The sequence below is a fragment of the Mucilaginibacter gotjawali genome (genome assembly GCF_002355435.1).
Taxonomy (GTDB): domain Bacteria; phylum Bacteroidota; class Bacteroidia; order Sphingobacteriales; family Sphingobacteriaceae; genus Mucilaginibacter; species Mucilaginibacter gotjawali.
Map to the genome: position 1 here is coordinate 5,703,440 of NZ_AP017313.1, position 230,686 is coordinate 5,934,125.

At 44.4% G+C, this 230,686-nt stretch carries 193 protein-coding genes, 1 tRNA gene and 3 pseudogenes (2 of these 197 cut by a window edge); 91 read left to right on the plus strand and 106 right to left on the minus strand.

What is annotated here, in order from left to right; translation table 11 throughout:
• The 5 genes from MgSA37_RS25115 to MgSA37_RS25135 all read left to right on the plus strand — a co-directional run.
• A protein-coding gene (locus MgSA37_RS25115; RefSeq protein WP_096356165.1) for an outer membrane beta-barrel family protein crosses the window boundary here: on the plus strand, positions 1-543 show its 3' portion. The gene continues 1,914 nt to the left of window position 1, outside the view; the window shows 543 of its 2,457 coding nt (coding positions 1,915-2,457); the start codon falls outside the window, past its left edge; its stop codon occupies positions 541-543.
• A 449-nt stretch (positions 544-992) separates the two neighbouring features.
• Positions 993-3,422, plus strand: a complete 2,430-nt coding sequence (locus MgSA37_RS25120) for a glycoside hydrolase family 3 C-terminal domain-containing protein (protein ID WP_232010729.1) — start codon at positions 993-995, stop codon at positions 3,420-3,422.
• A 218-nt stretch (positions 3,423-3,640) separates the two neighbouring features.
• The gene (locus tag MgSA37_RS25125; protein WP_096356169.1) at positions 3,641-4,255 is read left to right on the plus strand and encodes an RNA polymerase sigma factor; all 615 of its coding nucleotides are present in this window, start codon (positions 3,641-3,643) and stop codon (positions 4,253-4,255) included.
• Positions 4,245-5,012, plus strand: coding sequence for a hypothetical protein (locus tag MgSA37_RS25130; protein WP_096356171.1), 768 nt, complete (start codon positions 4,245-4,247; stop codon positions 5,010-5,012). The genes MgSA37_RS25125 and MgSA37_RS25130 overlap by 11 nt, the downstream gene beginning before the upstream one ends.
• A gap of 109 nt (positions 5,013-5,121) precedes the next feature.
• Complete coding sequence (locus MgSA37_RS25135; protein ID WP_096356173.1) at positions 5,122-5,928, plus strand: hypothetical protein; 807 nt, start codon at positions 5,122-5,124, stop codon at positions 5,926-5,928.
• Positions 5,929-6,053: 125 nt separating this feature from the next.
• Here the strand turns inward: MgSA37_RS25135 and MgSA37_RS25140 are convergent, their stop codons facing one another.
• Together MgSA37_RS25140 and MgSA37_RS25145 are read right to left on the minus strand one after the other, a co-directional pair.
• Entirely contained in the window at positions 6,054-8,747 is a 2,694-nt protein-coding gene (locus tag MgSA37_RS25140; protein WP_096356175.1) for a CHAT domain-containing protein, read from the minus strand.
• A gap of 45 nt (positions 8,748-8,792) precedes the next feature.
• Positions 8,793-9,632 (minus strand): hypothetical protein, encoded by an 840-nt coding sequence (locus MgSA37_RS25145; RefSeq protein ID WP_096356177.1) that lies wholly within the window; start codon positions 9,630-9,632, stop codon positions 8,793-8,795.
• A gap of 231 nt (positions 9,633-9,863) precedes the next feature.
• Between MgSA37_RS25145 and MgSA37_RS25150 the strand changes: the two genes are divergently transcribed.
• Positions 9,864-10,415, plus strand: a complete 552-nt coding sequence (locus MgSA37_RS25150) for a hypothetical protein (protein WP_096356179.1) — start codon at positions 9,864-9,866, stop codon at positions 10,413-10,415.
• Positions 10,416-10,462: 47 nt separating this feature from the next.
• Here the strand turns inward: MgSA37_RS25150 and MgSA37_RS25155 are convergent, their stop codons facing one another.
• The 4 genes from MgSA37_RS25155 to MgSA37_RS25170 all read right to left on the minus strand — a co-directional run bounded on the left by MgSA37_RS25155 (position 10,463) and on the right by MgSA37_RS25170 (position 13,570).
• Positions 10,463-11,137 (minus strand): alpha/beta hydrolase, encoded by a 675-nt coding sequence (locus tag MgSA37_RS25155; protein WP_096356181.1) that lies wholly within the window; start codon positions 11,135-11,137, stop codon positions 10,463-10,465.
• Positions 11,138-11,162: 25 nt separating this feature from the next.
• Positions 11,163-12,014 (minus strand): 4,5-DOPA-extradiol-dioxygenase, encoded by an 852-nt coding sequence (gene ygiD / locus MgSA37_RS25160; protein WP_096357734.1) that lies wholly within the window; start codon positions 12,012-12,014, stop codon positions 11,163-11,165.
• A 169-nt stretch (positions 12,015-12,183) separates the two neighbouring features.
• A complete protein-coding gene (locus MgSA37_RS25165; protein ID WP_096356183.1) occupies positions 12,184-12,765 on the minus strand; it encodes a Crp/Fnr family transcriptional regulator in 582 nt (193 codons plus the stop codon).
• A 151-nt stretch (positions 12,766-12,916) separates the two neighbouring features.
• Positions 12,917-13,570 carry a DUF6377 domain-containing protein gene (locus MgSA37_RS25170; protein ID WP_096356185.1) on the minus strand — a complete coding sequence of 218 codons (654 nt, stop codon included), beginning with the start codon at positions 13,568-13,570 and terminating at the stop codon, positions 12,917-12,919.
• A 174-nt stretch (positions 13,571-13,744) separates the two neighbouring features.
• On the opposite strand from MgSA37_RS25170, the gene MgSA37_RS25175 reads away from it, so the two are divergent.
• Complete coding sequence (locus MgSA37_RS25175; RefSeq protein ID WP_096356187.1) at positions 13,745-14,896, plus strand: LacI family DNA-binding transcriptional regulator; 1,152 nt, start codon at positions 13,745-13,747, stop codon at positions 14,894-14,896.
• On the opposite strand, the gene MgSA37_RS25180 is transcribed toward MgSA37_RS25175, so the two are convergent.
• The gene (locus MgSA37_RS25180) at positions 14,855-16,474 is read right to left on the minus strand and encodes a glycosyltransferase family 39 protein (RefSeq protein ID WP_096356189.1); all 1,620 of its coding nucleotides are present in this window, start codon (positions 16,472-16,474) and stop codon (positions 14,855-14,857) included. The genes MgSA37_RS25175 and MgSA37_RS25180 overlap by 42 nt on opposite strands.
• A 98-nt stretch (positions 16,475-16,572) precedes the next feature.
• Positions 16,573-19,188 (minus strand): M14 family metallopeptidase, encoded by a 2,616-nt coding sequence (locus MgSA37_RS25185; RefSeq protein ID WP_096356191.1) that lies wholly within the window; start codon positions 19,186-19,188, stop codon positions 16,573-16,575.
• A 261-nt stretch (positions 19,189-19,449) separates the two neighbouring features.
• Here MgSA37_RS25185 and recQ point away from each other — a divergent pair, with 261 nt between their 5' ends.
• On the plus strand, positions 19,450-21,615 hold the full coding sequence (gene recQ / locus MgSA37_RS25190) for a DNA helicase RecQ (RefSeq protein ID WP_096356193.1): 2,166 nt from the start codon (positions 19,450-19,452) through the stop codon (positions 21,613-21,615).
• Positions 21,616-21,757: 142 nt separating this feature from the next.
• The gene (locus tag MgSA37_RS25195) at positions 21,758-23,131 is read left to right on the plus strand and encodes a UDP-N-acetylmuramoyl-tripeptide--D-alanyl-D-alanine ligase (protein ID WP_096356195.1); all 1,374 of its coding nucleotides are present in this window, start codon (positions 21,758-21,760) and stop codon (positions 23,129-23,131) included.
• 440 nt (positions 23,132-23,571) lie between these two features.
• On the opposite strand, the gene MgSA37_RS25200 is transcribed toward MgSA37_RS25195, so the two are convergent.
• From MgSA37_RS25200 to MgSA37_RS25220, 5 genes are all read right to left on the minus strand, one after another.
• Entirely contained in the window at positions 23,572-24,987 is a 1,416-nt protein-coding gene (locus MgSA37_RS25200; RefSeq protein WP_096356197.1) for a nicotinate phosphoribosyltransferase, read from the minus strand.
• A 4-nt stretch (positions 24,988-24,991) separates the two neighbouring features.
• Positions 24,992-25,888: an NUDIX domain-containing protein gene (locus MgSA37_RS25205; protein ID WP_096356198.1), complete on the minus strand. Its 897-nt coding sequence runs from the start codon at positions 25,886-25,888 to the stop codon at positions 24,992-24,994.
• Positions 25,889-25,958: 70 nt separating this feature from the next.
• Positions 25,959-26,645 (minus strand): NUDIX hydrolase, encoded by a 687-nt coding sequence (locus MgSA37_RS25210; protein ID WP_096356200.1) that lies wholly within the window; start codon positions 26,643-26,645, stop codon positions 25,959-25,961.
• Positions 26,646-26,850: 205 nt separating this feature from the next.
• On the minus strand, positions 26,851-27,126 hold the full coding sequence (locus MgSA37_RS25215; protein ID WP_096356202.1) for a hypothetical protein: 276 nt from the start codon (positions 27,124-27,126) through the stop codon (positions 26,851-26,853).
• A gap of 30 nt (positions 27,127-27,156) precedes the next feature.
• On the minus strand, positions 27,157-28,296 hold the full coding sequence (locus MgSA37_RS25220; protein WP_096357736.1) for an NAD(P)/FAD-dependent oxidoreductase: 1,140 nt from the start codon (positions 28,294-28,296) through the stop codon (positions 27,157-27,159).
• Between the two features lie 164 nt (positions 28,297-28,460).
• On the opposite strand from MgSA37_RS25220, the gene MgSA37_RS25225 reads away from it, so the two are divergent.
• From MgSA37_RS25225 to MgSA37_RS25245, 5 genes are all read left to right on the plus strand, one after another.
• Positions 28,461-29,153 carry a zinc metallopeptidase gene (locus MgSA37_RS25225; RefSeq protein WP_096356204.1) on the plus strand — a complete coding sequence of 231 codons (693 nt, stop codon included), beginning with the start codon at positions 28,461-28,463 and terminating at the stop codon, positions 29,151-29,153.
• A 192-nt stretch (positions 29,154-29,345) separates the two neighbouring features.
• Positions 29,346-29,606 carry a hypothetical protein gene (locus MgSA37_RS25230; protein WP_096356206.1) on the plus strand — a complete coding sequence of 87 codons (261 nt, stop codon included), beginning with the start codon at positions 29,346-29,348 and terminating at the stop codon, positions 29,604-29,606.
• A gap of 103 nt (positions 29,607-29,709) precedes the next feature.
• Complete coding sequence (locus MgSA37_RS28900; RefSeq protein WP_197706042.1) at positions 29,710-30,888, plus strand: YXWGXW repeat-containing protein; 1,179 nt, start codon at positions 29,710-29,712, stop codon at positions 30,886-30,888.
• A 231-nt stretch (positions 30,889-31,119) separates the two neighbouring features.
• Positions 31,120-32,217, plus strand: a complete 1,098-nt coding sequence (locus MgSA37_RS28435) for a YXWGXW repeat-containing protein (RefSeq protein ID WP_157750734.1) — start codon at positions 31,120-31,122, stop codon at positions 32,215-32,217.
• 216 nt (positions 32,218-32,433) lie between these two features.
• Positions 32,434-33,435 (plus strand): YXWGXW repeat-containing protein, encoded by a 1,002-nt coding sequence (locus MgSA37_RS25245; RefSeq protein WP_096356208.1) that lies wholly within the window; start codon positions 32,434-32,436, stop codon positions 33,433-33,435.
• An 83-nt stretch (positions 33,436-33,518) separates the two neighbouring features.
• On the opposite strand, the gene apaG is transcribed toward MgSA37_RS25245, so the two are convergent.
• Together apaG and dusB are read right to left on the minus strand one after the other, a co-directional pair.
• Positions 33,519-33,905, minus strand: a complete 387-nt coding sequence (gene apaG / locus MgSA37_RS25250; RefSeq protein WP_096356210.1) for a Co2+/Mg2+ efflux protein ApaG — start codon at positions 33,903-33,905, stop codon at positions 33,519-33,521.
• A 127-nt stretch (positions 33,906-34,032) separates the two neighbouring features.
• Complete coding sequence (dusB, locus tag MgSA37_RS25255; RefSeq protein WP_096356212.1) at positions 34,033-35,040, minus strand: tRNA dihydrouridine synthase DusB; 1,008 nt, start codon at positions 35,038-35,040, stop codon at positions 34,033-34,035.
• A gap of 38 nt (positions 35,041-35,078) precedes the next feature.
• Between dusB and MgSA37_RS25260 the strand changes: the two genes are divergently transcribed.
• The 5 genes from MgSA37_RS25260 to MgSA37_RS25280 all read left to right on the plus strand — a co-directional run bounded on the left by MgSA37_RS25260 (position 35,079) and on the right by MgSA37_RS25280 (position 38,074).
• Complete coding sequence (locus tag MgSA37_RS25260) at positions 35,079-35,648, plus strand: hypothetical protein (protein WP_096356214.1); 570 nt, start codon at positions 35,079-35,081, stop codon at positions 35,646-35,648.
• A gap of 14 nt (positions 35,649-35,662) precedes the next feature.
• Positions 35,663-36,031, plus strand: a complete 369-nt coding sequence (locus tag MgSA37_RS25265) for a CPBP family intramembrane glutamic endopeptidase (protein ID WP_157750735.1) — start codon at positions 35,663-35,665, stop codon at positions 36,029-36,031.
• Positions 36,012-36,224 carry a putative signal transducing protein gene (locus tag MgSA37_RS25270; protein WP_096356218.1) on the plus strand — a complete coding sequence of 71 codons (213 nt, stop codon included), beginning with the start codon at positions 36,012-36,014 and terminating at the stop codon, positions 36,222-36,224. The genes MgSA37_RS25265 and MgSA37_RS25270 overlap by 20 nt, the downstream gene beginning before the upstream one ends.
• On the plus strand, positions 36,221-37,051 hold the full coding sequence (locus MgSA37_RS25275; protein ID WP_096356220.1) for a phosphatidate cytidylyltransferase: 831 nt from the start codon (positions 36,221-36,223) through the stop codon (positions 37,049-37,051). Before MgSA37_RS25270 ends, MgSA37_RS25275 begins: the two co-directional genes overlap by 4 nt.
• 270 nt (positions 37,052-37,321) lie before the next feature.
• Complete coding sequence (locus MgSA37_RS25280) at positions 37,322-38,074, plus strand: phosphatidylserine decarboxylase family protein (protein WP_096356222.1); 753 nt, start codon at positions 37,322-37,324, stop codon at positions 38,072-38,074.
• 114 nt (positions 38,075-38,188) lie between these two features.
• Here the strand turns inward: MgSA37_RS25280 and MgSA37_RS25285 are convergent, their stop codons facing one another.
• A complete protein-coding gene (locus tag MgSA37_RS25285) occupies positions 38,189-38,569 on the minus strand; it encodes a hypothetical protein (protein ID WP_157750736.1) in 381 nt (126 codons plus the stop codon).
• A gap of 566 nt (positions 38,570-39,135) precedes the next feature.
• Here MgSA37_RS25285 and MgSA37_RS25295 point away from each other — a divergent pair.
• Positions 39,136-39,549 carry a ribosomal maturation YjgA family protein gene (locus MgSA37_RS25295; protein WP_096356228.1) on the plus strand — a complete coding sequence of 138 codons (414 nt, stop codon included), beginning with the start codon at positions 39,136-39,138 and terminating at the stop codon, positions 39,547-39,549.
• A 173-nt stretch (positions 39,550-39,722) separates the two neighbouring features.
• Here the strand turns inward: MgSA37_RS25295 and MgSA37_RS25300 are convergent, their stop codons facing one another.
• The 6 genes from MgSA37_RS25300 to MgSA37_RS25325 form a co-directional block, all read right to left on the minus strand.
• On the minus strand, positions 39,723-41,057 hold the full coding sequence (locus MgSA37_RS25300; protein WP_096353864.1) for an IS4 family transposase: 1,335 nt from the start codon (positions 41,055-41,057) through the stop codon (positions 39,723-39,725).
• A 196-nt stretch (positions 41,058-41,253) separates the two neighbouring features.
• Positions 41,254-42,330 carry a PA0069 family radical SAM protein gene (locus tag MgSA37_RS25305; RefSeq protein ID WP_096356229.1) on the minus strand — a complete coding sequence of 359 codons (1,077 nt, stop codon included), beginning with the start codon at positions 42,328-42,330 and terminating at the stop codon, positions 41,254-41,256.
• 29 nt (positions 42,331-42,359) lie between these two features.
• Positions 42,360-42,995: a response regulator gene (locus MgSA37_RS25310; protein WP_096356230.1), complete on the minus strand. Its 636-nt coding sequence runs from the start codon at positions 42,993-42,995 to the stop codon at positions 42,360-42,362.
• Positions 42,967-43,791 (minus strand): sensor histidine kinase, encoded by an 825-nt coding sequence (locus MgSA37_RS25315; protein ID WP_096356232.1) that lies wholly within the window; start codon positions 43,789-43,791, stop codon positions 42,967-42,969. The genes MgSA37_RS25310 and MgSA37_RS25315 overlap by 29 nt, the downstream gene beginning before the upstream one ends.
• A gap of 69 nt (positions 43,792-43,860) precedes the next feature.
• Positions 43,861-44,433, minus strand: coding sequence for a hypothetical protein (locus MgSA37_RS25320; protein WP_157750737.1), 573 nt, complete (start codon positions 44,431-44,433; stop codon positions 43,861-43,863).
• Positions 44,434-44,791: 358 nt separating this feature from the next.
• Positions 44,792-45,148 (minus strand): hypothetical protein, encoded by a 357-nt coding sequence (locus MgSA37_RS25325; protein WP_096356236.1) that lies wholly within the window; start codon positions 45,146-45,148, stop codon positions 44,792-44,794.
• Positions 45,149-45,278: 130 nt separating this feature from the next.
• On the opposite strand from MgSA37_RS25325, the gene MgSA37_RS25330 reads away from it, so the two are divergent.
• Entirely contained in the window at positions 45,279-46,373 is a 1,095-nt protein-coding gene (locus tag MgSA37_RS25330) for a metallophosphoesterase (protein ID WP_096356238.1), read from the plus strand.
• Positions 46,374-46,423: 50 nt separating this feature from the next.
• On the opposite strand, the gene MgSA37_RS25335 is transcribed toward MgSA37_RS25330, so the two are convergent.
• The 3 genes from MgSA37_RS25335 to rsfS form a co-directional block, all read right to left on the minus strand.
• Positions 46,424-47,062 (minus strand): LutC/YkgG family protein, encoded by a 639-nt coding sequence (locus MgSA37_RS25335; RefSeq protein WP_096356240.1) that lies wholly within the window; start codon positions 47,060-47,062, stop codon positions 46,424-46,426.
• A 138-nt stretch (positions 47,063-47,200) separates the two neighbouring features.
• Positions 47,201-49,297 (minus strand): ATP-dependent zinc metalloprotease FtsH, encoded by a 2,097-nt coding sequence (ftsH, locus tag MgSA37_RS25340; RefSeq protein ID WP_096356242.1) that lies wholly within the window; start codon positions 49,295-49,297, stop codon positions 47,201-47,203.
• A 162-nt stretch (positions 49,298-49,459) separates the two neighbouring features.
• On the minus strand, positions 49,460-49,834 hold the full coding sequence (rsfS, locus tag MgSA37_RS25345) for a ribosome silencing factor (protein ID WP_096356244.1): 375 nt from the start codon (positions 49,832-49,834) through the stop codon (positions 49,460-49,462).
• Positions 49,835-49,881: 47 nt separating this feature from the next.
• On the opposite strand from rsfS, the gene MgSA37_RS25350 reads away from it, so the two are divergent.
• The 4 genes from MgSA37_RS25350 (at position 49,882) to pfkA (ending at position 54,444) form a co-directional block, all read left to right on the plus strand.
• Complete coding sequence (locus tag MgSA37_RS25350; RefSeq protein WP_096356246.1) at positions 49,882-50,652, plus strand: biotin--[acetyl-CoA-carboxylase] ligase; 771 nt, start codon at positions 49,882-49,884, stop codon at positions 50,650-50,652.
• A gap of 159 nt (positions 50,653-50,811) precedes the next feature.
• The gene (locus MgSA37_RS25355) at positions 50,812-51,279 is read left to right on the plus strand and encodes a protein-disulfide reductase DsbD domain-containing protein (RefSeq protein WP_446425736.1); all 468 of its coding nucleotides are present in this window, start codon (positions 50,812-50,814) and stop codon (positions 51,277-51,279) included.
• Between the two features lie 13 nt (positions 51,280-51,292).
• Positions 51,293-52,999: a protein-disulfide reductase DsbD family protein gene (locus tag MgSA37_RS25360; protein ID WP_096356248.1), complete on the plus strand. Its 1,707-nt coding sequence runs from the start codon at positions 51,293-51,295 to the stop codon at positions 52,997-52,999.
• A 467-nt stretch (positions 53,000-53,466) separates the two neighbouring features.
• Positions 53,467-54,444 (plus strand): 6-phosphofructokinase, encoded by a 978-nt coding sequence (gene pfkA, locus MgSA37_RS25365; protein ID WP_096356250.1) that lies wholly within the window; start codon positions 53,467-53,469, stop codon positions 54,442-54,444.
• Positions 54,445-54,587: 143 nt separating this feature from the next.
• On the opposite strand, the gene MgSA37_RS25370 is transcribed toward pfkA, so the two are convergent.
• Both MgSA37_RS25370 and MgSA37_RS25375 read right to left on the minus strand, forming a co-directional pair.
• Complete coding sequence (locus tag MgSA37_RS25370) at positions 54,588-55,142, minus strand: NUDIX hydrolase (RefSeq protein WP_096356252.1); 555 nt, start codon at positions 55,140-55,142, stop codon at positions 54,588-54,590.
• Between the two features lie 129 nt (positions 55,143-55,271).
• The gene (locus tag MgSA37_RS25375; RefSeq protein ID WP_096356254.1) at positions 55,272-56,171 is read right to left on the minus strand and encodes a heme-binding protein; all 900 of its coding nucleotides are present in this window, start codon (positions 56,169-56,171) and stop codon (positions 55,272-55,274) included.
• Positions 56,172-56,816: 645 nt separating this feature from the next.
• Between MgSA37_RS25375 and MgSA37_RS25380 the strand changes: the two genes are divergently transcribed.
• The 3 genes from MgSA37_RS25380 (at position 56,817) to MgSA37_RS25390 (ending at position 62,725) form a co-directional block, all read left to right on the plus strand.
• Positions 56,817-58,121, plus strand: a complete 1,305-nt coding sequence (locus tag MgSA37_RS25380; protein WP_096356256.1) for a hypothetical protein — start codon at positions 56,817-56,819, stop codon at positions 58,119-58,121.
• 174 nt (positions 58,122-58,295) lie between these two features.
• On the plus strand, positions 58,296-61,292 hold the full coding sequence (locus MgSA37_RS25385; RefSeq protein WP_096356258.1) for an amidohydrolase family protein: 2,997 nt from the start codon (positions 58,296-58,298) through the stop codon (positions 61,290-61,292).
• Positions 61,293-61,408: 116 nt separating this feature from the next.
• Complete coding sequence (locus MgSA37_RS25390) at positions 61,409-62,725, plus strand: amidohydrolase family protein (RefSeq protein ID WP_096356260.1); 1,317 nt, start codon at positions 61,409-61,411, stop codon at positions 62,723-62,725.
• A 69-nt stretch (positions 62,726-62,794) separates the two neighbouring features.
• On the opposite strand, the gene MgSA37_RS25395 is transcribed toward MgSA37_RS25390, so the two are convergent.
• Positions 62,795-63,061 carry a Txe/YoeB family addiction module toxin gene (locus MgSA37_RS25395; RefSeq protein ID WP_096356262.1) on the minus strand — a complete coding sequence of 89 codons (267 nt, stop codon included), beginning with the start codon at positions 63,059-63,061 and terminating at the stop codon, positions 62,795-62,797.
• On the minus strand, positions 63,052-63,249 hold the full coding sequence (locus MgSA37_RS25400; RefSeq protein ID WP_096356264.1) for a DUF2683 family protein: 198 nt from the start codon (positions 63,247-63,249) through the stop codon (positions 63,052-63,054). Before MgSA37_RS25400 ends, MgSA37_RS25395 begins: the two co-directional genes overlap by 10 nt.
• A gap of 155 nt (positions 63,250-63,404) precedes the next feature.
• Between MgSA37_RS25400 and MgSA37_RS25405 the strand changes: the two genes are divergently transcribed.
• Together MgSA37_RS25405 and MgSA37_RS25410 are read left to right on the plus strand one after the other, a co-directional pair.
• Positions 63,405-64,502 (plus strand): Nif3-like dinuclear metal center hexameric protein, encoded by a 1,098-nt coding sequence (locus MgSA37_RS25405; RefSeq protein WP_096356266.1) that lies wholly within the window; start codon positions 63,405-63,407, stop codon positions 64,500-64,502.
• A complete protein-coding gene (locus tag MgSA37_RS25410) occupies positions 64,502-65,245 on the plus strand; it encodes a zinc ribbon domain-containing protein (protein ID WP_096356268.1) in 744 nt (247 codons plus the stop codon). Before MgSA37_RS25405 ends, MgSA37_RS25410 begins: the two co-directional genes overlap by 1 nt.
• Positions 65,246-65,581: 336 nt before the next feature.
• Here the strand turns inward: MgSA37_RS25410 and rplS are convergent, their stop codons facing one another.
• The 15 genes from rplS to MgSA37_RS25480 form a co-directional block, all read right to left on the minus strand.
• On the minus strand, positions 65,582-65,929 hold the full coding sequence (rplS, locus tag MgSA37_RS25415; protein WP_096356270.1) for a 50S ribosomal protein L19: 348 nt from the start codon (positions 65,927-65,929) through the stop codon (positions 65,582-65,584).
• Positions 65,930-66,137: 208 nt separating this feature from the next.
• Positions 66,138-66,368 (minus strand): hypothetical protein, encoded by a 231-nt coding sequence (locus MgSA37_RS25420; protein WP_096356272.1) that lies wholly within the window; start codon positions 66,366-66,368, stop codon positions 66,138-66,140.
• An 87-nt stretch (positions 66,369-66,455) separates the two neighbouring features.
• Positions 66,456-66,908, minus strand: a complete 453-nt coding sequence (locus tag MgSA37_RS25425) for a hypothetical protein (RefSeq protein WP_157750738.1) — start codon at positions 66,906-66,908, stop codon at positions 66,456-66,458.
• A 73-nt stretch (positions 66,909-66,981) separates the two neighbouring features.
• Positions 66,982-67,545, minus strand: coding sequence for an RNA polymerase sigma factor (locus MgSA37_RS25430; RefSeq protein ID WP_096356276.1), 564 nt, complete (start codon positions 67,543-67,545; stop codon positions 66,982-66,984).
• A gap of 134 nt (positions 67,546-67,679) precedes the next feature.
• The gene (trmD, locus tag MgSA37_RS25435; RefSeq protein WP_096356278.1) at positions 67,680-68,354 is read right to left on the minus strand and encodes a tRNA (guanosine(37)-N1)-methyltransferase TrmD; all 675 of its coding nucleotides are present in this window, start codon (positions 68,352-68,354) and stop codon (positions 67,680-67,682) included.
• Positions 68,355-68,422: 68 nt separating this feature from the next.
• A complete protein-coding gene (locus MgSA37_RS25440; RefSeq protein WP_096356280.1) occupies positions 68,423-69,274 on the minus strand; it encodes a hypothetical protein in 852 nt (283 codons plus the stop codon).
• Between the two features lie 93 nt (positions 69,275-69,367).
• The gene (locus MgSA37_RS25445) at positions 69,368-69,760 is read right to left on the minus strand and encodes a VOC family protein (RefSeq protein ID WP_096356282.1); all 393 of its coding nucleotides are present in this window, start codon (positions 69,758-69,760) and stop codon (positions 69,368-69,370) included.
• A 1-nt stretch (position 69,761) separates the two neighbouring features.
• Positions 69,762-70,178 carry a VOC family protein gene (locus MgSA37_RS25450; protein WP_096356284.1) on the minus strand — a complete coding sequence of 139 codons (417 nt, stop codon included), beginning with the start codon at positions 70,176-70,178 and terminating at the stop codon, positions 69,762-69,764.
• 72 nt (positions 70,179-70,250) lie between these two features.
• A complete protein-coding gene (locus tag MgSA37_RS25455; RefSeq protein ID WP_096356286.1) occupies positions 70,251-70,616 on the minus strand; it encodes a VOC family protein in 366 nt (121 codons plus the stop codon).
• Positions 70,617-70,665: 49 nt separating this feature from the next.
• A complete protein-coding gene (locus tag MgSA37_RS25460) occupies positions 70,666-70,866 on the minus strand; it encodes a helix-turn-helix transcriptional regulator (protein WP_096356288.1) in 201 nt (66 codons plus the stop codon).
• 2 nt (positions 70,867-70,868) lie between these two features.
• Positions 70,869-71,291, minus strand: coding sequence for a hypothetical protein (locus MgSA37_RS25465; RefSeq protein WP_157750739.1), 423 nt, complete (start codon positions 71,289-71,291; stop codon positions 70,869-70,871).
• A gap of 497 nt (positions 71,292-71,788) precedes the next feature.
• A complete protein-coding gene (locus MgSA37_RS25470) occupies positions 71,789-73,549 on the minus strand; it encodes an ATP-binding protein (RefSeq protein ID WP_197706043.1) in 1,761 nt (586 codons plus the stop codon).
• A 231-nt stretch (positions 73,550-73,780) separates the two neighbouring features.
• Positions 73,781-73,954: a hypothetical protein gene (locus tag MgSA37_RS28445; RefSeq protein ID WP_157750740.1), complete on the minus strand. Its 174-nt coding sequence runs from the start codon at positions 73,952-73,954 to the stop codon at positions 73,781-73,783.
• A 61-nt stretch (positions 73,955-74,015) separates the two neighbouring features.
• On the minus strand, positions 74,016-74,540 hold the full coding sequence (rimM, locus tag MgSA37_RS25475) for a ribosome maturation factor RimM (protein ID WP_096356294.1): 525 nt from the start codon (positions 74,538-74,540) through the stop codon (positions 74,016-74,018).
• A gap of 348 nt (positions 74,541-74,888) precedes the next feature.
• Positions 74,889-75,416 (minus strand): 30S ribosomal protein S16, encoded by a 528-nt coding sequence (locus tag MgSA37_RS25480; protein WP_096356296.1) that lies wholly within the window; start codon positions 75,414-75,416, stop codon positions 74,889-74,891.
• Between the two features lie 255 nt (positions 75,417-75,671).
• Here MgSA37_RS25480 and MgSA37_RS28455 point away from each other — a divergent pair, with 255 nt between their 5' ends.
• From MgSA37_RS28455 to MgSA37_RS25495, 4 genes are all read left to right on the plus strand, one after another.
• Positions 75,672-75,848, plus strand: coding sequence for a hypothetical protein (locus tag MgSA37_RS28455; protein ID WP_157750742.1), 177 nt, complete (start codon positions 75,672-75,674; stop codon positions 75,846-75,848).
• Positions 75,849-75,856: 8 nt separating this feature from the next.
• Positions 75,857-76,876 (plus strand): PAS domain S-box protein, encoded by a 1,020-nt coding sequence (locus MgSA37_RS25485; protein WP_096356298.1) that lies wholly within the window; start codon positions 75,857-75,859, stop codon positions 76,874-76,876.
• Positions 76,877-77,062: 186 nt separating this feature from the next.
• Positions 77,063-78,355, plus strand: a complete 1,293-nt coding sequence (locus tag MgSA37_RS25490; RefSeq protein ID WP_096356300.1) for a sensor histidine kinase — start codon at positions 77,063-77,065, stop codon at positions 78,353-78,355.
• Between the two features lie 62 nt (positions 78,356-78,417).
• Positions 78,418-79,152, plus strand: a complete 735-nt coding sequence (locus tag MgSA37_RS25495; RefSeq protein WP_096356302.1) for a carboxypeptidase-like regulatory domain-containing protein — start codon at positions 78,418-78,420, stop codon at positions 79,150-79,152.
• Positions 79,153-79,159: 7 nt separating this feature from the next.
• Here MgSA37_RS25495 and MgSA37_RS25500 read toward each other — a convergent pair whose 3' ends face one another.
• Together MgSA37_RS25500 and carB are read right to left on the minus strand one after the other, a co-directional pair.
• Positions 79,160-80,581, minus strand: a complete 1,422-nt coding sequence (locus MgSA37_RS25500; protein ID WP_096357740.1) for an NHL repeat-containing protein — start codon at positions 80,579-80,581, stop codon at positions 79,160-79,162.
• 203 nt (positions 80,582-80,784) lie between these two features.
• On the minus strand, positions 80,785-83,601 hold the full coding sequence (gene carB / locus MgSA37_RS25505) for a carbamoyl-phosphate synthase large subunit (protein ID WP_096356304.1): 2,817 nt from the start codon (positions 83,599-83,601) through the stop codon (positions 80,785-80,787).
• A 369-nt stretch (positions 83,602-83,970) separates the two neighbouring features.
• On the opposite strand from carB, the gene MgSA37_RS25510 reads away from it, so the two are divergent.
• Complete coding sequence (locus tag MgSA37_RS25510) at positions 83,971-84,501, plus strand: hypothetical protein (RefSeq protein ID WP_096356306.1); 531 nt, start codon at positions 83,971-83,973, stop codon at positions 84,499-84,501.
• A gap of 2 nt (positions 84,502-84,503) precedes the next feature.
• Here the strand turns inward: MgSA37_RS25510 and MgSA37_RS25515 are convergent, their stop codons facing one another.
• Positions 84,504-85,475, minus strand: coding sequence for an energy transducer TonB (locus MgSA37_RS25515; protein ID WP_096356308.1), 972 nt, complete (start codon positions 85,473-85,475; stop codon positions 84,504-84,506).
• 31 nt (positions 85,476-85,506) lie between these two features.
• Entirely contained in the window at positions 85,507-85,857 is a 351-nt protein-coding gene (gene panD, locus MgSA37_RS25520; protein ID WP_096356310.1) for an aspartate 1-decarboxylase, read from the minus strand.
• A 311-nt stretch (positions 85,858-86,168) separates the two neighbouring features.
• Here panD and greA point away from each other — a divergent pair, with 311 nt between their 5' ends.
• Together greA and MgSA37_RS25530 are read left to right on the plus strand one after the other, a co-directional pair.
• The gene (greA, locus tag MgSA37_RS25525; protein WP_096356311.1) at positions 86,169-86,642 is read left to right on the plus strand and encodes a transcription elongation factor GreA; all 474 of its coding nucleotides are present in this window, start codon (positions 86,169-86,171) and stop codon (positions 86,640-86,642) included.
• 119 nt (positions 86,643-86,761) lie between these two features.
• On the plus strand, positions 86,762-87,163 hold the full coding sequence (locus MgSA37_RS25530; RefSeq protein WP_096356313.1) for an HIT family protein: 402 nt from the start codon (positions 86,762-86,764) through the stop codon (positions 87,161-87,163).
• Positions 87,164-87,296: 133 nt separating this feature from the next.
• On the opposite strand, the gene ruvC is transcribed toward MgSA37_RS25530, so the two are convergent.
• The 9 genes from ruvC to ffh all read right to left on the minus strand — a co-directional run bounded on the left by ruvC (position 87,297) and on the right by ffh (position 100,751).
• Complete coding sequence (gene ruvC / locus MgSA37_RS25535) at positions 87,297-87,875, minus strand: crossover junction endodeoxyribonuclease RuvC (RefSeq protein WP_096356315.1); 579 nt, start codon at positions 87,873-87,875, stop codon at positions 87,297-87,299.
• Between the two features lie 114 nt (positions 87,876-87,989).
• A complete protein-coding gene (gene aat, locus MgSA37_RS25540) occupies positions 87,990-88,622 on the minus strand; it encodes a leucyl/phenylalanyl-tRNA--protein transferase (protein ID WP_096356317.1) in 633 nt (210 codons plus the stop codon).
• Between the two features lie 9 nt (positions 88,623-88,631).
• Positions 88,632-90,569 (minus strand): DUF3857 domain-containing protein, encoded by a 1,938-nt coding sequence (locus MgSA37_RS25545; RefSeq protein WP_096356319.1) that lies wholly within the window; start codon positions 90,567-90,569, stop codon positions 88,632-88,634.
• A 4-nt stretch (positions 90,570-90,573) separates the two neighbouring features.
• On the minus strand, positions 90,574-92,556 hold the full coding sequence (locus tag MgSA37_RS25550) for a DUF3857 domain-containing protein (protein ID WP_096356321.1): 1,983 nt from the start codon (positions 92,554-92,556) through the stop codon (positions 90,574-90,576).
• 266 nt (positions 92,557-92,822) lie between these two features.
• Positions 92,823-94,850: a DUF3857 domain-containing protein gene (locus MgSA37_RS25555; protein ID WP_096356323.1), complete on the minus strand. Its 2,028-nt coding sequence runs from the start codon at positions 94,848-94,850 to the stop codon at positions 92,823-92,825.
• A gap of 85 nt (positions 94,851-94,935) precedes the next feature.
• Entirely contained in the window at positions 94,936-96,906 is a 1,971-nt protein-coding gene (locus tag MgSA37_RS25560) for a DUF3857 domain-containing protein (RefSeq protein WP_096356325.1), read from the minus strand.
• An 83-nt stretch (positions 96,907-96,989) separates the two neighbouring features.
• Complete coding sequence (locus MgSA37_RS25565) at positions 96,990-97,934, minus strand: hypothetical protein (RefSeq protein WP_096356327.1); 945 nt, start codon at positions 97,932-97,934, stop codon at positions 96,990-96,992.
• Entirely contained in the window at positions 97,895-99,049 is a 1,155-nt protein-coding gene (locus tag MgSA37_RS25570; protein WP_096356329.1) for a DUF3857 domain-containing protein, read from the minus strand. The genes MgSA37_RS25565 and MgSA37_RS25570 overlap by 40 nt, the downstream gene beginning before the upstream one ends.
• A 376-nt stretch (positions 99,050-99,425) precedes the next feature.
• Positions 99,426-100,751, minus strand: coding sequence for a signal recognition particle protein (gene ffh / locus MgSA37_RS25580; protein ID WP_096356333.1), 1,326 nt, complete (start codon positions 100,749-100,751; stop codon positions 99,426-99,428).
• A 177-nt stretch (positions 100,752-100,928) separates the two neighbouring features.
• Between ffh and MgSA37_RS25585 the strand changes: the two genes are divergently transcribed.
• The 5 genes from MgSA37_RS25585 (at position 100,929) to MgSA37_RS25605 (ending at position 107,057) form a co-directional block, all read left to right on the plus strand.
• Positions 100,929-101,372, plus strand: a complete 444-nt coding sequence (locus tag MgSA37_RS25585) for a cytochrome B (RefSeq protein WP_096356335.1) — start codon at positions 100,929-100,931, stop codon at positions 101,370-101,372.
• Positions 101,373-101,584: 212 nt separating this feature from the next.
• Positions 101,585-102,994, plus strand: a complete 1,410-nt coding sequence (locus MgSA37_RS25590; RefSeq protein ID WP_096356337.1) for an anthranilate synthase component I family protein — start codon at positions 101,585-101,587, stop codon at positions 102,992-102,994.
• A gap of 147 nt (positions 102,995-103,141) precedes the next feature.
• Entirely contained in the window at positions 103,142-103,726 is a 585-nt protein-coding gene (locus tag MgSA37_RS25595) for an anthranilate synthase component II (RefSeq protein ID WP_096357742.1), read from the plus strand.
• 82 nt (positions 103,727-103,808) lie between these two features.
• The gene (gene trpC, locus MgSA37_RS25600) at positions 103,809-104,594 is read left to right on the plus strand and encodes an indole-3-glycerol phosphate synthase TrpC (protein ID WP_096356339.1); all 786 of its coding nucleotides are present in this window, start codon (positions 103,809-103,811) and stop codon (positions 104,592-104,594) included.
• Positions 104,595-104,846: 252 nt separating this feature from the next.
• Positions 104,847-107,057 carry a transferrin receptor-like dimerization domain-containing protein gene (locus MgSA37_RS25605; protein WP_096356341.1) on the plus strand — a complete coding sequence of 737 codons (2,211 nt, stop codon included), beginning with the start codon at positions 104,847-104,849 and terminating at the stop codon, positions 107,055-107,057.
• A gap of 1,076 nt (positions 107,058-108,133) precedes the next feature.
• On the opposite strand, the gene MgSA37_RS25610 is transcribed toward MgSA37_RS25605, so the two are convergent.
• The 4 genes and pseudogenes from MgSA37_RS25610 to MgSA37_RS25625 form a co-directional block, all read right to left on the minus strand.
• Complete coding sequence (locus tag MgSA37_RS25610) at positions 108,134-108,586, minus strand: hypothetical protein (protein ID WP_096356343.1); 453 nt, start codon at positions 108,584-108,586, stop codon at positions 108,134-108,136.
• Between the two features lie 106 nt (positions 108,587-108,692).
• Positions 108,693-109,478: pseudogene (locus tag MgSA37_RS25615) on the minus strand (reverse transcriptase family protein); the annotation flags it as partial.
• A gap of 407 nt (positions 109,479-109,885) precedes the next feature.
• On the minus strand, positions 109,886-110,197 hold the full coding sequence (locus tag MgSA37_RS25620; RefSeq protein ID WP_096356345.1) for a hypothetical protein: 312 nt from the start codon (positions 110,195-110,197) through the stop codon (positions 109,886-109,888).
• Complete coding sequence (locus tag MgSA37_RS25625; protein ID WP_096356347.1) at positions 110,194-111,036, minus strand: phosphoribosyltransferase-like protein; 843 nt, start codon at positions 111,034-111,036, stop codon at positions 110,194-110,196. The genes MgSA37_RS25620 and MgSA37_RS25625 overlap by 4 nt, the downstream gene beginning before the upstream one ends.
• Positions 111,037-111,382: 346 nt before the next feature.
• Between MgSA37_RS25625 and MgSA37_RS25630 the strand changes: the two genes are divergently transcribed.
• Entirely contained in the window at positions 111,383-112,372 is a 990-nt protein-coding gene (locus MgSA37_RS25630) for a hypothetical protein (RefSeq protein ID WP_096356349.1), read from the plus strand.
• A gap of 274 nt (positions 112,373-112,646) precedes the next feature.
• Positions 112,647-113,108 carry a hypothetical protein gene (locus MgSA37_RS25635; protein WP_096356351.1) on the plus strand — a complete coding sequence of 154 codons (462 nt, stop codon included), beginning with the start codon at positions 112,647-112,649 and terminating at the stop codon, positions 113,106-113,108.
• 407 nt (positions 113,109-113,515) lie between these two features.
• On the opposite strand, the gene MgSA37_RS25640 is transcribed toward MgSA37_RS25635, so the two are convergent.
• Both MgSA37_RS25640 and aspS read right to left on the minus strand, forming a co-directional pair.
• Positions 113,516-113,878 carry a hypothetical protein gene (locus tag MgSA37_RS25640; protein ID WP_096356353.1) on the minus strand — a complete coding sequence of 121 codons (363 nt, stop codon included), beginning with the start codon at positions 113,876-113,878 and terminating at the stop codon, positions 113,516-113,518.
• Positions 113,879-114,049: 171 nt separating this feature from the next.
• On the minus strand, positions 114,050-115,795 hold the full coding sequence (gene aspS / locus MgSA37_RS25645) for an aspartate--tRNA ligase (RefSeq protein WP_096356355.1): 1,746 nt from the start codon (positions 115,793-115,795) through the stop codon (positions 114,050-114,052).
• Between the two features lie 427 nt (positions 115,796-116,222).
• On the opposite strand from aspS, the gene MgSA37_RS25650 reads away from it, so the two are divergent.
• The 8 genes from MgSA37_RS25650 to MgSA37_RS25685 all read left to right on the plus strand — a co-directional run bounded on the left by MgSA37_RS25650 (position 116,223) and on the right by MgSA37_RS25685 (position 126,303).
• Positions 116,223-118,616, plus strand: coding sequence for a TonB-dependent receptor (locus tag MgSA37_RS25650; RefSeq protein WP_311732854.1), 2,394 nt, complete (start codon positions 116,223-116,225; stop codon positions 118,614-118,616).
• A 7-nt stretch (positions 118,617-118,623) separates the two neighbouring features.
• Positions 118,624-119,241, plus strand: coding sequence for a nicotinamide riboside transporter PnuC (gene pnuC / locus MgSA37_RS25655; RefSeq protein ID WP_096356357.1), 618 nt, complete (start codon positions 118,624-118,626; stop codon positions 119,239-119,241).
• Positions 119,196-120,353 carry an acyl-CoA dehydrogenase family protein gene (locus tag MgSA37_RS25660; RefSeq protein ID WP_096356359.1) on the plus strand — a complete coding sequence of 386 codons (1,158 nt, stop codon included), beginning with the start codon at positions 119,196-119,198 and terminating at the stop codon, positions 120,351-120,353. The genes pnuC and MgSA37_RS25660 overlap by 46 nt, the downstream gene beginning before the upstream one ends.
• A gap of 131 nt (positions 120,354-120,484) precedes the next feature.
• Entirely contained in the window at positions 120,485-122,218 is a 1,734-nt protein-coding gene (pafA, locus tag MgSA37_RS25665; protein WP_096356361.1) for an alkaline phosphatase PafA, read from the plus strand.
• A gap of 75 nt (positions 122,219-122,293) precedes the next feature.
• Positions 122,294-122,920, plus strand: coding sequence for a thiamine phosphate synthase (locus tag MgSA37_RS25670; protein WP_096356363.1), 627 nt, complete (start codon positions 122,294-122,296; stop codon positions 122,918-122,920).
• Positions 122,921-123,119: 199 nt separating this feature from the next.
• Positions 123,120-123,689: a thiamine diphosphokinase gene (locus MgSA37_RS25675; protein ID WP_096356365.1), complete on the plus strand. Its 570-nt coding sequence runs from the start codon at positions 123,120-123,122 to the stop codon at positions 123,687-123,689.
• A gap of 278 nt (positions 123,690-123,967) precedes the next feature.
• The gene (locus tag MgSA37_RS25680; RefSeq protein ID WP_096356367.1) at positions 123,968-125,080 is read left to right on the plus strand and encodes a DUF6515 family protein; all 1,113 of its coding nucleotides are present in this window, start codon (positions 123,968-123,970) and stop codon (positions 125,078-125,080) included.
• 149 nt (positions 125,081-125,229) lie between these two features.
• Positions 125,230-126,303 (plus strand): SGNH/GDSL hydrolase family protein, encoded by a 1,074-nt coding sequence (locus MgSA37_RS25685; RefSeq protein ID WP_096356369.1) that lies wholly within the window; start codon positions 125,230-125,232, stop codon positions 126,301-126,303.
• A 19-nt stretch (positions 126,304-126,322) separates the two neighbouring features.
• On the opposite strand, the gene MgSA37_RS25690 is transcribed toward MgSA37_RS25685, so the two are convergent.
• Positions 126,323-126,751, minus strand: coding sequence for a PepSY-like domain-containing protein (locus MgSA37_RS25690; protein WP_096356371.1), 429 nt, complete (start codon positions 126,749-126,751; stop codon positions 126,323-126,325).
• Positions 126,752-126,933: 182 nt separating this feature from the next.
• Between MgSA37_RS25690 and MgSA37_RS25695 the strand changes: the two genes are divergently transcribed.
• The 3 genes from MgSA37_RS25695 to MgSA37_RS25705 all read left to right on the plus strand — a co-directional run bounded on the left by MgSA37_RS25695 (position 126,934) and on the right by MgSA37_RS25705 (position 129,626).
• Positions 126,934-127,215 (plus strand): hypothetical protein, encoded by a 282-nt coding sequence (locus MgSA37_RS25695; protein WP_096356373.1) that lies wholly within the window; start codon positions 126,934-126,936, stop codon positions 127,213-127,215.
• Positions 127,216-127,465: 250 nt separating this feature from the next.
• Entirely contained in the window at positions 127,466-128,458 is a 993-nt protein-coding gene (locus MgSA37_RS25700; RefSeq protein WP_221199393.1) for a DUF2157 domain-containing protein, read from the plus strand.
• Positions 128,445-129,626 (plus strand): hypothetical protein, encoded by a 1,182-nt coding sequence (locus MgSA37_RS25705; protein ID WP_096356375.1) that lies wholly within the window; start codon positions 128,445-128,447, stop codon positions 129,624-129,626. Before MgSA37_RS25700 ends, MgSA37_RS25705 begins: the two co-directional genes overlap by 14 nt.
• Before the next feature lie 96 nt (positions 129,627-129,722).
• Here MgSA37_RS25705 and MgSA37_RS25710 read toward each other — a convergent pair whose 3' ends face one another.
• The 4 genes from MgSA37_RS25710 to MgSA37_RS25725 all read right to left on the minus strand — a co-directional run bounded on the left by MgSA37_RS25710 (position 129,723) and on the right by MgSA37_RS25725 (position 135,895).
• The gene (locus tag MgSA37_RS25710) at positions 129,723-131,858 is read right to left on the minus strand and encodes a xanthine dehydrogenase family protein molybdopterin-binding subunit (RefSeq protein ID WP_096356377.1); all 2,136 of its coding nucleotides are present in this window, start codon (positions 131,856-131,858) and stop codon (positions 129,723-129,725) included.
• Between the two features lie 133 nt (positions 131,859-131,991).
• On the minus strand, positions 131,992-134,160 hold the full coding sequence (locus MgSA37_RS25715) for a xanthine dehydrogenase family protein molybdopterin-binding subunit (RefSeq protein ID WP_096356379.1): 2,169 nt from the start codon (positions 134,158-134,160) through the stop codon (positions 131,992-131,994).
• A gap of 113 nt (positions 134,161-134,273) precedes the next feature.
• On the minus strand, positions 134,274-135,254 hold the full coding sequence (locus MgSA37_RS25720) for an FAD binding domain-containing protein (protein WP_096356381.1): 981 nt from the start codon (positions 135,252-135,254) through the stop codon (positions 134,274-134,276).
• The gene (locus MgSA37_RS25725) at positions 135,251-135,895 is read right to left on the minus strand and encodes a (2Fe-2S)-binding protein (RefSeq protein WP_096357748.1); all 645 of its coding nucleotides are present in this window, start codon (positions 135,893-135,895) and stop codon (positions 135,251-135,253) included. The genes MgSA37_RS25720 and MgSA37_RS25725 overlap by 4 nt, the downstream gene beginning before the upstream one ends.
• A gap of 263 nt (positions 135,896-136,158) precedes the next feature.
• On the opposite strand from MgSA37_RS25725, the gene MgSA37_RS25730 reads away from it, so the two are divergent.
• The 4 genes from MgSA37_RS25730 (at position 136,159) to MgSA37_RS25750 (ending at position 138,439) form a co-directional block, all read left to right on the plus strand.
• Entirely contained in the window at positions 136,159-136,491 is a 333-nt protein-coding gene (locus tag MgSA37_RS25730) for a type II toxin-antitoxin system HigB family toxin (RefSeq protein ID WP_096356383.1), read from the plus strand.
• A 2-nt stretch (positions 136,492-136,493) separates the two neighbouring features.
• Positions 136,494-136,952, plus strand: a complete 459-nt coding sequence (locus MgSA37_RS25735; protein WP_096356385.1) for a helix-turn-helix domain-containing protein — start codon at positions 136,494-136,496, stop codon at positions 136,950-136,952.
• An 856-nt stretch (positions 136,953-137,808) separates the two neighbouring features.
• Entirely contained in the window at positions 137,809-138,039 is a 231-nt protein-coding gene (locus MgSA37_RS25745; RefSeq protein ID WP_096356388.1) for a hypothetical protein, read from the plus strand.
• Positions 138,026-138,439: a putative toxin-antitoxin system toxin component, PIN family gene (locus tag MgSA37_RS25750; protein ID WP_096356390.1), complete on the plus strand. Its 414-nt coding sequence runs from the start codon at positions 138,026-138,028 to the stop codon at positions 138,437-138,439. Before MgSA37_RS25745 ends, MgSA37_RS25750 begins: the two co-directional genes overlap by 14 nt.
• 7 nt (positions 138,440-138,446) lie before the next feature.
• Here the strand turns inward: MgSA37_RS25750 and MgSA37_RS25755 are convergent, their stop codons facing one another.
• A complete protein-coding gene (locus MgSA37_RS25755; RefSeq protein WP_096356392.1) occupies positions 138,447-138,890 on the minus strand; it encodes an HAD family hydrolase in 444 nt (147 codons plus the stop codon).
• A 207-nt stretch (positions 138,891-139,097) separates the two neighbouring features.
• On the opposite strand from MgSA37_RS25755, the gene MgSA37_RS25760 reads away from it, so the two are divergent.
• From MgSA37_RS25760 to MgSA37_RS25780, 5 genes are all read left to right on the plus strand, one after another.
• Positions 139,098-139,916: an SDR family NAD(P)-dependent oxidoreductase gene (locus tag MgSA37_RS25760; protein ID WP_096356394.1), complete on the plus strand. Its 819-nt coding sequence runs from the start codon at positions 139,098-139,100 to the stop codon at positions 139,914-139,916.
• Positions 139,917-140,002: 86 nt separating this feature from the next.
• Positions 140,003-140,893, plus strand: coding sequence for a helix-turn-helix domain-containing protein (locus MgSA37_RS25765; protein ID WP_096356396.1), 891 nt, complete (start codon positions 140,003-140,005; stop codon positions 140,891-140,893).
• 530 nt (positions 140,894-141,423) lie between these two features.
• Positions 141,424-143,820, plus strand: coding sequence for a TonB-dependent receptor (locus MgSA37_RS25770; RefSeq protein WP_172885373.1), 2,397 nt, complete (start codon positions 141,424-141,426; stop codon positions 143,818-143,820).
• A gap of 77 nt (positions 143,821-143,897) precedes the next feature.
• Complete coding sequence (locus tag MgSA37_RS25775) at positions 143,898-146,012, plus strand: prolyl oligopeptidase family serine peptidase (protein WP_096356399.1); 2,115 nt, start codon at positions 143,898-143,900, stop codon at positions 146,010-146,012.
• 298 nt (positions 146,013-146,310) lie between these two features.
• Positions 146,311-147,102, plus strand: coding sequence for an SGNH/GDSL hydrolase family protein (locus MgSA37_RS25780; protein ID WP_096357750.1), 792 nt, complete (start codon positions 146,311-146,313; stop codon positions 147,100-147,102).
• A 64-nt stretch (positions 147,103-147,166) separates the two neighbouring features.
• Here the strand turns inward: MgSA37_RS25780 and MgSA37_RS25785 are convergent, their stop codons facing one another.
• The 3 genes from MgSA37_RS25785 to MgSA37_RS29260 all read right to left on the minus strand — a co-directional run bounded on the left by MgSA37_RS25785 (position 147,167) and on the right by MgSA37_RS29260 (position 150,520).
• Positions 147,167-147,694, minus strand: a complete 528-nt coding sequence (locus tag MgSA37_RS25785; protein ID WP_096356401.1) for a hypothetical protein — start codon at positions 147,692-147,694, stop codon at positions 147,167-147,169.
• A gap of 166 nt (positions 147,695-147,860) precedes the next feature.
• On the minus strand, positions 147,861-150,167 hold the full coding sequence (locus MgSA37_RS25790) for a cadherin-like beta sandwich domain-containing protein (protein ID WP_157750744.1): 2,307 nt from the start codon (positions 150,165-150,167) through the stop codon (positions 147,861-147,863).
• 53 nt (positions 150,168-150,220) lie between these two features.
• Complete coding sequence (locus MgSA37_RS29260) at positions 150,221-150,520, minus strand: NHL repeat-containing protein (protein ID WP_232010731.1); 300 nt, start codon at positions 150,518-150,520, stop codon at positions 150,221-150,223.
• On the opposite strand from MgSA37_RS29260, the gene MgSA37_RS29265 reads away from it, so the two are divergent.
• On the plus strand, positions 150,519-150,686 hold the full coding sequence (locus MgSA37_RS29265; RefSeq protein WP_232010732.1) for a hypothetical protein: 168 nt from the start codon (positions 150,519-150,521) through the stop codon (positions 150,684-150,686). The two genes, MgSA37_RS29260 and MgSA37_RS29265, sit on opposite strands and share 2 nt — an antisense overlap.
• A gap of 83 nt (positions 150,687-150,769) precedes the next feature.
• On the opposite strand, the pseudogene MgSA37_RS29820 reads toward MgSA37_RS29265, so the two are convergent.
• The 4 genes and pseudogenes from MgSA37_RS29820 to MgSA37_RS25810 form a co-directional block, all read right to left on the minus strand.
• A pseudogene (locus tag MgSA37_RS29820) lies at positions 150,770-150,883 on the minus strand (putative Ig domain-containing protein); the annotation flags it as partial.
• Positions 150,835-151,782 carry an NHL repeat-containing protein gene (locus MgSA37_RS25800; protein ID WP_157750745.1) on the minus strand — a complete coding sequence of 316 codons (948 nt, stop codon included), beginning with the start codon at positions 151,780-151,782 and terminating at the stop codon, positions 150,835-150,837. The pseudogene MgSA37_RS29820 and the gene MgSA37_RS25800, both read right to left, overlap by 49 nt.
• Before the next feature lie 457 nt (positions 151,783-152,239).
• Complete coding sequence (locus MgSA37_RS25805) at positions 152,240-153,985, minus strand: S41 family peptidase (RefSeq protein ID WP_096356408.1); 1,746 nt, start codon at positions 153,983-153,985, stop codon at positions 152,240-152,242.
• A 62-nt stretch (positions 153,986-154,047) separates the two neighbouring features.
• Positions 154,048-154,263: a CsbD family protein gene (locus MgSA37_RS25810; RefSeq protein ID WP_096357752.1), complete on the minus strand. Its 216-nt coding sequence runs from the start codon at positions 154,261-154,263 to the stop codon at positions 154,048-154,050.
• 187 nt (positions 154,264-154,450) lie between these two features.
• Here MgSA37_RS25810 and MgSA37_RS25815 point away from each other — a divergent pair, with 187 nt between their 5' ends.
• A complete protein-coding gene (locus MgSA37_RS25815) occupies positions 154,451-155,026 on the plus strand; it encodes a porin family protein (protein ID WP_096356410.1) in 576 nt (191 codons plus the stop codon).
• A 338-nt stretch (positions 155,027-155,364) separates the two neighbouring features.
• Positions 155,365-155,871: a porin family protein gene (locus MgSA37_RS25820; protein WP_096356412.1), complete on the plus strand. Its 507-nt coding sequence runs from the start codon at positions 155,365-155,367 to the stop codon at positions 155,869-155,871.
• Between the two features lie 450 nt (positions 155,872-156,321).
• Here MgSA37_RS25820 and MgSA37_RS28465 read toward each other — a convergent pair.
• Positions 156,322-156,433: transfer RNA gene (locus MgSA37_RS28465), tRNA-Asp, on the minus strand.
• 151 nt (positions 156,434-156,584) lie between these two features.
• Here MgSA37_RS28465 and MgSA37_RS25825 point away from each other — a divergent pair.
• Positions 156,585-157,061: an Lrp/AsnC ligand binding domain-containing protein gene (locus MgSA37_RS25825; RefSeq protein WP_096356414.1), complete on the plus strand. Its 477-nt coding sequence runs from the start codon at positions 156,585-156,587 to the stop codon at positions 157,059-157,061.
• A gap of 57 nt (positions 157,062-157,118) precedes the next feature.
• On the opposite strand, the gene MgSA37_RS25830 is transcribed toward MgSA37_RS25825, so the two are convergent.
• The 4 genes from MgSA37_RS25830 to MgSA37_RS25845 all read right to left on the minus strand — a co-directional run bounded on the left by MgSA37_RS25830 (position 157,119) and on the right by MgSA37_RS25845 (position 161,645).
• Positions 157,119-159,389 carry a Tex family protein gene (locus MgSA37_RS25830; RefSeq protein ID WP_096356416.1) on the minus strand — a complete coding sequence of 757 codons (2,271 nt, stop codon included), beginning with the start codon at positions 159,387-159,389 and terminating at the stop codon, positions 157,119-157,121.
• A 74-nt stretch (positions 159,390-159,463) separates the two neighbouring features.
• Positions 159,464-160,042, minus strand: a complete 579-nt coding sequence (locus tag MgSA37_RS25835; protein WP_096356417.1) for a hypothetical protein — start codon at positions 160,040-160,042, stop codon at positions 159,464-159,466.
• Positions 160,042-161,124: a hypothetical protein gene (locus tag MgSA37_RS25840; RefSeq protein WP_096356419.1), complete on the minus strand. Its 1,083-nt coding sequence runs from the start codon at positions 161,122-161,124 to the stop codon at positions 160,042-160,044. Before MgSA37_RS25840 ends, MgSA37_RS25835 begins: the two co-directional genes overlap by 1 nt.
• 89 nt (positions 161,125-161,213) lie before the next feature.
• On the minus strand, positions 161,214-161,645 hold the full coding sequence (locus tag MgSA37_RS25845; protein ID WP_157750746.1) for a hypothetical protein: 432 nt from the start codon (positions 161,643-161,645) through the stop codon (positions 161,214-161,216).
• Between the two features lie 196 nt (positions 161,646-161,841).
• Here MgSA37_RS25845 and rbsK point away from each other — a divergent pair, with 196 nt between their 5' ends.
• Entirely contained in the window at positions 161,842-162,738 is an 897-nt protein-coding gene (gene rbsK, locus MgSA37_RS25850; RefSeq protein WP_197706045.1) for a ribokinase, read from the plus strand.
• A 299-nt stretch (positions 162,739-163,037) separates the two neighbouring features.
• Positions 163,038-166,379: a vitamin B12-dependent ribonucleotide reductase gene (locus tag MgSA37_RS25855; protein WP_096356425.1), complete on the plus strand. Its 3,342-nt coding sequence runs from the start codon at positions 163,038-163,040 to the stop codon at positions 166,377-166,379.
• 543 nt (positions 166,380-166,922) lie between these two features.
• Here MgSA37_RS25855 and MgSA37_RS25860 read toward each other — a convergent pair.
• From MgSA37_RS25860 to MgSA37_RS25880, 4 genes and pseudogenes are all read right to left on the minus strand, one after another.
• Positions 166,923-167,930, minus strand: coding sequence for a TolB-like translocation protein (locus MgSA37_RS25860; protein WP_096356427.1), 1,008 nt, complete (start codon positions 167,928-167,930; stop codon positions 166,923-166,925).
• Position 167,931: 1 nt separating this feature from the next.
• Entirely contained in the window at positions 167,932-169,443 is a 1,512-nt protein-coding gene (locus MgSA37_RS25865; protein WP_096356428.1) for a RagB/SusD family nutrient uptake outer membrane protein, read from the minus strand.
• A 23-nt stretch (positions 169,444-169,466) separates the two neighbouring features.
• Positions 169,467-172,738: pseudogene (locus tag MgSA37_RS29825) on the minus strand (TonB-dependent receptor).
• A 148-nt stretch (positions 172,739-172,886) separates the two neighbouring features.
• A complete protein-coding gene (locus tag MgSA37_RS25880) occupies positions 172,887-174,047 on the minus strand; it encodes a FecR family protein (protein WP_096356434.1) in 1,161 nt (386 codons plus the stop codon).
• A 196-nt stretch (positions 174,048-174,243) separates the two neighbouring features.
• Between MgSA37_RS25880 and MgSA37_RS25885 the strand changes: the two genes are divergently transcribed.
• Positions 174,244-174,834, plus strand: coding sequence for an RNA polymerase sigma-70 factor (locus MgSA37_RS25885; RefSeq protein ID WP_096356436.1), 591 nt, complete (start codon positions 174,244-174,246; stop codon positions 174,832-174,834).
• Between the two features lie 243 nt (positions 174,835-175,077).
• Here the strand turns inward: MgSA37_RS25885 and MgSA37_RS25890 are convergent, their stop codons facing one another.
• Positions 175,078-176,277 carry a glycoside hydrolase family 172 protein gene (locus tag MgSA37_RS25890; protein WP_096356438.1) on the minus strand — a complete coding sequence of 400 codons (1,200 nt, stop codon included), beginning with the start codon at positions 176,275-176,277 and terminating at the stop codon, positions 175,078-175,080.
• 112 nt (positions 176,278-176,389) lie between these two features.
• Here MgSA37_RS25890 and MgSA37_RS25895 point away from each other — a divergent pair, with 112 nt between their 5' ends.
• Positions 176,390-177,166: a hypothetical protein gene (locus tag MgSA37_RS25895; protein ID WP_096356440.1), complete on the plus strand. Its 777-nt coding sequence runs from the start codon at positions 176,390-176,392 to the stop codon at positions 177,164-177,166.
• A 6-nt stretch (positions 177,167-177,172) separates the two neighbouring features.
• On the opposite strand, the gene MgSA37_RS28470 is transcribed toward MgSA37_RS25895, so the two are convergent.
• Positions 177,173-177,379 (minus strand): hypothetical protein, encoded by a 207-nt coding sequence (locus MgSA37_RS28470; RefSeq protein WP_157750747.1) that lies wholly within the window; start codon positions 177,377-177,379, stop codon positions 177,173-177,175.
• 292 nt (positions 177,380-177,671) lie between these two features.
• Between MgSA37_RS28470 and MgSA37_RS25905 the strand changes: the two genes are divergently transcribed.
• The 10 genes from MgSA37_RS25905 to MgSA37_RS25950 all read left to right on the plus strand — a co-directional run bounded on the left by MgSA37_RS25905 (position 177,672) and on the right by MgSA37_RS25950 (position 191,726).
• Positions 177,672-178,217 carry a peroxiredoxin gene (locus MgSA37_RS25905; RefSeq protein WP_096356444.1) on the plus strand — a complete coding sequence of 182 codons (546 nt, stop codon included), beginning with the start codon at positions 177,672-177,674 and terminating at the stop codon, positions 178,215-178,217.
• Between the two features lie 67 nt (positions 178,218-178,284).
• Positions 178,285-178,869, plus strand: a complete 585-nt coding sequence (locus MgSA37_RS25910) for a carboxymuconolactone decarboxylase family protein (RefSeq protein WP_096356446.1) — start codon at positions 178,285-178,287, stop codon at positions 178,867-178,869.
• A gap of 100 nt (positions 178,870-178,969) precedes the next feature.
• Entirely contained in the window at positions 178,970-180,631 is a 1,662-nt protein-coding gene (locus MgSA37_RS25915) for a hypothetical protein (protein WP_096356448.1), read from the plus strand.
• Positions 180,632-180,672: 41 nt separating this feature from the next.
• Positions 180,673-180,879 carry a hypothetical protein gene (locus MgSA37_RS25920; protein WP_157750748.1) on the plus strand — a complete coding sequence of 69 codons (207 nt, stop codon included), beginning with the start codon at positions 180,673-180,675 and terminating at the stop codon, positions 180,877-180,879.
• Positions 180,880-181,020: 141 nt separating this feature from the next.
• Positions 181,021-182,424, plus strand: a complete 1,404-nt coding sequence (gene lpdA, locus MgSA37_RS25925; RefSeq protein ID WP_096356452.1) for a dihydrolipoyl dehydrogenase — start codon at positions 181,021-181,023, stop codon at positions 182,422-182,424.
• Positions 182,425-183,064: 640 nt separating this feature from the next.
• Positions 183,065-183,688 (plus strand): hypothetical protein, encoded by a 624-nt coding sequence (locus MgSA37_RS25930; protein WP_096356454.1) that lies wholly within the window; start codon positions 183,065-183,067, stop codon positions 183,686-183,688.
• Between the two features lie 98 nt (positions 183,689-183,786).
• Positions 183,787-186,486, plus strand: a complete 2,700-nt coding sequence (locus MgSA37_RS25935; protein WP_096356456.1) for a beta strand repeat-containing protein — start codon at positions 183,787-183,789, stop codon at positions 186,484-186,486.
• A 305-nt stretch (positions 186,487-186,791) separates the two neighbouring features.
• A complete protein-coding gene (locus tag MgSA37_RS25940; RefSeq protein ID WP_157750749.1) occupies positions 186,792-189,998 on the plus strand; it encodes a beta strand repeat-containing protein in 3,207 nt (1,068 codons plus the stop codon).
• Positions 189,999-190,012: 14 nt separating this feature from the next.
• Complete coding sequence (locus MgSA37_RS25945; protein ID WP_096356460.1) at positions 190,013-190,216, plus strand: T9SS type A sorting domain-containing protein; 204 nt, start codon at positions 190,013-190,015, stop codon at positions 190,214-190,216.
• Between the two features lie 340 nt (positions 190,217-190,556).
• Complete coding sequence (locus MgSA37_RS25950) at positions 190,557-191,726, plus strand: T9SS type A sorting domain-containing protein (protein ID WP_096356462.1); 1,170 nt, start codon at positions 190,557-190,559, stop codon at positions 191,724-191,726.
• A gap of 8 nt (positions 191,727-191,734) precedes the next feature.
• On the opposite strand, the gene MgSA37_RS25955 is transcribed toward MgSA37_RS25950, so the two are convergent.
• The 6 genes from MgSA37_RS25955 to MgSA37_RS25980 form a co-directional block, all read right to left on the minus strand.
• Positions 191,735-194,482, minus strand: a complete 2,748-nt coding sequence (locus tag MgSA37_RS25955) for a glycoside hydrolase family 78 protein (protein WP_096356464.1) — start codon at positions 194,480-194,482, stop codon at positions 191,735-191,737.
• Between the two features lie 156 nt (positions 194,483-194,638).
• Positions 194,639-196,138, minus strand: coding sequence for a sialate O-acetylesterase (locus MgSA37_RS25960; protein WP_096356466.1), 1,500 nt, complete (start codon positions 196,136-196,138; stop codon positions 194,639-194,641).
• A 343-nt stretch (positions 196,139-196,481) separates the two neighbouring features.
• Positions 196,482-197,738 carry a T9SS type A sorting domain-containing protein gene (locus MgSA37_RS25965; protein ID WP_096356468.1) on the minus strand — a complete coding sequence of 419 codons (1,257 nt, stop codon included), beginning with the start codon at positions 197,736-197,738 and terminating at the stop codon, positions 196,482-196,484.
• Between the two features lie 240 nt (positions 197,739-197,978).
• Complete coding sequence (locus tag MgSA37_RS25970; protein WP_096356470.1) at positions 197,979-201,419, minus strand: PAS domain S-box protein; 3,441 nt, start codon at positions 201,417-201,419, stop codon at positions 197,979-197,981.
• Between the two features lie 28 nt (positions 201,420-201,447).
• Positions 201,448-201,888: a response regulator gene (locus tag MgSA37_RS25975; RefSeq protein ID WP_096356472.1), complete on the minus strand. Its 441-nt coding sequence runs from the start codon at positions 201,886-201,888 to the stop codon at positions 201,448-201,450.
• An 18-nt stretch (positions 201,889-201,906) separates the two neighbouring features.
• On the minus strand, positions 201,907-203,847 hold the full coding sequence (locus tag MgSA37_RS25980; protein WP_096356474.1) for a PAS domain-containing sensor histidine kinase: 1,941 nt from the start codon (positions 203,845-203,847) through the stop codon (positions 201,907-201,909).
• A 233-nt stretch (positions 203,848-204,080) separates the two neighbouring features.
• On the opposite strand from MgSA37_RS25980, the gene MgSA37_RS25985 reads away from it, so the two are divergent.
• The 3 genes from MgSA37_RS25985 to MgSA37_RS26000 all read left to right on the plus strand — a co-directional run bounded on the left by MgSA37_RS25985 (position 204,081) and on the right by MgSA37_RS26000 (position 207,165).
• Positions 204,081-204,302 (plus strand): helix-turn-helix domain-containing protein, encoded by a 222-nt coding sequence (locus MgSA37_RS25985; protein ID WP_157750750.1) that lies wholly within the window; start codon positions 204,081-204,083, stop codon positions 204,300-204,302.
• Positions 204,303-204,961: 659 nt separating this feature from the next.
• The gene (locus MgSA37_RS25995) at positions 204,962-206,059 is read left to right on the plus strand and encodes a fatty acid desaturase family protein (protein WP_096356480.1); all 1,098 of its coding nucleotides are present in this window, start codon (positions 204,962-204,964) and stop codon (positions 206,057-206,059) included.
• 5 nt (positions 206,060-206,064) lie between these two features.
• On the plus strand, positions 206,065-207,165 hold the full coding sequence (locus tag MgSA37_RS26000) for a 3-oxoacyl-ACP synthase III family protein (protein WP_096356482.1): 1,101 nt from the start codon (positions 206,065-206,067) through the stop codon (positions 207,163-207,165).
• A gap of 95 nt (positions 207,166-207,260) precedes the next feature.
• On the opposite strand, the gene MgSA37_RS26005 is transcribed toward MgSA37_RS26000, so the two are convergent.
• From MgSA37_RS26005 to MgSA37_RS26020, 3 genes are all read right to left on the minus strand, one after another.
• Positions 207,261-207,689, minus strand: coding sequence for a hypothetical protein (locus MgSA37_RS26005; RefSeq protein WP_096356484.1), 429 nt, complete (start codon positions 207,687-207,689; stop codon positions 207,261-207,263).
• Positions 207,690-207,972: 283 nt separating this feature from the next.
• A complete protein-coding gene (locus tag MgSA37_RS26010; RefSeq protein ID WP_096356486.1) occupies positions 207,973-208,422 on the minus strand; it encodes a KTSC domain-containing protein in 450 nt (149 codons plus the stop codon).
• Positions 208,423-209,140: 718 nt separating this feature from the next.
• Positions 209,141-211,795: a ligase-associated DNA damage response DEXH box helicase gene (locus MgSA37_RS26020; RefSeq protein WP_096357753.1), complete on the minus strand. Its 2,655-nt coding sequence runs from the start codon at positions 211,793-211,795 to the stop codon at positions 209,141-209,143.
• 91 nt (positions 211,796-211,886) lie between these two features.
• Between MgSA37_RS26020 and MgSA37_RS26025 the strand changes: the two genes are divergently transcribed.
• Both MgSA37_RS26025 and MgSA37_RS29830 read left to right on the plus strand, forming a co-directional pair.
• Complete coding sequence (locus tag MgSA37_RS26025; protein WP_157750751.1) at positions 211,887-212,102, plus strand: hypothetical protein; 216 nt, start codon at positions 211,887-211,889, stop codon at positions 212,100-212,102.
• Between the two features lie 83 nt (positions 212,103-212,185).
• Entirely contained in the window at positions 212,186-212,353 is a 168-nt protein-coding gene (locus MgSA37_RS29830; protein ID WP_394365405.1) for a type II toxin-antitoxin system RelE family toxin, read from the plus strand.
• Here MgSA37_RS29830 and MgSA37_RS26035 read toward each other — a convergent pair.
• From MgSA37_RS26035 to nagB, 3 genes are all read right to left on the minus strand, one after another.
• Positions 212,344-212,532 (minus strand): hypothetical protein, encoded by a 189-nt coding sequence (locus MgSA37_RS26035; protein WP_096356492.1) that lies wholly within the window; start codon positions 212,530-212,532, stop codon positions 212,344-212,346. The genes MgSA37_RS29830 and MgSA37_RS26035 overlap by 10 nt on opposite strands.
• A gap of 152 nt (positions 212,533-212,684) precedes the next feature.
• Positions 212,685-215,558, minus strand: coding sequence for a M16 family metallopeptidase (locus MgSA37_RS26040; RefSeq protein ID WP_096356494.1), 2,874 nt, complete (start codon positions 215,556-215,558; stop codon positions 212,685-212,687).
• Positions 215,559-215,739: 181 nt separating this feature from the next.
• Positions 215,740-217,659: a glucosamine-6-phosphate deaminase gene (gene nagB, locus MgSA37_RS26045; protein ID WP_096356496.1), complete on the minus strand. Its 1,920-nt coding sequence runs from the start codon at positions 217,657-217,659 to the stop codon at positions 215,740-215,742.
• A 178-nt stretch (positions 217,660-217,837) separates the two neighbouring features.
• On the opposite strand from nagB, the gene MgSA37_RS26050 reads away from it, so the two are divergent.
• Positions 217,838-219,031 carry an anhydro-N-acetylmuramic acid kinase gene (locus MgSA37_RS26050; protein WP_096357755.1) on the plus strand — a complete coding sequence of 398 codons (1,194 nt, stop codon included), beginning with the start codon at positions 217,838-217,840 and terminating at the stop codon, positions 219,029-219,031.
• A gap of 14 nt (positions 219,032-219,045) precedes the next feature.
• On the opposite strand, the gene MgSA37_RS26055 is transcribed toward MgSA37_RS26050, so the two are convergent.
• Positions 219,046-219,411, minus strand: coding sequence for an NINE protein (locus tag MgSA37_RS26055; RefSeq protein ID WP_096356498.1), 366 nt, complete (start codon positions 219,409-219,411; stop codon positions 219,046-219,048).
• Between the two features lie 414 nt (positions 219,412-219,825).
• Here MgSA37_RS26055 and MgSA37_RS26060 point away from each other — a divergent pair, with 414 nt between their 5' ends.
• Positions 219,826-220,869 carry a hypothetical protein gene (locus MgSA37_RS26060; protein WP_096356500.1) on the plus strand — a complete coding sequence of 348 codons (1,044 nt, stop codon included), beginning with the start codon at positions 219,826-219,828 and terminating at the stop codon, positions 220,867-220,869.
• 315 nt (positions 220,870-221,184) lie between these two features.
• Here the strand turns inward: MgSA37_RS26060 and MgSA37_RS26065 are convergent, their stop codons facing one another.
• Genes MgSA37_RS26065 through ileS form a run of 3 tightly spaced genes read right to left on the minus strand, consistent with a single transcriptional unit; the run spans position 221,185 to position 225,588 of the window.
• Positions 221,185-221,790: a lipoprotein signal peptidase gene (locus MgSA37_RS26065; RefSeq protein ID WP_096356502.1), complete on the minus strand. Its 606-nt coding sequence runs from the start codon at positions 221,788-221,790 to the stop codon at positions 221,185-221,187.
• Positions 221,791-222,174, minus strand: a complete 384-nt coding sequence (locus tag MgSA37_RS26070; protein ID WP_096356504.1) for a TraR/DksA family transcriptional regulator — start codon at positions 222,172-222,174, stop codon at positions 221,791-221,793.
• On the minus strand, positions 222,175-225,588 hold the full coding sequence (gene ileS, locus MgSA37_RS26075) for an isoleucine--tRNA ligase (protein WP_096356506.1): 3,414 nt from the start codon (positions 225,586-225,588) through the stop codon (positions 222,175-222,177).
• 288 nt (positions 225,589-225,876) lie between these two features.
• Between ileS and MgSA37_RS26080 the strand changes: the two genes are divergently transcribed.
• Entirely contained in the window at positions 225,877-226,641 is a 765-nt protein-coding gene (locus MgSA37_RS26080) for an energy transducer TonB (protein ID WP_096356508.1), read from the plus strand.
• Positions 226,642-226,744: 103 nt separating this feature from the next.
• Here MgSA37_RS26080 and MgSA37_RS26085 read toward each other — a convergent pair whose 3' ends face one another.
• From MgSA37_RS26085 to MgSA37_RS28475, 3 genes are all read right to left on the minus strand, one after another.
• Positions 226,745-228,577 carry a serine hydrolase domain-containing protein gene (locus tag MgSA37_RS26085; RefSeq protein WP_232010734.1) on the minus strand — a complete coding sequence of 611 codons (1,833 nt, stop codon included), beginning with the start codon at positions 228,575-228,577 and terminating at the stop codon, positions 226,745-226,747.
• Positions 228,549-230,180, minus strand: a complete 1,632-nt coding sequence (locus MgSA37_RS26090) for an amidohydrolase (protein ID WP_096356512.1) — start codon at positions 230,178-230,180, stop codon at positions 228,549-228,551. The genes MgSA37_RS26085 and MgSA37_RS26090 overlap by 29 nt, the downstream gene beginning before the upstream one ends.
• 76 nt (positions 230,181-230,256) lie before the next feature.
• On the minus strand, positions 230,257-230,433 hold the full coding sequence (locus tag MgSA37_RS28475) for a hypothetical protein (protein ID WP_157750752.1): 177 nt from the start codon (positions 230,431-230,433) through the stop codon (positions 230,257-230,259).
• 198 nt (positions 230,434-230,631) lie between these two features.
• On the opposite strand from MgSA37_RS28475, the gene mutL reads away from it, so the two are divergent.
• Positions 230,632-230,686, plus strand: partial view of a DNA mismatch repair endonuclease MutL gene (mutL, locus tag MgSA37_RS26095; protein WP_096356514.1) — the 5' end (the start) only. The gene runs 1,802 nt beyond the window's last position; only the first 55 of its 1,857 coding nucleotides appear in the window; the start codon lies at positions 230,632-230,634; its stop codon lies off the right edge, out of view.

The following is a 230,686-nucleotide window of genomic DNA, read 5'->3' on the forward strand; positions in this document are numbered from 1 at the left end:
TCCTTTATTACCCAGGAAAATTTGCAGGTACAAAACGCATGGAATGCTAACCTGTATGCACCCTATACCATTGCCAAATGGTGGGAAGGCAATGTAAACGCGACCGCTTTTTACCTGGGCTTTAAATCAAACAACCTGGAAGGGGGCAATTTGGACCGGGGCCAGTTTGCCTACAATATAAGAACAACACAAACATTTATACCAATAGCAACTTATAAAGCCGAATTAACCGCCAATTACCAGTCGGACCTTACCTATGGCCTGTATGACGTAAAGCCACGCTATTCGGTTGATGCCGGGGTGAGCCACTCTTTTGCCAATAAAAAGCTGAACGTAAAATTGAGCATGAGCGATATATTCAATACGCTGAGGAATGACGTAAACAGCCAGTACCAGAATACTGACCTGTACATTACGCAAAAGCGAGAGAGCCGCGTTACCCGTTTAACCCTTACCTGGAACTTCGGCAATAACAAAATAAAAGCCCGCCAACACCAAACCGGCGCCGACGATGAGAAAAACCGCGTGAAAGGCAATAATTAAAAACTATCATATTAATGGTGTTCCTTCTGAAAAACAAGAACAGCGGGAGCACCATTGATATATTAATAATAATACGCCTGACTTTTTTCGGGGAATTTTTATTTGTCTTTTCAAAAAAATCAACCAGTTACAGACGCATTCAGCGCCAATTTTTACCAATTGCTGGTTTTGTGTTGTTATAAGGCTAAATTTATCATTTATTAGCCCCCATAAGCAAGCCCTTCCGCACGGAATTAGTTGGTTGAATTAATACTCCGGCTCAACCCTCACAACATTTTTACAAAAATCCCCGCCGAATACAGACGATGTCATCGCTTTAAATCACAATTCTATCTATGTTTGTTTACTGTATATCTATTGTATTTCAGCATATTAATTAATACCACTTAATTAGTATGGCGGAAACCCGCGAGGGGCGCCGCATTGCCAATTAAACCAATTTAACCCTTATGATGATGAAAAACCTCACCCGTTACTTCAAAAGTATTCGCCTGCTTGCTATTTTGTTGCTACTGCAAACCGTTTGCCGGGCGCAATCGCCAGCTCAAAATGCACCGCAACTCGGCAAGGCTACTGTTAAACAAGTCATCGCTGCCATGACGCTGGAAGAAAAAGCCAAACTGCTGGTAGGCGCAGGCCGAGGCTTCGGTCCGCCGCCACCGCCGCCAGTTCCCGGCAAAAAGGATAGCGCCGCAAAACCTGCAGCACCTGCCGGGCCAATGATAGGCCAAACGGATCAGAAAGTTCCGGGGGCAGCAGGTGTTACTTACGCTATCCCGCGTTTAGGCATTCCCGCTATCGTGGTATCTGACGGACCGGCCGGGGTGAGGATCAGCCCCATTCGCAAGGGCGATAGCAGTAAAACTTACTATGCCACCGCTTTCCCGGTAGGCACCTTGCTGGCCTCCAGCTGGGATGTTGACCTGGTAAAACAGGTGGGCGTTACTTTTGGCAACGAAGTGCGCGAATACGGTATTGATATATTATTAGGCCCCGGTATGAACATCCACCGCAACCCGCTCGGCGGCCGTAACTTTGAGTATTATTCGGAAGACCCTTTAGTTACCGGCAAAATGGCAGCAGCCATTGTGCAGGGCATTCAATCCAATGGCGTTGGCACCTCCATTAAACATTATACCGCCAATAACCAGGAAACCCACCGCAATACTGTAAACACCATTGTAAGCGAACGCGCCATGCGCGAAATTTACCTGCGGGGATTTGAAATTGCCGTTAAAGACGCGCAACCATGGACAGTGATGACCAGCTATAATAAACTGAACGGCACTTACACCTCTGAACGTGCCGACCTGGTGACCAACATCCTGCGCAACGAATGGGGTTTTAAAGGTTTTGTGATGACAGACTGGGGTGGTGGCCGCGATCCCATCGCCCAGATGAAAGCAGGCAATGACCTGATTATGCCCGGTAACCCCAACCAGGCCAAAGCAATTATCGATGCGGTGAATAGTAAACAACTGGATGAATCAGTTTTAAACGCGAACGTGGAGCACATGTTGAATATTATTTTAAAGTCGCCTGCTGTTGCCAACTATAAATATTCTGATGCGCCCGACCTTAAAAAAGACGCACAGGTTAGCCGCATGGCGGCAGCCCAGGGCATGGTACTGCTAAAAAACAGCGGTAGCGCTTTGCCATTTAGCGGCATTAAAAAAGTTGCTCTTTTTGGCAATACCGGTTATGATATTATTGCCGGCGGCACAGGCAGCGGCAACGTAAACAAGGCTTATACTACTTCCCTGGCACAGGGCCTGCAAAACGCGGGATTGCAGGTGGATGATGCCTTGCTGAAGGCTTACCCGGCCTACATTGCAGCCGAGCGTGCCAAACAGCCAAAACCACAAAGAGGCATGGCTATGTTTATGGGCCCGCCCCCTGTTCCGCAAATGGCCATAGCCGATGCTGACTTGCAACAGGATGCAGCAAATAACGATATCGCAGTGATCACCATCGGGCGCAACGCCGGCGAAGGCGCCGACCGCAAGCTGCCGGATGATTATTACCTGTCGGATGCGGAAAAGGCGCTGATCAAAAATGTGTCGGAGGCTTTCCATGCCAAAGGCAAAAAAGTGGTGGTGGTATTAAATATAGGCGGTGTAATTGAAGTAGCCAGCTGGCGCGATGGGGTCGACGCCATCCTTTTGGCCTGGCAACCCGGCCTGGAAGCAGGCAATGCCATAACCGATGTATTGAGCGGCGCGGTAAACCCATCCGGCAAATTAGCCACTACTTTCACCATGGATTATAAAGATGTACCTTCTGCTAAAAACTTCCCCGGCAAGGAATACCCCGACCAGGCCACCGGCGAAGGTTTCCGCAGGCAAATGCCCGCAGAAGTAACTTACGAAGACGGTATTTATGTAGGCTACCGCTATTACAGCACGTTTAAAGTAGACCCAGCTTACGAGTTTGGCTACGGCTTATCATACACCACCTTTAATTACAGCAATTTTAAATTAAGCGCCCCTGTATTTAAAGGCAAGCTAACTGCCTCTGTTACCATTACCAATAGCGGTAAAGTTGCCGGCAAAGAAGTGGGCCAACTGTACTTAAGCGCCCCTGCGGCCAAACTGGATAAACCTGTTATTGAATTAAAAGGCTTTGCCAAAACCCGCTTGCTGCAACCGGGCGAGTCGCAAACCTTAAGCTTTACTATTGATGCCCGAGCCCTTGCCTCCTACGATACCGCACAGGAGGCCTGGGTAGCCGAAGCCGGTAATTATACCGCAAGCATCGGCGCATCGTCAAAGGATATCAAGCAAACAGCTGCATTTAAGCTGGCCAAAGAAATGGTGGTAGAGAAAGATGAGCAAGCTTTAGCGCCGCAGGTGGCGATTAGTGAGTTGAAGAGTAAATAGGAATTGACAGGTTTATTTAAGGGGCCATGCGGATAATACTGTGTGGCCTTTTTTATGTAGAAGCAAGCGCCGCAGGGTAATATACCCCACATCCTCTCAAACTCACGCCAAAAAACATTTCCGGCATTTACTTCTTTTTTACAGCTTTGTAAAAAACATGATACAAACCGGCGCCCGGTTACATTACCAATTACAGCATTTACTAATAAACGATAAATATGATAAAAGCCTCGGTAAATTACTCCGATAAGGAGTTGATCGAAACGCTTAAGCAACAGCAGGTAAGCACGCAGGTGATCAAATATTTATACCGTACTTATTTTTATTTTTTGAGTGGCTATATCAAACAAAACCAGGGTAACGACCAGGATGCGGAAGATATTTTCCAGGAAGTGATCGTTGCTTTTATTGAGGTGGTGAAAGCCGAGAAATTCAGAGGCGAATCCAGTATCAAAACGTTTTTATACACGCTGAATAAGTTTACCTGGTTAAATGAACTCAAGAAACGAAACCGGGCCATGCTAAGAGATACCACCTATTACGAAAGCACAGGTGAAGAAGATAAGGACGTTAGTTATTTACTGGTTGAACGCGAAGCAAAAGGCATGGTAATGGCGATGATGGACAAGCTTGGCGAGGTTTGCAAAGAGATCCTGGTGGCTTACTATTATAATAACTCAACGATGAAAGAGATCTTGCAGCTGGTAGATTACCAGAACGAACAGGTTTTAAGAAATAAAAAATATAAATGTTTAAAAAGCCTTGAGCAAATGCTTACGGCAGACCCGCAATTAGCACAGCGTTTTAAAAATGCATTAACCCATGAGCACTAACAGCCAGCATACCGAAACAATTATCCAATACCTGGACGGCGAACTGTCCGGAGCGGAATTAAAGCAGTTTGAAGAATTGCTGGCCGCCGATAACGCGGTACAGCAGGAACTGGAAAACCTAAAACTTGCACAGCAGGCGGTAAGGAGCTATGGCATAAAGGCGCAGGTAGCCTCCCTGCATCATGAAATGATGGAGGAGTTAAAAACTGAACCGAAAGCCTCCGCCAATAAGCTATATCCTTTTATCCGCGCAAGCTTAAAAATTGCCGCCAGTTTATTTTTGGCGATGTCAGCCGTGGGTATCTATCAGTATGCAACCGTTTCACCTGCACAGTTGTATAACCAAAATTACCGTCCTTATACCACCAGCATTTCCCGTGGGGCTACAGAGGGTTCGGCATTGGAAAAAGCTTATGCCGCAGGCCAGCCGGCAAAGGTGATCAGCCTTTTTGAAAAAGAGACTACTACCGCTGATAATAAAACTAATTTCCTGGCAGCACAATCCTACCTGGCAACACAAAATGTTGGTAAGGCCATATCGTTGTTCAATAAAATATTAAATAATGCCGATGGCGCCTATAAGGACGATGCTGAATATTACCTTGCGCTTAGCTATATCGAAAACAAACAGCCAGGCCAGGCCCTGGTGATCATGAATAAAATACACCAGGATAAAGATCACCCCTATAACGACCGGGTTAGCTTTTGGACCATATTTAAACTAAAATTGCTTATTTTAAAAAACGGGGGTAAATAATTCCCCTGTAAAATGACTTGTTTTTTGCAGCCGCAAAAAAATTAAAAAAAAATAAAAAAAGTGGTTACGTTCTTTCCGGCAGCACTTACTAATTATAAAAAACAAGATCATGAAAAACTTAAAAACAGCAATCAAAATCAGTTCTGCATTAGTGTTATTTATTATAGTAATCAGCAGCAGCAGTTGTAAAAAAAGCGGCGTAAGCCCATCTACCCCAAACAATCCGGCACCGAACGCCACCCAGGTTTCGTTCAGTGTATTAAGTGACAGTGCACCCGCGGTACTTGCTTCAGGGCCTTTTGCAAGCCTGGCAGCTACAGCATCAGCCTCGGCTGCACCGGTTATTAAATTCACTTCGGGTGTTGCCAACATCACCAAATTTGAATTTGAAGCAAAAAAGAATGGCGCAAAAGTAAGTTTCGAGACACAAAATTTAGCGAATGTTGACCTGTTTGCACTAAATCCAATATTTATTAAAACCCTGATAGATACCGGTTTGTACAGCGAAATTGAGGTTAGGATGATCCTTTCACAATCAACCACAAGCGCAATCCCGCTTACACTGATGGGTACCGCCACTACTGCTACCGGATCTGTACCGTTTGAGTTTGATTTTAACCAGAACCTGGAGATCAAATCCGAATCGCAAAATGTGGTGGTTAGCCATACCAAAACATTAAAGTCGCTTTTCCTGCTTCACCTCAATATGATACTAAGCACCATCACTGCTGACGACCTGGCGGCGGCCACTTTAACCAACGGCACCATTGTGGTAAACAGCACCTCCAATGCAACGATATTTAACAAAATAGTGGCTAATTTAGGCAGTGTAGGCGATACCAAATTTGAGGAAGTAAATGATGGCGGCGACGATGTTGGCAAAAAAGATGGTGAACACGGCAGCGGGCACAATTGAAATTAATATACCTGTGGAATAGTTTGAGAGTACTATTTCTTCCGGAGCGGGATCCATGAAAGGATAACGCTCCGGTTTTTTTTGATCAAAAACACAACGAATAAAACTACCGCCAGGTAAACAAGCTAGGCATAGCTGTTGTGTTCCGCTTCAAAACCGCCTATCAATCTAAAATGCGCCCAATAACCCGGCACCTTTTGGGTGGCGGCAACATCATCATCATTTAAATAATCAAGCCTGGCCTGCCGCAGCGACCAGGCAATGCTGTTACCCTTTTGCAGGTAAAAATGCAGCCGCTCCGAAATGTATGCGGTAGAAGCATCATCTGCTTTCCACATCGATGTAATAATATTATCGCAGCCGGCGTAGGAAAATGCCCTTGATAAACTGATCAACCCTTCGCCTTTAACCAATTCGCCAACACCGCTTTCACAGGCGCTTAAAACTACCAGCCGGGTTTTATCCAGTTTTAAATTGTATATCTCGGGCAAAAACAACTTATAAGACATTGCCGAGTCCGGCTTTGCAGGATAAAAAGCAATAAACGAGCGGTTAGGATCATGGTCATCTGCAACGGCGTGGGTAGCTAAATGAATAATGTTAAAATTGTGCGCATTGGCAACAAACTGCTGTTTACTGGCCTTTTCTCCCAATAACCGGCTCCCGTTAAGCGCTTCCATTTCGGCCCTTGAAGCAGGTAAGCGCCTTAATATGTTCCCTGGTGGCAGGCTGCTTGCAAATGGCGCCATCCCAATGGTGTTCAGCAATTTTATGCTGCCTGATGTTGTGTTTTGCAGTACAGCGCATGAATAATTATAAGTGACTGTAAAATGTTCCAGCAGGTTGTCTCCGCGTTCATCGGCCAGAATTTCAAAAGGAATATAGTTCAACCCGCCATCAGGGATGATCATCAGGTCGTTTTTTCCGGTGGTATACTGTTCAGCCGGCTTTAATAATAAATGGTAAAAATATTGGGTAAGTTGTTTTAGTTGGATGCGATTATTGCCCCCGCGCAACCGGGCTTGTCCGTACAACTGTTTGAGTGATGCTTCAAAATCAGCAGGCATTTTTGTTTGAAAAAACTCAAACGCATTATTTGTGATCACAAAACAAATCACACTATTATCCAGCATATGATACGAAAGTATGGCGCTTCCGGACGGGACGATATCCTGGACGGCCTTTACCGACAAGCTATTCTCCTTGAATTTTAAACGGCCGAATTTTGTTTGTTCATCTATTTTCTTTTGAACTTTCAGCAGGTTGATGGCATATTCATTCAATTGGCTGTTCAGTTTCGCCAATTTTAAGCTGTCCTTTTCATCTGCGGCACCCAGGGTTATTTTGGTAATGGTGCGCTTCAGCAAGGTTTCCTGCTGCAACCATTGCGGCGGGATCCCGCTCCCTGCCTTCAGTTTTGCTTCCCGCAGGTACAAGGAAAGTACATTGGCCTTGTTTTCTTCGTCGAGCCGAAATGCCTGCTCTATGTAAGCCCGGTTTCTGGTGAGCCCGAACAATTGCAGGCAAATTTCAATGGGTTGCTGATGCGAGGCGTACTTTTTATCGGTAATCAGCAGTCTCGATTCATCATTATCATAAACCCGCTCCACATAATTGGCCAGTTTGTAAAACGCCAGGTAGGTTTGCAGTGATGCCTCCAAATCCTTCACCTTGCCGCTTTCGCTGTACAATTTTTTAAATGCGATGGCTTTGGCATTTAGTGTTTCCAGCAATTCCATTGTATTAAACACACTGGTAAAGGTTGCGGGGTTGTCGTAAATATCCCTTCCGCGATAACCGAATACAAGGCTATTGATTGATTTTTGGTAATACGATAAAGCGGTAAGTATTTGGCCCTTTTCAAACCACAGGTCGCCAAAATATTTTAAGGTGATGCCATAGTCAATAATTTTGTGGCCCTGTTTGTTTTTTACAGTTAAGTCAGCAGCCTTTTGCAGATAAAAAGCGGCAAGTGCGTAATCCTTTTCTCCAAAATATGCCCGGCCCAAATCATTAAATTTTTTTTGATCATTGTATTTTACCTTGTTCAGGCATTCAATGGCTCCGGCAAATTTTCCCATAGCCAGGTATGCGGACCCAATATTGTGTAATAAGGCATCCGTTTCAATACGATAAGGGAGCAAGCCCCGGTAGATTTTGAGGGCCTCGTCATATCGCTTTAGTTTTTTTAAGGCCGATGCCAGGTTATTTTGGTAAACAACCAAAAAGGTTTTAACATAAACCTGATGATCGGTTAATGTCGATATGGCCTTTTGGTAATAGGTTACACTCTGATTGTAATTACCGGATGAGTAGGCAATTACGCCAAGTGTATTATATAACCGTTCAAGCTCGCTAACCTTTGGGTATTTGTCTGCAATATGCTCAGCCTGGCTGTAGTAAATGGCAGCGCTGTCAGGCTGGTCGAGCTGGTAATAGGCGTTGCCGCAATAAACCAATGGTTTAAAAAAAGTGGAGTCGCTGATGTCGGGTAGTTTTTTTTTCAGGCTGATGGCTTCCTTCAAATAAATAACCGATTCCTTTTGCCTGTTCAAAACCTGCAAAAACGTAGCCGTTGAAATATAGGCCCTGAAAAGAAAATGATCGTCAATATGGTTAGCGGAAAGAAACCCGACCACCTTAAGATAGTTGGAAAGGGCTTCCTTATCCGTATTAGCCGATGGTGTAGCAGCATTGGAAAGCTTTTCGGCCCGGTAATACAATTGTTTATAATCTGCCTGGGGGCTTTCAGATACCCGGGTCGTTTGAAATAAAAAAAGGGCAGATAAAATACAGATGTATAATTTTACCAAATACATGGAATAAATATACCCAAATATACGGATCTGTTTTATTAAAATACTTTAGCGGCTTACTACGATGATACAGGGCGGCCTTGGCCTGCCGGGCTTATTTTGCGCAGAAGTAAATGCCATCGGTGCGGCAGCAAGGGAGGCAAACCGGTTGATCGGCGCGGCCAATATGGTCGTTTTCCGTTCGGTAAGAATATCCTGCAGGTATTGCGGAATTTCACCGGCGTTGCGGTAAAAATAGATCTTCACGTTCAGGCCGTTTAATGCTTCCCGGCTTTGGTCGTTTATTTTGTACTGCAGCTTCACTTCCTGCGTCGAACCTGTATCAATTAACTGGTCGCGTACAGATTTTGCAAGATTGATGGTTCCGTCCACCGGGTTTACTTCGATGCCCGCGTTTTTGCAGCCGCTGTTGGTATCAAAGGTGCTGCCATTATTAATTTGTGGAATCGGCGCCCCTGCATCAGCATTATAAATGGGGGTGGCAATACTATCGCCAGCCGCAAGGTTAAAAATTTTGTCCCTATAGTTGATACCCGAAATGGTAACGTAGGCAGTTTTGGCATTGCCCGAAGACTGATCAGTAAAAGTGACCTTAAATTTCAACCCGGTTTCGCTGTTATTTACATCAATTGCACCTGTGCTCTGATCTATTTTAAGACCATCCGGAAAGGAGGTGTACGAGCCCTGTGCAGGGCCGACCGGGTAAACTATATTCTGATTTGCATTTTTTATATAAAGTATGGAGTCAGCATATAATGGTATGACCTGCACAGGAATATTTACGGCAGGCGCTTTGTCCTTCTTACACGAGGATTGTATAAAAAAAGCAAAGAGCAGCACTAAAAAGATAAGCCATTTATACATTTTAACTTCCGGGTATTTCAACATAACCTGTTATGACAAAAGATAGAACAAAGTAGTGCACAAAATATTATGATAAATTCCTGTCGCCTGCTTTAACTGATCTTATTTATTAGTTAGTACGCACCAAAATAAGAAAGGTAACCATTGTTATTGATTTTTTTTTCTGAATACTTATAAATATACCTTTCATTAAAGGGCGAAACGAAAAGTATTTTATTTTATGCTTTCTGTTTCGCCACTGCTCATTTATATTTAATGCACCATTATATCACCATGAAGACTTTAACGCTCATCCGCGCACTGGCAATCGGGTTGTTTTGTACCAGCTTTATCCCATACCCCGATGACGCACGCATTTTGTGTACAGGTAACAATGATTGCAAAATCACCCACCTCCCCAACGGGCTCATTTATACCGCTAAATATGCTTTTTTTCACAGGGTCCATCGCATGTATACCTGTGCGGTGATTGGCGAGTTGTATAATCCTACGAAAAGCGAGCTTAGCCTCGACCGTACTCGTTTTTTTATGCGGCGCCAGGATAGTACCCGCTTTATAATGAATCCATTTGGAATTACCGACCCGCACGATATGTTTGAAAAAGTAAGGATTCAACCAGATCCATTCCCGGTAAAGGCAGGGCAAAAGCTCGATTATGTTTTCAGTTGGCGAACAGACACCAAATTGGCGCTGAAAGCATACAACGAAAGTATAGCCCGGGATACCCTTACTTTCTTATGGCAAAGCGAAAAACCAATTGCGTTGTTTAAAATAGTGTTGGCCCCACGAAAACATCACGGTGGATAACGGAGTTTTTGAAAAGAGTAAACTGTTTTTGGGTAACTTTCGTTCCCTTACCCCATCCAGGCCACCACATCCGCCATCTCTTCGGCTGTAATTTGATGCGCTATTGGGTATTCATTATAACTAAGTTTCACATTTAACGATTCCAGGTAAGCCTTTGCCTCCCGACCGTAAGCAATGGGCAATACGGAGTCGTGCAAACCGTGGGCAACAAAAATATTTAAACTGGCCAGTACCGGGGTTGGTTGCACCGACGGGCGTATTTGCTGAAGGATCCTCCCGCTCATGGCAATAATGCCTTTTACTGTTTCGGGCGCAGTAAGGCCCACACTGCAACTCATGATAGCGCCCTGGCTAAAGCCGCCCAGGTACACATCTTCCACTGCATATTTTTGTTTTACCTGCCGGATAAATTGATGAATAAGGCCCCGGCTTTCCGCTTCCTGCTGCTCATTGATTACGGGTTTACCTGTCGAAAAATCAACTTCAAACCAGGCATACCTGCCACCGCCAAGGGCATTTGGCCCGCGTGCAGAGATGAGCAGCAAATCGCCCGGAAAATACCCGTTAAGGCTATACATATTCTCCTCGTTGCCGCCTACGCCGTGCATTAAAATCAAGGCCTTTTTTTTGCTGCTAGCAGGCTGTGGTTCCTTGACCAGGTATTGTAAAACCAAATCCTGCTGCAATGCAACAGGATTTGGTTGATTTGTCGATATCACCATCGCTTCTTTATAAATAAAATCTATATCAATTTATCGGGTCAAATTTAACTGATGTCATGGTCAATGAACCGCCCACGGCCTGGTCATTAAAAAACGAAACCGCGTCATTTTTCCCTTTCAAACCAAGTGTATAAATCAGTGGTAAATAATGTTCGGGGGTAGGTATGGCCATCATGGCTTCCTGTCCCAGGCGTTCGTAATGGATCAAACTATCGTGGTCTCCGCTAGCAATCAGATCTTTAAATGTGCCGTTGATCTGCTTCGCCCAATCGTAGCCATAGTTGGGTTCATATAGCCTGTCCCAGGCCACCATGCGCAAATTATGAACAATGTTGCCGCTGCCGATGATCAGTACCCCTTTATCGCGCAGCTGCTCAATTTCTTTAGCCAGCTCGTAATGGTAAGCCGCATCTTTGGTATAGTCGATGCTTAATTGCAAAACCGGGATGTTCTCCAAAGGATACATATGCCTAACAATGGTCCAGGTGCCGTGGTCCAGGCCCCAGTCGTGCGACAACTCTACTTCGGTGGAATGGATCATCCCGGCCGTCTCCCGCGCTAAAGCAGGATCGCCGGGCGCAGGGTATTGCACTTCAAACAATTCCTTCGGGAAGCCCCCGAAATCGTGAATGGTCCGCGGGAAATCCATCGCAGTAACTTTGGTGCCTTTGGTAAACCAATGCGCCGAAACTACCAGCACTGCTTTGGGTACCGGGATCTCTTTGGCCATTGCTGTCCACCGTCTGCTAAACTCATTATCCTCTATGCCGTTCATCGGCGAACCGTGCCCCACAAACAGCACCGGCATACGGTAGGTTTTTTTTTCGAGTGTGTTTGTAAAATTCTTTAATTCCCTCAGGCTATTTATATCAGTCATTTTTATGTTCCTCTTTTTAAGATGCTTTAACAAACCCGAAAACTTGTTCGTATTGTTTGCAAGGCAATATTTTAACATACAAAAATACAGTAAACATGGCCCGGTTCCATTGAGCGCAGGCAAGAAAAACCATTGATTCAAATCAATGGTTTGGGCTGATTAAACAAACTTAATGGGCTGTTGCAAGCCTTTTGCGGATGCGGCTTAATGTTTCAGGGCTAAGGCCAAGGTAGGAGGCGATCATGTGCTGCGGTACCCGCCGCGCAATATTGGGATACAGGTTGATAAAATTCTGGTACCGATGTTCGGGGCTTAAACTGATCATCGCATTTACCCTTTTTTGCATTGCCAGGTAGGCGCCGGTTATTTGCATAGTGGTATAGGTTTCAAATTTGGGCACCTGTTTCAAGATTTCGTCCTGAGCCGATTTGGTCAACAGCACCAGTTCGCAATCTTCCAGCGCATCAATATTGTAGGTAGCCGGTTCGGCGGTCATAAAGCTATACAGATCAGAAATAAGCCAACCTTCCAAAGCAAACTGGAGGATATGTTCATTCCCGTTTTCATCCACCGAATACTCCCGCAGGGCGCCATTTTCAACAAAGGCAATAGCTTTGCATACGTCTCCCGCCTGTAGTAAATACTGTTTCTTTCGAAGTTTTTTGTGTTGCAGGTAACGGGTGATGATCTCCTGTTCAGCGCCGGTAAGGGCAACACTTTCGTTCAGCTTTTGGAAGAACCGTTCGTACATATCATGGTATTAATTTCACCGCTCAAGTTAATCTAAGTAGCCCAATTATCCAACCGTAAAGTAAATGGGGACAGGCATGGCTAAAAACGAAAAAGGCCGGTGATGTTTTATACACCGCCGGACCTGTTTCAAGGTTTACATATGTGGCTCTTTATGCTGACCGGCTATAAACGGGCCGTTCAAAACAGGCGGTATTAATGGCCAGGATATTATGGTCAAACTGGTTAGCGGGCACTTTCGATTTGGCTTTGATCCTCATTTTATACACGTAAATGGTGCGTTCACTGTATTCCAGGATCCCGGCAATCGTTTCGCAATCAGCAATGCCAAGGCGTACCAGCGCAAAAATCCTGAGGTCGGTGGGCAGCGGCTGGTTTTCCTTTGGCCAGATCTGGTCCTCAGGATGTAGCATTGCATTAAATTCTGACAGGAATGTAGGGAAGATCTTTAAAAAAGCAGCATCAAACTTGCTAAAAAAAGTTTCACGCTCCTTGCGGATGTTGATATCGTTGAAGGACAAACCTATTTCATTATATTTTTTTACCATCACCTTGCGCTCCACGCTGCGTTTGATCTTTTCCATTTTAAGCAGGTATGCTGATATTACACATACCAGGCTGGCGATATATGCTTCAGCCATGCGCGCATTTTCAGCCAGGCCGGTGTTTTGCTGTTCAAGCATGTCATTTTTTTGAAGTACATCAGCAGCTAAAACTCTTGATTTACTTAATTGAAAAAATAAAACCGCTGTAAATGCCATAAATAAAGCAGCCGCAAAAAAAGTAACACTGTCATACTGTTGCAATTATCACTATTAACAATCCTTCCAAAAGCACATTAATTTTTTTATACCGGTGTAGCCGGCCTGGTTCAATTGGTATCCTGATATAAAATTATGTTTTAAAACCGACAGTTTTATCGCACCTGAAGCAGTAATCCGCCAAAACGGCACCGCAAACGTTTGCGGTAATGTTTGCGGTTGAAAAATAACCGGGTGCCCCCGTTTATTTTAAGCCTGGTACCCGATCAAAAAGCGGTAGAAACAGCTTTGAAATTTAAGATCAGCGTTACCCAAAACAACCGGGCGAAGGGCTTAATTGAAAAAATAGCTACTTTTATTCACCAATTATTTTATACGATGTCCGAAGTTACGTTGAAAAAGCTTGCCGATCTGCTCAACCTGAGCATCTCTACGGTTTCACGGGCACTGAAGGACCATGAAGACATATCTGCCGAAACCAAAAACCGCGTTAAAGAACTGGCCCTAATACTTGATTATGAGCCAAATACCTATGCAGTTAACCTGCGCAATAATTTCAGCAGGGAATTTGCGGTGATTATCCCCTCTATTGCCAATGATTTTTACCAGTCTTTTATCAGTTCGCTGGAAAAAGAGGCAAGGTTGAACAGTTATTCGCTCATTATCCTGCAATCGGGCGACGACCCGCAAACCGAACTGGAATGTGTAAAACGATGCAAACAAAACCGGGTAGCCGGCATATTTGTATCCATCACTCAAAAAACAACAGACATCAGTCATTTTTTAAAACTGGCGGAGAGCCATATCCCGGTTGTTTTTTTCGACAAGGTGCCAGCTTCCGGCTTCTGCAACAAAGTTTGCGTGGATGATATATCAGCGGCACGCTTATCGGCAGAAACCCTGATCCTCAAAAAGAAAAAAGGCATCCTGGCTATTTTTGGTAACGAACAACTCTCCATAACCCAAAAAAGGCTTGATGCTTTTAAGGATACATTCAGCCTGCACAATTATGATGCCCGCCCGGATATTTATCACACCAACTCATCAGCCGGTGCGTACCATTACACCATGGAACAGTTAGCGCTGCCGCAGCAACCTGATGTTATATTTTGCATGAGCGATGAAATACTGATCGGGGTAATGCGGGCTGTTCAAACCGTTGGCTTACGCCCCCCCGCCGACATCGGTATTTTAGCGATCAGTGAAGGGCAGATTCCAACCTTCTACTTCCCGCAGATCACTTACGTGGAGACCAGCGGTTTTAAATTGGCAAAACTGGCCTTCTCTCGTATGCTGGGCTGTCTTGCCGGAAGCACACAGGTACAGGAACTAAAAACCGAATCGATTATTGTTGAAGGCGGCTCGCTTTAAACCCGGCAAAAACGCTGCCTTGTTACCGGTAAGGGGCGGTTTGTTGCCTTTGTACCCATTTAACCTTATAATGTAGTATTCTTTGCAGATCATTCCGGCACGGTATTCCGGAAAAATGAGCGCGAAGTTATAGTCTTTAAAATTACCCGTTACTTCATTGAAATTTTTGTAGGAAAATAAATTGGAAGGAATGATGAAATAAGCATTTTCGCCTTTGAGCAATGGCCTTTTATGATCATTCATCCAAAAGTACTGGTGCAAGCTGTAAGCATCGCCCAAACCCCAGGTTGCTATACCTGCCGGTTCGCATATATAGTAATCAATATGCGCTGCGGTGATCCAATCGGCGATAACTATGGGCGCCTGCGCTGTCATCATTTTTGTTTCGATATCCACCCGGCGAAGCGAATCAAATTTCATTCCGGCCTGCCTCCATCCGTACATATCCAATGTGGCGTCGTCAGCACCCATTTTCATGCCCTGTTTTTCTGCCGATAGCGTACCCGGGAAATAGTTAATGCTTAAAGTTCCAAGCAATGCAATGAGCATAAAATAAGCAACGCTCAACTTTAAAACCCAGGGGGTCTTCCTTTTGCCATGTTCCGGCTTAAGGGCCAACTGAACAGCCGGCAAAAGCAACAGGGTGCTCAGTGCAGGCCCCGGCCAGTGGGGCAATACCTCATTGAACAAACTGATCAGCAGGACGATAATGATCAATGGCAGGCTGCACAGCAACAGTATCCTTAATTCATTTTTCCCTACCAACAGTTTGCCCCTGGCGACCGCATAAATACCGGTGCAAAGGAGTACAAAAGGGATAGGGCCTGTTGAAAAAACTATTGCACTGAATTGCTTAAGAAAACGAACCATGTCAACGGGCGCCCCTGCCATAGTTACCCGGCTGCTATGAAACCGGTAGCTTATAAAATCGTGCTGAATATTCCAGATGATAATGGGCGATATGATGATGAGTGTAATTCCCATCGCCATAAAAACATATTTATTTTTAAATGCGATGCGGTTGTAAAACAATAAATACATCACCGCCCCAAGCCATAAGAGCACACCATGTACTTTACACATGATGGATAAACCAGCAAACAAGCCAAATAGCAGCCATTGCCGGCCATACTGTGATTCACCGGGGGCCAGGCGGACAATTTTAATGAGCATATAAATTGAAGCCAGCCAGAATACCATTTGAGGGCTGTCGGGCAAAATAAAGGCAGCTACGCTCATCCCCGAATAAATTGACGCAGCATACAGCAATGCGGCAAACCAGCCCGCCCTGGCGCTGTAAAGGGCAGCGCCGATCTTAAACATCAGCCATATACAAATGGAGGAAGAAAGAATTGCCCCAAGCCGCACAAAAACCTCGCCATGAAGCAATAAATTAACGGTTGTTAAGCGGATCAGCCAGGCAACTATCGGCGGGTGGTCAAAATAGTTCCATTGCAACTGCGTTGCCAGCGCACGGTAATAGGCTTCCACGTTACTCAACTCCTGCGTGCAGGCACTGAATATTTTTATTACTATTGAAACTGTTATAAGGTAAAAAAGTTGTTTGCGGTAAGTCAAAGCCGGGTTTTGTGCATCAAGTTTAAAAAAAGATTCTGTTTACATCCTGAACTTAAACAGTTAACCATTACGCTTAAACCAGCTAACTGCCCGCCGGTTTACTGTCCTACCATAAAGACGGCATTGCTGAACAGCAATTTCCCGTTCTCCCAAAAGCTGCGGAAGATCGGATCGTCAACCATGTAGATCACATTGCCGCGGCCCATGGGCTGCACGCCAATCAGCATCCCATCCTTAATTTTATCCTTACTTTTTTGGCCGACAAATCCGGAAATGTACCCGTCTTTTTTAACAGTGCCCACATTCCAGTCGTTTTCGCCCAGGTAATCATAAATATCATCGCTCAGTTTTAGCGAATAATAGTACGATTGCAAGCCGAAGCCAAGGGGGTGAGTATTATCGAGGTTGATCTTGTAAATCGCCCCCGGTACCGTTGCGCGAATGGCGTCCAGGTCGCGGTTGGCATATAAGCCTAAATTTGGTATTTTGGCTTTATCCTCAGTTTTATCATCTTTATTCCCGTCTTTTTTATCCTCCTTCTTTTTCAGGTCGAAACCTTTTTTGTCTGCAAGTTCAGCCACTGCATTTTGCATCACAATCAGTTTGCCGCCATCGCGAATCCAGCCCTGCAACCTTTCCGACGGGAAATCTTCATACTCGCCGTCAGCAAAAATGGCTACATCAAAATCCTGTAACCGGGCGCGTTTCAGGTCCTCATACTTAACAAGTGTGATCGGGTATCCTATTTGCTGCTCAAATAAATGCCACACTTCGCCCATAGCCTCGGCGGATACGCCTTCACCTGCGATCAGCATCACGTGCGGTGGCCGGATATAATGCACCACATCCGAACCGAAATCATGACCCTTATCCACAAAACCAGACGTTAAAGGCACCAGTTCGTGGTTAAGGCTGCCAGCTATTTGCATAACATCACCATCAAAATCGGCCCGGTCATTACCTGCTCTTGTAATCAGCAGTGAACCCGCTGCAAACTTTTTACCCCCTGCTTCAAATGGTTTTTCTGAATAGCGTACCTTAATTCCTTTTTTTAACAGCGCAGCCAGGAATTTGACATCCTCCACCGACTGCCAGGCCGATACATATGCATAGGCCCTGGGGTTAGCCACCGCTTCAGCTTTAGGCGAATACATGGTTAAAGAGGACGGCTTTAAGGATTCTTTTACGCCATAGGCTGTTAAACCGTAAGCAAACGGCAGCGACCACGCGGTGATATCATAGGTATTTGAGTCTGTAACAAAAGTCCGGGGTTCAAACAACACATTCAGCAAAACAGATTTTGATTGATACGCATTGATCACCAGGTCATTCGGGCCGGGGCTATAGCTTTCCGTTTTACCGGTCACATAGTCGTACCCGGTCACCGTCCCTTTCAGGCCAAAACCATATTCAATTTTATTACGGGTAAGTAAGGTGGTCAGCGCGTTGACCTTGCCGCTGTTGTCATTTTGAATCACATATGTTTTGTATTCGCCCGGCGGGTTACTTCGGCTTTTATCATAAAACTTTTTAAATTCTTCCACTAGTTTTTGAGCGTTTGCCGAAGCGGTTTCGATTGTGCTGATACTGGTAGAATGGTGGTGGGCAATCCTGTCGGCAAGGGTTAAGGTATCGCCTGAACGGGTAACAATAGCAAGCCCGGCGCCAATCCCGCCCTGCTCATAAGTCATCCCTATCGAGCCGCTATAAATGGGATAGGTATCACCATATGATGGATACAACAGGTCGAACTCCTGCCGCGTAAAATATAGCCATCCATTCTGGTCGAAATATTTCGCATTATTTTTACCGATAACGATTTGAAAATCGCGCTGCCATTGGGTGATCACCTTATGAAAAGGCTCGGCAGCCGGCGCGAAATAATAAGGCGCATTATAGCCCTGTTCGTGGTAATCCACGTGGATCTGCGGGAGCCATTGGTTAAACAGCGCCACCCTGGCCTGCGATTCCTTTTGGGTTTGCCACGCCCAGTCGCGGTTCAGGTCGAAGTAATAGTGGTTTATTCTTCCCTGCGGCCAGGGTTCCGAATGCTCGCGGGCCGAAGGGCTGGCATTGGGCAATACATCCCGTACTGAATTATAAAAATGAACATACCTGTCGCGGCCGTCGGGGTTTAAGCAGGGGTCGATAACAACCACTGTATTTTTTAACCAGGCTTTTGTTTGCGAATTGGCCGGATCAACCAAATCAAACAATACCTGCATAGATGTTTCGCTCGAAGCAGGTTCGTTGCCATGTACATTATAACTTAACCAGCAGATAACAGGAGTTTTAACGGTGGCAGCAGCAATTTCATCTGCACTTGCGCTGGCACTAACCGTTTTTTCAATAACGGTACTGGTATTTAAATTTCCAATTTTTCCAAAGCTACCGCTCGTTGCCTCAACTTCTGTTAAACCAGCCAAATGAAGGTTGTTCTTCCGGATTTCCTCCAGCCTGCCTATGTTTTCATCCGAGGCAACAAACATCGCCATCAGCGGCCTGCCCTCATTGGTACTGCCATATTGTACCAGCTTTACGTTTTTTGATACCTGCGCTATGTATTTGAAATATTCAATAATGCGGTAATGCGGCGTATATTGCTCGCCCAATTTATATCCTAAAAACCGTTCCGGCGAACGGATCTCCTGGGAAAAGGCTGTTGAAACAGCAATAAAAAAGGTAAAAAAAAGGCAGGTCAGCTTTCTGTTCATGGGGTCAGTATATGAAGGCTAATTTAAAAAAATAATTTGTCTGAACCGGGATGAAACAGATTTTTTGGATGATTTGGATGAAAAGACAATATAATATTACCCACCTGTTCCATACTCATACCTAATGGCTGCAATGTTAGGATAAGCATCCATCAGAGTAAACAGGCACATAGCTTTGAAACTTTCATCTATCCTAAAATCCTAAAAATATTAGTTCGGACAAAATTTTTCCGCACCTTTGCATATCTTCACATCTAAACTATGGAACCTGTACAGGCGCTTCAAAAATATTTCGGCTACAGCGCCTTCAGGCATGAACAAGGCGCCATTATTAACCATGTTTTAAACAAAAAAGATGTGCTGGCGCTGATGCCTACGGGTGGCGGTAAGTCATTGTGCTACCAGTTGCCGGCGGTTATGCTGGAGGGGCTGACAATAGTAATATCCCCCCTGATTGCCCTGATGAAGGACCAGGTGGACAGCCTGAATGTGAACGGAATACCCGCAGCATTCTTCAATTCAAGCCAAAACCCCGAAGAACAGGTACAGCTCACCACCAAGCTCCGTAACAACCAAATCAAACTGCTTTACCTCGCTCCCGAACGTTTGTTTGGCAACGAGAGCAAAATGATGGGGTTTTTAAAAACTTTGCCTGTTTCGCTCATCGCCATTGATGAGGCACATTGCATTTCGCACTGGGGGCACGATTTCAGGCCTGAATACCTGGCGCTGGCTGGTTTAAAGCTGGAATTTCCGAACATCCCGGTCATTGCGCTAACAGCAACCGCCGATAAACTCACCAAAAAGGATATCCTTGAAAAGTTAAACCTGAAGGACCCTGCCGTATTTATATCCTCCTTTAACCGCGAAAATATTACCTATAGGGTGGTGCCCAAACGAAAAAGCTTTAACCAGCTGCTTGCTTTTTTGGATGAACGAAAAGAAGAGTCGGGCATCATTTATTGCTTGTCGCGTAAATCGACAGAATCATTGGCCGCTGATTTAACGGCCGAAGGTTTTGCAGCCGCGGCTTACCATGCCGGACTGGACAATGCGCTGAAAGCAAAAACCCAGGAAGCGTTTTTACGGGACGATGTGAAGATCATTGTGGCCACCATCGCCTTTGGTATGGGTATCAATAAATCAAACGTACGTTACGTGGTACATATGGATATGCCCAAAAACATTGAGGGCTATTACCAGGAAACCGGCCGTGCAGGGCGCGACGGGTTGCCGTCGGAAGCGATGCTGCTGTATTCTCCCGGCGACGCCATAAAGCTGAAACAGTTTGCCATGATTGCCGATAACCCCGAACAAAGCCAGGTAATGCTGAACAAGCTGAATGATATGGTGCGTTATTGCCAGCTGCAGGCTTGCCGCAGGCAATTTCTGTTAAAGTATTTTGAAGAAGATTCTCCGCCAAACTGCGGCTCCTGTGATTATTGTTTAACCGAGTTTAAAAAATTCGACGGCACGCTCATCGCCCAAAAAGCCTTGTCGGCTGTGGCCAGGTTAAAGGAGCGGTTTGGCTATACCTATGTGATCGACTTTTTGCGCGGCTCAAAAAATGAAAAAATAAGGGAAGAACATAAAGCCCTGAAAACCTACGGCATCGGCGCCGATATCAGCAAAACCGACTGGCTGCGCTATATCCGCGAGCTTACCGGGATGGGCTATTTGTATGTTTCGGATGATGCCTACCCGGTATTAAAACTTACGCCCAAAAGTGATGCGGTGCTAAAAGGGCTGGAAAAGGTGATGCTGATTGAATCGCAAACTGTTGAGGAGCATCAGCATGCGGAAGCCACATTACCGTTTGAGGCGGAACTGTTAACCGAATTAAAAAATATCCGCCGGGACATTGCCCTGCATGAAAACGTGCCCGCGTATATTATCCTGTCGGATGCTACTTTGGTGGAGATTGCCACTTATCTGCCCCAAAGCCTGGATGAGCTGCGACTGATTTCGGGCTTTGGAGATGTAAAACTGGCCAGGTACGGCCGCGAATTTTTACTGCCCGTAAAAGACTTTTGCGCACGGAAAGGTTTAACCTCTAAAATAAAACAAAAAACAACCAAACGGGAGCGGAAAACAAAAACCGAACGGTCCGAAAGAAGCAGTAAACCGGCTGATACCGCTTTCCATACTTTTACTTTGCATAAAGCAGGCAAAACCATCCCCGAGATTGCCGCCGAACGGGGATTGGCAACTACCACAATTGAAGGCCACTTAAGTTATTATATTTACACCGGCGCTTTGGAATTATCAACCCTGGTAAACGAAGAAAAGCAGAAAAAAATACAGGATGTTGTTGAAAGTTACGGCGCCGAAAAACTATCTCCGCTAAAAGAGGTTTTAGGGGAAGAATACAGTTATGGCGAAATAAGGGCCGTAATAGCCTGGATGAGGAAGGTGGGGATGATGTAGGCCCCTCCCAACCCTCCCCGGTAGGGAGGGCTTTAAAATTTAATATAATAGAAAATCAAAGTCTCCCCTACCGGGGGAGATTATTCGTATTATTATTGTTTGGCTTAGGCACTCATAAGTGCTACGCAATATAGAGAGGGCTATGACAAATACAGAACAACTTTATACGCTTTTTCTTCAGCACCCGCTGATCATTACCGATACCCGGAAAATATTGCCAGGCAGCTTGTTCTTTGCTTTAAAAGGCGAAAAATTTGATGCCAATACTTTTGCTGAAAAGGCGATTGAAGCCGGGGCGGCCTATGCCATAATTGATAATCCGGTTTATCAGCTTAATGAAAAATACCTGCTGGTGGATGATGTTTTAACGGCATTACAGGATCTGGCAAGGCACCACCGCCGACAGCTAACGATCCCCGTGATCGGGCTTACGGGCACCAACGGTAAAACCACCACCAAGGAACTGATCAACTCGGTTTTATCGCAGCACTTTAAAACACAGGCCACGCAAGGCAACCTGAATAACCATATCGGCGTGCCGCTTAGCATCCTGACGATTGATGCTTCGCACGAAATGGCGGTGATTGAAATGGGCGCCAACCACCAAAAGGAAATTGAATTCCTTTGTGGTATCGCGCAGCCCAGCCACGGCCTCATTACCAATGTAGGCAAGGCACACCTGGAAGGCTTTGGCGGCTTTGAAGGGGTAAAAAAAGGCAAGGGTGAGTTGTATGATTTCTTGAAGAAGTCCGAAAATCCGCAAGTCCGGAAGTCCGAAGAACAAGACGGTAGTGGGATCGCTTTTATTAATAGGGATAATCCGGACTTAATAGAAATGGAGCAGTTGCGCGGATTGCAAAACGTAGTTTATTATGGAAAAAGCAGCGCAAACAATTTGGTTAATGGAGAAATAATCGAAAACTCCCCTTTATTAACTTTAAAATGGGCGAATAATCATACCGGTAAAAGTAACCTGGTTAAAACACAGCTCACGGGCGCTTATAACCTCGATAACATTTTGGCTGCTATCTGCATTGGCGTATATTTTAAATTGTCAGATGAGGAGATCAATAAAGGCGTTGAGGATTATCAGCCCAAAAACAACCGCTCGCAAATTATGCAAACGGCCACTAATACCCTGATTTGCGATTATTATAACGCCAACCCCAGCAGCATGCAGGTGGCTATTGAAAATATCGGCAAAATTAAGGCCGACCGGAAAGTGTTGATACTGGGTGATATGTTTGAACTTGGTGATGAAGCCGCAGCTGAACACACCGCCATCATTCAAAAAGCGATGGAAACACCGGTTGATCAACGTATTTTTATCGGTAAAGAATTTGCCCTTGCGGGAGCGACCATGGACCATGGACCATGGACCATGGACAAAAATGTGTTTTTCGATACCGCTGAAGATGCTGTTGCAGCTTTGAAAGCAAATCCTATAAAAAACTCCACCATCCTGGTAAAAGGATCAAGGGGCATGGCTTTGGAACGGCTGGTTGAGTTGTTTTAAACGGTGCGGGAAGCGATGAAATAATATGAGGAGGCGCTTTATGGACCCGCTAATTTATATCCCGTCAGGGATAACCCATTTGTAGCTAATATTAAAATCCATAAAATTGCCTCGTGGAGGTTACCCGTCGCCCCGCGATAATTCACAAAAAAACACGTCGGGAAACAAACTAAGGAAGATTTGATAATTTGAACCCGTTTTGTAATGCTTTAATTACCTGGCTACCAAATAAGGGTAGCCGCTACGCGGCAATTAACCTTTATCCTTTTTTTCTACAAAGGGGCAGACCCTATGGGTCATAGCATTCGGTGACAGAAATGAAGGAAAATGAGTGCTTTTTTTAGCCCGCGAGCGGCCGGACTTCTCACTATCTTCAGGATTACTTCAAATTGCAGGGCAATTCTTTATATGGAGCAGTACTTTTTTCATGCGGGATAATATTAAAGGCTGATATTGGCTTTCACCTGTTCAAAAGTCATTTCATTCAGCAATTTGCCGTTCTCAAATACGGTCTGCAGTTCATCGGTATAGCCGGGGTATTCGTCCTGGTTTACGGTTTTAAATGTACCGTTTAGCTTTATTAATTTCAGCCGGCCGCCCTTGCTCTTTTTAAAGCTTTGGGTGATGTTGCCCTGCCCGTCCATTTCGGTCGGGCTTTTTTCTACCTTTACTTCCTTCCCGTTGATAACCGCACTGCTGCATTTGAGGGCAAACTTTTGGGTGTCCCGGTCCACCTTTTGCAACAATGCGCCGCCCATGCCCAGCACCAGGTTTTCGGCACTGATGCGGTTTGCCTTTAAGGCAGCATAGATCTTTTTGATCTCCTCGTAATTAACCCCATCGCCCTGTATTACCCGCACCTGTTTGGGCAACACCTTGTAGCCCTTTTTATTGAGGGTAAAACCAAACTTGCTGAACAAGATTTCAAATATTTTAATCAGCGTCATGATCGGGTCGCCGCTGTCCGGGCGGATCACCAGGGTACCATCACGTTTTAATATTTCGTCCTTCAGGTCTTCGCCCCAATATTCCTCGCACGCCCTGAAAATATCGTAGCTGTCGGATACGCAGGCAATAACGCCTGTCGGGAAGGTTTTAAGTACGTGCTTAAACACTTCCAGTTCGCCCTCTTCACCCAACAGGGTACAAATACTATGTTCGGTTGCCGGGATACTGAGGCCATATACCTTTTGGGCGTTATAATACTTAATAGCCATGCCTGATCCTGCCAGGTTATCGCTCCCGCTAAAGTTGAGCAGGTGTGCGGCCCCGCCAATTTTAGCACTTTCCACACTGCTTACCCCTCGAAAACCAAAATCATTCAGCACAAAGTCAATCCCTGCTTCGGCGCCTTCGGTGGCTGTCTCTTTATAATATTCAGTAACTACTTTCCTGATCTGGTTGCTCAGCGTGGCCACGGTGCAGGGGTACCAAACCTGCATCAGCAGGGTTTCCAAAAAGTTGGTGAGCCAAAAGCATTCGGGGTCGGTGTTCTCAATGGTCATTAATACATTGCTTACCGGCACGGCGGTACCCTCGGCAACAGCTCTTATTTTTACCGGCAAGTACCCGTCGTATTTATCAAGGATGTACTGGAATTTGGATTTATCGAACACGTCATCGCGGCCAAATACCTGCAGTAAAAAACCTTCGGCTTCGTCCAGGTCCTGTTGGGTAAAGGCGGGGCCCTGCAGGTACTCTTTTAAAAAATATTGCAGGCCAAAAAATACCGTTTCATCAAACATCCCGCCGCGGCTCTCCAGGTAACTAAAGATCTGTGTGGTGCCGGGATAGTATAATTTATGGTGTGCGTATTTGTAGGCATCAGCCAAAAGGATCAAATTTTCGCGTTTCATAATGTTAAAGGTTTAAATATTTTTTAATGATATGGTTAAATAGCCCTGCGTGCTCGTCGCTGGTTTGGCCGTCAGCCATCAGTTGCGGAACATCAGCTAATTTTATCCAGCTCAATTCGGCAATGTCATCCTGTGCCAGTGGTGCGCCGTCAATATACTCGCAGCTAAACAGCAGGGTTATAATTTTATCGGCCTCGCTGCGGTAACGCCAGTCGTTTATCTTTGCCGACGTTTCGTAGCCCATACCGGTGGTTTCCATTTCGCCGCATTCTTCGCTTAATTCGCGTTTAGCAGCGGTTTCATAACTCTCATCTTCCGGGTCGGCAAAGCCGCCTATGAAGCGCCATTTGTTATTGATGGCCTTTTTGCCCAGCAGTAATTCTGTTTTGTTGTTGCGGAACAGGGCGATGTCAACCGTTGGATAAACTTTGGTGTACTGGTTGTAATAGGCATATAGAATCCCCGCCCTGAAATCGTTTGAATCAAAAACCTTATCGGCATATTGTTTGCGCAGCTCGGTAGCGTTATAGTCGCCGTGTTCGGGTAATTCAATGGTCTCAAAGCGGCCCGAGTAGGAGGGTATAAAGCTATCGCGACTGCCATATAAACAAAATTGCTCGCCCGGGAATACGCTTTTTAACAAACTGTCGATGCTGTCCGACCATACCTTATCGCTCGGGTTATCGCTTACCGGTAAAACGATCACTTCCGGATAATCCTTTTTGATCATTTTCTCGCGGGTGTAATAATCATAAGGATTTTTGCGGCTGCCCAATAGCGGACTAACGCCCAGTAATATAACCAGCTTGGTGTGGTTTTCTTCTACCTGGCTGATGAGCTGTTTATGCCCGTCGTGCAGGTATGGTGTCTGGAACCTGGCAATGATGACGCCTGTTTTCATGATCAATTTGTGTTAATTATACACAAATATAGATGTGCGTTTATAATACGCAAATTATTTTTTACTTTTTTTAGATCTCGAAGTTGATACCTGCCTTTTTCAGGCGGAAATATTTTTTAACATTAAAGCGGTATAGGTTACCCGGCCGGCCGGCACCACCAAGAGTTTGCTTCTCATCGGTTTCATCCAAAAAGCCAAACTGGGTTATTTTCTTTTTAAAATTCCGGCGGTCTATAGGTCTGTCAAGTACCGCTACATAGAGTTTTTCAAGTTCGGAGAATGGAAACTTTTCATCCAGCAGCTCAAAGCCTATTGGCTCGTACAGGATCTTGCTTTGCAGCCGCTTCCATGCGGTTTCAATGATCTCGGGGTGATCAAACGCAAGTAGCGGCAAATTTTTGATATTGAACCAGGCGGCATCACCGGCATCGGTATCGGCACAAACTTCAAAGGCATCGGGTTTTACCAGGCCGTAATAGGTAATGGAGATGACCCGGTTACGGGGGTCGCGCCCGGGTTTGCCAAAGCTGTATAACTGTTCAAGATATGTTATGCTGATGCCGGTCTCTTCCTTCAATTCGCGGTGTACGGCGTCTTCCAATGACTCCTCATCACCCACCAGCCCGCCGGGGAGCGCCCACATATCTTTAAAGGGTTCGATATCCCGTTTGATCAAAAGTACCGACAGGCCCTCTTTCGAAGTATAGCCAAATACTACGGCGTCAACAGCTACTTTAATATTTTGGGAAACAGGCATATGTACAAAGTTATCAAATCGCACAAATAGAAGAGCGTAAGCTGGAATATTGATGATAAAATGATTTTTACCTGTTCCGGTGAATATTCAACTTTAGTCGTTCAAAGGACTTTTACCCCCGGAACGCTAAAATATAAATCCGAACCCGATAGCTATCGGGTCGAAATTCCCTGCCTGCGGCTGGCAGGCGATATCCGAAATTCTATTAACTATAGCTCTCTTTGATTTCCTTCATAACAGCCTCATGAGAACTTACGCGGCCATTTTTGATGTCGTCCAGGCCTTCGCTGATCGCCTCTTTCAGGTCCAGGTCGTTCTGAAGGTGGAACAAGGCGCTTTGAAGCCTCGCCCGCTCGTTATTGTCTAAACTTTGCAGTGACGCTATAATATCATCGATATTTAATTTTTCTTTTTCATTCAACATACCCGAAACTACGATTTTATATTGGTTATTAAAATTCTCCCCTGTTAAATCCGACATCGAAATTCCGAATTCCGAAATAAATGGGCCCTAAGCCAGCGCCAGTTCCGCTACTTCCTCCCCCACCAAACTACCCATCGCCACGCCCATTCCGTTACATCTAACCGCGCAAAAAATATTAGGTTCAACCTGTTTCACTATCGGACTGATGTCTTCGCCAAAACCCATAATACCACTCCACCAGTAATCTACTTCAAAATCCTGCCCGGGCAATATCACTTCTTCCAGGTAATTTACCAGTTTGTTTTTCACCGTTTCGGTATGGCCGAAATCCCAGGTTTCTTCGGCCTTATAATCAAGGTTGCGCCCGCCGCCAAACAATACCCGGCCATCAATATTTCTAAAATAATAATAGCCTTCATCAAAATGATAGGTGCCTTTTAGCTTTAAGCCTTCAATCGGCCGGGTGATCAAAACCTGCCCCCTGCCGGGAATAACTTTCAATTCGGGAAACAGCTGGTTGGCAAACGCATTGGTTGCCAGTATCACTTTCCCGGCTTTAAAATCTCCCTGCGACGTTTTCAGGCTGACGGAATTGCCCTCATTGTTAATTTCCCTGATTTCGCAATTATTTAAAACGATCACGCCAAGGTCATATACTTTTTTTAATAAGGTCCGCATCATTTTACCGGTATGCAGTTGTCCTTCGTAAGGGTTATAAATCATCCGGCAAATCCCTTTAAAACCAAAAGCTGTTATTTTGTCATTCGCAGCTGCATAAATGTCGCTATGCCCGATGGCGTCTTTAAATAAATTATTCAGCCTGTCCATCTGGTCGAGGCAATGCTCCGCCTTTTCCTTGTCGTCATCCATAAATATTTCATACCCGCCATGCTGCTGGTAATCAATGGCCTCATCGCCCAGGTTTTCCCGCAAGCGCTGCAGCCCGCGCCATTTATAACCCACCAGGCGGGCAACTTCGTCTTCGGTAGATTTTTCGAGCAGTACAAGTTGCTCAGATACAGAGCCAAAGCAAGCAAAACCGGCGTTTTTGGTGCTTGCGCCGGTGGGTAAAAAGCCACGCTCCAGTACCAGCACCTTTAGTGCGGGTTGCTGTTTTTTTAAATGTAGTGCCGCACTTAGCCCCACAATCCCACTACCGATGACGATGATGTCGGCATTATCAATAAATGCAGTGCGTTCCCAATACGAAAATGTGTTTGTTTCCAATGGATGTGGTGTTTTACGGAATACTTTTTGATTTATGGTGTAATATAACTGAAAGTCAGGTGTCAAAAGTATTGAAATATTATTTCAGCTGATGTTTCCGGGCTTTAGAAATTGAAATAAAAATAATAAAAACAGTTTAATTAAATTATTAAAGACAGATAGATATGGGATCAGCATGGTTATTAATGATCGTCATCGCGATAGTGAGTTTTATAGTGCAATGGCGGTTTAAAAGTAAATTTAATCAATACGCGCAAATGCCTTTGTCGTCCGGGCTTTCGGGCCGGGAGGTGGCGGAGCGCATGCTGCGCGATCACGGTATTTATGATGTAAAGGTAATTTCGGTTGAAGGGCAGCTGACAGATCACTATAACCCCGGAGATAAAACAGTAAACCTTAGCCCTGACGTATTTTACAGCAGGAGCGTGGCGTCGGCAGCCGTTGCTGCCCACGAATGCGGGCATGCGGTGCAGCATGCAAAGGCTTACACCTGGTTAAGCCTGCGCACCGCAATGGTACCTGTTATTAATGTGGCCTCAACCTTAACGCAATGGACATTATTTATTGGGGTGATGCTGTTATTTTTTATGCATAATCCTTTTGTGCTGGCTATCGGGGTTGCCGCGCTTGCATTGGTTACCACATTCAGCTTTATTACCCTGCCGGTAGAGTTTGATGCAAGCAACCGGGCTATTGCCTGGCTAAACAACAATTATAGTGTAATGCAAACCAGCCAGGAACATACACAGGCCAAAGATGCCCTTTGGTGGGCCGCCATGACTTACGTAGTTGCCGCCCTTAGTGCTTTGGCTACGTTATTATATTACGCATCATTTCTCTTCAACAGGAGAAACTGATGATAATAAAAATATTATTACAAACTGAGAAACATTTATCTCCCCTGTTTGCTTATGCAGGCAGGGGATTTTTGTTTAAGAATAATTTTATGAATGTGCCTGATATCATTTCAGGCGCCTTACCCTATTCGTATTTTTATATTGTACTTACGATAACGGCCTATTTCCGGTTGTTTTACAAACCAATCCAGCATGAAAAAAACAACTTTTATCATCGCGTTGCTTTCAGTTATGTATGTAAGCGTATTGGCAATTCCGCAGGTTCATCCGGTAAAACCAAAACGGGATACCGTTCACAACATCAAAAATCAGCCTAAACCTAAAATTGTTAAAGGCCGGAAAGCCCGGATGCGGTTACAGGAGAAACAAATAAAAAATCACGAAAAACAATTTAAAAAGATCGATTCGGCTCAAAAAAAGCTTAACGGAGAGCTGAAAAGGAAAGATACTTAATATCCAAAGTGATTAAATATGCGCACCTGGCAGCAACCCTCAAAAATATATTTTAAACTTTACTGATAATTATTTGTCTCTTACATACATAATATATAAAAACATGAAAAATATTCAAAAAATAATTATGCTCATATGTGGTATGGCGTTCTTTATGCCAGCCACACATGCACAGGTAAGCATAGGTATCGGTATTTCAGCAAATATCGCTCCGCCTGAAATACCGGTTTATGAACAACCTGAATGCCCGTCGGATGGGTACTTATGGCAACCCGGTTATTGGGCCTATGATCCGGATGGTGGTTATTACTGGGTACCGGGTGTTTGGGTTGCCCCACCAACCCGTGGTTATTTATGGACCCCGCCGTATTGGGCGTTTGAGGGTGGTTCTTATGGCTTTCATTTAGGCTACTGGGGGCCGCATGTAGGTTTTTACGGTGGCATTAACTATGGCTTCGGTTATGGCGGCGAAGGCTTTTACGGCGGCCGCTGGGAAGGCAGAAGATTTATGTACAATTCTGCAGCGTGGCGTATTAACCGTACGGTAATTCGCAATACGTATATCAACAATACTTTTGTCCGCAACAACAACCGTTACAGCTTTAATGGCCCGGGTGGTATAAACAGGCGCCCAAACCGTTTTGAAGAAACAGCAATGAGGGAACGCCATATCCAGGCTACTGCAAGGCAAAGGCAGTTCCAACAAGCTGCAAGGCAAAACCGCGCCCAGTTTAATAATATAAACCATGGCCATCCCGGAGCCGTAGCAATGGACCGGGTGAACGGCCGTGCTTTTAATGAAAGAGGCCAGGCGGCGGCAATCCAACGCCAGAATGCCAATCAACAGCGCCAGGCAACGCAGCAGCGTATGCAGCAGCAAAAAGTGCAACAACGCCAGAATGCTAATCAGCAGCAGCAGCGCATGCAGCAGCAAAAAGTGCAGCAACGCCAAAATGCTAATCAGCAGCAACAACGTATGCAGCAGCAAAAGGTGCAACAACGCCAGAATGCTAATCAGCAGCAACAGCGTATGCAGCAGCAAAAGGTGCAACAACGCCAGAATGCTAATCAGCAGCAACAGCGTGTGCAGCAGCAAAAGGTGCAGCAACGCCAAAATGCTAACCAACAGCAACGTCCTGCTCAGCAACAAAGACCTGCGCAACAGCAACGTCCTGCGCAGCAACAAAGACCTGCGCAACAGCAACGTCCTGCGCAGCAGCAAAGACCTGCGCAACAGCAACGTCCTGCGCAGCCGGAAAAACATCCTAACGGAGGCAGATAATAACTGGCTCTGAATTCATAGTATTAATCCCCGCTTAAATCAGGCGGGGATTTTTTTGTGCTCATTTTGTAAATATTCGAATTTAAGTCACTGGGCACAGCCCGTTAACACTGTTTTACAGGCATATCTAAAATAAGGTACAGAGCAAATATTTTTCTTTTTTAGAAATTTTATATTAAACATTTTTTTAAAAAAATTGTCATATAAATTATTAACCAAAATAAAATTACCATGAAAAAGATAGCAAAATTATTGATACTGGTTAGTGCAATAGCCTTTGCTGTGCCAAAGACATATGCACAGGTAAGTGTTGGTATTGGCATATCCGCAGGTATAGCGCCGCCAGCCTTACCGGTTTACGAACAACCGGCCTGCCCGGTTGAGGGCTATATATGGCAACCCGGTTATTGGGCCTACGATCCCGGCGACGGTTATTATTGGGTACCTGGCGTGTGGGTAGCTCCGCCAAACCCCGGCTACCTGTGGACCCCTCCTTACTGGGGATTTGCAGCGGGCGTTTATGGTTTCCATCCCGGTTATTGGGGCCTGCATGTAGGTTTTTACGGCGGCATTAATTATGGTTTTGGGTATGGTGGTTTCGGTTTTTACGGAGGCCGGTGGGAAGGTAACCGGTTTATGTATAATACTGCCGTTTGGCGTGTAAACCGTACGTTTATTCATAATACCTATATCGATCGTACGGTAATCCGTAACAACACCTACAATCATTATAGCTTTAATGGCCCCGGTGGTGCAAACGCAAGGCCAACCAGGTTTGAAGAAGCAGCCATGCGCGAACGCCATATACAGGCAACAGCCAACCAAATAGCACACCAGCAGGCTGCGAGACAAAACAGGGCGCAATTTGCGAACGTAAATCATGGCCACCCCACAGCCGTTGCCATGAACAGGGTACACGGAAATGCCTATAATCAACGTGGCCGCATAGCGGCCGCCGCAACCATACAGCGACAGCGGGCAAATGAGAATATGCGGGCGCAGCGTCAGCGTGCTACCGAAAACAGGGTTGCAGAACGTCAGCATGCCAACCAGGCATTGCGGGCACACGCTACTGAACAACGACTGGCACAACGTCAAAATATGCAGCTGCAGCGCCAGAGGGTTACCGAACAACGCCAGGCACAGCAACAAAGGGTACAGCAACGTGCTCAATTGCAGCAGCAACGCATGCAGCAACGGCAGAATATGCAGGCGCAGCGGATGCAGCAGCGCCAGAATATGCAGCAGCAACGTATGCAGCAACGCGCTCAATTGCAGCAAAGGCCGGCACAACAACGCCCTAACCGGCAAAGACCGGGCGTAAGGTAATAAATTAGCTTTTTTATAAAATTAAATATAGTGGCCCTGTGCCTGGCAGCATAAGGGCCATTGTATTTTCATCCTGTCTAACGTGCGTATTCTGGTGCAAACCAAGCTGTTATGTGCAAGGTTTATCATAACGTTTTTACAAAATATTTAAACTTTATTGGATGATTATTGTCTTACCATAGACAGCATATTTAATACCCTGAAAAAGCTAAAAAAATGAAAAAGATTGAAAAACTAATCCTTTTAATTTGCGTGGTGCTCTTTACAGCATCAGCGGCAAATGCCCAGGTGAGCATTGGTATATCCGTTAGGATTGCGCCACCTGAATTGCCTGTATATGTACAGCCTGCCTGCCCTGTGGAAGGTTATTTATGGCAGCCTGGTTATTGGGCTTACGATGATGCAGACGGTTATTATTGGGTGCCCGGCGTGTGGGTAGCCCCACCAACACCCGGTTATTTATGGACACCAGCCTACTGGGGTTACGAAGGCGGCTTTTACGGTTTCCATGCCGGCTACTGGGGTCCGCACGTAGGTTTTTATGGAGGCATTAACTATGGTTTCGGCTATGGAGGCGTTGGTTTTTATGGCGGCAACTGGGAAGGCGGACGTTTCCGCTACAATACAGCCGTTGTTAATGTAAACACTACAGTGATACATAACACTTATGTTGACCGCACGGTTATTAACAATATTACCGTAAATAACCATACCAGTTTTAATGGCCCCGGTGGGATCCAGGCAAGGCCGAGGCCCGAAGAAGTTGCGGCAATGCACGAGCAGCACGTTCAGCCAACAGCAGAACAATTGGCTCACCAGCAGCACGCCAGTCAGGATAAAAGCCAGTTTGCAAAAGTAAACGGCGGGCATCCAACAGCGGCTGTTATGGATAAAGTTGGCGGCAAACCGATGAACGAGCGCGGACAGGTTGCCACCAATTCAAAATTGGGCAACCCGAATGCAAATCCTAACCAAAATAACCCCGACCGGCCAAACGCCGGCAATCCGAACAGGCCTGCAAATCAACCAAACAGGACTAACATTAATAACCCGAACCGGCCTGCCAACCAGCCAAATGCCGTTAAACCGCAAAATAACGGTACGCCAGGGCAACCTCAACCCCGCGTACAGCAGCCACGTGTACAACCACAAAGGGTGCAGCCGCAGCGCGCAAGGCCGCAACCAAAACAGCAGCCACAAAAACAGAAAGAACGTTAATATAACGTGCATTTTTTTTAAATAGAAAACCCCGGCTTTCAGCAAACCGGGGTTTTTATTTTATCTGCAAATTTTCTTTGTCGTTAGTTCATCCGGTAAGGTGCAACCAGGTAAAATTCCGGTATCTGTACGTTGAAAAGTGAGCTATCAACCAGGCGCGACATCTGGTACTCGCCTTTCATGCTGCCCATATCTGTTTTTAAATTACAGCCCGAAACATATTCATGCGAGTGGCCGGGTTCAATTACCGGTTGCTGGCCAACAACACCTTCGCCTTCTACTTCTCTTTTTGCTCCGTTCGAGTCAAAAATATACCAGTGCCTTGAAATTAACCTTACCGCGTAAGTGCCCATGTTTTCAATGGTTACTTTATAAGCAAACATAAAATGGTCGTTTGCCGGGTTAGAATATTCTGGCTGATAGATTGTTTCTACGGAAACTTTGACACCGTCTGTAATTGTAGTAACCATTGTTAGCATTTCAATTTTTCAAATATATACTATCAAGTCAAAAATCAAGCCATTTGAATATAAATTTTTAAAGTTTTTATATTTTGCCAATTCAATAAGCCATTTTTCAAGAACTTAAGACCTGAGCCTAAATACTTTCCGCTGCTAAAGGAGCATACCTGGGGTCGTGGGATATCCCTTCCAGGATCTCCGAAACCTGCTCCAGCGTACCGGCGGTAACCAGTTGCATGCGGTATTCTTTAAAATGCTCAATCCCTTTAAAATAGTTGGAATAGTGCCTTCTCATCTCAAAAATGCCTGTTTTTGGGCCTTTCCATTCTATTGATTTCTGCAGGTGGGTACTACAGGCAGCTATGCGCTCGGCAATGGTGGGTTTATCCAGGTGTTCGCCGGTTTTAAAATAGTGTTTAATCTCCCTGAAGATCCACGGATAGCCTATGGCCGCCCTGCCGATCATCATCCCGTCAACACCAAATTCCATGCGCCAGGCAGCTGCCTTTTCGGGCGAATCGATATCCCCGTTTCCAAAAATTGGAATTTTTATCCGCGGATTTTTTTTAATGTCCCTAATCATTGTCCAATCAGCAACGCCTTTATACATTTGCGCCCTGGTGCGGCCATGAATAGTGAGGGCTTTTATCCCCACATCCTGCAATCGCTCGGCAACTTCATCAACATTTTTGGTATTGTCGTCCCAACCGAGCCTTGTTTTTACGGTCACCGGCAAATGGGTTGCTTCCACCACGGCTTTGGTCATGGCTACCATTTTGTCAATATCCTGTAATAAACTGGCACCGGCGCCGCGGCATGCCACCTGTTTAACAGGGCAGCCATAGTTAATATCCATCAGGTCGGGCCCGGCCAGTGTAGCTATTTCGGTAGCCTCGCGCATATGGTCGATATCGCTGCCAAAAATCTGGATGCCGATAGGGCGCTCATACTCAAATATATCCAATTTTTGCCGGCTTTTGGCGGCATCACGAATTAACCCTTCGGATGAGATAAACTCCGTGTACATCATATCCGCCCCGTTTTGCTTGCAAACAAAACGGAAAGGCGGATCGCTCACGTCCTCCATCGGCGCCAAAAGCAGCGGGAACTCTCCTAAATCAATATTTCCAATTTGTACCGACATACATTATCTTCGTTGCAAATTTACGTATTTTAAGCCGGATGATAAATACACCCTATAAACAACTGAACAATGGTGCAAACCGATTGCACCCTGCCCTTCAGCTACTTATTTTTGGAGCAATATTTATTGGCACGCTGCTGATCTGCAACGTTGCGCTTATTGGTGTTTTCGGCATTAAAGGGATTATGGACATCGCCAGTTTAAATCCTTCAACACCTCATTTAAACAATTCGTTATGGGTGTTACAGTTGGTTGGAACAACACTACCCATCTTTGTAGCGCCGGTATTTTTTGCAAAGGTTATTGTAAATGATGAACATGATTACATCAAACCCGGTATAAACTTTCATTGGGCGCTTTTGGTATTGGTTTTTCTGTTGATGTTTCTATCGAACCCAACAATTGAACTGCTGTCAAATATCAACCTGAAGATGAAATTACCTCATTATTTGAAGGGGCTGGAGGATTGGATGAAGGATAGCGAGAACAGTGCCCAAAAAATAACCGGTATAATGCTGCGGATGAATACCATCTGGGATATGTTGCTGGATTTGTTGCTGATAGGTTTGTTAACAGCTATTGTTGAGGAGTTCATGTTCAGGGGGTGATACAAACCATATTTGTGCGCTGGACCCATAACGTACATGCCGCAGTTTGGATAACGGCTATCCTCTTCAGCGCTTTCCATATGGAGTTTTATGGCTTTCTGCCCCGCGTATTGCTTGGCGTCCTATTCGGTTATTTTGTTGCGTGGAGCGGCAGTATCTGGCCGGCGGTATGGGCGCATTTTATAAATAACGGAACCGATGTGGTGGTGACCTATCTTTACCAGCATAAAACAATTAGCCAAAACCCTGATGACCAGCACCTTTTTAATTACATTGGTTATACTTTCAGCGCTGCGCTTTTGATACTGCTGATGCTGATTTACCGTAAAATTGCTTTAGAAAAAAAACCTTTCCCGGAAGCCGATGGAGAAGAACTGGATTAAAATTTTTACTTCAGTAAATTATTACCAGGCAGAAATGGTAAAACAAGCGCTTGCCGGCTATCATATAGAAAGCGTTATCATTAATAAACAAGATTCATCTCACCGTACATTTGGTGAAATAGAAGTATATATACACCAGGAAGATTTCAGCGACGCTATTGAGGTCATCATCCTTAACCAGGTTAATTTATGAAAACACGCGCCATTACCGGCTTTTTCTTTGTTATTGTTATGCTGGCCTCCGTGCTGCTGGGGCAGTTTGTATTTGTGACCTTTTACCTGATGCTCAGCGCTTTTTGTTTGTACGAGTTTTATAGCCTGGTTACCCAAAACACTGCAAAACCCGATATCGTTTTGGGCATCATCAATGGCATGATGCTTTTTGCAGGTATTGCTGTGCTCATATTTTCGGATAACATTACCCTGTTGCTGAGCTACAAGGCTGCCCACTCATTGCTGTTCCTGATGCCGCTCACTTCGGCGCTGGTGTTTATCAGGCAGTTATATAACAAATCAGCATCTCCGTTTAACAATATTGCCTATACTTACCTGGGTATTGTGCTGGTTATTGTGCCTTTTACTTTTTTCCATGCACTGGCATTCGTGAAAGGGGCCTATGATTTTCATTTCCCGCTGGCATTTTTGATATTGCTATGGGCCAATGATACCGGCGCCTACCTGGTAGGGATGAAATTTGGCCGCACAAAATTATTTGAGCGGCATTCACCCAAAAAAACATGGGAAGGCTTTATAGGCGGCATCATCATCAGCGCTGGGGTGGCGCTTATCCTTGCGCATTTTTATACTGAACTGCCATGGAACCAATGGGTATCCATCGCCATCATCATTTCCTGCATCGGCACCCTCGGCGACCTGGTAGAATCGATGTTTAAGCGGAGTATTAATGTGAAGGACAGTGGTGGCATCCTCCCCGGTCATGGCGGCCTGCTCGACCGTTTCGACGGCCTCTTCCTTGCGGCGCCCATCGTTTATATGTACTTGTATTTTATTGCTTCTTAGTTTTTAGTCCATAGTCGACGGACCATTGCAAAAAAGGTTGATCGGCCCGCGGTCGGCGCCAAAATTCTGGAACCCGTGAACCACCCGGAACAGATGAATAAACCTGGTACACCTGGTACACAAATAAATTCTGTAATTTACTTGGATTTATAAAGAAATTTTGCTATACAAATAAACCATGCATTCCATGAGCTGCCCCTTGTATTTCATTGCACCACTTCGTCTCTGTTAACCCAATAAAATTATTAATTTTGCAGAAAGAATAAAGCAATGACCATCCATAAAGAAGGATATACCTCCATAGCGCTGTGCGTACTGTTCATTTTTGTACTGAACGCCGTGATCCAGTTTTATTTTCCCGAAGCCCATGTGGTCAAATGGATCGTTTATATACTTTCTTTTGCGCTTTTTGTGATCATCCTGCAATTTTTCCGCAGCCCCGTTTTTCCGGTAGAAACTGATGACAAAATTGTGCTTTGTCCTGCCGATGGCAAGGTGGTAGTAATTGAAGAAACTACTGAAACTGAATATTTAAAAGATAAAAGGATTCAGCTATCGGTATTTATGTCGCCGGTAAATGTGCATGTAAACCGTAACCCGATAGCAGGCGTGGTAAAATATTTTAAATACAACCCGGGTAAATATTTGGTGGCCTGGCACCCCAAATCCTCCACCGAAAACGAACGCACCACCATCGTTATTGAAAACGCTGCAGGTGTGCCCGTTTTGTTCCGCCAGATAGCAGGCGCGCTGGCCCGCCGTATTGTTTGGTATGTAAAAGAAGGCGACAAAGTGGAGCAGGGCCAGCAGTTTGGCTTTATCAAATTCGGCTCGAGGGTGGATGTTTTTTTACCCCTTGGCTCAACCATTAAGGTTGACCTGGGCCAGGTGGTAAAAGGCGGCCGCACCATTTTAGCCGAACTGCCTGCAAAATCCGCACAGCCAAAACCAAAAAAAGAAGCTGACAATGCATTTGAAACCGTTGCTGCGGCAAGGCCGGTAAAAAATACGATCAAAAAGTAAGGGTTCTATTTAATTTACTGAGTTGCTTTTTTGAAGTAGCAGGGAAAATCTCGCTGCCTTTTTGGTATTCAGATTTGATACATAAGCGATTCGACGTTCAGGTACGCCAGCTTTTTATTCCTCAACAATAACTATCCTTCGTGTCGTCTCATTAAAGATCACTTCGGCGGTGCCTTTCTTTTTCTCAATGGTTTTAATCAGCACATGGTCGTTTCTATCTATTATTTTATCATTGTCAATCTCTATATCATAAAAATCTCCGTTTTTTACTTCAGCGAACCCGTTTGCTTTATCTTCAAAATAAGTAACGACTTTTTTTTGAGAATCCCTGTCGTATTCCAGTACATAAGCATCTCTCGCCGCATTCCCCGACCAGCTGACGCCGCTTACCCCAATGTTTAAGCCAGGGCAATAAGCCTTCAGCTTATTTTTGCCTTCGGTAAAAAATTTACATCCTGACAATAGGAATAACAGTGGCAAAAGTGGTATTATCATTTTAAGATTTGAGCCGATTTTCATCCTGGATGGTTTATTGTAGCTTGAAGGTAAGGAAACTTTTAAAAACCCTTAGATTTACGGAGTTTTTAAAACTTCGTAAATCTAATTCCTATTTCTAGTTTTACAATGGTTAGATTGATGCGAATTAAACCTAAAATGAATTCCCAATTAAAGTGTATTTTTATTCTCATGTTGGCATCTGCCTGCGTCAATAATAATCACACAGGTGATAATTCTGTTTCTATTCACAAATCCTGGCGATTTAGAAAGAATTACTCTATACAAAAATTTGCTAACTCAGATTCAGGCAAGATTATCATGATTGACGATGTATTAGATTTTACAAACAAAGACACCTTAAATTTTATCGATAATACTCATAATTTCAGTTCTTTTTACCCTTACAAAATGCAGGGAGATATGATTTTTCTTAAAATAAAGGGCAGAGTCATCGTATACAAAATATTGAAGTTGTCCAACACAGAATTGAACATCTGTAAGTATGAAGAATATAAGACAGTTAAAAAAAACCAACATGTTTTATTTTATGAAGCAATCCAAAAATGACTAAAACACGCCTCACCTGGTTTATCCTGATTATTGTTACTATCATCCTCGGCCTTTTGTCGCGCCACATTGCGGGCATCCCCTTATTCATCGGCGATATTTTATGGGCGACGATGATTTATTTTGGCTTTAGGTTCCTGTTTATTACAAGATCGGTCAAATTTATTGTGATAGCCAGCCTGCTGTTTTGCTATGCCATTGAGTTCAGCCAGCTGTACCAGGCGCCGTGGATCAACAATATCAGGCATACCGTTATAGGTGGCCTTGTGTTAGGCGAAGTGTTTTTGTGGGGTGATCTGCTGAGTTATACCATTGGCGTTGCGATTGGGGTTTTGGTGCAGAAATACATGATAAAATATCCGGATAATTCATGCAGCCGGGGTTACGCACCTACGGCGCGGATCAATTAACAAATTGTTTTTTCTACCGATATTTAGTCCCTAACGGGACTGGTAATTCAAAACTCACTCCCTCACCCCAAAGACTGCTCTGTAGGAGCAAAATATCGGTAGAGTAAAATATCGGTAGAAAAATTAAAATAAGAGGATTGTGTGCCGTAGGTCAATGTCATTAAGTTAAGGATTTAGTAAGATGGTTTAAAGTTTGAAAACGTCCTATGTTTGCTTTTAGATTGTTTGTTTTTCCTGACTCGTTCATAGGATCTGTTGGGTCTCACCGGTAATATATCTCTTATAAAATGAGCGTGTAATATATTCAGGATACGACCAACGTCATTATCTGTAAAAAGAGAGATAAGGTTGATCTTAAGCTTACCGATTGACTTATTTCTATTAACTTTCATAGGATATTTTCTACTTTTTGAGTTTTCGTCTATTGATTGTTGAGCATCTTTTATCAAAACTGAATGTAGATTTGCAGTAAAAACGGTAGCATAGAAGTCCTGTTCAACGGATTCAACCGTTAATCCGCTGAAAGCTTCTAGTTGAAGGATATTCTTTTGAATGGATATATTCGTCTCTACCCCCCATCTCAAGAAGTAAAGCTTTTTGAAGTCGCTATTGGGAAAACCGTCTTCTGCCCATAAGTTTGTCACTAGTACTTCTATTGTTTTTTCAAGCTCAACCCGTACTAGCCTCACTTTTAGCAATGTCTGCCTGGTGATGATGAATCCGCTTTCTTTTAATCCTTCTATGGCCGCTTTCCCTGGTGATAGATGAATAACTTCTGTTTGTTTACCTCTCGCTACAAATTCCTGTACCATACTATGATTATCCTTTCCCCTGATGACGAATTTAATTTCCTTCTCGGCCCAAAGATGTAAGGCGAACATTTTGTAACTGCAAAAATTTCTGTCGTAAATAGCCAGCATATCTTCCTCCAATTCTTCTGTTGCATCGTAGGCCATTGGCACTTCTCCATAACGATAAGGCGCTATTTTAGAATAAAGAACAAGCTGATTGAGCACGTCGTAGTGGTAAAATGTTTTAGCCTGTACAAAATTGCAATTCTGATTACTTGCACCACCAAAATGGCCGTTGAGCACCGGAGTGTTTATTAAGCTTACATTAGAACCATCTGCTGCAATAACTCGTAAGGCTTTCCATTGCCTTATATCCGACCCCGCATAACAGTAAAAACTGCTGCAAAGAACCCTGTTCCAGAGACAAAAGAAGGATGGTTTTAGCTTTATGCGTTGTTGGGTAAAAGCACTTACCGAGCAGGTATTGGGGGCACCTAACTCCTCAAAAAACTTTTCCAACTCTATGCTAAGCGTCTTTTTGCAAAGCTTAACTATCAATAAAACAAGCCGTTCAAAAGGTAATTTTCTATTTCGAGTGAAGTCTTCAGGAGATCTTCGGAAATTATTCAGTAGAGCTTCATTATGTACTATCAATGAAACAAAGCTTTTTAGTTCGGAAATAATTTTTATTCCTATTTTTATCTCGGTCTTGGCCATTAGGGTTGTAGTAGTGTTTTGTGTTTTAGTCGATTCAAAACTACTTGCTGCAATCCTTTTTTGCTTGTCTTTTTCCTAACTTAATAACATGTGAGTCAATTGAGTATCGCTTAACTTAATGACATTGGCCGTAGGTACACAACAATTGAAGCGACTAATTGACAATATAACAACTCACTTAATCAACCGCAATCAACTACTCACCAAATAAACTCACCTGCTTCCCATTCCTCGGCACAAACAAGTCATAGTTAAATGGCGGCATGTCCCTGTCGGCCATAAAGCGGTTGCAGGCCATTTTAAATAACTGGTGGATAGATTCCGCCACCTGCCCTTCCCCGCTCATCCGGCGGCCAAAATCACTGTCGTTCAACTTACCATCGTGGCATGATTTGATCATGTTCAGCACTTTTTCGGCCCTGTCAGGGAATGCTTTGTAAATCCAGTCGCTAAATAGTTCGCCAACACTACCATTCAGCCTGACAATAGTAAAGCCGGCGGCCAAAGCGCCCCTGCCCGCTGCAGCTTTAATAATATTAGGCACCTCATTGCTGTTCAGCCCCGGAATAATGGGGGCCGCCATTACCCGTACCGGTACCCCCTTTTCGGATAGCTTTTCAATAACAGCCAGCCTGCCGGTAGCGGTAACGGTGCGTGGCTCCAGCTTTTGCCTCAGCTGTTCATTAAGGGACGTCATAGAGATGTTTACATGCACCAGGTTCATGGCGGCCAGTTCGGTAATAATATCCAGGTCGCGCAGGATGAGGTTGTTTTTGGTGATGATGCTTACCGGGTTCCGGTACTTTAAAAACAGCTCCAGCAACGACCGGGTAATTTGCAATTTTCGCTCAACCGGCTGGTAACAATCCGTATTCCCGGAAAGCAGGATGCAAACGGGCTTGTAATTTTTTTTATTGAAGTAAGCCTCCAGTAATTCAGGCGCATTTGGTTTGGTGATGATCTTTCGCTCAAAATCAAGCCCGGCGCTAAAACCATAATACTCATGCGTATTGCGGGCATAGCAATAAATACAGCCGTGTTCGCATCCCTGGTAAGGGTTAATGGAATACATGTGGCTCAGGTCGGGGCTATTTGATTCGCTGACGATCTTTTTGGGTGTCTCCACAAATAATTGTGTAGCCGTATTTTCCAGCATCGGCTCATCAAGCCCTTCCATATGTTCTAAAACATATTTGTTTTTTAAAAACTTGTTGTGTGCATTTACCTGTGCCCCGCGCCCTTTAAAAAACTCTGCATTTTCCTCATGTCCCATACAGCAAAAATGCTAAATAATTTAGCATTTTACAACTCTGTCAGTTTGTTTTTTATGGCATATAAAACAAGCCCTACGCGGCTTTTAACATGCAGTTTTTCAAAAAGCTGATCGCGGTAGCCATCAACTGTCCGTACACTGATGCGCATTTGGTCGGCAATTTCTTTATAGGTGAGTTCGGTGGCCACTAATTTTAAAAATTCAACTTCCCTGCTATTTAGCTTATCAAATTCAACCGGGTTATTGATCGAATCGAGCAATAGCCTGGTAACAAATTCAGGATAATATACTTCGCCCTGTGATACCTTTTGCAGGGCCTTTTCAAACTCAATGGGCTCCGAGTCTTTAAGCAGGTAGCCTTTTACCCCCAGTTTGAGCATTGCCAGCACCTTTTCGGCATCATCAAACATGGATAATACGATGATCTGAATTTGGGGATAAGCCGTTTTAAGCCAGCGCGCCGTATTAATGCCGTTCATGCCGGGCATATTAATATCAAGCAAGATGATGTCGGGTCTGAAATCCGGTTTTATTTTGCTGATCATTTCGTCGCCGTTTGAGGCTTCAAAAATGACCGTATACCCTATAAAATTATTAATTAAAGATGCTATTCCGCTTCTGAAAAGGCGGTGATCGTCAACCAATGCTATTTGAATGGTCCTCATCAATATATAAATGTTGTTCTAAAGGGTTTAGGCTAACTTTTATAACGCACCCTTTTCCGGGCGCGCTATTTATTTTTGCAATTGCCCCGATAAGCGCTGCCCTGTTCTCCATATTTCTTAAACCTGCCCCGTCACTCTTCCCGGACATTTCGTCCGAAAAGCCTGCACCGTCGTCTTCGAGGGTCAAATTAAACAATTCGGGGTAATATTGCAAACTGATTTTAAAATGAGTGGCTCCCGCATGCTTAAGCATATTATTAACCGCTTCCTGGAAAATCCGGAAAAGCACCAGTTCGCGCTGTTCACCCAAACCCGTAATTTCGCCGTTGGTAGTAATTTCAGCTTTCACAATCCCGCTTTTATTTAGCCGGTTAACTTCCATTTCAATGGTTTTAAGCAACCCGAGTTTGGTAATGTGTTCAAAACTGAGGCTTTTTGAAAGGTCCTTCAGGTCGTTAATAGCCTGGGCTATTAATTCACGGCTCTCGTTTATTTTTATTTGCTTTTGCTTTTCATCGGCATTGCCAATCATGGCCAGGTCAAGCTTTACAAATGACAATACCTGCGTAATATTATCATGAATTTCGCGGCTTACGTGGTTAAGCGTTTGTTCCTGCATTTCGATCCTGGCTTTTAGCAACTCCTGTCGAAAGATGGATTGAAGATGTTCCTGTTCCTGCTTGTTTTTTAGTTGCCTGTTACGGTATAGAACAATAAAATAAATTATAAAGCCTGCTATGCAGGCAAAAAATGTTGCTGTCAGTAAAATTAAAAATCGCAAATTTTCATCAGGCATAGGGCGCTGTTATTTTTTTATTATCAGTTAAAAGAGCAACACAGATCAATACATGAAATGAGTAAATGATCAGGTACCAAAAAAAGTTATGATGATATCATAATGGGTATGCTCAGCTAAATAATTTGAAAGCCCTAAATTAAAAAACATTGTGGTTGCATAGAATAAAATCGCTGTATTAAACCAAAAAACACTTTGTTTAATAATGTTAATCTTAATGGGGTACATCAGCATCTCTTTAAATAACAATAATGAAAATACGGCGTACAATGTTTGTGTGGGGACGTAAACATTGGTTGGGAACTTCTTTGCAAACGGTTGTAAAAAAATGGTATTTATAAAAAAGAATATTGTAATGACGACGATAGAAACCAGTATCGCTTTTTTTATGGTTTTATTTTTAAAGAGGTAATAGTATATTACCAGGTAAAAAACAAATTCAGCGATGGATTGAACCTGAAGAATGGGGGCGTTATTCCTGTATTTAACCGAAAAGAATTTAGACAAAACACCCAATATACTGACGGCCACCACAGACCATGTTAATATTTTGAAAGGAATTGTCAGCAATTTATAGCGACTGAGTCCGACACCCGCTACTATAAACAGCAGCACGCAATAGAGATATGAAATAATTGTCATCTAATTCGTTTGATTACGGTTACGTGATTAAAATAAACATCAACGCAGTTTTTCAAAAATAACAAAAATGAGGCTGCATGATTGCAGTTGATTTACAGGCCGGTACAAAATAATATTTACTTCTTGTACTACCGCAAACGCTTAATGTTAAAAACAAGTAAAGACAAGCAATGAATAACTCAAAGTACATAGATTATAAATCTTAAAAATATTATCAAGCCATTTTCTGAACGTGCATCTGCGGCAACCTCATTAATAAATGTATAGGAAAATTAAATTGTTAATGATGCCCCGGCTACCCGCCAAACCATCAACATGTATTTGATGCTTTTTATAACACCATGTATTTTAAATATTATTATTGAAGCCAGTTGCTGCACATGGGTGGGCAAGGTGGCGGACCTGCACAAATATCGCCTGTATTTATGTAAGGCGTAGGGGCATCTAACCCGGTGTTAAGCTCAGCGCCCGAATAAAGCAAGGTAAAATAATTACCTGGCTGGCCAACAAAATCAGGGTGCTTCGCCAAAGCGATACTTAGCCCTGCCACATCAGGATTACTGAGCAGGGCCTCTAAACTCTCCCTGTCGATAAAAAAACCATTGAGTAATTGATCGGCAGGCGTAAGCAAACCCGGTCCGTCATCAGATGCGTTTTGTTCCTGGAACTCCTGTATCAGGCTCTTAGCTGAAACAGGATCAATAATTGTTGCCATAGTTAATTAGATTAGGATGATTGAATTAATTGCCCCAATAATACGATATAAGCCCGTGAAATTCACCCCGTGTTTTAACGGTATTTTGCACCGTTTTAACACATTTTTTAAATCTGTATGTTTAATACCTATGCGGCGCTTTTTACAAAAGATATTAAAAAAACCTATTATCGGGCTGGCGGATAAATTTTCATCCCGGCCTGATCAAAAAAGAGTGGACAAGGCCCTTAGCGCACTTTATGAAAAGATTGACAGCGGCGCAGGTAAAAATGGGATCACCATCCCCTTTAATACCGATACTGACAAGTTTATTATTTTTTCGGACCAGCATAAGGGCGCAAGGGATGGCGCTGATATTTTCGCCCGGGCCGAAAAAAATTACCTGGCAGCACAAGCTTACTATTTGGATAACCAGTTTTTCTACATCAACCTGGGCGATAGTGAAGAGCTTTGGGAAAACACTTTCATTACCGTAAAAAAGCACAATAAGGCGACGTTTGAGGCCGAAGCAAACTTTTTAACAAAGAAGCGATTTATAAAAATATTTGGCAACCACGACCTTTATTGGGATAATGACCCCCTCGCCCCTGCCGGTCTTCGCAACATATATCACCAGCCCGTGGCTATTTATGAAGGCATTATCCTTAAAACCACGGTCAATAAGCTTCCCCTGCAAATATACATGACCCACGGGCACCAGGGAGATTTACAAAGTGATGGCAACTGGTTCAGCAAATGGTTTGTTTCGGACGTTTGGGGGCCGCTTCAATCCTATTTAAGAATAAATCCTAATACTCCTTCAACAAACGACGAGTTGAAAACGCTGCACAATAAAATGATGTATCAGTGGAGCTCGAAGCATAAAAACATGCTGCTGATCACCGGGCATACTCACCAGCCGGTCTTTAAATCGTTAACCCACCTTGAGCTATTATATGAAAGGCTGGAGGATGCAAAAAAAGCAAATGACGATAAGGCGGCTGACCAAATAAAAAAGCAAATAGTTAACAGGGAAAACCGTGGCGACAAAATACCCGATTTTAAAGGCTACCTTGATACTTATTTTAACACAGGATGCTGCTGTTTTGATGACGGCGATATTACAGGGATTGAAATTGCCGATGGTTGTATCAGGCTTATCAAATGGGCGTATGGGCCGCACAAAGAAAGCACACGCATGGTTTTGGACGAATGTAAGCTGGCCGGCCTGAAATTGAATTTGTAGTAACGCCATACGTTGCGTATGACTATGCAGCCCAAAAACATTGCGCCTGCCTATCCGTCTAAAAGGAAAACAAACAATTCCCTGGGGCCATGGGCACCCAATACCAGGGTTTTTTCAATGTCGGCAGTGCGGCTGGGGCCGGTAACCGTGGTGATCATTGATGGTAAATTATTACCGTATTTATTTTTTATTTTTTTAAAACCATCCTTCAGGTCCAGCACCAATTGCGAGGTATAGGCCAATACGATATGTACAGGCGGATAAATGCTCAAACGGCGGCCCGCCATCCCTGAGTTTGACAAAATAATACTGCCATTGCGGGCAACCAGGCTTTCGCAAAGTGTAAAACCCACCTCGGCCTGTTCAAAATCTTTATCAGTTTCAAAAAAGGGATATTCAAAGCGGGTTAAAATTTCCTGGAGTGCCGGTTCCCAGCAATATATTTTATGCCAGTTCCGTTCTTCGGCAAGTTCAAGTAAGGTTTCAATAAACTGCACTTCATCTTCGCAAAAAACAAACTGCCCCGATACTGCAGTAAATTGCTCGGCAAAAACCACCTCCAGCATCTCCTCATTCGGGGGGTAATGGGGCAGGTCCTCCAGGTTGGGGTATGGGTTCTCCCGTTTTTCAAGAAGCGCCTTCCGGATCTTCTTCAGAAGTTTCTCTTTCGATGTAGTGATGTCCCTCATTTTTAAGTCCCGAGTCTTAAGTTAAAAGTCTTAAGTCATTTTGCCTGCGGTCAATACGTCATAATTAAAAATCCTGGATCTAAAGTCTTAAATAAATATTTACTCAAGACTTTCGACTCAGGACTTCAGACTTAAATACTATTCCTTTCCCGCTTCTTTTTCAGCAGCGGTATTTTCAACAATACCCTGGGGTTCTAAACCGTTAGGTACCGGTTCAACAACAGCATCGGGCCCGTTTACAAATTTATCATAAGCGGTGCGGTGTTCAAACGGACGTTTGCCTAAAATTTCTTCCAGGTCCGATTGGAACAATACTTCCTTTTCCAATAATTTCATCGCCACATTTTCAAGCCCTTCGCGGTGTGCGTTTATCAGTTCTTTTGTTTTCTGGTAAACTACGTCTACTAAATTACGTACCTCGGCATCTATCAATTCAGCGGTTGTATCAGAATATGGCTTATTAAACTGGTGTTCGCCCTGCGGGTCGTAAAAAGATACATTACCCACCTTATCGTTCATCCCGTAAATTTTCACCATGCCATAGGCCAGGCGGGTAATCCTTTCCAGGTCACTCAGGGCACCGGTAGTTATTTTTCCAAAAACAATGTCTTCCGCAACACGGCCCCCCATGGACAGGATCATATCGTCGATCAGCTCATCTTTGGCAACTAAAAATCTTTCGTTAGGCAAATACTGGGCATAGCCTAATGCGGCAACCCCGCGCGGCACGATAGACACTTTCACCAAAGGATCTGTATGCTCCAAAAACCAACCGGCAATAGCATGTCCGGCTTCATGATAAGCAACAATCCGTTTTTCTTCAGGCGAAATCAGCGTATTCTTTTTCTCCAGGCCACCAATCACTCTATCGATGGCATCCTGGAAATCTTTCATGTCAACTTCTTCCTTGTTTTTACGGGCGGCTATCAAAGCGGCTTCGTTACAAACGTTGGCAATTTCGGCGCCGGCAAAACCAGGGGTTTGCGCCGATAATTTTTTAGGATCGACGCCCTCAGCAAGTTTGATCGGCTTTAAGTGAACTTTAAAGATCTGCTCACGGCCAATCAGGTCGGGTTTGTCAATAGATACCTGCCTGTCAAAACGGCCCGGGCGCAATAATGCGGTATCGAGTACATCAGGGCGGTTAGTAGCTGCAAGGATAATAATACCTGAATCGGTCCCGAAACCATCCATCTCAACCAATAACTGGTTTAATGTATTTTCGCGTTCATCGTTACCGCCTACAATATTGTTTTTGCCACGGGCACGGCCAATGGCATCAATTTCGTCGATAAAGATGATACACGGCGCTTTATCCTTAGCCTGGCGGAACAAATCGCGGACACGGGACGCGCCCACACCTACAAACATTTCCACAAAGTCCGATCCTGACAAGGAGAAGAACGGCACATGTGCTTCACCCGCTACAGCTTTAGCCAGCAAGGTTTTACCGGTACCCGGTGCACCAATCAATAATGCGCCCTTTGGTATTTTACCACCCAGGTTGGTGTATTTTTTGGGATTTTTAAGAAAATCCACAATTTCCATTACTTCCTGTTTGGCTTCTTCCAAACCAGCTACGTCATTAAAGGTAACTGAAACCTGCGCTTCTTTATCAAAAAGTGTAGCTTTTGATTTGCCGATATTGAAGATCTGGCCGCCAGGGCCGCCACCTGCACCGCCTGACATACGACGCATAATAAACAGCCATACTGCTACCAGCAACACTGCCATTATAATACATTGTACAAACCAGTTGGATAAAAGGCTTTCGTGTGCAGGCTCCAGTGATACGGATATCTTTTGCGCGTCTGGCAAGCCTGCCTGGGCATCGTTTATTTCTTTGGTTAAGCCATCAAATGATCCGGCGGTAAAAACATACTGCGGCGCCGCCTCATCTCCGGTAAAACTCAAATTGTCTTTTTCTTTTTTTGCATCAAAGTATTCCGGCTTATTTAAACTTGCCTTTTTCAGAAATACTTCGGCCATTATCAGGTCGCCGCTGCGGTAGGCCGTTACGTGGTCAACATCCTGCCTCTTCAGCATCTGTTCTGAGAAACGCTGAAAAGTGATCGGTTTAAATGTGTTGCCATTTAACAATGTAGCAACTCCAAGCAAAACCACTACAATAATTACATAAAACCACATAATATTGGGTTTCGGTGGTTTTGGCGTTATTTTTTTATTAGGTATTTTCCGTATGGGTTTTGGTTTTTCCAATTTATTATCTTTCATTACAGTTCTTTATTTTTTAACAGCAACGAACCTATCCTAAGCATGTATTTATTTTTTTCACCTTATGATGGATTCATTTCTTTACAAGTTCAAACTTACAATCTTTAATTAACATTCGTATGGTTGTGAACATTGACGTTTGTTAAACATATTTGTTACGCCTTAAGCGCTTTTATACATTTTAATTTCTGCGTCGCCCCACAAATCTTCCATACCATAATATTCACGTTTATCCGTTCTGAAAACGTGAACAACAACATCTACATAATCCAGCAGTATCCATTCGCCAAACTGCAAGCCTTCCTTCTTATAGGGTTCCTGCTGAGTGGCCTTAAAAATTTCTTCCTCAACACTATTTGCTATAGCTTTTACTTGCGTGGCAGATTCGGCATGACATATTACAAAGTAATCGGCAACCGAACTAAATATATTACGAAGGTCTAACCTGATAATATCGTTTCCTTTTTTTTCCTGGATGCCGTGTATGGCTAACTCGGAAATATAAGCAGATTCACTTAACGCTTTGTTTTTTACCATCAAAAAGAATTAGTTTTGAACGATTGTGGTTTCTAATTTATTATACATTGCAAAATAACATAATTTCGGGGTTATTTGTTGGACAAAATTTTGTTCTTCTAAAAGAAGTTGATTCTACCAATAATTTCCTCAAAGAATTAGTGTCAAATTCCAAGCCAGTGATCGAAGGTACGGTCATTATGGCAGAAAATCAATATGCGGGCAGGGGGCAGCAACAAAATGGCTGGTTTGCCGAACCGGGTAAAAATTTAACTTTCAGCGTCTTGTTAAAACCGCATTTTTTACCCGTTACTGAACAATTTGACCTTGTTAGAGCGGTTAGTTTGGGCGTTTTTGATGCATTGGAGCCATTGCTGGGTGCCGGCCTTAAAATAAAATGGCCCAATGATATTTATTACCACGACCGTAAATTAGGCGGAATGTTAATTGAAAATATGATACAGGGCGGACAAATAAAAAACGCCATAATTGGCATAGGACTGAATATTAACCAGGAAAATTTTGCTCCGGGTATGGCAAACCCGGTGTCGGTAAAGCAAATCTTACATAAAGATTATGATTTACGAACTATATTATCAGACATTTGCAGCCATATTGAAGCCTGGTATTTAAAGCTTAAGGCCGGAAAAATTGCCGATGTAAGGAATTCTTATTTATCGCGACTATATTGGTTAAATGAGGAAAAGACGTTCAGGACGAAAGGACAACAGATAACCGGGACGATAAAAAATGTATGTTACAACGGATTATTGGTTGTAGAAAATAATATTGGCGAGGAATTGGAGTTTAGTTTGAAAGAAATCGAGTTTGTACATTAGTTTATTGGTTCACGGGTTCATAGTTGGAGAGCTGTTAAATAATGTTAAAAAGATGCCCGGATTTGTTATTTGCCAGGCAAGTTCAGAATCACAACAGAAACCTCAGATACTTTTACCGGCGAGCATCATGCAATCTGCAAACGATATAAAAATTAAAAAATGTTAAAGATAAAAATGAAGAAAGTGTTATTCGCGGCGGCTTTATTATTCATTAGCGCCGGAGCATTTGCCCAGATTGAAGCGCCGGTGACATGGTCATATGGTGCAAAAAAGATCAGCAGTACCGAAGCCGTTGTATTTTTAAGGGCGACAATAAAGGATGGCTGGCATATTTATTCGCAAACCGTAAAAGACGGTGGCCCCATCAAAACTTCGTTTACTTTTTCGCCTTCAAAAGAATACAGCCTCATCGGCCAGACAACCGAACCCACACCGGTAACCAAATACGAAACAGCATTCAGCATGAATGTGAGCTATTTTGAAAAATCGGTTACGTTTCAGCAAAAGATCAAACTAAAATCTGCTAATGTATCAGTAGTGAAGGGAAAGCTGGAATACATGACCTGCAATGACAAAAAATGCCTCCCACCGGACGATATTGATTTTTCAATCCCTTTAGGTAAATAAGCGGCCGTAAGCAATGACGTATTCCATCAATCGCAATTTTGTAAGGGCCGTTTTTACCCTGCTGGTTTTATTTGCAGTTTTAGTTTCGGGGTTTACACACGCCAACGCTTTCCAGGGTAAAAAGGCAGATACGGTTTCAACCAGTGACGTGCAATTTACCACGATACCTACCGCTGCCGATAGTTTTGCCGCCCGGAAGAAACATTTGGATAGTGTTAAAAAGGCGCAAGCCACCATGTTAAAAGCCAAAGCTTCAGACGCTGATAAAACCCAGTCATTTTGGGCAATATTTATTGCAGGCTTTTTAGGCGGTTTGCTGGCTATAACCATGCCTTGCATTTACCCTTTACTGCCACTTACGGTAAGTTTTTTTACCAAAAAATCAGGCTCCAGATCTAAAGGTATTTTACATTCCCTTTTATATGGACTATCCATCATTGTTATTTATGTGTCCTTAGGATTAATCATCACCTTATTATTTGGGCCGGATGCTTTAAACGCCCTGGCAACCAACGGCATATTTAACCTTTTCTTTTTCCTGCTGCTTGTTGTATTCGGCATCTCATTTTTAGGCGCTTTTGAAATAAACCTTCCAAGTTCATTAGCCAATAAGCTGGACCAAAATTCAGACAGGGGCGGCCTTGTGGGCATATTTTTTATGGCCGCTACTTTGGTTGTGGTATCTTTTTCATGCACCGGCCCATTGGTTGGCAGCCTTTTAGCAGCTGCAGCAACAAAAGGCGACCGTTTAGGCCCCGCTATGGGGATGTTTGGGTTTTCGCTTGCACTTGCGCTGCCTTTCACCCTGTTTGCGCTGTTCCCGTCGGCATTAAAAAGCCTGCCAAAATCGGGCGGCTGGTTAAATAGCATCAAGGTTGTCCTTGGGTTTATCGAACTCGGCTTTTCACTCAAATTTCTTTCAAATGTCGACCTGGCCTATCATTGGAACTGGTTTGATCGCGAGGTCTTTTTATCCTTATGGATCGCTATCGGTTTATTAATGGCCTTATATTTAATTGGCAAAATAAAATTCTCTCACGATAGCGAAGTTACGCACCTTTCCGTTCCGCGTACTTTTATAGCCATTGGAGTTTTTGCGTTTGTTATTTATATGATACCGGGTTTATGGGGTGCACCGCTAAAGGTAATCAGCGGATTTTTGCCTCCCCCGGCTACACAGGATTTTGATCTTACCCGGTCAATGGGCAGCAGCGCGGCAGCACCCGTTCAAAACGTATCTGTTAAAACTAAAAAATACGAAGACATTTTTAAACGCGGCAAACATTTTGGTTTAAATGAATGGTATGACTATGACCAGGCTTTACAGGTATCCAAAGAGCTAAAAAAACCGATATTAGTTGATTTTACTGGTTGGAACTGCGCAAATTGCCGCAGAATGGAAAATGAAGTGTGGCCCGATCCAGGTGTGCGCAGTCGTATGCAAAACGACTTTGTATTACTTGAACTGTACGTGGATGAAAAAGGTAATCTGCCTGAATCAGAATTTTATAACTCACAATTCAGCGGTAAAAAGATAACCACCATTGGCGGCAAAAACAGCGATTTCGAAACGACAAAATTCGAAACTAATTCGCAGCCGTTTTATGTTATAATGGATAGCCAGGGAAACGTATTGGTGCCGCCCCAGGGGGCCAAATTTAGTGTAGACAACTATACAAAATTTTTGGATAGCGGTATAGCGGCTTACAAAAATCAATAGAATTTCTCCGCATAGCGATGGGTTTAAAACCTTGAGTGTTCGAAACATTTCCGACCCTCTGTACGGCTTGCCGTAGAGAGGGTCGGAAAGCAGGCAGGCGAAGCGAAGCGAATCCGGGGTGAGTAAACTTGCCGCCATGCATTGGCGGTAATGTCCGCCAGGGTTGACTCACCCGAACATCGCTACGCTCGTTCACCCTCTCTTTTGCAGGCAAAAAAGAGGATAGCTGCAATTGTTTTTTGTTTTGAACACTCATGGGTTTGAAACGGTTAAAACCACCGCTGTGAAACCGACGATAAAACCCGTTGCTATATAAAACAAGCCCAAATTATTATCTCACCTAATCATTTTTCTCCCGAAAAATTAGTGTAAATTCGCGCAATTTTATAAAACACTAATTAATGGCGGCTACCGTTGTAATGGTACCGCTTGTAACTATTTAAACGCCAAACTTCGGTTTGAAAAAAATGACGCAAATTAAAAATATAGGGCTTTTTACTTCAGGTGGTGATGCACCGGGGATGAACGCTGCCATCAGGGCAGTGGTACGGTCGGCAATCTATTACGGAATAGAGGTTACAGGTATCCGCAGGGGATACGAGGGAATGATCAAGGGCGATATGTTCCCGATGGACCGTAAATCGGTTTCAAACATCATTCAACGCGGCGGCACCATTTTAAAAACCGCCCGCAGCGAACAATTCAGAACAAAAGAAGGTCGCCAGTTAGCCTATGACCAGCTCAAAAAGAATAACATTGACGCTTTGGTGGCCATTGGCGGCGATGGCACCTTTACCGGTGCACGTATTTTTGGCGAAGAGTTTGACATCCCTGTAGTTGGTTTGCCTGGCACTATTGATAACGACCTTTGCGGCACTGATTTTACAATTGGGTACGATACCGCCATTAATACGGTAATTGACGCGGTTGATAAAATAAGAGACACGGCAGAATCGCACGACAGGCTGTTTATTGTGGAAGTAATGGGGCGCGACTCAGGGTTGATTGCACTACGAACAGGCATCGCTGCCGGAGCGGAAACTATCCTGATACCGGAAAGCAAAACCGATATTAACGCGGTATTTGAACGGTTGGAAAAAGGAAGAAAAGATAAATCATCCAAAATTATTATGCTGGCCGAAAACGGCAAGGACGGCGATGCGTTTGAGGTTGGGCGGCAGATAAAAGAAAAATTCCCGAACTACGATACCAGGGTATCCATACTTGGCCACATCCAGCGTGGCGGAAGGCCAAGTTGTATGGACCGTGTACTGGCCAGCCGGGTAGGTGTTGCGGCTGTTGAAGCGTTAAGAAACGGGCACCGCAACGAAATGGTCGGCCTTATTCATAACGAGATTGCTTTTACATCATTTGAACATGCTATAAAGCATAATATTGATATTAATCCCGATTTTTTAAAGATCGTAGAGATATTGTCGATATAAGGATAGTCAATAACAAGCCTGAAAATACCGGAAAAAGGGGCCGGCGCCCCTTTTTGCTGATATAACGTTTCGTTAATTAAAGCACGGTTAATTTGGCTGAAAGCGGCCCTGTTACCACTGCACGCATAACTGATAGCGTCCTATTATAAGGCCCCCAACTTATTTAACGCATAAAACAACCCGGTGCAATGTAACGCCTGGGCTATTTTGTTATCAAGCAGCAATTGTTTTACCTGCGGGATGGTAAATGTTTCTACAATAATTTGTTCCTGTTCATCCAGGTGTTGTTCCTGCACTTTTTTGCCGCCCCGGGCCAAAAATGTGTAGGTTTGGTTATCTGCTGTTGATGGGTTGCCGTATATGGTGCACAGGGGTTCAAAATCATCAAATAAATACCCTGTTTCTTCAAGCAGCTCCCGGCGCAGGCCCTGTACCGGCGTTTCACCGGCATCAATTACCCCTCCGGGTATTTCAAGCGATACAATGCCGGCAGCATGCCTGTACTGGTATACCATTAATATTTTTTTATCCTCGGTTATAGCAACGGCGTTTACCCAGTTGCTGTATTCCAATACATAATAATCCTCAACAATATGGCCATTGGGCATTTCGCATCGGTCAGATCGCAGGGTAGCCCAGGGGCCTTTATGAATATAGGTTGATGAAAGTTTTTTCCAGGTAAGATCGGATGAGTTCATGGTTGATAGTTCATGGTTCATAGTAAAACCGACAGCGAAGGTAGGTAATTAGCCTTTATCTGAAAAATGAAGAGTTCATAACCAGCCTATTTCCTGCCATGAACTATCAACCATAAACTATGAACCGCCCTACGACTTCCTCAGCGTATTCACATTCACATGGGGCCACAGGATATCGCCAGGCAGATTGAATTTCTTAATAAAATTCAGATCTGCTTGTTGTGAATATTGCAGTTGCAGAAAATTAAGGTCGCCATCTACCACGTTCTCAATCCAGAAGGTAGATTGAAAGCGTGATGGGCTCACATGCTGCTGCACAAAGGGTATATTGGATATACTACCCCCGGTATTTTCCGTATCAACCGTAATTGTAGTTACCTGGGTTATGGTTTGTGTTGCTGCGGTAGCTGCCAGGGTACTGTTCACGTCGGCGGTATGAAACTCTGCCGAAAACTCATTAAGGGAATAAGGATCGGTATAGCCGAAAACCGGCGGCAGGCCTTCAGGGGCAGGGATGGCGCTGATTGCCGGGAATACAGGTGCCGCAGATGAAGTAACCGCGTTGCCCAGCGCAATTACAACATCGCCATGCGGAATGCTCGACATCCTTGCGACCGTAAAAGGTTGGGGCGCATTACTTTCGATAACAGGGCCGTCTGGCTGTGCTTCAATATCGCTCATATTTAACCACATGCCATTTTCAATATGCAGTATGCCGTTAGGGTATTTGAGGTCGTTTATCGTTAATTCGTACAATAGGCCGGTAATAAACTGCTGGGTTGTACCGCCGCGGTTTGGCACAGGCGCGGTAATAGGCGTAAAGGTGATCGTTTCTGAATATTGCTGGATCAGCAATGTAAATTCAGGATTTCCGTTAAGCATTGAGGGTACGGCAATCAGGTTCCATCCAGTGTTGCCGGTCCATGTGCCTTCCAGATCAGCTAAAGGGCCTAATTTACTGGCTACTTCTTCAGGCGTACCGCCCAGTCTTACAAATCCTTTTAATAGTGCTTCGTTGTTTGCTTCCATTTTGTGATAATTTTTTAGGTGAATAATTTCGAATAAAGCTAAATCAAAATTCAGCAGGAAGCAAATTTTTAACGTTAGTCCGAAAGAAGCAGCGACTGACCTTTCGGGAAAATAACCTAAGTCATACAGAAAAAATAAGCAATTGGTTTAGTTGCCGGGCAGTCTCTTTTTTTTGCTGGCATATGCAATGCTAAACGCGTTTTGGGTACCGCTTTTTAGGGCCATTCCGAAGGCAAAATGCATTTTGGGTACCACTTTTTCACACCAGTCCGAAGGCTAAACGCGTTTTGGGTACCACTTTTTGGGGCCAATCCGAAGGCTAAATGCGTTTTGGGTACCAGGGAAAATTTATTTAAAAAGCTGAATATCAGCAATAAATAAAAACAAACTTTAAAAAAGGAACGTTTTTGGTTAATTTTGTAGAGACGCAATATTTTGCGTTTCTGAAGGATGATACCCCCCCCGGAAACGGGAGACAATTACAAATATACGGAATTTGAGGAGTAAAATAAAGCCTTGATTTAGACTTATCTGCCCACTCAGGGGAGGAAAAATAAATTGAATTTCCGATATTACTTCGGTTTAATTTTTTTGAAGTATCCACAGAGTTACTTTTTACTATTTTGAAAATCCTATTGAAAACGCATGTCAAAGAAGAAAAAAGCTAAAGTTGTCTCTATAAAACAGACCTTTCAAAGCCCTGAAAATTATATCAAAACCCAGGCGCGGTCCCTGCCAATTGAAGAATGTTTGATCAGCTGGGATTGGCAGGATATGGGGATCTGTAATATCATCGTTGCCCGAAGGCATAAAACAGGCAATTTAACGCTGGGCATTTACCTGGTTGACCTGTACTGCCTTGGTGTGAAGGACGCGCACTACCAGTTCAATATAGATCAGGAAGATTACGAAGACATAAAAGATAGTTATGGCCATCTTGAAAATTGCGAATATGTTTTGGTCCACAACATTATTTACGGCGCTATTGCTTTTGCAGAAGATTATGGATTTAAACCACATAAAGATTTTGCCATCGCTCAATTCATCCTCGAAGAAGATGACGACAATATTGAACTGATGGACCTGGAATTTGGTTTGGAGGGCATACCTTTTTATGTAGAAGGACCCAATGATAGTGCTGCTAAAATAAACCAAATAAAAGGCACTTTGCTACGCACCGCCGGAGAGGGCAATTTTAAGGTGCTGGAAGATACTGATGATTTTGATGAAGACGATGAGGACGTAACGTACAGAACGCCGGAGGACTTTGCACAAACGCTGGGAAATATAAATACCCTTTACGATCAATACGTCCGGACAAAAGAAGGCGAAGAAAAACTTGAAAAATCAACCATCGGAAAGGCATATCAACTGGTTGAGCAGCCCGTCGAGAGTGTGTATAGAAAATTTGACTCCGATGAGCAGGAAGAACATTACAACAAATTGCTCGATATGGTGAGTGACGGGCAGCGGGATAGCGCTATTAATGAGCTGAAAAAAGCCATTGTTAAATACCCGCAAAAAGCACAGTTTTATAACTTATTACAGACAACTTACTTGTTAAATGGCCAGGGCGATGACTCGGATGCGATGATTGTCGAAATGTATAAACGGTTTTCTGGTTATTTATTCGCCCTTGTTAATTATATCAACCTGCTTTTAGAAGAAGATAAATTGGATGAAGTACCAGATGTACTAAATGGTAAAATTGACCTTAACGATTGGTATCCCGAAAGGGGCCTGTTTAATGAACACGAGGCGGCGATTTTTTATGCTACCATGTGCCGGTACTTTATTTTAATAAACGATATTGATTCGGCCGATTTGTACATGTATCCGATATTAAAAGACAAACTCTTTAACGTTCAAGGGCAATCGCTGGTAAGAACAGTAATGCTTGAGATTGGGGAAGCAAAAATGGAGAAAATAAAAAGTAAGGGGTTTTTGTAGGGGCGAAGTATGTCCTTAGCAAAAAGTACTGAAAGGACGGCACACGCCTTCGATGGGCGTAGCCCATCGAAACAGATTAAATAGCATCCTTCCTTTGTAACAATCGCATCACAAAACCACCCCCGGCACACCAAGCCGCCAATAGTTGTATATTAGTAGAACTATTAACTTACCATGAAGAAATTTTTACTTTTTTGTGGGGCCATGCTTGTGGCCCGGCTGTGTTTTGCGCAGGAAACATTTCCTGTTAATGGCCCGTGGGACGTCCACCCCGGGCAGTACGCCTTTATCAATGCCAATATTGTCGCCAATGCTGATCAGCCGGTTGTCAAGGGCACTTTGCTGGTGAAAGACCGCGTGATTGAAGGCCTCGGCGCCGGCCTTGCGGTACCAAAAGGCTATGTGGTCATCGACCTGAAAGGTAAATACATTTACCCCGGTTTAATTGATGCCTATACCACTTACGGCATACCCGAAGCCCCGCGCACAGCATTTCCGCAAGGCGGCGGATTTGGGCGCCTGCCGGTTTATACTTCCACTAAAGCCGGCGCTTATAACTGGAACGAAGCCATCAAGCCCGAAATGAACGCCAAAGCCATTTTTCATGCCGATGCTTCCAGGGCAGAGGAATTCCGTAAAAACGGCTTTACCACGGTGCAAACATTAATACATGACGGCATTTCGCGAGGCACTTCGGCAGCGGTTACTTTAGGCGATGAACGTGACAACGAACTGATGCTGAACGACCAGGCAGCGGCGCATTATTCATTCAGCAAAGGCACGGCAGCGACTAATTATCCGTCGTCCTTAATGGGCAGCATTGCCTTGCTGCGTCAAACCTATTATGATGCCGAATGGTACAAAAACCAAAAGGAAGAATACAATATTTCGTTGGATGAGTTTAACAGGGAGCAAAGCATCCCGCAGGTATTTGAAGTATCTGACGCGCTGATGGTGCTCCGCGCCAATAAAATCGCCAAAGAATTCGGGAAACAATATATTTATAAAACCGACGGCAAAGAGTACCGCCGCATGGATGCCATGAAGGCTACCGGCAGCAGTTTCATCATCCCCCTTACCTTCCCCGAGCCCTATGATGTGGAAGATCCGCTGGAGGCACGTAACATCAGCTATACACAGTTAAAAGATTGGGAACTGGCGCCGGCCAACCCGGCCGCTTTGGAAAAAGCAGGGATCAATTTCGCCATTACTTCCTTCGGCCTGGATAAAGCCACTGATTTTTGGAATAATCTGCGCACCGCCCTGGACTACGGACTAAGCGAAAAACAGGCTTTAAAAGCATTAACGATTACCCCTGCCGAAATGCTGGGCATAGCTGATAAAACGGGCAGCCTGGCCAAAGGCAAAATAGCCAGCTTTATCATCACTTCTGACGACCTGTTTAAAAAGGACAATATCATTTATGAAAACTGGGTGGAAGGCCGGCAATATGTGGTTACCCGTATGGATGTAACCGACCTGCGCGGCAATTATATGGTAGCCAGCGATGCCCTGCAGGGCTTAAGCCTCAAGATCAGCGGTACGCCGGGCAGTTATGAGGTGAATTTGGAACGTAGCGCCGACAGCGTGCAGGCTAAAGGCGCCCTGACACGCAGCGGCGATATGGTAAGTATCTATTTCGACCTGAAAAATAAACCTGCGGGCAATATCAGGCTGAATGGCTATATCACTAACCTGAACCCGCTTGCATTTAGCGGCAACGGCATTTTACCTGATGGTACCGACATTAAATGGAGTGCCGCATACACCGGCCCTGTATCAGGCGGCAATAACAAAAAAGACCAGGCCAGGCCCGATACTGCCGCGGGCCCTGTGGTTTATCCTTTTGTAGCTTACGGCGCGCCTGATTTGCCAAAGGCCGAAACGGTACTGTTTAAAAACGCCACCGTTTGGACAAACGAAAGCGAAGGCATTTTACAAAACACCGACGTGCTCATCGCCAACGGCAAAATAAAGGCCATAGGTAAAAACCTTTCAGATGCCGGCGCTAAAGTAATTGATGCTACCGGTAAACACCTGTCGCCGGGCATTGTTGATGAGCATTCGCACATTGCCATTACCAATGGCATCAACGAAGGCACCCAGGCGGTTACCGCCGAGGTTAGGATAGGCGATGTGCTTAATCCGGAAGATATCAGCATCTACCGTCAACTGGCCGGTGGGGTTACCACTTCGCAGATATTACATGGCTCGGCAAATCCTATCGGCGGCCAAAACCAGGTGATCAAACACCGCTGGGGGGTATTGCCCGAGGAGTTGAAGTATGCCAACGCCCCGGAGTTTATCAAATTCGCTTTAGGCGAAAATGTTAAAGGAAGCAATAACGGCTATGTGCCGGGAGCGACGCTGCGCTACCCGCAAAGCCGCATGGGTGTTGAACAGGTTTATGTAGATGAGTTTACCCGTGCCAAAGAATATAAAGCTGCACGTGCCGTAAAAGGCAGTAATGTGCGCCGCGACCTGGAGCTGGATGCCATTGCAGAGATATTGGATGGCAAACGTTATATCACCTGCCACTCCTATGTACAATCTGAAATTAATATGCTGATGCATGTGGCCGATTCCATGGGCTTTAAGATCAATACCTTTACCCATATTTTGGAAGGCTATAAAATGGCCGATAAAATGAAGGCCCACGGCATCAATGGTTCTACCTTTTCTGATTGGTGGGCCTACAAAATGGAAGTTGCCGAAGCTATCCCCTACAATGGCGCCATTATGCACAATGAAGGCGTAAACGTGGCCTTTAACTCTGACGACGACGAAATGGGCCGCCGCCTGAACCAGGAAGCCGGCAAAGCGGTAACCTATGGCAAAGTGAGTGAAGAGGAAGCGCTGAAGTTTGTAACCCTTAACCCTGCCAAAATGCTGCACATTGATAAATGGGTGGGCAGTATTAAACCCGGCAAGGATGCCGACCTGGTATTATGGTCCGCCGACCCGCTATCAATTTATGCGGTAGTACAAAAGACGTATGTGGATGGCATCCCTTATTGGGACCTTGATAAAGATGCCGCCAATCAAAAAGCCCTTAAGGCTGATGAAGCACGCATCATCCAGAAAATGATCGCTGCTAAAAACAAAGGTGCGGTAACACAAAAAGCACCGGGCCGCAGGCCAAGGAGCGAAGAGGAGGATGAGGAAGATTAATGTGCGGATGTGCAAATGAAAAAATATATTAGTTATAGAATGTTTAATTTTTCAAAAGTAATTTTTAAAGTCTCTCCGCCATTTGGCGGAGGAGATTTAGAGGGGGCTGTACTTATATGAACAAGATATTTACAATTTTAGGGGGATTATTGCTGAGCGCTTCCCTCGCTTTCGGGCAGACTAGTATTTCACCGGCCAGGCCGCAAACCAAACCGGTTATTATTACCGGTGCAACCATACATGTGGGCAACGGGCAGGTGATCAATAATGGCTATATTGCTTTTGATAAAGGAAAGATTACTGCCATTGGCGAAGGTGCTGCGCCAGGTAATTCAGGCGCCGATATTATCGATGCCACAGGCAAACAAATTTACCCGGGGTTTATTTGCCCGATAACCACCCTGGGGCTGGTAGAAATTGAAGAAGGCGCACGTGGAACCGTGGATGAAGACGAAACCGGCGATATTAACCCGGATGCGCGCACTTTAGTCGCTTTTAATACCGATTCCAAAGTGATCCCTACCGTTCGGTCAAACGGGATCCTGCTGGCCCAGCCTACACCTACCGGCGGCATTATTTCGGGGGAGTCGTCTGTAGTACAGCTGGATGCCTGGAACTGGGAAGACGCCGCTTATAAAACAGATATAGGGATTCATTTAAACTGGCCCGTTGCAGTAGTCAATAATCGCCGCAGGGCAGCCCCAACGCCTGGTATGCCACAGGAATCGCCCGCCGAAAGGGCGCAAAAAGCAATCGACGCTATCGAAAAACTATTTTTGGAAGCAAAGGCATACGCCGAAATTGCCAAACCCGAAGTTACCAATGTACGCTTTGAAGCGATGAAAGGCCTGTTTAACGGCAGTAAAAAATTGTTTGTAAATGCCGATGGCGCTAAAGAGATCATGCAGGCAGTGGCATTTGCCAAAAAAATGGGTATGTCGGCCGTTATTGTTGGCGGAAACGAATCGTACCTGGTAACTGAAGTGCTGAAGAACAATAACGTCCCGGTAATATTAAGGGAAACACAAAGGCTGCCCGACAGGGCGGAGGATGATGTTTACCTGCCCTACAAGCTCCCAAAAATGCTGCAGGATGCAGGTGTATTGTATGGCCTCACAGGCATAGGTTTCTGGCGGCAGCGCAACCTGCCGTTTGAGGCGGGGCAGTCGGTAGGTTATGGGTTAACAAAAGAGCAGGCTTTAAGCATGATCACCCAAAACAACGCAAAAATTTTAGGCATCGATAAAACCACCGGGACATTAGAAGTAGGGAAAGACGCCAACCTGTTTATCTCCAACGGCGATGCCCTGGACATGCTCACCCTGAACGTAATAAAGGAATTTATACAAGGCCGGGACATCAACCTGGACAACCTGCACAAACAGCTTTACAAAAAGTGGAGCGATAAATACGGGTTGAAGACGGATTTGTAATGGTGTTAGACTTCCGAAGTTTCAAAAACTTCGGAAGTCTGCTCATGGGGCCGGCCGTCAGCCTGAAAATTAATCGTAATGTCCCTTTAAAGAATGAATTTTTATAGTTTGACCGTTTTCGGTAAGTTGATAAATGATGCGGTGGCTATGGTTAATTCGTCTCGACCAAAGTCCTGATAAGTTGTGTCGTAATGGTTCGGGTTTGCCGATACCTTCGAACGGATCTTCTTCAATGGCATCAAGAAGTTGTTGAATTTTTCGTTGTACTATCTTATTTCCTGATTTTTTCCAATATTCAATATCCTTCAGTGCTTCATCTGAATAGATTATTTCCATAGGTCATCAGTTCTTATAGCCTTAAATCTGCCGACTTTAAAATCTTCTTCGCTGCGTTTTATTTTTTCCACAAATTCAGCGTTATAGGGCGATTTTTCTTCCTCGAAACGAATCTTCAACGCCTTCATAAACGCCTTTAGGGCGTCTGATTTTTCTTTGCTTTCAGGATGTGCTATTAATGTTCCCATAAATCAAATTTACAAAAAATTGCATAAATTTCCCGAATCGGGTTGAATTACATAAACTTAAAAAACAAGGAATCTTGAAAATTAACGTTATACTAATTTAGTTCACGTAAATTTGAAAACATTCGTGAAATTCGTGTCCATTCAATTCCTATCCTATGAAATTATCCCAACTCACCGCCTACCTCGAAAGCCTGGCCCCGCTGGCGTACCAGGAAGATTATGATAATGCCGGCCTTATCGTCGGCCGGCCCGACCAGGATGTGTACCAGGCACTCATCTCGTTGGATTGTACAGAAGCTGTGGTAGATGAAGCCATCATCCACAATTGCCAGGTGATCATCTCGCACCACCCCATCGTTTTTCGCGGCCTTAAAAAATTTAACGGCAAAAATTACGTGGAGCGGGTGGTTGAAAAAGCTATCCGAAATAATATCGCTTTATACGCCATCCATACCAACCTGGATAATGTATTGCCGGGGGTAAATGCCAAAATCTGCGAAACGCTTGGCCTGCAAAACTCCCGCATCCTGGCCCCCAAACATAATTTGCTAAAAAAACTGGTTACTTACGTGCCGCATAGCCACGCGGATGCCGTGCGGGATGCTTTGTTTGAAGCCGGCGCGGGGCATATCGGCAATTACAGCGAAGTAAGTTTCAACGCCAATGGTACCGGGACATTTAAGGCAAATGAAAATGCCACTCCTTTTGTTGGCGAAACAGGAAAGCGCCACCGCGAGGAGGAGATCCGCGTAGAAACCATTTATCCGGCCATAGCCGAAAGTAAAATATTAATGGCACTAATACTCGCCCACCCCTATGAAGAGGTGGCCTACGACCTGTATGCCATCACCAACCAAAACCAGCAGGCAGGTTCGGGGATGATCGGCGAATTGGAGCTGCCTATGGACGAAGAAACTTTTTTATATCACTTGAAAGAAAAGATGCACACCCATGTCATCAGGCATACGGCATTTACCGGCAGGCAAATTAAAAAAGTAGCCGTATGCGGCGGCGCCGGAGGCTTCCTGCTGAAGCATGCCATTGGCGCCGGAGCCGACATATTTATCACCGCCGATTACAAGTATCACGAGTTTTTTGATGCCGAAGGAAAGTTGATGATTGCAGACATCGGGCACTTTGAAAGTGAACAATTTACGCAACAATTATTGTATGAGAATATTAAGAAAAAATTTAGTAACTTTGCCGTCCGTTTAACAGAAGTAAATACAAACCCCGTCAAATATTTTATTTAATGGAACAAACCGTAGAAGAGAAGCTGAAAGCTTTATACGAACTACAAACCATCCACACCAAGATCGACAGGATTCGCCAGGTAAGAGGCGAGTTGCCCATGGAAGTTGCCGATCTGGAGGATGACGTTGCAGGTCTTGAAACCCGTATTCAAAAGATAAAAGCTGAGCTGGATGATTTAGAAGATGATATTGTTACCCGTAAAAACCTGATAAAGGATTCACAGGCCAACATCAAAAAATACGAAACTCAACTTAATGAGGTTAAAAATAACCGCGAATACGACGCTATATCAAAAGAAATTGAGATCCAGGGATTAGATATCCAGGTAAGTGAAAAAAAGATCAGGGAATTTGGCTTTGAAATAGCCACCAAAACCCAGGTTTATGAAAAAGCACTTGCTGACCTGGAAGCCCGTAAGAGCGACCTGGATGCCAAAAAAGAAGAGTTGGGCACTATCACTTCTGAAACCCAGAAAGAAGAAAACGAACTGACTGCCCAGGCTGAAACAGCAACCAAAGGAATTGACGAGCGTTTACTGATTGCCTATAACCGTTTGCGTAAAAACGCTAAGAACGGCTTGGCTGTGGTAACTATACAGCGTGATTCATGCTCAGGATGTTTTAACCAGATCCCGCCTCAGCGCCAGTCGGATATCCGTCAGCGTAAAAAGATCATCGTTTGCGAACATTGCGGCCGTATATTGGTTGATGAGCAAATGGCAATGGAAGCTGAAACAGCTTAAAAGCCCCCGGCCCCTAAAGGGGAGTAGAAGATATAAAAAGCCACCTTGTAACAAGGTGGCTTTTTTTGTGAGGCGGAATTTCAATACTCCTGCTGTCAAATTGATTATTGTACGAGTTTAATAATGAACACCGAATGACGAATTAAGAATCTCGAAATTCGATATTCGACATTCAATATTGATTATTCGATATTAAACTTCTTGCTTTAATACAACAGGATTGTTGATTTTCGGCTATAACGAAATGTGCTATAATATGATCAAACAAAAAAACCTCCCCGGTAAAACCGGGAAGGCTGAATATTTTTATCCTCCCCCTTTAGGGGGCCGGGGGGCTTAAACCCTTTTTGATTTGATACGGGCAGCTTTGCCGGTCAACTCGCGCAGGTAATAAAGTTTAGCACGACGTACTTTACCGTGGCTGTTTACCTCTACCTTATCAATATTTGGCGAGTTATAAGGGAAGATACGCTCAACGCCTATGCCGTTTGATACCTTACGTACAGTAAAGGTTTCAGATGCGCCAACACTGTTGCGTTGGATAACCACACCCTGGTAAACCTGTATACGTTCTTTGTTTCCTTCGCGTATTTTATAATGAACACTTACCGTATCACCTGCTTTAAAGGACGGATGTACTCTTTTTTCTGATGATTGTTCTTCAACAAATTTTACTAAATCCATGATTTTTAGCTCTTAAAGCGATTTTTAGCCCGTAAAAATCGGATTGCAATTATAGGGATTTTTTTAACAATTAAAAGTCGATGTTGAAAATTAATTTCAGGGTGGTTGAATGGTTGATTGAGTTGATAAGGCTGATTGAGTTTTAGAAATTCCAAAACCAACTTAATCAACTCAATCTAACTTAGTCAACCCAGTCAACTTCCTTAACTCAATCCACCTTCCTTGCCTCTGTAAAGTAAGCAACAATAGTATAGATCAAGCCTATCAGCAGCAGGTTAAATACAAAATTGATCATGGTATCGCTTCCAGAGTGTGAGCGGCTGTCGATATCGATAAAAGTATAGATGGCGTATACTACTGCTATCACCAAAATAACCCAGCCAACAACCGATGCCGGCCGGTAAATAATGCCTGTGCGTGTAAACCAGTTTAGTTTCATAAAAATAAGTTTATTTAGTTTGATATTTCTTTAATCGAACGAGGCGTCTGCCTTTCTCCTTTAACCTTTCGCCTTTTACCCTGTCCTTTAACCTACAGTGATATTCTCCGCCATCACATACGCTATAAATATCCCTACAATAGCCAGGCTAAGCAGGATGAGCAGGATATTCCAGATTTTAACTTTTATGGTGATGTTGAGCTGCTGCACCCTGCCTTCTTTTTGAAGGCCAACGTGCGTTATGGCAAGCGCGTTAATAATAATGCAGATAATGGGCAGCACCACCATAATAATTGGCCCTAAAAAATCAATATAGCGCGTTTTATCCAGGCTGGATATCAGCGTAAACATGGCCGCGAACCAGCTTGTGCCCACCCGGATGTGCGAGAAGTAGTACATAAACACGCAGAACAAAAAATAGCAGGGCACAACAATCAGCCAAACGCCCAGCGCGGCAGAGCGGTCTGCATTCATGATAGCCATTTTTACCATTTGGGGGTGTTCCTGCGGATTAACCTCCGGTACTTTTAAGTTTTCCATTTGTTTTAAAAATTCGTCTTTTTCCCTCATGTTACTTACCCTTATAATGCAAAACCGTGATCCGGTTGCAGTGTTACAGCATATTTCTTAATTTCTCCAGCCCGCGCGATAGCAGCGATTTTACAGTCCCTTCATTTTTATCCAGGATCTGGCTGATCTCGCTGTTGGTTTTTTGTTCAAAATACCGCAGGGCGATCACTTCCTGGTATTTAATATCCAGTTTCAGCAGGTTCACCCTGATCAGGTTATAATCGTTATTAGCCTTTAATTCATTTTCAATTATTTCGCGTTCATCATCCGCGCTTTGGTGCAGCAACCTTTCCATGGCAGGGCTCTCCATCAACTGCTGCAACGATTGGGGCCGGTATTTACTGCTTCGGTAATACATATTCAGCTCGTTGCTGGCAATGCGGTACAGCCAGGCCGAAAGGCTGATGCCGCGCCACCGGAAGCTGCCGATCTTTAAAAAAGCTTTCAAAAATGTTTCGGCGGCAATGTCTCTGGAGAGGTCGTAATCCCCCGTGCGCCGCATGATATACCCGAAAACCGGCTTATACCAACAGTCGAACACCCCGCCGAAAGCGGCGGGGTCGGCACGGCATTGTTCAATAAGTTTGGCTTCGTGGTCGGGGCTCATGCTCAGCAACTATAATGCAGTGTGCGCTTTTTGGTTGCAATTATGCCCCACCTAAATCCTCCCCGGTAGGGAGGACTTTTAGATTATATATATTCTCTTAAAGTCTCCCCTACAGGGGGAGATTTAGAGGGGGCTTATTCCAGCAAATCCGGCCTTCTCTTCCTGGTGCGTTCTACGGCCTGCTCAAAGCGCCATTTTTCCACCTCGGGGGTATTGCCGCTCAGCAGGATATCAGGCACCTTATGCCCGTTCCAGTCGGCAGGGCGGGTATAAACAGGGGCATCCAGCAAACCATCCTGGAAAGAATCGGATAATGCAGAAGTTTCATCGGATAAAACACCCGGTATCAGCCTCACCACAGCATCTACCACAATAGCCGCCGGCAGCTCGCCACCGGAGAGTACGTAGTCGCCTATAGAGATCTCGCGGGTCACAAAAATATCGCGGATGCGCTGGTCGATGCCCTTATAATGGCCGCATAAAATAATAAAGTTCGTCTTGGTTGACAGTTGGTTGGCGGTCTGCTGGTTAAAGGTTTCGCCATCCGGCGACATGAAGATCACGTCGTCATAGTCGCGTTCGCTTTTCAGTTTTTCAATAATTCGGGCAAATGGATCTATTGTCATCACCATGCCGCTGCCGCCGCCATAGGGGTAATCGTCAACGCTTTTTTGTTTTTGGGTCGAGTAGTCCCGCAGGTTATGAACGTGTATTTCGGCGATGCCTTTTTTTTGCGCACGCTGCAAAATGGAGTGGGCGAATGGGCTTTCCAGCAAGCCAGGCAAAACGGTGACGATATCGAAGCGCATGGCGCAAAGATAGTTTTTATTGAGGTGAAAGGTAAAAGGTGAAAGGCGAAAGGTTAGGAAGTAGAGGATTAGAGATGAGTTATTTCAATTTGTTCCTTTTTCCGTGCGGGTAACCGTAAATAAAAAACAACTAAAAAAATGATGGGGGTACTTAACAATCCAACAAAAAGCACCTCGAGGTAGGCAAAACCATAGATTGCCCAGGTAGCTATTAAATACAGGCTGTAATTAATATAAACTGCTATTTGCGTGGATTTGAGGCGAATTTTTGTAATTGACGGCGTTTCGTTTTTTTCTTTCGACCAGATCCAGATCAACAGGCAAACCGGGAATAAAATAAACGCTGTATCGGGTAAAATCTTTTTTATCTGCTCGTCGACGGCTGAAAATTGAATAGAGGCCCATATCAATATAAAAAACAGGATGCACACTGCTTTTACGATCAGCAGGTAGGGTTTATAGGGAAGTAAAGCTAGCGACGATTCCTTTTTCTTCTCTTTGGCAATTAAAAGCACATAGTAAAACCTGCCAAGGAAAATAAACAGAATGATGAACAAATTGTAATTATCGAGTCGAGAAAGAGGGTATGAAAGACCGGTTTTTAACCAGAAGTCTATTGCTTGAAAAACCAACCAGCCAAATAGCAACAAGAAATCGGTCAATACCGCCCAATACAGTGCTTCGAGCCTAAGCCGGGACGTTCGCTCATCTTCATTTTTGAGCCGGGAAAACCCAATGAATATTAATCCTAAAACTTCAAATATTGTCCCTAGTTCGTCGGTAAAATTACCGGAGCCGTGGTCGGCAAAAATTAAAACCTTCTCTTGAAATATATAAATATAGCCAAACACCAATCCGGTTAATGCCAGAACAATGCCAATGGGCCTGAAGAATGAGGGAAATAGCAGATAGGGTTTCATCCGGTTTATTTACCGAATATAAATAATATAAAGCGGGAATCGAAAATCCATATTCGCCCCCCTTCCTGATTCCTGGCTCTTGACTCTTGATTTTTACAAAGGCCTGTAAATTTCCCAGTGATGGCCAAAGGGATCGGCGATATGGCCCAGGCGCATGCCGTAATCCTGGTCGGCTACGGGGTATATTTCGGTTGCGCCGGCAGCAATAGCTTGTTTTGCTACGGCGTCAGGATCGTCAACCATCAACCCAAACCTTACACTGATACCACCCAGGCTTAGTGGGCTATAGTTGCCATGCTCCGGCGATTCGTCAGCCAGGTAAAACGCCGCCCCGCCGATGGATAGTTCAGCCACCACTTCCCCATCTGGTGAAGTTGCGCGCATCAATTCAATGGCGTTAAATGCGCTTTTATAAAAGTCGATTGCAGCGGCACCGTTCTTTACGGACAGTGTGGGTTTAATCACCGCTTTAAAGTTGTTTTCCATATCAGTTGCCGTTATTGGTTGCGGGTTTTTCGTCGCGGATGTCTTTTTCAATCAGCCAGTGGTGGCCAAAGGGGTCGGTAAAGCCGCCCTGGCGGTAGCCATAATCATAGTCATGCACGGGGGAGGTGATAATGGCACCCGCAGCTTCGGCATTGGCCATAATGGTGTGCACGTCATCTACCCATAAACCGATAGCAACGGTAGAGCCCCCCGCGTTTTGCGGGCTGAGATAGTTGCGGCCTTCTTCATGCAGGTGAAATACCTGCCCGTCGATCTCCAGCTCCGACACATGTACGGAACCATCGTCATTGCTAAACCGGCGCAGCTCTGTGGCGCCTAGCGCCTTAAAGTAAAAGCTGATGTCGGTTACCCCATGGCTGATGACCAACTGGGGCGAAAATGTGGTTTGCTGTTTCATATGCTGTTAATTTTATAATTGTAACCGGTTTTTTTTGTCGCCGGCACTAATTAAGTCATAAACTGGATCTGCCTATTTATTAAACTCGCCGAAGTGCCATAATATGCCCGAAGGGTCATGCAAAAAATATTCCCGACCCCAGTCATTGCTCCGGATAGCGGTTAGTCTTACCTCCTTATATTTTTCGGTAAGGTTTAACTTCTGGAGCTCATGCCAATGCCGGTTCACGTCGTCCACCTCTAAAAATACCATGGTATTATCTATCCAGTCTTTCACCCAGGCATCCTGTAAATAAAACCCCAATCCATCTGTTTGGAACAGGGACATTTTAGGAAATAAAACAACTTCCCGGAATCCCAGGTCGCGGTAAAAACTCCTTGAACGTTCAAAGTTTTTAGCCCCGATAAAGGGCCGGATGGATTTAGCTTTATGTTCCATTTTCTTTTATAATTTACATACGCCGGGACAATTTCGGCGCTTCATTTTACTAATCCCCCTCTTCCAGCATAAATACCTCTTCCAGCGGTTTGCCGAAAACCCGGGCAATTTTTAATGCCAGTACCGTTGAAGGTACATATTTATTACTTTCGATGGTATTGATGGTTTGGCGGGATACGCCTACCTGTTCAGCCAGCTCGCCCTGGGTTATGTTTTTAATGGCGCGCTCAACGCGGATATTATTTTTCATGACTATCCCTCCTTTGGCAATGAACGGTTAAGCCTGTAAATAACCCACCTGAAACGGACAATAAAGAAAAACAGCGGAACCATTAAATTCAAAAATAAGATGTGTTCGGTGTCGGTCGTAAAGATCAACCCGATGATCAGCAATAAATAATTTAAATAGATGGCCCATTGCAGGGAATCGAGGCGCAATTGCGAGATCTGCTCGTCTTCAATTTTTTCCTTTGCAAAAGCAACGAAGAAGAGGCCAACCGCCATTAACAAGGTTGTCGCCATAAAAAATAAATGCTGGCCGTTAAACAGGCCCGTATCGGTATCGTGATTATCAAAGCCAATAGATTTCCGGAACATAACAAAAGGTACGTGCACCAGGAATAGTGCATAACCCAGGTACCGGAACCAATGAGGGAACAGGAATCGTGATTTCATGCTTTGTAAAGTTTGATTTACCAAATGTAAAACAAACTTTACAAATATCAAGTATATTGTGGCACTCTTTTGCTTTGCATTTAAAGCCTCTGTTAGTTACATAAGCGTCAGCATTACCACAATGAGGGCGAGTAGGAGTTTCACCCCGGCGGCTATTCGCTAAGTATAAATTACAAGTTTCTTCATTTTTGAAGTAATCGAATACTTGTAAACTTGTAAGAGGCTTTTAAATTGAGTTTCCATATCATATTAATAATTTAAGGGGATAGATGTAATATTAATAATAATACGAGACAAATTTATTTGAAAACAATTGCCCTTACTAAATATTTTAGTCTTTTTTATATAATTAATGAAAAAGTTTTCAACACATAAAGATTTTTGTGAGCTTTTGTGGATTTCTTGTGGATTAAAAAATGTTTTATATGATTGATTTACAGGTATTTAATTATTAAATACGAAATTATTTGTGTAGTTTTTGTGTGATTTTTGTGCATTTACTTTACTTCACTTTCTTTCTCATTCTTTAGAACCTCTATACTTAACTCCCCTCTTTTTCTCAATTCTTCTATTCCAACTTGAATGGCTCTTTCCATTAGTCTATTAGTGTTTACAGTTGTTTTAGCTAAAAAGTATTCCCTTCCTGTGCCTTTTCCACTATAATCTAAATACCTAGTAGCACTTAGTCTATAAACAATTGTTTTAACTTGATCTCTTGTTAAGTGGTCTTCAAATAACTCAACAAACTTCCCCATTTTTGCTCTATTAAATGATTTTAAGTATTGTCCTATTTTCATTAGGACAAATGAATCATCTATAGGAGTGTTTTTAGTATAATCAGCTTCTTTATTGGTAAATGAGTAATAAGATTTTGAAAGACGCCACTGTTGCCGTTTGGTTTTTCCAACTTTTTCAATTAATCCTTCATTAAAAAGCTTTTCTCCTATAGCCTTTTCTAAATCCTCTTTTGCCTTTCCTTCCCTAATAGCATCTAAAAACAATATTTCTTGAACACTTAATTTATCCGCTCTTTCTTGTTGAAGTTTAGTTATAAATAAAGCAAACGCTCTATCTTTTACAATAGAGGAAAGACCTAGTTGAACTTGAAAGTCATCAGAAGATGAATAATCTGGCGCCCCTTTTCCTTCAGAAATCGACTGATAAAATATCTTATCTACGCCTTGACCAGACCTTTCCACAATTCCAGTTTTTGCTAATACGTCTGCTAATAATCGATTTCTCGGGGTACTGCTTACTGTTAATAAATTCTTTAAACTTACACCAATTGGGAATCCGCCTGGGCTTATAATATATAATGCTTGTGGGTACTGTTTAATAACAACTTCACTTGTTCTTCGATAATCCCTATGAGCAATAGCGTTATTTATAGCTTCTCTTATCACCTCTTTGTTGAAATAAGGAATATCAAAAATATATGGACCCTCTTGAACTGGGACTTTGCTATTTCTAAGGTTTATAACATTCCATAATTCATCAACGGCTAAAAAATATGGTTTAGAAAACAAATATCGATCGTCGAATGTGATTTGTCCAGCATCATTTCTATACTCTAAATAAATAGAAGATTGAGGTAAATATTTTTTTATAACCTCTTCTTTTGCAAGTAAAATAAGTGCTGCGTATGTAATTTTATTATTATTGATTAAATGAAGATCAGTTAAGGCTTGCTTGCTTTCAAGGGTTAAAAATAATGGGTTATCCTGCTTTTTACTATACGCCTCTTTCATCCTAACTATTGCTTGAGGATCTAAATCGTTTATACTTAATCCGACGCATATTGTTTGTGAGAAATCTGGCTCTTGCTCCTGAATGATCTTGATATGTTGTTCATCAGACATCGCCAGCAATTCCTCGCCGATGCGCATCAAAGGGACATCTTCAAATTTATAAACTTTCCCCGGAGGCCTTCCCGGAATACTTAAAACAAGAACCCTATTATTATTTGAATCGAAAAGCTCTTCCACATCAACCCTAATCTTAGTCTCTCTATAAATGTCCTGTTCAAGCTTACCAATCTCGTTTAGACATTGATTAGTTCCTACAACTTTATGAGGGTGTTTATCATGTATACCAAAAGCCAGTTTCCCACCACCTTCATTTGCAAAGGCTATTACATAGCCAATTATACATCTACGTCTTTCCTTTGGATCGGTTCTATTTCCCCCATTAAAAGAAAAGTTGCCTCCCTTAGCCTCTTTAAATTCGACTTTATCTTCTGTCTCCTTGTATAATAACAATTCCTCGATGGTCGTACCACAAAATTAAATTATTTTATCCCAATAAGTTAAAGTTACTTTTAATATAAAATAGATGTTTAAAGTAAGCGAATTTTTTATCTGTCAGTATCTTGTAAAAAACCTGTCCCAACTCATATATAGTTACCAGTATATTTGACAAAAAATTTTGGCATTCATCGCCGGACCTAAATCCTCTCCAAAAGGGAGGGATTGAAAAGTTTAATAGTATTGTTATAACCTAAATTGTCTTTTTGCCTCAGTCCAGTTGATTAGCTCAGTTTGGTTTCCGGCTATGTTTTGGAGTTCTTTTTTACCTAATTCTATCTGCCATTCAGGAGGCATTTGATTAGTTGGCAACGATTTTTTTGCATTCAAGCGTATTTTTGATTTGTCTTTTTCTTCCATACATTCCGAAACTTGTAGTAATAAAACTTAATCAACCTAATATAACCTGATCAACCAACAATCAATCTAAATAAACATCCAGCAAACCTTCCGGTAAGTCAACCGTAACGATCTCTTTTACCACATCAATCCCTTTAATGATCTCCTCGTTCAGCGGGAAAAGGATCTCTTTGTTCTGAAAGTCTACGGCGGCTATTATTTGCTGGGGATATTCGTGCACTGCTGTGATGATGCCTAAAACACCTTCGTTGACGTCAATAGCGGTAAAGCCCTCCAGGTCGAACAGCGTGAATTCGTCTTTTTTCTTTTTAGGTTTTAATTTATTAGGGAGAAAGATATCCTTGCGGACCAGGGCAGCTGCTTTTTCGATGCTATCCACATCTTCCAGCACCAGGTAGGCCGCATTTTTTTGCAGGTATTTGATGGAACTGACAAAATACGGCACCAGCTTGCCGGCAATTTCAATAAAAATCCCATCAAGTTTTATTTTCTCCAGGCCCTCAAAGTCGACATACATATTCATCTCGCCTTTTAAGCCTTTGGTTTTTAAAATGCTGCCGATCCTGAAGTAGTCCTTCTTTTCCATGTTATATCCCTAATTATTGTTATCAATAACGATATGCACGAAACGATGATTGTGTTCGAAACAAAAAATGCTGCAGCTAACCCTCTTTACCGCTTGCGGAAGAGAGGGTCGGAGAGCGTAGCGAATCCGGGGTGAGTAGACTCGCCGCCATGCATTGGCGGTAATGTCCGCCGGGTTGACTCACCCGGTCGTTGCTGCGCTCGACCACCCTCTCTTTTGCAGGCAAAAAAGAGGGTAAAATAGTCATTTTTTAATGTTTCAAACCCATCGCTATAATTGATTGTGTAAAAACAACAATGGCGAAGTACCTGCAGGTGCTTCGCCATTGTATTTATATCCAAATAAAAATTATTCAGCGCTTTCTGCTTCAGTTTCAGCGGCTGCATCTTCAGCAGGAGCTTCAACTTCTTCAACCGGAGGTGTGTTTTTAGCAACAATGGCTGCCGCTCTCGCCTCTTTCTTCTTGGCTTCAGCAGCTAATGCAGCTTTACGTGCTTCGTCTTTTGCTGAAACCAAATTGGTTTTTTTGCCGGTGATCTTGTCATCCTTGTGATCAAGCCAATTCTGGAATTTCTCTTCAACCTGCTCGGCAGTTAAAGCACCCTTTTTAAGGCCTCCCTGTAAGTGTTTTTTATATAAAACACCCTTGTATGATAATATGGCACGGCAGGTATCTGTTGGCTGTGCGCCATTGTTTACCCAATCAAGGGTTTTATCAAAATTGATGTCGATTGTTGCAGGGTTGGTGTTAGGGTTGTATGAACCTAAACGCTCAATAAAACGTCCGTCCCTTGGTGCGCGTGCATCCGCTACCACGATGTAGTAAAAAGGTTTTCCTTTTTTACCGTGTCTTTGCAGTCTGATCTTAGTTGCCATTTTTTTATTTTATGTATTCAACATGTCCCCGGAGTTCTTTCAGCGGGGATGCAAAGGTAAAAATTATTTTTATAAAATAAAAACTGTTTTTGTTCCGGGAGCCCGGAAAGCAAGTAAAGCCCCGAAGACGACGCCAAACGATTGATTTACTGCCCGTTTTGAGGTGTTGAATGCCCGGCGCGTTTACTTTCGGACTTTACTGACTTTTGGACTTTCCACACTAATCTCAAATAATTCTTTTAAAAACCATTGGATATGATTATCATCGCAAAATTGATAGCGATTCATACGATTGATTTATTAATGGGTTCTTTTGAACAGGCGATCTTTAGCGGCGGGGGAGCGATATTTTGTGCACGCAGATCACAGGCGCCGATCATATGCTATCGCAATAAATATAACTACCTTTATGATAATAGCCGGAGTGCTTAACACCTAGTATGCTGCTAACCGACCTCAGTTTTCTTTTTGATGATAATCCGCAGCCCATGTGGATCTATGATCTGTCATCCCTGCGCATATTGAAAGTAAATAAAGCGGCAACGGATAAGTACGGTTATTCTGAATCGGAATTCCTTTCACTAAAAGCAAACGAATTGCATCCGCAGGCAGACCAGGAGAAACTCTACAAAACGTTAAGAAAAAAGGGCATCGACCTGGCGGTACTGCAGGGGATCAATTTCGGAGGCATCTGGACCCATGAGGACAAAAACGGCAACCTTATTTTTGTTGAACTAACGAGCTATAATACCCGGTTTGAAAACCTTGCCTGCAGGGTAGTGTCCGCGACGGATGCTTCCGAAAAAATGCGTTTCCAGGAAGAATTGATCTGGACGAAAAGCAACCTGGAGGCACTGATTAATAATACCGAGGACCAGATCTGGTCGGTAGATAAGGACCTGCGCTATGTTTACATGAACAGGGCCTATCGTTACCTTATCGCGCAATTAACAGGCACCGAACCTAAAGACGGCGATTACACCAACCTGCATCCCGGTTTTACTGAAAAACAGGTGATGATATGGAACCAATATTATAATCGTGCGCTTGCAGGTGAGCGGTACACCATTATTACCGAAAGCCTTGACCCTCTTACCCAAACAACACACAGTTTTGAGGTGAGCTTTAATCCCATCTACAAAATAAAGGGGGATATTACCGGTGTGGGCTGTTTTGCCCGCGACATAACTGCATGGCTGGAAACAGAAAAAGCCATGGTTGACCAAAATGAACGCTTACGGAATATCGCCTCGGTAACTTCGCACGAATTACGGCGCCCTGTGGCAAGTATGCTCGGCCTCATCAATATTATGGACAGGGAGAATTTTTTTAATCCTGATAATCATGAAATCATTGAACACTTGCTGGTAGTGGGCAAAGAAATTGACGAAGTGATCCGCCTGATCGTTGATCAATCCTTTATGGAAGGGCCGTCGAAAGACAGGTTTAAAAAACCATAAATACTTTTAGCGCTAATTACCGATTCCCCACGGTATAAACGGAGTTTATCTGGCCCGCCGATAATTTGCAACTTTTTTAGCCACTTCAAAATAAACATTGCCGTAAACCAGGGCAGTTCGGCATAACAAAAACCATGAACTTGAACATAATGGGTTCATAAAAGCAGTTGTAAAATCAATTGCTTTATGCATATTTTTGATGCTTTTATTGGAAAATCCAACAAGGCAAAAATGATCAACAAGGGCAATAAACCATTACCTGGCACACATTTGGTTTGTGATTCTCTATGTCATTCAGGCAACAATGCCGGTTTACACACCAATGCCAGCCTCTTTAACCAGGTAAAAGATTTTTTCACAAAGATTTTAAGCACCTCCGACTGGCCGGCGCGCTGGCATTGCGGCACCTGGTCTGATTTTCATGGCTGGCTTTATATTTTGTCCGACCTTTCTATCTGGGCCGCTTATTTTGCCATTCCTGTGTTATTGTATCGTATCGTACATAAACGCAGGGACCTGCCTTTTTTAAAAATATTCTGGCTGTTTATCGCCTTTATACTTTTATGCGGAACAACCCATTTGCTGGATGCCATGATATTTTGGTGGCCAGCTTACCGGTTAAGCGCGCTGATAAAGCTTGCGACTGGTTTAGTTTCAATTGTCACTGTTTTTGCATTGTATAAGATCGTTCCGTTAATCAATAACCTGCGCACCCTGGCACAACTGGAAGCCCAGATCGACGAACGAAAAAAGGCAGAACAGGAAGCCCGTCATCAGCAGGTATTGAAACAGGCCACAGAAGAATTGATGGCTAAAAAGGATGAATTTATGAGCATTGCCAGTCATGAATTAAAAACACCAATAACAAGTGTAAAAGCATCATTGCAGCTTTTGCAAAGAATGGCCGCTAAGGATGAAGCGTTGCAGCAAACCCTGCCCTTTGTTAATAAAGCCGCAAAGCAGGTAGATAAACTTACAGATATCATCCATGACTTGCTTGATGTAACCCGGATCCAGGCCGGAAAGCTTGAACTTAACCGAACAGAATTTAACCTGGCAGACCTTGTGAAAGAGTGTGTTGAACAATGTGAACCTGAGAGATACGATAAAAAAATAAAAATTACGGGCGATGAGCAGATCCTGGTAAATGCCGACCGCAACCGGATTGAACAGGTAATAATTAATTTGTTAACCAATGCCCTCAAATATTCACCGAAAGACGACAAAATAACCATTTCAATTGAACGCCAGGATAATAGTTTGGTTAAAGTTTCCGTTAAAGATAATGGGATAGGCATACCGGGTGATAAAATTGAAAACATATTCGATCGATTTTACCGGGTTGAAAATAACTCGCCGCACCTTTCGGGTCTGGGCCTCGGTTTGTATATTTCGTCGGAGATCATTAAACGCCATGGCCGGGAAATAGGTGTTGAAAGCGCTCCCGGAAAAGGGTCCGATTTTTGGTTTACTTTGTAATAATGTTTTAATTTTTAACTTTAGCCAACCTTTTAAAGGGGGCCATCTTTGATAAATAGTAAATGATACGCCAATTCATATTTATTGTACTTTTTTTGCTTACAGCCAGTGCGGCTTTTGCACAGGACGAGCTTTCGGGCCGCGTATATGAAAACAAAACCAATGTTTTTTTACAGGGCGTAAAGGTTGAGGATCTGAAAACACATACCATGACCATGACCGGTAAGGATGGCAGCTTTACCATTAAGGCCGCTGTTGGTGATGTGATCTGCTTTTCGGTTTTTAGTTATAAACCCGATACGGTTTATGTAGCCAATTTAAAATACATGCAGGTTTTTCTTGACTTAAGGCAAAATATGCTGGATGAAGTTAAGGTTACCAACCAGGAAATTAAAGGAAACGCCGGATTTGCCCCGCAGGTTGAACGCGGGCCGCTTAACAGCCAAAGTGTTACCTATCAAACAGATGCCAACGGCGATTACAAAGGCGGTGTTAAGCTGCGTGTTTTTGACGGGGGGCCAACCCAAAAACAGCGTGAAAAAGCCGTAAATGATAAAGAAAAACAGAAACAGGGTATCCTGAAAATTTTCAATGCCGACTACCTGAAAAAATATTTGCCCATAACCGGGCAGGAGATGCAAAATTTCATCATCCTTTACATGCCCGACCCGGGTACCTTTTATGGTGAAACTTTTAACCTGGTAGCCTATCTTAATGGGTGTTATGAAGAATTTCAGAAGATCCCGCTGGAAGACAGGCAATCAAAGGAATACACCCAGCTAAAAAGCAGCAATTAATTAATCCTTATTTTGAAAATGTTATTTTGCGGATCGCATTATTATACTGGTCGGCAACATAAACATTACCGTTTCCATCAACAGCTATTCCCTGCGGGTAATTGAACCTGGCCGTGGCTCCATCCCCATCTACATTTCCCGGGGCGTTTAAAGCGCCGGCCAGGTAATATAAAACACCGGCCGTGTTATATTCCATTATCCTGCCACCTTCATCAGCAATAAACAAATTGCCGCTGGCGTCAATAGTAATTGCTGAAGGATAGTTTAGCAGGGTGGTTTGTACCGGGTTACCAGCCAGCGTGGTTACTACGCCCGCCGAAGTAATTTTCCGCAAAGCCGAATTACCCTGATCTGTTACGTACAAATTCCCTTTGCTGTCAACCGCTACGCCTGTTGGATTGTTAAAGAAAGCGGCAGCGCCTGTGGCATCAATAAAGCCTTTAACCTTATTGCCGGCAACTGTTTTGGTACGGCCGTTTGTTAAAATCTCGCGGATTACATTGTTCCCCCTGTCAGCTACAAAAACGTTCCCTGCTGCATCAACGGCAACACTTTCGGGGTTATTAAATACGGCAAGTGAGTCTGTAGTGCCTTTCCAGTTTGCAGTGTCTTTAGCGCCGTTGCGATAGCCAGCCACGCCGGTACCCGCATAGGTGCTCACTACGCCTGCAGGCGTTATTTTCCGGATCACATTGTTACCAAAATCAGCAACATATAAATTCCCCTGCGCATCAAACGCCTGGCCGTTGGGTGCATAAAATTCAGCTGAAAGCGCAGGCCCGTTTACCAGGCCGATACTTTGGTTACCTGCTATGGTAGTAGTTGTCCCGGTGGTTGAAAGCTTCCTGATCAAATCGTTAAAGGAGTCGGATACATAAACATTCCCGCTTGCATCAACTGATACACCCTGGGGATTATTGAACATGGCGCCTGTTAATGAGCCGTCAAGGTAACCCGCTGTTCCGGTGCCGGCAAATGTTGAAACCGTTGCTGCTATTGCCCCGGTACCGGTAGTTGTAAAGGTTAACACCCCTCCATAGCCAACGCCTGCTTCATTAATACAATAGGCCCTCAGGTAATAGGTGGTGTTTGCGGTAAGCCCTGTGAGTTTGCTTGTGAAAGATTTTAATGACGTGCCCGTTGCCTTTAATGTATCCGAAGTTTTGGTGTCAGAAGTGGTAGGCACTTTATTGGTTGAACTATAGCAAACTCCGCTTGTGGTAACTGTACCATTTTCAGCATTTACCAATATGCCGCCACTTTGGGCAGTTGTTGCCGTAACGTTTATAATTACACCTGTAGTAGTAACCAATGGTATGTTGGCATTAACTACGGTAGAAGTGGATTTTTTTGAACATCCGGTGTTTAGCGATATAAACAATAAAAAAGATGCAAATAATAAGATGCTGCGTAAGCCCGGGATTTTCATGCGAATAAACAGATAAAGGAGTAAAAGTTTTTAATCATACCACTATGCGTGAATACATTCAACTGCAATTATAGCCTTAATATTGCTTGAATAGTACAAATTTAACAAATATTAACAAGCAAAAAGCTGAAAGCCTAAAGCGTAAAGTTTATTTTAATAAAGTTTAGAGCTTTAATCTTTCAGCGCTAAGCATTTAGCTTATCTTACCGGCTCAAATACATTGATTTTTCCTTATACAGGTGCCTGAAATAAGGGTCCTGCAGGTTTGGGATAAAACGGATGGCTTCGCCGGTAGATTTCATCTCAGGGCCAAGCTCTTTATTTACCTCGTGGAATTTATCGAAGGAGAAAACAGGCTCCTTAATGGCGTATCCCCATAGTTTGCGCTCGATGGTAAAATCTTTCAGTTTAGCTACGCCAAGCATACATTTTGCAGCGATATTGATATAAGGCACATCATAGGCCTTGGCGATAAAAGGAACCGTACGTGACGCCCGCGGATTGGCTTCGATCACATAAACTTTATCATTTTTTATGGCAAACTGGATGTTTAACAAGCCCAGCACATTTAATGCTTTGGCAATCTTTACGGTATATTCTTCCATCTGGCTGATGGCGCTGTCTGACAGGTCGAACGGCGGCAATACAGCAAATGAATCGCCCGAGTGGATCCCGGCAGGCTCAATGTGTTCCATCATGCCGATAATATGTACCTCATCCCCGTCGCTGATGGAATCCGATTCAGCTTCCGAAGCGCGGTCAAGGAAGTGGTCAATCAATACACGGTTTCCCGGAAGGTTTCTTAATAAGCTTACTACAGCTTTCTCCAGATCTTCATCGTTAATCACGATGCTCATGCCCTGTCCGCCCAATACGTAACTTGGCCGTACCAGTACCGGGTATCCTACCTGGTGGGCCACTTCCAGCGCTTCTTCGGCGCTTTCGGCTACACCATATTTTGGATAAGGAATATCAAGTTCTTTCAGCAGGTCCGAGAAACGGCCGCGGTCTTCAGCAATATCCATGTTATCAAAAGAGGTGCCGATGATTTTGATGCCATGCTCATGCATTTTTTCAGCCATTTTTAAGGCTGTTTGCCCGCCCAGCTGAACAATTACACCATAAGGTTTTTCAAGTTCGATGATCTCGCGCACATGCTCCCAGTAAACCGGCTCAAAGTACAGCTTGTCGGCCATATTGAAATCGGTTGAAACCGTTTCAGGGTTGCAATTGATCATGATGGCTTCGAAGCCTGATTCCTTCGCGGCCAGCAAGCCATGCACGCAGCTATAATCAAACTCAATGCCCTGGCCGATACGATTAGGGCCGGAGCCTAATACGATGATCTTTTTCTTATCAGATACGATGGATTCATTCTCCCCTTCGTAGGTGGAGTAATAATATGGCGTTTTAGCCGGGAACTCCGCAGCACAGGTATCCACCATTTTATAAACCCGGTGCATATTCAGGGCCTTGCGCCGCTGGTAAACATCCTCTTCGCTTACGTTGCCCAGGATATGAGCGATCTGCGTATCCGAAAATCCTTTTTGTTTCAGGGTAAATAAAAACTCTTCGGGGATGTTATTTAATGAGTAGCGGCGCAATTCGTTTTCCAGGTTCACCACTTCCATTATCTGGTTTAAAAACCAGCGGTCAATTTTGGTGGCTTTACGTACCGATTCAATCGGCACGCCTAAACTCAGTGCATCGTAAATATGGAAAAGCCTGTCCCAGCTCGGGTGTTCCAGGCTGTGCATAATTTCTTCCAGATTGCGGCTCTGGCGACCATCGGCGCCCAAGCCTGCACGGCCAATTTCCAAACTCTGACAAGCCTTTTGCAACGCTTCAATAAAGCTGCGGCCAATACCCATCACTTCACCTACCGATTTCATTTGCAGGCCAAGTTCGCGGTTGGCGCCCTTAAACTTATCAAAGTTCCAGCGTGGGATCTTCACGATCACATAATCAAGCGTAGGCTCAAAATAAGCCGAAGTGGTTTTGGTGATCTGGTTTTCAATTTCATCAAGGTTATAACCAATGGCCAGTTTGGCAGCAATTTTAGCAATGGGATAACCTGTTGCTTTTGATGCCAGTGCCGACGAACGCGAAACACGCGGGTTAATTTCGATGGCGATGATGGCTTCGTCGGCAGGGTTTACCGAGAATTGCACATTACATCCGCCGGCAAAATTACCGATGGCGCGCATCATTTTAATAGCCTGGTTCCGCATCGACTGGTAACAACGGTCGCTTAGTGTCATTGCAGGGGCAACGGTGATCGAGTCGCCGGTATGGATGCCCATCGGATCGAAGTTCTCGATCGAGCAGATGATGATCACATTGTCATTATTGTCGCGTAACAGCTCGAGCTCATATTCTTTCCAGCCCAGCACAGCTTGTTCCACCAAAACTTCGTGAGTTGGCGAGGCCTGCAGGCCCCGGCTTAAAGCGGCGTCAAAATCTTCTTTTTTATGCACGAAGCCTGCACCTTTACCACCCAAAGTATAGCTCGGACGGATCACCAGTGGGAAGCCGATCTCCTGTGCCGCTTCTTTCCCTTCTAAAAACGAGTTAGCTATTTTTGATTTGGCAACGCCTACGCCGATATCAACCATCAGCTGGCGGAAAGCCTCGCGGTTTTCGGTTTTTTCGATCGCCGCGATATCAACCCCAACAATCTTTACATCGTATTTTTCCCATAACCCTGCTTCAGCCGCTTCGATACAAAGGTTAAGCGCTGTTTGGCCGCCCATAGTTGGCAATACCGCGTCAATTTGTTGTTCCTTTAAAATCTTTTCAATGCTTTCAACGGTCAGGGGCAGCAGGTAAATGTGGTCGGCAATTACCTTATCCGTCATGATAGTCGCTGGGTTGCTATTGATGATGGATACCGAGATCCCTTCTTCTTTCAAAGAGAGGGCCGCTTGTGAACCAGCATAGTCAAACTCGCAGGCCTGGCCTATAATAATAGGACCGGAACCGATAATTAAAATGGATTTAATGGAGGTGTTTTTGGGCATGTGCTTTTTTTATTGAGGAAAGCTGCCTTCGTGCGGAATTGCCGGCTTAAATTCTCCGAAATTGTTTCCGCAATCCGGTATCTTCTTGTCGGGGTGCAAAGATACGCTTTGTAAGGGTATTTGGTGATTTTTTTTTGATTTTTTGGCAGGGTGGTTGATTGGGTTGAACTGACGGATATAGTGCATGGCATATCCAGTTAAAATTAGCCGAAATTTAATTCCATTGATATATAAAACAACGCAATTTTATTTTCAATTTTATTTGATTACAATTTTTTGCAAGGCAATTTTTACTCAAAATTTAACATTAGCTTTATATCCGGCTATTGTGTTATTTATTGCCGGATAATCAAAAGAGAGAGCGTTTTTATGAAAAGGAAGGTTTGGTTTATTTTACCTGCAATTACATTGATATTGAGCGGCTGTGCTATGCTTCAATCTGTTATTAAGTCGACCTTCCCGTATACCACAAATTTAGAGATCCCGCGGTCATCCGCTGTTGGCGTTGAAATTTCGGTAACCGGTATGGCCAATAGCTTCGACCAGGATTTTAAAAAAGACGGCAATAATGCCGATAAAGTAAGCGAGGTAAGGATGGAATCAGCACGCGTTGAATCAAGAGAACCGCATGATTTTAATATCGGTAACCTCACTTCATTAAAAGTATTTATGTCAAAAGTCGACGGCACTGATGAGGTGCTGGTTGCGTCGCGTACGGATATAACCGCAGGATTGGGCAATGTGATGATACTGGATATAGACAATACGCATCAGTTAGAAAAAATGGTGCGCCAGGAAAAAGTGCGCATCAGGATGGTTTATAAGCTGCGCAACCACATCAATGTTGACGCCCACCTGCATATTGTGCTGGGCCTGGGTGCGGTGCCCTCCAGGAACTGATCTTAGTTGCCTAGTGAGAAACTGATGGGGATTTCGTAAACTACTCTAACAGGCCGGCCGTATTGTGTTCCCGGCAACCATAAAGGGCATTTTTTCATCACCCGCAAGGCTTCCAAGTCAATAGACGGGTAAACCCCTTTTTTTACTTTTATTTCAGACAGCCGGCCATCCTTTTCAACTACAAAACTCAAATGGACCACTCCCTGAATAACATTTTCCCGTGCATCATCAGGGTATTCTATATGGTTGCCCAGGTATTTGTAAAACGCTTCCAGACCGCCTTTATACTGAGGGGGAACGCCACGTGAACCTTTATAAACAGAAATGCTGCTATCTTTAAAAACAGCTGTACCGCTAACCAATATGCCATTGGCATAATTTTCGGTAAAATGGGCATTATTTTTATCGAATGAGCCTTTGCAAACACCGTCCCGTTTGCCGTTTTTTATGCCGCCTTCTTCCACCACTGTTTTAAACCCATCGTCAAAAACTTTGAAGTAGCCATTCCCGTTTTCAACCAGTTTATTACCCAGCGAATCGTTATTCATTTGTATCAGGTAATTGCCTGTCGCATCGCTGTACATATCACCTTTTTCCGGGTAGTCTAATTGGAAATAAGGCTTGCCATTGGGGAAAAAATCAAACTCCGAACCTGTTTTAACTCCTTTTGAATAAGTACAGGTACTTTTTCGGATGCCGCTTTCAAAAAATGTTGCACACTGCCCTTCGAGGTAGAACGGATCGGGCTTCGGGGTTTTTCCGATCAGCTTTCTTTTTCCACTCTTGTAATATTCGGTGACATTAAACAAAACCGTGCCGGAGTCCGGCTCGCTCACAAAGCGGAAATAATCTGCGCTGTCTTTATTGTTCACATACTTGCCGTCGTTTTTAAAATAGGAAATACTTACAATTTTTTGCTGGGCGGAACAAACCGAGGCTGCACACAAAAGGGCACTTATTAAAAACAGTTTCATTTAAATAAATCAGGATTCAGGACGCACTAATTTACTTAATTAATTTGTTATCCGCGTCCGGGAAAACCAAAATTGGCTGATAGTTACGGGCCTCGTCCATTTCCATATAGGCGTACGACATAATGATCACAATATCACCTACCTGGGCCATACGTGCTGCAGCGCCGTTTAAACAAATGGTTCCGGTACCGCGTTCGCCTTTGATGATATAGGTTTCAAAGCGGGCGCCGTTGTTATTATTAACGATCTGTACTTTTTCGTTGGCAATCATGTTGGCGGCATCAATCAGGTCCTCGTCAATTGTTATACTTCCTGCATAATTCAATTCAGCCTGCGTTATTTTAACACGGTGAATTTTTGATTTTAATACTTCAATGATCATGGGACAAAGATAGAGATTAGAGACTGGAGATTAGAGGTTAGAAATAAAAAGTGATTTTTGGTTGATATTAAAAATTGTACAAACGGACATTTTTCTAATCTCTAATCTCCAATCACTAATCTCTGCGAAGAAAAATTTGCATTTTAAAACATAAATCACTTATCTTCGTTCTACACATCAACGCAAGACTATGTAGGCAAGCCCAATATAGTCTTGTTTGTTTTTTGTGTGGCTGCGTCCTTCTTCAACAGGGAGGGCGGTTTTTTTTGGCAACCAATAGAACTAAATGTTAATTAATTAAATTGTGTGTTATGGCAGATGTAGCTTATTATACCAAAGAAGGTTTAGAAAGATTAAAAGAAGAATTACAATATTTAAAAACGACAGGACGTTCCAATATCTCAAAAGCGATAGCAGAAGCACGCGATAAAGGTGATCTTTCGGAAAATGCCGAATATGATGCAGCTAAAGAAGCCCAGGGTTTGCATGAAGCCAAAGTAGCCCATTTGCAGGAGGTGGTAGCCAGCGCGCGTTTGCTTGATGAATCAAAGCTCGATACCTCAAAAGTGCTGGCTTTATCAAAAGTAAAAATAAAAAATGTGAAAAATGGCGTTGTGATGAGCTACCAGCTGGTATCAGAAAGCGAAGCTGACCTGAAATCAGGAAAAATATCTGTTTCATCTCCGATTGCAAAAGGCTTGTTAGGCAAAAAAGTAGGCGAAACAACCGAGATCACGGTTCCTGCGGGCAAAATAGAGTTTGAAATACTGGAGATAAGCAGGTAGTTGATTAAGTTTATTGGTTGATTAAGTTGAATGAGTTAAAAAATAACCGCCTCAATTTAATCAACCGAGAAATCTAACCTAATCAACTCATTCAACCACTCAACTTAATCAACCAACAAATGACCATCTTCTCAAAAATAGTAGCCGGCGAGATCCCGGCTTATAAAGTAGCTGAAACGATTGATTATTTAGCTTTCCTGGATATTAACCCGCTGGCCGAAGGCCATGTGCTGGTGATCCCGAAAAAGGAAGTGGACTACCTTTTCGACCTGGATGATGAACTTTATACCGGCCTGCAAATATTTGCCAAAATTATTGCAACCGCCATCAAAAAGGCTATCCCTTGCAAAAGAGTAGGCGTTGCGGTGATTGGGCTGGAAGTCCCTCACGCCCATATCCACCTGATCCCATTAAACCGCATGAGCGATATTAATTTTGAAAGGCCTAAATTAAATCCTACTACTGAAGAGCTGGAAGCTACTGCCCATAAGATCAGGGAAGCTTTGAAACGGGATGTTTAATGATGTGCAGATATGCGGATGTGCAAATGTGCAGATGATTTTCTAATGTTCAGATTATCAACAGGATTTACAAAGCCCTTATTTGATTTTTTTCATTTGCACATCTGAAATTTGCACATCTGAAATCTGCACATCAAATAATCCTCTTAGCATTATCCTTTGCAAAAGTATCCCATCCTGAATAACTTTTTTTGCTGCCGCCGGAACTTTTACCCGCTGGCATGCGCTGAAAAGCGTGACATACAGCTACAGCCAGGCCATCGGTGGCATCTAAAAAATCAGGTGTTTCGGTAAATTTCAACAGGTTTTGCAGCATGGCGGCTACCTGCTCCTTGGTGGCGCTGCCATTGCCCGTAATGGATTGTTTCACCTTACGCGGGGCATATTCGGTGATATCAATATTGCGGGACAAGCCGGCAGCCATTGCTACCCCCTGCGCGCGGCCCAGTTTTAACATTACCTGGATATTTTTACCGTAAAAAGGCGCCTCCAGGGCCATGCAATCGGGTTTATAATTATCTATCAGCGCGACGGTTTTTTCAAAGATCCGTTGCAGCTTCAGCATGTGGTCGTCTATTTTATCCATCTTCACTACACCCAGGCTGATGAGTTCAATCTTAGGGCCGGTTTCTTTGATCAAACCATAACCCATCACTGCCGTTCCCGGATCGATGCCTAATATGATGCGCTCTTTTTGAATTATAATTTCCATATGTTAGTTTGCAGTTGGCGGTTTGCAGTGGGCTGCCGACATACGAGGGTTTTAAAATCCGCAAACTGCCAACTAATAACTGCAAACTGGAAAAACAAAGATACCATTCACTGCTCACAACTCACCATTCACAAATTCCATATATTCCGCCCTGCTGATCATCCGGGCACCCATTGAGGCCAGGTGCGGGGTGTAAACCTGGCAATCTATCAATTTATACCCCATCCCGCATAAATGGATCAGCGCCACTTTTGAAGCATTGCTCACCAGGCTGAACATGCTTTCGCCACAAAATATGTTTCCCGTTTTGATGCCATAAAGCCCTCCAATCAATTGATCATGCTGCCAAACCTCAACAGAATGTGCATGGCCCTTTTGATGCAGATTAACATAAGCTTCCTTCATTTCCGCGGTTATCCAGGTGCCATCCTGGCCCGGGCGTTCAATAGCTGAACAGGCGGCGATCACCTTTTCGAAGCAGTTGTTAGTGGTTATGGTAAAACTGCCCGAGGTTAAAACCTTTCGCATTGATCTGGATATTTTCAACTCCGCCGGGAAAATAACAAACCTTTCGTGCGGCGAATACCACAGGATAGGCGTATCATCGCTGTACCAGGGAAAGATGCCGCATTGATAAGCCAGCAGCAGCCGTTCGGTCGACAGGTCGCCGTCAATAGCTAAAAGCCCGTCCGGTTCGGCCAGTTCGGGATCCGGAAATAGCAACCGTTCATCAAGCCTGAAGATCATCCGGCAAATTTACGCCTTACGGCGGATCACCAGCTTTTTATTTTGGGCTTTATAAACATTATCCAGGAAAACCTGCAACTCGGTGTATTTGGCTGCCGGGATCACGTGATTGCTGATATTGAATTTTGCGGTACTGATCACCTGGTTTTTCGCCTGGTCGTATACATAGTTAACCTCAAAATTACCATAGGTAAATTTTAAATTCTGATTTACGGGCAGCGTTTCTATTTCAAAGCCGGCCGGCAGTATGATGGTGGTTGTACATGTTTTTTGAAGGGGATGTTCGAAATAATAGTCCGATTTTCGGTTTTCTTCCACCGGGATCGTAAACGTCATCAGGTCAAACACCCTTGGTTTATAAAATTGTTTATCGCCAGCCATTATATCCACAAACTTATCATACTCCAGTTCGAAGTTGAGCACTTTGGGGTTTTCCGTATCCGGCGATGTGCTTAGGTTAAAAACCGATGGCTGCTTAATTTTAAAACGATTTAAATAATACTCCTTTTGTTCATCCACTTTCTGCGCTGAAATCTCGATATACTCCTCGCGGTAGCCACCGGTTGCCGAAATTTTTGCCTTTGCTTTAGCGCTGCCGTCTTCGTTAATGGTGAGCACTACGTCACCGTTAAACTGGTTGTCCTGCATGGTGCTGCGCGGGGTGTTAACCAATTTGCCGCCGTCTTCGGTGATTAATAAGGCCCTGCGGTTTTCGGTGAAAGAGCCCAGCTTCCCAAACGGCATTGTATTGCTGGTACATTCAAGCCAGGTGGTATCGCCTTTAAACGGAATACACAAAATCTCGTGGTTAAAACTGTTGAACGGGAAATCAGGATCAGCCGGTTCCTTATTTGCTTCAGCATTTATAACAGCGCAATAGGAAGGTATATTAACTGCTTTTAGCAGCGCGCTCATATAATTAGCCAGCGCTTTGCAATCGCCGTACTTTTTTTGATCAACAAAGGTTGCTGCAAAAGGCTTAAAACCACCAATGCCCAGCTGGATACTCACGTACCGCATGCTTTGTTGCAGGTAGTTATATAAAAACTTAGCCTTTCCTTTATCCGTTTTAATCGTATCGGTCATTTTCCGTATTTCGGCTTCCCTTTCGGGGGTCAGGGAAGTCACATCGGCATCAAGCACCCTTAACCAGTTTCCAAAACTTTTCCAGCTGCTGAAATCGCCAGGAATGCCAAAAAAGCTGAAATTTTTTACCCCAAAGTATAGCCTCGGAAGCACCCTCCATGCTTCGGCGCCTTCTTCCAGTTTAATGGCTTTAAGGTTACTTACTTCCCAGTTATAATCACTCTTACCCCCAACGGTGTTAATTGTTGGCTTAATCGTTGTGTTTTTATTCAAATAGCGAAAGCCGGCATTCTCATCGATAGAGATCCGATAGTATGAGTTTTGAACAGACTGCTGGTTTCCCTGGATGTCCCATCCGCCAATGTCAAGGAAACTTTTAGTGTCTTCTTCGTATTCTATTTCGATAGTAGTTGGGTATGCTGCTACTGAATGTTGTACCGCAAGCACACGCCCATCGGTAACCAGGTCGGCACCGTGGGTTGCCGAATAATCTTCCATATCGCTTTTATGATATTTTTTGATCAGCCCGCCCTCAGCATTATAAATCTTCATGCTTACATCGCTGTAACTGTCGTACTTGCGGTTATAAAAAAGGGCAAGGATTGCTTCACGGTCGCCTTTCTCATTCAATATGGTCACTATCCGGTGCACTTTGCTGGTCATATTGCCGGGGCCATTAACAATATCATATTCCATACTGTAGCGCACAACCGAGTTGGCATTCTCTTTCAGCGAGTCGGGTATTCCTGCTGCGGAATAAGCCTGCAGGTTGATTTTTTCCTGCGCGAGGGCATTCAAAATCATTCCGGAATAGCAAAGGCAAACCAGCACGAGGTATTTTATATAGTTTTTTAGTGTCATTTCATCAAGCCTTTTTTAATACAATCTGCTCATTCAACATTTCATACATTTTTTTAAAAAATTCATACATATCGGGATAATGATCTTTTGAATACTCCGCAACATTATAAGATATGGTGTAGCGTATTAGTATTGTCCCCTCCTGTTCGCCAACTATACGCCTGAATGTAAAGCTTTTATCGGGCATTTCCATTGATACATTCTTTGGCAACGCATCGGTTTTGTAACCGGCGGGCATTTTATACATGCCTATAATCGAGTAAGTTCTGGGGTAGGCAAAATCAATATTTGTCAGCCTGTTCTCACGTAAAAAAGGGTTTAATTTAAATGGCGTAAACAGGTTTGAATTCAGGTAAATATAGTTCTCATCAGAACCGGCCATATCAGCGTTAAAGTCGATGTTCTGAATAAGCGGCAGGCTGTCCATCTCCATATTCTGCATTTTCAGCGAAGTGATCTTTAGCGCGTTATCGCCATTTTGCAGAAATTCCGTATACTTTTTTTCCCCGTCGGTTTTATACTTGTTGATGGCGTCGATCCGGTTATAGCTGATGCAACTTAATTGTGCATTCCCTACAAGTTTGCCACCTGGCTTAATTTCGGCATTAATTAAGATGGCTTCTTTTACCGGTGTAATCCTTTTAAGGCGAATAATATCATACTTGTTCTTTTGTTTATCAACATATAGCCCTGATGAATTAAGCAAATTATCCGGGGTTTCATTATACATATTGTATTTGCCTGAAGCATCGAGTATATATTGCTTTGCGCTATCTACCGGTACATATACTACGCCCCTGTTAAACTGCATTAATGAGGTAAAAAAGGGGTCAACTTTGCCATGGTCCCTCGTACTTACCACCATAGGATATACTTCAACACCCGTCTTCTTGAGCAAATGATACAAAATAAGGTTAATTTCTGTTGAATTTCCTGTTTTGTTTATCCACGACCGGGATGTACCATCATCCGTGCCCCAGCTATCCCGTTCATTCCATTTCATCGTGTTTTTTACTTCATTAAAAACATAAGCAATTTTTTCATCATCGGTTTTAAAGGTCTTGGCCTTTGCAATGATTACTTCTTCGCCATCCAGTTTCCGGTTTAGCTGGCCCCCAAAATCTTCACTATCGATCAGGTGTCCGCCAACCTTTGCCCAGGTCTCTGAGAAATTCTTTTGAAACCCGCCTATTGGCCTTATGGAAACCAATTGGTATCGAAAAGATTCGACATTATCTTTAAACGACGACATAAAGGGTTCATCGCTTAATGAATGAACATTAGCCACTGCTTTGGTTTCGTTATTAAGAACGTACTGGTAGCTTTGGCCATCGTCCATCAGGCTCCGGGCATCTGTTGATGATTTTATTTTTACATAGGGTTCGTGCAGGTGCGGTATCAGCCTGAAATAAAACACATCAGGAATTGACGTACTCAACTCATTATACCTGACAGGTATTTTTTCCTGGAAATACCAATCCGGGAAATCAACAAAAAAAGTAGTGTTCCAGTTATATTTATATTCAATTATAGATCCTGGTTTTACATTGGGCATTGTAAATGATATTTCGCTCGTCTCCTTATCTAATCCCTTAGTGTAAATTAGTTTTTTATCAAGTTTGGTGATCTCTATTTTTCCATCAACCAGGTTGATGGTCTCTGCCTGTATCCCCGTTATAAATTCAAGCCGGTCGGCACTATAATACGGGATTTTAATATTTGCCTCGTCTTTTCCGTTATCGTTAAAAATTTTTATGCGCTTGTGTATTTCCTCCGTTATCGAGGTTAAATCACCGGTAAAATACAAGTCCCCCTTTTCAAAAAGCATTTCGGCATTGGCATCCTTTTCAAAATCACACGAAGTCAGTTCCAGGTCAGCTTTATCAACTGTACCATAAGGTTGCGTTCCGGGTATTGCGGGTTGAGCCTGCGTTTTTATTAATACACAAAAAAGGCTAAGGATAAGAAGGTTGAAGAATTTGGTCATTGTATTTAGGTTTATTAATTAAGGTGGTGTTACAAAAGCATTTTAGACTAACCGGGAACGGCGGGAATAAAAGCTAAGATCCGTGATCCGGGTTGCCTGCCGGAATGTATGGCAGATCGATCTGTATCGGCAGGTAAAAAGAGGTAACTGAACAAAACAGGTTATAAGTTAATTCATTATAAAAAGGTTTAACGACCCGAATATAATGAATAAAACAAAATAAATATGGCGATAAATCTATTTAAAACAATTATTAATAATAATTGTTAACTACCCTTTTTTAACACTACCTGCTCATTGAGCATATCAAACATTTTTTTGTAAAAATCGTGTATGCCAGGGTATTCGCTAACGTTGAATGCCGCTTTGCGGATATCGATTACATAATGTACCAGCAGCGAACCATCCTGTTCGGCAATGATCCTTTTAAACGAGATGCTTTTATCGGGCATTACCATGCTGGCACTTTTGGGTAAGGCATCAATTTTATAACCCGCCGGCAGTTTATAAACGCTGTTGATGGAGTAGTTGCGCAAATAGCCAAAATAGATATCGCTGAGGCGGCTATCGGCCAAAAACGGGTTGCTTTTCAGCGAGGTGAACATGTTGGTATTTACATAAATGTAATTTTCATCGGTGCCCGGCAGGTCAGCGTTAAAATTGATATTCTGGGTAAGTGGCAGCGTATCCACGTCCATGTTTTCAAATTTAATACCTGATATTTTCAAGCTATTATCGCCATCGCGTAAATAATCAATATATTTTTGTTCGCCATCTGTTTGATACCTTTTTACAGCATTTATCCGGTCATAACTCATGCTGCTGATCTGGGCGGTCCCTTCTACTTTGCCGCCCGGTTTAATTTCGGCGTTGATCAATACCACCTGCCGCACGGGAAGCTCTTTTTTGATGCTTACCGTGTCGAAGGTCTTTCTTGATTTATCCACCCACAGCCCGAAAGTATTAAGCAGATCAGAAGGCGGCTCGCTATACAGGTTGTATTTCCCTGTAGCATCCAGTATATAACTTTTATCAGCGCTCACCGGCACATATACCACGGTACGGTTAAACTGCGACAGTGAAGTGCGCCAGGGATCGGGCCGGCCGTTGCGACGGGTGCTAACCACCATAGGGTAAGCTTGAATTTTTAACTCTTTAAGGATCGCGTACAGCACGAGGTTTACCTCAGTAGAATTGCCGGCCTTATTTTCCCATGCCTTCCGCGTACCGTCAATGGTATACCAACGGTCCATTCCGTTCCATTTCATCGCATTTTTTACGGCGTTAAAAACGAACGCTATCTTTTCGTCATTAGAAGCTAGCAGTACCGCCTTTGCGGTGATCGCATCCTGGTTGTTTAGAGCAGGGTTTAGCTGGTCGCCAAAAATCGTGCTTTTTGTAAGTTCATAACCAACTTTTGACCAGGTATCGGAGAAATCAGAACTGATACCGCCTATTGGCTTTATGCTCGCCAGGTCGAGACTCAGGCGCTGTACATTATCCTCAAATGACGACATATAAGCATCATCACGCAGCGAAGGCACATTGGCCATACCCCATACCTCGTTATTGGCATTATAATTATAGGTTTCGGACTGCTGGTCGCCGGTTGCGCCGTTATCTGAAATAGTAAACGTATGGGTTGCTACTTTTAACACCTGTGCCTGTATAGTTCTGTTATGTTTGGCCAGCGGCATATTAACACGGAGCAGCGGCCTGAAATAGAACACATCGGGTATCGAGGTATCAAGTTCGCTGTATCTCACCGGCACGCTCTCCTGGAAGTCCCAGTCAGGCATGGACCCATTGTACCGCCCAGTCCATTTATATTTATACTCAATAATGCAGCCGGGCTTTACATTGGGCATCGCGAAGGTAACCTCGCTGTTTTCTTTGTCGAGAATGGTGGTAACAATAGCTTTCTTTTCCAATTTTGTTACCTGCGGTTTGCCGTCTACCAGGTTAATGGTTTGTGCCTCAACACCTGTAATATTCTCAAGGCGGTCTTCGCTGAAAAATGGGATCCTGATATCAGCCAGGTTATTTCCGTTACTGTTAAATATTTTAATGCGTTTATGCACTTCAAGCGTAATCGACTTCAGGTCGTCGCTGTACAGTATCTTCCCGAAATTAAAGAGCACTTCGGCGTTGGCATCTTTTTCAAAATCACAGGCGGGCATCTGCAGTTCTTCAACGGATACCTTTCCGTACGGCTGCTCCAGCGGTACAGGCGTTTGGGCCTTCGCAATAAAACAGCAAAAGCACAACAATAAAATTGCAACAGGTTTATACATTGCTCAGGTTTAATCAGGTATAATAGTAGTAAAAATAAATTTGATATAAAATTAATTTTTACTAGGCTGAAAAATAGGTTTTCGGTTATAGCTTTTTTAAAACCACCTGTTCATTCAGCATTTCGTACATTTTTTTAAAAAATTTATAGTAGGCTGGATAATAATCGTTCGAGAGTTCCGGTTTATTGATATGTATGCTATAATTGACTTTAATTATACTTCCCGTTGTTGTAACATCGTATTTTAAACTAACACTTTGATCGGGTATATCATCCATAGAAATATTGGTGGGTGATGATACAATTTCGTATTCGCGTGGTATTCTATAGACTGCTGTAATGTTATAATTCTTGCAATAACCAAAATCAATGTCAGTTGTCCGGTTCTCACTTAAAAATGGGTTGTTTTTTAAATTTGAAAAAAGGTTAGTTTTTAAATAAATATATTTATCATCAGGCCCGGTAAGATTTGAATTAAAGTGTATTTTTTGAATTAACTGCGACGTATCGGTATTCTCAAAATCAAGGGCTGTTATTTTTAAGTTGCTATTTGTATTTTCCAAATAATTGATATAATTTTTTTCGCCGCCCGATTTATATAGATTTACTGCATCCAACTTGTTATAACCGTCGCTGGTTATTACCGCAGTGCCCTGCAATGTTCCGCTGGAATTGATATCTGCGTCAACTGAAATTGATTGACTAACGGGCGTACTCTTTTTCAGCTCGATCAATTTATAAGAATTACTTACATTATTGATGTATAACCCCCATGAATTTAGCAGGTTTTCTGGGATTTCGTACCACGAATTATTCTTTTCGGCCGCGTCCAGTACATAATTTTTACTACTATCGATAATGAAAACCACCGTCCTGTTAAATTGAACCAAAGAAGTAAAATACCTATCCACTTTCCCATGGTCCCTTGTGCTAACTATCATCGGGTACGCTGTAACTCCGGCTTGTTGAAGGAAATGGTAAAGGATAAGGTTGATTTCGGCAGAATTTCCAGTTTTTCTTTGCCACGATTCGTAAACACCGTCGTTTGTTCTCCATTCATCCGTGCCATCCCAGGTCATTTCGCTTTTAACTTCGTTAAAGATATAAGCTATTTTTTCGCGGTCCGTTTTAAAAGACATCGCTTTATTTACAATGGCTTCGTCATTATTAAGTCTGGCTTTTAGTTGGCCGCCAAATTCTTTGTCATCGCGCAAAACACCCGCAACTTTAGCCCATGTGTCAGAAAATATTCTTTCGTAGCTGCCAACTGATTTAATGGAAACAAGCTGAAAACGTACCGCCTGCAAATTGTCATAGTAACTCGACATGTAGGGCTCATTTGTTAATGAGTTTACATTGACCATTACTTTTTGTTCAGTGACGAAGTTGTATGGAACAGTATTTCCGGCAAAAGAGGTACTCGTTGCATCCTTCGAACTAAATTCTTTCGCAAAAGGTTGATTCACGTGATTAATACTTCTAAAATAAAAAACATCAGGTATCGAGGTGTTAAATTCGCTATACCTTACAGGTATATTTTCCTGGAAATACCAGTTTGGGAAATTTACGAACGTATTTGAGTTCCATTTATATTTATACTCAATAATGCTGCCTGATGCTACATTAGGGAAACTAAATGCAACTTCGCTGTGATATTTGTCGATAGGTTTATTGTAAATTAAACTTTTATCCAGCTTGGTAATCTCTATTTTTCCGTTAACTAAATTGATGGTTTCAGCCTGTATACCTGTAATATATTCGAGGTGGTCACCGCTAAAGTATTCTATATTAATATTAGCTTCATTTTTCCCTCCGTTATTGAAAATTTTTATCCGCTTGTAAATTTCTTCGGTAATGGTCGACAGATTTGGGCCGAAATAAACAGTTCCTTTTTCTTGTAAAACTTCCGCATTGGCATCTTTTTCAAAATCGCACGACATCATTTCAAGATCAGCCATGTTAATTTTTCCATAGGCCTGTACTTTAGGTACTGATGTTTGTGCGTTAACTGAAAGATGGAAAATGCAAAGTATTAACAGCGCGAAAGGTTTATTCATCAGATGAGGTTTAATCAATGGTTGTTAATATTAGCAAATTTTTACGAGCAAATTAATTTATATTGCAAGATAATACCGGGAGGCTATATTTTTTTAAATACGATCTGCTCGTTAAGCATCTCGGTCATCTGTTTAAAATAGGCATAGATGTCGGCGTAATCGGCATGTGAATAAAGTGATTTTTTATAATTGATCACATAATTCACTACTATGTATCCATCCTGCTCGCCAATAATGCGCTTAAAAATGATGCTTCTGTCGTGCATTACCAAAGTTTCCATTTTCGGCATAGCATCAATTTTATACCCGGCCGGCATTTTATACCTGCCGTTTATGGTGTAAATATTGCTGCAGCCAAAATCGATATCAGAAACACGTTCTTTACTTAAAAATGGGTTGCTGTGCAGCGATGTAAATAAATTGGGGTTAAAATAAATGTACTTATCGTCGGTTCCCGGAAGATCGAGTTTAAAATTAACATTTTGCATCAGCGGCAGCGAGTCCACTTCGGCATCTTCCAACTGGAGTGAAGTGATCTTTAAATTATTGTCGTTTTCCGTTAAATATTGTTTGTATTTTTCTTCGTCGAGCATTTTATGGAGCTCAAGGCGTGTGCCCTTATGGTAGCTGAAGCTGCTGATCTGGGCGGTACCATTCATGGTGCCATCCGGGTTGATATCGGCATTGATAAATACAGCTTGCCTTACCTGTGCCCCGTTTTTCATAAAAACCAGCGGATATTCGTTTTTTGGCTTATTGAGGTAAAGCCCGTAGGAATTTAAAAGATCAAAGGGCACTTCGTTATAAACGTTGTATTTATCGGTAGCATCTAAAACATAATATTTAGTGCTATCTACCGGCACATAGCTAACCAGCTTATTTATTTGGTAAATATTTGTAAAATTCGAAAGTATTTTGCCGTTATCGCGGGTGCTTACCAGCATCGGGTAGGCTTTAACGCCTGCAAGGTTCAACAGCCGGTTCAATATCATATTGATTTCGCCCCAGCTGCCGCTTTTCTCTTCCATGCCGCTTTAATACCATCTTTTGACATCCAGTTTTTTAAATCGTTATACTTCATCACGGTTTTTACCTGGTTAAACAGGAAAGCAATTTTCTGGTCGTCGCTTTTTAAAGCCGCAGCTTTTTTTACCAGGTCATCTTCGTCGTGCAGGCTCTGGTCATATGGTTTATAGAAATCCTTGTCGGCTGCAATTTCTCTGCCAACATCAGACCATGACTGATCAATATTAACGGTTTGCCCATTGACTTTTACCGCGCTGATGATGAAGGTTAAGTTTTGCAACACATCCGCCGCCGACCGCATATAAGCTTCGTCCCTGGTTGACGGAATATTGGCCATTGCCCAAACATGGCCGAAGCCCCCCATAGACACCGTATCGCGCACAAAAACATTGGCTGTATTTTGATAAACCGAGAAGGTAAGCATAGGGTTAATAAAAGCATCGAGCTGGCTGTAGCGGGTGGGCAGGTTGCATTGAAAGTTCCAGGGTGGAAAGTTTCTGGAAAAATTACGGGCCCACATATACCGGTATTCAAATACCGAACCGGCCTTTACATCCGGCAGTGAAAAAGTGATCACATCTTTATTTTTATCAGTATGCTCGGCATAGATAAGTTTTGGGTCGAGTTTGGTATACCGGATCTTCCCGTTTTCCAGGTTGATGGTTTCTCCTTCAATCTCCAGTATTGTTTCGGTGCCAAAGCGGTTATTGAGTTCGATGTGGATATTGGCTTCCCCTTTGCCATTATCGTTGAATACTTTTACCCTACGCTGGCGCTCCAATATGATTTCGGGAGCAGTTAAGGCCATTTCTCCGCGGTCAAAAAGCACCATTGCATTGGCATCTTTTTCAAAATCGCAGCGGGTCATTTTTAGGTCAGCGGTATCGACAAACCCGTATTTCTCAATCGGGACGGCCGGGTTTAAATTCATATCGGCGCTGTCAATCCTGCTAAAATTTGCTGTATTAAGTTTTAGCGGAAATTTAACGTTTACAGAGTCTGTTAAGGAGGGGTTCTTGTTTTTGGATGTGTCGGTTTTCGGGGCCTTTTTTGTTTGTGCGGTTGTTAAATAACAGGTTGCTGTGATAATAAGCAGCAGCAAAAAGAGCCTCTTCATGTTTAAGGTGGGTTTGTCGACATAAAAATAATAAATTCCGATTAAACTATATGTATTTCAAATCACCTAAATAAAAATACAGGCAATAATTAACAGCTAAAACATTTTTATACAAGAGTGGGATGGGACATACTGCCAAAAGATTTCAATGTGCAAGAAAGCTCATCAGTAAATAATGCAGGGGTTAAATAATGCAGAACGGCGACTTAAAGTATCAAATTGATGCAGGGATTTATAAGCCACCCTGCTGGATAAAGGGCTAAATGTCAACAACAGCCAGGTTTTGACCAAGAATGCGGGATTGAATTTTGTCTGATTTGAAAATTTGAAATTAATTGCTCGCATTTTCAAATCTTCAAATCAACACATTTTCAAATTATTTCGGCATTCTGCGCATCATATTTGCCATGGCAGCAGGGTTGCTCATTTGTTTCATCACCTTGCGCATGTCCTCAAATTGTTTTATCAGGCGGTTAACTTCAGTAAGGTTAGTGCCAGATCCCTTGGCAATGCGGTTACGGCGGCTCTGGTTGATGCTGTCAGGGTTGCCTTTCTCGTAAGGTGTCATGGATTGGATAATGGCTTCAATCGCTTTAAACGCGTTATCATCAACCTCCACATCCTTCATCATTTTGCCAACGCCTGGGATCATGCCCATCAGGTCCTTCATGTTACCCATTTTCTTGATCTGCTGGATCTGGCTATAAAAGTCGTTAAAGTCGAATTTATTTTTGCGGATCTTCTTTTGCAGCTCGGCAGCTTCCTTTTCGTCGAACTGCTGCTGGGCACGCTCAACCAGTGAAACCACGTCGCCCATGCCCAAAATACGCGAGGCCATACGATCAGGGTGGAAGACATCCAGCGCGTCCATCTTCTCGCCCGTACCAATAAATTTAATTGGTTTGTTTACTACCGATTTAATAGATAACGCTGCACCACCACGGGTATCACCGTCCAGTTTGGTTAATACAACGCCGGTGAAGTCCAGCCTGTCATTAAATACTTTGGCGGTATTTACGGCATCCTGCCCGGTCATGGCATCTACCACAAATAAGATCTCGTGCGGTTTAACAGCATCTTTTACCTGTTCTATCTCGCGCATCATCGCCTCGTCAATACTCAAACGGCCGGCGGTATCAATAATCACTACATTGTTACCGTTCTGTTTGGCCAACGCGATCCCTTCCCTTGCTATAGCTATCGGATCTTTCGATTCCAAATTGGCATAAACCGGTACGCCGATCTGTGCGCCTAAAACCTGCAGCTGTTCAACAGCAGCCGGGCGGTAAATATCATCAGCAACCAGTAAAGGTTTTTTATTTTTCTGGGTTTTAAGGTAATTGGCCAATTTACCGGTAAAGGTTGTTTTACCGGCGCCATTTAAGCCCGCTATCAATATGATGGTAGGCGAAGCTGTTAAATTTAATTCGGAGGTACTTCCGCCCATTAGTTCGGTCAGCTCATCGTTCATTACCTTGGTGAGCAACTGGCCGGGGGAGATCGCTGTCAACACGTTCTGCCCTATTGCCTTTTGCCTTACCTCATCGGTAAAAGCTTTGGCGGTTTTATAGTTAACGTCGGCATCAAGGAGCGCTTTGCGGATCTCCTTCATGGTCTCGGCCACGTTTATTTCAGTAATGGTACCTTGTCCCTTTAATACTTTAAAGGCCCTGTCGAGTTTGTCCGATAAATTTTCAAACATTTGCTAATCCTGCTATTAAGGCTGCAAAGTTATGAATTTGCCGCAAATTGCCCGAATGAGTTTTTTAAGGCTGAGTTATCGCGCCAAACCTGTTCAGAATGTCTTTTTTTCAGACTTAACACTCAAGGCTATTGACTTAAGCCTCAGAGTGACTATATTCGGGAAATATTTTACGCTATGACTTTATACGAAATCTTTAAAGACCTGCATTCCGGATTCCGTTATGTGGTGTTTATCCTGGTATTATTAGCGATCATCCAATCATTGATGGGTTGGCTTGGCAACAAACCCTATACTGAAGGCAACCGTAAGATCAACTTATTCGCCTTTATATCGGCACATACACAGCTATTGATCGGCATCATCCTATTCTTTTTAAGCCCCAATGTACAGTTCAATAGTGAGACCATGAAAAACGCTACCACCCGTTACTTTACCGTTGAACACTGGGTAATGATGCTCATCGCAATCGCATTGATTACTGTTGGGTATATCAAAGCCAAAAAGACAGAGACCTCTGTAAGCAAACATAAAACCATTGCCATATTTTATTTGATAGCTTTTTTAGTGATAATTGGAGCAATAATGGCCGGTCATTTATCGGTTTTGGGTGCTAATTGATAAAAAAATGCAGAAAAAATTTGCTAATTCAATTTTCTTTATAAATTTGTGACCGCAATGATCAAAATCAAACAAACTAACAACTGGTGGCACCAATTAATTTTGGCAGCCGGATAGTTTTTGATCGAGATACTAATCAATTGTAAACCTACATAGGAAACCCGGCGAACCTCATTCGCTGGGTTTTTTGCTTTAATAATGTTTGAGACAAAATGAAAAAATATAAAATTAATACCACCCATAAAAAGATGCTTGCAGACACTACCACCCCGGTAAGCATTTACCTGCGCCTGCGCGACGTTTTCCCCAATTCGCTGCTGCTGGAGAGCTCCGATTACCATAGCCGCGAAAACAGCATGAGCTATGTTTGCTGCGAACCCATCGCAGGCTTTGTACTAAACGACGGCGCGCTTAAAGAGACCTACCCCGACGGCAGCGAAAAAAGCCATGCCGCCGGTGAATTCGACCTGATCTCCTGCATCAATAAATTTACTGATAGCTTTGATACCGACCCTCAAACCGGCAAAATGCTCTCTAACGGATTGTTTGGTTATTTTACCCACGAGGCGGTGGAGCATTTTGAAACCATTAAACTAAAGGATACCGAAAATAATACCCGGAAGATCCCGGTGATGCAGTACCATATTTACCGCTACATCATCGCCATCGATCACTTTAAAAATGAGTTGTACATTTTTATGAACCAGCCGGAAGGTGCGGCAGAAAACCACGGCCTTGAAAAACTGGCCGACCTGATCCGCAATAAAAACTTCCCGGAGTACCGTTTTGAAAGCGACAGCGAAGAAAGCTCCAATCTTACCGGCGAAGAGTTTATGGCCGTAGTGGAGAAAATGAAACAGCACATTTACCGTGGCGACGTTTTCCAGATAGTACCTTCCCGCGGCTTTGCCAGGAAGTTTTTGGGGGATGAATTTAATGTGTACCGGGCCCTGCGCTCCATCAACCCATCGCCCTATTTGTTTTATTTTGATTACGGCGATTTCCGCATCTTCGGCTCATCGCCCGAAGCGCAGATCACCATCAAAAACCGCGTGGCCAGCATCTTCCCTATCGCGGGCACTTTTAAACGCAGCGGCGATGACGTAAAAGACGCCGAAATAGCCCGCAACCTGGAGGCCGACCCCAAGGAGTCCGCCGAACACGTGATGCTGGTTGATTTGGCGCGAAACGACCTCAGCCGCCATTGCGGACAGGTAGAAGTAAAGGCTTTTAAAGAGGTGCAGTATTATTCGCACCTTATCCACCTGGTATCGCATGTAAGTGGCAAGCTGCTGCCCGGGGCATCCTCCTTTAAGGTGGTAGCCGACACCTACCCTGCTGGTACGCTGAGCGGCGCACCAAAATACCGCGCCATGGAGATCATCGACGAAAACGAGAAAACCAAACGCAGCTTTTACAGCGGCGCCATCGGTTTCTTCGGCTTTAATGGTGATTTTAACCACGCCATTATGATCCGCTCCTTCCTGAGCAAAAACAACACCCTGCACTACCAGGCCGGGGCAGGCATTGTAGCCGGATCAATAGCAGAAAGTGAATTAAAAGAAGTTGATAATAAAATTGCCGCGCTGCGGAAAGCGATAGAACTGGCGGAGGAGCTTTAGTCAAGGCCTCACCCAACCCTCTCCAAAGGAGAGGGCTTTAGAAAAGGGTGAAGTTCAAGTCCTCTCCTTTGGAGAGGATTTAGGTGAGGCAACGGGCAGATTTAAAATACTAATTTAACCCCTTTTGAAGGGTTAGCAATGAATAAAATGAACAACAAGATATTAATCATCGACAACTACGATTCCTTTACCTATAACCTGGTGCACCTTGTTAACGAGATCGGGCTGCAATGCGAAGTGTGGCGGAATGATAAATTTGCTATAGAAGACGTTGAGGCCTTCGACCGCATTATCCTGTCGCCGGGACCGGGGATTCCGTCTGAAGCAGGCTTGCTGCTGCAGGTGATTGAGCGTTACGCGCCCACCAAAAGCATTTTTGGGGTTTGCCTGGGCCAGCAGGCCATTGCCGAGGTGTTTGGCGGCCGCCTGTACAACCTGGGCCAGCCCATGCACGGCATCGCTACCCCGGTAAAGATCACCGACCGCAACGAAAAACTATTCCTCGGCTTGCCCGAAACCTTTAAAGTGGGCCGCTACCACTCCTGGGTGGTAGATGAAAAATCCATCCCCGAATGCCTGGAAGTAACGGCCATCGATGAAGCCGACAACTCCGTAATGGCCTTACGCCACAAGGAATTTGACGTGCGCGGCGTGCAGTTTCACCCGGAATCAGTGCTGACTGAATACGGAAAAGAAATGATGAGCAACTGGCTCAGCCCCCTGGCCCCCTAAAGGGGGAAACAGGGTGGTTTAAAAAACAAATCAATAAATTAAAAATCCCTTCGCCTCTGGCGGAGTTAGAGGGCAATGCCACATGACTATTCTTGATAAAATCGTTATCCATAAAAAAAAGGAAGTAGAGCGCGCAAAAAAACGCACTTCTTATACGCAGCTGGAAGAGGCTGATTTTTTTGCAAGGGAGTGTTATTCCTTTAAAGATTTCCTGCTCGACCCTGCCCGCACCGGTATCATTGCTGAATTCAAGCGAAAATCTCCTTCAAAAGGCATCATTAATGATAAGGTTACGGTAAAAAATGTTACCAATGGCTATGCCGCGGCAGGCGCTTCGGCCCTTTCTGTATTAACCGATCGCAACTTTTTTATGGGCAAAAAGGCAGATCTGATCGCGGCCCGCAAGGCCAATACCATTCCTGTTTTGCGCAAGGATTTTATGATCGACGAATACCAAATTATCGAAGCCAAAGCCTTTGGCGCCGATATCATCCTGCTCATCGCCGCTATACTAACCCCGGCCGAAATTGGCAAAATGGCCACCCTCGCCAAAAGCCTTGGCCTGAATGTATTGCTGGAGGTGCATAACCTGGAAGAACTGGAACGGAGCCTCCACCCCAGCCTCGACGCCATCGGCGTAAACAACCGCAACCTGGCCGATTTTACCGTTTCGGTAGAAACCTCATACCAACTGGCCCCCCATATCCCGGCAGCATTTTTAAAGATCTCGGAAAGCGCCATCAGCAACCCCGAAACCATCAAACAACTCAAACTCGCCGGGTTCAACGGCTTCCTCATCGGCGAGAACTTTATGAAACAGGAAGATCCCGGCAAAGCGATGCTGGAGTTTGTTAAGGAATTAAAATGATGTGCGGATGTGCAAATATGCGAATGTGCAGATGATTTTAATGGGAGTAGAATAAAAAGCTACGGCCCCGTTAGGTCCCCCTCTCGGGAAGGAAAGTTTGAAAATACCAGGGTGCACGTCCATCCGCACATCTGTAACCTGGCATATCTGCACATCAACACCCCATCTGCACATCTGCATATCTGCACATTTGCACATCCTTTTGCACATCCCCTCCAAATTCCCTATTTTCACCCCAACTGACTTCGCTTAATGAAAAAAACACTTACCCTGGGCTTAATTGCCATTGCTGCCGCGGTAAATGCACAGCAAAAAACCATCATCGGCTTTACCGATGCTAATGCAACAAAAGAATTACAAACCGAGCAAACCTTTGATGCCGCTTTGAGCGCCCCGCGTATTGGCGAAAACTTAAAAGAACTTTCTGCTTTCCCGCATAACCTGGGCTCGCCCGGCAGTAAGGCCGTGGCCGAAAAGATCCTGGCCAAATATAAAAGCTATGGCCTGGATGCCCATTTGCAACCCTATACGGTGCTGTTTCCTTCACCCAAAACCCGGGTGCTGGAGCTTACCGGCCCCACCACCTACACCGCTTTGCTAAAAGAACCCGCTCTGGCAGAAGACGCCACCTCGGGCCAGTCCGACCAGCTGCCTACCTACAACGCCTGGAGCGCAGATGGCGACGTAACCGGCCAGCTGGTATTCGTCAACTATGGCCTGCCCGATGACTACGAAACCCTGGCCAAGCTGGGCATCGATGTAAAAGGAAAGATCGTGATCGCCAAATATGGCCGCTCATGGCGCGGTATCAAACCAAAAGTGGCCTATGAACATGGCGCTATCGGCTGCATCATTTACTCCGACCCGGCCGATGACGGCTACAGCGCCGGCGAAGTGTACCCCAAAGGCGCTTATAAAAACGAATACGGCGTGCAGCGCGGTTCGGTAATGGATATGGTGATCTATCCCGGCGACCCGCTTACGCCCGGCGTTGGCGCCACTAAGGATGCCAAACGCCTCGACCGTAAAGATGCCACCACCATACTAAAGATCCCCGTACTGCCCATCAGCTACCACGACGCGCAGCCCCTGCTGGCAGCGCTCGACGGTATTGTTGCCCCGCGCGACTGGCAGGGCGGCCTGCCCATTACCTACCATGTGGGCCCCGGCGTGGCTACCGTGCATTTAAAACTCGAATTTAACTGGGATATGGTGCAGGCGTACGACGTGATCGCCAAAATAAAAGGTTCGGAATTTCCGGATGAATGGGTAATGCGCGGCAACCACCACGATGCCTGGGTAAACGGCGCCGGCGACCCGCTCAGCGGGCAGGTGGCCATGCTGGATGAAGCCAAAGCCCTGGGCGACCTCCTCAAAACCGGCTGGAAACCCAAACGTACCATCGTTTACTGCTCATGGGATGGCGAAGAACCCGGCCTCGTCGGCTCCACCGAGTATGCCGAGGACCACGATAAAGAATTGCAGCAAAAGGCCGTAGTGTATATCAATTCCGACGGTAACGGTCGAGGCTTTTACGGCGGCGGCGGCTCGCAGGCGCTGGAACCCTTTATGGACGAGATCACCAAAACCGTAACTGACCCGCAAACCAACGTAAGCGTTTTCGACCGCAAGCGTGCCAGCGAATTGGTTAACGCCGGGTCTGTTAAGGATAAAAAAGAGATCATGGCCCGCAAAGTGGAACCGCTGGAACCCCTTGGTTCAGGCTCCGATTTTTCGTCGTTTTTACAGCATTTGGGGGTGCCTACTTTGGACCTTGCCTTTGGCGGCGAAGACGGCGGCGGCGAATACCACTCCATTTACGATTCGTTTGATGATTACCGCCGGTTTAAGGACCCCACTTTTGAATATGGCGTGGCGCTTTCAAAAACGGCCGGGCATGCCATTTTGCGCATGGCCGATGCCGACCTGCTGCCCTTTGATTTCCGCAACCTGGATACCACCATCAGCAAATACGTGACTGAGTTAACCGAGCTGACCGACAAAATGCGCGATAACACCACCATGGAAAACCAGCTGATCAAAGCCAACGATTTTACCCTGGCGGCCGACCCAACCAAACACGAAAAGGCCCCCGAGGCCAAAGCCGAAGTGCCCAAACTGGATTTCGCCCCGCTAAAAACCGCGCTGGACAGCCTCAAAAAAGCAGCCAATGGCCTGGCCACCACATGGGCAGCAGCAGCACAAAGCAATACCAGCCACGACAAGCTGAACCAACTATTATACCATGCCGAACAGCAATTGCTTGGCGACGGCCTGCCCCGCCGCCCCTGGTACCGGCACACCATTTACGCCCCCGGTTTTTATACCGGCTACGGCGTAAAAACCCTGCCCGGCATCCGCGAAGCCATCGAACAACGCAACTGGACGGAAGCACAGGAACAAATCGGCATCGTAGCCGAACGGATCAGCAGTTTGGCAGCGTATTTGGCAGAGGCAAGGTAATTAAGGCAAGGGGCACCTGAACCAACCGGAACAGATGAATAAACGTGGTACACCTGGTACGCAAATAAATTCTGTAATTTACTTGGATTTATAAAGAATAATTTGTATAAAATCTCATCCAATTCTCGTGCTGCCGCTGGTTTGCAAACATCCTAACCCGCATGGCTAACCCACCATGTCATTGCCACGCTCGTTCCCTGCCGGCAGGCAGGCTCGCTCGCAATGACATGGTTTTTAGATTATTGACAACCTCTCAAGGGGGAATTGAAAAAAAAAGCCATGGCCCCGTGCGGTTCCCCTCTTGAGAGGGGCGGAGGGGTGTGTTAACCGCCGTGCCTGCAAACTATCCCCACTGACAACTAAAAACTGCTAACTGAAAAAGGAATGTCATCCTGAGCCTGTCGAAGGAGGGCGTTTCCCCCGTTCCTGCCTGCCGGTAGGCCGGGATAGAAACGGGGGCCGCGTGCTTTGCTCATACTTCACGGGGCCTTAGCCGCGAAGGCCGGTAACCGCGACGCCCGCTAACGCGAAACACCGGTATAACCCCGGCATTTACTGCAAAAAGAGGGAAAACTAGCAAAGCATGTCCATTGCGTAAAAAACACTTTCTTGTAGCGTGCGCTACAAATGCTACAACCTGCTACAAAGCCCTACAAAACTGAATATCAAAAACTTAACTGCTGATAAAATTTTGTCACTGACAAAAACGTGTCAGCACTTTTGGTGCTTTTTTCTTCTTTTTCTCGTGCTGCCGCGGGTTTGCAACTCGTGGTATGTCGGCGCTACCGCAAGCGTCCCCGCTTGTGGTCCGCGTTGATGTAGCAAACATATCCGGTCAAGCCAAATCAATATCTAAATTATTCGGTAAACGGTTTGGTTAAGGTTATTTGATATTGCTACTCATGCATTAAAAATACAAAATAATTACCAGGGAGAAGACGTGCGACCTGCTGGCGGGCGACCCGTCAGCGGGCCACAAGCCGGGAGGCTTGCGGCAGCGAAAAACGCTTGCGGTAGCATGGGGGCACGAGAACCCAACCGGAAACTCGCATATGAATCAGGGTGCAGCACATATATTATGAAAAACTAATACAAATATCCACAACACCTACGACCGCAAATGCACAATGCAATAAAATCCAAATTTTATTTAACCTAATTTTATGGAGTCTGGGAAAATTTAATTTGTGATCATTATCAGCCGTCTTTTCGATTATATTTAGGCTGATTCCATCAGAAAATTTGTCAAAAACATCCATGAGCCGACCTACTCTTGTAGCATGCAATCTAAATCGTTCGTAATATTTAAATGATGCCAGAACGCCATATATAGCGACTATTATAATTATGACGGAGACCATAATAGTAGATCGATCAAAATCCTTTTGAACTATAAAACCTTGTGCAGCCAAATATAAAACTAATAGATAGTTAGTCATTTTTGAACGTTGGTCTTCCGATTGTTTGGCCTGCCCCCAATGCCGATCAATTGTTGACAATAGGATTTCTATTTTATCTGATTCTGTCATTAATTTAAAAATACAAGAAAAATTTAAATTATATCTATTAAGGCTGCCCTGTTTGAACAGCTACCCCAGCTAACGACGAAGATAGGTAGGCGGGACCTTTATTAATCTATTTTTCAATTCCCAATTTTAGGAGATCGTCTCGATATTTAATAAATTCTAAATCGTCTGGATTTATATATAGGATAAAGTTTATCTTCCCTAATAGGTGTCTAACATAATTTCCTTTTGATAATTTTCTTGCTTTCATATGTTCTTCCAATCCAAATCTTTTGATAAAGTGCATTTGTTGCCTAATTGCCATCCTTTTCTCTTTACTGACCTGCATTTTTTTGTTGACCACTACACCAGTAACAATTTGTCTTTCTCCAAATCGCATGATCCGCGTCTTTTGTTCGTTAATTTTCAGGCCATGTATTGATAAGTGTTTTATAACTTGTAATTTCAAAACTTCACAATCAAATTTTCCAGAAAACGTAAGGTCATCAGCGTATCGGGTATAACGAATACCTAATGGTATGCAATACACGGCGATAGCATCATCAAAGGAAGCTAAAATGAGGTTGGACAAATATGGGCTGGTAGAAGCACCTTGCGGAAGGCAATCATTCAGGCAACAAAGTTTAGCCAACAGATCAGAAATGGCAATTGAGTACCCTAGTCGAAAAAACAAAGCAGTAATTTGGGACCGTTTAACTGAAGGAAAAAAATCCTTTATATCCATTGTGAGGACAATAGGTTGATCTCTATGGAATAAAATGTTCTGTTTTAACGATGTTCCCGGAACATAGGCTTTTGCGTATTTACTGGGGGCTATTTGATACAATATATTTGTTAATATCCAATCTTGTATTTCTTTTAGACTTGGCAATGGTTCGTCTATATCCCGGAATTGATTATTATTTTTTTTATTTTAAAGGATCGGTAAAAGAAATTTGGATGATCAACCGCGCGCAGCAAATATGAGGAATGATAACCGACTAGTGCACAAAGATGTTCGAGATTGTATATAACTGGCAAATCATAACTCAACAGCTTTTCTGCGTATTTAAGACAACGTTCTATTTTTTCAGCTGAATATCCAGTTGCGAGCGCTTTTTCAGTAAATCTTCGTTTATATAATTCTAATTCCATTTTTGACAATTTTTACCGGGAAGGATAAACCTCCCCGGCTGTATTGGAATCTGTGGAAGTTTGTGTAGCTCAGCGGAGCAAACTTCCACAGATAAGCTTGAAAAGGAGTTCGCTTTTTGGAACAGTGACTCACCGTTCCCACGGGCTTACGCCAGTATCCTAATCAATTTATGGAATATCATCCTGTTCTGGTAAAAATATAAAATCTAAATTGATTTTAGAAATTTTTGATTTCTCTTCGGGATCTATCCACTCTTTTTTAGAGACACGCTTCATTTGGCTTCTAAGTTCGCTTAGTTTTTCAAGTCCAGCTTCCGAAAGCTTCATTTCTTCGGTACTGTAAATAATAAAACCATCTATTAAGGCAGCTTCTGTCAAGTCGGCAATGTCTTTGAATCCGAGTCCCCTGTCCAATAGACTATTGATTGTTCCGTTACTTTCGACGTTAGATAACAAAATCTGCAAATTTATTTCTTTCATCGTTTAAATGGTGCTAAAAATTCTTTACCTTCTTTTATATGATCCGACCAAAAAATGGAAAATGTGTTGTTAGGTGTCCTTGCCATGGTCACTAAAGCCTCTGATTTTTTAAATCCCATTTTATAATTACTACCGGCCTTAGTCATTCTTTCAATTTTCTTCATAATTGCTTTTTTCTGAGTCACCATGTCCCCATAATAGTCTGTTATGCCTTTGCTCTCAATATATTTACAGTAAAAATTTATGCCTTTCTCAGCCAAGATATTCATCGCTTCCTGCATTAAAGTTATTGTGAATATTCTAATATTTTGATATTCAATAGATGGGTTTTTATCAATTTCTTTGAAAGTATTTGAAATTGTTGTACCAGAACCAATGAAATCGTCAATAAGAATAAGTAATTCCCCTTCCTTTAATGTAAAACTCTCTGGAGCGATTTTTTCAAATTGCTCGAAAATGGTAAAGGGAATGGACCTTAAATTGGCTGGCAGACCATAAACAATTGATTTGTATAGATATGAAACAACGTTACCGCTCTTTGTTTGTGGTTCATCATCAGGTTTAATTATTGGAAAAAAATAGATGTGTTTAACATTTGAGATGTCTTCACTTGAGAATTCAACAAATAAATCTTTTAGGATCCCCAGATAATTTCCATAAGAAACCCAAAGATAACGGCTTGAAAGGTCCAAAATTAATTCCTGTTCTATTTCATTTAAGTTTCCAAGCAAAAATCCAAAACGCCTGAACACCTCTTGTTCATCGTGGTTTTTATACCAGCGCTTGTTTTGGAATAATTCTTTTAGGCGTATAAAGTTTTGTAGCGAAAAATCCTTCATTTATAGTGGATGGTGATAGTTTTTGGTTAGTTCGATAGCGTGAAGATATAAATTTTGAAGGAGAAATGCATAAGTACACAAAATTCTCCTCTGGCGCGAATATGCCGCGCAGGCAAAAAAGGTGGCGTACTCATGCCCCGCTGACAGGCAGCAAATATGCTGATCAGTGAGTGTTATAATATGTCGGCAAATACAAAAGCTTCACAAATTACATCGGCGACCTGTCAGCGGGGCACCCAGCCGCACAGCCCGGCACTGCATACTCACGCCAGGGAAGAAATAATAAATTACACCGCGTTGCCATTGCCGCAATCATTTTATATCTTCGGTAACCAATATAACCTGTATGAACCGCCACCTGTTTTACTTTATTGCCATATTATCTTTTTTTAGCCTGTTTACTGCCTGTAAAAAACACCAGGTGAACAAACGGACGCCCAATATTTACATATCCGGCATGAGCGGCGATACAGCCGTGTTCTGGCAAAACGGGGTAGCGCAGCACCTCTCAACCGGCGTGGCCCACGCCCAGGCCAACCAGCTGGCGGTGTCCGGCAGTTCAGTGTATATTGCGGGTGATGATCTCAACAGGGGGGAAAACTCGGCGGTATACTGGAAAGACGGCGTAGCTACTTTTTTGCCGGTGCGCGCCAACACCGATCTTTCGGTAGCAACATCGGTAACGGTTTCGGGCAGCGATGTGTATGCCGCCGGTTATACCATAGGTAACAACAACCTGTACACCACCTGGTGGAAAAACGGCGTCGCCACCGTGATCGACAGCACCCACTCGGCCCAATGCAGCGCCATGGCCGTAGTAAACGGCAGTGTTTACATATGCGGCACCAGCCAGCTAAACGGCCTCACCACTGCCACTTTGTGGAAAGATGGGGCCATACATACCCTGGCGCTTAATGAACCCTCGTACGCGCGCTTCGTTACCGTTTCGGGCAGCGACGTTTACATCGCCGGCTCGCAGGTTTCAAACCCCGGCATTTTACCCATCCTCTGGAAAAACGGGCAGCCCGGCACCCTGTCGGCCAACTACGGCGAAGCCTATGCTGTTGCTGTTGCAGGCCATGATGTGTATGCAGCTGGTTATGTGTACCTTAACAATGTGATGACCACCACGATTTGGAAAAATGGCGTTGAGCAGCATCTGCCCGGCGGCACACAGGCATCGTGGGGCAATTCGTTGTTTATTGCAGGCAGCGATGTTTACCTGGCCGGTTTCATCGATAATAACAATAAACAACAGGCCTGCTACTGGAAAAACGGGCAGCTGGTAACCATAGGCAATGGCGGCAGCACCGCCAGTTCTATTGTTGTGCAGTAAGCGCCCTGGGCGCGGCAAATGCTTCCACCCCGCCCTGCGCGGTCTGCGACTCCGGGATGCCTATGGCAACTAGTTTACGTCAACACCGCGCCCCACTGCCAGCCATCAAGCTTGTTTACTTTGTATCATATGTTACATTTACACCCCGCGCTTCGTATCTTATAAAAAACACCGTTGAAAGCGATGCCACCGGTAAGCAAACTATTAATAATTAAACCTTAAACCCGGAGCCCATACACCCATACGGCGGGAATGACATAAACAAACAAGCACTATGAAAACCAAACACCTTTTACTTTTGCTATTGGCCTGCAGCGGCTGGAGCGCCTGCAAAAAAAATACCGACAACCAGTGCCCGGTCTTTCCTGTGGCGCTGCAGTTGCTATCGGCCAATGTGCGCATAGTTGACAAAACCACCGGCGCCGACCTTTTTTTATCGCCCACCTCGCCCTATAAATTCAGCGATCTGTCGGTTACCAGCTCGCTAACAGGCAACAACATTAGCATGGTGGTAGATAGCGCACAAAAAGACAAAAGGTTTGTAGTGATTTTAGGCCATGAAACCCAGGACTTTATTTTAAAACTGGCCGCGCTGCCGGCCGATACGGTACACATGGAGGTTTCGGTTACCCAGGGAAAGTGTTATTCCTCGTCGAAGGTGAGCGCGATCACCTTAAACCGCAAAGCCGTTTGCGCACCATGCAACTTTAATAACATCGTTACGATAAGCAAATAGTTAAGGGGAGATGCGAAATGCCTTATTGCCCGTTTGGAGCGATTATGGCGCGCGTGCCAAAAGACAATTGCAAAAGGTACCCATAGCCACACAAGTCGCTCATTGCGAGGAACGAAGCAATCTCTACGCATGCTAATCCCAGCACCAAGATTTCCGGGTGACCTATCAGCCGCACGCCGTTCAATCTTATATTGCCTTTTACGGAATGTCCGCCGCAGAGATTGCTTCGTTCCTCGCAATGAGCGGGTGGAGAGCGTTCCATGGCGGGCGAATACTTAGCTCACGGCTAAGCGCGAGAGGTGCTGAAACAAGCAGCATGACATGTTTTTTTGGTTATTGCTCCAGCCTTACCCAACCCACCTATCCAATGACCCAATGACGCGCAGCAAATGACCCAATGACCCGATCTATTTTTCGATAGCGCGTTTCAAATTAGTATGCGTAGCCCGCATACCCACCCGCAGGCTGATGGAGTCGCCATCGGCGTAATAGCGGCCTTTGTTTTTAATCGCCATGGTATTGATGTGCGCAACAAACCATATACTGTCGCCTTTAACCTTGCCATCCGAAATAGCAAAAGTGCCAATGGACGAGGTAACCGAACCGGTAAGCGTGGTGTCGGCGGTTTTAAAGGTATAGGATATCGGGAATTCATTGCCATCGGGGCCCTTCAGCATCGCATTCCATTTGCCATCTACGCCGGCAAACCAGGCGAATGCTGCGCCAAAGGTGAGGAGCAATGCAGCAGTGATCAGGATCTTTCTTTTCATGGATTTGGGAGGTTAATTGTTGTGTTAAAAGTAAACATTTATTTTTTAACACAACGCCGGCGGTAAAGCAAAGTTCGCGATTGCCTCCGCCAATAGGCGGATCGCAATGACAAAAAAGTATAAGCCTCCCCCCGTCTAATCCTGCAATCCTTAAATCCTGCGCATCTTAGTTCAGACAGTGGTCTTTATCTTCAGCTCATTCATCTGAAGGTCTGAAATAGTCGATGGTGTATCGATCATCACATCTCTGCCTGAATTGTTTTTAGGGAAGGCGATCACGTCGCGGATAGAATCCAGCCCGGCGAAAATAGATACCATCCTATCGAATCCAAAAGCAAGCCCGCCATGCGGAGGTGCGCCATATTCAAAGGCATCCATTAAAAAGCCGAATTGTTTTTGCGCTTCTTCCGGCGTAAAGCCCAGGTGTTTAAACATCAGGGATTGCAAAGCACGGTCGTGGATCCGGATAGAACCGCCGCCAACTTCGGTACCGTTGATCACCAAATCATAAGCATTCGCCCTAACTTCTCCCGGGTTGGTATCCAACAAGGCAATATCCTCCGGCTTTGGCGAGGTGAAAGGGTGGTGCATAGCATGGTAACGGCTGGTTTCTTCGTCCCACTCTAACAAAGGGAAATCAAGTACCCATAACGGGGCAAAAGTATTTTTGTCGCGCAGGCCCAAACGGTTGCCCATTTCCAGGCGAAGCTCATTCAGTTGTTTGCGCACTTTTTCAGCATTGCCGGCTAAAACAAACATCATATCGCCGGGTTCAGCTTCAAAAGCAGCCGCCCAGTTGGTGAGGTCGTCTTCGCCGTAAAATTTATCCACAGATGATTTGAGCGTACCATCACTCTGGTAACGGCAATAGATCATCCCGGTAACGCCAATTTGCGGGCGTTTTAACCATTCGGTCAGTTCGTCAATTTGTTTGCGGGTATATTCGGCGCAGCCTTTGGCGTTAATGCCAACCACCAGTTCTGCATTATCAAAAATGCTGAACCCTTTGCCTTTTACGATATCATTCAGCTCCACAAACTGCATCCCGAAACGGATATCCGGCTTGTCGGATCCATATAAACGCATGGCATCTGCATATTGCATTCGCGGTACGCTGCCCAGCTCGATCCCTTTAACAGTTCTGAACAAGTGCTGGGTTAATCCCTCAAATACATTTAAAATATCTTCCTGGGTGATGAAAGCCATCTCGCAGTCTATCTGTGTAAACTCCGGCTGCCTGTCAGCACGCAGATCCTCATCCCTGAAACATTTAACGATCTGGAAATACCTGTCGAACCCGCTTACCATCAGCAATTGTTTAAAAGTTTGGGGCGATTGCGGCAGGGCGTAAAACTCGCCCGGGTTCATGCGGCTTGGCACCACAAAGTCGCGGGCGCCTTCGGGGGTTGATTTGATCAATACCGGGGTTTCCACCTCGATAAAGTCAAGACCATCCAGGTATTTACGTACTTCCTGCGCCATTTTATGGCGGAGCATCAGGTTGTTGCGGATAGGGTTGCGGCGCAAATCAAGGTAGCGGTATTTGGCGCGCAGCTCTTCGCCGCCGTCGGTTTCATCCTCTATCATAAACGGCGGAACCTTGGCCCCGTTCAGGACCTCAATTTTGCTTACGCCGATCTCTATCTCGCCGGTGGACATTTTAGCGTTCTTGCTGGTACGTTCCAGCACCGCGCCGGTAACCTGGATTACAAATTCACGCCCGAGTGAACGACTGGTTTCCCTTAAGGAATCATCGCTGTCGGTATTAAAAACCAACTGGGTTAAACCATAACGGTCGCGAACGTCAATAAATGTCATTGCGCCCAGGTCGCGTGATTTTTGGACCCATCCGCATAAAGTAACCGTTTGCCCTAAATGACTGATATTTAATTCGCCGCAAGTATGTGTTCTTAACATGGTACTGATTTATAAAGTTTGCAAAAGTAGGGTTTTAGTCGGAAAGTCCGAAAGACCGGAAGTCCGAAAGTTGACCTAAAAGGCATAAAAATCTTCATCTTTCGGACTTTACTGACTTTTCCGACTTTCGGACTCCAAAAAAACACTACCTTTGCCCCATAATTCTCAAGGGGTGCCTTGCTTTGGTCGCAAAATAATCTGCAGGTTATTTTACCAAACTGAAAGACAGGCTGAGATCAAACCCATGCCCCCCGCCCCCCTGAAGGGGGAGTAAAAAGCTTTTTGGCTGATTACTCCACCCCCTTTAGGGGGCCGGGGGGCTACACCTGATCCGGGTAATGCCGGCGTAGGGAGAGGTAACAAGTTAAGTGTACTGCGTATTCGCCCTGATGCGGAGATGGTTTAACTAAATTTATTTTTAATCATTTTGAAAAATTTATTTTCGGCGTTATTCGCCCTGCTGCTGCCTGTCATGGCTGCGGCCCAATTCTCTGTTTCCGGTAAAGTAACCGACCAGCAAACCGGCGATGTACTGCCCGGCGCTACCATCAGCTTATCAAGCCCGGCAATAAGCACTATTGCCGATGCTAATGGTAAGTATCATTTTAACAATTTAAAAAGCGGTAATTACACATTCAAAGTTTCATTTCTGGGATACCAGGCAATTACCAAAGCAATTTTAATAAACGCTAACGCTGTAAGCAATTTCGCACTGAAACCCGGCACGCTGTTTACCGAAGCCGTTACTGTAAGCGCTACCCGTGCTACCCAAAACTCCCCCACCGCCTTTACCGATCTCAGTAAAAAAGACATCGATAAAAACAATACCGGCCGGGGTTTTGAATATCTGCTGGAGCAAACGCCCTCAACCGTAGTTACATCAAATGCCGGTGCAGGGGTTGGCTATACCAGCATTCGTATCCGCGGATCGGACGCTACCCGTACCAATGTTACGCTCAACGGCATCCCGCTAAACGATGCCGAAGACCAGGGTGTATATTTTGTCGACCTGCCCGACATGGCTTCGTCGGTCGAAAACATCCAGGTGCAGCGTGGTGTAGGTACCTCCACAAATGGCGCAGGCGCTTTTGGTGCAAGTATTAACATACAAACAACCACCCGGCATGATACGGCTTATGCTGAGCTGAATAATTCGGCGGGATCATACGGCACGGTAAAAAACACGGCAAGCTTCGGAACCGGTTTGCTGGGCGACCACTTTAGTTTTGATGGCCGCTTATCCAGGATGCGTTCCGATGGTTATATCGACCGCGCATCCTCCGACCTGAAGTCCTTCTTTTTAAGCGGAGCGTATTATGGTAAAAAAAGCGTGCTTAGGTTGAATGTATTTTCGGGTTACGAAAAAACCTACCAGGCCTGGGACGGCGTACCTGAAGACAGTGTAAAGGCAGGCAACCGCCGGTATAACGAGTTGGGCTATATCAATTCAAGCAATAGCTTTTATAAAAACCAAACCGATAACTATACCCAAAACTATTACCAGTTACTGTACAACCAGCAGCTGAGCAGCAAGCTATCGTTTAGCGGCGCCTTGCATTATACCAAAGGCTTTGGTTATTATGAAGAATACCGCAATGCCGATTCGCTACAATATTACGGGGTAACACCGGTGGTAGTTGGCGGTACCGCTATTGAAGCGACTGACCTGGTGCGCCGTTTATGGCTCAATAACGATTTTTATGGCCTCACCTATAATTTAAATTATAAGCCCGATAACACCCTTAATGCAACACTTGGCGGCGCTTATAACGAATACAAGGGCGCTCATTATAACAATATCGAATGGACCCAGGAGAGCACCAATATTCCGCCTGATTATCAATACTCCCGCAATGATGCTAAAAAAACGGATTTTAATATTTTCGCCCGTGCCGAATATCATTTAGGGAAATGGCTGTTATACGGTGACCTGCAATACCGCCATATTTATTATTCGTTTTTAGGGTTTGACGAAAACCTGAACAATGTGCAGCAGGCGGTCGGGCTTAACTTCTTTAATCCTAAAGCCGGGATTACCTACCAGCTTAACGACAACAGTAACGTATACGCCTCGGTAGCCGTGGGTAACCATGAGCCTAACCGCAGCGATTATACCAATTCTTCGCCGCAAAGCCGCCCCAAGCCAGAAAATCTGAAAGACCTGGAATTGGGTTACCGGATAAATGAAAGCACTTTTAGCGGAAGCATTAACGGGTTTTACATGCTGTACAAAAATCAGCTGGTGCTAACCGGCTCGCTTGATGATGTCGGCGAAGCTATCCGCACCAATATAAAAGACAGCTACCGCGCAGGTATTGAAGCCAGCGCCCGCGTTAAAATAGCCCAGCCTTTAAGCTGGTATATAAACGCTACCCTAAGCGCCAATAAAGTAAAAAACTTTGAGCAATACCTGCAAAACTACGATACCGGAACGCTTGACGGAACACTTTACAAAACAAGCGACATTGCCTACTCCCCTGATTTTACGGGCTCAAGCACTATCAGCTACCGTCCCGTAAAAAATGCCGAAATTGCTTTTATCACCAAATATGTAAGCCGCCAGTATCTTGATAATACCTCAACGGTAAGCCGTTCGCTCGGCGCCTATGTGGTAAACGATTTGCGGCTCAACTATAATTTCAGCATCAAGGGAGTAAAAAATATCGGACTAAGTTTGCTGGTCAATAATATTTTCAGCGAAAAGTACCAATCGGATGGCGCCACCTATCCTGATATTGAAGGCGGCAAAGTGGTGAACTATAATTACTTTTTCCCGCAAGCGCCCATCAACTTTTTGCTTGGGCTAAACCTTAAGTTTTAACCTGATTATGCACCACTGGATCGAGCTTTTTAACGAACAAATCAAGGAAACCAGCCTGCTGCAATGGCTTGCCGTTATATTGGGTGTGGCCGAAGTTTTGTTTGCTTTGTATGATAATATCTGGCTCTATCCTACTGGCATTGCAAGTACCATCATCGCTATATACCTGTTGCTTACGGTGCAGCTTTATGCAGATTCCGCCTTAAATGTTTATTACCTGGTGATGAGCGTTTATGGCTGGGTGCATTGGGCAAAAAAGAAGCAAGGCCCGGAGGTGGTGATCTCCTGGTCGGGCAAAAAGGATTGGGTGATCAGTCTATCCATCTCTATAGGGGGCTGGCTGGTACTATACCTGTTGCTTAAATATTTAACACCATCCAATGTGCCGGTTTGGGATGCCCTGGTATCGTCAACAGCATGGGCCGGGATGTGGCTGCTGGCCAAAAGGAAGATCGAAAACTGGATCTTCCTCAACATTTCAAATTTATTTGCCATCCCGCTGCTGTTTTATAAACAACTGCCGCTTTTTGCTGCGCTTACCTTGTTTTTGTTTGTAATTGCTTTTGGGGGCTTATATAAATGGATAAAGATTTGCAAAGCCCGGCAAGCGGCTGTAACCGGTTAAAAATCGACCCAATGAAAACAGAACATCCCTCAACTCTTTTATCTCCTGACATCGTAAAAATCATCAGAGATTCCGCTTTTGCAGCGGAGCGGCTGGGCAAGATCCATCCTGATCAGCTGGCCATTGTTTATGAGCAAAAATGGTTTAAACTGCTTGTTCCTGAGGTTTATTCGGGGCTCGAAAAATCTTTGCCGGAACTTGTCCGGCTGGAAGAAAGCATCAGCTGGGCAAACGGAAGCCTGGGCTGGGTGGTTACCTTATGCTGCGGTGCAGGCTGGTTTGGCGGTTTTATAGCAGCGGAAAAAGCGACAGAAATATTTGGATCGACGGAGGTGTGCCTGGCAGGCAGCGGCGCAGCCACCGGCGAAGCTGTAATAACGCCAAACGGCTATAAGATTACCGGCAAATGGAAATATGCCAGCGGCGCGGATCATGCCACCCATTTTACTGCCAATTGCATCATCAAAAACGGCGAAGAAGTGGTTTTAAATGATGATGGCAGTCCATTAGTATTGCCTTTCATATTTGAAAGCAGCAAAGTAAATATTTTGCCTGCATGGAAATACACCGGCATGGTTGCCACCGGCAGCGATGCTTTTGAAGCGCAGGGCATTGAAGTAAACAAATTGAATTGTTTTCAAATAAACCCGAATGCCGCTATCGTTAAAAACGTACTGTACCAATATCCTTTTCTGCAATTAGCCGAGGCAACCCTTGCAGCAAATATTTCGGGCATGGCCATTCATTTTATGGATTTGTGCAGCAATATTTTTGCTGAGAAACAGGAACAAGAAAAACTCTCGCCACAACAAAAAAACTTAATTACAGCGCTTTTAGTCAATCACAAAAATAAAATGGATAAAGCCCGAAGATCTTTTTACCGCGCGGTAGATCAATCCTGGCTTACCTTAAAGTCGGATGGGGTTGCTGATAAAAAAACCATAGAAGCCGTAAGTAAAACAAGCCGCATATTAGCCAAAACAGCAAGAGAATGCGTTGACAGGCTTTACCCCTATTGCGGCTTAATTGCTGCAAATACCGATTCGGAGATCAACCAGGTTTGGCGCGATATTCATACCGCGAGCCAGCATTCCTTATTGACCTTCCTGTAATATTTTTAATAGTTTAAAAAATCGGTGTAATCTTCTCCTAATCGGTGAAATCCGCAACAAAACATTGTTAACAAAAATATCACATTGAAATTTAATTGCATTGCAGATATTTGGGCACTTAATCATTCAGCATGAAGATCAAACATTTACTTGTCATAGTATTCGCTTTTGCCGCTGTTTCTGTCTCGGCACAAACAAAAAAGAAACACGCTCAAGCAGTTACAACTATTGCCGATAATTTTGGGCGTGTTGTACCGGATAACTCATTGCCCCGCCCTAAACTGGTAGTGGGCATCGTAGTTGACCAGATGCGTTGGGATTACCTGTACCGTTATTACGACCGCTACCAGGATAATGGCTTTAAACGTTTATTAAACCAGGGTTTCAGCTGCGAAAACACCCAGGTTGATTATATCCCAACATTCACCGGCCCCGGCCATTCTTGTATCTATACCGGTTCGGTGCCTTCTATCCACGGCATAGCCGGAAACGATTTTATCATCCAGGCCACCGGTAAATCGATGTATTGTACAGAAGATACAACGGTACAAACCGTTGGCAGCGAATCAAAGGCAGGCCAAATGTCACCCAAAAATTTACTGGTAACAACCGTTACCGATGAGCTGCGCCTGGCGACCAATTTCAGGTCGAAAGTTATTGGGATCGCTTTAAAAGACCGAGGCGGCATTTTGCCGGCTGGCCATACCGCAAACGCGGCTTATTGGTTTGATGATAAAACGGGCAACTGGATCAGCAGCACTTATTACATGAAAGACCTGCCGCAGTGGGTTAAAGATTTCAACGACCAGAAACTGGCGGAAAACTATTTAAAACTGGACTGGAACACGCTATATCCTAAAGATACCTACCTGCAAAGTACTGCTGACAGTACCAAATACGAAGGTAAATTCAAGGGCATGACCGCGCCCACCCTTCCGGTAAAAACTTCGGGAATGTATAAAGGCAATTTGGGTTTGATCCGCTCAACCCCTTATGGAAATACTTTTACGCTCGACCTGGCTGTTGCCGCCATCAATGCGGAAGAATTAGGCCAGCACCCGGTAACCGATTTTTTAGCCGTAAGTTTATCGTCGCCTGACTATATTGGCCACCAGTTTGGGGTAAATGCCGTTGAAATTGAAGACACTTACCTGCGCCTGGACCGTGATATCGCCAATTTTTTAGTTTATTTAGATGCCAAAGTTGGTAGAGGCAATTATACCGTTTTCTTAACTGCCGATCACGGCGCGGCGCATAATACCGCGTTTTTAAACGATCATAACATTCCCGCCGGGGTTTGGGACGATGGCGCAGCCTTAAAGGACCTGAATAAATTTTTACTGGATAAATATAAAGTTGACGGCCTGGTATTAAGCCTTGCCAATTACCAGGTAAATTTCAACTACAGTATCGTTAATTACCTGCACCTGGATGAAGAAATTTTAAAGAAAGACTGCATCGGTTATTTTGAAAAGCTGCCCGAAGTTGCATTTGCAGTGGACATGAAAAAAGCCGCAACCGCTGCTATCCCCGAAGCCTTGCGTTCCCGTATAGTAAACGGTTACAGCACGGAGCATAGCGGCGAAGTGCAGATTATATTAAAACCGGCATACTTTACCGGACATGGCTCGGGCGATAGCGGCCCAACGGGAACAACCCACGGCACCTGGAACCCTTATGACAACCATATCCCGCTGGTATTCATGGGCTGGGGCATCCAACATGGCAGCCTTACCCGTGAAACACATATGACAGATATTGCCGCAACCATTGCCGCCTTGTTACATATCCAGGCGCCAAACGGCAGCATCGGGACACCGATCAGCGAAGTGCTGGGGAAGTCCGAAAGACGAAAAGAGCAGTGAATTTAGACGCGTTTAAAAAACAAGAAAATTAATCTTTCGGACTTTCCGGACTTCCGGACTTTCCGACTCGAAGCTATGAAGAAATACATATCCAAATTCCACTATCTCACGCAGGACCTGCCGGATCGCAGTCATGTTAAACAGGTGATGATGGCCTGCGGGGCCGGGGCTAACTGGATCCAGTATCGCTGCTTAACAAAGCCGGATGACGAACTGATTGACGAGATTGACGAGATCGCTGAGATCTGCGATGAATGGGGAGCTACCCTTATCCTCACCAATCATTACCACCTGTTGGAGCGGGTGGATGCGCAAGGCGTACATATGGAAGACTTTGATGCCGATTTCAAAATGATCCGAAAGATCATCGGTGAGGATAAAACCCTCGGGGCTTCGGCAACAAACATCAAAAGGCTGCAAAATGTTCAGGCAAGCGGCGTTGTAGATTACTGCGGCTACGGCCCCTTTGCGCATACAGACACCAAACCCAATAACGAACCGCTGCTTGGTTTTGAAGGCTATCGCGAGTTGCAGCAGCACCCTGAAATTGAGATCCCGGTAATTGCAGTTGGGGGCATTCAAATAACCGATGCGGCTAAATTGATGAAAACCGGTGTTTATGGCATAGCCGTATCTGCAGCGGTAAACTTGTCAACTGATCCTGTAGCTGCTTTAAAGGAGATCTATCAGCAGATATATTAGTATATTTGGTCAGGATCAGAATTTACAGAATTATAAAATTTTCAAGATGCAATTTTAAAATCTGCCTGCGCAAAATTTTGTTAATCCGAAAGTTATGTAAATTCCGATTCAAACAGCAATAACGAATTTTAAAATTCGGCCGCCAGAAATTCTGTTAATCCTAAAATTCTGTAAATTCTGATTCAGACAACAATTAGCCATGTCATCTCACCACATCGTCCGCGAAAAACAGGAACCAGCATTATTGGTGCTCGGGCTTGACAATTTTCCCGAAGAAATGCTCGGGCAATTGCTTGAGTGGAGTCCGACGGTGATTGCGACGGCACAAACCGCCGACAATTTGGTTTCCCGGGGGATCAAAATAGATTGGATCATTACCGACGGCACAGCGGAAGTGCCGCAATCAGATGTTAAGCTGATGTCATGCGGCGATTGCAACCTGAGCGATGCCGCTTTGGAGTTCCTTGCCGGAAATGAATATTCAGCGGTTAATATTATAGCGGACGAATTTAAGCTGGAAGATTACGAACCTTTTGCAGATAAAATTAACCTGGTTATTTTTAACGAACACCAAAAAATATACCCTATCGTTTCCGGGTTTAGTAAATGGAAACAAACCGGCGAAATGATCAGGATACTTGGGCCCGCCGATGACCTTATTTTAAACGGGCTGGAAAAAATAACAGACCAGGTATTTGAAACAATTGCCGACGGTTTTTTCACCATTTGCTTTAACCAGCCTTTTTTGTTTATTGCCGAGGATCTTTAACCCATAGGCAAGTCGTTCCCGGTTAAAATACCGCGTTGTAATTTTCATTCTAAAATATACATTGTTGCAATTAATTCCTTATTTTTACATAACGTTACTTTTTAAATTTAAGTAGCGACGCTGCGCCGTTTGTAACAATACTGAATAAGGACAGGCAAAAAGCGGTTTATGCTTATATTTAAAAAATTAATTTCAATAAAATTAAACCAAATAAAATACGTTGAGTCTAAATAATACATTAAAACCAGAACCGGCTTTTCTATTAATCATCCAAAGACATGAAAACACGATATAAAAAACTGATTTACACCGCTTCGGGTGCACTTTTGTGCCTGTTTGCAGCGGGTACAGCCTTTGCCCAACGCCCTGCTGGCGGCGGAGGCGGAGGTGGCGGCAGCCGTCCATCCGGCGGTGGTGGTGGCGGCGGTGGCAGCAGCGTTTCCAGCTCAAGGCCTTCGGGCGGCGGTGGCGGCAATGTAGCCGTTAGCCGGCCATCCGTAAGCAGCTCAAACGGATCCCGCCCTTCAGGCGGAGGAGGAATGGCTCCGCGTGGTACAAGCGTACAACCGCAGCAGCGTACAAATACTTATATTAACCGCCAGGGGGTTGCTCCAAGGGGCAGTTATGGGTATGCGCCACGCACCGGCATTTCAGTTAACGGCAACTTTGGCAATGCGCCCCGTACAGGAGTTGCACCAAGAGGTAATTATGGCTACCCGCAACGCACCGGCGTAGTGGCGCCGCGCGTGGGCGCAAGCCCGGGCACTTCAGCATTTGCAGTTAACGCCTACCGCTCTTCGCCCAGGGTGGGTAATGGGCAGGGAAGTTATTGGGGCAACCATGGCTATTACCATTACAACCGCGGTTACTATGATACCTATTACGGCGTAAACCTGGGTTTCAGTTGCAGGGCCTTACCTTATGGCTATTACCCTTTCTTTTGGGGCGATTACCAGTACTATTTCTGCAATGGTTTGTTTTATACTTATGATAACGAAGAATATACCGTTGTTGAACCACCGGTTGGTGCCGAAGTAACTACTTTACCTGATAAGGCGCAATCTATCGTGATCAACGGACAGCAGTATTATGAGCTGAATGGGGTTTATTACCAGGCGGTTACCAAGGACGACGGAACAGTGGTTTACATGGTTGCCGGTAAAGATGGCGTATTAAACACTGATAACGTACAGAATGACGACCAGCCGCAAGGCCCGCAAATGGGTGATATTGTAACCCAGTTACCGCCAGACTGCCGAAAAATAAAAGTTAGCGGCCAAAAATTATGGGTATCTCCGGATGGTGTTTACTACCAGGAACTGGTGGACGATAAGGGCCTTAAAACCTATAAGGTTGTTGGCCTCCCAACTGATGAACCTGAACAAAACTAAGGTTAAAATATGGCAATATATTGAAAGCGGCAAGTGTAAAACCTGCCGCTTTTTTTATGTCCCGGGCTTTGAAAAACCCCTCAATAAACGTTATAATAGTATTAATTTGGCGTTGCCATTTTGCTTAAGTTTACGACAACAAGCTTACCATGAAACGTATTATCTACCTATTATTACCCGCAATACTTTGCTGCTCATTTGCAAATGCCAAAAAGCATGCTGAACTGAAGTTTTTTGGAGCCGGTGATCCCCATATCCAATACGTTGGCCGGATCGACTTTTCAAACCCGCAAATGCCGCGGTTCTGGGCGCCCGGCGTTTACATTAGGGCAAGGTTTAAAGGATCAAAATGCGTTATGCTCATCAACGACGAAGCAGGCGGGACCAACCACAACTACCTGGAGATCGTGATCGATGGAAAAAATCCATATCGGATACAATTGACTGGTAAACTGAATGAAATCAGCGTGCCGGACGGGCTTGCAGAAGGGGACCACACTCTCCTGATCTGTAAAGACACGGAGTCAAACACCGGCTACATTGAATTTGCGGGCCTTAAATGCGAAAAACTGCTTCCGCTCCCCGCCAAACCCAAACGCAGGATCGAATATTTCGGCGACTCCATCACCAGCGGTACCGGGATGGACCAATCATCAGTACCTTGTGGTAAAGGCCAATGGCACGATCAGCATAACGCCTACATGAGTTACGGCGCGCGTACCTCCAGAAACCTGGATGCGCAATGGCATTTAACCGCGCAAGCGGGCATTGGCCTGGTACATAGCTGCTGCGATATGCATATGGTAATGCCGCAGATCTTTGATAAGGTATATTTCAGGGCTGACACCATTGCCTGGAACTTTGATAAATATATACCCGATGTAGTTACCATTTGCCTGGGGCAGAACGATGGCCCAAAACAGGATTCAGCCTACTTTTGCAGCGCCTTCATCAATTTTATTAAAGCAATCAGAAGTCATTACCCCCAAGCTGACATTGTTTGTTTAACCAGCCCGATGGGCGACCAAACCCTTACGAGCGTCCTGCAACGGTACATTAATGCAATAACCGGCGATTTAAAAGCATCCGGCGATAAAAAGGTATACAAATACTTTTTCTCGCATCAATACCATAATGGCTGCGATGGCCATCCCGATATACAGGAACATGAACTGATCGCCGGTGAGTTGACCGCTTATATCAAACAGCTAAAAGGGTGGTAAAAGATAACGGTAACAAAGGCTAGTCCGTCTTTAGGAAATTACCGTTTTCGTCGAAAACCAGGTCTTTGCCTTTAACTTCTGCTTCGTACATCGTCTTTCCCGCAGCATCTGTTACCCGGCCGGCTTCAGTTACCTTAGCACCCTTATAATGTACTTTTACATAAGGTAAAACATTTTTTGGCAAGTCAGCTACCGGTATAGCTTTAACAATTTCAACAAACACTCCGGCAGGCGTAAACTGAACCGAATTATCTTCGCCCGATTTACCACCCCAGTTTGCTTCAAAATTGCCTTTTTCTTTTTCCCAGCCTACTTTAGTCGCCTCAGGATATTTTTTGGTTAATGCTGACTTCACGACCGCCGGCACATCTTTTGTTTTGATGTCCTGCACCCTTAAGCTTCCTGTTATTAACAGAATAGCCCCTGCTGATAAAAGTATTTTCCTCATCTCCGATATTTATTTATTCAATAATAGGGGTATATTCTGTAGAAAGGCTGATAACATATTGTAGACTTTTGGGATAAATTTAATCCGCACTGGCCAGCCTAAAACATTTTAAATACCCTACGGGTTCAAAAGCACCCATAAGCCCGTTAATTATAAGTACCTTTACTAAAATCCCTGTGGTTATGATACTGTTCTCACGTAAAAATCTGCATTATTCCGATTACAAATGGACTGCCTATGTGCAGCATGATCCGCGCGTGACAGGCAAGCCCGATGAAACCCTTTTTAATAAGGAAGAAGGCAATGAAATGGTGTACCTTATTAATAAACTCATGTCCCTTTGGGACTATCGTTTTTCCAACACCGGCAATAAAATGGAAAAACTCATCCACGATAAACTCCCCGCCGAAATAACCAAACAGGACGAGATCCAGGTTTGGCTAAAGGAAAATCTGAAGTTTTAGTTAGGTTGTTGGAATGTTGCAAGGTTGTAATGTTGCAAGGTTATTAAATTAATAGCCTACCCGTCCAACAGATACCCGCGACACCTGTAATCTTTATTTATACCTGATAAATCAGGTTATTGCAAAGTTGAAAGGCTGTATAAACGCTTCGGCCGAACATTCCAACTTTACAACCTTACAACAAATGCTAACTTATTCAAACTAATTTGCTATACTTGATAAGAGAATGCCTTAGGCCCCTTATACAATTATGGTGGATGAAAAACTCTATGATACCCTGCTCGCAGAAGGGTTAATCAGCGCTGAATCTTTCGAAAAAATAAAGCAAAAAGATGCGGAATCACTGTTTTCCGTCCATTGGGAAATAAAAACCTTGCTTTATTTGGGCATTTTACTGCTTACCACGGGCCTTGGTTTATTGGTTTACGAAAACATCGACAGTATTGGCCATGTATTTGTACTGCTTTTTATAGCATCGATCTGCATGGGTTGTTTCGGGTATTGTTTTAAGTACAAGCTCCCATTCGGTACTTCAAAAGTAAAATCGCCTAATACCGCGTTTGATTATATTTTGCTGCTCGCGGCAACCAGTTTTGTAATTTTTACGGGCTACCTGCAATACCAGTATAAAGTTTTTGGCATGCATTACGGCATGGCCACCTTTATACCGATGCTGGTGCTGTTTTTCGTCGCCTATTACTTTGATCACCTGGGGATCCTGAATATGGCCATTGCCAGTTTAGCCGTTTGGATGGGGGTAACCGTAACCCCCCGCGACCTGCTGGAAAAATTCAACTTTAACAGCGCTACTATCATTTATACCTATCTTACTTTAGGTGTATTATTGATCATTAAAGCATTTGCAACCAATTATCTCAGCATTAAAAAACACTTCGCCTTCAGTTACCAGCATTATGGCGTACATGCGCTTTATATTTCGCTGCTTTCTGGTTATTTTCACTTTTATGATTTCCCTTTCGCCCTGGCTTGGCTCCTGGGAATTGGGGTTCTTTCCTATTTTTTGTATAAAGATGCCACCCGGCAAAATTCGTTTTATTTTTTATTGCTGATGATCTTATACAGCTATGTGGCCATTAGTAGACTGGTGATCCGGATGTTTTCAGGGGGCTATAATACCGGCACTGCGGCACTCATCTTTATGTATTTTATTGGCTCGGCTATAGGGCTGGTTTTATTATTGATCCATTTTAACAAAAAATTAAAGCAGCATGATCAGTTATAACAAAACCTGGCTGGCCAGCCTCCGGGTGAAGGCTCAGCTGCATCAAGAACTTAAACAAGGAAATATTACCAAAGAAGAATTTGCTGCTTTTAACGAAAAATACCCGGTTGGCTTTTACACGCCAAATATATTGGGGCGCATAGGCTTATTTATATTAACTATCGTTATTATCGTTTTTACCGACGCCTTATTATCGCAGATGGTCGGTCAGGCTGCGGAACGTGCAGGCTGGTTCTGTTTCCTTTCGCTATTGAGTTATACGGCGCTGGAGCTGCTCGTACACTTTAAATTTCATTACCGGTCTGGCGTTGATGACGCGCTCCTTGTACTATCGGGCATAGTTTTTACAGGTACCGTTTATTACTTAATTTATGGCGGCAGCGGCAGCGGCAGCACTGATAAGCTTGCGTTTTCAGAGATCGTATTTATCGTAAGCCTTTGGTTAACCATCCGGTTTAACGATATGCTGGCGGCTGCTTTTTGCTCAGGCGCTTTTTTTGGAATCATCCTGTTTGGCTGGACCAGGACCGGATCCATGGGCGTAGCCACCGCCCCATTTGTTATAATGTTTGCGGCAGCGTTTGTTTTCCTGCGTTTGACCTATTATAAAAACAAAAAGGCCCTCATCAATTATCAAAACAGCCTGCTGATTGCACAAATTGTTGGCCTGGTAGTGTTTTACGCCGCCGGCAATTACTACGTGGTACAGGTTTTGGGTGATGAGCTGAAAGGCATTGACAGCAGCACCCACACTGCCGTACCTTTCGCCGTGTTTTTTTGGGCGTGGACAATGCTGCTCCCATTAATTTATATTGCTATCGGGTTGATGCGGAAAGATAAGTTGTTTATCCGCCTCGGCATGGTACTGGTCGCAGCCGCCGTCATCACCTACAAAAATTATTACCACCTGTTGCCTGTCGACGTAGAATTCACCATTGCCGGAGCAGCACTGCTGGCACTGGTTTACGGAATTACCCGGTACCTTAAAACCCCCAAACATGGGTTTACCAAAGAAGATATTGACGAAGATATTAAAGCTGATGAAATTAACGTGGAATCTGTAATAGTTGGCAGCGAATTTTCCGACACCCCAACCGCACCGGCAGACAACGGCGTTAAATTCGGCGGCGGCGATTTTGGCGGCGGCGGTGCAAGCGGAGGTTTTTAGGAGTTGTTGAAATGTTGTAAAGTTGAAATGTTAAAAGGTTATTTTAGCTGCAATCCTAACATTTCAACTTTACAACATTTCAACCTTACAAAGGCCTCACACCAGCTTATCCGGCGTAATGGGCAAATCCCTCACCCTTTTCCCGGTAGCGTTAAATACAGCATTGGCTAATGCTGCGGCTACGCCGATGGTAGCAATTTCGCCCATGCCTTTGGCTCCCATAGGGTTGATATAGGGGTCGGGTTTATTCACAAATAAAGCTTCACATTGCGGGATATCGGCCTGTACAGGCACATGGTAATTGGCGAAATCATTATTCACCAAACGGCCATAACGATGATCGATCACCACCGCTTCTGTAAGTCCCATACCTGTCCCCATAATGGTGCCACCGATGATCTGGCTGCGGGCCGTTTTCTGGCTGACGATGGTACCGCAATCCGCAACGGATACTGCCTTATCTACTTTAACTACACCGGTTGTGGGGTGCACCAGCACTTTCATAAAATGCACCGACCACGAATACATGGCATATTTGGCCATATCAGGGCCGCCTTTTGAGGTAACGGTAACTTCAACAGCCGGCAAATTATGTTGCTGTAATATTTGCGCATAACCACCGCTGCCGCCTTCTACATTACCGCTCAGTTCTTTTAATTTTTGTTTCAGCTGAACACAGGCATCATTCACCGCCGAGCCTACAGTTGAGGTAATAGCCGACCCGCCCTGGGTTGGGGATGGCGGTAAAGAAGAATCTCCGATCTTCACCCTGATATCGCGCGCGGGGATCCCCATCACATCCGAGGCGATCTTCGTCATAAAAGTACCGGTGCCCGGGCCTATATCGGTAACTGCAGTTTGTACATCCAGCGTGCCATCGGCCAGCAACCTTGCTATTACCGTAGCAGCGCCACGGTAAGCACCGAACATGCCGGAAGCCATGCCATAGCCCGAAAGCCATCCGTTTTCCAATACGGTACCCGGTTGGGCATTGCGTTTGCTCCAGCCTATGGCATCGGCGCCCAGTTTGTAGGCATCACTTAAAAACTTGCTTGAATAGGGTTTGCCAGTCAGCGGGTCGGTATCGGCATAATTGCGCAGGCGCAGTTCAATCGGGTCGATATTGAGCGCATGGGCAAGTTCATCCATACCACATTCCAAAGCGATTGCCCCGGTTGCTTCACCCGGACCGCGCATAGGGGTGGGCGTGTTTACATTTAAAGAAGCCAGCCTGTATTTGGTATCCACATTGGGGCAGGCATACATTAGCTGGCTGATATTGACCACTCCTTCGGTAAAATCTTCATAAACGGAGGTTTGCCCGGTAGCCTGGTGACTGATACCCACCAGTTTACCATCCGCAGTGGCACCCAACCCGATCTTTTGCCAGGTATGCGGCCGGTAGCCAACGGCAGTAAACATATCGGCACGGCTTAAAACCAATTTAACCGGTTTTTTTAGCAGTTTAGCAGCCATCACCGCGGCAATTTCATGCGGCCAGGTACGTAAAGCAGCCCCGAATGCCCCGCCCACAAAAGGCGCGGTAACCTGCACATTGGCAGGCTGTAATTTAAATGCCTGGGCTATATTGCGCTGCGTACTAACTACCCCCTGGGTTTTATCATAAACGGTTACCTTATCGTCGCCGTCCCAGTTGGCGATAATGGCATGCAGTTCCATGGGGTTATGCACATTGGTGGGCAGCAGGTATTCCTGCTCTATTTTTACCGGTGCGGTTTTGTAGGCGTCTTCCTGTCCGCGCAAATAATCTTTGGCATTATGCGGTGATACGCCTTTATCCAGGTTTTTGGTCAGCTGGGTTTCAAATGGTGTTTTGTTATAGGTAACATCAATCAATCCACTGGCAAACTGTGCCCGCTCAAATGTATCGGCAAGCACCATAGCTACCGGCTGCCCGTTAAAATAGATCTTCTCGTCGTAAAAGATCTTTAGCGTACCTTTTGCCCCCGCAGGTGTATCCTGGTACCCCGGAACTTTCGGCGCATTTAAATAAGTGATCACCGAGATCACTCCCGGTGCGCTCTCCGCCTTTTTGGTGTCTATACTTTTAATCGAACCACTGGTAATGGTACTCCCCGCCAGTACGGCGTAAACCATCCCTTTGGTATTGTATTCCGCTGAATATTTGGCTTTGCCGGTAACCTTTAACCGGCCATCCACACGACTTAATCCATCGGTAGCTGATGGCTTTTTTGCGATTTTGTTTTCCATGGTATTAGTTCATTTGTTCACTGGTTCATTAGTTCATTGGTAGTATGGCTGATGAACTCCTTCAACTTAATACAGCATTTATAATTTCTATTAACCCTTACAACTTATTACAACAACTACAATGAATTACAACCTAACTCACCACACCCCACTCCACCAATTTATCCGGCGTAATGGGCAAGGTCCTGATGCGTTTTCCGGTGGCATTATAAACGGCATTGGCAACCGCTGCGGCCATGCCGATCAGCGAGATCTCGCCCATTCCTTTTGCACCGATGGGGTTAATAATAGGGTCGGGCTTGTTAACAAAAAGGGCCTCTATCTGCGGGATATCTGCATTTACAGGCACATGGTAATCGCCAAAGTTGCTGTTTACCAACCTGCCGTAACGGTGGTCGTAAACAGCTTCTTCGGTTAAGGCCATGCCAATGCCCATCACTGCGCCGCCGATCACCTGGCTGCGGGCCGTCTTCGGGCTGATGATTCGGCCTGAATCTGCTACGCAGGCAACCTTATCCACCTTAACCACACCGGTTGCCGGGTGTACATGCACCACTACAAAATGCACCGACCAGGAATACATCTGGTATTTATCCACCTCGCTGCCAGCCTTTGAATCGGTAACTACTTCGAGCTTATCCAGCTTATGTTCCTTCAATACTTTTACATAGTCGGGGTGGTCCTTCCCGCCATTGCCGATCAATTGCTGGAATTTTTCCTTCAGATCGGTACAAGCCATATAAACTGCCGAACCCACACTGGACGCAATGGTAGAGCCGCCCTGCTGCGGTGCATTAGGGTATGATGAATCGCCCAGGTCAAACCTCACCTTTTCTGCAGGGATCCCCATAGTTTCGGCGGCGATGGCTACCATGGCGGTACCCGTACCCGGGCCGATATCACTCACTGCAGTTTGTAAAACCAGCATCCCGTCGGCCATCATGGTAGCCTTTACAGTTGCAGGTTCCCGGTCGGCGCCAAATACGCCGCCGCTAACACCATAGCCTACCAGCCAGCCATCTTTGGTAACAGCACCAGGTTTGGGGCTGCGGTCGCTCCAGCCAATATGGTCGGCGCCCATTTTATAGGCTTCGTTTAAAAACTTACTTGAATACGGTTTATTGCTCTGCGGATCTGTTTCCGCATAATTCTTCATCCGCAATTCAATCGGGTCGATGTTCAGCTGGTAGGATAACTCATCTATAGCCGATTCCAGCGCGAAAGTGCCGGTCGCCTCGCCCGGGCCGCGCATCCAGATGGGCGAGCCTACATTCAGCGAAACAATTTTATAATGTGTATCCACGTTGGGGCAGGCGTACAAATAACGGCTCACGCCGGTAGGGAATTCAGCAAAATCCTCATAAGCCGAAGTTTGCCCGACAGCATTGTGCGTAATACCGACCAGTTTCCCGTCGGCCGTTGCGCCGATGCCTATTTTTTGCCAGGTATGCGGCCGGTAGCCTACCGAGGTAAACATATCCTGCCTTGAAAGCACCAGTTTAACCGGGCGTTTAACCACTTTAGCACCTATTACCGCAGCAACCTCATGCGACCATACCTGCAGCGCGCTGCCAAAAGCCCCGCCCACAAATTTCGAATTGACCTGGATATTCTCCGGCGGGAGTTTAAAAAATGCCGCCAGTTCATTTTGGGTTTCTTTTACGCCCTGGGTTTTAGTCCATACGGTAAATTTATTTTCCGCGTCCCAGCGGGCAATGCAGGCATGCAGCTCCATGGGGTTATGTACCTCGCTCGGGATAATATATTCCTGCTCCAGTTTTACCGGGGCGGTGTTCCAGGCGGCCACGGTTCCCCGGCTGTATTCAGGGGTCATCCCAAACATCTCGCCGGGGGTAAAGCCATTGTCTAAATGGTCGGTAAGCCTGGTGATATGTTTGTCTTCTGTATATTCCGCTTTCACCAGCGACCCTGCAAATTGCGCCCGTTCAAAGGTCTCAGCAATAACCAGGGCGATGGGCTGCCCGTTAAAAACGATCTTATCATCATAAAAAACCCGCAGGGGGCTTTTCTCAGGTTCCGGCTTGCCCTTTTCAGGAACATACCCCGGAACTACCGGTGTATTAAAATGGGTGATCACCGCCAGTACGCCCGGCGCCCGCAGCGCTTTTTGGGTATCGATAGATTTTATTACCCCTTTGGTGATGGTACTGCCCACCAGCACACCATAAACCAGGCCGGCAAGTTCATATTCTGCTGAATATTTGGCTGCACCGGTCACCTTAAGGCGGCCGTCAACCCGGCTGGGGCCGGTGGAGGATTTGGGATGATTTAGTTTGTTCATTTGTTGTTGTAAGGGTGGTATTGTTGGAATGTTAGAATGTTGTAAAGTTGAACGGTTAATATATCTGGTTGGCATTAAAACAACCTTGCAACCTTTCAACATTGCAACAAAATTTACACTATTCCGGCAGCATGCTTCAGTGCCTCCACAATACTTGCCGGGGCAAGCTTTAGTTTAAAGGCATTGTTTTCATATGCTTTCGCGCCTTGCATAGCTATTTGAGCGGCCTGTTTAAAGGTATCTTCAGCTACGGGCTTGCCTTCCATAAATTTCTCGGCCTCAAATAAGCGCCATGGTTTATGCGCCACGCCCCCCATAGCCAAACGGGCCTTTTTAATGGTTGTGCCGCTAAGCTCCAAAGCTGCCGCTACCGAAACCAGGGCGAAGGCGTAGGATTGCCTGTCGCGTACCTTCAGGTAATAGCTGTTTTTAGCGAAGTTATTATCCGGAATGTCCACGCCGATGATCATTTCATCTTTGCCGAGGTGGTTATCCAGTTCGGGATGGTCGTCCGGCAGGCGGTGGAATTCGGTAAAGGGAATATGTCTTTGGCCTTTTTTGCCCACAACCACTACCGAAGCATCCAAAGCGGCAAGCGCCACGCACATATCGCTGGGGTGTACCGCTATACATTGGGCGCTTGCGCCGAAAATAGCATGCATACGGTTATAGCCCTCCATGGCGCCGCAGCCGGTGCCCGGTTCGCGTTTATTGCAGGGCATGGTGGTATCGTAAAAATAAGTACAGCGGGTGCGCTGCATCATATTACCGCCGACCGTAGCCATATTGCGCAGCTGTTGCGACGCACCGGCTTTAAGCGCCATGCTGAGCAAAGGCTGCTTTTGCAACACCAAAGGATCTTCAGAAACTACGCTGTTTAACGCCAGTGTGCCTAAATGGATGCCTGTTTTTGTTGGGGTGATGCCTTTAAGGGGCAAATGGGTAATATCAATGAGTTTATCCGGGGCAATGATGCCATGTTTCATATGGTCGACCAAATTGGTGCCGCCGGCAATTATTTTTGTGCCCGGTTTGCTGATCGCATCCAGCACACTTTGCTGCGTGGAGGCGCGCTGGTATTGGAACTGTTTCATATCGCCATTCCCCCTTCCTTCACTTCCTGTATGGCGTTTACAATATTGGGGTAGGCCCCGCAGCGGCAAATATTCCCGCTCATATACTCGCGGATCTCGTGTTCCGAATTGGCATGGCCTTCGCGCACGCAAGCCACTGCCGACATGATCTGCCCCGGGGTACAATACCCGCACTGGAAACCGTCATGCTTTAAAAAAGCTTCCTGCATGGGGTGCAATTGGTCGCCTTTGGCCAGGCCCTCAATAGTGGTTACCTTTTTGCCGTTCACCATAATGCCTAAAGTGAGGCAGCTGTTTACCCTATGCCCGTCAACATGTACGGTGCAGGCGCCGCACTGGCCCATATCGCAGCCTTTTTTGGTGCCGGTAAGGTCAAGTTGTTCGCGCAGGATATCCAGCAGGGTGCTGCGTGGCTCCACCATCAGGTTATGGGGAACACCGTTGATCTCCAGGTGGAGCGGCATTTTTTCAAATACCTCTGCAAGCCTTTCGTCCATGTGCATTTCGGCAGCTTTGGCAGCGGCAACCGGGGTAAGGGCAACGGCAGTCATTAAAGCCGATTTTTTCAGGAAATCGCGGCGTGAATTATCCTTAACGTCCGATTCCTCCACCGGCCGGGAATGGTTTTTTTCTTTTTCCATAGGGTTTTTGCTTAGCAACACCCAAGTTAGGATTTTTTTGTAAACTGAAAGTACTTCAACAAATAATTTACAAAAAGAGCGTTGTGTATTTGATGCTATAACGGCAATGCAATGAGGGGGTTATGGGATAAATATTGAGTAAACGCCAGGCGGGCCGGGTATGGCGCGCTTTTGGTCATTGGTGCAGACATGCGCCTGGAGAGATGATATATAAATTAAATGGTTCACCAAATGTGAACTATTTAATTTATATTTGTTTTAGAATGAAAGTTCACCTTATCAAAAAGCAAACTTTAGAAGATTTCGCAATCCGGCACCCGGGAAGTAAAAGTTCGTTGGAAGACTGGATAGAAAAACTAAGACTTGCAGATTGGGAACAACCCGGCGATATGAAAAAGACTTATAACACTGCCGACCTTTTGGGAAAAAGCAGTAACCGGGTAATTTTTGATATTGGCGGCAATAATTACAGGATGATCTGCAAATACCTGTTCGGGGCAAAGCAAGTCCATTTATTTGTATGCTGGATAGGCACGCATGCAGCGTATGACAAGCTATGTAATCAGGGCGATCAGTATACTATCAATCTTTATTAAAAATGGAACAGGCAACAATAAAATATACCATCATCAGAAACAGGGAGCAATACAATCAATATTGCGATCAGCTGGAAGCTCTGCTAACTTTTGAGCATACCGACACCTTACAGGACGAAATAGACCTGCTGACTTTGCTGATTGAAAAGTACGACGACGAACACAGCACATTTAAAGAAACCGACCCCATTACCCTGCTGCGCTCTTTGATGCAGGACCACCACCTAAAGCCACAGGATTTGACTGCGATATTGGGTATAAGTAAGGGCTACGTATCCGACATTTTAAACTATAAAAAAGGCCTGTCCAAAGAAGTAATCCGCAAATTGGCGGCGCATTTTAAAGTAAGGCAGGAAGCTTTTAACCGGCCGTATAAATTGGTGTCGCCGGTTAATATGCATTTGCGAAATGCAAGTGTGATGAATACGACTAAGAAATTGGACTACGTTAAGAACGTATAAAAACCGACAGTTTGGTCGGGGACCTAAAACTTTTCGTTATGATACTAACCGGCACGCTTAGTACGGCGATCTTAAAACTGGAGTGTATTTGCTGTATTCGGTGTGTTTACTGTATTTGGGGAAAAAGAGTAAAGCAAAGAAAGATCCTTAAAAAAGATGTTGCCAAATTCCTTGCTATTTTACAGCATCATTTAAGCGAAATTTTCGCCGGAAAAAGAAATATATCAGCCCGCTTGGCTATTAAACCCGAAAACTATCCGGTATCAGTTCCATTACTGGTTAGGCCTGCAAATGGAATATGATTTGTTTGTGGCCAATCCCCGCTCCCGCGAGTTTAGCGCAGCATAACTCGTGGTATAGCATAGCGTGAGCTTTCAGCTCACCACATCAACTACTCATAATACATCAATCCTTTGCATAATGCCATCATCTGCCACTGCCTGGCCTACGTTAACGATAAGAAGCATGTTTTTAAGTATTATATTATTGAAAGCTGAAAGCTTTCCAAATGCAGTACCACGAGTTACGCTGCGCTAAACCCGCGGCAGCGATTGGGACTTTTTGCAGGAAGAGATAGCAGCAAGAAACATCCTTAAAAAAGATGTTGCCAAATCCCTTGCTATTTTACCGCATCATTTAAGCGAAATTTTCACCGGGAAAAGAAATATATCAGCCCGTTTGGCTATTAAACCCGAAAGCTATTCGGCATCAGTTCCCATTACTGGTTAGGCCTGCAAATGGAGTATGATCTGTTTGTTGCCCGGCTGGAGGAAGCAAAGTTGTAAGTAACGGTGTTAACTTTGCCCGATGTAAACACTATTTAAATGCTTATATTTGGTAATAAGAATGATTTTTTATGGAAAGGATTATTTTAGAAGTTGACGACCAGGTGGCTAAAAGCTGGCGGTATTCCTCTGAAAAGAAACGGCAGGAAGTAAATAATACCATTAATAAAATGCTGCAAATTGCTTTTAAACGTAAGGAAGACACTGATTTTATCGAATTTATTAAAGAAGTTCAGGATAAAGCAGCCGAACGCGGGCTTACAGAAGATGTATTGAACGATATATTGAATGAGCCGGACTGAGAAGTTCATTATTGATACCAATACCATTCTTAGCAGTTTATTTGTTAAGGATTCTATTCCTTTTAAAGCATTGGAAAAGGCCCGCAGCGAAGGGCTTTTGCTGTTTTCAGACGACACGTTTCTTGAATTTGAGCTGGTTTTGTTCAGAAAAAAATTTGACCGCTATTTTTCGAAAGAAGAAAGGCTTCAAATAGTTGAGAGGTTCTACAATGAAGCGGTTTTTGCTAATGTTTCATCAACTAATGCATTATGCAGAGATCCGAAGGATGACAAATTTCTCAACCTGGCGATTGATGCAAATGCTTCATGCATTATTACCGGCGACAAAGATTTATTGGTATTGCATCCGTTTGAAAATATACCAATTTTATTACCATCCGACTTTTTAGAGCGTTTTTAACTTTCGCCTATTTCAACCACCTTTTATTCCACGCCGGCGCTTCGCCAAACATTGCTTTGTGGAAGCGCATTAATGACCGTTTGATATCTTCAGGATGGTCGCCGCTATAGTTGTTGCCATTATAAGTTACCCACCAGTAAATATCCAGCGCATCAATATTTTCTGATAACATCTTAACCGGCCATCTTTCGCGCCTTGGGTTTTTCCATTCAGACTCTGTTCCGGATATTATTGCTGTTTTTAAACCCAGCAGTCCTTCTTTTATCGCGTAATCAGGTATTTTCTCTCCTGATGAACCGATGTGCACCAAAGTGACCCTGCCGTTTTTCAATTCATAAACTACGTAAACGCCATCCCGGTCGTCGGGGGCAGTGCACACTTCGTCAAGCAAATCGGTCGGGTTAAAAAAGAAGTGGCCGTGTTTTTTGTATTTATTGAGAATGTCAAACATTATTGAGCGTTTCTCAAATGTACGGTTATGATTGATAAAACAGGCCGTTCAATTAATTTGCATCTTTAGAGTTCGCATCGTTCCCCGCGACGACGCGCCGGGTTATTCGTCCCTGCCCGTAAATCTGTATCGTTATTCCCCACTTTTGTATAAATCCTGCTGCCGTGCCCGCCATAACTTTGACCTATAATTTAACGATCAAAAAAAATGGCAAAAACAATTTTTATAACAGGTGCTTCCCGCGGGTTCGGAAAGATCTGGGCCGAAGCTTTTTTAAAGCGCGGCGATAACGTGGTAGCTACCGCACGCAACCTTGATGCCTTAACCGGCCTGGTAAATATTTATGGCAAACAGATCCTGCCGCTGCAATTGGATGTAAACAACCGTGCCGATTGTTTTGCGGCGATTGAAAAAGCCACCGCGCATTTTGGCGCCATCGATGTACTGATCAATAATGCAGGTTATGGCCTCTTCGGCACAATCGAGGAAACCAGCGAACAGGAAGCCCGCGACCAGATAGAAACCAACTTTTTTGGTTTGCTTTGGGTTACCCAGGCAATTTTACCGGTAATGCGCAAACAGGGGCATGGCCACATCATCCAGTTATCAAGCGTATTGGGCATCACTACCCTGCCTGTTTTGGGCCTGTATAACGCCTCTAAATTTGCGGTTGAAGGCTTGAGCGAAACACTGGCAAGCGAAGTAAAAGGTTTTGGTATTAACGTTACACTGATCGAACCCAACGGTTTCGCAACCGACTGGGCAGGCGCTTCCGCAGTAAATACTACCCAGTTAGAGGTGTATGATGGCGTAAGGGCCGCTTTCCAGGCGGGTTTAACTGACGATATCTTCGGGATCCCTGAAGCAACAGCCGAAGCCGTATTAAAATTGGTGGACAGCGAAAACCCTCCATTGCGCTTGTTTTTGGGCAAGGTGGCGTTGCCATGGGCCGGCCAGGTGTACCAGGACCGTTTGGCAACCTGGAACGAATGGGCCGATGTGGCTGCTGCCGCACACGGCAAATAACCTCAACACAACGTCAATTTAATATGTAATTCAACTGACAAAATCCATGCCCGCCGCGGTATGGATTTTGTTAATATTGTACTGATATGAAGCACTTTAAAAGCCTTGCCGAACTGCACCGGGCAAATGGTTTCCCGCCGCCCGAAATGCCATTGTTAAGCCTCTTCAGGTGCAAAAATGTTTGCTCCCTCGGCGTAACGGAATTTACCGGCGATTTTTATATGATCGGCTTTAAAAAACTGATCTCGGGCATGTTTTTGTATGGCCGCACCAAATACGACCATGAGAACGGTTCCATGTCATTTGTAAAACCCCGCCAGGTGGTTAAGCTGGAGAACCTGGAGTTTGAAGAAGACGGCTTTCTTATTTACTTCCACGAGGACTTTATAAACGGGCACCCGCTTCATTCAGAAATAAAAAAATATAACTTTTTTGAATACGAGGCTAATGAGGCCCTGCACCTCTCGCCTAACGAGGAGAAGATCATTTGGGAGCTGTACAGCAAAATAGAAACCGAATACCACAATAACCAGGATGAATACAGCCGTGATATTATACTGGCGCATATCGATTCTATCCTGAAATATTCGCAGCGTTTTTATAAACGGCAGTTTTTAAATCGAACCGACCTTTCCGGCAAAGTGGTTTCAAAATTCAATAAAGTGCTCGGCGCTTATTTTGACAGTGGTTCCCTGCAGGAAAAAGGGCTGCCTTCGGTAACCAGTATGGCCTCCGAGCTCAATTTATCGTCGCGTTATTTAAGCGATGTGCTAAAACAGGAGACGGGTAAAACGGCGATGGAACTGATCCACATATTTTTGATCGCCGAAGCAAAAAACCTGCTCACGGGGTCGGATAACAACATAGCCGAAACCGCCTATTCGCTGGGCTTTGATAACCTGCCCTACTTCTCCAGGCTGTTTAAAAAAGAAGTTGGCATAAGCCCCAATCAATATAAAAAGATGATTTTGAATTAAGCGACGGCGTTTAGGCAAAATACAACGTTTGCACAGAGACGGAAATTGGTTTATCGCCCATTTGCGTTTATAAACGCACTCCGTTGACTCACCCGGACGTTGCTACGCTCGTCCGCCCTCTCTTTCGCTACGCGATAAAGAGGGCAAAAAAGGAAAAAGAGGAGGAATTTAATACCGAATAATGAATTTTGAATATCGAAATCCGAAGTGTCTAACTTCATTATTCAATATTCGACATTGGGTGTTCGATATTAAAATCCTTAACTTAACGTCAATGCCCCATACGGGCTACCACTTTGTAGAAACCAAATGCCAGGGATAATTGCCACGTCAGTGGCTACCCTTTGTGAATTGGGGGTCCGTTTTACTTATCTCTGGCTCACCTTTTTAATTAATGCTCCTGTGCTGTAATTATTTACCGCCACGTGCGTCTTATCCTAAAATAAAGCATACAGCGATGCTCCTTAGGTTCCAGAATTTATATAAAGATGACGGCGGGTATTAAAATATCATGCAGTCTCTTGGTCTGTATGCTGCTTTCGGTCGCTGCTTATTGCCAGCCGGGCGCGGGCAAAACCTATGGCTTTTCACTTACCGTATTAACAGAAAAGACGCAACCCGCCGATGGCGCTACCGTGACGTTATTAAAAGATGGCAAACTGTTAAAGGTCGCCATTGCCGATGCAAAAGGTGTGGCCGGGTTTGACGGTATCGCAGACGGCAGCTATATATTTTCCGTTACTTATACGGGTTATCAACCGCAAACAACCGGAACTTATCAATTCCCCGGCAATACAACAGCTGCTACTATCACCCTGCAGCCGGCAAACACTACACTGCATGAAGTAAATATCACCGCCAACCGGCCCTTTGTTGAGCAAAAAGAAGGTAAAGTTATATTGAATGTAGACGCATTGGCCAGCAATACCGGCGCTACGGTGCTGGAGGTACTGGAGAAATCGCCGGGTGTAACGGTCGACAGGAACGGCGGCATCTCCCTGCAGGGCAAAACGGGCGTATTGGTGATGATCGACGATAAACCCACCTATCTTTCGGGCGATGACCTGAATAATTTACTTAGCAGCATGAGCTCCGCCCAGGTTAACCAGATCGAACTGATCGCCAACCCCTCCGCCCGTTACGACGCCAGCGGTAATGCGGGCATAATCAATATCAAAACCAAAAAGAACCGGGTAAAGGGTTTCAATGGTTCTTTTACGTCAACACTCGGGCATGGCTTGTACCCCAAAAACAGCGAAACCCTGGTACTCAACTACCGCAATGGTAAGTTCAACACTTTTTTCAGCTATAACCTCAACTACTCGCAGTATTACCTCAACCTTTATGCGCTACGCAAATACTACGATGGGAATGGAACACTACTGTCAATGCTTGACCAGCCAGCATATTTTAAAGGAACATTTTTAAATAATACTGTTAAAACAGGCCTGGATTATTACATCGACAATAAAACAACTATTGGTATCGTCCTATCCGGCACGGCCACCAACCGCGATGGTAACAATACCGACCTGGCCCGCTGGCTAAGCCCGGCAGGCGTTCCTGATTCGGCCATATTTACCGGTAATAAAAACAACAACACTTTCAAAAACGGCGCCATCAACCTTAATGCCCGGCATACCATCTCGGCTTCGCAGGATATCGCTGCCGACTTCGACCTGCTGCATTATACCATCGCCAGCAACCAAAATTTCGATTACCAGCTGCAGGCGCCGGGAGGGTATGACCTGTTGTCGAGGGCGAACATCCCGACATCCATTAATATCCTTACCGGCAAAGTTGATTATACCCTGAAAGCCGGCAAAAATGGCAAGCTGGAAGCCGGGTGGAAATCCTCACACAGCAGTACAGATAATTCAGCAGCTTACCAAAATTTCGACGGCGCACAATATGTTAACGACGATACAAAAAGCAACCATTTTGTCTACAACGAAACCATCCATGCGCTATATGGTGATTTTGAGCAAAGATATGATCATCTGACCATTCAGTTTGGCGCCCGTTATGAACATACCGGCTACCATGCCGACCAGTTGGGCAATGCTATTCAAAAGGATTCTGCCTTCTCACGGAACTATGGCGGCATATTTCCGAGTGGCTTCATCAGTTACCAGGTTGATACCGCCAACAGCTTCAGCCTGAGCGCCGGCCGGCGCATTGACAGGCCGGCGTTCCAGGTGCTTAATCCTTTTTTATTCATCATCAACAAATACACCTACGAAACCGGCAATCCCTATATCCTGCCGCAATACAGCTGGAACCTGGTGCTTAGCCACCAGTATAAAAACCTGCTTACTACCAGCATTTCATACAGCCTGATCAGCAATTATTTCTCGCAGCTTTTCCTTGCCGACACCTCAAAACAGATCCTGCTTTACTCGCAGGGAAATGTGGGCCATACTTATAATTTAGGGCTTTCTGAAGCTGTTTCCGCCTCGCCGTTTAACTGGTGGTCGCTTACGGCACAGGCCGTTTTTAACCACAAGCAACTGGCTGGTTTTAACGGCAATAATTACACCAGCACTATAAATCAACTAAGCGTAAACACCACCAACCAGTTTACGATCGCCAAAATTTACACCGCCGAAATTACCGGCGCTTACACCACCCACGCCCGTAATGACATACAGGAACTTTTATCCCCGACAGGCCAATTGTCCCTGGCATTTTCCAGGCCAGTACTAAATAAAAAGGCCACTATTAAATTGAGTTACCGCGATATTTTCCATACCAACTGGATGGAGGGGTTAACCCAATTCCCCAATGCTACGGAATACTTTAAGGAATTACGTGATACGCGCGTAATAACCATTGCATTTACTTACCGATTTGGCAAAGCGTATAAAGCCGACAAACATTCGGATACAGGCGCCGGCGACGAAATGGATAGGGTAGGGAACGGTTGATCGTTACCCCCCGGCCTTAAACTATGAACTCTACCGGCAAACACCTATATTAGCCCTTCGTACCACACCAATGCCAAATGAGAACATTAACCTGTTTTTCCGCAGCTGTTTTACTTTGCAGCTTTGCCTGCGCTCAACAAATGAATACACAAAAACTCACTTACCCCGCAACCAAAAAGGTTGACACCGTAAACACCTATTTCGGCACCGCTGTGCCCGACCCCTACCGCTGGCTGGAAGATGACCGCGCCGCAGATACCAAAGCCTGGGTACAGGACGAAAACAAGGTAACGCAAGGCTATCTTTCGCAGATCCCCTACCGGGATGCCATGCATAAACGCCTTGAGCAATTATGGAATTACGAAAAATACAGCGCTCCTTTTAAAGAGGGCCGGTACACCTATTTTTATAAGAACGATGGCCTGCAAAGCCAGGCCGTTTTATGGCGGCAAATTGGCGATGGCGCGCCTGAGGTCTTCCTTGATCCGAATAAATTTTCGGCAGACGGTACCACGTCTATGCAGGGCATCGACTTTACCAAAGACGGCAGCATGGCAGCCTACCAGCTTTCTGAAGGCGGCAGCGACTGGCGCAAGGTCATCGTCATCAATACAGCGGATAAAGCGGTGGTTGGCGATACGCTCACCGATATCAAATTCAGCGGTATAGCCTGGCGCGGTAACGAGGGTTTTTATTACAGCAGTTATGATAAACCTAAAACAGGGTCGCAATTATCGGGCCTCACGCAGTTTCACAAACTATTTTACCACCAGCTGGGTACACCCCAGGCCAGCGACAAACTGGTGTTTGGCGGCGACCAAACCAAACGCAGGTACATCGGCGCTTATTTAACCGAGGACCAGCGTTTCCTGGTGATCACCGCCGCTAATGAAACTACCGGCAACGAGCTTTACATCCAGGACCTCAGCGTCCCCGGCAGCCAGATTGTCAACGTGGTGGATAATTTTGACAACGAACATTCTGTACTGGATAATGTAGGGAGCAAGCTTTATATCCTCACCAACCTTTATTCGCCCAATTTTAAAATTATTACGGTGGATGCGGTGAGCCCCAAACCGGTATATTGGAAGGATTTGATCCCTACCACAAAAAATGTTTTGAGCGCATCAACAGGCGGCGGTAAGATCTTTGCCGAATACCTGAAAGACGCCACCTCCTTTGTGGAACAATTTGACATGGAAGGCAAGCTGGAACGTACCATAACACTACCCGGCATCGGCACGGCATCAGGTTTCGGTACCAGGCATGACGAAAAGGAAACCTATTACACCTTTACCAATTATGTGTATCCGCCAACTATTTTTAAGCTGGATATTGCAAACGGTGCATCAACCGTTTATAAAAAATCAAACGTGCAGTTTGACCCAACCCTGTACACAAGCGAGCAGGTGTTTTATAAATCGAAGGATGGCACCAAGGTCCCTATGATCATTACCTACAAAAAAGGCACGGTAATGAACGGCAGAAACCCAACGCTTTTATATGCTTACGGTGGTTTTGGCGTCAGCCTTACACCGGCATTTAGTACCAGCAACATTATTTTACTGGAACATGGCGGCATTTACGCGGTACCCAACCTGCGCGGCGGCGGCGAGTACGGCGAAAAATGGCATAAAGCGGGCATTAAATTAAAAAAGCAGAATGTTTTTGATGATTTCATCGCGGCGGCTGAATACCTCATCAAACATAAGTATACCTCGCACGATTACCTGGCCATTGCAGGCGGATCAAACGGCGGTTTACTCATCGGCGCCACCATGACACAACGGCCCGACCTGTGCAAAGTGGCCCTGCCGGCGGTAGGCGTAATGGATATGCTGCGTTATAACCAGTTTACCGCGGGCGCAGGCTGGAGCTATGATTATGGCACGGCTGAAGACAGTAAAGAGATGTTTGATTACCTGTATCATTATTCGCCTTACCATGCTTTAAAACCAAATAATTACCCGGCAACCATGGTTACTACGGCCGATCATGACGATCGCGTGGTACCGGCGCATTCCTTTAAGTTTGCCGCCCGCTTGCAGGAATACCAACAGAGCCCGGCCCCCGTGATCATCCGGATTGAAACCAAAGCGGGCCACGGTGCCGGCCAGAGTACCGAACAGGTGATCAGCGGGCAGGTTGATAAATGGGCCTTTATGTTTTGGAATATGGGAGTGAGCTGGTGATTTACGAATTTAGAATTACGATTTTAGATTTATTGAAGGCGGAATGCTGATTGCGGAATGATTTGAATAGAAGGTAAAAAAATGAAATTATTAGCAGATGATGTATCTGATGGGTTTTCTTTCGACCTGGTTTTTAATTGGTGGGAGATTGCCTTATTTATACTTCTGATAGTATTGGTGATTTATAGGATATTAAGGCGGCGGAGAAAATAAATTGGTTTTATGATTGCATTTGAAAAAACTTACAGAGTTTTGTAAGCATCGTAAGTTTAATATGTTTAGAATTAAAAAAAAATCAATGTTTAAGATAAATTTAACTAAAGCGTTTTTACTTACGGTATTAACTGGAGCAATCTGCGTGTATTCTTCCTCCGCCCAAACCGTCAAACAAAACCTCAACATTGTCTTTATCGGCAACAGTATTACACACGGGGCTAATCTTGATGATCCGCTGGACGACGCACCACCGGTTATTGCTACCGCATATTTAAGGAAACAGGCCAATATCCGTACGGTTAACTATTCAAACCAGGGATACAGCGGTTTTACCACGGTTGATTTTTTACCATCTACAGGTACTGCCTTCAAAAAAGTGGAGGTGGCAGCGGCAGCATTTGAAGATAAAAAGGCGCAACTTATATTTTCCATCAAGTTAGGTACTAATGACAGCGCTATTCAGGGGCCAAACGGCTCGCCGGTTGCGCCCGGGGCCTATCAGCAAAATTTAAAAACCATAGCCGATAACCTGTTAAAGGAATTTCCGGGATGTATCATCATTTTTCAGCATCCTATCTGGTACAGCCCAAATACCTATAATGGCGCCAAATACCTGCAGGAAGGCCTATCCAGGCTGCAAAGCTATATCCCGCTGATTGACCAACTGGTTGCTGATTATGCCAAAACGCAGCCAAAACAAGTATTTGTTGGTGATACAGATGCTTTCGGCTATTTCAAAAAAAATTATTTAACCGACCTCACCCCCGAAGACGGTCACCAGGGTACATTTTACCTGCATCCCAATAAAAAAGGCGCAGCGGCTTTAGGTACTTTTTGGGCTAAAGCCATTCTCAAAGTGCTTAAACAGCGATAGCATCAAAAAAAAGGCAAGCCAATTTTCATCAGCCTGCCTTTATATAATTTTATTTTAAGTGCGATTAATGCCTGTCGCCGTGGTCGCGGTCACCATGATCACCGTGTCCCCTGTCGCCTTGATCACCACGTCCCCTGTTGCCACGATCGCCATAACCTCTGTCTCTGCGGTCTTCATCACCTCTCCAATGGTTGCGGTAACGCCCGTCTCGGCTTTCACGGATGATCACCTGGTCGCGGCGACCCCTGTAGCCTGCATAGCGGGCTCTCCATTGTTCGTGGCGCTCCCATGGGTTGCGGTCGTTAATTACCACTTTGTAGCTATGGTACCTGTCCCAGTTGCGGAATCGTGGGGGTAAATAGCCACGATGAACCCAAACATTGTTTTCCCTGTAAACATAAACGTGTGCAGGCACATCATAATAAGCATCAATATCAGGAATATAATAATACCGGGCATTGTTATAACCTACCGGCCCCCATGAGGGCTGGTTGCCGATGTTTACGCCCGCACTTATAGTGAGTTGCGCATCGGCTGTTTTGAATAATAAGCAGCCAAATAATATAGCGGCTGCAAAAATTAGTTTTTTCATAAATTTCAAATCGTTTATTGGATAGACCATAAAAAGCACCAATAGTCAATTTTGTTTTATTTTATTTTTTTGACAGCAGGAAAAGATGTTCCCTTTTTTATATAAAAAGGCGCCTTAAAACAAGGCGCCATAGGTTAAAAAGTCTAAATAACGGGTATGCGTTCTTTTAATATTTCATCACAATATATCCAGTTTTGTGCCTGGCAATTCCATTGATCTTGTAATCCAGCGCGTAAAAATAAGTACCGGGTAGTTGCAGTTTCCCGTTTTTAGTGGAATGCCCGTCAAATACTTTGGTGCTGTTATCATAGTTTTTAGCCTCAAACACTACTTGCCCGGCCCGGTTTATAATGGTTAGTTTATTATCGGGATAATTGGCAATCCCGTCTATCAGCAGAAAATCATTGATGCCGTCTCCATTAGGCGACAGGCCCATGTGAACGTTGATCTCTTCCCCTGTTAGTTGCGGCTTATCGATGGGGTTGCTTACACTCACTGCTTCATAAATACTGTTGAATACCTGGCCTGCTGCATGCGTTACTGATATGGAGTAGGTCCGGGTAGTAACCCCATCCTGGGCCGTTACCTGCACCGTAATGATTGTCGGGTCGGTATTCAACGCGATGCTTTGCGATGGGACTCCGGAAGTTACCGGTAACCCGTTCACGGTAATTACAGCGCCAGGGGTGTTGGGTACTGCCGTCAGGGTGGTTGAAGTGGTGCCCGCTGCTACCGTTGCTGAAAAATTACTCGAGTGATTTGCGCCGGAAACATGAGTAAGCATTGAACCTGCGCTCAGCGTCATTGACACGCTGACATCGCTGGAGCCGTTTTTGTAAACAAATAAAAGCGTAGTTCTTTTGGTAATGCCATCCGCGGCGGTAACCTCTACCGGGATGACTGTAGGGTTGGCATTGATTGCGATAAGCTGCGATACTGATCCGGATACTACCGGACTACCGTTCACTGTTATCGTAGCGCCCGGGTCGCTGGCTGTAGGGATTACCCCAAGCGTATTGGTGCCCGGTGTTACCGAGGCAGAATAAGTATTCACCTGGTTTGCGTTGGAAACAAAAGTAAGGTCCGAACCCGTGCTCAGTGTCAGGTTGCTTAAAATAGCATTACTTGAACCGTTTTTGTAGACGGATACAGCATACGTTCTTTGGGTAACCCCATCCTGGGCCGTTACCTGTACCGAAATAATTGTGGGGTTGGTAGTCAGCGCAATGCTTTGCGAAGCTGTTCCCGACGTTACCGGCGTACCATCAACCTTAATCGTGGCGTTAGGATCAGTGGCCGTAGGTGCCAGGGTAAGCGACGCAGTGCCCGGCGATACCGACGCGTAAAAATAAGCCACCTGGTTTGCACCGGAAGCATAAGTAAGGGTTGACCCTGTACTGAGCGTCATCTGCTTCAGGCTTATATCGCTTGAACCATTTTTGTAAACCGAAACAGCATAGGTTCTTTTGGTAATGCCATCGGCTGCGGTAAGCACCGCTGTAATAATAGTGGGATTGGTATTAATCGCGATGCTTTGCGATGCTGTTCCTGATGTAACAGGTGTTCCGTTTACTGTTATTGTAGCCCCGGGGGCGCTGGCCGTTGGCGTTAAGGTAAGCGATGCGGTTCCCGGTGTTACCGAGGCTGAAAAATAATTCACCTGGCTTGAAGTAGACACATAGGTAAGTTCTGAACCTGTACTCAGTGTCATTTTCAGCAATGCATACCCCGATGCTTCCTTGGTAATCGTTATAGAATAGGTTTTGGTGGCGGTTCCCCCAACCGAGCTTACTACAATGTTTACGGTATTAATGCCGGGGTTTAAAGTTATATTAGGCGATGCATTGCCTGACTGTACGTCCGTTCCGTTTATTTTAATAGTTGCTGTTGCATCTGTAGCTACCGGGGTTACGGTGATAAATTCACTGGTTGTTGTTGCTGTATAACTCGTTTTTAGGGGATCAAATACAGGAGATAAGGTGCCGCTGCTTAATGTTAGGGCGCTAAGATTAACCGATGCACCTGTTTTATCAATATTTATGGTTGCCGAACTGCTGCCAGCCGCATTATAAGCGGTGATCGTATACGTTTTTGCGGGGCTTAATGCAACCGGTGTCCCGCTGATAACCCCCGTAGTTTTATCAAAACTTAAGCCGGCAGGTAAAGGCTTGTCAATAGTATAGCCACCGGAATTTATTATAATAACGCTGTTCCCATCATTCATAAACAAATTCCCAAATCTGTCTATCGCCATAACAGAAGCGTAATTTCCTGTCGCAAAAAGAACTACAGCGCCTCCGTCCGCAGAGATTTTCCATACCGCGTTTTTGGTTGCATAATAAACATTTCCATCCACGTCGGTTGTTATGGGTATAGGTTCACTGCCAATAGGGTCAGTAAACGTACTTATCGTAGAGATAGAGCCCCCGCCTGCTGGGATTTTCTTAATTGCCTTGTCTATATAATCTGCCACATATACATTTCCCGCTGCATCTGCCGTAATACCCACAGGTTCCGTACTTGTACCTATAGTGACGGGGTTCCCCCCGCCCGCTGGAATTTTTTTATCGTAGTTTTCCCTTGCTCAATAAAATACATGTTTTTTGAGGCATCTAATACGAATCCTTCTACACGCACACCGGATAACAGGGTAGTAACCGGCCCGCCGTCAGCCGGAATTTCCTTTATAGCCGTATTTAAGAAGTCGTTGATGTAAATATCACCCAAAGCATCCATTGCTAATCCGGTGGGCCAATAAAATCCGGAAGCTACAATCGATGTCGAGTTTCCGCCTGCTGGGATTTTTTTTACTTCATTATTAACCATGTCGCTTATAAACAAATTGTCGAGGCTGTCGACCATCATGCCGGATATGATATCAAACCCCGTAGCGATGGTAACCGGTGCCTTGACCGGTACTATTCCACCTGTATTTGATGGTATAACAGGGGTAATTGCTGTGCCGACCGCGTATCCTTTCAGATTGGTATAACTAATATTGGGTTTTGCAGGCAGATTTACGGTTAATCGGAGTGAGGCTGACGAACTGCCTTTGTCGGTATTGGCTGTGATTATATAATCTGTGGCAGGGACGTTTAAATAGGGTGTACCACTTATAATTCCGGTATGCTTGTCTAAAATTAAGCCCGGCGGCAGTGCTTTATTGACAGAATAAACACCAGGATAAATTTTTGGATTACGCTTGTTGGGCCGGAACTGCCGACGTAAATATTGCCTTTTTTGTCAACCGTTATCGTATGGGGATTCGCAATATCCGAACTGAAGCTGACTGGAATTCCACCGCCGAAGGGAATTTCTTTTATTAAATTGCTGTTAAGCGCAGTATAAAATATATTACCCTGCAAATCAGCTGCGATATCCAGCGGGTTATGAAGTGGGATTACGGCGGTGATATTCAGCATCTCGTACAGGTTGCTATTGTTGGCTCCGGAAAGAAAATACCCATTTCCCTGGCCGTCCGCCGTCATTGCGGTAGGTTTACAACCATTGCATTGAAAATTGACGGTACCTGGAATACTAAATGTATTGCTCCCATCGCTTATAAATAAATCGCCGGCGGGATCAACAGCCATCGCAGTGAGCCCGCCCAATCCTGAGGCAACAGTAACAACCCCGCCGCCTGCAAGAAGTTTATATATGGCGTGAGTACCTTTATCCGCAACATACACGTTTCCTGCCTCATCAACGCCTACGCCGATTGGTTGACTGAACCCTGAACCAACGCTCACCGGCGGCCCTCCCGCAGCAGGGATCTTTTTCACGCCCTGCACAAGATCCACAAAATAAACATTTCCTGCGGTATCAACAGCCAGTGCGGCAGGTGTAAAAGCGCCGGAAGCAAGGGTAATAGAGGTAGCGATAGCTCCCCCGGTATTTGACGGAACAAGCGGGGATATGGCTGTACCAACAGTATAAGTTTGCGGCGTTGCATAGCTGATCACAGGCGCCTGCGCAAATAATTCAACTGGCAACAACACTGCAAAACATAAAATGACCGCCATTGCGGCTAAATGCCTCAATTGTTTTGCGGAAAGAGCTGTGCTAAGGAAAGGATAAAGTTTTTTCACGGTACTATCATTTAGTATTATATGATCTAAACAAGGTTTATAATAAAACACCTTTAACTGGAAACAACAGAAAATGCCTGAATTAAAGGGGAATCTCCAGGCGCTTTAAACTGTCAAATTTAATCCACTAAGGTTATTAATAGCTGGTTTTTGTTTTATGGAGGGTGTAATTTATAAACCTATACGAAATTATTGAATAACAACGGATTAAACAAAAATATAAGACACATTATCATTTGATGCTCATCATATGTTGCTTTCAACTGCGAAAAAGCTTGCGACTTTCAAAACAATATATTCTATTGTTTTGAAAGAATTATTAAGGTTGGGGATTATAGGGGACAAAAAAAGCACCCCCCTATCAATAAGGGACTGCTTTCATATAAACTGTTTATTATCTCTTAAGGATGCAGATTAGCTAATACAATAAATATCCCGCAGGAATATGCTTTTGAATTTATTTGTTATCCGCATCGTCATCGGCAGCCTTTTTACCCACCATGGCCAGCACAGGCTTACCGATCACTTTGTATGTGCCTTCGCCTTTTAAGATGGATGCCACCATTTGCTTGTCCTGCATCACTTTTACGGCCTGGGCAAGCTCTTTATCATATTTAAAATTAGTTTCGTAACGGCCCTTTTCAAAATAATAGCGCGACACGATCTCGTTCTCCAGCACTTGTTTTATTTCATCTTTATGCAGTTGTAAATCATTTTTTTTGCTGGCATCCATTTTGGTCTTTAAGGCGTCATATTCACTTTGAATGGCTGTAAATTGTTTTTCTTTGGTAGCCTCTTTTTTCAGGTCGGCCAATAACTTTTCAGATCCTGTGTTATAGCTGTAATTTTTATCGTCCAGGTACTTCACAAATTCAGCGTAATCAGCATCAGATAAACTGAAAGTACGCGGGTCATTCAGGCTCGAATGGGTGTCGCGGTAGCGGGTAGCGTAATCAAATATCAGCAGTTTGCCCACAAGCGCCTCCGTTACATTAGCAAAATGATCCTGTTTGATAAAAATATCCGGGTAAATGCCGCTGCCATCATAAACAGAGCGCCCGTCTTTGGTTTTATATTCATGGATCAGCGAGTCGGCAACCTTCAATACAGTGCCGTCATCCTTGCGGTGCGTATAATCAATCGCCTGTATGCAACGGCCAGAGGGGACATAGTATTTGGCAATAGTGATCTTCACCAAACTGTTGTAGGGCAAATTGAAGGTTTGCTGAACCAGTCCTTTGCCATAGCTTCGCTGGCCGATGATAATGGCCCGGTCAAGATCCTGCAACGACCCGGCAACAATTTCGGATGCGGAAGCTGAATGGCTGTTAACCAGTACAACTAATGGCAAATCGGGTTCCATTGGCGTCCCGGTAGTTTTGTAGGTGAAATTTTTTTCTTTTATTTTTCCTATCTGCGATACGATTTCAACATCTTTGGGGACAAACAGGTTCACTATTTTCACGGCTTCCTGTAAAATACCGCCTCCGTTGGAGCGGAGGTCAAGGATAATGCCGTTGGGGTTATTCTTTTTTAGCTGGGATAGCGCATTCGTAACTTCGTCGGCAGAGTTCTCCAGGAATTTATCCAGTTTAATATAACCCATATTGCCGTCAACCATGCCATAATAGGAAACATTGGGCTGTTTGATTTCGTCACGTACCAGCGTTTTATCAAAAACCGGAGCAGATCCGCGCCGTACGCTCAATTTTATGGTGGCGCCTTTTGCGCCTTTCAGAAGAATACCTACCTGATCGTTATTTTTACCTTCAAGTACAATATCATTAATTTTAACCAATTCGTCGCCTGGCCTTATGTCAGCCTTTTGGGCAGGGAAGCCCTCAAACACGTCCGATACATATACTTTACTCTTTCGTGCAAATATTCCGGCGCCGATACCGCCGTATTGTGTGCTCACATAATGCAGTTTATAATCTTCTATTTCGGATTCGGGGACGAACTCCGTATAAGGGTCGAGACCATCCAGCATGGCATCAACACCTGTTTTTATCATTTTTTCGGAGTTGATATCGTCAACGTAGTTAATATTGACCTCTTTGTATACAGAAGCGAACACATCCAGGTTTTTTGAGATCTGGAAAAGATCATCCTTAAAACTCCAGGTAGCTACCGCAAGCGTTAATATCCCGCCAAAAAAAATTTGCTTTCTGTATTTTTTAAATAGCACTTTTCCCTTATTCATCTTCAAATTTAAAATATAAAACTACAAAAAACCCCGGAGATCTTTAACTGGCGCCTATTGATTTACAGCCTGTTATTATCAATATTTACTAACGCCTTTTTAAGGGTAAATAGTACATAATTCCTGTCGCGGTGTACCAATTCCATTATTTTAGTGATCAGGCTGTCTTCCTGGCCCTCTGTATATTGCAATTGTTCGTCAGTCAGGTGGTTGTATTTCCTTTGAAGTTTAATTTTTACACGTTCCCAATCCTTGTTGGTGATGCTTATCTCGGCCATTGTTAAATTATTTTTAGCAAAAATATAAAAATACAAGCGGGTTACGCTCAAAAATTTGGCAAGGCTATTGTTTATTGAAAGTAATTATTAAACCAGGTTGCCCTTTGGCAATCAAATAATCAAAGCTATGCCATCAAACAGGGCTTAACCTGCGCATGGCATAGGATTAATAACTTAATAACATACTATGAAAAAAGTTCTTTTAAGTACGGCCTTACTGATCGCGGTATGCATCAGCGCGAAGGCGCAATTCTCCCTGGGAATTAAAGGTGGTGTAAATTATTCAACCATCAACTCCGACAATTTAAAAAGCTCGAGTGTTGCCGGCTACCAGGCAGGTTTGTTTGCAAGGATAGGCACCGGCCTTTACCTGCAACCCGAAGTTTATGTGAGCAGCACCGGCGGCCATTTTCAATCAAATGACAATGCCTACAGCGGCAACGTAAAATTCACCAATTTAAATGTGCCATTATTGGTGGGTTACAAATTTGGCCCCAGCAATTTAAACTTCAGGGTAATGGCAGGCCCTATTTACACCTCGGTGTTAAGCAGGGACGAAAGTTTATCGCAAAACTTTAGTACTGCTTACAATGATTTTGGGCATTACCGCAACAGTACGCTGGGCTACCAGGCCGGCTTTGGCGTTGATATTGGCGCCATTACTGCAGATTTGCGTTACGAAGGAAACCTTACCGATGTAAACCCCGATTTTGGGCAACGACAAAATTTATGGGCCCTGAGCGTCGGCTTTAAGATCCTCTAAGTTTGGCGACAGTATTGTAACCCGTTTGAAATAAGAAGTTCCGGCATTTACGCCGGGACTTTTTTTTGGCCCTATAACCAGCCCTTACTAAAAAAGCACCCTTATGCGTTGGAGCCACACATTTATTATTTGCAATAAATAAATATCTTTAGGCGATGAATTGATAAAACAGAATGTCTTCAAATTTTATTTGTTTATTGTAATTTATTTAATAGCAGGCCGTTAACCAAAAAAATAGCATACCATTAAGTTAAGCTGGCTTGATTGATCCGGAACGAAACCAAAAAAATCACTTATCTATAATCGTACACTTATTATTCACAAAAATTTTAGCCAATATGAAAAAGATCCTATTAAGTACGGCATTCCTGGTAACAGTTTGTATCAGCGCTAAAGCACAGTTTTCCCTTGGGATAAAAGGAGGCGTTAATTTTTCAAGTATCAGTGCGAACGATGTCAGTTCGTCCACTGTTACAGGCTACCAGGCTGGCGCATTTGCACGAATAGGTAAAAGCTGGTATCTGCAGCCCGAACTTTATGTAAATGGCACCGGTGGACAATTCAGCAGCGCCAGCGGCACCGGAAAAGTAACCTTTACCAATATAAACTTCCCCCTGCTGCTGGGAAAATCATTTGGAACCACTGATTTAAACTTCAGGTTGCTTGCCGGGCCTGTTTTAGTAGGTGTGATGAGCAAGAATGAAAGTTTTTCCGACGGTTTTAATGCTACCTTTAAGGATTTCAGCTTTTATAAGCCTCATAATTACGGCTACCAGGTGGGTGCAGGCGTTGATTTCGGGAGTATTACTGCTGACTTGCGTTACCAGGGGGTATTGATAAAATAAACCCCAAATACGGACAGGTGCAGAACATTTGGGCCTTGAGCATAGGGTATAAGATCCTTTAGTGCTACTTTAAATAATGCATAAGCAGTAAATGTTGAATAAACTGGCAGTATAAAAAAAGTCCCGGCGATGAACCAGGACTTTTTTTATTTGTCAAACTAACAAATAAAAACCCTATATATAAGCAAAGCCCCTGATGGGCAGGGGCCTTTGCTAACCAATTATAAACCTAAATTATGAGAAGAGCTGTAGGAGAAGGGGTCGAACCTTCAAGAAGTGGTTATTCTTATTGCTAAGAGTTTCCCATGATCTTCGCCACCGGGACAAGGAGGTGTGTCTGCCTAAAATTTCACCATCCTACATTCTGTTTAGTCCTAAGTCTGGAGTCCTTAGTCTTAAGTAAAAATCTGACTTCAGACTTTCGACTCAGGACTTTCGACTTAGTACTAGCTGTTGGGGAAGGATTCGAACCTTCACAGAGTGGTTAGCCCGCTTCGGGTTTTCCATATTCTCCGCCACCGGGACAAGGAGGTGTGTCTGCCTAAAATTTCACCACCCAACATTGTGTATTATTAAAAAGAACGATCGGCTTTTGTCATTGGCTTGATACAAATCTAACAGGACTATCTATTTGTTGCAAATATTTCAATAGAATATTTGTATTTTTATCAGATTTTAATTATTCTTGTATATAAATAAAATTTTCCGAATTTATGTCCCACAGAAAAGCTCAAAATTTAGAAATTGATAATCTCGACATACAGATTTTATCAATATTAATGAAAAATGCGACCACTCCGTACACTGAGATTGCTAAAGAGTTGATCGTTTCCGGCGGAACTATACACGTGAGGATGAAAAAGTTGGAAGAAATGGGTGTGATAAAGGGTGCCAGTTTGGAGGTAGATCCTCAAAAATTAGGGTATGATATCACCGCTTTCCTGGGCATTTTCCTGGAAAAAGGCTCACAATATAATGATGCCGTAAAGCAGTTGAAGACCGTAAAAGAGATCGTCGAGCTCCATTACACTACCGGCAGCTACAGCATTTTCGCCAAAATTGTGTGCCATGACACAACTCATTTGCGTGAAGTTTTGAATGAACAAATCCAGGGTGTTAAAGGCATCCAGCGGACTGAAACTTTCATTTCACTGGAAGAAAGTATCCGCAGGCAGATCACTTTGGAGTAAAAAACAAATAATCTTGAGACTTACGAAGTTTTAGAAACTTCGTAAGTCTGTGGGAGTTTACCTGAATTTATCTTTCAAAGCAGCCAGTTTAATTTGCAGGTCGCTCTCTGGCTGCGGTGCCGGTTTTTTATTAAATACGGGTTTTTGCGCCGGTCGTTGTTCGCGCGAAGGCTCTCTTCTTTCCCTTTCGGCAGGTTTTGGCTCATTCTCTTTCATAGATAATGCAATGCGCTTGCGGTTAATATCCACGTCAGTTACGGTAACTTCCACTTTTTGGGCAACCTTTAATATTTCGTTGGCATCCTTAATAAACCGGTTGGTTATCTGGCTTAGGTGCACCAGCCCATCCTGGTGAACGCCGATATCCACAAAAGCGCCGAAATTGGTGATATTGGTGACGATGCCCGGCAGTTTCATGCCGACTTTTAAATCGTTTATAGAATTTACCCCTTCTGTAAAACTGAAAGCCTCAAACTGTTCGCGTGGGTCGCGGCCGGGTTTGGCCAATTCGGCCATAATATCATTCAGGGTAGGCAAGCCTACTGTTTCTGAGGTGTATTTTAACAATGGAATGCTTTTACGCAGCTTATCATCACCCATCAATTCTTTAACGGAACACTTCAGGTCTTTGGCCATCTGCTCTACCAAAGCATATCTTTCCGGGTGTACAGCGCTGGTATCCAGTGGGTTTTCCGCGTGATGGATCCTCAGGAAACCTGCTGCCTGTTCAAAAGCTTTATCGCCTAAACGCGGCACTTTTTTCAACTGGTCGCGGCGTTTAAATGCACCGTTCTGGTTGCGGTATTCTACAATATTTTGTGCCAGCTGCGGGCCAAGACCCGATACATAGGCTAATATTTGTTTTGATGCGGTGTTTAATTCAACCCCAACAGCGTTTACGCAACTCATTACGGTATCATCCAACGAGGTTTGGAGTTTGGTTTGATCCACGTCGTGCTGGTACTGGCCCACACCGATAGATTTTGGGTCGATTTTTACCAGTTCAGCCAGCGGGTCCATTAACCTGCGGCCGATAGATACTGCGCCTCTTACCGTAATATCCTGTTCCGGAAATTCTTCTCTTGCCACATCCGACGCTGAATATATAGACGCCCCGCTTTCATTTACCATCACGATGGCAGCGTTGGGCAGGTTGAGGTTGCGGATGAAAACTTCCGTTTCCCTTCCTGCGGTACCATTACCTATCGCGATAGCCTCAATGTTATATTTTTCGAACAAATGTTTGGTGGTTTTTTCTGCCTCACGGGCCTGGCCCGGGCCGGTGTGCGGGAAAATGGCGGTATATTCAAGCAGTTTCCCTTGTTCATCCAAACAAACCACTTTGCAGCCCGTACGGAAACCGGGGTCTATCGCCATGGTACGTTTTTGACCCAGCGGCGCGCCTAATAAAAGCTGGCGTGCATTTTCTGCAAATACCCTTATCGCTTCTTCATCTGCCTTCTTTTTGGTAAACAAACGCACCTCAGTTTCCATAGATGGTTTCAGCAGGCGTTTATAGCCATCAGTTATAGCTTGTTTTACCTGGTCGGCACTGGTATTGTTGCCGGTAACAAAGGCTTTCTCGAGCAGGTCGATCGCCTCATCTTCTTCAGGTTTCAGGTCCAACCATAATATTTCTTCTTTTTCGCCACGGCGCATGGCTAATATGCGATGCGAGGGAACGGTTTTTACAGGTTCGGTCCAATCGAAATAATCTTTATACTTAATCCCCGCTTCTTCTTTGCCCTCCACAACTTTCGATTGGAAAACCCCTTTTTCAATAAACAGGTTCCGCATCCGGGTACGCACTTCCGCATTTTCGCTGATGAATTCGGCAAGGATATCCCTGGCGCCTGCCAGTGCTTCCTCCAGGCTTTTTACGCCTTTTTCTTCATCAATATATTTAGCGGCTTCAGCTTCCACATCAATCCTTTTTTGCTCCATCAGCAGGTCGGCCAGGGGCTGTAAGCCTTTTTCGCGGGCGGTAGTGGCACGCGTTTTTCTTTTAGGGCGGTACGGCAAATAGATATCCTCCAGGGCCACCATCGTTTCGGCAGCATTGATCTGCGTCTCCAGTTCAGGCGTCAGTTTACCCATTTCAGTGAGCGATTTAAGGATAGCTTCACGACGTTTATCCAGGTCGCGCAATTGCTGTATGCGGTCGCGGATGGCGGTTACCTGCACCTCGTCCAAAGTACCTGTCAGTTCCTTGCGGTAACGCGAAATAAAGGGGACCGTAGCGCCTTCATCCAATAAATCAACGGTTGCGCTTACCTGCTTTTCGGCTATAGATAACTCGGAAGCGATCTTTTTGTAATGGGTATTCATAATCAAATTTGGACTGCGAAGTTGAGCAGAATTGGGGGAATATTCAAGGGGAGGTTATCAACAAAAAAGGAATTTTAATTCTCCGGGCAATTAAACGACTCCGGCTCATTATGGCTTAATTTTAATAACCTATTTTCCATTAAGTAATTCCTCCACTCTTTTGCGCGTTCTAAAGAATTGCAGCCATTCATATTAGCAGAATTGCAAAGTTTACACGGAAAACCAAGAGTGGTTTTAAAATTTAACTCTAGTAATTTAATCAGCAAATAAACCTCGTTATCACGGGTTGCTCCACCTCCGCCAACAAAAGCATTAGCTGCATCAAACTTTAACATCTCATAGATCTTATCGTAGTTTATGGATTGATTTTCATTTTTATACATTATCCCAGCCTTTTCAAGGTAGTACGCATACATTTCGCATTCATTGTGCGTGCCGTAGTAGTCCAAAAAGTCCTTTCTTATAACCGGATCACTAAAGTCGCAATTGAAAAAGCCAAAGTCTCGATCCATAAAAGTGTATTTATCATCATTCCTTTTAAATGAATAGTTTTCAATAAGCTTTAAGGCAACGCCCACCTGATTGTAGTTAATTTTGGAAAGCAATGTTGAAACCTTTTCATCCCGATCCCAGGAATCTATCTTCAGATGCATCAATTGCGGCAGCTTCTTTTCAAAATCATTAACGACGGTATCATAGTTACCCCCGTTATATTTTTTGAGGCAACTTTAAAAGGCTGTATTCGTTCGCCTATTTTGATAGCTTTTGTCACTTGAAAGTTAATATCCTGATCTGAAGAAACATTTAGCTTAAGCATGTTTAACGTTGCCGAATCAGCATTAATAAACTTATTGAGATAATTATTGCATATCCCAATTATTCCTAGCCTCTCAAACAGGATTGATTTTTTGAGATAGAGATCTAATTGCTTTTTGTCGTTGACGATTTTGCTCCAATTTTTTGAATAGAAGGCGTCAAGTATCCTGCCTGCGGAATAAGAAAGGTCGTCCGATTGTTCATAAACCAAAAACCAGTATTCATATGCGGTGATATTATTTAATGACAATGTATTGATCAGTTTATTTTCGAGTTGATAACGTTGAGGAAAGGATACTTTGCTATTCAGTCTGTTACAATTGTCCAGAACTTCGGGGCCACCTTCAAAATCGATATTATTATTTTTGCAATAGGCGGTTAAGGTAACCATCTGTTTCAGAAAACGAAAGGGAAAAATTGGCAAAACCCAATTGTGATCCATGTCGGCTTTGTCAAACTCATCTGCTAATTTTTGTACTCTTTCAACGTCCCCGGTTGTCAGTTTTAAAAATGCATTTAAAGCAACCGAGTCAACTTTTGAACTTAACAGTTGAAAACAAACACGTTCCTTTTCGATAGGTTCAACCTTAATGTTGGAGGCGTAAAATCTACCTGCTTTTTCATTCCATTTATAAAAAGGATAGTTTTTTGCAAAATAGATCAATAAATTAAGCTTGGATACGGGGTCGTAGTCTTTATCAATATGAAAAGTAATTTTTTGATATTCATTATCAACGCCGGTTTCGGTTCCGGTTAAAAGATCAAGCAAATCGATATAATTCTTTGCATCTGATTGATAGTTATCAAAACGATTCCTGTCTTTAAATAGTTCTGCTGCAATTTTAAAAAGCGCATAAGAGTTTTTACTGCTGATTAATTGATCGATATTGTTTTTTTTAACCCATGGTAAATTTAACAAGGCGCTTGCACTCTCTTTTAATTTAGTTTTTTCTGTTACTGATAGCTCTTGAATCTCATAACTAACATTTCTGTTCTTCAGTGGCGTTATCAGGAACGCGCCCGCATCGCTGGAAAAGTTGATCCGCTTTTTGTTTTTTCATAGAAAGATGAAAAAGATTTCCCGGTGATTTTATTGCTGATTACTATTTCAGTATTCAAAAAGATACAATTTTCAATTATCAGCCTTTGAGCGATTTGTCGTTCTTCAGTTTCCAGTATATGGTATCCCAAATATTCAGTCAGCTTCTCTGTGCTGTCCAAGTAGGGTGCTATTTTTAACAGTGCCGTTTTGTCACCACTTATCAAACCAATTCTGATATGGTCCAACGCACTTCCTTTAAATTCAGGGGACAGTTTTATACCTTCCTCTTTGACAATGCGTTTCACAACAGCGCGAGAAATACTATCGCGATCATTGTTTTGGCTAAATGAACAATTCCATGTTATAATAAAAAAGGATAAAATTAGTAAAGGCTTCAAAGCGAATAGGTTTGTTTGAAATTTCAAGGATCAGAATCAATCATAAATATAGCAATAAATTAATAACGGGCGTTTAACCTTTAATACTGCAGTTTTGTGAATGTGAATTTGAGAGTTAGTAAGGTGCATCTTTTATAAATCCGATTGGGTTTCAATTAAATCTCCCTATCTTGCTGTACCAATAACACCCAACCCAGTGTCATCAATATTTGTAATCGGCAGCTCCAATACGGATATGGTTATCCGGTCGGAGAAATTACCTGCGCCGGGAGAAACTATCCTTGGCGGCGAATTTTTAATGACTGCCGGCGGCAAAGGCGCGAATCAGGCTGTTGCGGCTGCCAAACTTGGCGGCAAAGTGACCTTTGCCTGTAAGGTAGGCGATGATATTTTTGGCAGGCAGGCCGTGCAGGGTTTTAAAGATGTAGGTGTCAATACGGATTTTATCTGTGCCGATCCCGTTCATCCTTCCGGCGTAGCCCTTATTTTGGTGGATGTTAATGGCGAAAACAGCATCGCCGTAGCGCCCGGCGCCAACGGAAACCTGCAACCGGTTGATCTTGAAACAGTAATCGAACAAATAAAACCCGGCGATATTGTTTTGATCCAGCTGGAGATCCCCATCCAAACGGTAGCCTATGCGATTGAACAGTGCCACCATAAAGGCGCGAGGGTTATTTTAAACCCGGCCCCCGCCTGCGTGTTGGACGATGCAATTTTTAAATATGTACATACCATCACCCCAAATGAAACTGAAGCTGAATTGCTAACCGGCATAAAAGTTACCGGTCAGCAAAGCGCGGCAGCAGCGGCAGCTATATTAATGACTAAAGGCGTAAAAAATGTGATCATCACCCTGGGCGCTAAAGGGGCCTATCATCATGATAATCTATTGAATAAGATCATCCCATCACCGACGGTAACGGCCATTGACAGCACCGCCGCCGGAGATGTGTTTAACGGCGCATTGGCTGTAGCGCTTACCGAAAACATTAGTCCGGAAGACGCGGTTGCCTTTGCCTGCAAAGCAGCGGCTATTTCGGTAACCAGGATGGGGGCACAGGCCTCGGCGCCGATGAGGAGTGAATTGTAATATTTCCTCAACTTCCCGGGTTTTAGCATCAGCGTAAGACCATTTTTTCAGAGACACACTTACATTCATAAATTTTTCAATTTCGCCCGTTAACGCATAAATCAACCCAAACCTTATCTTTCCACAACGTTAAATCATTGTAAATTACATGTTTTGCCTTTTTGGGACATAGGATATGGCACTTCCCAACAGCGTGTGGAAAACTACAAATTGCAGGGGACTTTTATGACTGATAGATTTGAGTAAAACGCTCTTTAGTTTTTTTTAAATTATTTTCTGATCATTAAATTTCTACGGATATGGGAGGCGAACTCTACAAAAATACACATGCTGAGAACACAGGCGGGTTGAAGGTAAACAGGCATTTTACCAGGGATAGTATCAACGTTTTCGATCAATTTAAATATGAGATGCGCGCCTCCGTGATCCGGAACCCTTCAGGCGATGCTGTATTTGAAATGAATGATGTAGAAGTTCCGGCTTCGTGGTCGCAGGTGGCAACAGATATCCTTGCCCAAAAATATTTCCGTAAAGCCGGCGTTCCATTGGCTGACGGCTCAACCGGATCCGAAAAAAGCATTAAACAGGTTGCCCACCGCATGGCACATTGCTGGAAAGACTGGGGAATGCGCTACGGCTACTTCGCTTCAGCAAAAGATGCCGACATATTTTACGACGAAATTGTTTATACCATTACCGGGCAGCTGGCTGCGCCAAACTCGCCGCAGTGGTTCAATACAGGGCTTTACAGTTCCTATAATATCAGCGGGAAACCGCAGGGTCATTATTTTGTTGACCCGACTACCAAAAAATTAAGTAAATCCACATCTGCATACGAGCGCCCGCAGCCGCATGCCTGTTTTATCCTCTCCGTTGAGGATGACCTGGTAAACGAAGGCGGTGTGATGGACCTTTGGGTTCGCGAAGCGCGGATTTTTAAATATGGTTCAGGCGTAGGCACGAACTTCTCCAAAATCCGCGGCGAAAGTGAAAAATTATCAGGCGGCGGTTATTCTTCCGGCTTAATGTCGTTCCTTAAAATAGGCGACCGCGCAGCCGGGGCCATCAAATCTGGCGGTACTACCCGCAGGGCGGCTAAAATGGTTTGCCTTGATTTGGACCACCCGGAAATTGAAAGCTTTGTGAACTGGAAGGTAGAAGAGGAGAAAAAAGTGGCGGCTTTAATCGCCGCCGGCTATTCTTCTGATTACGAAGGCGAGGCTTACCGAACCGTATCCGGTCAAAACTCCAATAATTCGGTTCGCATCCCCAATAACTTTTTTAAAGCATTAAAAAACGAAACTAACTGGGATTTAACCAGCCGCATGACCGGCAAACCTGTTAAAACTATACCCGCACAAAAGCTTTGGGATGATATTGCTTTTGCCGCCTGGGCCTGTGCCGATCCCGGCGTACAGTTTGACAGCACCATTAACGAGTGGCATACCTGCCCTGAAGGCGGTCGCATCAACGCGTCAAACCCATGCTCTGAATACATGTTTTTGGATAATACAGCCTGTAACCTGGCTTCCATTAACCTGGCACACTTTTTTGATAAAGAAACCCGCGTGTTTGATGTAAAAGGCTTTGAGCACACCTGCCGCATCTGGACCATCGTGTTAGAGATTTCCGTATTGATGGCACAGTTTCCTGCAAAAGAAGTGGCGCAGCTATCCTATGATTACCGCACCCTTGGTTTAGGCTATGCCAACCTTGGTTCGGCCTTAATGGTGAATGGCATCCCTTACGACAGCAAAAAGGCACGTGCCATTGCTGCGGCCATCACCGCTATCATGACTGGCACCGCTTACGCTACTTCCGCCGAAATGGCAAGAGAATTAGGCCCGTTTGCCCGTTACGAAGATAATAAACAGCACATGCTGCGTGTAATGCGCAACCACCGCTACGCGGCGTATAACTCGACAGATAATTTTGACGGGTTGGAGATCCACCCTCCGGGCATCGACCAGATCCAATGCCCTGATTATTTACTATCAGCTGCCTGCAACTCATGGGATAAAGCAGTAGAAATGGGCGAAAAATACGGCTACCGCAACGCGCAAACTACCGTTATTGCCCCAACAGGCACTATCGGTTTGGTGATGGATTGCGATACCACCGGTATTGAGCCTGATTTTGCGCTGGTTAAATTTAAAAAACTATCCGGCGGCGGTTATTTTAAGATCATTAACCAGGCAGTACCCGAAGCATTGAGCAACCTGGGCTATGCCGAACATGAGGTTACTGCTATCATCAATTACGCCAAAGGCGCAGCCACCTTAAAAGGGGCGCCGCATATCAATTTCGACAGCCTGAAATCAAAAGGCCTGAGTGATGATGAATTAGAAAAACTTGATAAAGGTATCGTTTCGGCTTTCGAGATCAGTTTTGCATTTAATATCTGGTCGATGGGCGAAGAATGTTTGAAACGCCTTGGCTTTACCGCCGAACAATACAATGCGCCTGATTTCAACGTGCTGCGGGGCCTGGGCTTCAGCAACAAACAGATTGCGGAAGCAAATGAATACATCTGCGGCACCATGACCATTGAGGGCGCCCCATACCTGAAAAGAGAACATTACCCGATATTTGATTGCGCCAATAAATGCGGAGCCAAAGGCGAACGCTATATCCATTCGCATGGCCACATTAAAATGATGGCAGCGGCACAGCCTTTTCTGTCGGGCGCTATCTCCAAAACCATTAACCTGCCTAATGAAGCGAAGGTTGATGAGATCAAAGATTGCTACGAACTGTCATGGCGCCTGGGCTTGAAAGCCAACGCGCTTTACCGCGACGGTTGTAAATTGTCGCAGCCATTGTCTACCAAATCGGATGTAAAAGAAGATAAAGAAGAAGTTTCGGAAGACAAACTGGAAACGGTTGAAGAGGTATTAGGCAAAGCAGCCAATGTAAAGCTAAGCGACCTTACCCCCGACCAGGTGCTGGAAGCAGCCATGGCGATTATGGAGAAATCAAAAGATACCGCCTTTATGCGCCAGCTGAGCCGCGTGGTGCAAAAGAAAGTGCTGCCATTTAAACGCCGCGGCTACACCCAAAAAGCTATTATTGACGGGCAAACCGTTTATGTACGCACTGGCGAATATGAAGACGGCACTTTGGGCGAGATCTTTGTGGATATGCACAAAGAGGGCGCAACCTTCCGCTCGCTGATGAACTGCTTTGCCATCGCTGTTTCGGTGGGCCTGCAGTATGGCGTACCGCTGGAAGAATATGTGGAGAAATTTACCTTTACCCGTTTTGAACCTGCCGGGATGGTGGTTGGCCATGCCAATATTAAAAGCGCGACCAGTATCATCGACTATATCTTCAGGATGCTGGGTTACGAATACCAGGACCGCACCGACCTGGTGCATGTAATTACCGAACAAAACGGCATTACCGGCAACCCGCAGATGATTGATGACGATGTGAATACCGATGAAACGAATGTTTATCATCCGGCAGAAAAACCGGCAATGACGGAACAAAAGATCAGCATAAAAAAACAATACAGTGTTGATATTACCATGGGCGTACAAAGTGATGCCCCGGCATGCAATACCTGCGGGCATACTACCGTACGCTCAGGAACTTGTTACAAGTGTTTAAACTGCGGCAATTCGATGGGATGCAGCTAGATAATTATTGAATTGGTGAGTTAGTGAATTATTGAGTGGGATTGGTTGATGAGTGATGAATTTGTGAAATGATAATTTAGTGAGAAGAGGATTGGTGAGAAACATACAGTACAACTATAAAGGTTATACCTGCTTAGCGGCAGGGGCCAGCGGTGATGAAACGAGACAGGCAATGACTAAATGACGCAATGACCCAATGACCTTTTAACGATTCGGCGTTTTGTGTTCAGTTTTATAGTTTAATTTTAGTGAGTCCCGGGAGTAGTGCACCGGGACTTTTTTTATGGATTTGCGTTGTTTGTTTATTTTCAAATATATTATCAGTACCGGACAACGGAAGGAAGAGCGTTTAACTACAATATAAAGTAAATAAAAAATGCGCTCCGGATCTCACACCGGAACGCACTTTACATCATTGTTAAACGATGTAATACAACTAAATCTCAGGTCCCATGTCCCCTGATCACCCAAGTTCTTTATTTAGCATTACCGGTAGTATTACAGGCAAATAAAATTTCATTTGTGTTGATTGGTGTCCAGCTTTTAATTGGGGTTATAACATGAACCCAACTCCTCATTGGCCGAATTAACATTCAAATTGTAAACGTTTAACGACCATATATTGCCGGTTTTAATATCGGCTAAATACAAATCGTAACCGCCTTTGGTGCCGGTGCGGGTACTCGACAGGAAAACATATTCGTCATTACACGGATAAGGATCAGAATAATTGGCCGAAGGCTCATTAAACGGCAAATACTGGGCTATTTTACTTTTATCATAAAATCCCCTGAAGATCTGGTCGTTTGCGCTGGTTGCACTTAAGCCGCCGGTATATAAAAATGATACACTATCCTTGCCTATCGGGTAGTACTCCTGTATGTTTGGTAACGATGCTTCGGTTTTGGTACTGACGCCGCTTTTATCTACCAGGTAAATATCCGAACCTGCCCCTCCACCTTCCGCATACAATATCTTACTGTCATCGTAAATATAATACGGCATTGATTCTTCGCCGCTGCCGCTGGTAATGGTCCGGGTAATATTTCCGCTCAAATCCATTTCGGCCAGGTGCCCGTTGTGCTTAAATACAATGCGGGTGCCGCTGTTTGAAAACTTGGGGTCCTCGTCCCGCGACGAAGCGCCCAAAGCAGCCGTAAGGTTCACCGGTTGTGCGGCCGAATTTACCGGCCACAAATACACATCCCAGTTACCTGTTACTTTATCGGTCCCCATAAAAACAATATACTTCCCATCGGGGCTAAAATCGGCATTCATGCAGTTGTCGATATGCCAGCCGGTATTTAACTGTGTTAAAACACCGGTCGAAAAATCTAGTATAAACAGCTTTGAATCGTTACAGTTATAGCACGAATAACTATGAAAAACCAACCTGCCTTTGAGGGCAGGTGGTTTTTGTTGGCTAACAGGGGTTGATCCGTTAGAATTATTTCCCAAATTGTTTTTACTGCACGAAAATAACAGTACCAAAAACATGGCAACAACTACATTTATCATATAGGCCATCCTGTTATTATTAGCCTGCTTCATATTAATAACCAGGGTTTTGCACTAAATTGGGGTTATTGTTGATCTCTGTAAGCGGCAACGGCATTAACCAGTGGTTTTTATCACAAGTGTAAACAATAGGGATAGGGGCACTTGGCACACCGTTGTTACAGGTGTATTTAACCTCTTTTAAGTTAGCCATCACAGTGGTGGCCACACCCAGGCGGGTTAAGTCATCCCAGCGTTGCGCTTCAAAAGCCAGTTCCAGCCTTCTTTCATTTAGTATCGCTGTAGTAAGGGCTGCTTGTGTGCTGGCTGTAGTATTAGGTAAACCCACGCGGTTCCTGATTTTATTTAACAGCGATATGGCCTCTGCGGTATTACCCAGTTGGTTATCGGCTTCAGCCTGCAGCAGGATGATATCATCCAAACGCAGCAGGTAAAAGTGGTCACCGCTCGACCATCCATTCGGATGTTTTTGTTTGTAAGCAAACGGGGTTGGTTTGGTTGGGTCCTGGCAAGGGTTCCAGTTTTCATCAGCCCAGGCTATAGGGTTACCGTTAACATCTTTGGTAACAAATAAAACGCTGGCGTTTTCTCTAACTGTGTCACCTTCGGCAACAAATGCGTTTACCAGGTCATGCGCCGGAACGCCGTATTTTTGCCAGCCATCTTCGGGGGCTAAAAACAGTTCGACACCCCAGCTTGCATTCGGCCCGCCGGCGGTGAAAGGGATTTCAAGGATCGATTCTGAATTAAAATAGTGGCTGCCATCAAACAGGCTGCTATAACTGGATACCAGCGAGTAGCCTGCCGGGCTGTTAACCACATCTTTACAATAGGTTAGCACCTTGTTGTAATCCCTGTCGCTTCTTTGTGCCCATATTTTTGCCAGCAATGCATATGCGGCGCCTTTGGTGGCACGCACCTTGTTTACCGAAGGGTCGCTGCCATAGCTGTCAGGCAAATTGGCAACGGCCACCTGCAAATCAGCATTGATCTGGTCATAAACCTGTGTTTCAGTTGAACGAGGTTTACGGGTAACTTTAGGGTCTGCCGTGTTTGACTCCAGTTCGATAGGAACGCCCCCCCATGTTTTTACCAACTGGTAATAATGGAAGGCCCTTAAAAAACTGGCTTCGCCAATGATCTGCGCTTTGCGGTCGGCCGCTAAGCCACTTGCACCGTTTATATTGGCTAATAAAAGGTTACAATGTGCTATACCCTGGTACAGCTGCCCCCAGTCGGCATACATGTGGCTGTTACTCGCCGGCATCGTAAACTGATCTTCTTCAACAAAGGTGGCTTCGCCGCCGCCGCCGGGATAGGCGTTATCGGATCTGTTATCGCTCAGCATTACATTTTCCCACTGGTAATAATCGCTGCCCATAAATATCTGGTAACAACCGGCTATGGCATTCTCAATATCCTGCGCCGAGTTGTAGGCGTTACCCGTGGTAAGACTTGTTTGGGGGGTGGTATCTAAAAATTTCCGGCACGATCCCATTGCAACAGCAAAAAGGAGCGTTATTAAAAATATCGTTTTCTTTTTCATGATCTTACAATAATAAGTTAAGGTTAAAAAGTTACGTTAACACCTAAAATAAAGTCCCTTGATTGCGGATAGTTGCCATAATCAACCCCGGGGGCTGTGTTTTTACTGGCAGTATCTGAATTTGACGAACTGTTAAACACACTTGTTTCCGGATCGAATCCTGAGTATTTGGTGAACGTTAATAAGTTTTCGGCTGTGATGTAAAGCATAAAACGGCTTATTTTTAACTTATTCAGTACCGACTCGGGCAGCGAATAACCCAGTGTAAGCGATTTAACCCTTAAGTACGATCCGTTTTCGATAAACCTTGTTGACGGATAGGAATTGCTGGGATCATTTGGTGATGATTTTGGGATGTCGGTAATATCTCCCGGGTTCTTCCACCTTCTTAAAACAGCAGCCGACTGGTTTTCACCAATCGTCATTGATTCAGTAAGCATCCTGGTTGCATTAAATATCTGGTTACCCTGCTCGCCCTGTAAAAATATATTCAGCGTGAATCTTTTATAGGTGAATGAGTTGGTTAAACCATAAGCATACTTCGGATTTGCGTTACCTATCACGCCCAAACTATCAGAACCCGCTTTATTTTGCAAATACTTTTCGTTTCCGGTGGCCGGATCAACCCCAAGGGCATACTTGCCATAAAAAGAGCCCAGCGGAAGCCCCGCCTTTACCAAAGCGGTTTGGTAGGTATTACCGGCAACATTAACATTACCTGTAAATAGCGTCTGGCCAACTACATCCAAAACTTTACCCCGGTTTAAATAGATATTAAAGTCGGTACTCCAGGTAAAATCACGGTTCACGATATTTTTTGATGTAAGCTGAAATTCAAAACCTTTGTTTTGAATAGAACCGGCATTGATGATAGCAGTATTGCCGCCAACACCAACGCTTGCCGGTATCGGCGCGTTCAATAAAAGGTTGGTGGTTTTTTTATCGTAATAATCAGTGGTAATGGTTACCCGGTTGTTGAGCAAGCCAAAATCAAGGCCGATATTATACTGGGCCGTTTGTTCCCATTTTAAATTATCATTTGACAGGGTTGACGGTACATAAGCAGTTACCGGGCTGCCGCCGATCACATAAGTTGAAAGGCCGATTAACCCGTACCTTGAATAGGGTGCAATGGCATCATTACCCACAATACCCCAGCCTGCGCGCAGTTTAAGATCGCTTACTGCTGTTACGTTTTTAAAGAAATCCTCATTTGAAACTCTCCAGCCTACAGAAAACGAAGGGAAGTAACCCCACCTGTTTTTTGAAGAGAATATGCTGGACGCATCGGCCCGTAAATTGGATGTTAACAGATACCTGTCCTTATAATTATAGTTTAGCCTGCCGATAAATGATTCGTGGGTTTTATCATAAATATTTACCTGCGGTACTGATTGCACTGTTCCGGCCGTTACAGTAGTAATAGCGGTACTGCCACCAAAACCATGCGAAGCAAGGTAAACGCTGCGATTGCTTTCGTCCGAAGCTACATAACCCACCAGTAAGGCAAAACTATGATCCTTTATTTTTTGGTATAGTTCAATGTATTTTCTGAGATCCAGTAATCAAAGTTATTATCATTTTCAGCTGCAAGGCCGTCCATTGATCTGCCGTAGCTGGTTTGGATAGAATTCTGGAAAGAGGTGAATATGCTGTTGCTGTGTTCAAGGCCAAAAATGCTCTTTAATTTCAAGCCTGGTAAAATACTCAGTTCAGCATTGGCATTGCCGTTAAAGCGGTGGTTTACGAGTAAGTTTTGAGGCTGGTAAGCAACCGAAACCGGGTTTTCAATATCTACCGGGGCCACAGGGCTTACAGCATATTGGGTAGGGATCAGCGGGTTCCATACGCCGATAATTGGCACTGCAGTAATTAACCTGGTAATTACGCCGTTTGAATATCCTTCCGGAACGCTCACATCCGACCAACGGTCGTAAGATATATTGGTTCCAACTTTTAACAGGTCGCTTACTTTATGATCCAGGTTTACTTTAAAAGTGGCCCTGCCTACATTATTATTAATAACGATGCCCTCCTGTTTTACATAAGAGCCTGAAATGTAATAGGTGGTATTGTCACTACCGCCCGATACGGATACATTGTGGCTTTGCGAAAGCGCGTTCCTGAAAACCAGGTTCTGCCAGTTGGTATTGGTGAAATTGGTTGGGTCAGGTAAGCTGATCCCCATTTCGGCCATTAATGATTCAAATTGTGGCGTATTTAATACCTGCAGTTTCTTCCATACCTGAGATGAAGTAACGGAACCATTATAGCTAACCCTTGATTTTTGGTTTTTTGCGCCGTGTTTGGTGGTGATCAGTACCACACCGTTTGCGCCGCTGCTACCATAGATGGCCGCTGCGGATGCATCTTTTAATACGGTAATAGTTTCAATATCAGCCGGGTTAATTTCGTTGGTGTTGTAAGTTGGCACATCATCAACAATATAAAGCGGGTCGGTACCTGAAGTGATAGACGATGTACCGCGTATTTTGATGGAGAAACCGGCATCCGGCTGGCCCGATGGCCTGATTACCTGCACGCCGGCGGCTTTCCCTTCAATTGAATAACCAAACTGCGTATTTGGCCTGTCCTCCAGTTCTTTTGAGCCGATTACGGCTACAGCGCCGGTTAGGTCCTGCTTGCGTTGGGTGCCATAACCAACCACTACCACTTCGTTTAAGCTGCCTGCGGCCTCTTTCAAAACAATAGATAGTTCGGTTTTTCCGTCAACAGCTACATCCTGTGCTATAAAGCCGATATAAGATACCCTGATAATGGTATTCTCGGGAACAGATATCGTAAAAGCGCCGTTAACATCCGTTACGGCAATGTTTTTACCATTTTTTATACTGATAGTTGCACCTATAAGCGGCTGGCCCTTTGAATCAGTTACTTTACCCGTAATTTTAAGTAATGCTTCAATAACAGGGGGCAGCTCCGCTTTCTTACGGATCACAATAGTATTCAGGTTAATGGCGTAGGTTAACGACTGATCAAGCAGGCATTTATCAAGCACTTCTTCAAGCGACGCATCTTTAAAAGATACGGTTACCGGTTTGGTTGCCCTGATCATTTTTGAATCATATACTACTGTATAATTGCTTTGTTGCTGTATCGCTTCAAAAACCTCCTTTAACGAGGCGCCTTTTTTATTCAGGGTTATTTTTTGGGCATAGGTTGCAGCTCCGGCCTGTAATAAAATTGTAAGCATTAAAACAATGGTGAGCTTCATGGTTAACAATAGTTTAACTGGGATTCTTCTGCATTTAAATGCAGTATAAATTTTATACATTTGAATGTTAGGTTAGTTAATAATTAGTTGTTACGAAGTAATTGGTTTTTAAATGGCCTTACACCTGCTTGGCAACAAGTACAAAACTCAGGGGCACTGCGAATGCTCCTGGGTTTGTTTTTTAAGGCACTGTTAGTTTAAGTAGCTTTTATTGCATAACAGTAACCCTCCTTTCTTCAACTTTAAAATGTATCGTTCCGGTCAGTTCTAAACTTTTTAATACATCTGAGATGTTTTTGTAGCGCGATATTTTCCCGCCGTATTCCTTGTCTTCCATATTGCCCCGGTAAACCACATCCACATTGTACCACCTGGAGATCTTGCGCATAATGCCCTGGATATTTTCATCCTGAAAAACAAAATACCCATCCCGCCAGGCCATCGTTTCGCCAATATTGGCTTTTTGCACTTTTATATTGCCTGAGGCCCAGGCTGATACCGCCTGCTCGCCCGGGCTTAACAATACTTCAGCTTTGTTTTTCCTGAATTTTACGGATCCCTCCAGCAGGGTGGTTTTTATCCCTGGCTCATCATCGTAGGCCATTACATCAAAGTGCGTACCCAGTACTTCCACTTCCGCGCCGTTTGAGGTTACAATAAATGGCTTTTCTTTATTTTTGGCCACTTCAAAATATACTTCGCCGGTTATTTCAACCCGGCGGGTATTGCCGGTAAACGCGGTAGGGAATTTGAGGGATGATGCCGCGTTGAGCCAGGCTTTGGTGCCATCGGCCAGCACTATCTGGTACTCGCCCCCGCGGGGCGTGGTAACCGTATTATAAACCATGGTGGCAGGCACGGGTGCATTGTTTTGATCGTCATTAGCCTGGTATACCAGTTGCCCGTTTTGGGTTTTGTTTACGGCTGCGCCGCCCTCTTTGGTAATAACCCCGTCTTTTGCACTATTCAGCACAATGGTGGCCCCGTTTGACAGGGTTAAGATGGCTTTATTGCCGCCGGGCAAAATATCGTTTTTTACGGGCTTACCTTTGTTGATTGCCAGTTGCCGGGTTTTATGGTGCATATTTAAAACATACACGCCTGCCGCAGTTGCCAGCAATAAAAACGAGGCTGCTATGTACAGCCACCCAAACCCTATAGTTTTTACAGGCTGTTTTGGCGCAATGGCATCGGTAATTTTGTTAAAGATCCTGCTTTCAACTTCCTTGTCGTTGCCAAGCTCGGCGTCCCAGGCCATGTCTTCCAGGCCGGGTTCATCGTCAAAAGCGTTTAATAACGCCCATTCTTCGGGCGTACATTTTCCTGCAAGATATTTTTTATAAAGGGCATTATAGTCCTGGCGCTTCATTCAAGTTTATTTGGTTGGTACTTATATAGGCACATTTTTGTGTATCAACACACATATTGTTTTACAAAATCTTAAAATTATAATATAATTTACTTATTATCAGACACATATAATTCATTATACATCCTCTGTAAAGCGAATTGATTTTATTTTAACATTATATTAATTAAATACCTAATTTTATACAACCAAATATATGCCCAATAACGCCCTAACAGATAAGCAGTTGTGGATGGAGATCGTTAATGACGATTTCAGGGCATTTAATGTGTTTTTTAAGCGCTACTGGAAGAAATTATACCTTATTGCTTTTAAAATACTGAAGGATAAAGATGCCTGCGAAGAAATTATTGAGGACATCTTCATCTACCTGTGGAACGAAAGAATGGAACTGGACATCAAGTCATTCCCGCAATACCTTTCATCAGCCACCCGGTATAAGGTGTATAATTATTTACGGTCGGCAAAAGCATCGCCATTGGTTTATGAAGAAGATGCGGAGGAGAAAATTGATGCCTTTTGCCTTAACCTGGGCGAAGAACACATCCGCCAGGATGAATTATATCAGCAACTTAGCCAATACCTCGACCTGTTGCCAAAGCGCTGTAAAGAAATATTTATTATGAGCCGCCTGGAGCAATTATCAAACGAAGAGATTGCCGACCGCCTGCTGATCTCCAAACGGACCGTTGAAAACCAGGTAACTGTTGCTTTAAAACACCTAAGGCTATCGTTAAAAGATTCGGTACTTATATTTTTGCTGGTAGATATTATCTCGCACGGCTAAACATCTGTGCTGTTTTTCGTTTCACTCAGCACCAATACCCAAAAACAGAACGAACGACACAAAAGAATTGTCATTTCGAGCGAGAAATCTTATACAACTGACATTCCCGCCTGCATAGTTCGGATGCAGGGCGTTAAAGATTTCTCCTTACGGTCGAAATGACAAATTTTGTTAGGTGGTGGTTCGATGAGATCTATTTGTTCGATATCCACACCCAACCAATGACTTAATGACCCAATGACGCTACTTTACCCTATCCCCAACCGGGGCCAATTCTTTCAATTTGTCTTCGGGTTTGTCGAGGTAAAAGTAGGCGGTGGCGCAGTAATCATCAACGCGATAAAAGTTTACCCAGCCGGCCGGAAAACTGGCGTCGGTTAAGGGCATGGGTTTATCCAGCAGGCGGGTAAAGGTATGTTCGGTGGCTACGGTGACTATTTTATTGGGGATGCCTTTGGCCTGTATGGCTTTCAGCTGATCGTTAGTTCCCCCGCCGATCTGTTGAATGGTGACTTTAAAGTTATCCTCAAAATAAATAGCATCCGGTATGTGGAAACGGTAAAAGGCATATTGCTTTTTGGCTGTATCGGCAATTAAACAGCCCTGGTACTGGTGGGTAAACTGGCCCTCGCCCCAGCCGGTGCCAATATAATCTTCGGACCCGGTGCCGTTAATGGTGGGGTATTTTTTATCGCCATCAATATACATCTTCACCTCGCCTTCGCCCCACCAGGTATCGCCGTAGCCGGGGTTAACGTTAATGCCGACATTTACCCCTAAAAAACGACCGCGACCTTTAACTTGGGGCAATAGCTCAAAGTCGTGGCCCACTTCGCTGTTGTTGTTTGATCGGTTCCAGCAGGCGTGGAAGTATAGCATGTCGTCCTGCGCTTTATCCAGCAGGTTATAGTCGATATCAAAAAATAGTAAGTCGAGGTTGCCGCTGCTTTCATTGGTGAGCACCACTTTGGCAGCTTTTTTAAATGGCATCGGGATATAACAGTTAAAGCTATGCCCTTCCGGATCAGTAAACAATGCCGACTGGAAAGCCACCGGCCTGCCCAGGCCAACGCAAAAGAAATCGCCGAAGGGCACATCTACTGCAGGCTTATCTTCGCCATCCCAATACATGCGCAGGCGCAGGGAACGCAGCATGGCGGGGCTGCGGTCGTTAATGGTAAACCACATCCGCTGGATGACCCCGGGAGAGCGTACGTTAAGCAGGGTTTTGCTTTCGCCTGCTTTTAACGATTCGAAGGCATTGCCTTTGCCACCCTGGTTGGTTTTGCCGCCTTCGCCTTTTTCGCCTTTAATATTTTCAAAACTGCTTACGCGTGATTGTACGCCTTTGGGCATGGTATATAATTCCTGAGCGGAGACTGTGGCTGAAAAAAACAGCGCCAGGAATACCAGGAGCCGGTAAGGAAATGCGGGGATTCTCATCGCTTTAAATTTTATTTGTTTGATAGCTTAAATTGGTTGCCGATACCAAATATAGATATGCTTCTTAGTATCTTTAATAAATTTAATATTATCCTGGATATTTTTATCGCCGATGAACCCTTTCACCGAACTGTATAAAACCTTAAGCAATAGTGATCTGCTAAAAATTATTGATAACGCGGCGGACTACCAGCCCATTGCTGTTGAAACCGCAGTGGCTGAACTCGCCGGCCGGAAATTAAGTGCGGAAGAACTGGAAAGCGCCATAGCTGCAAACGCGCTGGAGCTGCAGGAAAAAGAGATGAGAAAAGAAAAGCGGCAGGCATTTGAAAACAAGGTGAAGGTTATAAGCGCCCAGGTTATTGATGCGGTACATCCCGTTCAGCAAAGCACGCCATCAACTAACCGGATAATTAATTTTCTCTCGGTGGCGCTGGGCATCATGTTTTTGCTGACTTTGTTTACGGAGCTTTCCTTCCTCTCCTTCGTGTTTTTCAACAAGGACAGCAGGTGGGATAGTACGTTGCTGATATACCTTTTGCAATTGTTTATTGTACCGGTACTTGCCCTGCTTTTTTGGCGGCGAAAACGCGCAGGCTGGATCCTGCTTTGCATTTATTGCTGCTATTCCATTGTAAGCGGGGTGGTTTTATTTTTTATGGTGATGAAACGTTTCTATGGTATTCCGGCCATAGATACTTTGTTCCCGACCGTTTCGTCTGCATCATTTTTATGGAAAGTTGTTTTTTATGGCGGATGCTTGTGGTTTGTCTGCAAGCGCAACGTTAGGGACATTTATCGGGTTAATGACAAATCGGCGGTGCTTATTGCGGGCATTACCGCAGCCGTTACGCTGGGCGTAATCTGGGGCTCACTATCTATGCGTTAAAAACACTCAGGCAGGGTCTTTATCCTTTTTAAATATCCTTCTGCCCGAAATAATTGCCATAAACAAAAACCAGCTGCCGCTAAGCCCGCCCATAACAATCCGCCAGACCTGGTCTTTTTCAACTCCCTGTGATATAATGTTAAAACTGATCGGTAAAAACACTACCGAAATTATAAACATTATAGCCAGCTGGTTTTTGTTGATCTTTTCCATAAAGCGAATATACGCTAAAGTCTTTAAACATAAAGCCTCCAAAAACAACGTCTTTGGGGTAAAAAGTGGCATTTTAACCCTAATATGGCCATTTCTATTTTCATAAATCTTCCGGCTTTTTTTATGATTTTTTAATTCTTGCTGCGCGATAAGCAATGCTTTTATAATATTGATAAAAATGATAGCAAAACAATGATAATATCGATTTTGTCTATATCGCATCAATTATTGCTATAAAGCAGGGCTTAAAAAAGGCTTATATTTGCAATAAATAAACACAAAAAATAAAAATATGTTAACTATAGGCCAAAAATTCCCTCAATTTTCAAAAACAGCTGTTGTAAGCATCGAAAAAGGCAAAGAGTTTGAAACCATTACATCTGATTTCCTGGTGAATGAAGATAATGTTTGGACCGTAATGTTTTGGTGGCCAAAAGATTTTACTTTTGTTTGCCCTACCGAAATTGCTGAATTCAACAAAAGCTACGGCGAATTCCGCGACCGTGACACCCGTTTAATCGGCGCTTCAACCGACACTGAATTTGTACACGCTGCCTGGAGAAGAGACCACGCAGACCTGCGCGACCTTAAATTCCCGATGCTTGCCGATACTTCAAAATCATTAGCAGAAGAGCTGGGTATTTTAGAGCCTAACGAAAAGATCGCTTACCGCGCTACTTTTATTATCGATCCAACCGGCATTATCCGCTGGGTATCGGTAAACGATTTAAGCGTTGGCCGTAACGTAAAAGAAGTTTTGCGTGTACTGGATGGTTTGCAAACCGACGAACTTTGCCCTTGTAACTGGGTTAAAGGTGAAGACACTATAACTGTTTAATTAATTGAATTACATAGGTCCCCGTATTTGAAAGAGTGCGGGGATTTTTTATGGATAAATTTATACTATGACTGAATCGACAGAACTGATCAACGAAATACTGACAAGCCTTGGTGTTGAAACCGCATACCGCAACAATGCGCTTGTGCTGCTTGAAAAAGGAGAATCCCGCTATTTAAGGGATATGAAGCTGAACCTTACCAGCACCCTTACTTCCGAACATTTAAACACCAAGGAATGTGCGCTGCTGGCCCTTTCAACGGCTATCAACAATAACAATACCTTATTAACCACTTACTTTACCCGCTACGCCGAAGAACAGGGCGCAACTCCTGCAGAAACCGGCGAAGCAGCAGGCTGCGCTTCGTTACTGGCATCAAACAACGTATTTTACCGTTTCCGCCACTTTACGCAAAAGGAAAAATATACACAGATCCCGGCGCGCATCCGCATGCAGCTGATGATGAAACCGGTAACCGGCAAAGAGTTTTTTGAACTGATGAGCCTGGCCATATCTGCGGTAAACGGCTGCGAAATGTGTGTAAACGCGCACGAAGACTCACTGATCAAATTAGGCACTACGGAAGAACGTATTTTTGATGCTGTACGGATTGCCTCGCTGGTAACCGCCTCGGGTAAAATACTCTATTAAACATCGTTAAGTAAATGCCGGTATTAAATTATTTAATACCGGCATTAAATAATCTGCCTAAAATGGCTAAATTGCAGCTTTATCCAGCCAATTTATAACCATGATTAAAAATTTCTCCCTGCTGTGTCTCACGGTGCTGTTGTTTTGTGCATCCTGCAAAAAAAAGGATACCAATACCACTATAACACCTCCGCCTGTTAAGGTGGTCCCTAATGATCAGCATATCTCGGTACTTACCCAGCATAACAGCAATTACCGTACAGGCTTAAACAACCAGGAAACCAAACTTACTACCAGTAATGTAAATACCTCCACCTTTGGCCGGTTGTTTTCATTAAATGTTGACGACCAGGTGTACGCGCAACCTTTAATGTATGGTAATTTAACTATCAGCGGCACCAAACATAACGTGGTTTTTATAGCCACCGTAAATAACAGCGTGTACGCCTATGATGGCGACAGCGGCGCTTTATACTGGCATAAAAACTTTAGCGCAGCTGGCATGCGCGCCCCAAAAAACACCGACATGACCGGTGCCTGCGGCGGCCAATACCAGGATTTTAGCGGTAATATGGGTATAGTAGGTACCCCGGTTATCGATTCGGCGTCGCAAACCATGTATTTTGTGGCGAGGAGCACCAATAGTGTTACCTATTTGCAATACCTTCATGCTGTTAGTTTGGTTGATGGCAGCGAACGAAGTGGCAGCCCGGTTAAGATCACTGCGTCGGTACCGGGTACCGGGGATGGTAACGTGAGCGGTGTGGTAAGTTTTGACCCGCAACGAAATAACCAGCGGTCGGCACTTACGTTGCTAAACGGCGTGGTGTATATCAACTTCTCATCGCATTGCGATTGGGGGCCATACCACGGCTGGATTCTGGGCTATAACGCAGGCTCGCTGGCACAGCAAATTGTTTATAATGATACGCCCAACGGGGGCGATGGCGGCATTTGGGAAAGCGGTATGGGCCTTTCAGCCGATCCGCAGGGTAACCTGTATGCAGTGGTAGGTAATGGTACTGTAGGCGATAATGGTGACCCAACTAATTTAACCAATCGCGGCGAAAGTACATTAAAGTTAACGCCCACAGGTTCAAAACTAGTGGTAAGCTCTTTTTATACTCCATTTAATTATCAAAACCTGGAAAACAACGACCTTGATTACGGTACGATGGGCGCACTGCTGATCCCCAACTCCAATTGCTTTTTTACCGGCTGTAAAGACGGTAACATGTACGTAGTGGACAAGGATAACATGGGTGGATACAGCGCGACGACAAACCAGATACTGCAGACCATTTCGCTTAGCCCCAACTCAAACTTTCACTGCCAGGCAGCCTATTATAAAGGCCCTTCGGTGGAGTACGTTTATGTTTGGCCGGAGAACGACCAGTTGCGTGCTTTCCCGTTTAACAGGACCAGTAATACATTTACGTTAACCAACGAGAAAGTCTCTACGGTTGCAGGCCCAACGGGGCAGAGCGGTGCGGTTATTTCGGTATCCTCAAATGGCGCAACCGCCGGGACCGGAATTCTATGGGCATCCTACGCTTCAAGTGGCGATGCTGAACACACCGTTAGCCCGGGTATACTCAGGGCGTTTGACGCCAATGACATCACCAAAGAACTTTGGAACAACGCGCAGCAACAAAGTGATTATGCAGGCTCATACGCCAAGTTTTCATCACCGCTGGTTGCAAACGGGCATGTTTACCTGCCAACATTTTCGAGCCAGGTGGTGGTTTATGGGTTGAAGTAGGGATATTGGTAAAGAAGGATACACAGTTAAATAACAGCTTTATGAAGAACGGAGACCTCGGTTATGATCAAATGCAGCCTAACACGTTGAAGCATTCGGATGATAAACCCGAAATTGATTTTTGGAGCGGTTTACCGTCTGAAATCAAACAGGCCATTGATCGGGCAAGAGCTGAACTTGACAGAGGAGAGGGCGTTCTTCATTCACGGGTAATGGCAGATGTAAAATCAACCTTTCTGAATAAATAATCGTAGAGACGCGATGCATCGCGTCTCTACGATTATTTTCTCCTCAATCAACCAAAAGTCAACTTTAGTACGATAAATCACTTTACTGTTTCTTCGCCATTCAATAATCCTTAACTTTGCGCTCCAATAAAATACAAGTGTATGCAGTATGATGTTATTGTTATAGGTTCGGGTCCGGGTGGCTATGTAGGTGCGATCCGTTGCGCACAGCTGGGTTTAAAAACAGCTATTATCGAAAAATACAGCACTTTAGGCGGTACCTGCCTTAATGTGGGCTGTATCCCCTCAAAGGCCCTGCTTGATTCATCTGAACATTATCATAACGCCGCGCATGCATTTGCAACCCATGGCATTCAACTGGATAATTTGAAGGTTGATTTTGGGCAGATGATCAAACGCAAACAGGAAGTGGTAAATGCTAATACCAGCGGCATTGCCTACCTGATGAAAAAGAATAAGATTGATACCTATTATGGGGTAGGTTCATTTAAAGATAAAAATACCATCACCATAAAAAAAGCGGATGGATCTGAACAAGAGATAACGGGCAAAAATATCATCATTGCAACTGGTTCAAAACCTTCGGCGCTGCCTTTTATTAAGGTTGATAAAAAACGAATTATTACCTCGACAGAAGCATTAACCCTCACCGAAATACCCAAGCATTTGGTATTGATTGGCGGCGGAGTAATCGGGCTGGAGCTGGGCTCGGTGTATGCGCGCCTGGGATCAAAAGTTTCGGTAATTGAGTTTATGGATTCCATTATCCCTACCATGGATAAAGCCCTGGGCCGCGAGCTGCAAAAGGTATTGCAAAAGCTTGGCATGGAATTCTACCTGGGCCATAAAGTAACCGGCGCCGCAGTAAAAGGAAAAGAAGTTACCGTTACGTTTGACGACCCGAAAGGCGAAAAGAAAGAGCTAAAAGGCGATTATTGCCTGGTGGCCGTTGGCCGTGTTGCCTACACAGATGGTTTAGGATTGGATAAGATAGGCATTACGGTAGAAGAACGTGGCCGCAAGATCACTGTTGACGAGCACCTGGAAACTTCAATAAAAGGCATTTACGCCATTGGCGACGTCATCAGGGGCGCTATGCTGGCACATAAGGCTGAAGACGAAGGGACCCTGGTTGCTGAAATTATTGCAGGCCAAAAACCGCATATCAATTATAACCTTATTCCGGGCGTTGTTTATACCTGGCCCGAAGTTGCAGCAGTTGGGCAAACCGAAGAGCAATTGAAAGAAAAAGGCGTTAAATACAAAGTGGGCTCATTCCCGTTCAAAGCAAGTGGCCGTGCCCGCGCCAGCGGCGATCTTGATGGTTTTGTAAAAGTTTTGGCTGATGCCGGCACTGATGAAATATTGGGCGTACACATGATAGGCCCCCGCGCTGCAGACATGATAGCCGAAGCAGTTGTAGCAATGGAATACCGGGCTTCTGCCGAGGATGTTTCGCGCATGAGCCATGCACATCCTACCTATACTGAAGCTATGCGCGAGGCCTGCCTTGCTGCTACTGAAAACCGGGCTATCCATATCTAAAACCGCCGGAATTAATAAATTCCGGAGAGATATTTTGGTGGAATAATGTGTTTGTTTTCGAGACTATTTTAACAAGCACAACTACTTTTCAATTATTTTACACAGGCATGACCGTGTTTTATTTCTTTATTTTCGGTTGTTTTTATAGATAGTTATCCCCCCTCCGCCTCCAAAGGAAAAATTAAGGATAACCCCCCCGTCCTTTTTTACTTGAAAGAAACTCTTTTACTATTTATTTTAATGTTTATAAAATATGCCGATAAAGAATAAAACTGTAATTATTGTTTTAATTTTCTATTGATATTTTTAATATTATATACGTATGTTTCAAATATTTTTAATACTGGAAACATACGCAATAGAGGGCTTTTAAATACTGTTATATAAACATTTAAAAAGATGATAATAAGGTGTTTTAAGTACACTAAAGGAACCAAACCAGCAGCATTGGCTTTTTATTTATTTTTTTATATTTGGAATAATCAGTTAATTAATATTACATTTATTAAAAAATAATAACCTTATTGATAAAGTTGCGTTATAATACAACATCAAAGGTTGTAATAACACTTACTGCAAATTTTTGATAAATTATTTATTGAACGGGCACTCATGGCGTATTTAATATCCGATATCTGCCATGGAGAAGAAGCTAAACCCGCATGCTGCCGGCGTTTTAAAATTAGTTGTGCCGGCACTAATACTACTCATACTATTGACAGCAAATATCAGCGCTTGCGCTGCAACCGTTTATGATTGGACGGGCGCCTCAGGCACTGCCTGGACAACGCCGGGCAACTGGAAGGTAGGTGGCGTTGTGCAAACTGTCAACTATCCCGGCATCGCAACAACTGATATAGCCCAGATAGGTGTCACCTATTCTTTTACCAACCAGCCAACATTAAGTTCAGGCACAACAAACACGATAGCAAGCCTTACTTTCGGCACTCAAAACAACACTACCCTCACGGTAAGCAGTGGAACACTAGCAGTTACGGGGGCTATTGTTCAAAACTCCAATAATGGTGGTAATATAACAAGTACATTTACCGGTGCGGGCGCTATTACCTGCGGATCGCTGCAGGTAGGCAATGCCAATGTCTTCCCCCCGGTCCTTGCCGTCGATCAGACCGAAATAATTTCAACTATTAACAGCCTACACATTACAGGTAATGTAACTGTCAATTCAACCGACTTTGGTGTGCTTTTCGTGGGCGTTGGATTTATCAATTCGATCTTTTCCCTGGAGGGGGTACAACTATAATTGATGGCACCCTGTTAACCGTAAATACCAATAGCGGCATATTGTCCCTCGTTTTTGCAACTCCCAAATTCAGCGTCGATATTCCTTCCGGATCAGCCTTGAGCCCAGTTTTACAACTAACAAATGCATCGCCCATCAATACCTCAAGCGTTGCCGGAAGCATTGATTTTTATAATAATACCGGGGGTACGGGTACCAGCACTGTTTATTACAATGGCACAAGCCAGCAGGTATACGCCAATAGTACATCAAGCCTCGACAATAGCCCGCAAACTTATCAATATCTCCAGCTAACAGGTTCAGGTACCAAAACAATTGATGCAGGCACATTAACTGTAGGCAGCGACCTGACGAGTTCCGCCACTACCGTTTTATTTAGCACAAATAACACCACTGCAATCATTGGCGGTAACTGGACAAACAGCAGCGGTTTAACCCAGGGAAGCGGAAACTTTACCGTTTCAGGGTCATTGACCAACAATTCAGGCGGCACACTAAATTTGGGCAGCGGAAACTTATCTATCGCTACCAACTATACCAACAACGTTGGGGGAATATATACGCAAAGTACGGGCACCACTTATTTTAACGGTTCAGGCGCCCAGGCACTGGTTGATAATAGCACCACCGGTACGTTATTTAAAGCGGTGGGGTTTAATGGTGGCGGGACATCTACCATGAGCGCGGGCACAAATAATATAAATTTTGCAGTTGCACCAACAGGTATTTTAACCATGTCAAACAGTTCAAAACTGGTAGCAGGCTCATCGTCCGCAGCATATCTAACTTTAAAGTCGGACACTACCGGTACCGCCACAGTAGCCAATATTCCCAGCGGCTGCTCAATCACAGGTTTTGTTACCGTGGAGCGCTTTGTACAGGGCAATAAAACTTTTGATGCGCTTACAAACCGGTGGGTGGGACGAAATTACCGATTATTGTCGTCTCCCGTTAATGAGGGCGTCGACCTTAGCGGAAACTACCCCTGTAGCCTTAATTACCTTGGCGCCAAAACAATAATAACCAACTGCACGTCTACCTATGCTACAACCGGCGGAAACCCCAGCCTTTATTTATATAATGAGCATTATACACCGAGCAACGCCACCTTTACCAGCGGAAATTTTATTGGCGTAACCAATATAAGTAACTCCATAGCCAGCGGCACAATTACGACAACAGATGCAGTTAACGGTTCGGCTAAAGTTTATGCAGGAGGTGGTTTTATGCTGTATTTCAGGGGCGACAATATTACACACCTGGCTGGCTCGCCTAATAAAACCACCTATCCGTATGTAGCGCCCGAAAGCGTTACTTTTAGTGCGACCGGCAATTTAAACCAGGGAAGCTATTCAGTTGTATCGTGGACCGGCTCTGCGGGTTTACTTTACACCACCAGCAACGCGGGCAACGCCGCTATACGCGGATATAACCTTGTTGGCAACCCATACCCGAGCTCAATAGACTGGAGCACCTTCAGCAGTTCCAGCCCGTCTGCACCAATATATGGCAATAATGTAAACCCCACCATCTATATCCTTAACCCAAGCACCAGCAACTACGACAGCTATAATGCTGTAACCGGTATTGCTACCGGCAGCGCCAGCAAAATTATACCCAGCGGGCAGGGCTTTTTTGTACAGGCCAATGCGGCTTCGCCAACGCTTACCTTTAATGAAAATGCAAAATCCAATACCGTAGTTACCGGCAGCAATTTACTAATGGGCTCACCGGCCGCGCAATCAGCCTATAATAGCTTCATGAAATTAGATTTAGTAAAAGATGCTGCCAATAGCGACGAAATAGTGATCGGTTTTAATTCATCGTCAACAACAAAATATGATCCAAATATTGATGCTGAATTTCTACCCGGTTTGGGATCATCGGAGTCGTTCGCCGGCATCAGCAGTGATAGTGTTCAAACCACGGTAAAATGGCTCCCTTTCCCTAAAAATGCATCAATGCAGGTTTTAAGATTATATGTATCTGTAAGAACAACAGGAACATATACCATTCAGCGTACCGCTTTTGAAGCTATACCCTCAATTTACGATGTATGGCTGTTGGATAAGTATAAAAAAGACTCATTAGATATCAGGAATAATACAAGCTATGCTTTTGACGTTGCCCTAAGTGACTCGGCGAGTTTCGGCAGTAACCGTTTTGAGGTTATTATCCGCCAAAACCCGGCATTGGGAGTCCATTTGTTAAGTTTCGCCGCAAGCAAAGTCACAGGTGGGTCTCAAATAGTTTGGACAACTGAGAATGAAGAGAATTACACCAACTTTACGGTTGAAAGAAGCGACGATGGTGGTACTAACTTCACTGTCCTCGGTGGCTGCGCGTCAAGCTCGACGGGCACCTATAGTTTTTTAGATAAAAACCCTCCCATAGCCCCCGATATGTACCGGTTAAAGATCGTGGATCTGAACGGCAACATAAGTTACTCCAATATAGTTACCCTTAACTACGGCAATTTAAAACCCCTTGCCGCAAATAATATTAATATTTACCCTAATCCATCAACCAGTATATTAAATTTAGCCATTGATCAAACAAACGGCACCGGGATCCCCGGTAGGTCTGCTTACCAAAACACTACCAACGTTGGCGCCGTTAATGCGGGGTATGATATTCAAATAATCAGCATTACAGGTGCTGTGGTGAAAAGCGCTGTATCCACAACAGCATCCTGGCAGGCTAATGTCAGTACTTTAACTCCCGGCACATACGTTATTAAAGTGGTAAACAACATGGATAAAAGCCTTGTTGGAAAAAGCACATTTATTAAAATGTGATCAACACTGCAATGTTTTGAATTACATAATTGCATTAAAAAACACCTCCCGGATGTGCCCTTGGGGATTTATTCATACAGATTGTGGAATAATGACACTCTGCTGTGGAAAATGTCTTAAAATTATTAATTAATAATATAATTTTACCGCCTATATTTGCTTCAATAAAAAACACAAGCAGCTTTTCGCCTGCTTTTCAACAAAAATACTGTTTGGCGTATTTTTTGCATAGCTATATCAGCATTGAGATAAATTATTGATTAGTAAAAAATTGAACAGGGCCTTGATCACTTATTTAAATGATTATGGTCGATCGGTTTTTACTAACTTTAATTATCGTCCTTGGGTGGTGTTCAACTCAAGCAGCTATAACCTTTGACTGGAAAGGAACGAGTACTACCTGGGCTGCATCAACCTCATGGACAGAAAATGGCGGAACGGGTGATTATCCCGGTTCAGGTGGCCGAACAACCGATGTTGTTCGTTTTGGTATGTCAGGTACCTTTTCCAGTCAGCCCACACTTACTTCATCCATTACAATAGCCTCTATAGAATTTGGTGGCGGATACCAAACTGCGGGTACGCAGCTAACCGTGAATGGCGCTACGCTTACCGTTACTACCATAACCCAGGATATCAACACCACCAGCGGCGGCTTCACAATCTATGACTATTTACAGGGTACGGGAACTATAACTTGTACCAATATAAACGTTGGTAGTGGTTCAAGCACCTCTGGAACAAATAATTTTATGCTTTCAGATATCGCAACGCTCAATGTTTCAGGCAACGTAACGATCACAACAAATGCCAATATTCAAAACGGATGCGGCTTCAGGCTTGAAAGTGGTAATATGTACTTAACCGGACAGGTGATTTTTAACAAATTAACAGGCATAAACGCTTCAAACTCGGCATATTTTACCATAAATACGGTAACCCAGTCAGGCGGCACTGCCACAACACCACATTTATATTTGTCCAATGCCAATCCACTCGGAACCATCCCAAGCCCTTACGCATCAGTAAATTTTTACGGAGACCATGGTGGCACCAGTACGGTAACCTATACCGCTGCAAGCCCCAAAATATACACAACCGCTACGGCGGGTTTTGGATCAGGCGGCGGCACAATTGATACAACCAAAGCAAGCTATGATTATTTAACCATACAGGGCTCGGGCACCGCGACCGTTGGCGGCAGCACTGTGGGCGCGTTAAAAGTAACGGGCGATTTAACTACTAACAGCCCGGTTACCTTTGCGCCGGCAGGTGCAAGCGCAACCAATACCTCAGTTGGTGGCAACTGGAATAATACTTCAACTGTAACCGGCGGTGCGGGTACTTTTGCCATTACCGGAAATGTTGCAAACTCAGGGCCGATGACGCTATCATCCGGAAACCTGGATGTGGGTAGCAGTCTTACCAATTCATCAACCATAACTGCGGGCAGCGGCAGTATCATCGTTGATGCCGGTTTATCAACTTCAGGTACATTAACGTTGTCGTCAGGGGCCTTAAAAGTTGGTGGCAATTATACAAACAGCGGAACTTTTACAGCCGGTACAGGAACGGTTTATTTTAACGGCGCATCAGCCCAGTCTCTTACCGACAACAGTTCGGCCGGCACTACCCTTAATAATTGCGACTTTAGCGGAGCCGGTACAAAAACATTATCAGGAACCGGCAAATTTGCGGTTTCATCATCGGGTGTGCTGACCATGGAAGCAAGTACGACTTTGCAAACCGGCGGTATACTTACGCTCAATTCAGCCAGTACAGGTTCAGCAACAGTAGGCGCTATTCCATCAACTTCAAGTATCACCGGCACGGTGAATGTACAACGTTATATCAGCGGCGGCAGCAACACCTACCGCAGTTACCGGCTGTTGTCATCGCCGGTATACACAGCAACCTCTGGCTCAATTCATTATTCCGACCTTAGTTATCTGCCGTTATATTCGCCCATTACGGGCACGTTGGGAACAGGCGGAGGCATGACTAAAAGTGGAAATCCATCGATGTACCTGTACCGTGATAATATGGCTTTTACCAACAGCACCTTTAATACGGGCAATTTTAGGGGGATAAACAAGATCAACAACTCGCCGCTTTATGCTGTCGGTGTTGATTACGACGGTACTTATAATCTAACAGTAGGTACAGGGATTATGTTTTTTTACCGTGGCGACCTAACCAACCTGGCTAACAAATTTACCACGACAACCAGCGCCGAAGCGACTGTTCTTTCATCCACCGGCACCTTAAATCAGCAGGCTGTTACGGTAACCAATTGGTATACAGGCTTAACAACTTTGCAATGCTCAACAGTTACGGGTAACACAGGTTACTCGGGCTATAACCTGGTAGGTAACCCTTACGCCAGCTCCATCGACTGGAATACTTACAGCACCACCACTTCAACAGCTGGCATTTACGCGCCGAGCGTTGGCCCTACCATTTATGTTTTTAACCCGGTAACAAAAGTATACGCTACTTACAGCGGAGGCGTCGGCCTGAACGGTGGAAGCAATATTATTCCAAGCGGACAAGGCTTTTTTGTAAAAGCCTCTTCAAGCAGCGCCCAATTGATTTTTCACGAGTCTGCAAAAACAAACTCACAACTTACCGGACCTACTGCGGCATCAGGAACAACATTATTATTAAGTACAGCGCCTATTCAGAGCAGCGTTTTACAATACCTACGCATAAATTTGGCTGCCGATACCATTGAAAAAGAGGAAACCATTGTACGTTTTGACAATTCGTCAAAAACAACTTATGATATTAACGAAGATGCCCAATATCTGCCCGGAAGTGGCAGGATCAGCCTCTCGAGTATGACCGCAGACAGTGTTCCGGTGGCCATTAACAATATGCCATTGCCTAAGCGGACCCAAAGCATAAAATTGGTTGTTAAAACAGCGGCAGACGGTCAATTCACTTTAAACATGACCGAGTTAAAAAGCATCCCGCAACTGTTCCAGGTTTGGCTAAAGGATGCTTATAATAAAGATTCCCTGGATTTCAGGCATAACCCTATCTATACTTTTGACGTGCTGCACAGCGATACAAATTCATTTGGCGCAAACCGGTTCAGCCTGGTTATCCGCCAGGACCCCGCCTTAATGATCCACCTGCTAAGTTTTGGCGCGTCTAAGACAAGCAATGGTTCGCAGGTGGTTTGGAATACTGAAAACGAACAGAATTATACCAACTTTACTGTTGAGCGAAGCAATGATGGTGGCGTAACTTTCGCCGTATTAGGCGGTGTTTCTTCAGACACACAGGGCACCTATAGTTTTTTGGATAAAAACCCGCCGCTGGCCACTGATATGTACCGGTTGAAAATACAGGACATTAACGGCTCCATTACCTATTCAAACGTGGTTACGCTAATTTACGGCAATGCAACAACTAATGTTGCAAAAAGCAATATTAGTATTTATCCGAATCCGTCAAACGGGATCATCAACCTGGCGATAACTGCCGGGGGAATCCTTTACAGGTAAACTCTTCGCTGTCAATGCCTGGCGTAAAAGGAAGTATTTCACAAGCGTACGATATCAAAATTATCAGTACTGCCGGCGCCTTGATCAAAACTACTACCACCACCTCAGCATCATGGCAGGACAATGTGAGCAATTTAACCCCTGGAACGTATATTATTCAAGTAGTAAATAACAAAGATAAAAGCCTGGTAGGGAAAAGCACATTTGTTAAAATGTAATGATCCCCGGCACTAAATCGATACTCGCGGAATCCTATATAACCGTTTGGAGTGCGATTCATGATAAAGCTGCAGTGCTTATTCATGGAAACTTTCCGTCAAGCAAATTCCTCAAATAGTTTTCCAAAAACCGGACGAGGAATTTTTTTATACAAAGGGGAATAATATACTCATTTATTCATCTTCCCGCCCTGATAATGATTGCATTAGCAATAAAAAGACCTTTTTCTTTATAAAAATCGACGCTTTTTTATTTTGGCGCAGTTATTGCCTGTATACTAAACGAACCGATAAACTATTGATTTAAAAATGCAGGGCCTCAATCTTTTAAATTAAGATTATGGCACATCGTATTTTGGTAAGCTTGTTTTTCGTTTCTATTTGTCTCTCCACCCTGGCATCCGGTTCTCCGGTTAAAAGAAATGATAGTACCCCCATTCCCCTGCTCCGGCTCAAATTAGTAATGGACGCATTTAATAATGATGATATAGCCATCGGTTTTGACGCGGCAGCAACAACCGTATACAATAACCAGCTGGATTCAAGATATATGGAAGGGATCAATGCGCCCGAGGGCTTGTCGAGCCTGTCATCTGACGACATTCAACTGTCTGTAAATATTGTACCATTGCCCAGGCAAGGCCCGCTGGTGATCAGGCTGGATGTGGAAGCTGCCAAAAGCGGCGCGTTTACACTGGAAAGAACCGAGCTGGACTCTATCCCGGCGATATATGATGTTTGGCTGATAGATCAATTCGCTAAAGATTCTTTAGATCTTCGTACAGGCAACCGTTATGCGTTCAATATCGACAAAAACAACAGTACATCTTTCGGCAACAACCGCTTTCGTGTGATTATCCGTCAAAACCCTGCTTTAGGAATACATCTTTTATCTTTCGATGCGATTAAAGCAACCAAAACGGCCCAACTTACCTGGAAAACAGAGAACGAAGAAACAACGACAGTATTTGCCGCTGAAAGGAGTATTGACGAGGGGGCCACATTTTATATGCTGGACACCCTTAGGTCAAATGGGGCGGGCTCCTATAGTTACACCGACAAAACACCGTTAGACGGCAACGACTTGTACCGCATAAAAATAACGGATATGAACGGAACCGTCAGCTATTCAAATGCCATAACCATTGGTTTTGGAAGCACCTTAGCTGAACCCGGAGCATCCGATAATATAAGCATCTTTCCAAATCCATCCAATGGCATCATCAACCTTTCGATAGCACCAAAAAGCACTACCGGCGCTGCCGGAAGTGCTCAAAAACAAACAAGCTCCACCGCTAAACAAAACCTGGCTGCAATTTTGCCAGCCGGAAGCGCTTCATATGATATTAAGATTTTTAATATCAACGGATCTGTTTTAAAGGAAAGCACTTCAGCAGCAGCCAGCTGGCAAACTAATGTCAGCACCCTTTTGCCGGGAACCTATATTATACAGGTAACCAACAACAGCGATAACACACTTGTTGGAAAAAGCACTTTTATTAAGCTTTAAGCCCGCTATTAGTGCTTTGTTGTAATTGCGCTGAAATGGTATAAACCGGACCCGACCTTTGTAACCAAATAACGTATCCCTGAGGTTGTTGTTTCAGTAAGCGGCTCGCCCGCCAAAGGCTTGCCATTTTCAGTAACCATATCACCACTTTGCGCCGGGATATAAACCGTTGCCGTAGTATTGGCTGGTATCGCTACATCCATTAAAACAGTGTCTTTGGCTACTTTCCAGTGCGAGCTTATTTTACCGTAATTGGTTTCATAATCAGCAGATACATTTTGCAAATTACCGCCAATGGTCGGTTTAATCACTATTTCCTTATATCCGGGGGCTTCTGCTTTGGTGTCAATACCGGCTATTACGCGGTACATCCAATCGCCTATGGCGCCGTAAGCGTAGTGATTATAGGAGTTCATGCTGGCATCTTCAAAAGAACCATCAGGTTTTATGCCATCCCATCTTTCCCAAATAGTAGTAGCGCCCATTTTTACAGGGTAAAGCCATGATGGATAGGTATCCTGCAACAGGAGCTGGTAAGCTACATCGGCATGGCCGAAATTGCTCAGTACACGGCAAAGGTAGGGTGTACCTAAAAAGCCTGTAGTAAGGTGGTTACCATACCTCCTGATATTGCTCACCAGCCTGTCGGCGGCCTGCTGCCTTAAGTTTTCGGGCAGCATATCAAATTGAAGTGCAAGCACATAGGCGGTTTGAGTATCTGACGAGATCAGGCCGTTTGGCGTTACATATTCCTTTAAATAAGCCTCCTTTATTTTGGCTAACAAGCTGGTATAGGTAGCGGCATCCTCGCTTTTACCCAACACATTGGCAGTATTGATAAGCAGTTGTGTTGAATAGGCGTAAAAACACTGTGCGATTAGATATTTATTGGTGATGGCCGAACTGCCATCGGTATCGTCGTTCACACTATAAAACAGCCAGTCACCAAAGTGGAAGCCTGTATTCCAAAGATCGCTTTTGCTTTGCGTTTTCATGTAATCAACCCAGGCTTTCATGCTGGCGTATTGGTCTTCCAGTATGCGCTTGTCGCCATAGGCGATATACATGTTCCATGGGATAATAGTTGATACATCGGCCCAGCCGGTACTTGCCCCGGGGCCATCAGTTGCGTCAGTTCTGCCAATCACATTTGGAATTACAAAGGGTATACTCCCGTTTTTATATTGGTCGGCGGCCACATCTTTAAGCCATTTGGAAAAAAAGTTGTGTACATTCATGTTATAGGATGCCGTGCGCGAAAAAACCTGCGCATCGCCGGTCCAGCCTAAACGTTCGTCGCGCTGAGGGCAATCCGTTGGCACATCCAAAAAATTGCCTTTTTGTCCCCATTGAATATTATGCTGCAACTGGTTGATTAAAGCGTTGGAGCAGGAGAAACTGCCCGTGGGAGCCATGTCTGAATAAAGGGCAACCGCGGTAAAGTTTTCAGGCTTCAGGTCGCCCGGATAGCCCTCCACTTTAATATAACGGAAGCCCTGCCAGGTAAACTGCGGCTCAAAGGTCTCTTCACCGCCGCCCTTCAAAATATAAACGTCCTGCGACCTTGCCGTACGCAGGTTTTCGGTATAAAAATTACCGGCCTTATCAATCACTTCTGCATGTGAAAGGGTGATCTTGTCACCTTTATTCCCTGTTACTTTAAGTTGTACCCAGCCGACCAGGTTCTGGCCAAAATCGATTACTTTTTCACCTTTGGGTGTTGTGAATATTTTTACGGGCTTATAGGTTTCGTGTTTGCGAACCGGCTCGCTGTTGGTGGCTACCAAAATGTCCTTCCGGAAATCCTGCACTTTTACGCCGTCCCAGTTTTTATCATCAAAGTTGATAACGGACCAATCTTTTTGCTGCATATTATCATCAATAGTGGCTCCGTAATAAATCTCCGCAAAGCGCACCGGCCCGGTTGACGATTTCCAGCTGCCATCAGAAACAACGGTAGCTTTTGAACCATCCGCATAAGTTACCTCGAGCTGGAATAAAAGTGAAATATCCTTGCCATAAAGATTAGGTAGCGGGTTAAAACCAATATGACCGCGATACCAGCCATTGCCAAGTACAGCGCCTGCGGCGTTTTTGCCCTCTTTCAGCAAAGCCGTAACATCATAGGCCTGGTACTGCAGCCGCTTGTTATAACTTGTCCATCCGGGTGTTAAATAAGCATCGCCAACCCTGTGGCCGTTGAGTTGTGCTTCATAAAGCCCGTGTGAGGTAATAAAAAGGGTTGCCGATGCGATCTTTTTATTAAGCGAAAATTCCTTTCTGAACAAAGGGCTGGGACGCATGACCGAATCTTCAACATAACCGGGGCTTATCCATTGTGCTTTCCAGTCGGCAGGCGTTAGCATACCCATTTGCCACGATGCCGGCGCACTCCATTCAGACGGCTTGCCGGTATTGTCCCAAACCCGCACCTGCCAGTAATATTTCCGGCCAGACAATAATGCTTCTCCTTTATAAGGAACATAAACCGATTGATCAGATACTACTTTACCCGAGCTCCAAACATCGTGTTTACCTTTTTTCAGGAAGGCATAGGTGGTCGCTTTTATTTCGTAAGCGGTTTGCATTACGTTTTGCCTTCCCGGTGCATCAAGCTGCCAGCTAAAGCGGGGTACAAGTGCGTCAATATTGATAGGATCTACCTGGTTTTCGGTAACCAGGTGCTGTACTTTTAGCTGTGCCGAAGAATAGCTGTAAACAAACAGGGTAAGTAATAAAAAAAGGGTCTTTTTCATCGTTATTAAAAAGCTTTGTTTTACTTGGGTAAGGCAAGATAGGGAAAATGAATTAAGTAATTTATACTTTTAATTTAAGTCCTTTGTAATTTTATTAGGACGAAGAAAAAAAGAAGTAAAAAACAAATACCCCTGAACACCGGCCAAAAGAGGAACCTAATTACTCCAATTGTCCGTTCTGAAGGGTTCTGCCGGCAAACCTGCTGAGTTTTGCAGATCAGTGACCGGCGCATTAGTAAAAGCGTACCTGACTGCTTTTACAGGCAATGGTGTACCGGGAGGCGCCGTTATTACAATGGTGTTACCTGAAATTGCGGCCTGCCCCTGCCTGAAAACGTGGTCGGGACCGGCCACAAAAAAATATTGTTTTAAGGCAACGTTGCCGCCCGCCGTTAATCCATTGGCGGTACCCTGAACAAAATTAATTGTAACGGTGGCTTGATTGGCTGAAAACGATGCATACTGAGGCCCCAGGCACGGCACACTTTGGCCGTAAGTGTAGTTTAAAGCGAGCAATGCAAGGCGTTCGCCAACCGGCTCTTTATTTGGGGGGTGATGATTAGCCGGATCGCCTACATCCATTGTAACTGCCATTCCTGTGTTGGCAAGCAATGGGCGCATATTGGACTGCGCTTCCCTGAAATACGCGAGGTAATCTGAAAGCGGGTTGCCACCCGGTGGCGTTGTGCTGTTGTAATCTGCTGCAAAAGGGGTGAGTTGCACGTAATAAAATGGCAGTTCGGGCTGGTTGAATTTTGTACGCCACCCTTTTACCAGGTCTGCATTTAGCTGGGTATAAGCAGGCAGGGAAGGATCGCCCTGGTTGTTTTCGCCCTGGTACCACGCGAATCCTTTGATGCTGAGGTTGATCAGAGGGTTGATCATACCATTGTACAAACCAGAGCTCCCGGCCAGGTAATTGTTTGCAACATTGGGATCGTTTTCAATCGCCTCCACATTTGCCCAGTCCTGGCAGTAGGAACCGTTCACTGCCGAAACAATAATACCTATCGGCACATTAAGCGTTGTAGTTAACTTGCGTGCAAAGTAATAAGCTACGGCGCTGGTACGACCAACTGTTACGGGCGAGCAAACGCTCCAGCTCACCGGCTTATTTAAACTTGCGATGGGTGAGGGCTCAATGTCTTCCTGCACTGTAAGCATCCTGATCATAGGGTAATTGGCTGCCGCTATTTCGGATACATAATTTAATACCCCTTTAAATGGCGCCATGGTATCAACCGGCATAACCATATTTGACTGACCTGAACAAATCCATACATCGCCGATCAGCACATTTGAGATAATTATTGTACTATTACCCGGGGCTTTAATTGTAATATTTTGAGCGCTGGTATTTGCGGCAGCGGCTGAAACAGTTACCTTCCAGTTGCCCAAGGCATCGGATGATGTAATAATGGCAGCCGGGCTCCAGCTTACATTTACAGTTACCTGTGTATGTGCGGGCGCCTGCCCCCAAATGTTAGTTGGCTTATCCCGTTGTACAACCATATTGTTTTGAAAAAGGGACGACACAGACAAAGTGGTTGCCAGCGTACCTTTGTCAGTTACCGGGACAACTTTTAAATCTTTTCTACAGCCCGCAAGCACCAACAAGGCCAGCACAGGGTACAGCCAGTGTTTTTTTACTATCATAGGCGTTTCCCTTTCAATTTGGTTAAAAACGAGGTGATTTTATTGTGATGCAGCATGGTTTAATTCTGCCCGAAAAATAAGGTTTAGGCGCCGCCTTATAAAATGTTTTTTGAATTTTTTATACTTTCACGATAGCCGGTAAAAAACTGTGTTGCCGGGGATTGCTTGTTAATGTTCGGTGTCGTTAAAAAAGCAGGTGAATTGGCTTTATGATACAATTATCATCTTAAATTAACTGTCTTATTTAACAAAGTATAAAATAATGACAAAAGAAGAGGGCTTGTTGCAAACAACAAGCCCCTTCAGGAAACAAATCAAACTTACCTATTATTATTACAAATTATTACATTTTTACAAATGAGCTTCTGCCAATTAGTTTATTATTACTGTTATTAGTTACAGTTATGATATAAGTTCCGGGCAATAAATTGGTGATATTTTGCTGCCAGGTATCAGTTGCAGCTGTTGCCATTTTAATAACTGCACCTGAAATATTTACTATTTTGATATTGTAAACGGCTGCTTCGTTTGCTGTTATGGTTGCCTGCGCCATTGTAGTGATCTTGTTTTGGGTTGATACCGGGTCAATAACGCTGTTGGCCCCTGCCCGGTGGATTGCAAGGTTCACCACATTACTTGCCGGGTTGGGATAGATATTTATATTCTGTGTTATAGTGTTTATGCTGTTTGCAAATTGGAGCATCACCATATTTGAAAAACTGACGGTGCCACTTTGGGAAACTATTTTTAAACGGTACTGGTCAGCTGATATGGGCGGGGTTTGATCAGTATAATTATAACGGCCGGCAGAAGTAGACCGGAGGGTGTCTAAAATCCGGAAGGTTGTTCCGCCATCCTCACTTCTTTCAACAGTAAACATTGTATTATTGGCTTCGTTTTTGGCATCCCAGGATATTTCAGCTTCGGCGCCTGATTTGGAAGCGTTGAAATCCGTGAGTTGGAACGGAGGAACCGGAGTTTGGCTTTGACGAACCACAACACAAAATCTGTAACTGCCAAAACTCGCGGTATCCGCTTTATTAATAGAAAAAATATAATTTGCATTGGCCCTCAGGTCAAGAGAATCCTTTAGGTAATGATCAATGAGCCAAACACTATAGGTTCCTGGCAATTGGTCCAACTGGGTTTTTTCAAGTAAAATCTGCCCGCTGTTTTTGGCTTCAACATCAAGCCTTATAACAACTTGCTGAACCGGCAGGGGCAAAAGATTTATCGACAAGGGAACGCCGTCGCTTGAATAGCTGGACAATCCTTCCCCGGAGCCCAACCCGGGCATATATTTTGCGTCTTCATTAAAATCATATGTGTTTGACGCACCTGAGTTAAAGCCGATTACGATATCATCGTAGTTATACTGATCAACATAAAGTTTCAGACGGAGTAATTTGGTTACACTATCCAGCGACCCGTAAAGGGCGGATTGGTTAACCGGTTGATGAACCCGTTTAAGAGTGTTTATGGCTCCGGGGTTAATGCGGGTATGATAATGGGGGTTAAATATATAGGTTGAATTTCCCCTGGCTTCAGCCATTGAAAATAGTAAGATACCTAAAAAACATATTTTAATGCACGCTTTCATAACGTTGTTTTTTTAAGATTAGGTCATTAATAAAAACAATCAATTTTACGTGTTTGTTGAAACCGTAGATATAGAAGCATTTATGAAAATATGTAGTGGTTTGATTTACAAGCAGGAATAGCCCCAAAAAACGCGTTCATTGCGGCGATTACAGCTGGATGTAAAACGATGCTGCAGGGGTTTAATGCCACACAGGCGAGCCCCTGCCGCCGGAACAAGGGGTCATTCTAAGCCCCCCCGCTACAATGGTAATTCTACTAAAAACGTGGTGCCTTTATCAGGTTCACTTTCAATGTTTATAGTGCCGCCAATGCTTTCAACCTGCATTTTTACCATAAACAAACCCATTCCTTTTCCCTCTACCGAAAAATCAAAGCGTTTATATAAACCAAACAAATGAGCGCCGTATTTGGCCAGGTCGATACCTTTTCCGTTGTCTTCGAAAGTGATCTGTACCCTGTTTTCAACCAGTTTTGTTTTAATATTAATAACCGGGGTTGTTTTTAAGTTCCTGTATTTAATGCTGTTAATGATCAGATTTTGAAAAATGCTGTAGATGTAACTTTTAAGAACAAACAAATCATTTAATTCATCAAAATTGCAATTTATCGACACATCGTTTTTAACAATCATGGGGCTGATCTCTGTAATTATTTCTCCCACTAATCCCTTCAAAGAAACAGTTTCGCTTAACTCAGTTACCTGCCGGCCTGTTTGTAAGATCTGGTTAAGGTCGACAATTACACCGTCCAGGTTGTCAACTGATGAAGAAAGCGATTTTAATGTTTTCAGAAATTCAACATCATCAATATCAAAGTAATTAAGCACTGTTGATAACCCTTTTATATTGGCAAGCGGAGCCCTTAAATTATGAGAAATGATATAGGTAAATTGTTCAAGGTCCCTGTTACGCCGGATCAGGTCGGCAGTGATCTTTTCCCTTTCCAATTCGGAAATTTTCTTGGAAGTTATATTATTTAAAGTAAAAATGATACCAACACTTTCATTTTGTTGATTAAATACACCTATCCATTTAACATCATAATATTCCCTGGTTCCATCAAACTGGTCATAAGCAGTTTCATAATCAACCGGCTCTTTATTTCTTGCCTTCGTAACATACTTTTCAATATTAGCCTTCCTGTCATCACCAAAATAACTGAAAACCGATTTGCCCGCAACCAGTTCCTTCCCGAAATTTTTAATGGCCAGTTTGGCTGCGTTTGTGTTAAAGGAAACCAATTCCAGGTCGTTATTGAACAGGGCGATCGCCAGGTCTGTGTTTTCAAATACCGATCGCATATTAGCTTCAGATTTGATCACCGCCGCTTCATCCAGTTTTTGCTGCGTTATATCTCTTGAAAAACAGGATAAACCAATAACCTCTCCGGTTTCCCAAATCGGGTTAACGGAATAACTAAGGTAAACCTTCCCGTTGGTAACAGGATATTCATTGATAAAATGCTGCGTTTCACCGTCCAGTGCCTTATTGTATATCTCCGTCCATTTTTCGGCACCTTCGGCATCATACCCCCGTAATAAATGCAATGAACTGGTCCCCTGTTCTACTTCGAAACCATAAACCTGTTTAATAGTGGTTTTAAACAACTTATTAAAAGTGATAAATTTAAGCTCCCTGTCCAGCGAATATACCAGATCTGTAGTGTTTTCAATGATTGCGGAAAGGTTGGCTTCCGATTTTTTCAGGGCTTCTTCATGCGCTTTTCGCTGGGTAATATCCGTCAGCATTCCCAAATAACCCAGGTAGCTGCCATCCGGATTGAAAATGCTGTTGATGGAAACCGAGCAGATAACCTTTTTACCCTTTTTGGTTATAAACTCGGTATCATAAGGCTCAATCGCCTGTTGGTTTTTATACTTTAAACGCCTTATCGTTTCCTCTTTACTGCCAATTTCTTTAAAGTCATAATTGTGTTTACCTATTATCTCTTCGGCGGTATAGCCGAGGATATCGCACATTTTTTTATTAACAAACAGGGTTACAAAATTTTCGTCAATCATCCAGATACCTTCCTGGGCGGTTTCAACAATTTGACGGTAGCGCTGTTCGGAATGGAACCGGTTTTGTTCAGCAAGTTTACGGTCCGTTATATTAATATGAACGATAACGGCACCCTTATGTTTCTTATCATTCAATGGGGCGACTACTGCCTGGAACCACCGTTTCTCGGCATGGGAGTCGCAGGGATATTCCAGCGAAAATTCGCCTGCTTCGCCCGCCATAATGGTTTGGATCCCTTTACTCATTTTTTTTGCCGTAACCGCTTCCTCCCCGGTTGTTTTTTCGGTTACAGCAATATAATTATAGCCAAGGCCAAAGTGTGGCATTTTTAGTTTGTTTTCCCTGGCAAACCTTTTCCATGATTCATTAACCGCTATTATATCGCCATTTTCATTTAGTACGCAGATGTGGGGAGGCAAGGCATCTAAAATTGCGGTTTGTGTTTCTAATACTTCCCGTAAACTTAAATGGCTATTGTAAATGTGTTCCTCGGCCTGTTTGCGCTCGGTGATATCACGGGTAACACCATCAAGCCTCACCAATGCGCCGTATTCGTCAAGGGTGGGGATCACTTTACTTTCGGCCCAGCGCAGGCCCTTTGTTTTATGAAAAATGCGGTATTGCGAAATCACAGTTTCGCCATTGGTATGTTTTTTATTGTTTTCAGATTGAAAAAGAAGGTCGTCAGGGTGTATTATCCGGCTCCAAATGCCGGCGTCGGCCAAAAATTCCGCCTGTGAATACCCGTACATTTTTTCGCACCCGGGCGAGATTTGGATCAATTGTGCATTCACCATGTCCCTTGAAAAAAACACTTCGTCAATTGTATTAAACAAGGTTTTTATTTCCTGGTTAGCCTCATTTAGCTTGATTTCTGCTGTTTTTCTTTCTGTAACATCCTGGATAAACCCGCTCGCCCTTACCGCACGCCCATTTTTATCTTTTGTGATGATAAGTTTGGAATGGACCTGTTTTATTTCATTTTGAGGGGTAACAATCCTGAACTCCATGTCTATTTTATCGTGATGAGCAATAGACTGATCGATTTCATGTTTTACGCGCTCAACATCATTGAGGTGTACACAACTTAAAAAAACTTCAAATGAAGGAGCTAACTCGCCCGGGTGATAACCCAGAATTTTATCCATCCCCGCCGACCATTTTCTTGCGCCGTTAACCAGGTTGATATCCAGGCTTCCTATCAATGCGATATCTTCGGCTTGCTTTAATAATGCTTCGCTTTCAATAATATCGTTTAAATATCTTTCACGGTCAGCCGCAAGCCTAAATTTTTCAACTGCGTTTAATATGGACGATGGCAGGCGCTGCATCCTGTCTTTAAGGATATAATCGGAGGCGCCCTCTTTCATTATGGTTACCGCGAACTCCTCAGATATAGTTGCGGTTACCAGTATAAATGGAATATTTAATGCTTTACGTTTAAGAATTTCAAGTGCCTCTACAGAATTAAATGAGGGCAGGGAATGATCTGACAGGATGATGTCAGGCCGGTATTCATCAATGGCTTTGATATAATCGGCTTTATTATCAACATCCATTTTTTTGAATGCGATCCTTGCTCTTTTAAGTTCAATTCCCACCAACTCAGCATCGGTGGCCATATCCTCAAGGTGCAATATCTTTAAAATTCTATCCATAAAAAGTCCGGTTTAGCAGGGGTATAAATTATTGCGGCGGCTGGTTTACAATTAACCAATACATGCCCAGCTCGCACACAGCATTTGCAAAATCATGAAAATCAACAGGCTTAACCACATAGCTATTTACACCCAAATTATAGCTTTTAAAAACATCCTGTTCCTCTTTTGAGGAAGTCATGATCACCACCGGGATGGTTTTTGTAGCCGGATTGGCTTTGATCTGTCTTAATACCTCGATGCCATCAACCCGGGGCATTTTTATATCCAGCAAAATGACCTTAGGGTTAACCGCCGTTTTCCGGTTACTATAGTCTCCTTTTGCAAACAAAAAATCAAGCGCCTCAGCGCCATCTTTAACATGATGTAATCTATTGGCCAGGTTGATTTTTTTGAGCGAGCGGATCGTTAGTTCCGCATCGTTTATATTATCTTCCACTAATAAAACCTCAACTTCGTATGTTTCCATTTGCACTTATTTAATAGTTCATGTGTTTGAAGGAAGCCTGAAGTAAAATATGGCGCCCTTCTCAAGTTCTGCTTCGGCCCATATTTCTCCATTATGCTTTTCAATTATCCGTTTGGCCAACGCCAGGCCCACACCCGTACCTTCAAATTCATCGCTCCGGTGCAGGCGTTGAAATACACCGAATAGCTTGTCTGAATATTTCATTTCGAAACCGACGCCATTATCTTCAACATAATAAATGGGGCCTTTTTCGCCGGGGATAAAGCCAACTTCAATTTCGGGCGCTGTTTTTTTTGCGCTGTACTTAATAGCGTTCCCTAACAGGTTCATCCAAACCTGTTTGATCATATTGGTATCGGCCATGCACGGGGGCAAATTCCGGACTGTTACTTTGTATTTCCCCTGGCCATTTGCAAAATGTTCGGCCAGGCATGATTCAGCAACCGCCTTCATATCTGTTTGGCTCACAGCCAATTCTTTGCGTCCAAGGCGCGAAAAAGCAAGCAATTCATCTATCAGCTTACTCATCATCATGGCATTGGCGCGTATGGTATTAATAATACGGTTACCCTCCGGGCCCAACGCCGGCCCAAAATCTTCCATCAGCATAGCGGCATAGCCGTTTACCGCGCGCAAAGGCGTCCTAAGGTCATGTGATACTGAGTATGAAAAAGATTCCAGTTCCTTATTTACCGACTCTAATTGCAATGTCCGTTCAACAACCTTCTTCTCTAAGTTATCGTGCAGGTGCTGCAGCGCGAGCTCGGCTCTTTTTCGCTCGGATATATCCCGGATAAAAACCGATAAACCCTGCCCGGAGGGATAAATATGGTTTTCCTGCCATAAATTTAATGGTGCATAATAATCTTCGTGACAATAATATACCTGCTCTGCCATCGCTTTTTGGAACGCGTTATACGTATCGGAACCTACGGCATCCGGAAAAAGATCCCACACATTTTTTCCGATAAGTGAGTCTGGAAGTACGCCCAGCATTTCGCCAATCCGTTTGTTGGCATAGGTATAGCAAAAGTTCTGATCAATGGCGATGAACCCGTCAGTAATGCTTTCAAGTATATTTTCAATCTGGGCGGTTTTTTGTTTTAAATCTTCTTCGGCTTTTTTGCGTTCAGTCACATCTCTGAAATTGCATACTATGGCGTTGATGTTTTCATCATCAAGCATATTGGTAAAAAGGCTCTCCACCCAGATGTAGTGCCCCGACTTGTGCTGTGCGCGATAGGAGGTGATTAATGGTACGCCCGGTTTCGCAATAATTTCCTTAAAAAAAATCGCTACCCGGCATTGGTCATCAGGGTGAATAAGATCGATTAATTTATATGATTTTCGCTCACTCGCGCTCCATCCGCTTATTTTTCCTGTTGAAAGGCTCCTATAAATTAATTTCAGGTCTTTGTCAAACAGGGTGATGCCATCCTGGCTGTTTTCAATCAGCTTGCGAAACCGCAGTTCATTGGCAATAATTCTTTTTGTATTCTCCTTTACTCTCCGTTCCAGCTCAATATTCAGTTCTATCTTTTTGTCTTCTGCTTTCTTTTTTTCCGTAATATCCCTTGTTACTTTAGCAAAACCGAGGAGCAATTTATGATCATCATATAAAGGTGTGAATACAACGCTCGCCCAAAATAAGGAACCGTCCTTCCGCACCCTCCAGCCTTCGTTTTCATGCGAGCCGTTTAATACTGCCGCTTCGAGGTTTTTTTTAGGCTCATTTTTAGCAATGTCCGCCGGCGTGTAAAAAACGGACATATGCTTACCGATAATTTCATCTTCGCTGTAACCCTTTATATTTTGTGCGCCAAGGTTCCAGGTTAAAATATAACCAGCAGGATCGAGCATAAAAATGGCATAATCCTTTACACTGGCCACAAGTAAATGAAGCAGCTTTTCATTAACGCTTTGTTGGAGTAGTGGCCGTATGGTATTTACAGGTGACAAAATAGCTGGATAGTATTTATAAATTTAGTTAAAAAAAGTTCGGCCCGGCAAATGTTTTTTACCGGGAGTTGTTATATATCACAACCCATGAACATATAATTCTATTTAATCGGTTTATCTAAAATCACCCTTTCGGTTGTGATAAAAAGTAAGAACAATCATCTAAAAATATGATTGGGGTCACTTTTTATGCAATAAATGCGCCTTATTATTGGTGCAATAAAAAACAACCAATGAGCACCATTAAAGAACAAGATTTTCTGAAAAAATTAGGATCAAAAATCAGGTCACAACGCAACGAAAAAAAGATCTCATTAAACCAGCTTGCAACGCAGTTTGGCTTTGAAAAATCGAGCATATCCAAACTTGAAAATGGGAAATCCAATTCTACCATATTAACTTTAATGAAGTTAAGCCATGCGTTAAATGTCCCTATGGAACGCTTTTTCCATTAGCATCTGCCCATCGGGATCGTTACCGGTTTAATTTTCTGTTTTACGTGGTTAAAGCTATCGTATTAATACGGGATTAGCAACCCCGTTAATACACTATGTTTTGACAGGGGAAAACACGGTATCCCGGGAAATTTTAAGGCTATGCTTTGGGATGACCGAGAGAGATTACGGGTTCCATTAAAAAGGTTTCCGGGGATATTATTTTTCATTCAGCCATGGTTCAGCCAGCCATTGATAATATGCAGCCGGGAATAGGGGGTGATATCCTTCACGTTGCGGTACACGTTAATTACGCTGAGCGGTTAACCTGCCGGCAATGGGCATCGCTCCAAATGCCAGCAAGAAAGTTGGTAATATAAATCACGGCTTTATTTGGCATCAGGATATGAATGTTATTTGATAAAATAAAAGACCGGTTACTGCTTCTGCATCTTGTCCATCCGGCTTCCTGCCTGCAATCTAACGCTAAAGCATTGAAGGGATGAATAGGTGATGATGTTAAACTGATGCAGCGCTGATCGTTGCCCATTTATTGACTTAAATCATCTTTGGAAATGACTGTGGTCATCCGAAAGGGGTATTTATTTTATGAAATTTGTATCATTAAGATGAAGTTATTTTCACCCGCGTTTGTCTGTTCATTTTAAATATGCGGCCATATGCAAACGATCAAATTCTCAGGCGATGCAGCATGGCAAAAGCAATTTGCCGCTGCCGTAAGACATAATGTAAATAAATATTTCAAGGATAACGGCATTTCAACCAAGGGAAACTTTATACTGCTTACCCAAACCGTGGCCATGCTGTCCTGTTATATTGTTCCGTTAGTAATGCTGCTTACCTTCCGTATAACGGCCTGGCTGGCATTGCCCATGGTGATTATTATGGGAATAGGAATGGCCGGTATCGGGATGTGCGTGATGCATGATGCCGTACACGGTTCTTACTCGGATAAAGAATGGATAAATAAATTAATGGGCGGCACTATGTATTTGCTTGGCAGCAATGTATTTAACTGGAAAATCCAACATAACGTAATGCACCATGCCTATACCAACATTGAAGGCTATGACGAGGACATTGCAGTAAGCAGCCTGATTCGCTTATCGCAGTTTGCACCGGCAAAAAGGTTTTATCGCTACCAGCACATTCACGCTTTTTTCTTTTATGGGTTGATGACAATTTCCAAATTAACCACTGATTTTGTTCAATTAGCCCGGTACAACAAAGAGGGAATCACCCGGAAATTTAATGTTAATCCAACCATGGAATATGCCAAAATGGTATTTGTTAAAGTTTTATATTTGTTGGTGTTTATCGGTCTCCCGCTGTTGATTACCCATTATACCTGGTGGCAGGTGCTTTCAGGCTTTTTTATTATGCATTGGACCGCCGGTTTTATTATGAGTACAATTTTTCAGATGGCACACGTAGTTGAAGGGGCAAAGCAATTTCAACCCGATAAGGATGGTATCATACATACCGAATGGGCCGTTAACGAAGTACTTACTACTTCGGATTTCGCAAGAAATAACGGGTTGCTTAACTGGTATGTTGGCGGGTTGAATTTTCAGATTGAACACCATTTGTTTCCAAATGTATGCCATGTACATTATCATAATATTGCGCCGATTGTTGAAAAAACAGCTAAAGAATATGGCTTATTTTACAACCTTAAACCTACCTTTATGAATGCTTTGGCGTCACATGTTAGCCGGTTAAAAGAATTGGGCCGGCAAACTGCACTAACTGTATAAACCTTATGGATTTAAAAGAAACCGGGAATAAAATTTACGCTGTTATTATTGGCAGCGGCAGCTATATTCCAACCCGGATCATCACCAATAACGATTTTTCGGCGAGTACGTTTTATGATGAAAACGGGCATAAATTAGCCAGGGCAACAGCCGAGATTATCCCAAAGTTCAGTGATATAACGGGGATACTGGAAAGAAGATATGTAACTGCCGACCTGGTAGCCTCGGATATTGCCGTACTTGCCGCGGAGAGTGCAATTGGCAACGCAAAAATTGATGCCGAAACACTGGATTATATTATTGTAGCCCACAATTTTGGTGATATAAAAGAGGAGAACAGGAGGAGTGAATTTGTGCCGGCACTGGCCTCGCGGGTGAAACACCGGCTTGGTATAAAAAACCCCGATACCGTTTGCTACGATTTGCCGTTTGGCTGCGCAGGCTGGCTGCAGGGAATGATCCAGGCGGATTTTTATATCCATGCCGGACAGGCAAAAAGAGTGCTGGTAATAGGGGCCGAAACGCTATCGCGTATTTGTGACCCCCATGACCGGGACAGTATGCTTTATGCTGATGGCGCCGGCGCTGTAATATTGGAAGCGACAGAAAGTGATACGCCCGTGGGCATACTGTCGCATAGCTCCCATACCTATGCTGAACATGCTTTTATTTTAAGGATGGATAAGTCTAATAATCCTGATTATTTACCAAAAGATCAGTTGTTTTTAAAAATGCAGGGACGCATCCTTTACGAACAGGCTTTAAAAGTGGTGCCGCTTGTAATAAAGGAAAGCCTTGAAAAAGCAGCCGTGCCGTTTGACGGATTTGCCAAAATATTGCTCCACCAGGCCAATAAGAAGATGATGGAGGCCATTTTAAGGCGATTTTATGACGAATTCGGTATTAAGCAAATCCCCGAAAATATAATGCCTATAACGGTTTCATGGCTGGGCAATAGTTCAGTGGCAACGCTGCCAACGCTTTACAACCTGATCTCTGAAAATCAACTACCTGGACACCAATTTACTAATGGCAATATTATTGTGTTTGCATCAGTAGGCGCAGGTGTTAATGTAAACTCCGTGGTATATCAGATTCCTAAGTAAGTTCAAAGAAAGCGAAACATTTATACCCGGCTTACCTTGGGGGTACGTTTGTTTTGTGTAAAAATGCATGCTTGAGTTGATCTGAGTTTCTTGTTTCAGAATTTTATATCCGGGTTAAAATGCATGGAACTTGCTGCTATTATAATTACAATAAGGGCGACGCCGCCGGCTATCAAACCTATAGTGGCTCCTGTGGCGGGCTTTCTTTCGGCCAGGTCCACTCCTTTTGATTGCCTGTTTATTACATTTCCCTGTAAATCAAAAGTAAATATCACAAATTGGTTTAATTTACTGAATTGAGTGACGTTCTTTGTTGCTGCATTTCCACCGCCCTCTTTAAAATTATAAAGCCAGGCCTCTGTTGTGGTGGTGGTTATTTGCTCATAGGGTACACCAAATTTATCCGATACATTTTGCCTGGTCTTATACCTGTCAAAAACCTGTTGGTTGGTGTAAACAATTTTGCTGCAGCTAAAAAACAGCAGACCAAGCAACGCTATGGTTGCTTTGAGTTGCGTTTTCATAATAGATTGTTTTAAGGTGAAAACACGTACTTGAATTCGTACAAATTTCCACCTTATAAAAACTATCTAATATGATATCGGGCAATTATAAATATGATTGTTTTCAAAAAAATCTTTGCTGCTGATTATCCTGCAGCCAAAAGCTAATTGACGTAAATGGCGCAAACCCGGGGTAAAGCGGTTTGCTTTGCCCGAAAAAAAGATTGAGTGTGGTTCTGCGGCCCGCTTTTTGCCGAACGGACCCGGCCTTTACTTCCAAAACGATTTATGCTGCGGCCGGGTATTAGGCCGTAGCAACCAGTTTATTGATACTCCGGTAAACGTAATCGTTAAAAATGTGCCTGCGTGCAAACCTACCCGGGGAATCAGCATTTACAAGCTTTCTGTACACCTCTTTGGGCACGTCAAAATATTCATACACGTTACCGTCGGCAAAATGTATTTTAAGTACCTGGGCCTGGTATTCAAAATCAAGTATCCCTGATGCTGCGGTGGTGGTGTTATATTCCGCTGCAGTTTGATTGCGGGTTTCGGGCGCAATACTCACTAAAAAATGATAGGCCTCAATAATGGTTTTGCTTTTTTCTTCAGCAACCAGTTTATCTTCTTCACTGTGCTGAAATTTATCGGGGTGCCAAGTTTTCATTAAACTGCGGTAAACCGTTTTAAGTTCATGCAGCTCAGCATCCTTAGTTACATCTAACAGTTTGCGGTAATCGGTAATCTTTTTCATGTTATCAATTCGTTAACTTATTGTCGTTGAAGTGATAGCGGGTCAGATGACCGGGCGCCTGTTTCAAGAAAATAATTTTGCAAAGGTAGGCTTTTTAGTTAATAAAAGCGAGCCGGAGAAACTTATAAGTATATGTGGGACCTATCGCTATTTCCAGAAACGGTTTGATTGTCCTGTTTTCCGGTTGTTAGTTTGCTTTCCGGTTAGCTTTTAAGTACGGGTAAAAATAAAAACCCCCTCACTCTCGCAGCTTGGGGGCTTTAACCTAAACCTTATCACAAAAGACAAGTAGAGACTTGCCATATGAAGGGGTAAAATTACGGATTTTTAATTTACCTCTTATGGGTTTTTTTAACCAGATTAGGGCTTTTTTTTCATTTTCGCATCCAAATTGTTACAAAAACAACCGTTTTGGGGGCCGACACGACAGGACGACGCGGTTCATCTGCCCGAAACAGGGGACTTCCTTTTTTCCCACACCGGCCATAAATGTTACAGAATATACCGGTACCCTCGCGGGGTGGTGAATGGCATTACCGGGCTTTGATAACGAAGATGGTATCGACTTTAATCCCTCTATTACAGCGAAAGCCGACTGGGGCAATGGCTACTGCATACCTACCTGATTTTAGCGGCAGTTGCATTAAAAGAATAGTAACCGGTAGTAACAGTTATTTGTTTACAACTATTTACGGGATGAATATGTGATTGAATAGCATCAAAGGCCTTTTTTCCTGACAATTCCCGGCTTCCTGTTTTTCCCTGCTTTCGGCTTTTCGTTCGTTGCCACTTCATCCGCGCCGTAGCTGCGTGCCATTTTGGCAATGCGTTCTTCCAATGGTTCGGTGGTTAAGCGCTCCCGGCCCAGACTGTCGACCATGATCGGGAAGGCGAAGGGTGTTGGGCGCTCTATTACTTTCAGAATAATATTTTGTTTGATGATGCGCTGCAGTGCGGCCCGCAGCCTGAATTCCTCCAGCTGGAAAGCCAGGGCTTCGTTATAGGCCTGGCGCACTAATAAATTATCGGGCTCATATTCATTAAACACTTCAAAAAGCAGTGAAGTGGACGCCTGTAAATGCCTGTTTTTTACCTGTTGCCCCGGGTATCCGGTAAACACCAGCCCGCCGATATGTGCGATATCCCTGAACCGCCGGCGCGCCATTTCATTGGCATTCAGGCTGTGCTGGATATCTTCCAGCAGGTTATTTATTGAAAAAAAGCCGGCATCTTCCAATGCCTCTTCTATCGGGATGTCTTCATCTGCCAGTAATTCAAAGCCATAATCATTCATGGCGATTGAAAAACTGGCAGGTTTTATTTTGCTGATGCGATAGGCCAGCAATGAGGCCATGCCCTCATGAACCAGCCGGCCTTCAAATGGGTAAAATACCAGGTGATGCCCATCGGCCGTTTTGAATGATTCGATCAAAAACTCGTGGCTTTGCGGCAAATGCGACAATTGCGCCTGGAGGTCGAATAAGGGCTTTAATGCAATCACTTCATCATCATAGGCGGTTCCATGGGCCACTTCGTCGAGTTTGTCCCTAAACATCGCCGACAATTGTGAAGACAGCGGCATCCGTCCGCCCATCCAGCTGGGAATCATCCCCTTGCGGGCATTTGATTTTTTTACAAATGCCGTCATTTCTTTTAACTGGATAAACTCCAGGCTGCGCCCCGCAAACCAAAAGGTATTACCCGGCTTTAATTTCGAGATAAAAGATTCTTCAATAGTGCCCAGGCTGCCGCCATGCATCAGTTTTACCCGAATACTTAACTCGCTGGTGATGGTGCCAATGCTGAGCCGGTGACGCATTGCAACACGGCGGTTGTTTACTTTGAACAAACCATTTTCGACTTCAACTTTTAAAAATTCATCATATTGGGCGAGTGTTTTGCCACCAGTGGTGATAAAATCAAGGAGCTGGTTAAATTCGGTTCGTTTCAAATCGGAGAAAGCAAAGCTGGTTTTTACTTCGCCGAACAGTTCATCAGCATAAAAACCATCCGACACCGCTAGTGTAACCATGAATTGGATCAGTACGTCCATAGTGAGCAACATCGGGTCGCGGCTTTCAAAAATCTTTTTTTTGATGGCTTCCTTCAGCGCAGCGCCCTCCAATAATTCTAAAGAATGCGTAGGAACAAAATACGCCTTAGATATGGCCCCCGGGTGATGGCCGCTACGGCCCGCCCGCTGCATAAAACGGGCAACGCCTTTGGGACTACCTACCTGGATCACGGTATCTACCGGGCGAAAGTCCACGCCTAAATCTAAACTCGAAGTACAAACTACCACTTTTAACGCTTCGGCATGCAGGGCCTGCTCCACCCAGTTGCGGAGTTCATTGTCAAGCGAACCATGATGCATGGCCATTATCCCGGCATATTCCGGGTAATTATCCAAAATGGCATGGTACCAGATCTCCGACTGTGAGCGGGTGTTGGTAAATATCAGCGTAGTTACACTTTTGGCCACCAGCTCCATCACCTGTGGCAACAGTTTTAACCCAATATGCCCCGACCATGAGTAACTTTCAACGTTTTCGGGAATGATGGATTGGATTACCAGCTTTTTATCAATATTAGCCCGTACCATTTTTATTTTTCCGGGCGGGAAATCGTTGCCAAGTAATACTTCGGCGGCTTCCTCCAGGTTGCCTATGGTGGCGCTGATACCCCATATTTTGAGTTGGCAGTGGGCAGTGGGCAGTGGGCAGTCTTTAGTTAGCTGTTGGCGGGTTGCTGTTGGCAAGCCGGAACTCGCTCCAGCAACAAACTTTTCCGTGCAAACTGCCAACTCTGAACTGCCAACTGAGCGAATGGCCTTCAGTCTGGACAAACCAAGCTCTACCTGGACACCCCGTTTAGTCCCAAGCAACTCGTGCCATTCGTCTATCACAACCACCTGCAGGTTTTGGAACAACTTCGGATATTCCTTTTGCGCCATCATCAGATGGAGGCTTTCAGGGGTGGTGAGCAGCACTTCGGGCAGTTTTCTTTTTAACGCCTGCTTTTCGGCTGCTGAAGTATCGCCCGTGCGGGTCATGATGCGCCAGGGCAGGCCAATCTCATCACATACTTCCTGCATCGCTTTTTTAATATCGTTGGTCAATGCCCGTAACGGGGTGATCCAGAGCATCAGCAGGCCATTATTGCTGTGGGTTTGATAGTTGTCCGGATGTTTATCAATGAATTCCGCCAAAAAAGGCAAAAACAGCGCAAAGGTTTTACCGCTGCCGGTAGGCGCATTCAGCAAGCCTGAAAAGCCACTGAGATAAGCCTCCATCATCTCCTGCTGAAAGGCAAACTGCTGCCAGTTTTTTTTCCGGTACCATTCCTGTATAACCTGCTGCCCTTTTGTAACCATGTGGATAATATACAACGGAAATTGGAATATTTGGATATAATTAAAAAATGGCAAGAATGTTCTGCATTAATTTAATTTTTTAAATTTGTGTATGCGAACACTCAACTTACACCCTCAGTATGTGAAAGGAGAACACGACGAACCGCTTGGAGTTTTCCTTACCGTTTCTGAATTTCAAAGTATTTTGGATGAGCTTGAGGAACTGGAAGATATTAAAGCCGCAGATGCCTTTGAAAGCCGTGATGATAAAGAGTTTGTTCCTTTTCGGCAAGCCCTGGACGAAATCAAAAGCGGGCTCGTCAAATGAATTACACGGTACAGATTGAACGATCTGCACAAAAGCAGCTGGCATAAATTCCAGGTCCCTATTTTGAAACTATAGCTGAAAAGATTTTATCGCTCGAAAAAAACCCACGGCCGCCTGGCTGTAAAAAGTTGACAGGCCGTAAAAGCTGGCGCATAAGGGTCGGTGACTACCGTATTATTTACAACATTTCCGACCATCTTTTGCAGATCATGGTTATTGACATCGGCCACCGAAAGGAAATTTACAGGTAGAAAAAAGGTTGACGGTTCAGCAAACCCGAAAATCCATTGATATAAACAAATTCCATCTTCTGCTGAAAGGCAAACTGCTGCCAGTTTTTTTCCGGTACCATTCCTGTATAACCTGCTGCCCTTTTGTAACCATTGAGCGTAATATGCGATATTAACGTTAGTACCTGCAAATAACGCATACAAATTCCCATCGATTGCATTATGGAATAAAAAAGTCCCGCCAAATTACCGGCAGGACTTCATTATTTGTTCCCGATCCTTCTATCTAACAGAAGTTATTCTTGCCGAAATTTCTTTCGGACTTCCGGACTTCCCGGACTTCCGGACTACGCTACTTCTTCTCCGGCAGCAAAATAAACTTAATGAGGTTATTGCCGCTTAAGTATTTATTGGCGGCCTCTTTAGTGCTTTGCGGGGTTACCTTATCCAGGTCGCCAACGTGTTTAAGGATGGCATCCGGGTCCTCGCTATTTTGGGAACATGAACCCAAATATCCTGCCCAAAAAATATTTTCCTTTAACTGCACCTGGGTTGACCGGGCATCAGTTACTGCAAATTTTTGAATATCCAGTGGCAACGCGCCGTTTTGTTTGATCTTGCTGATCTCGTCCATCGTTTCGGCAACCAGGCTGTCAACATTGGCAGGGGCGCACTCAAAATAAACGGTAAAGCTGTAGCGGCCTTCGGGTACTTTTTTATAGCTGGCTTTTACCCCCGGCGAATAAACTTTACCATCTTTTTCGCGCAGGCGCTCATCCAGTTTTATCTGCATAATAGCTTCCAGGGCATCAACTTGTACGTTGTTATCTTCATTATAATCATAGCTGCCGCTGAAAACCAGTTCAACGTTGCTTTTATCACCTATTCCTTTATTTACAATTTTTTTAAGCTGTCCTGCAGGCGGGTTAATATCTAAAACCTTGTATGTTTCTTTTTTGTTTGATGCCGGCAAGCCGCCGAAATACGCTTCAAGGTATGGCTTCACCTGATCTACCGTGAACGAGCCAACCAGGGTAAAAACAAAGCCGCTTGCGTCGGCAAACCGATCCTGGTAAAAAGCATAGGCTTTATCAAGGCTGGCGCTTGCAAGCAACTCCGGCGTAACTACCATGCCCCTGATATTATGCTTACTTAACGTTGATGATATGGTATCCGAAAAAATACTTCCCGGATCGAGGTTACGGGTAGCCAGCACTGATTTGGTTTGGCTGACATTTGAATCCCAAATATTCTGATCTTTCCTCGGCTGTGTAAAATAGAGATAGATCAATTGCATCGCGGTTTCAAAGTCCCGCGGCGACGCACTGGCGGAGATGCCCTGGGCCACATCACTGATATAGGGCGAAACCCGGACGTTTTTTCCACTCAGTTTTTTATCCAGTTCTGCCTGCGTAAAGCCGGCGATGCCGCTGCCGCTGATAATATCGGCAGCCATGCCGGCCGAGGTATAATCCTGGTCGCTGGCCAGCGAGGTACCGCCAAAAGCGTACCCGTTGATCAGGATCTGGTCGTTTTTAAACTGCGTTGGTTTTAATATCACTTTTACGCCGTTGCTCAACATCAATGTGGTTGTACCAATCAGGCTATCAACCTGTGTACTTACTGTTTTTCCTGCAACGGGCAACTTTTCAAGTAATGGTTTATCGGTGGTATAATCGATATATGGCTTTAAGCCCTTCCCGGCATCTGCTATCCAGGTGAGCAATGTAGCCTCATTTGGCAATTTGTCTTTGTCCTTATCTGGTGCTTCAACAATAATCACCCTGTTTTGGTCGCTCACAAATTTGGCAGCCATGGCATTAAGTTCGGCCAGTGTTATCTTCCCTATATTATTGATATAATAGTTATAGGCAAATGATACCCCGGGCGTAGCCCCGCCGGTTAAAAAGTTTTGCTGGTATTGCCCCACAAAATAGGCCGACTGTGTTTTATCCCTTTCTTTATAGGCGTTATCAACTCCCAAAAGGGCATTTTGTTTGGCACGTTCCAATTCCGTTAACGTAAACCCAAACTGCCTAATACGCTCTGTTTCGGCAACGGCAGCTTTGATAGCGGTTTCCAGTTCGCCGGGCTTTGCCACCGCGAGTGTTGTAAACGCATCCTGCCGGCCGGTAAATGCCCCATAGGCCGACTGACCATAAAGAAATGGGGGGTTAGCTTTTTGCAATAATTCGTTCAACCGGTCATTCAGCATGGCATTGAACAATTGTATGCGGATACTCTGCATATAATCAGCCGATGTTTTGACAATCGTTTCGGGATGTTTTACTATGATCTCCGCTAACGTATAAGGAAACTCTTTATCTGTTGCTATTTTAACAACTGTGCCTGTTGTTGGGGGCACAGAATAATAGGTCCTGGGTTTCTCATTTTCCGGATTTTTTAACGATGAAAAATCATTTTTAATGAGCGCCAAAACCTGTGCAGGATCAAAATCACCCACAGCAATTACGGCCTGAAGGTCGGGGCGGTACCAGTCATGGTAGTAAGAGGTGATCGCTTCAGGTTTAAATGTTTTAAGGATATCTTCCTTACCTATAGGTAACCGCTGCGCATAACGTGAGTTATTGAGTAATACGGGTAAGGTTTGGTTCCGTAAACGTTCTTCGGCATTTTTACCGCCGGCACGTTCTTCCTCAAGTACTACACCCCGTTCGTCGTTAATTTCTTTCGGGTCGAAGGTTTGGTAGGCGGCCCAGTTAGCGAGGATATTAAACCCGTTTTGAAAAACTTTTACGCTATCGGTAGGTACCGGCAGCTGATAAACTGTTTCATCAAAACTGGTATAGGCATTCAAATCGGCGCCAAACTTAATGCCCGATTTCTGCAAATAATTTACAAGGTCGTTTTTGGGAAAATCGCGCGTGCCGTTAAAGGCCATGTGCTCGGTAAAATGCGCCAGGCCCTGCTGGTCTTCATTTTCGAGCACCGAACCTGCTTTGGTTACCAGGTACAGCACTGCCCTGTTTTTGGGTTCATTATTTTTACGGATATAATAAGTTAAGCCATTGGGCAGCTTACCTTTTAATACCTCCGGGTCGAGTGGCAAGCCACCGCTTATTGTCGCCGGCGAAGGCACTGCTGCTTGACTTGTTTTTGCTTTTGCGGGGGCTGCTGCTTTCTTTTTAACCTGTTGCGCGGATATTTCGCCGGCCAGCAACACAAAACTTAGGGCTGCAACAGAAAATTTATGGGTAAAATTCATTTTAATCAGATAGTTATAAAGTTTGCTAAGATGCAATTAAAAGAGGATTTCACCGATTTTTTAAGGTGATTTCGCCGGTTTTTTGCGATTTCATCGATTGTTTTAAGATGACGGCACCGATTTAAGGAGCTGTGACGGCACAAAATCGGTGAAATCCTTCAATCAATCGGTGCAATCAAAACTAATAATGATACCGCACAAACGCCTCCATAGCCTCATACTCGGCCATGCCCAGTTTATCATAATTACGGGCAGTTTCGCGGGTACGGTCCTCGGCCCTTACCCAAAACTCCCTTGCATCATCCCCCGGGAATACCGGCCTGTCTTTCTGGCTTTGGTGTTTAAAGATCGCGTTGCGTTTTCTTATCACTTCCTGTGGTGATAGCGGTACGGCCATTTCTATCTCGTGGGTCTCAAATTCATGCCATGCCCCCCGGTACATCCACAGCCAGCAGTCTTTTACCCAGTCTTCGGTGGCTTTTAAGCGGTTTAATGCCGCTACAATGATGTTGAAACAAACCAAATGTGTCCCGTTCGGGTCGGCAAAGTCGCCTGCGGCAAATACCTGCTGCGGTTTTACTTTTTGCAACAGTTCCATCGTTAGTTTGATGTCTGCTTCGCCGGCGGTATTCTTTTTGATCTTGCCGGTTTCGTAAAATGGCAAAGCCATAAAGTGGATATTGCTGTCGGGTAAGCCGGCATACCGTGCCCCCGAGATGGCTTCTGTTTTGCGGATAAACCCTTTTACATCCCTGATCTCTTTGGTATCTACCTGGTTGGGTTTTTTGGTAGGGATAAAAGCCCGCATGTCTTCATAGATTTGTTTCAGCTTGCTGTTGTCTTCGCCGATGCTCTGGTTAAAGTCGATGGCGAATTCTACAAAGCGTAATACATCATCATCCCATACAGCCGTGTTGCCAGAGGTTTGATAGGCTACGTGCACATCGTGCCCCTGGTCAACCAAACGGATAAAGGTACCGCCCATGGAGATCACATCATCGTCCGGATGAGGCGAAAAGATGATGGAGCGCTTCCGGGCCGGCTGTGCCCTTTCGGGCCTTTGCGAATCGTCGGCATGGGGCTTACCGCCCGGCCAGCCGGTGATCGTGTGCTGCAACTGGTTAAAAATGTCGATATTGATATTATAAACAGGACCCTGTTCAACGGCCAGCTGGGCCATGCCATGGTTATTATAATCTTCTTCGGTTAGTTTTAAAATGGGCTTGTTTACGGTTTCTGCCAGCCAGATCACGGCTTTCTTTTTCAGGCCGTTTTCCCAGTGACAGTCTTTTACCAGCCAGGGGGTATCAAAACGGGTTAATGAACTTGCGGCGGCTTCATCCAGCACAAACTCCACATGATCCGATAACTGCAAATAGGTAGCCGGTACTTCTCCGGAGATCTCTCCTTCTACTGCTTTTTTAACGATCGGGGCTTTTTTCAAACTCCAGGCCATCAGGATGATCTCGCGGGCCTTAAAGATGGTACCCACGCCCATGGTAATGGCTTTGGTGGGCACATTTGATTTACCGCCGAAATCTCTGGAGGCATCGTTCCGGGTCAGGTCATCCAGGGTGACTAACCTGGTGCCTGAGTTTGGCGCCGAGCCCGGCTCATTAAAGCCGATGTGACCGGTACGGCCAATGCCCAGGATCTGCAGGTCCAGCCCGCCAAGGGCGGTGATCTTTTGTTCGTACTCCAGGCAAAAGGCGGGCACCTCGTCAAGGGACAGGGTGCCGTCGGGAATATTTACATGGCTTTTATCGATATCTACGTGCGAAAACAGGTTTTCGTTCATAAAGGTCACGTAGCTTTGCGCTGCGGCAGCCTGCATGGGGTAGTATTCATCCAGGTTAAAGGTGATCACGTTTTTAAAGCTCAAGCCTTCTTCTTTGTGCAGGCGCACCAGTTCGGCATAAACCCCGATGGGGGTTACCCCGGTGGCCAGGCCCAATACGGTTTTTTCGCCTTTGGCTTCTTTGCCGCGGATCAATGCCGCTATGCGGCCCGCTACGGCAACAGACGCCTGCTGCTGGTTGCCATACACCGTTACCGGCAGTTTCTCGTACCTCGTTTCTTCAAGTAAATTTAATCTCGCCATTGTGTTTGAGTCGTAAGTCTAAAGTCTTTAGTCTGAAGTCCTGTTTTGACTTGAGACTTTCGACTCAAGACTCCGGACTTAGAAAAAATTGGTGAAATCAAATATATCAGATATATTAAAAAAGTACGGTTTTAATTTAACTTTTGTATTCGATCAACAAATCCATAAATTGGAACCCATGGTATCCCTCAACAAAAACCTGCAAAAGCTTTTCAGCATCGCCCAAAAAACAGAAAAAATTATTGTGGGGCTAATGTCGGGCACTTCGCTGGATGGCCTGGATATTGCGCTATGCAGGTTTACCGAAAACGGTTTGAAAACGCAATTCAGATTGTTGCATTTTACGACGATCTCCTACCAGGAGGCTTTTAAAAAAGAGATCCAATCTGTCTTTGCAAAACGGGAGGCCGACCTGGAGAAAGTTTGCCTGCTGAATGCTTTTATCGGAAATTATTATGGGGAACTGGTTTTGGAGGCGCTTGCCGGCTGGGGAGTTGATCCTGGTGAAGTTGACCTGATCGCCAGCCACGGGCAAACTATTTATCATGCGCCAAAAAGGCTGCACCTGCAGGCAGATTATCCAAACGCAACCCTGCAAATAGGGGATGGCGATCACCTGGCCGTAAAGACGGGGATATTAACGGTTAGTGATTTTAGGCAAAAACATATCGCGGCGGGAGGTGAAGGTGCGCCCCTGGCATTGTATGGTGATGTTTTATTGGGGAGCAAACCCGGTGAAAACCGGCTATTGCTGAATATTGGCGGGATAGCCAACCTTACCTATTTACCTGCCGATGGCGACTATGTTAAAATTTTGTGTACAGATATTGGCCCGGGCAATACACTGATTGATGCCGCCTGCCAGAAATATTTTAACCTGCCTTTTGATGAAGATGCAAAAATCGCCTTGTCGGGAAAGGTAAGTGACGTTTTGTTAGCGGCTTTGTTAAACCAGCCCTTTTTTGACGAAGTGGCGCCAAAAACCACCGGGCCGGAATTGTTTAGCCTGGACTATGTTGCGATAGCCCAACAACAATCAAACACCCTAAAAATCAGCCCTGAAGACCTGCTCTGTACTTTAAGCGCCTTTACTGCAAAAAGTATCTCCGGATTCATTTCGGCTAATTTTAAAGTGGAAGGCCTCCACCTATTTACCAGCGGCGGGGGCGCAAAAAACCCCTACATCGTCAATTACTTAAAAACTGCCCTTCCGGGGGCAACAATTGAAGATACAGGGGTGCTGGGCATTAACCCGGACGCCAAAGAAGCTATTTTGTTTGCGCTATTGGGCAATGAAGCATTATGTGGAGAACCAGTGGCGATAGGGAATAATCCTGCCGCATTGATGGGAAAATTCAGTTTTCCGCTATAGCTTTTACCTGCTTTTTATTTAACGCTGAACTTAGCGATGTGATAACTTTCGTAGGCCATTTTGCGGTTAAACTCCAGGGCGATCTCTTTATAATTCACCAGGTCAACAATAGTGCCTATCCAGCAAAAGCCTCCGGTAAAAAAGTATAAAAGGCCCATTCCGATCTGGCCGACAAGGAACCTTTGGATCCCGGCGATCCAAATAAAACCCAACAGGGTAACCAATAAAATATCCTGGGGATTTTTTCTTTTACCGGAATATACCATATAAAAATATTTTTTTTGATTTTCATCAAGCTCTGCAGTTCCCTGCTGCAAAAGGGCCATCTCTTCGGCTGTTATTCCCGGAAATGCCATATAAGGGTTTTCGTACATGTCCATTTTTTTGATGTTTTAGGTGATCTGATTATTTAATAGCCTAAAATTACAACGATCGGACAATCACTCCAATTCTTAATTGGCTGGGGGGTAAAATAAATCGGTGAGCAAGGCCATTAGAGCGGCGAAAAGGGGGCCTGCATTTTTTACCGTGGTTACGGCATGGCGGCTATAGCACAACCAGGGCAAGCCGACGAAACGCTACAATAAAATTTTGTTAAAATTTGGATTAAAAGCCTGGTTGTTTTACGCCGTTAGCCATTGATGGCAAAAAATACCGCCCGGAAAAATTGCTCATTCAATTTTTAAATCTCAGACTTGTCCCTGCGGACATCTTATTAGGGCTACTGCAGCTTACCACCTTAAAAAGCTCCTTAAATATAAGTATTAATATATTAATTTGCTTAATTTTCGCCTATGGCAGATACTGAATCAAGGCTGGACGTTCCTTCCCGGAAAAAATTCTTTTACCCGGTTAAAGATGAACTGAAAAGCTACCTCGCAAAATATAACCGTTACCGTAACCTGGGCGTACAATACACTGACCTGTTGCGCTTTAATATGAGTGTGCCCCTGCTGGATAAAAACGGACACGATACGCTCTGGCAAACCGTTTACTATGATGCGGCCGAAATGCAGGAGCTTTTCCCTGCCCTTACGGCTATCTATGCTTTAATGAATGCATCCGGCTATATGGAAGTGGTTGATCAGCTGCAGATCGCGCAGATAGATTACTGCACCTTTGGCAATTCAAAGCCTTTCAGGATCCGGATCATCAATAAATTTAACGATAACTACGATTATTTTTATGTGAAAGCCGCCGATGCTTCCCGCATCTACGGGCTGGAGCTGGAGCATATCCTTTCGCCCAACCGTATTGGCTATCTAACTGACGGCACCACCATTATAGAAGATCACATCATCGGGCTGCCGGGCGATATCTTTATTAAAAACCGGCTGTCAACCTCCAAATTTAACCAGGTGCGGATCTGCAAGGAATTTGTGAAATTTAACGAGCGCTGTTTTATCCGTTTGCTGGGCGACATGCGGTCGTACAACTACGTGGTGCATATAACGCCGGATATTGAAGGCAACCAATACCGCATCAGGGCGATTGACTTCGACCAGCAATCGTACGAGGGCCGCCGGCAGTTTTACCTGCCGCATTATTTTAAGGAGAATAACGCCCTGGTAATGCTGGGCATGAAACACATGGATAAAAACGCCATGCGCCAGTACCAGGAAGAAGAGCGGAGCCTGATCAATAACCGGATAAAGCTGGTCCGGTACCGCCTGGTAGACCTGCTTACCTGTATGAAAAAGGATGAAGTTTCGCCGCTAAAAAAGGTGGAACAACTGGCCGCCGACCTGGCCGGATACCATAAAGAACCCGCCTTTAAAGCCTGCAAAACCATGGGCGAACTGGTTATTGAACAGTTAAATGTTTATACGTTTTTGTAAAGGGAGTTTAATATGTACCCGGGATATTCCACCGCCGCTGACAATCCCTCAAATCAAACGGCGAGGGCCTTTGCGCGCACCCTTCGAGTGCCTCAGGGTGACACCCTTTTTTTCAACCCAATGACCGAATGACGCGAAGCATCCTTCGAGTGCCTCAGGGTGACACCCCGATTTTTTTATCAATCCAATGACCAATGACGCGAAACACCCTTCGAGAGCCTCAGAGTGAAAGTCGTTTTTCTTCTATGCCAAACCAATGACCTAATGACCATCAACCCACCAATAACCTAATGAACCAGTGAACTAATGAACCAATTATTCTTCCACCATTTCGCTATTGGGGCTGCTTAATTCGGGGACTTCCTGTTTAAAATAACGTTTCTGGAATACCAGGATGGCGATAACGCCTGTTGAGATAGCGGCATCTGCGAGGTTAAATATCGGCTGAAAAAATTCAAAGGGCTGCCCGTGCCATGCCGGGAACCAGGATGGGTAGCTGCCCCTGATGATGGGAAAATAAAACATATCCACCACCTGTCCCTCAAATAATTTACCATGCTGAAACAGCACGCCGTAAAATACACAATCGATGGTGTTGCCTAAAGCGCCGGCAAAAGTTAGCGCCACGCAGGTAATTAGCCCGCGGTGGTATTTGTGTTTAATAAGATGATAAAGGCCGTAACCGATACCGATGCAGGCCACCAGCCGGAAGATGGTTAATACCAGCTTGCCGCCTTCGCCGCCAATTTCCCAACCGAAGGCCATGCCGTTGTTTATGGTATAATTGAGCATACCCCGGCTGCCCATAAAATGGATCTGGTCGCCGAGCAGCATATGTGTTCGTACCCAGGTTTTAATAACCTGGTCAAGCACAATGATGACAGCAATTAACAAAAAAGGTTTTGTGTAAGCAGCCTTCATTTATTGCCTTAGTTTTGCTTCCATGCTGAGGGTAGTATGCGGCACCGCGCGCAAACGCTCCTTCGGGATCAGCTTGCCGGTTTCGCGGCAAATACCGTAAGTTTTGTTTTCAATCCGTACCAGGGCCGCTTCCAGCTGCTCGATAAACTTTTTCTGACGTGCTGCCAGTTGGTTGATCTGTTCTTTTTCCAATGTGGCCGAGCCGTCTTCCAGTGTTTTATAGGTACCGGCGGTATCGTCGGTGCCGTTAGCATTTGGTGAGCTTAACGAGGTAGCCAATGCGCTCAGTTCTTCTTTTGCGCTGCGTAGTTTTTCCAGTAAAATACCCTTAAATTCCTGCAGATCCGATTCAGAGTACCTGGTTTTTTCGTTTTCTTGTTTCATTTAACTTTTAGTAATAGCAATCAAAATTTCGTTTCCGTCAATCGCGGCCAATTCGCCATCATTTAATTCATTATCAGGCAATATGCTGTCTGCCAAAATTTCGGCGCAAATATAGGATAAATTATTATTCACCGCTTCCCATATATATTCCGGGCATTTTATTTGTGCTTTAATCCTGTCGGTAACTTCAAAACCGAGGGTTTTGCGCAAGTTTTGTATCCTGTTGATCACCTCCCTCGCAGTCCCCTCCTGTTTCAATTCGCTGGTAAGTGTAACATCTAAAGCGACAGTTAGTTTTCCTAAATTTGCAACCTGCCACCCGGGAACATCTTCAGCGATAATTTCGACGTCACTGGTGAGTAGTGAGTAATGAGTAGTGAGTAGTGAGTTGACAATGTTGAGCTGGATATTGCCTTCGCTTTCCAGTTGCGCAATCTCATCTGCACTTAGCTTACCAATTGCCTCAGCCACCGCTTTCATATCCTTGCCCACTTTGGCGCCCAGCACTTTAAAGTTTGGTTTTATCTTCTTCTTGATAAAGCCAGAAGCATCCGTAATATACTCAATGTTTTTGATATTGGTTTCGGATAATATCAATTCTTTCACCTGCTCCACCTGCCCCTCAAAGTTTTTATTGAGTATAGGCAGTAAAATGCGGCCCAGCGGCTGCCTTACATTGATGCCCACTTTTTTGCGGAGCGATAATACCAGCGAGGAAATATCCTGCGCCATCTGCATCCGCTCTTCCAGGGCTTTGTTTACCAGCGTTTCATTATATTCAGGGAAGTAAGCCAGGTGAACGGATTCAAAGGCTTCTTTTTGGGTTGCCTCGTTCAGGTCCGAATATAATTTATCTGCAAAGAACGGCGCCACCGGCGACATCAGCTTGGCAATAGTTACCAAACAGGTGTACAATGTTTGGTAGGCCGATAATTTATCGTAGCTGTTATCCGATTTCCAGAAACGGCGGCGGCTTAAACGTACATACCAGTTGCTCAAATGCTCGTCAACAAAATCCTGTATGGCGCGGCTGGCTTTCGTCGGCTCAAAATCTGCATAAAAAGCATCTACCTCTTTGCTTAACGTATTGAGCAGGGAGATGATCCACTGGTCAATTTCGGGACGGTCGGTAATCGCTATTTCCGCTTCGCTATAGTTAAACTGATCGATATTGGCGTATAACGCAAAGAAAGCATAGGTATTATACAGCGTGCCAAAGAATTTACGGCGTACTTCATCTATCCCTTCGGTATTAAATTTCAAATTATCCCATGGCGAGGCATTGCTGATCATGTACCAGCGGGCAGCATCGGCGCCAAACTGTTCAATGGTAGCAAAAGGATCAACCCCGTTACCCAGGCGTTTGGACATTTTGTTGCCGTTTTTATCCAGCACCAAACCATTCGAGATCACATTTTTAAAAGCAACGCCTTTATTGCCCACGCGCCCGTTAACCGCTTTTATCTCATCGCTGGCTTCGCTCAGCATTACCGCTATGGCATGCAGGGTAAAAAACCAGCCGCGGGTTTGATCAACGCCTTCGGCGATAAAATCAGCCGGGTAAGCGCTTTCAAATTGTTCCTTGTTTTCAAACGGGAAATGCCATTGTGCATAAGGCATGGCGCCGCTGTCAAACCAAACATCAATTAAATCCGGTTCGCGGTACATGGCTTTGCCGGCGGATGAAGTTAATATTACATCATCTACATAAGGCCGGTGCAGGTCATCAATCACAAAATCAGCAGGCATTAAACCGGCAGCGATTGATTTTTCAATTTCCGCTTTCAGGTCGGCAATAGATCCGATACATTTTTCTTCCAGCCCATTCTCTTCGCGCCAGATCGGCAGCGGTGTGCCCCAGAAACGTGAACGCGAAAGGTTCCAGTCGACCAGGTTTTCCAGCCAGTTACCAAACCGGCCGGTGCCGGTTGATTCGGGTTTCCAGTTGATGGTTTTATTCAGCTCCACCAGCTTGTCCTTTACGGCGGTGGTACGGATAAACCAGCTATCCAATGGATAGTATAAGATCGGCTCGTCCGAACGCCAGGAGTGCGGGTAACTGTGTTCGTATTTTTTTACGTCGAAGGCTTTGTTTTCTTCCTTCAGCTTGATGGCGATCATTACATCGGTCGCCTTAAAGCCGGGTGCTTCGCGTTCTTCTTTGGTATAATATTCTTCTTTTACATAAAGGCCGGCGTAGTCGGTTACTTCAGCTACAAAGCGGCCCTGTTTGTCCACCAGCGGCACATCCTTGCCGGCTTCGTCCTTTACCATTACGGATGGCACGCCGTTTTCCTTACAGGCCCTGAAGTCATCCGCACCAAAAACAGAGGCCGTATGTACGATACCGGTACCGTCTTCGGTGGTTACAAAATCGGCGGGGATCACCAAAAAGGCGTTCTTTTCCAAATCCTCGTTGCTTACATATGGCATCAGCTGGTGATAGCGAAGGCCAAGCAATTCAACCCCTTTAAAAGTTCCGCGAACTTCCCATGGAATAATTTTATCGCCGGCTTTATAAGCTTTCAGATGATCTTCGCCCTGCCCTTCGGCCTTAAAATATTTAGTCACCAGGTCTTTTGCCAACACCACACTAACCGGCTCATAAGTATAAGGGTTAAACGTGCGCAGCTTTACATAATCAATTTTTTCGCCAACGGCAAGGGCACAGTTTGATGGCAGCGTCCATGGGGTGGTCGTCCAGGCTAATATCACCGTATCCTCGTTTTCGTCCTCAAACAATTGCGGCATCAGCGGATGCTGCTGCTCTTTTTTGAGGTGAAATTGTGCGGTGATGGTCGTATCTTTCACCATTTTATAGGTGCCCGGCTGGTTCAGCTCATGCGAACTTAACCCTGTACCTGATTTTGGCGAATAAGGCTGAACGGTATAACCCTTATATAACCAGCCTTTATTATAAAATTCCTTTAAAATCCACCAAAGGGATTCAATGTATTCGTTTTTATAGGTGATGTAGGGGTCTTCCAGGTCGACCCAGTAGCCCATTTTTTCGGTCAGGTCGTTCCAAACATCGGTATAGCGCATTACCTCCTTGCGGCAGGCGTCGTTATAATCTTTTACTGAGATCTTTTTGCCGATATCGTCCTTGGTGATGCCCAAAGCTTTTTCAACGGCCAGCTCAATAGGCAGGCCATGGGTATCCCAGCCGCCCTTGCGTTTTACCTGGTAGCCTTTTAGCGTTTTATAACGGCAAAATATATCCTTAATGGCGCGAGCCATTACGTGGTGAATGCCGGGCATGCCATTGGCGCTCGGCGGCCCTTCGTAAAACGTGTAGGGGTTGGCTGCCGGGCGACTGCTGATGCTCTTTTCAAAAATGCCGTGCTCCTTCCAGAAAGCAAGGATGTCTTTGCCTGTCTGCGATAAGTTTAACTGCTTATATTCCTTATACATCAATCTGTTACACCTCTATTTTTAGAGGCTGCAAAAATACGGAATTTAAGCTGAAAAGTATCATAATTATGTGAAATTGGGCGGGAAGAGTTCGTCTGAATCAGAATTTGCAGAATTTTAGAATTAACAGAATTAAAAAGTGCAATCCTGAAAAGTATCATAATTATGTGAAATTGGGCGGGAAGAGTTCGTCTGAATCAGAATTTGCAGAATTTTAGAATTAACAGAATTAAAAAGTGCAATCCTGAAAATTCTTTAATTCCGTAAATTCTGATTCAGATTATTAACGTGAAACCTTATATTTACCTGATGAAAACCTGTATCCTTACCATCCTGCTCCTCATTTCGGGCAAACTTTTTGCGCAAAAAACCATGGAAGTTAAAACCGGTATTCTACAATTTAGATATTATGAAGATTATTCTGTACTACAAGCTGACCCAAGCGTTAGGGAAGGCGGATACACCAAATATTTCGCCTCCGGTGATAAGATAATGTGTACTGGTTTCTATAAAAATAACCTGAAAGACGGTTTGTGGGTCGAGTATCGGTATAATGGTATGGTGGAAGACAGCGGTTATTATAAGCAGGACAGAAAAACAGGGATTTGGGCGGCGTATAAGTCCAGTGGAATGCTACAAATCATGTATGATTATACCAAAAAGGATCTGCTTTATTTAAAACGGGATTCTGATTACAAAACCAAAATCTATACAGTGATCGATAGCGCGGGCAAAAAGCAAACAACTTTAGACCGCCCGCCGGTATACCTGGATGGCGAATCGGCATTTAATCGCATTATAGCCGTTAACGTTGTCTATCCGGCCCAAGCAAGAAACAATTACATACAGGGAACGGTATTTATTGGCGTAACTATTAATAAAGAAGGGGCTGTTTCGGGCTACAGACTGATAAAACCCTTAGGATATGATTGCGACGAATCAGCATTAAAAGCTGTAAAATCACTCCCTGGCGAATGGCTTCCCGGTATTTTAGATGGGAAATCAGTAACTGTAGAATATGAAATCGCTGTAAGTTTCAGGTTCGGTAATTAAAAAACGGACCTTTACATACCTGTAAATAATCGAATAAACGTGCATAGCAAAACTCCGCAATCGCCATTACTAATTCCGCATTGAAAATCCGAAATCCGAACCGCTAAATCCCTTTTTGTATCGCCTGGTAAACCACATCCATTATTCTTGGGCGGGTGTTCAGGCTGCCCAGCTTGGGGCTCACGCTCGGGTTTACGCGGTTGGATAAAAACACATAAACCAGGTGCGAAGCCGGGTCCACCCATACACAGGTGCCGGTAAAACCGGTATGGCCGTAAGTTTGGGGCGAGGCATATTGCGAGGGATAATGTTTACTTACCTCTGGGTCCCACCTGTCAAACCCCAGGCCCCTGCGGCTGATGGCCGATTGTTGCTTGGTAAACAGGTCCACGGTTTCGGGTTTGATGTATGCTACCCCTCCATAGGTTCCCCGGTTCAGCATCATCTGGTAAAGGATGGCCACATCGTTGGCGCTGGCAAATAGGCCGGCATGGCCTGCAACACCGCCCATTAACGCGGCGGTGGGGTCGTGCACATAGCCGTCCAACAGGGCATGGCGGTATACCGGGTCGTTTTCCGTTGGCGGGATTTGTTCGGGCTTAAAGCGGTAAAGCGGTAAATAGCCGGCGGTTTGCATCCCGAGCGGGGTGTAAAACTGCTGTTGCACGTATACATTCTCCGGGGTCGAGGTTATGGTTTCGATGATCTGCTGCATAAAACACATGCTCAGGTCGCTGTAAAGATATTGACCGCGGGTGCGTAAGGGGGAGTTCAGCATCAGGGGCCACATCACGTCCTTAAAATAATCCTTTCGTAAATAGTAATTCTCATTTACTTTAGTGGGGTAGTCTGCAGAAGAATCGACGGTATAATCCGTTGGCTTAACCGCTTCTAATGTAGGGATATCCGGGATCAGGCCGGCCTGGTGTTCAAGCACCTCCTTCACCAGCAGGTCATTCTTGTTTGTTTTTCTGGCCTGCGGCAGGTAATGCCCTACGGTTGAATCGATGCTTAGTTTGCCCTGGTCGTACAACTGCATGGTTTCCATGGTTGTAGCTGAGATTTTGGTCATCGAGGCCAGGTCGAAAATATCGGTCAGCTTGTCGGGGATGGTTTTATCGTAGGTATGGTAACCGTAGGCTTTGTTGAAGATCACTTTGCCATCCTTTGCTACCAGCACCACGCAACCCGGGGTGGCCTGGTTCATGATGGCCTCGGTGGCGATATTGTCAATATCGATCAGGTTATCTGATTTTATCCCCACAGCCTCGGGTACGCTATATTCCAGGCGGATCTTACCGGTGGTGAAACCCATCCCCTTGCGGAAAACAGGCGAAATATTGCTGCTTAATTTCTGTGTAATAGCCACCCCGCCAAAAATAGCCTCTGCGGAAAAATAAGCCGAAACCGGCGAGATCCGTTGGCTCCAGATTACCGGCAGGCTCAAATTATTAAGTTTAATAAGGGCATTGCTGTTGCCAAACAATGCAATAATTACAGCCTTTGTTTTTTGATTGAACCTGATAAAGTCGGCAATTTGCGGGTTGTTCAAATCGGCTTCGTTTAGCTGCACGATCAGCGTATTGTACCATTTCAGGTCGGCTGAAAGGTCATCCAGGCTTTTGGCACCGGTGTATAAATTACCGTTAAACGCCGCCACTTTATCATATTTATTTAGCAGGCTGTCGAAACCGGCAGCATAAGCATAAGAGAAGTGTACGCTGGCTATTTTTTGCTGGTCGAGATTTTGGATGGGGATAGTATAGGCGGCGTTATTAAAAAGCACGGTAGATTTCTCCACCAAATTCACCTCGTCTACATAAGCCTGCCCCCTGAAAGGCGGATTTTGTGCGCATGCTGAATGAAATAAAACAAATGCTGAAAATATTAAAGTACAAAACCAACGGTTACTTCTTCTCATAAACCTTTTCTCCATTCACATAGGTTTTTAACACTTTAACGTTAGGCAGGTTTGCGCCATCTGTTTTCATGATATCATTATCAAGGATCACAAAGTCAGCAAATTTGCCCGGCTCAATGCTCCCTTTTTCATTTTCTTCAAATTGCGCTTTGGCGGCCCATATCGTCATTCCCCTTAATGCCTGCTCCCTGGTAAGGGCATTTTCAGGCTGAAAACCACCAGACGGGAAACCTTTCAGGTCTTTACGCTCCACTGCTGCATAAAACGTATACATCGGGTTAATGTTTTCGACAGGGAAATCAGTGCCCAGCGGGAGCCAGCCATTTTGCTGCAGCAATTGTTTGTAGGCATAAGCAGTTTTAATACGGGCTTTACCCAGGCGGGTACCTGCCCAGTACATGTCCGAAGTGGCGTGTGTGGGCTGTACCGACGGGATAATACTGTAATCGCCAAAGTACCTGATGTCTTCCGGCGCCAGCACCTGCGCGTGCTCAATACGCCAGCGGCGGTCGTTTTTGCCTTTCAGCACGCCGGCATAAATCTTCAGCATTACGCGGTTGGCCGAATCGCCAATGGCATGGGTACACATCTGGAAGCCTTTGGCCGCCAGTTTTTGCGCAACATCCAAAAAATGTTTCTGATCGCTCAGTAAAAATCCGCGCCAGTTTTTCTGATCGCTATATGGCTGCAGCAAACAGGCCCCGCGCGATCCCAATGCCCCGTCAGCATAAACCTTAAAGGCGCGTACGTCCAGCCTCGGGGTTTTATAAATACCTCTTTTAAATAAATACGCAAAATCCTCCGGGTTATCCGAAAGCATGACATACATCCGCATTTTAAGCGATCCCCTATGCTGCAATTGTTCAATCGTATTGATCATGGTATAAGGCAGGCCGCAATCTTCAACCGTAGTTAAGCCCGCAGCGAAACAGTTACGCTGTGCGTCTAAAAAAGCAGAGTCGGCAAGTGCGTCGCCTGGCAACGGGATTTTCTTTCGTACCAATCCTTCTGCATTATCCACCAGTAAGCCTGTAAGTTTGCCGTTAACCGTTTCAATTTTGCCGCCATTAATGGTTTGGCCCGGCTTTATACCCGCAATATTTAAGGCAGCCTGGTTTACCATAATGGCGTGCCCGTCAATGCGGCTCAATATCACCGGCCTTACGGGGAACAGGGAATCCAGTTTAGCCTTATCAGGGAATTGTTTTACTGTCCATTTATTTTGGTCCCAGCCATGGCCGGTGATCCAGCCCTCCGGGTTTCTTCGGGCAAATGCGCTAACCGAATCCACTACCTCCTGCCAGCTTTTGGTATTCTCCAAATGGGCCTCCTGCAGGCTGATGCCATAGCTGTAAAAATGCGAATGGGCATCAATAAAACCTGGGTAAACGGCTTTGCCTCCTGCATCTACTACTTCCTTTGCGGCATATTTTTTTTCGATCGTATCGCTGTTACCTACTGAAATAATCTTTCCATTGTTTACTACAAAGGCAGTGGCTGTGGTAAAATTACTGTCAACCGTGTAAACCACTGCGTTTTTAACAATAAGATCAACATTATAATCCTGGTGTTTACAGGCTGCGGCAAGGAAAAACAGTACGGGCCAAATTCTTTTCATGGGGCAAATGTAAAAAGTTTGTAAGCTACAAAACTATATACAAAAACAAATGCATAAAGTTGTGCGGTAAATAATTTTAATTTGCAATTCGTTTGCCCCGGTCATTCGCAGCTTGCGCGCGACCAATGCCGGTGGCCAAAACGCAGGGGGCACCTGAACCACCCGACACGCATGAATAAGCCTGGTACACCTGGTACACTAATTTTTTTAGTAATTTGTTTGGATTTTTAAAGAATAATCCATATAAAAACATCCTGCAAATTAACGATGCTAAACCTTACACCGGGCATTATAATTTACCTGCTTGCTGATTTGCTTTGCCGCCGTTGATTGCTTTGCAGTTTAAATGCACCTATACTAAACTTATGCCATCAAATAATTAATTTAGCGCCGGAATTGAAAAACCGCTGATCAAACATTTTTTTAGCGGGCAAGAAGGGAATTTTACAACATGCCAGATATTATACAGCTTTTACCGGATGCCGTTGCCAACCAGATTGCCGCAG

What these genes read in the sequence shown, in the direction of transcription:
- MgSA37_RS25120 (WP_232010729.1), top strand. Translation starts at nt 993, where the DNA reads ATGATGATGAAAAACCTCACCCGTTACTTCAAAAGTATTCGCCTGCTT.
- MgSA37_RS25125 (WP_096356169.1), top strand. Translation starts at nt 3,641, where the DNA reads ATGATAAAAGCCTCGGTAAATTACTCCGATAAGGAGTTGATCGAAACG.
- MgSA37_RS25130 (WP_096356171.1), top strand. Translation starts at nt 4,245, where the DNA reads ATGAGCACTAACAGCCAGCATACCGAAACAATTATCCAATACCTGGAC.
- MgSA37_RS25135 (WP_096356173.1), top strand. Translation starts at nt 5,122, where the DNA reads ATGAAAAACTTAAAAACAGCAATCAAAATCAGTTCTGCATTAGTGTTA.
- MgSA37_RS25140 (WP_096356175.1), bottom strand. Translation starts at nt 8,747, where the DNA reads ATGTATTTGGTAAAATTATACATCTGTATTTTATCTGCCCTTTTTTTA.
- MgSA37_RS25145 (WP_096356177.1), bottom strand. Translation starts at nt 9,632, where the DNA reads ATGTTGAAATACCCGGAAGTTAAAATGTATAAATGGCTTATCTTTTTA.
- MgSA37_RS25150 (WP_096356179.1), top strand. Translation starts at nt 9,864, where the DNA reads ATGCACCATTATATCACCATGAAGACTTTAACGCTCATCCGCGCACTG.
- MgSA37_RS25155 (WP_096356181.1), bottom strand. Translation starts at nt 11,137, where the DNA reads ATGGTGATATCGACAAATCAACCAAATCCTGTTGCATTGCAGCAGGAT.
- ygiD (WP_096357734.1), bottom strand. Translation starts at nt 12,014, where the DNA reads ATGACTGATATAAATAGCCTGAGGGAATTAAAGAATTTTACAAACACA.
- MgSA37_RS25165 (WP_096356183.1), bottom strand. Translation starts at nt 12,765, where the DNA reads ATGTACGAACGGTTCTTCCAAAAGCTGAACGAAAGTGTTGCCCTTACC.
- MgSA37_RS25185 (WP_096356191.1), bottom strand. Translation starts at nt 19,188, where the DNA reads ATGAACAGAAAGCTGACCTGCCTTTTTTTTACCTTTTTTATTGCTGTT.
- recQ (WP_096356193.1), top strand. Translation starts at nt 19,450, where the DNA reads ATGGAACCTGTACAGGCGCTTCAAAAATATTTCGGCTACAGCGCCTTC.
- MgSA37_RS25195 (WP_096356195.1), top strand. Translation starts at nt 21,758, where the DNA reads ATGACAAATACAGAACAACTTTATACGCTTTTTCTTCAGCACCCGCTG.
- MgSA37_RS25200 (WP_096356197.1), bottom strand. Translation starts at nt 24,987, where the DNA reads ATGAAACGCGAAAATTTGATCCTTTTGGCTGATGCCTACAAATACGCA.
- MgSA37_RS25205 (WP_096356198.1), bottom strand. Translation starts at nt 25,888, where the DNA reads ATGAAAACAGGCGTCATCATTGCCAGGTTCCAGACACCATACCTGCAC.
- MgSA37_RS25210 (WP_096356200.1), bottom strand. Translation starts at nt 26,645, where the DNA reads ATGCCTGTTTCCCAAAATATTAAAGTAGCTGTTGACGCCGTAGTATTT.
- MgSA37_RS25215 (WP_096356202.1), bottom strand. Translation starts at nt 27,126, where the DNA reads ATGTCGGATTTAACAGGGGAGAATTTTAATAACCAATATAAAATCGTA.
- MgSA37_RS25225 (WP_096356204.1), top strand. Translation starts at nt 28,461, where the DNA reads ATGGGATCAGCATGGTTATTAATGATCGTCATCGCGATAGTGAGTTTT.
- MgSA37_RS25230 (WP_096356206.1), top strand. Translation starts at nt 29,346, where the DNA reads ATGAAAAAAACAACTTTTATCATCGCGTTGCTTTCAGTTATGTATGTA.
- MgSA37_RS28900 (WP_197706042.1), top strand. Translation starts at nt 29,710, where the DNA reads ATGAAAAATATTCAAAAAATAATTATGCTCATATGTGGTATGGCGTTC.
- MgSA37_RS28435 (WP_157750734.1), top strand. Translation starts at nt 31,120, where the DNA reads ATGAAAAAGATAGCAAAATTATTGATACTGGTTAGTGCAATAGCCTTT.
- MgSA37_RS25245 (WP_096356208.1), top strand. Translation starts at nt 32,434, where the DNA reads ATGAAAAAGATTGAAAAACTAATCCTTTTAATTTGCGTGGTGCTCTTT.
- apaG (WP_096356210.1), bottom strand. Translation starts at nt 33,905, where the DNA reads ATGGTTACTACAATTACAGACGGTGTCAAAGTTTCCGTAGAAACAATC.
- dusB (WP_096356212.1), bottom strand. Translation starts at nt 35,040, where the DNA reads ATGTCGGTACAAATTGGAAATATTGATTTAGGAGAGTTCCCGCTGCTT.
- MgSA37_RS25260 (WP_096356214.1), top strand. Translation starts at nt 35,079, where the DNA reads ATGATAAATACACCCTATAAACAACTGAACAATGGTGCAAACCGATTG.
- MgSA37_RS25270 (WP_096356218.1), top strand. Translation starts at nt 36,012, where the DNA reads ATGGAGAAGAACTGGATTAAAATTTTTACTTCAGTAAATTATTACCAG.
- MgSA37_RS25275 (WP_096356220.1), top strand. Translation starts at nt 36,221, where the DNA reads ATGAAAACACGCGCCATTACCGGCTTTTTCTTTGTTATTGTTATGCTG.
- MgSA37_RS25280 (WP_096356222.1), top strand. Translation starts at nt 37,322, where the DNA reads ATGACCATCCATAAAGAAGGATATACCTCCATAGCGCTGTGCGTACTG.
- MgSA37_RS25285 (WP_157750736.1), bottom strand. Translation starts at nt 38,569, where the DNA reads ATGATAATACCACTTTTGCCACTGTTATTCCTATTGTCAGGATGTAAA.
- MgSA37_RS25295 (WP_096356228.1), top strand. Translation starts at nt 39,136, where the DNA reads ATGACTAAAACACGCCTCACCTGGTTTATCCTGATTATTGTTACTATC.
- MgSA37_RS25300 (WP_096353864.1), bottom strand. Translation starts at nt 41,057, where the DNA reads ATGGCCAAGACCGAGATAAAAATAGGAATAAAAATTATTTCCGAACTA.
- MgSA37_RS25305 (WP_096356229.1), bottom strand. Translation starts at nt 42,330, where the DNA reads ATGGGACATGAGGAAAATGCAGAGTTTTTTAAAGGGCGCGGGGCACAG.
- MgSA37_RS25310 (WP_096356230.1), bottom strand. Translation starts at nt 42,995, where the DNA reads ATGAGGACCATTCAAATAGCATTGGTTGACGATCACCGCCTTTTCAGA.
- MgSA37_RS25315 (WP_096356232.1), bottom strand. Translation starts at nt 43,791, where the DNA reads ATGCCTGATGAAAATTTGCGATTTTTAATTTTACTGACAGCAACATTT.
- MgSA37_RS25320 (WP_157750737.1), bottom strand. Translation starts at nt 44,433, where the DNA reads ATGACAATTATTTCATATCTCTATTGCGTGCTGCTGTTTATAGTAGCG.
- MgSA37_RS25325 (WP_096356236.1), bottom strand. Translation starts at nt 45,148, where the DNA reads ATGGCAACAATTATTGATCCTGTTTCAGCTAAGAGCCTGATACAGGAG.
- MgSA37_RS25330 (WP_096356238.1), top strand. Translation starts at nt 45,279, where the DNA reads ATGCGGCGCTTTTTACAAAAGATATTAAAAAAACCTATTATCGGGCTG.
- MgSA37_RS25335 (WP_096356240.1), bottom strand. Translation starts at nt 47,062, where the DNA reads ATGAGGGACATCACTACATCGAAAGAGAAACTTCTGAAGAAGATCCGG.
- ftsH (WP_096356242.1), bottom strand. Translation starts at nt 49,297, where the DNA reads ATGAAAGATAATAAATTGGAAAAACCAAAACCCATACGGAAAATACCT.
- rsfS (WP_096356244.1), bottom strand. Translation starts at nt 49,834, where the DNA reads ATGGTAAAAAACAAAGCGTTAAGTGAATCTGCTTATATTTCCGAGTTA.
- MgSA37_RS25355 (WP_446425736.1), top strand. Translation starts at nt 50,812, where the DNA reads ATGTTAAAGATAAAAATGAAGAAAGTGTTATTCGCGGCGGCTTTATTA.
- MgSA37_RS25360 (WP_096356248.1), top strand. Translation starts at nt 51,293, where the DNA reads ATGACGTATTCCATCAATCGCAATTTTGTAAGGGCCGTTTTTACCCTG.
- pfkA (WP_096356250.1), top strand. Translation starts at nt 53,467, where the DNA reads ATGACGCAAATTAAAAATATAGGGCTTTTTACTTCAGGTGGTGATGCA.
- MgSA37_RS25370 (WP_096356252.1), bottom strand. Translation starts at nt 55,142, where the DNA reads ATGAACTCATCCGATCTTACCTGGAAAAAACTTTCATCAACCTATATT.
- MgSA37_RS25375 (WP_096356254.1), bottom strand. Translation starts at nt 56,171, where the DNA reads ATGGAAGCAAACAACGAAGCACTATTAAAAGGATTTGTAAGACTGGGC.
- MgSA37_RS25380 (WP_096356256.1), top strand. Translation starts at nt 56,817, where the DNA reads ATGTCAAAGAAGAAAAAAGCTAAAGTTGTCTCTATAAAACAGACCTTT.
- MgSA37_RS25385 (WP_096356258.1), top strand. Translation starts at nt 58,296, where the DNA reads ATGAAGAAATTTTTACTTTTTTGTGGGGCCATGCTTGTGGCCCGGCTG.
- MgSA37_RS25390 (WP_096356260.1), top strand. Translation starts at nt 61,409, where the DNA reads ATGAACAAGATATTTACAATTTTAGGGGGATTATTGCTGAGCGCTTCC.
- MgSA37_RS25395 (WP_096356262.1), bottom strand. Translation starts at nt 63,061, where the DNA reads ATGGAAATAATCTATTCAGATGAAGCACTGAAGGATATTGAATATTGG.
- MgSA37_RS25400 (WP_096356264.1), bottom strand. Translation starts at nt 63,249, where the DNA reads ATGGGAACATTAATAGCACATCCTGAAAGCAAAGAAAAATCAGACGCC.
- MgSA37_RS25405 (WP_096356266.1), top strand. Translation starts at nt 63,405, where the DNA reads ATGAAATTATCCCAACTCACCGCCTACCTCGAAAGCCTGGCCCCGCTG.
- MgSA37_RS25410 (WP_096356268.1), top strand. Translation starts at nt 64,502, where the DNA reads ATGGAACAAACCGTAGAAGAGAAGCTGAAAGCTTTATACGAACTACAA.
- rplS (WP_096356270.1), bottom strand. Translation starts at nt 65,929, where the DNA reads ATGGATTTAGTAAAATTTGTTGAAGAACAATCATCAGAAAAAAGAGTA.
- MgSA37_RS25420 (WP_096356272.1), bottom strand. Translation starts at nt 66,368, where the DNA reads ATGAAACTAAACTGGTTTACACGCACAGGCATTATTTACCGGCCGGCA.
- MgSA37_RS25425 (WP_157750738.1), bottom strand. Translation starts at nt 66,908, where the DNA reads ATGGAAAACTTAAAAGTACCGGAGGTTAATCCGCAGGAACACCCCCAA.
- MgSA37_RS25430 (WP_096356276.1), bottom strand. Translation starts at nt 67,545, where the DNA reads ATGAGCCCCGACCACGAAGCCAAACTTATTGAACAATGCCGTGCCGAC.
- trmD (WP_096356278.1), bottom strand. Translation starts at nt 68,354, where the DNA reads ATGCGCTTCGATATCGTCACCGTTTTGCCTGGCTTGCTGGAAAGCCCA.
- MgSA37_RS25440 (WP_096356280.1), bottom strand. Translation starts at nt 69,274, where the DNA reads ATGAAACCCTATCTGCTATTTCCCTCATTCTTCAGGCCCATTGGCATT.
- MgSA37_RS25445 (WP_096356282.1), bottom strand. Translation starts at nt 69,760, where the DNA reads ATGGAAAACAACTTTAAAGCGGTGATTAAACCCACACTGTCCGTAAAG.
- MgSA37_RS25450 (WP_096356284.1), bottom strand. Translation starts at nt 70,178, where the DNA reads ATGAAACAGCAAACCACATTTTCGCCCCAGTTGGTCATCAGCCATGGG.
- MgSA37_RS25455 (WP_096356286.1), bottom strand. Translation starts at nt 70,616, where the DNA reads ATGGAACATAAAGCTAAATCCATCCGGCCCTTTATCGGGGCTAAAAAC.
- MgSA37_RS25460 (WP_096356288.1), bottom strand. Translation starts at nt 70,866, where the DNA reads ATGAAAAATAATATCCGCGTTGAGCGCGCCATTAAAAACATAACCCAG.
- MgSA37_RS25465 (WP_157750739.1), bottom strand. Translation starts at nt 71,291, where the DNA reads ATGAAATCACGATTCCTGTTCCCTCATTGGTTCCGGTACCTGGGTTAT.
- MgSA37_RS28445 (WP_157750740.1), bottom strand. Translation starts at nt 73,954, where the DNA reads ATGGAAGAAAAAGACAAATCAAAAATACGCTTGAATGCAAAAAAATCG.
- rimM (WP_096356294.1), bottom strand. Translation starts at nt 74,540, where the DNA reads ATGGAAAAGAAGGACTACTTCAGGATCGGCAGCATTTTAAAAACCAAA.
- MgSA37_RS25480 (WP_096356296.1), bottom strand. Translation starts at nt 75,416, where the DNA reads ATGGCAACTAAGATCAGACTGCAAAGACACGGTAAAAAAGGAAAACCT.
- MgSA37_RS28455 (WP_157750742.1), top strand. Translation starts at nt 75,672, where the DNA reads ATGATTATCATCGCAAAATTGATAGCGATTCATACGATTGATTTATTA.
- MgSA37_RS25485 (WP_096356298.1), top strand. Translation starts at nt 75,857, where the DNA reads ATGCTGCTAACCGACCTCAGTTTTCTTTTTGATGATAATCCGCAGCCC.
- MgSA37_RS25490 (WP_096356300.1), top strand. Translation starts at nt 77,063, where the DNA reads ATGCATATTTTTGATGCTTTTATTGGAAAATCCAACAAGGCAAAAATG.
- MgSA37_RS25495 (WP_096356302.1), top strand. Translation starts at nt 78,418, where the DNA reads ATGATACGCCAATTCATATTTATTGTACTTTTTTTGCTTACAGCCAGT.
- MgSA37_RS25500 (WP_096357740.1), bottom strand. Translation starts at nt 80,581, where the DNA reads ATGAAAATCCCGGGCTTACGCAGCATCTTATTATTTGCATCTTTTTTA.
- carB (WP_096356304.1), bottom strand. Translation starts at nt 83,601, where the DNA reads ATGCCCAAAAACACCTCCATTAAATCCATTTTAATTATCGGTTCCGGT.
- MgSA37_RS25510 (WP_096356306.1), top strand. Translation starts at nt 83,971, where the DNA reads ATGAAAAGGAAGGTTTGGTTTATTTTACCTGCAATTACATTGATATTG.
- MgSA37_RS25515 (WP_096356308.1), bottom strand. Translation starts at nt 85,475, where the DNA reads ATGAAACTGTTTTTAATAAGTGCCCTTTTGTGTGCAGCCTCGGTTTGT.
- panD (WP_096356310.1), bottom strand. Translation starts at nt 85,857, where the DNA reads ATGATCATTGAAGTATTAAAATCAAAAATTCACCGTGTTAAAATAACG.
- greA (WP_096356311.1), top strand. Translation starts at nt 86,169, where the DNA reads ATGGCAGATGTAGCTTATTATACCAAAGAAGGTTTAGAAAGATTAAAA.
- MgSA37_RS25530 (WP_096356313.1), top strand. Translation starts at nt 86,762, where the DNA reads ATGACCATCTTCTCAAAAATAGTAGCCGGCGAGATCCCGGCTTATAAA.
- ruvC (WP_096356315.1), bottom strand. Translation starts at nt 87,875, where the DNA reads ATGGAAATTATAATTCAAAAAGAGCGCATCATATTAGGCATCGATCCG.
- aat (WP_096356317.1), bottom strand. Translation starts at nt 88,622, where the DNA reads ATGATCTTCAGGCTTGATGAACGGTTGCTATTTCCGGATCCCGAACTG.
- MgSA37_RS25545 (WP_096356319.1), bottom strand. Translation starts at nt 90,569, where the DNA reads ATGACACTAAAAAACTATATAAAATACCTCGTGCTGGTTTGCCTTTGC.
- MgSA37_RS25550 (WP_096356321.1), bottom strand. Translation starts at nt 92,556, where the DNA reads ATGACCAAATTCTTCAACCTTCTTATCCTTAGCCTTTTTTGTGTATTA.
- MgSA37_RS25555 (WP_096356323.1), bottom strand. Translation starts at nt 94,850, where the DNA reads ATGTATAAACCTGTTGCAATTTTATTGTTGTGCTTTTGCTGTTTTATT.
- MgSA37_RS25560 (WP_096356325.1), bottom strand. Translation starts at nt 96,906, where the DNA reads ATGAATAAACCTTTCGCGCTGTTAATACTTTGCATTTTCCATCTTTCA.
- MgSA37_RS25565 (WP_096356327.1), bottom strand. Translation starts at nt 97,934, where the DNA reads ATGGAAGAGAAAAGCGGCAGCTGGGGCGAAATCAATATGATATTGAAC.
- MgSA37_RS25570 (WP_096356329.1), bottom strand. Translation starts at nt 99,049, where the DNA reads ATGAAGAGGCTCTTTTTGCTGCTGCTTATTATCACAGCAACCTGTTAT.
- ffh (WP_096356333.1), bottom strand. Translation starts at nt 100,751, where the DNA reads ATGTTTGAAAATTTATCGGACAAACTCGACAGGGCCTTTAAAGTATTA.
- MgSA37_RS25585 (WP_096356335.1), top strand. Translation starts at nt 100,929, where the DNA reads ATGACTTTATACGAAATCTTTAAAGACCTGCATTCCGGATTCCGTTAT.
- MgSA37_RS25590 (WP_096356337.1), top strand. Translation starts at nt 101,585, where the DNA reads ATGAAAAAATATAAAATTAATACCACCCATAAAAAGATGCTTGCAGAC.
- MgSA37_RS25595 (WP_096357742.1), top strand. Translation starts at nt 103,142, where the DNA reads ATGAACAACAAGATATTAATCATCGACAACTACGATTCCTTTACCTAT.
- trpC (WP_096356339.1), top strand. Translation starts at nt 103,809, where the DNA reads ATGACTATTCTTGATAAAATCGTTATCCATAAAAAAAAGGAAGTAGAG.
- MgSA37_RS25605 (WP_096356341.1), top strand. Translation starts at nt 104,847, where the DNA reads ATGAAAAAAACACTTACCCTGGGCTTAATTGCCATTGCTGCCGCGGTA.
- MgSA37_RS25610 (WP_096356343.1), bottom strand. Translation starts at nt 108,586, where the DNA reads ATGACAGAATCAGATAAAATAGAAATCCTATTGTCAACAATTGATCGG.
- MgSA37_RS25620 (WP_096356345.1), bottom strand. Translation starts at nt 110,197, where the DNA reads ATGAAAGAAATAAATTTGCAGATTTTGTTATCTAACGTCGAAAGTAAC.
- MgSA37_RS25625 (WP_096356347.1), bottom strand. Translation starts at nt 111,036, where the DNA reads ATGAAGGATTTTTCGCTACAAAACTTTATACGCCTAAAAGAATTATTC.
- MgSA37_RS25630 (WP_096356349.1), top strand. Translation starts at nt 111,383, where the DNA reads ATGAACCGCCACCTGTTTTACTTTATTGCCATATTATCTTTTTTTAGC.
- MgSA37_RS25635 (WP_096356351.1), top strand. Translation starts at nt 112,647, where the DNA reads ATGAAAACCAAACACCTTTTACTTTTGCTATTGGCCTGCAGCGGCTGG.
- MgSA37_RS25640 (WP_096356353.1), bottom strand. Translation starts at nt 113,878, where the DNA reads ATGAAAAGAAAGATCCTGATCACTGCTGCATTGCTCCTCACCTTTGGC.
- aspS (WP_096356355.1), bottom strand. Translation starts at nt 115,795, where the DNA reads ATGTTAAGAACACATACTTGCGGCGAATTAAATATCAGTCATTTAGGG.
- pnuC (WP_096356357.1), top strand. Translation starts at nt 118,624, where the DNA reads ATGCACCACTGGATCGAGCTTTTTAACGAACAAATCAAGGAAACCAGC.
- MgSA37_RS25660 (WP_096356359.1), top strand. Translation starts at nt 119,196, where the DNA reads ATGGATAAAGATTTGCAAAGCCCGGCAAGCGGCTGTAACCGGTTAAAA.
- pafA (WP_096356361.1), top strand. Translation starts at nt 120,485, where the DNA reads ATGAAGATCAAACATTTACTTGTCATAGTATTCGCTTTTGCCGCTGTT.
- MgSA37_RS25670 (WP_096356363.1), top strand. Translation starts at nt 122,294, where the DNA reads ATGAAGAAATACATATCCAAATTCCACTATCTCACGCAGGACCTGCCG.
- MgSA37_RS25675 (WP_096356365.1), top strand. Translation starts at nt 123,120, where the DNA reads ATGTCATCTCACCACATCGTCCGCGAAAAACAGGAACCAGCATTATTG.
- MgSA37_RS25680 (WP_096356367.1), top strand. Translation starts at nt 123,968, where the DNA reads ATGAAAACACGATATAAAAAACTGATTTACACCGCTTCGGGTGCACTT.
- MgSA37_RS25685 (WP_096356369.1), top strand. Translation starts at nt 125,230, where the DNA reads ATGAAACGTATTATCTACCTATTATTACCCGCAATACTTTGCTGCTCA.
- MgSA37_RS25690 (WP_096356371.1), bottom strand. Translation starts at nt 126,751, where the DNA reads ATGAGGAAAATACTTTTATCAGCAGGGGCTATTCTGTTAATAACAGGA.
- MgSA37_RS25695 (WP_096356373.1), top strand. Translation starts at nt 126,934, where the DNA reads ATGATACTGTTCTCACGTAAAAATCTGCATTATTCCGATTACAAATGG.
- MgSA37_RS25700 (WP_221199393.1), top strand. Translation starts at nt 127,466, where the DNA reads ATGGTGGATGAAAAACTCTATGATACCCTGCTCGCAGAAGGGTTAATC.
- MgSA37_RS25705 (WP_096356375.1), top strand. Translation starts at nt 128,445, where the DNA reads ATGATCAGTTATAACAAAACCTGGCTGGCCAGCCTCCGGGTGAAGGCT.
- MgSA37_RS25710 (WP_096356377.1), bottom strand. Translation starts at nt 131,858, where the DNA reads ATGGAAAACAAAATCGCAAAAAAGCCATCAGCTACCGATGGATTAAGT.
- MgSA37_RS25715 (WP_096356379.1), bottom strand. Translation starts at nt 134,160, where the DNA reads ATGAACAAACTAAATCATCCCAAATCCTCCACCGGCCCCAGCCGGGTT.
- MgSA37_RS25720 (WP_096356381.1), bottom strand. Translation starts at nt 135,254, where the DNA reads ATGAAACAGTTCCAATACCAGCGCGCCTCCACGCAGCAAAGTGTGCTG.
- MgSA37_RS25725 (WP_096357748.1), bottom strand. Translation starts at nt 135,895, where the DNA reads ATGGAAAAAGAAAAAAACCATTCCCGGCCGGTGGAGGAATCGGACGTT.
- MgSA37_RS25730 (WP_096356383.1), top strand. Translation starts at nt 136,159, where the DNA reads ATGAAAGTTCACCTTATCAAAAAGCAAACTTTAGAAGATTTCGCAATC.
- MgSA37_RS25735 (WP_096356385.1), top strand. Translation starts at nt 136,494, where the DNA reads ATGGAACAGGCAACAATAAAATATACCATCATCAGAAACAGGGAGCAA.
- MgSA37_RS25745 (WP_096356388.1), top strand. Translation starts at nt 137,809, where the DNA reads ATGGAAAGGATTATTTTAGAAGTTGACGACCAGGTGGCTAAAAGCTGG.
- MgSA37_RS25750 (WP_096356390.1), top strand. Translation starts at nt 138,026, where the DNA reads ATGAGCCGGACTGAGAAGTTCATTATTGATACCAATACCATTCTTAGC.
- MgSA37_RS25755 (WP_096356392.1), bottom strand. Translation starts at nt 138,890, where the DNA reads ATGTTTGACATTCTCAATAAATACAAAAAACACGGCCACTTCTTTTTT.
- MgSA37_RS25760 (WP_096356394.1), top strand. Translation starts at nt 139,098, where the DNA reads ATGGCAAAAACAATTTTTATAACAGGTGCTTCCCGCGGGTTCGGAAAG.
- MgSA37_RS25765 (WP_096356396.1), top strand. Translation starts at nt 140,003, where the DNA reads ATGAAGCACTTTAAAAGCCTTGCCGAACTGCACCGGGCAAATGGTTTC.
- MgSA37_RS25770 (WP_172885373.1), top strand. Translation starts at nt 141,424, where the DNA reads ATGCTGCTTTCGGTCGCTGCTTATTGCCAGCCGGGCGCGGGCAAAACC.
- MgSA37_RS25775 (WP_096356399.1), top strand. Translation starts at nt 143,898, where the DNA reads ATGAGAACATTAACCTGTTTTTCCGCAGCTGTTTTACTTTGCAGCTTT.
- MgSA37_RS25780 (WP_096357750.1), top strand. Translation starts at nt 146,311, where the DNA reads ATGTTTAAGATAAATTTAACTAAAGCGTTTTTACTTACGGTATTAACT.
- MgSA37_RS25785 (WP_096356401.1), bottom strand. Translation starts at nt 147,694, where the DNA reads ATGAAAAAACTAATTTTTGCAGCCGCTATATTATTTGGCTGCTTATTA.
- MgSA37_RS29265 (WP_232010732.1), top strand. Translation starts at nt 150,519, where the DNA reads ATGTCGCTTATAAACAAATTGTCGAGGCTGTCGACCATCATGCCGGAT.
- MgSA37_RS29260 (WP_232010731.1), bottom strand. Translation starts at nt 150,520, where the DNA reads ATGGTTAATAATGAAGTAAAAAAAATCCCAGCAGGCGGAAACTCGACA.
- MgSA37_RS25805 (WP_096356408.1), bottom strand. Translation starts at nt 153,985, where the DNA reads ATGAATAAGGGAAAAGTGCTATTTAAAAAATACAGAAAGCAAATTTTT.
- MgSA37_RS25810 (WP_096357752.1), bottom strand. Translation starts at nt 154,263, where the DNA reads ATGGCCGAGATAAGCATCACCAACAAGGATTGGGAACGTGTAAAAATT.
- MgSA37_RS25815 (WP_096356410.1), top strand. Translation starts at nt 154,451, where the DNA reads ATGAAAAAAGTTCTTTTAAGTACGGCCTTACTGATCGCGGTATGCATC.
- MgSA37_RS25820 (WP_096356412.1), top strand. Translation starts at nt 155,365, where the DNA reads ATGAAAAAGATCCTATTAAGTACGGCATTCCTGGTAACAGTTTGTATC.
- MgSA37_RS25825 (WP_096356414.1), top strand. Translation starts at nt 156,585, where the DNA reads ATGTCCCACAGAAAAGCTCAAAATTTAGAAATTGATAATCTCGACATA.
- MgSA37_RS25830 (WP_096356416.1), bottom strand. Translation starts at nt 159,389, where the DNA reads ATGAATACCCATTACAAAAAGATCGCTTCCGAGTTATCTATAGCCGAA.
- MgSA37_RS25835 (WP_096356417.1), bottom strand. Translation starts at nt 160,042, where the DNA reads ATGCATCTGAAGATAGATTCCTGGGATCGGGATGAAAAGGTTTCAACA.
- MgSA37_RS25855 (WP_096356425.1), top strand. Translation starts at nt 163,038, where the DNA reads ATGGGAGGCGAACTCTACAAAAATACACATGCTGAGAACACAGGCGGG.
- MgSA37_RS25860 (WP_096356427.1), bottom strand. Translation starts at nt 167,930, where the DNA reads ATGAAGCAGGCTAATAATAACAGGATGGCCTATATGATAAATGTAGTT.
- MgSA37_RS25865 (WP_096356428.1), bottom strand. Translation starts at nt 169,443, where the DNA reads ATGAAAAAGAAAACGATATTTTTAATAACGCTCCTTTTTGCTGTTGCA.
- MgSA37_RS25880 (WP_096356434.1), bottom strand. Translation starts at nt 174,047, where the DNA reads ATGAAGCGCCAGGACTATAATGCCCTTTATAAAAAATATCTTGCAGGA.
- MgSA37_RS25885 (WP_096356436.1), top strand. Translation starts at nt 174,244, where the DNA reads ATGCCCAATAACGCCCTAACAGATAAGCAGTTGTGGATGGAGATCGTT.
- MgSA37_RS25890 (WP_096356438.1), bottom strand. Translation starts at nt 176,277, where the DNA reads ATGAGAATCCCCGCATTTCCTTACCGGCTCCTGGTATTCCTGGCGCTG.
- MgSA37_RS25895 (WP_096356440.1), top strand. Translation starts at nt 176,390, where the DNA reads ATGAACCCTTTCACCGAACTGTATAAAACCTTAAGCAATAGTGATCTG.
- MgSA37_RS28470 (WP_157750747.1), bottom strand. Translation starts at nt 177,379, where the DNA reads ATGGAAAAGATCAACAAAAACCAGCTGGCTATAATGTTTATAATTTCG.
- MgSA37_RS25905 (WP_096356444.1), top strand. Translation starts at nt 177,672, where the DNA reads ATGTTAACTATAGGCCAAAAATTCCCTCAATTTTCAAAAACAGCTGTT.
- MgSA37_RS25910 (WP_096356446.1), top strand. Translation starts at nt 178,285, where the DNA reads ATGACTGAATCGACAGAACTGATCAACGAAATACTGACAAGCCTTGGT.
- MgSA37_RS25915 (WP_096356448.1), top strand. Translation starts at nt 178,970, where the DNA reads ATGATTAAAAATTTCTCCCTGCTGTGTCTCACGGTGCTGTTGTTTTGT.
- MgSA37_RS25920 (WP_157750748.1), top strand. Translation starts at nt 180,673, where the DNA reads ATGAAGAACGGAGACCTCGGTTATGATCAAATGCAGCCTAACACGTTG.
- lpdA (WP_096356452.1), top strand. Translation starts at nt 181,021, where the DNA reads ATGCAGTATGATGTTATTGTTATAGGTTCGGGTCCGGGTGGCTATGTA.
- MgSA37_RS25930 (WP_096356454.1), top strand. Translation starts at nt 183,065, where the DNA reads ATGGAGAAGAAGCTAAACCCGCATGCTGCCGGCGTTTTAAAATTAGTT.
- MgSA37_RS25940 (WP_157750749.1), top strand. Translation starts at nt 186,792, where the DNA reads ATGGTCGATCGGTTTTTACTAACTTTAATTATCGTCCTTGGGTGGTGT.
- MgSA37_RS25945 (WP_096356460.1), top strand. Translation starts at nt 190,013, where the DNA reads ATGCCTGGCGTAAAAGGAAGTATTTCACAAGCGTACGATATCAAAATT.
- MgSA37_RS25950 (WP_096356462.1), top strand. Translation starts at nt 190,557, where the DNA reads ATGGCACATCGTATTTTGGTAAGCTTGTTTTTCGTTTCTATTTGTCTC.
- MgSA37_RS25955 (WP_096356464.1), bottom strand. Translation starts at nt 194,482, where the DNA reads ATGAAAAAGACCCTTTTTTTATTACTTACCCTGTTTGTTTACAGCTAT.
- MgSA37_RS25960 (WP_096356466.1), bottom strand. Translation starts at nt 196,138, where the DNA reads ATGATAGTAAAAAAACACTGGCTGTACCCTGTGCTGGCCTTGTTGGTG.
- MgSA37_RS25965 (WP_096356468.1), bottom strand. Translation starts at nt 197,738, where the DNA reads ATGAAAGCGTGCATTAAAATATGTTTTTTAGGTATCTTACTATTTTCA.
- MgSA37_RS25970 (WP_096356470.1), bottom strand. Translation starts at nt 201,419, where the DNA reads ATGGATAGAATTTTAAAGATATTGCACCTTGAGGATATGGCCACCGAT.
- MgSA37_RS25975 (WP_096356472.1), bottom strand. Translation starts at nt 201,888, where the DNA reads ATGGAAACATACGAAGTTGAGGTTTTATTAGTGGAAGATAATATAAAC.
- MgSA37_RS25985 (WP_157750750.1), top strand. Translation starts at nt 204,081, where the DNA reads ATGAGCACCATTAAAGAACAAGATTTTCTGAAAAAATTAGGATCAAAA.
- MgSA37_RS25995 (WP_096356480.1), top strand. Translation starts at nt 204,962, where the DNA reads ATGCAAACGATCAAATTCTCAGGCGATGCAGCATGGCAAAAGCAATTT.
- MgSA37_RS26000 (WP_096356482.1), top strand. Translation starts at nt 206,065, where the DNA reads ATGGATTTAAAAGAAACCGGGAATAAAATTTACGCTGTTATTATTGGC.
- MgSA37_RS26005 (WP_096356484.1), bottom strand. Translation starts at nt 207,689, where the DNA reads ATGAAAACGCAACTCAAAGCAACCATAGCGTTGCTTGGTCTGCTGTTT.
- MgSA37_RS26010 (WP_096356486.1), bottom strand. Translation starts at nt 208,422, where the DNA reads ATGAAAAAGATTACCGATTACCGCAAACTGTTAGATGTAACTAAGGAT.
- MgSA37_RS26020 (WP_096357753.1), bottom strand. Translation starts at nt 211,795, where the DNA reads ATGGTTACAAAAGGGCAGCAGGTTATACAGGAATGGTACCGGAAAAAA.
- MgSA37_RS26025 (WP_157750751.1), top strand. Translation starts at nt 211,887, where the DNA reads ATGCGAACACTCAACTTACACCCTCAGTATGTGAAAGGAGAACACGAC.
- MgSA37_RS26035 (WP_096356492.1), bottom strand. Translation starts at nt 212,532, where the DNA reads ATGCGTTATTTGCAGGTACTAACGTTAATATCGCATATTACGCTCAAT.
- MgSA37_RS26040 (WP_096356494.1), bottom strand. Translation starts at nt 215,558, where the DNA reads ATGAATTTTACCCATAAATTTTCTGTTGCAGCCCTAAGTTTTGTGTTG.
- nagB (WP_096356496.1), bottom strand. Translation starts at nt 217,659, where the DNA reads ATGGCGAGATTAAATTTACTTGAAGAAACGAGGTACGAGAAACTGCCG.
- MgSA37_RS26050 (WP_096357755.1), top strand. Translation starts at nt 217,838, where the DNA reads ATGGTATCCCTCAACAAAAACCTGCAAAAGCTTTTCAGCATCGCCCAA.
- MgSA37_RS26055 (WP_096356498.1), bottom strand. Translation starts at nt 219,411, where the DNA reads ATGGACATGTACGAAAACCCTTATATGGCATTTCCGGGAATAACAGCC.
- MgSA37_RS26060 (WP_096356500.1), top strand. Translation starts at nt 219,826, where the DNA reads ATGGCAGATACTGAATCAAGGCTGGACGTTCCTTCCCGGAAAAAATTC.
- MgSA37_RS26065 (WP_096356502.1), bottom strand. Translation starts at nt 221,790, where the DNA reads ATGAAGGCTGCTTACACAAAACCTTTTTTGTTAATTGCTGTCATCATT.
- MgSA37_RS26070 (WP_096356504.1), bottom strand. Translation starts at nt 222,174, where the DNA reads ATGAAACAAGAAAACGAAAAAACCAGGTACTCTGAATCGGATCTGCAG.
- ileS (WP_096356506.1), bottom strand. Translation starts at nt 225,588, where the DNA reads ATGTATAAGGAATATAAGCAGTTAAACTTATCGCAGACAGGCAAAGAC.
- MgSA37_RS26085 (WP_232010734.1), bottom strand. Translation starts at nt 228,577, where the DNA reads ATGGAGAAAAGGTTTATGAGAAGAAGTAACCGTTGGTTTTGTACTTTA.
- MgSA37_RS26090 (WP_096356512.1), bottom strand. Translation starts at nt 230,180, where the DNA reads ATGAAAAGAATTTGGCCCGTACTGTTTTTCCTTGCCGCAGCCTGTAAA.
- MgSA37_RS28475 (WP_157750752.1), bottom strand. Translation starts at nt 230,433, where the DNA reads ATGTTTTTATATGGATTATTCTTTAAAAATCCAAACAAATTACTAAAA.